The sequence below is a fragment of the Aerococcus mictus genome (assembly GCF_003286595.3).
In the GTDB taxonomy this organism is placed as follows: Bacteria; Bacillota; Bacilli; order Lactobacillales; family Aerococcaceae; genus Aerococcus; species Aerococcus mictus.
The window spans coordinates 1,728,174-1,958,859 of sequence record NZ_CP132985.1 but is presented as its reverse complement, the minus strand read 5'-3'; the positions used below and the strand labels follow the sequence as shown (position 1 = coordinate 1,958,859).

Annotated in this window: 203 protein-coding genes, 7 tRNA genes, 2 rRNA genes, 1 other RNA gene, 1 pseudogene, 1 riboswitch and 1 other annotated feature (2 of these 216 only partly in view); of the genes and pseudogenes, 189 read left to right on the top strand and 25 right to left on the bottom strand. The window is 43.7% G+C overall.

Annotated elements, in window-relative coordinates:
• The 5 genes from DBT49_RS09005 to DBT49_RS08985 all read left to right on the top strand — a co-directional run.
• Window positions 1-510 carry the 3' portion of a MurR/RpiR family transcriptional regulator gene (locus DBT49_RS09005; protein ID WP_168163183.1) on the top strand. 12 nt of this gene lie to the left of the window's left edge, so 510 of the gene's 522 nt are visible here — the last part of the coding sequence; its start codon lies off the left edge, out of view; it ends in the stop codon at window positions 508-510.
• Between the two features lie 306 nt (window positions 511-816).
• Window positions 817-2,253, top strand: coding sequence for a Spo0B domain-containing protein (locus tag DBT49_RS09000; protein ID WP_041705800.1), 1,437 nt, complete (start codon window positions 817-819; stop codon window positions 2,251-2,253).
• Window positions 2,254-2,256: 3 nt separating this feature from the next.
• Complete coding sequence (locus DBT49_RS08995; protein WP_111872455.1) at window positions 2,257-2,994, top strand: response regulator; 738 nt, start codon at window positions 2,257-2,259, stop codon at window positions 2,992-2,994.
• Between the two features lie 135 nt (window positions 2,995-3,129).
• Window positions 3,130-4,197, top strand: coding sequence for an AEC family transporter (locus DBT49_RS08990; RefSeq protein WP_013668735.1), 1,068 nt, complete (start codon window positions 3,130-3,132; stop codon window positions 4,195-4,197).
• A 65-nt stretch (window positions 4,198-4,262) separates the two neighbouring features.
• Window positions 4,263-5,270: an NAD(P)-dependent oxidoreductase gene (locus DBT49_RS08985; protein ID WP_070558897.1), complete on the top strand. Its 1,008-nt coding sequence runs from the start codon at window positions 4,263-4,265 to the stop codon at window positions 5,268-5,270.
• Window positions 5,271-5,376: 106 nt separating this feature from the next.
• Here DBT49_RS08985 and DBT49_RS08980 read toward each other — a convergent pair whose 3' ends face one another.
• Complete coding sequence (locus DBT49_RS08980; RefSeq protein WP_013669770.1) at window positions 5,377-6,309, bottom strand: sugar-binding transcriptional regulator; 933 nt, start codon at window positions 6,307-6,309, stop codon at window positions 5,377-5,379.
• Between the two features lie 228 nt (window positions 6,310-6,537).
• On the opposite strand from DBT49_RS08980, the gene DBT49_RS08975 reads away from it, so the two are divergent.
• The 24 genes from DBT49_RS08975 to DBT49_RS08860 all read left to right on the top strand — a co-directional run bounded on the left by DBT49_RS08975 (window position 6,538) and on the right by DBT49_RS08860 (window position 30,868).
• Entirely contained in the window at window positions 6,538-7,410 is an 873-nt protein-coding gene (locus tag DBT49_RS08975; RefSeq protein ID WP_013668902.1) for a MurR/RpiR family transcriptional regulator, read from the top strand.
• Window positions 7,411-7,636: 226 nt separating this feature from the next.
• Complete coding sequence (locus tag DBT49_RS08970; protein WP_013669916.1) at window positions 7,637-8,620, top strand: type I phosphomannose isomerase catalytic subunit; 984 nt, start codon at window positions 7,637-7,639, stop codon at window positions 8,618-8,620.
• Between the two features lie 27 nt (window positions 8,621-8,647).
• On the top strand, window positions 8,648-9,283 hold the full coding sequence (gene hxlA / locus DBT49_RS08965) for a 3-hexulose-6-phosphate synthase (protein WP_013669197.1): 636 nt from the start codon (window positions 8,648-8,650) through the stop codon (window positions 9,281-9,283).
• 2 nt (window positions 9,284-9,285) lie between these two features.
• Window positions 9,286-9,849, top strand: a complete 564-nt coding sequence (gene hxlB, locus DBT49_RS08960; RefSeq protein WP_013670107.1) for a 6-phospho-3-hexuloisomerase — start codon at window positions 9,286-9,288, stop codon at window positions 9,847-9,849.
• Between the two features lie 23 nt (window positions 9,850-9,872).
• On the top strand, window positions 9,873-10,346 hold the full coding sequence (locus DBT49_RS08955; RefSeq protein ID WP_013669325.1) for a PTS sugar transporter subunit IIA: 474 nt from the start codon (window positions 9,873-9,875) through the stop codon (window positions 10,344-10,346).
• Window positions 10,347-10,358: 12 nt separating this feature from the next.
• The gene (locus DBT49_RS08950; RefSeq protein WP_041705804.1) at window positions 10,359-10,673 is read left to right on the top strand and encodes a PTS fructose transporter subunit IIB; all 315 of its coding nucleotides are present in this window, start codon (window positions 10,359-10,361) and stop codon (window positions 10,671-10,673) included.
• 16 nt (window positions 10,674-10,689) lie between these two features.
• Window positions 10,690-11,736 (top strand): PTS fructose transporter subunit IIC, encoded by a 1,047-nt coding sequence (locus tag DBT49_RS08945; RefSeq protein ID WP_111872456.1) that lies wholly within the window; start codon window positions 10,690-10,692, stop codon window positions 11,734-11,736.
• A gap of 86 nt (window positions 11,737-11,822) precedes the next feature.
• Window positions 11,823-12,533, top strand: coding sequence for an HAD family hydrolase (locus DBT49_RS08940; RefSeq protein WP_013668581.1), 711 nt, complete (start codon window positions 11,823-11,825; stop codon window positions 12,531-12,533).
• 178 nt (window positions 12,534-12,711) lie between these two features.
• Window positions 12,712-14,661: a fructose-specific PTS transporter subunit EIIC gene (locus tag DBT49_RS08935; protein ID WP_013669673.1), complete on the top strand. Its 1,950-nt coding sequence runs from the start codon at window positions 12,712-12,714 to the stop codon at window positions 14,659-14,661.
• Window positions 14,662-14,712: 51 nt separating this feature from the next.
• Window positions 14,713-15,660: a mannose-6-phosphate isomerase, class I gene (manA, locus tag DBT49_RS08930; RefSeq protein WP_013668684.1), complete on the top strand. Its 948-nt coding sequence runs from the start codon at window positions 14,713-14,715 to the stop codon at window positions 15,658-15,660.
• 659 nt (window positions 15,661-16,319) lie between these two features.
• Window positions 16,320-18,239 carry a BglG family transcription antiterminator gene (locus tag DBT49_RS08925; RefSeq protein ID WP_181646021.1) on the top strand — a complete coding sequence of 640 codons (1,920 nt, stop codon included), beginning with the start codon at window positions 16,320-16,322 and terminating at the stop codon, window positions 18,237-18,239.
• 10 nt (window positions 18,240-18,249) lie between these two features.
• Window positions 18,250-18,705 carry a PTS sugar transporter subunit IIA gene (locus DBT49_RS08920; protein ID WP_070558889.1) on the top strand — a complete coding sequence of 152 codons (456 nt, stop codon included), beginning with the start codon at window positions 18,250-18,252 and terminating at the stop codon, window positions 18,703-18,705.
• A 14-nt stretch (window positions 18,706-18,719) separates the two neighbouring features.
• Window positions 18,720-20,060 (top strand): PTS galactitol transporter subunit IIC, encoded by a 1,341-nt coding sequence (locus DBT49_RS08915; protein WP_013670126.1) that lies wholly within the window; start codon window positions 18,720-18,722, stop codon window positions 20,058-20,060.
• A 22-nt stretch (window positions 20,061-20,082) separates the two neighbouring features.
• Complete coding sequence (locus tag DBT49_RS08910) at window positions 20,083-20,367, top strand: PTS sugar transporter subunit IIB (protein WP_013668975.1); 285 nt, start codon at window positions 20,083-20,085, stop codon at window positions 20,365-20,367.
• A 2-nt stretch (window positions 20,368-20,369) separates the two neighbouring features.
• Window positions 20,370-20,888, top strand: coding sequence for a YjbQ family protein (locus DBT49_RS08905; RefSeq protein WP_070558885.1), 519 nt, complete (start codon window positions 20,370-20,372; stop codon window positions 20,886-20,888).
• A 12-nt stretch (window positions 20,889-20,900) separates the two neighbouring features.
• Window positions 20,901-21,554 (top strand): ribulose-phosphate 3-epimerase, encoded by a 654-nt coding sequence (locus DBT49_RS08900; RefSeq protein ID WP_070558883.1) that lies wholly within the window; start codon window positions 20,901-20,903, stop codon window positions 21,552-21,554.
• Window positions 21,551-22,114, top strand: coding sequence for a 6-phospho-3-hexuloisomerase (gene hxlB, locus DBT49_RS08895; RefSeq protein ID WP_083300432.1), 564 nt, complete (start codon window positions 21,551-21,553; stop codon window positions 22,112-22,114). Before DBT49_RS08900 ends, hxlB (DBT49_RS08895) begins: the two co-directional genes overlap by 4 nt.
• Before the next feature lie 222 nt (window positions 22,115-22,336).
• Complete coding sequence (locus DBT49_RS08890; protein WP_041705810.1) at window positions 22,337-24,388, top strand: BglG family transcription antiterminator; 2,052 nt, start codon at window positions 22,337-22,339, stop codon at window positions 24,386-24,388.
• Window positions 24,389-24,396: 8 nt separating this feature from the next.
• Window positions 24,397-25,053, top strand: a complete 657-nt coding sequence (deoC, locus tag DBT49_RS08885) for a deoxyribose-phosphate aldolase (protein WP_013669548.1) — start codon at window positions 24,397-24,399, stop codon at window positions 25,051-25,053.
• A gap of 54 nt (window positions 25,054-25,107) precedes the next feature.
• Window positions 25,108-27,102, top strand: coding sequence for a transketolase (tkt, locus tag DBT49_RS08880; RefSeq protein WP_070558879.1), 1,995 nt, complete (start codon window positions 25,108-25,110; stop codon window positions 27,100-27,102).
• Window positions 27,103-27,155: 53 nt separating this feature from the next.
• Window positions 27,156-27,626: a PTS sugar transporter subunit IIA gene (locus DBT49_RS08875; RefSeq protein ID WP_141745204.1), complete on the top strand. Its 471-nt coding sequence runs from the start codon at window positions 27,156-27,158 to the stop codon at window positions 27,624-27,626.
• Window positions 27,627-27,630: 4 nt separating this feature from the next.
• Window positions 27,631-27,918 (top strand): PTS sugar transporter subunit IIB, encoded by a 288-nt coding sequence (locus tag DBT49_RS08870; RefSeq protein ID WP_013668533.1) that lies wholly within the window; start codon window positions 27,631-27,633, stop codon window positions 27,916-27,918.
• A 45-nt stretch (window positions 27,919-27,963) separates the two neighbouring features.
• Entirely contained in the window at window positions 27,964-29,316 is a 1,353-nt protein-coding gene (locus tag DBT49_RS08865; RefSeq protein ID WP_013669339.1) for a PTS ascorbate transporter subunit IIC, read from the top strand.
• 125 nt (window positions 29,317-29,441) lie between these two features.
• Window positions 29,442-30,868, top strand: a protein-coding gene (locus DBT49_RS08860) for an IS3 family transposase (protein ID WP_101560582.1) whose coding sequence is annotated in 2 segments (ribosomal slippage) — window positions 29,442-29,952 and window positions 29,952-30,868 — 1,428 coding nt in all. Because the reading frame shifts where the segments join, the coding sequence is not laid out codon by codon here.
• A 218-nt stretch (window positions 30,869-31,086) separates the two neighbouring features.
• On the opposite strand, the gene DBT49_RS08855 is transcribed toward DBT49_RS08860, so the two are convergent.
• Window positions 31,087-32,022: a sugar-binding transcriptional regulator gene (locus DBT49_RS08855; RefSeq protein WP_013669839.1), complete on the bottom strand. Its 936-nt coding sequence runs from the start codon at window positions 32,020-32,022 to the stop codon at window positions 31,087-31,089.
• A 152-nt stretch (window positions 32,023-32,174) separates the two neighbouring features.
• On the opposite strand from DBT49_RS08855, the gene DBT49_RS08850 reads away from it, so the two are divergent.
• The 5 genes from DBT49_RS08850 to gndA are packed head-to-tail and all read left to right on the top strand — an operon-like array spanning window position 32,175 to window position 36,589.
• The gene (locus DBT49_RS08850; protein WP_013669171.1) at window positions 32,175-33,020 is read left to right on the top strand and encodes a class II fructose-bisphosphate aldolase; all 846 of its coding nucleotides are present in this window, start codon (window positions 32,175-32,177) and stop codon (window positions 33,018-33,020) included.
• A 3-nt stretch (window positions 33,021-33,023) separates the two neighbouring features.
• Window positions 33,024-33,710, top strand: coding sequence for a triose-phosphate isomerase (locus DBT49_RS08845; RefSeq protein WP_013669462.1), 687 nt, complete (start codon window positions 33,024-33,026; stop codon window positions 33,708-33,710).
• A gap of 14 nt (window positions 33,711-33,724) precedes the next feature.
• Complete coding sequence (locus DBT49_RS08840; protein WP_013669634.1) at window positions 33,725-34,246, top strand: YjbQ family protein; 522 nt, start codon at window positions 33,725-33,727, stop codon at window positions 34,244-34,246.
• A gap of 23 nt (window positions 34,247-34,269) precedes the next feature.
• Window positions 34,270-35,133, top strand: coding sequence for an L-ribulose-5-phosphate 3-epimerase (locus DBT49_RS08835; protein WP_013669376.1), 864 nt, complete (start codon window positions 34,270-34,272; stop codon window positions 35,131-35,133).
• 28 nt (window positions 35,134-35,161) lie between these two features.
• Complete coding sequence (gene gndA / locus DBT49_RS08830; RefSeq protein ID WP_013669111.1) at window positions 35,162-36,589, top strand: NADP-dependent phosphogluconate dehydrogenase; 1,428 nt, start codon at window positions 35,162-35,164, stop codon at window positions 36,587-36,589.
• A gap of 88 nt (window positions 36,590-36,677) precedes the next feature.
• On the opposite strand, the gene DBT49_RS08825 is transcribed toward gndA, so the two are convergent.
• Window positions 36,678-37,550, bottom strand: a complete 873-nt coding sequence (locus DBT49_RS08825) for a MurR/RpiR family transcriptional regulator (RefSeq protein ID WP_070558754.1) — start codon at window positions 37,548-37,550, stop codon at window positions 36,678-36,680.
• 166 nt (window positions 37,551-37,716) lie between these two features.
• Between DBT49_RS08825 and DBT49_RS08820 the strand changes: the two genes are divergently transcribed.
• From DBT49_RS08820 to DBT49_RS08715, 22 genes are all read left to right on the top strand, one after another.
• Window positions 37,717-38,346: a bifunctional 4-hydroxy-2-oxoglutarate aldolase/2-dehydro-3-deoxy-phosphogluconate aldolase gene (locus tag DBT49_RS08820; RefSeq protein ID WP_013668948.1), complete on the top strand. Its 630-nt coding sequence runs from the start codon at window positions 37,717-37,719 to the stop codon at window positions 38,344-38,346.
• Window positions 38,347-38,364: 18 nt separating this feature from the next.
• The gene (locus DBT49_RS08815; protein ID WP_013668883.1) at window positions 38,365-39,348 is read left to right on the top strand and encodes a D-isomer specific 2-hydroxyacid dehydrogenase family protein; all 984 of its coding nucleotides are present in this window, start codon (window positions 38,365-38,367) and stop codon (window positions 39,346-39,348) included.
• 44 nt (window positions 39,349-39,392) lie between these two features.
• Window positions 39,393-39,845, top strand: coding sequence for a hypothetical protein (locus tag DBT49_RS08810; RefSeq protein ID WP_141745202.1), 453 nt, complete (start codon window positions 39,393-39,395; stop codon window positions 39,843-39,845).
• The gene (gene gnd, locus DBT49_RS08805; protein ID WP_070558752.1) at window positions 39,842-40,741 is read left to right on the top strand and encodes a phosphogluconate dehydrogenase (NAD(+)-dependent, decarboxylating); all 900 of its coding nucleotides are present in this window, start codon (window positions 39,842-39,844) and stop codon (window positions 40,739-40,741) included. Before DBT49_RS08810 ends, gnd begins: the two co-directional genes overlap by 4 nt.
• A gap of 28 nt (window positions 40,742-40,769) precedes the next feature.
• Window positions 40,770-41,588: a PTS mannose/fructose/sorbose/N-acetylgalactosamine transporter subunit IIC gene (locus DBT49_RS08800; RefSeq protein WP_111872406.1), complete on the top strand. Its 819-nt coding sequence runs from the start codon at window positions 40,770-40,772 to the stop codon at window positions 41,586-41,588.
• Window positions 41,589-41,604: 16 nt separating this feature from the next.
• Window positions 41,605-42,462, top strand: a complete 858-nt coding sequence (locus DBT49_RS08795) for a PTS system mannose/fructose/sorbose family transporter subunit IID (RefSeq protein WP_070558747.1) — start codon at window positions 41,605-41,607, stop codon at window positions 42,460-42,462.
• A 50-nt stretch (window positions 42,463-42,512) separates the two neighbouring features.
• The gene (locus DBT49_RS08790; protein WP_013669635.1) at window positions 42,513-43,007 is read left to right on the top strand and encodes a PTS system mannose/fructose/N-acetylgalactosamine-transporter subunit IIB; all 495 of its coding nucleotides are present in this window, start codon (window positions 42,513-42,515) and stop codon (window positions 43,005-43,007) included.
• 13 nt (window positions 43,008-43,020) lie between these two features.
• A complete protein-coding gene (locus DBT49_RS08785; protein WP_070558746.1) occupies window positions 43,021-43,464 on the top strand; it encodes a PTS sugar transporter subunit IIA in 444 nt (147 codons plus the stop codon).
• Window positions 43,464-44,399 carry a phosphoglycerate dehydrogenase gene (locus tag DBT49_RS08780; protein WP_013669018.1) on the top strand — a complete coding sequence of 312 codons (936 nt, stop codon included), beginning with the start codon at window positions 43,464-43,466 and terminating at the stop codon, window positions 44,397-44,399. The genes DBT49_RS08785 and DBT49_RS08780 overlap by 1 nt, the downstream gene beginning before the upstream one ends.
• 44 nt (window positions 44,400-44,443) lie before the next feature.
• Window positions 44,444-44,716, top strand: a complete 273-nt coding sequence (locus tag DBT49_RS08775) for an HAD hydrolase-like protein (RefSeq protein ID WP_041705819.1) — start codon at window positions 44,444-44,446, stop codon at window positions 44,714-44,716.
• Window positions 44,680-45,108 (top strand): HAD family hydrolase, encoded by a 429-nt coding sequence (locus tag DBT49_RS08770; protein ID WP_083300425.1) that lies wholly within the window; start codon window positions 44,680-44,682, stop codon window positions 45,106-45,108. The genes DBT49_RS08775 and DBT49_RS08770 overlap by 37 nt, the downstream gene beginning before the upstream one ends.
• A gap of 6 nt (window positions 45,109-45,114) precedes the next feature.
• A complete protein-coding gene (locus DBT49_RS08765; protein ID WP_013669221.1) occupies window positions 45,115-46,005 on the top strand; it encodes a hypothetical protein in 891 nt (296 codons plus the stop codon).
• 381 nt (window positions 46,006-46,386) lie between these two features.
• Complete coding sequence (locus DBT49_RS08760; protein WP_013670014.1) at window positions 46,387-47,769, top strand: glycoside hydrolase family 1 protein; 1,383 nt, start codon at window positions 46,387-46,389, stop codon at window positions 47,767-47,769.
• Window positions 47,770-47,778: 9 nt separating this feature from the next.
• The gene (locus tag DBT49_RS08755; protein WP_013669528.1) at window positions 47,779-48,867 is read left to right on the top strand and encodes a DUF871 domain-containing protein; all 1,089 of its coding nucleotides are present in this window, start codon (window positions 47,779-47,781) and stop codon (window positions 48,865-48,867) included.
• A gap of 123 nt (window positions 48,868-48,990) precedes the next feature.
• Entirely contained in the window at window positions 48,991-50,910 is a 1,920-nt protein-coding gene (locus tag DBT49_RS08750) for a BglG family transcription antiterminator (protein WP_230082311.1), read from the top strand.
• A gap of 12 nt (window positions 50,911-50,922) precedes the next feature.
• A complete protein-coding gene (locus tag DBT49_RS08745) occupies window positions 50,923-51,240 on the top strand; it encodes a PTS sugar transporter subunit IIB (protein WP_101560566.1) in 318 nt (105 codons plus the stop codon).
• A 3-nt stretch (window positions 51,241-51,243) separates the two neighbouring features.
• A complete protein-coding gene (locus DBT49_RS08740) occupies window positions 51,244-51,570 on the top strand; it encodes a PTS lactose/cellobiose transporter subunit IIA (protein ID WP_070558742.1) in 327 nt (108 codons plus the stop codon).
• A 9-nt stretch (window positions 51,571-51,579) separates the two neighbouring features.
• Window positions 51,580-52,050 (top strand): DUF3284 domain-containing protein, encoded by a 471-nt coding sequence (locus DBT49_RS08735; protein ID WP_013669806.1) that lies wholly within the window; start codon window positions 51,580-51,582, stop codon window positions 52,048-52,050.
• Complete coding sequence (locus DBT49_RS08730; protein ID WP_013669046.1) at window positions 52,034-53,413, top strand: PTS sugar transporter subunit IIC; 1,380 nt, start codon at window positions 52,034-52,036, stop codon at window positions 53,411-53,413. Before DBT49_RS08735 ends, DBT49_RS08730 begins: the two co-directional genes overlap by 17 nt.
• A gap of 645 nt (window positions 53,414-54,058) precedes the next feature.
• Window positions 54,059-55,111 carry an ABC transporter substrate-binding protein gene (locus tag DBT49_RS08725; protein ID WP_111872405.1) on the top strand — a complete coding sequence of 351 codons (1,053 nt, stop codon included), beginning with the start codon at window positions 54,059-54,061 and terminating at the stop codon, window positions 55,109-55,111.
• 44 nt (window positions 55,112-55,155) lie between these two features.
• Window positions 55,156-56,880, top strand: a complete 1,725-nt coding sequence (locus DBT49_RS08720) for an ABC transporter permease (RefSeq protein WP_141745201.1) — start codon at window positions 55,156-55,158, stop codon at window positions 56,878-56,880.
• A complete protein-coding gene (locus DBT49_RS08715) occupies window positions 56,846-57,895 on the top strand; it encodes an ABC transporter ATP-binding protein (protein ID WP_083300424.1) in 1,050 nt (349 codons plus the stop codon). The genes DBT49_RS08720 and DBT49_RS08715 overlap by 35 nt, the downstream gene beginning before the upstream one ends.
• Window positions 57,896-57,980: 85 nt before the next feature.
• On the opposite strand, the gene DBT49_RS08710 is transcribed toward DBT49_RS08715, so the two are convergent.
• Both DBT49_RS08710 and DBT49_RS08705 read right to left on the bottom strand, forming a co-directional pair.
• The gene (locus DBT49_RS08710; protein WP_181646016.1) at window positions 57,981-58,658 is read right to left on the bottom strand and encodes an HAD family hydrolase; all 678 of its coding nucleotides are present in this window, start codon (window positions 58,656-58,658) and stop codon (window positions 57,981-57,983) included.
• A 31-nt stretch (window positions 58,659-58,689) separates the two neighbouring features.
• On the bottom strand, window positions 58,690-59,361 hold the full coding sequence (locus DBT49_RS08705) for a fructose-6-phosphate aldolase (protein ID WP_013668667.1): 672 nt from the start codon (window positions 59,359-59,361) through the stop codon (window positions 58,690-58,692).
• Between the two features lie 244 nt (window positions 59,362-59,605).
• Here DBT49_RS08705 and DBT49_RS08700 point away from each other — a divergent pair, with 244 nt between their 5' ends.
• From DBT49_RS08700 to DBT49_RS08675, 6 genes are read left to right on the top strand one after another with little or no spacing between them, the layout of a single operon-like run.
• Complete coding sequence (locus DBT49_RS08700) at window positions 59,606-60,406, top strand: SDR family oxidoreductase (RefSeq protein ID WP_013668910.1); 801 nt, start codon at window positions 59,606-59,608, stop codon at window positions 60,404-60,406.
• A 15-nt stretch (window positions 60,407-60,421) separates the two neighbouring features.
• A complete protein-coding gene (locus tag DBT49_RS08695; protein ID WP_070558740.1) occupies window positions 60,422-62,278 on the top strand; it encodes a BglG family transcription antiterminator in 1,857 nt (618 codons plus the stop codon).
• Window positions 62,275-62,757 carry a transcriptional regulator GutM gene (locus DBT49_RS08690; RefSeq protein ID WP_070558738.1) on the top strand — a complete coding sequence of 161 codons (483 nt, stop codon included), beginning with the start codon at window positions 62,275-62,277 and terminating at the stop codon, window positions 62,755-62,757. The genes DBT49_RS08695 and DBT49_RS08690 overlap by 4 nt, the downstream gene beginning before the upstream one ends.
• 3 nt (window positions 62,758-62,760) lie before the next feature.
• Entirely contained in the window at window positions 62,761-63,315 is a 555-nt protein-coding gene (srlA, locus tag DBT49_RS08685) for a PTS glucitol/sorbitol transporter subunit IIC (RefSeq protein ID WP_070558736.1), read from the top strand.
• An 11-nt stretch (window positions 63,316-63,326) separates the two neighbouring features.
• On the top strand, window positions 63,327-64,346 hold the full coding sequence (srlE, locus tag DBT49_RS08680; protein WP_070558735.1) for a PTS glucitol/sorbitol transporter subunit IIB: 1,020 nt from the start codon (window positions 63,327-63,329) through the stop codon (window positions 64,344-64,346).
• Between the two features lie 50 nt (window positions 64,347-64,396).
• Entirely contained in the window at window positions 64,397-64,753 is a 357-nt protein-coding gene (locus DBT49_RS08675) for a PTS glucitol/sorbitol transporter subunit IIA (protein WP_111846132.1), read from the top strand.
• 136 nt (window positions 64,754-64,889) lie between these two features.
• Here DBT49_RS08675 and DBT49_RS08670 read toward each other — a convergent pair whose 3' ends face one another.
• On the bottom strand, window positions 64,890-65,402 hold the full coding sequence (locus tag DBT49_RS08670; protein ID WP_070558732.1) for a type 1 glutamine amidotransferase domain-containing protein: 513 nt from the start codon (window positions 65,400-65,402) through the stop codon (window positions 64,890-64,892).
• Window positions 65,403-65,734: 332 nt separating this feature from the next.
• Here DBT49_RS08670 and DBT49_RS08665 point away from each other — a divergent pair, with 332 nt between their 5' ends.
• Window positions 65,735-66,667, top strand: coding sequence for an NAD(P)H-dependent flavin oxidoreductase (locus DBT49_RS08665; RefSeq protein ID WP_070558730.1), 933 nt, complete (start codon window positions 65,735-65,737; stop codon window positions 66,665-66,667).
• A gap of 220 nt (window positions 66,668-66,887) precedes the next feature.
• On the opposite strand, the gene DBT49_RS08660 is transcribed toward DBT49_RS08665, so the two are convergent.
• Both DBT49_RS08660 and DBT49_RS08655 read right to left on the bottom strand, forming a co-directional pair.
• A complete protein-coding gene (locus DBT49_RS08660; RefSeq protein WP_070558728.1) occupies window positions 66,888-67,121 on the bottom strand; it encodes a hypothetical protein in 234 nt (77 codons plus the stop codon).
• 38 nt (window positions 67,122-67,159) lie between these two features.
• Window positions 67,160-69,130 (bottom strand): fructose-1,6-bisphosphatase, encoded by a 1,971-nt coding sequence (locus tag DBT49_RS08655; protein ID WP_111846131.1) that lies wholly within the window; start codon window positions 69,128-69,130, stop codon window positions 67,160-67,162.
• Window positions 69,131-69,400: 270 nt separating this feature from the next.
• Between DBT49_RS08655 and DBT49_RS08650 the strand changes: the two genes are divergently transcribed.
• The 3 genes from DBT49_RS08650 to DBT49_RS08640 all read left to right on the top strand — a co-directional run bounded on the left by DBT49_RS08650 (window position 69,401) and on the right by DBT49_RS08640 (window position 72,339).
• Window positions 69,401-70,633, top strand: a complete 1,233-nt coding sequence (locus tag DBT49_RS08650) for a NupC/NupG family nucleoside CNT transporter (protein ID WP_070558760.1) — start codon at window positions 69,401-69,403, stop codon at window positions 70,631-70,633.
• A gap of 499 nt (window positions 70,634-71,132) precedes the next feature.
• Window positions 71,133-72,050, top strand: coding sequence for a ribonucleoside hydrolase RihC (gene rihC, locus DBT49_RS08645; protein WP_111872403.1), 918 nt, complete (start codon window positions 71,133-71,135; stop codon window positions 72,048-72,050).
• Window positions 72,051-72,171: 121 nt separating this feature from the next.
• The gene (locus tag DBT49_RS08640; RefSeq protein WP_013669234.1) at window positions 72,172-72,339 is read left to right on the top strand and encodes a 2-hydroxymuconate tautomerase; all 168 of its coding nucleotides are present in this window, start codon (window positions 72,172-72,174) and stop codon (window positions 72,337-72,339) included.
• 69 nt (window positions 72,340-72,408) lie between these two features.
• On the opposite strand, the gene DBT49_RS08635 is transcribed toward DBT49_RS08640, so the two are convergent.
• The 3 genes from DBT49_RS08635 to DBT49_RS08625 are packed head-to-tail and all read right to left on the bottom strand — an operon-like array spanning window position 72,409 to window position 74,168.
• A complete protein-coding gene (locus tag DBT49_RS08635) occupies window positions 72,409-73,236 on the bottom strand; it encodes a hypothetical protein (protein ID WP_070558724.1) in 828 nt (275 codons plus the stop codon).
• Window positions 73,236-73,853: a DUF1700 domain-containing protein gene (locus tag DBT49_RS08630; protein ID WP_070558722.1), complete on the bottom strand. Its 618-nt coding sequence runs from the start codon at window positions 73,851-73,853 to the stop codon at window positions 73,236-73,238. Before DBT49_RS08630 ends, DBT49_RS08635 begins: the two co-directional genes overlap by 1 nt.
• 3 nt (window positions 73,854-73,856) lie before the next feature.
• Complete coding sequence (locus tag DBT49_RS08625) at window positions 73,857-74,168, bottom strand: PadR family transcriptional regulator (RefSeq protein WP_013669698.1); 312 nt, start codon at window positions 74,166-74,168, stop codon at window positions 73,857-73,859.
• Between the two features lie 309 nt (window positions 74,169-74,477).
• On the opposite strand from DBT49_RS08625, the gene DBT49_RS08620 reads away from it, so the two are divergent.
• The 21 genes from DBT49_RS08620 (at window position 74,478) to DBT49_RS08520 (ending at window position 116,496) form a co-directional block, all read left to right on the top strand.
• Window positions 74,478-75,941 (top strand): fibronectin type III domain-containing protein, encoded by a 1,464-nt coding sequence (locus DBT49_RS08620; protein WP_111872402.1) that lies wholly within the window; start codon window positions 74,478-74,480, stop codon window positions 75,939-75,941.
• Window positions 75,942-76,254: 313 nt separating this feature from the next.
• Window positions 76,255-76,878 (top strand): alpha/beta fold hydrolase, encoded by a 624-nt coding sequence (locus tag DBT49_RS08615; protein WP_070558719.1) that lies wholly within the window; start codon window positions 76,255-76,257, stop codon window positions 76,876-76,878.
• Between the two features lie 566 nt (window positions 76,879-77,444).
• Window positions 77,445-80,261, top strand: coding sequence for an excinuclease ABC subunit UvrA (gene uvrA / locus DBT49_RS08610; RefSeq protein WP_070558718.1), 2,817 nt, complete (start codon window positions 77,445-77,447; stop codon window positions 80,259-80,261).
• Window positions 80,262-80,772: 511 nt separating this feature from the next.
• Window positions 80,773-81,939: an exonuclease SbcCD subunit D gene (locus DBT49_RS08605; protein WP_070558717.1), complete on the top strand. Its 1,167-nt coding sequence runs from the start codon at window positions 80,773-80,775 to the stop codon at window positions 81,937-81,939.
• Between the two features lie 23 nt (window positions 81,940-81,962).
• Window positions 81,963-85,085: an AAA family ATPase gene (locus DBT49_RS08600; protein ID WP_070558716.1), complete on the top strand. Its 3,123-nt coding sequence runs from the start codon at window positions 81,963-81,965 to the stop codon at window positions 85,083-85,085.
• A gap of 777 nt (window positions 85,086-85,862) precedes the next feature.
• The gene (locus tag DBT49_RS08595) at window positions 85,863-86,219 is read left to right on the top strand and encodes a PspC domain-containing protein (RefSeq protein ID WP_070558715.1); all 357 of its coding nucleotides are present in this window, start codon (window positions 85,863-85,865) and stop codon (window positions 86,217-86,219) included.
• Window positions 86,212-86,577, top strand: a complete 366-nt coding sequence (locus DBT49_RS08590) for a phage holin family protein (protein WP_070558714.1) — start codon at window positions 86,212-86,214, stop codon at window positions 86,575-86,577. Before DBT49_RS08595 ends, DBT49_RS08590 begins: the two co-directional genes overlap by 8 nt.
• A gap of 854 nt (window positions 86,578-87,431) precedes the next feature.
• Complete coding sequence (gene hprK / locus DBT49_RS08585; protein ID WP_070558713.1) at window positions 87,432-88,412, top strand: HPr(Ser) kinase/phosphatase; 981 nt, start codon at window positions 87,432-87,434, stop codon at window positions 88,410-88,412.
• Window positions 88,409-89,305 carry a prolipoprotein diacylglyceryl transferase gene (gene lgt, locus DBT49_RS08580; RefSeq protein WP_083300421.1) on the top strand — a complete coding sequence of 299 codons (897 nt, stop codon included), beginning with the start codon at window positions 88,409-88,411 and terminating at the stop codon, window positions 89,303-89,305. Before hprK ends, lgt begins: the two co-directional genes overlap by 4 nt.
• A gap of 41 nt (window positions 89,306-89,346) precedes the next feature.
• A complete protein-coding gene (locus DBT49_RS08575; RefSeq protein WP_070558712.1) occupies window positions 89,347-90,429 on the top strand; it encodes an NAD(P)H-dependent glycerol-3-phosphate dehydrogenase in 1,083 nt (360 codons plus the stop codon).
• 169 nt (window positions 90,430-90,598) lie between these two features.
• A complete protein-coding gene (galU, locus tag DBT49_RS08570; protein WP_064293231.1) occupies window positions 90,599-91,474 on the top strand; it encodes a UTP--glucose-1-phosphate uridylyltransferase GalU in 876 nt (291 codons plus the stop codon).
• An 86-nt stretch (window positions 91,475-91,560) separates the two neighbouring features.
• Window positions 91,561-92,505, top strand: coding sequence for a thioredoxin-disulfide reductase (trxB, locus tag DBT49_RS08565; RefSeq protein WP_070558711.1), 945 nt, complete (start codon window positions 91,561-91,563; stop codon window positions 92,503-92,505).
• Window positions 92,506-93,075: 570 nt separating this feature from the next.
• Complete coding sequence (locus DBT49_RS08560; RefSeq protein ID WP_181562744.1) at window positions 93,076-95,934, top strand: G5 domain-containing protein; 2,859 nt, start codon at window positions 93,076-93,078, stop codon at window positions 95,932-95,934.
• A gap of 16 nt (window positions 95,935-95,950) precedes the next feature.
• Window positions 95,951-106,942, top strand: coding sequence for a collagen-flanked surface repeat-containing protein (locus DBT49_RS08555; RefSeq protein ID WP_111872401.1), 10,992 nt, complete (start codon window positions 95,951-95,953; stop codon window positions 106,940-106,942).
• A 366-nt stretch (window positions 106,943-107,308) separates the two neighbouring features.
• On the top strand, window positions 107,309-108,550 hold the full coding sequence (locus DBT49_RS08550; protein WP_070558709.1) for an MFS transporter: 1,242 nt from the start codon (window positions 107,309-107,311) through the stop codon (window positions 108,548-108,550).
• 394 nt (window positions 108,551-108,944) lie between these two features.
• On the top strand, window positions 108,945-110,666 hold the full coding sequence (locus DBT49_RS08545) for a phospho-sugar mutase (protein ID WP_070558708.1): 1,722 nt from the start codon (window positions 108,945-108,947) through the stop codon (window positions 110,664-110,666).
• 286 nt (window positions 110,667-110,952) lie between these two features.
• Window positions 110,953-111,849, top strand: coding sequence for an RNase adapter RapZ (gene rapZ, locus DBT49_RS08540; RefSeq protein WP_070558707.1), 897 nt, complete (start codon window positions 110,953-110,955; stop codon window positions 111,847-111,849).
• The gene (locus DBT49_RS08535) at window positions 111,846-112,850 is read left to right on the top strand and encodes a gluconeogenesis factor YvcK family protein (RefSeq protein WP_070558706.1); all 1,005 of its coding nucleotides are present in this window, start codon (window positions 111,846-111,848) and stop codon (window positions 112,848-112,850) included. Before rapZ ends, DBT49_RS08535 begins: the two co-directional genes overlap by 4 nt.
• A 28-nt stretch (window positions 112,851-112,878) precedes the next feature.
• Complete coding sequence (whiA, locus tag DBT49_RS08530; protein WP_070558705.1) at window positions 112,879-113,802, top strand: DNA-binding protein WhiA; 924 nt, start codon at window positions 112,879-112,881, stop codon at window positions 113,800-113,802.
• Window positions 113,803-114,234: 432 nt separating this feature from the next.
• Window positions 114,235-115,959: an FAD-dependent oxidoreductase gene (locus DBT49_RS08525; RefSeq protein ID WP_083300419.1), complete on the top strand. Its 1,725-nt coding sequence runs from the start codon at window positions 114,235-114,237 to the stop codon at window positions 115,957-115,959.
• 60 nt (window positions 115,960-116,019) lie between these two features.
• Complete coding sequence (locus DBT49_RS08520) at window positions 116,020-116,496, top strand: GNAT family N-acetyltransferase (protein ID WP_070558704.1); 477 nt, start codon at window positions 116,020-116,022, stop codon at window positions 116,494-116,496.
• A 192-nt stretch (window positions 116,497-116,688) separates the two neighbouring features.
• Here DBT49_RS08520 and DBT49_RS08515 read toward each other — a convergent pair whose 3' ends face one another.
• Window positions 116,689-117,045 carry a single-stranded DNA-binding protein gene (locus tag DBT49_RS08515; RefSeq protein WP_070558703.1) on the bottom strand — a complete coding sequence of 119 codons (357 nt, stop codon included), beginning with the start codon at window positions 117,043-117,045 and terminating at the stop codon, window positions 116,689-116,691.
• 197 nt (window positions 117,046-117,242) lie between these two features.
• Here DBT49_RS08515 and DBT49_RS08510 point away from each other — a divergent pair, with 197 nt between their 5' ends.
• From DBT49_RS08510 to DBT49_RS08485, 6 genes are all read left to right on the top strand, one after another.
• Window positions 117,243-117,959: a response regulator transcription factor gene (locus DBT49_RS08510; protein WP_013668862.1), complete on the top strand. Its 717-nt coding sequence runs from the start codon at window positions 117,243-117,245 to the stop codon at window positions 117,957-117,959.
• 2 nt (window positions 117,960-117,961) lie between these two features.
• Window positions 117,962-119,473 (top strand): sensor histidine kinase, encoded by a 1,512-nt coding sequence (locus tag DBT49_RS08505; RefSeq protein ID WP_101560571.1) that lies wholly within the window; start codon window positions 117,962-117,964, stop codon window positions 119,471-119,473.
• A 189-nt stretch (window positions 119,474-119,662) separates the two neighbouring features.
• Window positions 119,663-120,301 carry a VanZ family protein gene (locus tag DBT49_RS08500; RefSeq protein WP_070558701.1) on the top strand — a complete coding sequence of 213 codons (639 nt, stop codon included), beginning with the start codon at window positions 119,663-119,665 and terminating at the stop codon, window positions 120,299-120,301.
• 3 nt (window positions 120,302-120,304) lie between these two features.
• Window positions 120,305-121,492: a class I SAM-dependent rRNA methyltransferase gene (locus DBT49_RS08495; RefSeq protein ID WP_070558700.1), complete on the top strand. Its 1,188-nt coding sequence runs from the start codon at window positions 120,305-120,307 to the stop codon at window positions 121,490-121,492.
• A gap of 246 nt (window positions 121,493-121,738) precedes the next feature.
• A complete protein-coding gene (locus tag DBT49_RS08490; RefSeq protein WP_070558699.1) occupies window positions 121,739-123,454 on the top strand; it encodes an Mbeg1-like protein in 1,716 nt (571 codons plus the stop codon).
• 274 nt (window positions 123,455-123,728) lie between these two features.
• On the top strand, window positions 123,729-123,896 hold the full coding sequence (locus DBT49_RS08485) for a hypothetical protein (protein WP_168163177.1): 168 nt from the start codon (window positions 123,729-123,731) through the stop codon (window positions 123,894-123,896).
• Window positions 123,897-124,083: 187 nt separating this feature from the next.
• On the opposite strand, the gene DBT49_RS08480 is transcribed toward DBT49_RS08485, so the two are convergent.
• The 4 genes from DBT49_RS08480 to DBT49_RS08465 all read right to left on the bottom strand — a co-directional run bounded on the left by DBT49_RS08480 (window position 124,084) and on the right by DBT49_RS08465 (window position 126,830).
• Window positions 124,084-124,185 (bottom strand): type I toxin-antitoxin system Fst family toxin, encoded by a 102-nt coding sequence (locus tag DBT49_RS08480; RefSeq protein ID WP_111827386.1) that lies wholly within the window; start codon window positions 124,183-124,185, stop codon window positions 124,084-124,086.
• Window positions 124,186-124,333: 148 nt separating this feature from the next.
• Entirely contained in the window at window positions 124,334-125,092 is a 759-nt protein-coding gene (locus DBT49_RS08475) for an SDR family NAD(P)-dependent oxidoreductase (RefSeq protein ID WP_070558698.1), read from the bottom strand.
• A gap of 425 nt (window positions 125,093-125,517) precedes the next feature.
• Window positions 125,518-125,943 carry a lipocalin-like domain-containing protein gene (locus DBT49_RS08470; protein ID WP_064293587.1) on the bottom strand — a complete coding sequence of 142 codons (426 nt, stop codon included), beginning with the start codon at window positions 125,941-125,943 and terminating at the stop codon, window positions 125,518-125,520.
• 197 nt (window positions 125,944-126,140) lie between these two features.
• Entirely contained in the window at window positions 126,141-126,830 is a 690-nt protein-coding gene (locus tag DBT49_RS08465) for a lysophospholipid acyltransferase family protein (protein WP_070558228.1), read from the bottom strand.
• A gap of 782 nt (window positions 126,831-127,612) precedes the next feature.
• Between DBT49_RS08465 and yaaA the strand changes: the two genes are divergently transcribed.
• From yaaA to DBT49_RS08270, 39 genes and pseudogenes are all read left to right on the top strand, one after another.
• Window positions 127,613-128,335, top strand: coding sequence for a peroxide stress protein YaaA (gene yaaA / locus DBT49_RS08460; protein ID WP_070558230.1), 723 nt, complete (start codon window positions 127,613-127,615; stop codon window positions 128,333-128,335).
• A gap of 117 nt (window positions 128,336-128,452) precedes the next feature.
• Complete coding sequence (locus DBT49_RS08455; protein WP_070558232.1) at window positions 128,453-128,947, top strand: PTS sugar transporter subunit IIA; 495 nt, start codon at window positions 128,453-128,455, stop codon at window positions 128,945-128,947.
• A 161-nt stretch (window positions 128,948-129,108) separates the two neighbouring features.
• Window positions 129,109-130,590 (top strand): glutamate--tRNA ligase, encoded by a 1,482-nt coding sequence (gene gltX / locus DBT49_RS08450; RefSeq protein WP_070558234.1) that lies wholly within the window; start codon window positions 129,109-129,111, stop codon window positions 130,588-130,590.
• A 118-nt stretch (window positions 130,591-130,708) separates the two neighbouring features.
• Window positions 130,709-131,074 (top strand): DUF488 domain-containing protein, encoded by a 366-nt coding sequence (locus DBT49_RS08445; protein ID WP_070558236.1) that lies wholly within the window; start codon window positions 130,709-130,711, stop codon window positions 131,072-131,074.
• A gap of 15 nt (window positions 131,075-131,089) precedes the next feature.
• A complete protein-coding gene (locus DBT49_RS08440) occupies window positions 131,090-131,923 on the top strand; it encodes a hypothetical protein (RefSeq protein ID WP_083300389.1) in 834 nt (277 codons plus the stop codon).
• Window positions 131,924-131,944: 21 nt separating this feature from the next.
• A complete protein-coding gene (locus tag DBT49_RS08435) occupies window positions 131,945-132,859 on the top strand; it encodes an FAD:protein FMN transferase (RefSeq protein WP_070558240.1) in 915 nt (304 codons plus the stop codon).
• Window positions 132,860-132,962: 103 nt separating this feature from the next.
• Window positions 132,963-134,306: an alpha-amylase family glycosyl hydrolase gene (locus DBT49_RS08430; protein WP_070558242.1), complete on the top strand. Its 1,344-nt coding sequence runs from the start codon at window positions 132,963-132,965 to the stop codon at window positions 134,304-134,306.
• A gap of 22 nt (window positions 134,307-134,328) precedes the next feature.
• Complete coding sequence (locus tag DBT49_RS08425) at window positions 134,329-135,135, top strand: Cof-type HAD-IIB family hydrolase (RefSeq protein WP_070558243.1); 807 nt, start codon at window positions 134,329-134,331, stop codon at window positions 135,133-135,135.
• Window positions 135,136-135,185: 50 nt separating this feature from the next.
• Window positions 135,186-135,818, top strand: coding sequence for an NUDIX hydrolase (locus DBT49_RS08420; RefSeq protein ID WP_070558245.1), 633 nt, complete (start codon window positions 135,186-135,188; stop codon window positions 135,816-135,818).
• The gene (locus DBT49_RS08415; RefSeq protein ID WP_070558247.1) at window positions 135,811-136,392 is read left to right on the top strand and encodes an ECF transporter S component; all 582 of its coding nucleotides are present in this window, start codon (window positions 135,811-135,813) and stop codon (window positions 136,390-136,392) included. The genes DBT49_RS08420 and DBT49_RS08415 overlap by 8 nt, the downstream gene beginning before the upstream one ends.
• An 87-nt stretch (window positions 136,393-136,479) precedes the next feature.
• The gene (locus DBT49_RS08410; protein ID WP_070558249.1) at window positions 136,480-137,226 is read left to right on the top strand and encodes a pseudouridine synthase; all 747 of its coding nucleotides are present in this window, start codon (window positions 136,480-136,482) and stop codon (window positions 137,224-137,226) included.
• Window positions 137,227-137,277: 51 nt separating this feature from the next.
• Complete coding sequence (locus DBT49_RS08405) at window positions 137,278-138,600, top strand: uracil-xanthine permease family protein (RefSeq protein WP_070558251.1); 1,323 nt, start codon at window positions 137,278-137,280, stop codon at window positions 138,598-138,600.
• A gap of 210 nt (window positions 138,601-138,810) precedes the next feature.
• The gene (locus DBT49_RS08400) at window positions 138,811-140,115 is read left to right on the top strand and encodes a GumC domain-containing protein (RefSeq protein ID WP_111872400.1); all 1,305 of its coding nucleotides are present in this window, start codon (window positions 138,811-138,813) and stop codon (window positions 140,113-140,115) included.
• 132 nt (window positions 140,116-140,247) lie between these two features.
• Window positions 140,248-141,645, top strand: a complete 1,398-nt coding sequence (locus DBT49_RS08395) for a sugar transferase (protein WP_070558255.1) — start codon at window positions 140,248-140,250, stop codon at window positions 141,643-141,645.
• 656 nt (window positions 141,646-142,301) lie between these two features.
• Window positions 142,302-143,786, top strand: coding sequence for a nicotinate phosphoribosyltransferase (locus DBT49_RS08390; RefSeq protein WP_070558257.1), 1,485 nt, complete (start codon window positions 142,302-142,304; stop codon window positions 143,784-143,786).
• Between the two features lie 45 nt (window positions 143,787-143,831).
• Window positions 143,832-144,662 carry an ammonia-dependent NAD(+) synthetase gene (gene nadE / locus DBT49_RS08385; protein ID WP_070558259.1) on the top strand — a complete coding sequence of 277 codons (831 nt, stop codon included), beginning with the start codon at window positions 143,832-143,834 and terminating at the stop codon, window positions 144,660-144,662.
• A gap of 796 nt (window positions 144,663-145,458) precedes the next feature.
• Window positions 145,459-146,874: a cysteine--tRNA ligase gene (cysS, locus tag DBT49_RS08380; RefSeq protein ID WP_070558261.1), complete on the top strand. Its 1,416-nt coding sequence runs from the start codon at window positions 145,459-145,461 to the stop codon at window positions 146,872-146,874.
• Complete coding sequence (locus tag DBT49_RS08375) at window positions 146,874-147,278, top strand: Mini-ribonuclease 3 (protein WP_070558263.1); 405 nt, start codon at window positions 146,874-146,876, stop codon at window positions 147,276-147,278. Before cysS ends, DBT49_RS08375 begins: the two co-directional genes overlap by 1 nt.
• The gene (rlmB, locus tag DBT49_RS08370) at window positions 147,268-148,029 is read left to right on the top strand and encodes a 23S rRNA (guanosine(2251)-2'-O)-methyltransferase RlmB (protein ID WP_070558265.1); all 762 of its coding nucleotides are present in this window, start codon (window positions 147,268-147,270) and stop codon (window positions 148,027-148,029) included. The genes DBT49_RS08375 and rlmB overlap by 11 nt, the downstream gene beginning before the upstream one ends.
• Window positions 148,030-148,054: 25 nt before the next feature.
• A complete protein-coding gene (locus DBT49_RS08365) occupies window positions 148,055-148,591 on the top strand; it encodes an NYN domain-containing protein (protein WP_070558267.1) in 537 nt (178 codons plus the stop codon).
• Between the two features lie 21 nt (window positions 148,592-148,612).
• Entirely contained in the window at window positions 148,613-149,218 is a 606-nt protein-coding gene (locus tag DBT49_RS08360; RefSeq protein ID WP_224786518.1) for a sigma-70 family RNA polymerase sigma factor, read from the top strand.
• An 88-nt stretch (window positions 149,219-149,306) separates the two neighbouring features.
• A complete protein-coding gene (rpmG, locus tag DBT49_RS08355; RefSeq protein ID WP_060785005.1) occupies window positions 149,307-149,459 on the top strand; it encodes a 50S ribosomal protein L33 in 153 nt (50 codons plus the stop codon).
• Between the two features lie 22 nt (window positions 149,460-149,481).
• Window positions 149,482-149,646, top strand: coding sequence for a preprotein translocase subunit SecE (gene secE / locus DBT49_RS08350; RefSeq protein ID WP_064292597.1), 165 nt, complete (start codon window positions 149,482-149,484; stop codon window positions 149,644-149,646).
• Window positions 149,647-149,770: 124 nt separating this feature from the next.
• Complete coding sequence (gene nusG / locus DBT49_RS08345; protein ID WP_060778764.1) at window positions 149,771-150,331, top strand: transcription termination/antitermination protein NusG; 561 nt, start codon at window positions 149,771-149,773, stop codon at window positions 150,329-150,331.
• A gap of 32 nt (window positions 150,332-150,363) precedes the next feature.
• A complete protein-coding gene (locus DBT49_RS08340; protein WP_070558271.1) occupies window positions 150,364-150,642 on the top strand; it encodes a hypothetical protein in 279 nt (92 codons plus the stop codon).
• A 141-nt stretch (window positions 150,643-150,783) separates the two neighbouring features.
• Window positions 150,784-151,209: a 50S ribosomal protein L11 gene (gene rplK, locus DBT49_RS08335; RefSeq protein WP_013669514.1), complete on the top strand. Its 426-nt coding sequence runs from the start codon at window positions 150,784-150,786 to the stop codon at window positions 151,207-151,209.
• A 108-nt stretch (window positions 151,210-151,317) separates the two neighbouring features.
• Window positions 151,318-152,019: a 50S ribosomal protein L1 gene (gene rplA / locus DBT49_RS08330; protein WP_064292599.1), complete on the top strand. Its 702-nt coding sequence runs from the start codon at window positions 151,318-151,320 to the stop codon at window positions 152,017-152,019.
• A 349-nt stretch (window positions 152,020-152,368) separates the two neighbouring features.
• Window positions 152,369-152,508: a sequence feature (ribosomal protein L10 leader region), on the top strand.
• Between the two features lie 37 nt (window positions 152,509-152,545).
• The gene (gene rplJ, locus DBT49_RS08325; RefSeq protein WP_064293510.1) at window positions 152,546-153,064 is read left to right on the top strand and encodes a 50S ribosomal protein L10; all 519 of its coding nucleotides are present in this window, start codon (window positions 152,546-152,548) and stop codon (window positions 153,062-153,064) included.
• A 68-nt stretch (window positions 153,065-153,132) separates the two neighbouring features.
• Complete coding sequence (rplL, locus tag DBT49_RS08320) at window positions 153,133-153,504, top strand: 50S ribosomal protein L7/L12 (protein ID WP_060778761.1); 372 nt, start codon at window positions 153,133-153,135, stop codon at window positions 153,502-153,504.
• Between the two features lie 400 nt (window positions 153,505-153,904).
• Complete coding sequence (locus DBT49_RS08315) at window positions 153,905-154,885, top strand: LacI family DNA-binding transcriptional regulator (protein WP_070558273.1); 981 nt, start codon at window positions 153,905-153,907, stop codon at window positions 154,883-154,885.
• 200 nt (window positions 154,886-155,085) lie between these two features.
• Complete coding sequence (locus DBT49_RS08310) at window positions 155,086-156,033, top strand: sugar kinase (protein WP_070558275.1); 948 nt, start codon at window positions 155,086-155,088, stop codon at window positions 156,031-156,033.
• A gap of 15 nt (window positions 156,034-156,048) precedes the next feature.
• Window positions 156,049-157,041, top strand: a complete 993-nt coding sequence (locus DBT49_RS08305; protein WP_070558276.1) for a 2-keto-3-deoxygluconate permease — start codon at window positions 156,049-156,051, stop codon at window positions 157,039-157,041.
• A 142-nt stretch (window positions 157,042-157,183) separates the two neighbouring features.
• The gene (locus DBT49_RS08300) at window positions 157,184-157,786 is read left to right on the top strand and encodes a class I SAM-dependent methyltransferase (protein ID WP_083300390.1); all 603 of its coding nucleotides are present in this window, start codon (window positions 157,184-157,186) and stop codon (window positions 157,784-157,786) included.
• 277 nt (window positions 157,787-158,063) lie between these two features.
• On the top strand, window positions 158,064-159,281 hold the full coding sequence (locus DBT49_RS08295; RefSeq protein WP_070558280.1) for a quaternary amine ABC transporter ATP-binding protein: 1,218 nt from the start codon (window positions 158,064-158,066) through the stop codon (window positions 159,279-159,281).
• Window positions 159,274-161,020, top strand: a pseudogene (locus DBT49_RS08290) (ABC transporter permease/substrate binding protein). Before DBT49_RS08295 ends, DBT49_RS08290 begins: the two are co-directional and overlap by 8 nt.
• A 175-nt stretch (window positions 161,021-161,195) precedes the next feature.
• Entirely contained in the window at window positions 161,196-161,639 is a 444-nt protein-coding gene (locus DBT49_RS08285) for a hypothetical protein (protein WP_070558282.1), read from the top strand.
• Between the two features lie 126 nt (window positions 161,640-161,765).
• Window positions 161,766-162,029 carry an ACT domain-containing protein gene (locus tag DBT49_RS08280; RefSeq protein WP_070558283.1) on the top strand — a complete coding sequence of 88 codons (264 nt, stop codon included), beginning with the start codon at window positions 161,766-161,768 and terminating at the stop codon, window positions 162,027-162,029.
• Window positions 162,030-162,043: 14 nt separating this feature from the next.
• Window positions 162,044-163,399, top strand: a complete 1,356-nt coding sequence (locus tag DBT49_RS08275; protein WP_198434595.1) for a PFL family protein — start codon at window positions 162,044-162,046, stop codon at window positions 163,397-163,399.
• A 197-nt stretch (window positions 163,400-163,596) separates the two neighbouring features.
• Window positions 163,597-164,331, top strand: a complete 735-nt coding sequence (locus DBT49_RS08270) for a glycerophosphodiester phosphodiesterase (protein ID WP_070558287.1) — start codon at window positions 163,597-163,599, stop codon at window positions 164,329-164,331.
• Between the two features lie 318 nt (window positions 164,332-164,649).
• On the opposite strand, the gene msrA is transcribed toward DBT49_RS08270, so the two are convergent.
• Complete coding sequence (msrA, locus tag DBT49_RS08265; protein ID WP_101560578.1) at window positions 164,650-165,165, bottom strand: peptide-methionine (S)-S-oxide reductase MsrA; 516 nt, start codon at window positions 165,163-165,165, stop codon at window positions 164,650-164,652.
• A gap of 348 nt (window positions 165,166-165,513) precedes the next feature.
• Between msrA and rpoB the strand changes: the two genes are divergently transcribed.
• The 4 genes from rpoB to DBT49_RS08245 all read left to right on the top strand — a co-directional run bounded on the left by rpoB (window position 165,514) and on the right by DBT49_RS08245 (window position 176,755).
• A complete protein-coding gene (rpoB, locus tag DBT49_RS08260; RefSeq protein ID WP_070558291.1) occupies window positions 165,514-169,110 on the top strand; it encodes a DNA-directed RNA polymerase subunit beta in 3,597 nt (1,198 codons plus the stop codon).
• Between the two features lie 372 nt (window positions 169,111-169,482).
• On the top strand, window positions 169,483-173,163 hold the full coding sequence (gene rpoC / locus DBT49_RS08255; RefSeq protein ID WP_070558299.1) for a DNA-directed RNA polymerase subunit beta': 3,681 nt from the start codon (window positions 169,483-169,485) through the stop codon (window positions 173,161-173,163).
• A 295-nt stretch (window positions 173,164-173,458) separates the two neighbouring features.
• The gene (locus DBT49_RS08250; RefSeq protein ID WP_070558293.1) at window positions 173,459-176,041 is read left to right on the top strand and encodes a vitamin B12-dependent ribonucleotide reductase; all 2,583 of its coding nucleotides are present in this window, start codon (window positions 173,459-173,461) and stop codon (window positions 176,039-176,041) included.
• 120 nt (window positions 176,042-176,161) lie between these two features.
• On the top strand, window positions 176,162-176,755 hold the full coding sequence (locus DBT49_RS08245) for a cob(I)yrinic acid a,c-diamide adenosyltransferase (protein ID WP_070558295.1): 594 nt from the start codon (window positions 176,162-176,164) through the stop codon (window positions 176,753-176,755).
• A gap of 331 nt (window positions 176,756-177,086) precedes the next feature.
• On the opposite strand, the gene DBT49_RS08240 is transcribed toward DBT49_RS08245, so the two are convergent.
• On the bottom strand, window positions 177,087-177,800 hold the full coding sequence (locus tag DBT49_RS08240) for a prepilin peptidase (RefSeq protein ID WP_070558297.1): 714 nt from the start codon (window positions 177,798-177,800) through the stop codon (window positions 177,087-177,089).
• A 152-nt stretch (window positions 177,801-177,952) separates the two neighbouring features.
• Between DBT49_RS08240 and DBT49_RS08235 the strand changes: the two genes are divergently transcribed.
• The 22 genes from DBT49_RS08235 to holB all read left to right on the top strand — a co-directional run bounded on the left by DBT49_RS08235 (window position 177,953) and on the right by holB (window position 193,589).
• Window positions 177,953-178,025 (top strand) — tRNA-Val (locus DBT49_RS08235).
• A 4-nt stretch (window positions 178,026-178,029) separates the two neighbouring features.
• A tRNA-Lys gene (locus DBT49_RS08230) sits at window positions 178,030-178,102 on the top strand.
• 34 nt (window positions 178,103-178,136) lie between these two features.
• Window positions 178,137-178,208, top strand: a tRNA-Gly gene (locus DBT49_RS08225).
• Between the two features lie 29 nt (window positions 178,209-178,237).
• Window positions 178,238-178,323: transfer RNA gene (locus DBT49_RS08220), tRNA-Leu, on the top strand.
• Window positions 178,324-178,341: 18 nt separating this feature from the next.
• Window positions 178,342-178,415, top strand: a tRNA-Arg gene (locus DBT49_RS08215).
• Between the two features lie 4 nt (window positions 178,416-178,419).
• Window positions 178,420-178,493: transfer RNA gene (locus tag DBT49_RS08210), tRNA-Pro, on the top strand.
• Between the two features lie 56 nt (window positions 178,494-178,549).
• A tRNA-Pro gene (locus tag DBT49_RS08205) sits at window positions 178,550-178,623 on the top strand.
• A 512-nt stretch (window positions 178,624-179,135) separates the two neighbouring features.
• Window positions 179,136-179,375 (top strand): DUF739 family protein, encoded by a 240-nt coding sequence (locus tag DBT49_RS08200; RefSeq protein ID WP_060778744.1) that lies wholly within the window; start codon window positions 179,136-179,138, stop codon window positions 179,373-179,375.
• A gap of 434 nt (window positions 179,376-179,809) precedes the next feature.
• A complete protein-coding gene (locus DBT49_RS08195) occupies window positions 179,810-180,514 on the top strand; it encodes an ABC transporter ATP-binding protein (RefSeq protein ID WP_070558217.1) in 705 nt (234 codons plus the stop codon).
• The gene (locus DBT49_RS08190; protein WP_070558215.1) at window positions 180,507-182,135 is read left to right on the top strand and encodes a hypothetical protein; all 1,629 of its coding nucleotides are present in this window, start codon (window positions 180,507-180,509) and stop codon (window positions 182,133-182,135) included. The genes DBT49_RS08195 and DBT49_RS08190 overlap by 8 nt, the downstream gene beginning before the upstream one ends.
• A 200-nt stretch (window positions 182,136-182,335) precedes the next feature.
• On the top strand, window positions 182,336-183,460 hold the full coding sequence (locus tag DBT49_RS08185) for a cation diffusion facilitator family transporter (protein WP_083300388.1): 1,125 nt from the start codon (window positions 182,336-182,338) through the stop codon (window positions 183,458-183,460).
• Between the two features lie 118 nt (window positions 183,461-183,578).
• On the top strand, window positions 183,579-184,037 hold the full coding sequence (locus tag DBT49_RS08180; protein WP_070558214.1) for a CtsR family transcriptional regulator: 459 nt from the start codon (window positions 183,579-183,581) through the stop codon (window positions 184,035-184,037).
• Between the two features lie 30 nt (window positions 184,038-184,067).
• The gene (locus tag DBT49_RS08175) at window positions 184,068-186,587 is read left to right on the top strand and encodes an ATP-dependent Clp protease ATP-binding subunit (RefSeq protein WP_070558212.1); all 2,520 of its coding nucleotides are present in this window, start codon (window positions 184,068-184,070) and stop codon (window positions 186,585-186,587) included.
• Between the two features lie 66 nt (window positions 186,588-186,653).
• The gene (locus DBT49_RS08170) at window positions 186,654-186,866 is read left to right on the top strand and encodes a hypothetical protein (protein ID WP_013669259.1); all 213 of its coding nucleotides are present in this window, start codon (window positions 186,654-186,656) and stop codon (window positions 186,864-186,866) included.
• Between the two features lie 233 nt (window positions 186,867-187,099).
• Window positions 187,100-188,044, top strand: a complete 945-nt coding sequence (locus DBT49_RS08165; RefSeq protein WP_070558210.1) for a 2-dehydropantoate 2-reductase — start codon at window positions 187,100-187,102, stop codon at window positions 188,042-188,044.
• A gap of 122 nt (window positions 188,045-188,166) precedes the next feature.
• Window positions 188,167-188,655 (top strand): tRNA adenosine(34) deaminase TadA, encoded by a 489-nt coding sequence (gene tadA, locus DBT49_RS08160; RefSeq protein ID WP_070558208.1) that lies wholly within the window; start codon window positions 188,167-188,169, stop codon window positions 188,653-188,655.
• Window positions 188,656-188,703: 48 nt separating this feature from the next.
• An RNA gene (ffs, locus tag DBT49_RS08155) (signal recognition particle sRNA small type) lies at window positions 188,704-188,790 on the top strand.
• Between the two features lie 168 nt (window positions 188,791-188,958).
• The gene (dnaX, locus tag DBT49_RS08150) at window positions 188,959-190,884 is read left to right on the top strand and encodes a DNA polymerase III subunit gamma/tau (protein WP_070558206.1); all 1,926 of its coding nucleotides are present in this window, start codon (window positions 188,959-188,961) and stop codon (window positions 190,882-190,884) included.
• A 24-nt stretch (window positions 190,885-190,908) separates the two neighbouring features.
• On the top strand, window positions 190,909-191,223 hold the full coding sequence (locus DBT49_RS08145; RefSeq protein ID WP_060778736.1) for a YbaB/EbfC family nucleoid-associated protein: 315 nt from the start codon (window positions 190,909-190,911) through the stop codon (window positions 191,221-191,223).
• Between the two features lie 83 nt (window positions 191,224-191,306).
• Window positions 191,307-191,903 carry a recombination mediator RecR gene (gene recR / locus DBT49_RS08140; protein ID WP_013669471.1) on the top strand — a complete coding sequence of 199 codons (597 nt, stop codon included), beginning with the start codon at window positions 191,307-191,309 and terminating at the stop codon, window positions 191,901-191,903.
• Between the two features lie 13 nt (window positions 191,904-191,916).
• On the top strand, window positions 191,917-192,558 hold the full coding sequence (gene tmk / locus DBT49_RS08135) for a dTMP kinase (RefSeq protein WP_070558202.1): 642 nt from the start codon (window positions 191,917-191,919) through the stop codon (window positions 192,556-192,558).
• Between the two features lie 17 nt (window positions 192,559-192,575).
• Complete coding sequence (gene holB, locus DBT49_RS08130) at window positions 192,576-193,589, top strand: DNA polymerase III subunit delta' (protein ID WP_070558200.1); 1,014 nt, start codon at window positions 192,576-192,578, stop codon at window positions 193,587-193,589.
• Window positions 193,590-193,648: 59 nt separating this feature from the next.
• Here holB and DBT49_RS08125 read toward each other — a convergent pair whose 3' ends face one another.
• The gene (locus tag DBT49_RS08125; protein ID WP_070558198.1) at window positions 193,649-194,440 is read right to left on the bottom strand and encodes a GNAT family N-acetyltransferase; all 792 of its coding nucleotides are present in this window, start codon (window positions 194,438-194,440) and stop codon (window positions 193,649-193,651) included.
• Window positions 194,441-194,634: 194 nt separating this feature from the next.
• Between DBT49_RS08125 and DBT49_RS08120 the strand changes: the two genes are divergently transcribed.
• The 6 genes from DBT49_RS08120 to mscL are packed head-to-tail and all read left to right on the top strand — an operon-like array spanning window position 194,635 to window position 198,434.
• Entirely contained in the window at window positions 194,635-195,000 is a 366-nt protein-coding gene (locus DBT49_RS08120; protein WP_060778731.1) for a DNA replication initiation control protein YabA, read from the top strand.
• 12 nt (window positions 195,001-195,012) lie between these two features.
• The gene (locus DBT49_RS08115; protein ID WP_070558196.1) at window positions 195,013-195,756 is read left to right on the top strand and encodes a tRNA1(Val) (adenine(37)-N6)-methyltransferase; all 744 of its coding nucleotides are present in this window, start codon (window positions 195,013-195,015) and stop codon (window positions 195,754-195,756) included.
• A 19-nt stretch (window positions 195,757-195,775) separates the two neighbouring features.
• Window positions 195,776-196,096: a GIY-YIG nuclease family protein gene (locus tag DBT49_RS08110; RefSeq protein ID WP_070558194.1), complete on the top strand. Its 321-nt coding sequence runs from the start codon at window positions 195,776-195,778 to the stop codon at window positions 196,094-196,096.
• 4 nt (window positions 196,097-196,100) lie between these two features.
• Window positions 196,101-197,003, top strand: a complete 903-nt coding sequence (rsmI, locus tag DBT49_RS08105) for a 16S rRNA (cytidine(1402)-2'-O)-methyltransferase (protein WP_070558193.1) — start codon at window positions 196,101-196,103, stop codon at window positions 197,001-197,003.
• Complete coding sequence (locus DBT49_RS08100) at window positions 197,000-198,037, top strand: YdcF family protein (RefSeq protein ID WP_070558191.1); 1,038 nt, start codon at window positions 197,000-197,002, stop codon at window positions 198,035-198,037. The genes rsmI and DBT49_RS08100 overlap by 4 nt, the downstream gene beginning before the upstream one ends.
• A 28-nt stretch (window positions 198,038-198,065) precedes the next feature.
• The gene (gene mscL / locus DBT49_RS08095; protein WP_111872399.1) at window positions 198,066-198,434 is read left to right on the top strand and encodes a large conductance mechanosensitive channel protein MscL; all 369 of its coding nucleotides are present in this window, start codon (window positions 198,066-198,068) and stop codon (window positions 198,432-198,434) included.
• A 365-nt stretch (window positions 198,435-198,799) separates the two neighbouring features.
• Here mscL and DBT49_RS08090 read toward each other — a convergent pair whose 3' ends face one another.
• Together DBT49_RS08090 and DBT49_RS08085 are read right to left on the bottom strand one after the other, a co-directional pair.
• Window positions 198,800-199,900: an NAD(P)/FAD-dependent oxidoreductase gene (locus DBT49_RS08090; protein WP_083300387.1), complete on the bottom strand. Its 1,101-nt coding sequence runs from the start codon at window positions 199,898-199,900 to the stop codon at window positions 198,800-198,802.
• A 2-nt stretch (window positions 199,901-199,902) separates the two neighbouring features.
• Window positions 199,903-200,925: a hypothetical protein gene (locus DBT49_RS08085; protein ID WP_070558187.1), complete on the bottom strand. Its 1,023-nt coding sequence runs from the start codon at window positions 200,923-200,925 to the stop codon at window positions 199,903-199,905.
• 185 nt (window positions 200,926-201,110) lie between these two features.
• Between DBT49_RS08085 and DBT49_RS08080 the strand changes: the two genes are divergently transcribed.
• From DBT49_RS08080 to DBT49_RS08070, 3 genes are all read left to right on the top strand, one after another.
• The gene (locus DBT49_RS08080) at window positions 201,111-202,007 is read left to right on the top strand and encodes a pyridoxal phosphate-dependent aminotransferase (protein WP_168163168.1); all 897 of its coding nucleotides are present in this window, start codon (window positions 201,111-201,113) and stop codon (window positions 202,005-202,007) included.
• Window positions 201,962-202,267, top strand: coding sequence for an aminotransferase class I/II-fold pyridoxal phosphate-dependent enzyme (locus DBT49_RS08075; protein WP_083300385.1), 306 nt, complete (start codon window positions 201,962-201,964; stop codon window positions 202,265-202,267). The genes DBT49_RS08080 and DBT49_RS08075 overlap by 46 nt, the downstream gene beginning before the upstream one ends.
• A 125-nt stretch (window positions 202,268-202,392) precedes the next feature.
• Window positions 202,393-203,819, top strand: a protein-coding gene (locus tag DBT49_RS08070) for an IS3 family transposase (RefSeq protein ID WP_101560582.1) whose coding sequence is annotated in 2 segments (ribosomal slippage) — window positions 202,393-202,903 and window positions 202,903-203,819 — 1,428 coding nt in all. Because the reading frame shifts where the segments join, the coding sequence is not laid out codon by codon here.
• A gap of 204 nt (window positions 203,820-204,023) precedes the next feature.
• Here the strand turns inward: DBT49_RS08070 and DBT49_RS08065 are convergent.
• Together DBT49_RS08065 and DBT49_RS08060 are read right to left on the bottom strand one after the other, a co-directional pair.
• A complete protein-coding gene (locus DBT49_RS08065; protein WP_070558186.1) occupies window positions 204,024-205,391 on the bottom strand; it encodes an HD domain-containing protein in 1,368 nt (455 codons plus the stop codon).
• A gap of 6 nt (window positions 205,392-205,397) precedes the next feature.
• Complete coding sequence (locus DBT49_RS08060) at window positions 205,398-206,258, bottom strand: lipoyl protein ligase domain-containing protein (RefSeq protein ID WP_070558184.1); 861 nt, start codon at window positions 206,256-206,258, stop codon at window positions 205,398-205,400.
• Between the two features lie 181 nt (window positions 206,259-206,439).
• Here DBT49_RS08060 and DBT49_RS08055 point away from each other — a divergent pair, with 181 nt between their 5' ends.
• From DBT49_RS08055 to DBT49_RS08030, 6 genes are all read left to right on the top strand, one after another.
• On the top strand, window positions 206,440-206,880 hold the full coding sequence (locus DBT49_RS08055; protein WP_083300384.1) for a DUF1934 domain-containing protein: 441 nt from the start codon (window positions 206,440-206,442) through the stop codon (window positions 206,878-206,880).
• Between the two features lie 49 nt (window positions 206,881-206,929).
• Window positions 206,930-207,571: a DNA-directed RNA polymerase subunit delta gene (rpoE, locus tag DBT49_RS08050; RefSeq protein ID WP_070558180.1), complete on the top strand. Its 642-nt coding sequence runs from the start codon at window positions 206,930-206,932 to the stop codon at window positions 207,569-207,571.
• A 486-nt stretch (window positions 207,572-208,057) separates the two neighbouring features.
• Window positions 208,058-209,323 carry a UDP-N-acetylglucosamine 1-carboxyvinyltransferase gene (locus DBT49_RS08045; protein ID WP_013668528.1) on the top strand — a complete coding sequence of 422 codons (1,266 nt, stop codon included), beginning with the start codon at window positions 208,058-208,060 and terminating at the stop codon, window positions 209,321-209,323.
• A 31-nt stretch (window positions 209,324-209,354) separates the two neighbouring features.
• Window positions 209,355-210,656, top strand: a complete 1,302-nt coding sequence (gene rho / locus DBT49_RS08040) for a transcription termination factor Rho (protein WP_070558178.1) — start codon at window positions 209,355-209,357, stop codon at window positions 210,654-210,656.
• A gap of 104 nt (window positions 210,657-210,760) precedes the next feature.
• Window positions 210,761-211,027: a type B 50S ribosomal protein L31 gene (locus tag DBT49_RS08035; protein WP_013669986.1), complete on the top strand. Its 267-nt coding sequence runs from the start codon at window positions 210,761-210,763 to the stop codon at window positions 211,025-211,027.
• Window positions 211,028-211,218: 191 nt separating this feature from the next.
• The gene (locus DBT49_RS08030) at window positions 211,219-211,926 is read left to right on the top strand and encodes a class A sortase (RefSeq protein ID WP_070558174.1); all 708 of its coding nucleotides are present in this window, start codon (window positions 211,219-211,221) and stop codon (window positions 211,924-211,926) included.
• A gap of 506 nt (window positions 211,927-212,432) precedes the next feature.
• On the opposite strand, the gene DBT49_RS08025 is transcribed toward DBT49_RS08030, so the two are convergent.
• Window positions 212,433-213,143, bottom strand: a complete 711-nt coding sequence (locus DBT49_RS08025; protein ID WP_070558172.1) for an SMI1/KNR4 family protein — start codon at window positions 213,141-213,143, stop codon at window positions 212,433-212,435.
• Between the two features lie 64 nt (window positions 213,144-213,207).
• On the opposite strand from DBT49_RS08025, the gene DBT49_RS08020 reads away from it, so the two are divergent.
• The 14 genes from DBT49_RS08020 (at window position 213,208) to DBT49_RS07960 (ending at window position 225,985) form a co-directional block, all read left to right on the top strand.
• A complete protein-coding gene (locus DBT49_RS08020) occupies window positions 213,208-213,987 on the top strand; it encodes a hypothetical protein (RefSeq protein WP_070558170.1) in 780 nt (259 codons plus the stop codon).
• 2 nt (window positions 213,988-213,989) lie between these two features.
• A complete protein-coding gene (locus DBT49_RS08015; protein ID WP_070558168.1) occupies window positions 213,990-215,060 on the top strand; it encodes a D-alanine--D-alanine ligase in 1,071 nt (356 codons plus the stop codon).
• 4 nt (window positions 215,061-215,064) lie between these two features.
• Window positions 215,065-216,453 (top strand): UDP-N-acetylmuramoyl-tripeptide--D-alanyl-D-alanine ligase, encoded by a 1,389-nt coding sequence (locus tag DBT49_RS08010; protein ID WP_070558224.1) that lies wholly within the window; start codon window positions 215,065-215,067, stop codon window positions 216,451-216,453.
• Window positions 216,454-216,584: 131 nt separating this feature from the next.
• Window positions 216,585-218,111, top strand: a complete 1,527-nt coding sequence (locus tag DBT49_RS08005; RefSeq protein ID WP_070558166.1) for a DEAD/DEAH box helicase — start codon at window positions 216,585-216,587, stop codon at window positions 218,109-218,111.
• A 13-nt stretch (window positions 218,112-218,124) separates the two neighbouring features.
• Window positions 218,125-218,481, top strand: coding sequence for a holo-ACP synthase (gene acpS / locus DBT49_RS08000; protein ID WP_070558165.1), 357 nt, complete (start codon window positions 218,125-218,127; stop codon window positions 218,479-218,481).
• A 140-nt stretch (window positions 218,482-218,621) separates the two neighbouring features.
• On the top strand, window positions 218,622-219,218 hold the full coding sequence (locus DBT49_RS07995; RefSeq protein WP_070558163.1) for a DUF2179 domain-containing protein: 597 nt from the start codon (window positions 218,622-218,624) through the stop codon (window positions 219,216-219,218).
• A 316-nt stretch (window positions 219,219-219,534) separates the two neighbouring features.
• Window positions 219,535-220,638 (top strand): MFS transporter, encoded by a 1,104-nt coding sequence (locus tag DBT49_RS07990; protein ID WP_224786517.1) that lies wholly within the window; start codon window positions 219,535-219,537, stop codon window positions 220,636-220,638.
• A 133-nt stretch (window positions 220,639-220,771) separates the two neighbouring features.
• Window positions 220,772-220,816: riboswitch (PreQ1 riboswitch) on the top strand.
• A 6-nt stretch (window positions 220,817-220,822) separates the two neighbouring features.
• Window positions 220,823-221,326, top strand: coding sequence for a QueT transporter family protein (locus DBT49_RS07985; RefSeq protein ID WP_060778710.1), 504 nt, complete (start codon window positions 220,823-220,825; stop codon window positions 221,324-221,326).
• A gap of 532 nt (window positions 221,327-221,858) precedes the next feature.
• On the top strand, window positions 221,859-222,596 hold the full coding sequence (locus DBT49_RS07980; protein WP_070558222.1) for a MerR family transcriptional regulator: 738 nt from the start codon (window positions 221,859-221,861) through the stop codon (window positions 222,594-222,596).
• Window positions 222,589-222,732 (top strand): hypothetical protein, encoded by a 144-nt coding sequence (locus DBT49_RS07975; protein ID WP_432624908.1) that lies wholly within the window; start codon window positions 222,589-222,591, stop codon window positions 222,730-222,732. The genes DBT49_RS07980 and DBT49_RS07975 overlap by 8 nt, the downstream gene beginning before the upstream one ends.
• On the top strand, window positions 222,726-222,794 hold the full coding sequence (locus DBT49_RS09800) for a PLDc N-terminal domain-containing protein (protein WP_432624909.1): 69 nt from the start codon (window positions 222,726-222,728) through the stop codon (window positions 222,792-222,794). Before DBT49_RS07975 ends, DBT49_RS09800 begins: the two co-directional genes overlap by 7 nt.
• The gene (locus DBT49_RS07970; protein WP_070558162.1) at window positions 222,794-223,690 is read left to right on the top strand and encodes an ABC transporter ATP-binding protein; all 897 of its coding nucleotides are present in this window, start codon (window positions 222,794-222,796) and stop codon (window positions 223,688-223,690) included. Before DBT49_RS09800 ends, DBT49_RS07970 begins: the two co-directional genes overlap by 1 nt.
• Window positions 223,687-224,457, top strand: a complete 771-nt coding sequence (locus DBT49_RS07965) for an ABC transporter permease subunit (protein ID WP_070558160.1) — start codon at window positions 223,687-223,689, stop codon at window positions 224,455-224,457. The genes DBT49_RS07970 and DBT49_RS07965 overlap by 4 nt, the downstream gene beginning before the upstream one ends.
• Window positions 224,458-224,662: 205 nt before the next feature.
• On the top strand, window positions 224,663-225,985 hold the full coding sequence (locus tag DBT49_RS07960; protein ID WP_070558158.1) for a hemolysin family protein: 1,323 nt from the start codon (window positions 224,663-224,665) through the stop codon (window positions 225,983-225,985).
• 57 nt (window positions 225,986-226,042) lie between these two features.
• Here DBT49_RS07960 and DBT49_RS07955 read toward each other — a convergent pair whose 3' ends face one another.
• On the bottom strand, window positions 226,043-226,414 hold the full coding sequence (locus DBT49_RS07955) for a thioesterase family protein (RefSeq protein ID WP_070558156.1): 372 nt from the start codon (window positions 226,412-226,414) through the stop codon (window positions 226,043-226,045).
• Between the two features lie 436 nt (window positions 226,415-226,850).
• Between DBT49_RS07955 and DBT49_RS07950 the strand changes: the two genes are divergently transcribed.
• Window positions 226,851-228,398, top strand: a 16S ribosomal RNA gene (locus DBT49_RS07950).
• Window positions 228,399-228,610: 212 nt separating this feature from the next.
• Window positions 228,611-230,686 (top strand): 23S ribosomal RNA (locus DBT49_RS07945) (it continues 828 nt past the right edge of the window).
• The 16S and 23S rRNA genes sit together here, the layout of an rRNA operon.

Genomic DNA, 230,686 nt, shown 5'->3' with positions numbered 1-230,686 from the left:
TTGAAAGAGTCTTATTATAATTTTAGAGAAACCAGTCAATTAATTAATGAAGATGCTTTAGATCAAATTATTCATCTGATGATTAATGCACCGATTATTTATTGCTATGGTTTGGGTGCTTCACATCTTGTCGGTGAAGATTTAGTGCAGAAATTTGCTCGAGTAGGAAAAACAATATTAAATTATGAGGATTCCCATCAATTGGCTTCAGCCATGGGAACGGCCTTTAAGGATTCTCTTTTTCTACTCATTTCCTATTCTGGTCAAACCCACGAAGTGATTGAATTAGCTAATCTGGCTCATGAATTAAATATCAAAGTCATTGTAATGACATCAAGCTCAGGGAATAACTTACAAAAACAAGCAGATTACCAGCTCTTAGTCGCTCAATATCGTGAAGCGTCTCTGCGTGCTGGAGCAATGATCTCCTTACTGAATCATCTATTCTTAAATGATATCTTATTTCTATATTTCCTATCGACTACGTATAAAAAACTCTTACTAGTTTAGAAACCAGTCGTCATGGAGTAGAGGAGCTAGTGAATATACGTCGTCAAAAGTGATTAAATATTTTTTATATATAATACATTTAAATAAAAAGCTATGAATATGATATTTACGTCTCTAGGGGTATGAGGGTAGATAATGACATAGCTTTTTTGTGTTTTAGAGGTTAAGAAATTATTTCATTCAATGGTGTTTTATTTTATTATAATATATAGTTTTGCTGATAAAGATTAACCCAGCCAGGTGATTCATATGCTCTCTCTAAGAAAAACTTTTCATAAACATAAGCTGCTGCTTCGACTCCTATACATGACCTTTACTTTAGTGATTGTTACCTTATTAATCATGTTTTTTATCTTAACTCGGTCCAGTAAGCAGACCATTGTCGATTCTCAAGCGGACATGTTGTTAAAAGTGGGCCATGAAATTGCGGACGATCCCTTTATCCAGTCCTCTGCTGAAGATACGCATTTTTCCCAGCAGATTATCGACTATGCCTCTGCTGAAGAAGCTCGCTTTGGCTTGGATTATGTGGTGATAATGACTAAGGATAGTACCCGACTAACCCACCCCAACCGTCATTTAATTGGAAGTCCCTTCCAGGGAGAACAAGACCAGTATGATGCCCTCAATGGTAAATCCTATACCCGGACAGGGCAAGGCCCTATGGGGCGGTCGATGCGTGCCTTTGTCCCTATCCTCAATCAAGAGAATCAAGTGGTAGGCGCAGTAGCTTTAGGGATCATGTTGCCCAAGTTAAATCTCTTATTCGATCAGGCTAGACACACAGTGATCAGTTCTATCTTGGTCGCCTTTCTTGTGGCAGGGATAATGGCCATTTGGTTGGCTTATTCCTTAAAGAACCGCATGTTGGGAATGGAACCTGAAGAAATTGCCCAGGTAGTGGAAGAGCGCAATGCCATGTTTAATTATACCGATATGGCTATCCTAATCACTGATCCAAAAGGGAAAATCCGTTTTGAGAATAATAGTGCAATCACCTATATTGGCAACTATCTCAACCAACCTTATTCTGCAATTTTCCCTAATTTAAAGGTAAAGGACAAGGCATTTATGTCTTTGATTAAGTCGGTCAACGAGGATGAATATGTCGGTTCTGTGGCTCCGATTATTGTCAACCGGGAGAAACGAGGCTATCTTTTTATATTACGTAATGCTTTAGAAGTGATTGATTTAGTTAACCAGCTGGAGAATTCCCACTACTTTGCCAAGCAATTAGTCAAGCAGAACCATGATTTTCTCAATAAAGTTCATGTTATCTATGGCCTAACTGATTTAGGGGAATATAAGGAATTAAAGAGTTATTTGCAAGACTTAATTAGTGATAAGAGCCACTTCAATCAAAATGTGCAGCTATTGATTAACAATCCCACCATAGCGGGCTATTTACTCCTAGGCGCTAATCACTATTCCACTTATCGGCAGATCACTGTGAAGGATGAAATTCCCGAAGCCCAAAATTTTAGTCAGAATAATGAATGGCTGAAAATCACCAATACGATTGAAGAAAGCTTAAACCAGCTTCAAGACACGGTGAAAATTGACATTGAACTGGAATATGTCAATGATCATTTATTGACTTCATTCTATTTATATCCTGACCAAGGTCTTTACCATAAAGTCGCTAAGGTCTTAGATCAAGTACACAATGATTTTGATAAGGTGAAAATAAATAATAAGAGAAACTACTTTGTTTTAAGCTATCAAGTGCAATATGGAGGCTAAGTGATGTATAAAGTAATGCTTGTTGAAGATGACCGCATGGTTCAAGCCATTAACAAACAATATGTCGAAAAAGTGTCAGGCTTTGAAGTAACTGCGGTGACAGAAAGTTACCAAGAGGCCCTTGATCAGTTAGCTGAGGACCATTTCGACCTTTTGTTAATTGATGATCATTTGGACGATTTCCAATCACCCGGTATGCAGCTGGTTGAATATTTGGCTACTCGTGACCAGCATCCGGGAGTAATCATGTTAACGGCTCAAAACGCCAAATCAGCCATTCAAAAGGGCTTAAATTTAGGGGTGCAGGACTATATTCTCAAACCCTTTACCTTTGAACGCTTAGAAAGTAGTTTGCTTCGGTTTAAAAAGGAAAGAGAGTTATTAAATCAAGAGGAGGAGATTGACCAAGACATCTTGGACCAATTATATGGTTATCCGGATGACTTAGGTGCCGACAACCGTTTAGCGGAGTCTGCTAATATGGAAATGAGTGATAGTATCGAAAAGGGTCTGACCTTTTCCACCATGGAAGTCATTGCCGCGTCCATCGAAAGCCAAGATTGTGAATCTTTTACTATTCCCCAAATCACTCAGAAAAGCCAACTCTCCCATGTGACGGTGCGTAAATATATCCATTATCTGGTTAAAAAGGGCTATCTGAAGACCTTCCAATACTATGGAACAACTGGGCGGTCTACTATTCATTACCAACAAGTCCACCCCTTGGATAGAAGTTTGTGAAAAGTCTCTTAAATTACTTAAAAAACTTTCATTTAATTAAATAATATTTCCTAGCTCCTCTATATAAACTAGAATTCAACTATAGAGTTTATCGATAAGTTCTTGTGAATTTTTTATTATAGAGGAGCTATTTTTATGTCGTTTGGTGAAATATTGATAGCTACCCTGACAAATATGAAGTTTATTTCGGCAATTACTTCGACGATTGGGATTATCTTGATTGGTTATATTTGCAGACGTCGTGGCATCTTTAACCAACATGTTTCTAAAGTCTTGTCAACGGTAGTTTTAAAGTTAGCGATTCCATGTATGGCCTTCAATGCCTTTATGCAAGATTTGAATGTCCAACAACTCCACCAAAGTATGAGTGTTTTGGTATGGGGCCTGTTAATTTATTTAGTTTTTATTGTTATTACCCGTCTTACTTATGCGCGTTATGAGGGGGACACCCAACTTGTTTTACGCATGTTAACGATTTTTGGCTCGACAACCTTTTTTGGGATTCCAATTGTGTCAGCGGTTTACGGGGCTGACGGGGTCATTTACGCCAATGTTTTTAACATCGGTTACCGGATCTTCTTATATTCCTATTGCTATATCTTGATGAGTGGTTTGCAATTTAAAAAGAGCAACCTCAAAAGTATCTTCCTCAATCCGACGATCTTATTTACCTTGGCGGGTTTACTGATTTGGGCTATGCAGGCTTATCTGCCCCATGTCACGGTGGAAACCCTGGCCAAGACTGGAGAAATGGTTGAGCGTCAAGCCCCAATTCTCCGCTTTGACTTAACCCTACCTTGGTTATACCAATTGATGAACTATTTATCTAAATTGGCTTCACCATTGGCCTGGTTATCAATCGGGGCAACTCTTGGTGAAAGTGAAATTACCGAAGCGGTTAAGGACAACAAGGTGTGGTACTACGCCTTTAATAAAATGCTTATTGTTCCATTGATTACTTTAGTCTGTGGGATTTTATTCACGGTGACGAACACTCTCCCAATGGATTATGCCGCAATTGGGACGACTGTAGTGATGATGGCGACTCCACCGGCCAGTGTGGCGGTCTCCTATGCGATTGGTTTTGGACGTGAAAGTAAGCTAGCCTCGAACGCCTCTTTTGTAACCACCTTAACGGCTACCCTAGCCATCCCAATTTGGCTGGTGGTAATTGAAATCTTAAAAACCAGTGGGATTATTTAAATTTTTTGAGTGAACGTGCATTAAAAATTAATAAATATGAGTAAAAAGAATAAGGAGAGATTGTAATGACTTTTAAAGTAGCTTGCTATGGGGTACGGTCGAACAAAGTGGATATTTTTAACCAATATAATAAGTATAATTATGACCTAACTTTAATTGAAGAATTATTGACTGAAGATAATATTGAAACCGCTAAAAGCCATGATGCTGTCCTACTCAGAGGAAACTGTGTGGCCAATCGGAAAAACCTGGAATTACTGAAATCCTGGGGCATTGATTTAGTTTTCACCCGGACTGTGGGAATTAACCACATCGATATGGACGCTATCCGCGACTTAGGCCAAGTGGTCGCTCGAGTACCAGGCTATTCTCCGAATGCCATTGCCGAATTAGCAGTGACCCTGGCCATGAGTTTGTTGCGTAATGTGCCTTATACTACTGAAGCGACCGCTAAGGCATACGATTTCCGTGTGAAACCTCGTATGTTTAGTCGCGAAGTGAGAAATTGTACGGTGGGAATCATTGGTTGCGGACGTATTGGCGTGACCGAAGCTAAACTCTTCCAAGGTTTAGGAGCTAGGGTGATTGGTTATGATATCTATCAATCTGATGCGGCCAAAGAAGTCGTTGAATTTAAAGACACCCAAGACGAACTCTTAAAAGAGGCTGATATTGTAAGTATTCACTCGGCCTACATTGAAGGTGAAAATGACAAGATGATTAACCGTCATTTTATCGAAACCATGAAAGATGACGCTATCTTAGTCAATACTGCCCGAGGAGAACTCCAAGACAACCAAGCCATTATCGATGCCCTTAAAGCAGATAAATTGTATGGCTTTGCGGCCGATGTGCTCCCCAATGAAGGACCAATTTTCTTCCACAACTTCGATCGTTTAGAAGATGTTCCTGATGAAACGGTTCAAGAATTGATTAAGTTATATCCAAGAGTCCTGCTAACTCCTCATGTAGGTTCCAACACCGATGAAGCAGTCAAAAACATGGTGGAATATTCCATGGATAATTTTGAAGAATACCTTACCACTGGGAAAGTTGCTAATTTGGTGGAGTAAGGGTAAGTCATACCCAAAAAGTAAAAACTCCTTCCAATGAAAATAGGCCTATGATGAAAGGAAAGTCGTCATAGGCCTTTTAAGTCGATCTGCTGTTGTTAAGTCGCTAAATATTCTCCGTCAAGAACCGGGCCGTATCAATATCTGTAATCAATTCATCAACATACTGACTCTTAATGGCGGAGAGAATACTTATATGTTTTTTTCGCCCGCCAGCGATACAGATTTTACGGTCAATTTGAGCAAAGGCCTTTTGGGAGACGCTGATGCGGCGTTCTTCTAACTCTTGAAGGATTTCTTTACCTTCTTGGTTAAGGAAAATAATGGAGGCAATATCACTCGTGGTATCACTTTCCTTGATGAGGGCTGTCTCTTTTTCGGACAGGTAGCCGGTCGAGATAATATTATTTTCTTCGTCATTAGGGTTACCGATACTGAAGATGGCGATGTTGGCTTGACTGCTTCTATCAATAGTGGCCAAGACGTTGGGGTCGTGCATGTACATGTCGGCAGCAACTTGGCTTTGGGCGAAGGCTGGGGCTAGGATGGTAGCTGACTTGGCCAGATAGTTTTCGGCAAATTGGTTGGCGATGGAATTGGAATGGCGGTTGAAGTTCTTATCTCCGTGACCGCCGATCAGGGGAGTGAAGAGCGTCTTTTTATTCAGATTGCCGTAGCAATACTTGGTCAATTCTTGTAGGGTCTTTCCCCATCCCACAGCGATCGTGTCGCCTTCTTCAAGAATAGTATTTAAATAAGAGCCAGCCATTTGGGCTAGGGATCCGCGGACGTCATGGTTATGGATATCCGTAATCATGACGTTTTTAAGTTGAAAACTTTCTTTAATGGTGCGTTCAACATGCTCGTAGTTAGGGGTGTCATTAACAACGACGGTTATAATACCCATATCACGGGCTTTTTTGAGCATACGGGAGACTTTGATGCGAGAAATGCCCACCTGGTCAGCGATTTCTTCCTGGGTCAGGTTGTGGTAGTAGTAGAGTTTAGCCACTCGAATAAGATCTTTTTTACTGTTCATGTGTTCACCTCGTGGTATATATAACAATGATACGGGAAGAAGAGAAAGAAAGGCAAGAAATTTATAAATAATTTTTTAGTGACAGAAAATTATTAATTTTTCTATGGGGTTAATGGGTGTAGAAATAAATAATTATCTCCAATGAGTAAAATGTGTTTATATTTTGCAGGAAAGTGCTTTCTGCTATAATATGATTTATCGTGAATGGTTAACTAAGGAGGTGTATTGATGGAAACCAACATAGCAGAACTGATTAAGCAAAAGTATAATCATTTGCCCAATTCACAGAGAAAAGTCGCTGATTATATTTTAAATCATGGTGGTGAGGTCATGAATCATACTTTGTCTGATTTAGCGGCTAAATCGGGAGTTAGTATTCCTAGTGTGGTTCGTTTTACGCACACCATTGGCTACTCTGGCTTCAGTGAATTTAAGAAGGCTATCTTACTAGAAACGGGTCAACAACAGAACCAAGACAATGGCTTTGAGAAAAATTCTCGTGTCAATCTCGATTTTTCGCCTAAAGATTCCTTAAGTGATGTTCCCAAGATGGTGGTGGACAAGTCTATACGAGGCATGCAGGATACCTTGAACTTGCTAGATAGGAATGATTTTGAAGAGGCCATTACAAAAATTATTTCAGCCAAACGGGTAAGTATCTATGGAATAGGAACGTCTTCCAGTGTTGCTTTAGACTTTGTCAGCCGTCTGATCCGTATCGGCATACCAGCGACTTATTATTCAGATATTCATTTACAGCAATTGGCTGTTCACTCCTACACAGAGGATGATTTATTGATCGGGATTTCTCATTCTGGAGCCACAATGGATGCCGTGGATACCCTGAAATTAGCAAAGTCAAGAGGGGTACAAACGATTGCTTTGACTAACTATAAATCCCATTTTATTAATGAATATGCTGATATTTCTCTTCTCACCGGTGATAATGAAACCTCTTTATACAGTGAGACCATGGTTTCACGTATTTCGCTTTTGACTCTGATCGATATGTTATATATTGGAATCATTTTGAGTGACTATGATCACTATACCCAACAGCTTGAACAAATTAGTCATTTCGTCGATAGTAAAAATTACTAATACGGTCTCTTTTTTTACGACTATATGTATAAATTATACAGTTAGGAGAATAGATAATAATTTTTATACCACTCCAAATGCCTTCAACACGGGCGATTGGAGTGGTTTTTATATTCTCCAAGCATAAACACTGAAAAAATAGTAAAGAAAGCGCTTTACAAATGTATGTATTAATTATACAATACAAGTGAGAAAAAGATAAAAATATACAAAAGGAGGAAATGTAATGGCGCTCAACTTATATCCAATGATTTTTGAAGATAATTATAAACATCATATTTGGGGCAATGTCAACCGCCCAGAGCACAATAAAGTTTCTGACCAAGAGGAAGGATTTTCAGAAAGTTGGGAGTTATCGACTCATCCTAACGGCCCTAGTGTGATCGCTAACGGTGACCTAGCTGGTAAACAATTAGTCGATGTATTTAATGAGGATAAGACAGGGATTTTAGGAAGCTTCGCTGATAGCTTTGACGAGTTTCCATTATTGATTAAATTTCTAAATACCAAAACCCGTCCTTCAGTTCAAGTTCACCCTAATGATGAGCAGGCCCAAGAATTAGAAGATTACCCCTATGGTAAGGGTGAACTCTGGTACTTCCTAGACAAGGACCAAGATACCTTTGCGGTCTGTGGTGTTAAACCAGGAGTAACTAAGGAAGAATTAAAGGCAAACTCTAAAAATATTTTTGATTATCTAGGTAAATACCCGATTGAAAAGGATTCATTCTTTAATTTACCACCTGGGACTGTGCATTCTCCAGGTGAGGGGTGTCAGTTTATTGAGATTCAACAATCGAGTGATATCACCTATCGGATTTATGACTACGACCGCTTAGGTAAGGACGGTAAGCCGAGAGAATTGCATCTTGATAAAGGCATTGAATGTATCGACCTGAACTATCAGCCGGATACGGGCGATCCCAAGATTTTAGAAGAAAACGACCACTATAGCGAAGCTAAGATTGCTGACCAAAAATATTTTGAAGTCAACCGTGTCCAAGTGAAAGACAGCATCAAGGAAACAACGGATGGCGGCCCTGTTATCTTAATCTTTATTGAAGGTAGTGCCACCATCGAGGACGCTGGGAAAAATCTGGCTGTTGAACAGATTGAAACCGTTCTTATTCCTGCGTCACTAGATGAAGTAACCATTAAGGGAGATTGTACTTATCTGAAAGTAACTATCCCTGACGCATTAAAGGCATAATAAAAAATAAAAAGGAGAATACTAACAATGACTGCAAAATTACAACTCGCTTTAGATGATATTAGTTTAGAAAAAGGCTTAGAACTCGTAAAACAAGTGAAAGATTATATTGATATTGTTGAAATCGGGACCCCATTTATGATGGAGTACGGTATGGAAGCGGTTCGCCAAGTCAAAGCAGCTGTGCCTGAAGTTGAAGTCCTCTGCGATGCTAAGATTATGGATGCGGGTTACCTTGAAGCTAAGGAAACCTTTGATGCTGGGGCCGATTACGTGACTGTCTTAGGGGTAACAGACAACTTAACCATCAAAGACGTTGTTAAAGCGGCTAAAGAAGCCAATGCTAAAGTCATGGTCGATATGATTACCATTACCGATATTGCTAAACGGGTTGCTGAAGTAGAAGAATTAGGAGTCGATGTGGTTGCTGTTCACACGGGTGTTGACGCTCAAGCAGCGGGCCGTACCCCACTAGAAGACTTAGCAGAGATGAGTAAACACGTCGATAACACCGTTACTGCTGTTGCCGGTGGAATTAAAGTAGACACGGTTGCTGATTACATGCAATACAATCCTCAAATAATCATTGTCGGTGGAGGTATCCTACACGCCGATGACCCCGTTCAAGCAGCAAAAGAATTGAAAGAACAAATGGAGGCTTAATCATGAGTGCAAAAAATTATGTTAAAGAAATTTTAGAAGAATTACTACACAACGTTGCCTATGAAAATGATGATCAATTAAATGACCTGGTGGAAGCTATCCTAAAGGCCAACCATATCTTCTTAACCGGGGCTGGGCGGTCAGGAGTAGGCATTCGTGGCTTTGCTAACCGTTTGATGCACTTAGGTTTCTCTGTCAGTGTGATTGGAGAAATTACTAACCCCCACACCCATGAAGGAGACTTATTAATTGTTGGTTCTGGATCCGGTGAAACCGATAGCTTGGTATCCACTGCCAAGAAGGCGAAAAAGAATGGCGTTAAGATTGCGATTTTAACTATGGATGTGGAATCGACCATTGCTAAATTAGCCGATGTTGTGGTCTTACTTCCTGGGGTATCCCCTAAATTACAACATTCTGGAATGGATATTACTTCCATCCAACCCATGGGCTCAGCCTTTGAACAGTTACTCTTCTTAACTGGTGACGGGATCATCCTGGAATTAATGGATCGGACGGGTGAAACTTCAGATTCTATGTTTGCTCGTCATGCCGATTTAGAATAGTGAAGAAAAAGAAGGAGGATGACATGGAAAATCAAATCGATGCTATTGTTCCTCAAGCAATGATCTTATTAGACGAAGAAGTTGAAAATAGAGATGCAGCCATCCATCATCTGGTCAGCCAAGCCAAGGAAGCTAACTTAGTCAATGATGTGAAACAAATGGAAGAAGCGGTCTTAGCACGTGAAGCTGAGGTTTCGACTGCTGTAGGCTATCAAGTAGCTATTCCTCATGGTAAATCTGAGGCGGTCAACCGACCCTTTATCGGTTTTCTTCGTTTGAAGGATACCATGCTATGGAATGATAGTGATGAAGTGAAATTAATCTTCTTAATTGGCGTCCCTGAAAGTAATGTGGATAATATTCATTTACGCTTTATCGCCCAATTAAGTAAAAACTTATTAAATGAAAACTTTAGAGCCTTTATTTCTAAAGAAAGTAGTCAAGACAAATTGTATGAATTTTTTAAAGAAATTGATTTTAGTGTGAATAGAGATTAGGGAGGATTCACCATGAAAGTTGTCGGAGTATCAGCTTGTCCAACGGGCATTGCCCATACTTATATGGCCCAGGAAGCAATCGAAAAAGAAGCTAAAGCGAGAGGCTATGAATGCAAAGTGGAAACCCAAGGGAGCATGGGGATTGAAAATGAGTTAAGTCAAGAGGAAATTGATGCAGCGGATGTAGTTATTTTTGCAGTAGCCATTGAAGTTGAAGACGAAGAACGCTTTGAAGAAAAAGAAAATCAAAATAAAGTACTCACCGTAGAACCCGGTGAAGTCATTAAAAACCCTCAAGCTATCTTTGACCAATTAGAAGAATTATAGCTAGGGGGAGAAGAGAATGAAAGATAATAAAATTTGGAAAGACCTAAAGAAAGCTTTTAATACAGGTGTTTCCTATATGCTTCCCGCAGTGGTTGTGGGGGGGATCTTTTTAGCCGTTGCTTTATCAACGGGTACAGCGACAGACGCTGGTTTAGAAATCACCAATCCTTTCATGAGAAATTTGAACGAATTAGGGAATGCCGGCTTTGCCATGATGATCCCCTTGCTAGCAGGCTATATTGCCCATAGTCTGGCCGGTAAACCGGGCTTAGTGCCAGGGATGATTTTAGGGTATGTTGCTAATAATCCTATTGGCGCTAATCAAGTAAAAACGGGTTTTCTAGGAGCTATGATTCTAGGCGTCTTAGCGGGTTACTTTGTTCGTTGGCCTAAGACTTGGAAAGTTCCACAAATGTTAAAAACCATCATGCCTATCCTAATTGTTCCTATTGCAACGGTTTTTGTGATTGGGATGCTTTATGTCTACCTCATTGCTACTCCAATTGGAGCCTTTATGGATGCCTTAGTCAGATTACTATCAGATATGCAGGGAGGAAGTTCACTGCTTCTGGGAGTCTTGATTGGCGCTATGACAGCGGTTGATATGGGTGGACCAATTAATAAAACGGCCACAGCCTTTACCATCGCTCTCATGGCAGAAGGTGTTTATGCGCCAAATGGTACCCATCGGATTGCTTGTGCAATTCCCCCGTTGGCCCTTGCTATTTCTACTTTTATTGATGGGAAGAAATATGACGAATCGGACCGGAATTTAGGTCTATCGACCTTCTTTATGGGCCTTATCGGCATCACTGAAGGGGCTATTCCCTTCGCTGTAAAAGATATGAAGAGTGTCTTACCGGCAATTATTATTGGTAGTGCAATAGGTGGTGCCATTGGAATGATGAATGGGGTTGAATGTTTAGTCCCTCATGGCGGCTTAATCGTCCTACCTGTTGTTAATGGTAAGCTCTGGTATACACTAGCTATTTTTATCGGCGCTATTGTTGCAGCAATCATTCTTCATTTCACTAAGAAAAATATCAATCAGGAAAATATTTAGCAAACACTCCCACAAATAACTGTAGGTACAATTAGGCCACAGTTATTGGTTGGGAGTTTGTTTTTAATAAGGAAGGGAGTAAGTCGATGACGGCAAAAAAACTATGCTTAGTTTGGGATTTAGATGACACCCTCTATCAAAAGAGTGATATTTTTAAGAAGGCTAATGAGAAATTTAAGGAGGTAAGACGGGACTTTGACCCTGATCAGCTCGATTATCAAGTATTTAAAAGGATGAGTAATCTAGCCTATGATCGAGCAGCTCAAGGGGATTACTCTAATCAAGAGATGTGGCGGGACCGCATTCAATTAGCTATGAAAGAAATAGGGATTCAAATAAGTGATGAGGAGGCTGATCACTGGCAACACTTATACAGTCAAAGTCAAGCGACCATGAGCCTTTCTCCCAAATTGGAACAAGTCTTTTATTGGTTGATTGATCAGGGCGTTCCTTTAGGGATTATTACTAATGGATTAAGTGACCGCCAATGGCAGAAAGCGCGCTATTTAGACCTAGGTCGCTGGTTTTCCTCAAATCGCATTGTTGTCTCGGGAGACATTGGTATCGAAAAGCCTGACCCGCGAATCTTTGATTATATGAAGCAAATTATTGGCGAAGATTATGATTATTGGTACATTGGTGACTCTTACCAGCATGATATTAGAGGGGCTCATGCTGCGGGCTGGCACAGCATCTGGTTAAATTACCATCAACAAGATCAAGCAGATAGCCAAGCCGACCTATCAGTAAACGATGAAGGCCAGCTACAGGCGGCGATTGAGAATTTGCTTAAATAAAAAATGATAGAATCCTTAAAATCACTTCAGTCATGGAGTGATTTTTCTTTGCCAAAAATGTATTGGGAGATGGTATACTTTAGGGTGGAGATAAAAGGGTTTTCATATAGAAAGGAGACTATCGAGAAAAGTTTAGCGCTATAATTTATTTATTATCAATAGAAAGAAGGATAGAAGGATGGCTAAGAAAGTTTTAGCGATCACTTCCTGCCCAACCGGAGTTGCTCATACCTATATGGCTGCCGAAAATTTGGAGGAAGCAGGGAAGAAAATGGGGGTTGACGTTAAGGTTGAAACCCATGGATCGATAGGTGTTGAAAATGATTTCACATATCAGGAAATTGAAGAAGCTGAAGGAATAATTATTGCAGCGGATACCGATATTGACAAGTCACGCTTTGCGGGGAAAAGAGTCATTGAAGTGGCTGTTAGACAAGGGATTGATCGCCCGGAAGAATTAATTCAATCCATCTTAGATGGCAAGGGCAAAGTAATGAAAGGTCAAGCCGTCAAAAGTGAAGAAAAAGAGGAAATGGGTGTTGGAAAAACTATCTACCGGAGTATCATGAATGGGGTTTCCTTTATGATTCCTTTTGTTGTTACCGGCGGGCTCCTCATTGCTATAGCCCTATCCCTAGGCGGAGAAGCGACTCCAGAAGGCTTCGTGATTCCTGAAGATAGTATTTGGTTCCATGTCAATAATATTGGTGGAGCAGCCATGTCCTTTATGGTTCCTATCCTAGCTGCTTATACGGCCTACGGAATTGCTGAACGTCCCGGTTTAGTACCAGGTATGGTCGGTGGTTATATTGCAGTCAATGGGAGCTTTTATGGGAGTGAAGCTAACACTGGATTTATTGGTGGTATTATTGCCGGTATTATTGCTGGTTACGTGGCTAAATGGATCAAATCGATCAAGGTGCCAAAGGCCATGCAAACAGTGATGCCCATTATCTTTATTCCGATTATTTCAAGTTTAGTGGTTGGATTTATCTTTATTTTCCTAATTGGAGCACCAATTGCCGCAATGTTTGATGCCATGACCCATTGGTTAGCTTCCCTACAAGGTAGTAGTAAGATCTTTTTGGGTGCCATTATTGGAGCAATGATTTCCTTCGACATGGGTGGTCCCTTTAATAAAACGGCCTTTCTTTTTGGTTCAGGCTTAATCGCTGAAGGATCCTATAGTGTCATGGGTGCCAATGCGGTAGCTATTTGTATCCCTCCACTAGCCATGGGGATTTCTGCACACCTCTATAAGAAGAAATTTACTGAAGTTGACCGGCAAACGGGTACAGCTTCCTTTTTAATGGGACTATTTGGGATTACTGAAGGAGCCATTCCTTTTGCTGCTCAAGACCCCTTCCGTGTGATTCCGTCTATCATGGGTGGTTCCATCGTTGGGGCTATCATTGCCATGATGACCGGTGTTGGCGACCACGTGGCTCATGGAGGCCCTATTGTTGCAGTGCTAGGAGCAGTGGATAATGTCGGCTGGTTTACTATTGCTGTTTTGATTGGGGTCGCTGTCAGTGTGGCCTTAATCGGACTATTGAAGCAAAATATTGCAGATAATCCGGGCCTGGCCACTGCTGAAGTTGAAAGTGCTGCAGCTAGTGAAAGTGATCAAGAAACGACAGAAAGCCAAGGAGCAGTAAACAGTATTCATGATTTAACGGATATTACTGAAGAACATTTAATGGATCTCAATCTTAAGGCAAGTACAAAAACTGAAGCCTTTAAGGAAATGTTAGCTTTTAAGGGAATCGATCAATTTATCAATGATAAGGAAACCGTCCTCGAAGCCCTAGAAGCCCGCGAAGCAGAGAGCACCACCGGAGTCGGTCAGCAATTAGCCATTCCCCACGCCAAATCAGCGGCAATTGACCAAGTAAAAGTGCTTTACGGTTATTCTGAAAAGGGGATCGACTGGGATAGTATGGACGGCCAACCCGCTAATATGGTCTTTATGATCTTAGTTCCTGAACACGAAAAAGGGAACACCCACCTCAAAATCTTACAAATGCTATCGCGGAAGCTAATGAATGATGATTTCCGGACTGCAGTGATGAATGCAAAGACAAAAGAAGAACTCTATCAATTGTTTAAAGAAATCACAGTAGAATAGACCCTGCTGATTGATAGTTAGTGAGTCAGTAATAAAGGAGAAACAAGCGTTATGGATGTTATATTTTTACAAGCTGCCCTGCATGAAAAAATTTGGGGTGGGACCAAGTTACGTGATGACTATCATTTTGATATTCCCTCTGAGACAACAGGGGAAGCATGGGTAATCAGTGCCCATCCTAATGGGCCAGCAACCGTTATTGGAGGAGAATTTGCTGGTTTAACTCTGCAAGAGCTCTATGATAAAGAACCTGAACTCTTTGGCAGAAAAGAGGGTGGGAAATTCCCTTTATTGGTAAAAATTATCGATGCTAAGGATGACCTATCTGTCCAACTTCATCCTAACGATGCCTATGCCTTAGAGCATGAGAATGAACTCGGCAAAACTGAAAGTTGGTATATCTTAGCAGCCGAGCCTGGGGCCCAAATTGTCTATGGACATAATGCCCAAAGTAGAGCAGAGTTTGAAGAGATGATAAAAGATCATAAATGGAAGGAACTCTTGCATTATGTGGATGTAAAGCCAGGCGAATTCTACTATGTGCCGGCAGGAACTATTCACGCTATTGGTAAGGGGATCACTATCTTAGAAACCCAACAAAATTCAGATACCACTTATCGAGTGTATGATTATGACCGTAAAGATAAGGATGGTAAGCTCCGCGACCTCCATCTCAAGCAATCTTTGGATGTTGCTCAGGTTCCTCATCAAGATCCTGAATTAGATGAATGGGAAAAGAAATATGGGAAGAGTTCCATCAAACATTTTGTCACTGGTAAGGATTTTGCTGTCTACCGTTGGCATGTGGATGGCGAATTAAAGGTTGATTTACCTGAAGATTATTATTTAGCTACTGTGGTTGAGGGCCAGGGGAAACTGTTTGTTAATGACAATGGCTACTCCATTAAAAAAGGACAATCCTTCATTTTACCGTATGAAGTGACGGAAGTAAGGCTTGAAGGCCAAGTGGAATTGATTGTTTCGCATGTGGTGAAGTAGGAATAGATATAGGATCTTTTTAATAAGCACTGAAAGTTTATCTTTTGGTGCTTTTTTCATTATGTATAGTAATAGATGGTCAAATATAATAAACTGAATTATATATAATTGATAGAATATAAAAAATTAAGATTAATTTATTAATAAGTTGAATTTACTCCACCTAATATTTGTAAAAAATAATAACCGATTGAAACTCTATCAAGCTATGGATTTTTGATTTAGGATAGGTATTTAATAAAATATGTATGACAATTCAAATATTTAAGTGAACTTAAATGTATATTCTAATGAAATAGGGAACCTATAGATGCAATAAGCAACTATAGGTTCCCTTATTCTATTCTTTTAATGAAAATTTAGTAAATATTATTTAAAAATACTTAATTTTATAGTTTTGTAGAAATAGGAAATTTCTTATTAAGGATGCCTAAATAATGATTTATACTAAAAATAACTAATAATATATATTAGAAGATCATAATAGATAGTGGTTATATAATAAATACTAAATTGTATAGGCTATCTCTTAGTATAACCATTTTAATGGATATTTACTTATTATCAACAATCAATGTTGAAAAAGCTGTAATCGCCTTCATTAGGTGTAGATGCTAGGATATATTTAAAGAAGATCTAGCTAGTAAAGGATGAGAGTTATGAATAGTAGACAGTTAAAACTACTGAAATCGATGCTTAGTGAACATAGCTATCAACCTGCTTCTTATTATGCAAAAAGAATGTCTGTATCAGCACGGACAATCTATTCGGATTTAGATATTATAAATGAGTTTATTAAAAAAAATGGAGGAGAAGTCCAAAGAAAACCATCAGCAGGAGTTAAAATTGTTGGAGATATATCTATAATACAAACAAACTTATTAAGCAGCAATTTATTGGATTGTGATATTTACGATCCTTCTAATAGACGCTTAATAATAATTAAATTACTAGCTTTCACAAATCAAGATATCAGTCTGGACTACCTTTCTGAAGCTTTTATTGTGAGTAAAACTTCGATCTATAAAGATATTCATGTATTAAATGAGATCATTGATGGCACAGACTCGTATATTGAATCCTCTAAACACGAACTGGCACTCATTGGGAACGAGGAGACTCTTCAAAAAGCAATTAAAGCAATTGTCTTTTATTTTTCAAACAATGAATCTGATCTATCTTTTACGCAAGTGATTAAGTTATTATTCGATGAAGAATCGATACAGTATGTTGATTCATTGCTTAAGGATGAAATTGATGGTTTCGCTAGAGATGCATCCAACTATTATTATCGATCTTTGGTTAGTGTCTTACTTATTCATTTGTCAAGGATACAGATTGATCATCAGATTCAGTCGCAGGAAGAACTTTTATTAGATTCAATTAAATATTTAGAAGTCTATCCAATAGCGGAAAGTTTAGTCAATAAGCTTTCACAGACCTTTGAAATTGAATATCAGATCGAAGATAAAACTTATATTACAAGACAACTTTATGCTCATAGAATACAAAAAAATATAGTAAATATCGATGATAATATCAAGAATTCCGTAAAAATCTTAATTAATGAAGTCAGTATGATAGAGGATATTAATTTAATGGAGGATAGACATTTGCTATTTTCGTTATACCAACACTTTCCTCCAATGCTGATGAGATTAGAAAAGGGAATACAAATTGAGAATCCATTGCTAGATTCTATAAAAATTCAATATATGGAGCTTTTTAGCATTTTATGGTATTTACTTGGAGATTTTGAGAAAAAATATAATGTTTCATTCAATGATCATGAAGTTTCTCTAATTTTAATTCATTTTCAAATTGCATTAGAGAAACAGTCAGAGTCTAAAAATATTTTAATTATATGTCAGTATGGTATGTCTTCTGCGCAACTTATTTACCAAAAAGTAAAACGGATTTTACCAAACCAAGATAATATTGAAATTGCTAATGCTAATAAGTTACACAAGGTTAACTTAAAAAATGTTGATTTAATAATAACTACCATTGATTTAGGAGATTTTAAAAGGAATTATATTAAAGTTTCGCCTATATTTTCTTCACAAGATTATAAAAGCATTTTAAATGCATACAGTTTACTACTTAGTGAACAAAACAACTACAGTCCATCTGAAAAAATAAAAGCTCCTACTTTATTAGAATTTATGAATAAAGACCTAATAAATCTTCATATAGATTCTACAAGTAAAGAAGAACTACTAGATTTTATGATTACTCAATTAGAACAGAAGAAGATGGTAAAAAAAGAATTTAGACAGTCAATCTTTGAAAGAGAAAAATTAGGGGATACTAATTTAGAAAATGGAATTGCGTTACCTCACGCAAATCCAAACACTGTTATAGAATCTTCTATATCTTTTACAACATTAAATAAACCAATTAAATGGGGAAAAGGAAAAGTGCAATTAATAGTTATGATTACCTTTAATGATCAAGATACTAACAAGATAAAATTAGTTATCGAAGAACTGTTTCCAGTAATTAATAACAAAAAATTAGTTGATGAACTCCTAGAAATAAAAGATAAGACGCAATGGATAAATCGATTTATTAATTAGGAGGGAAAATATGTATTTAGACAAAAACTTAGGAATATTACATGTAAAACAAAAAAATTCAAAAGAATTAATGAATAATTTAATTGATATTCTTGAAGAAAACAACATTGTTAAGGGTTCTTTTAGAAATGCTATTCTCGAAAGAGAAGATAATTATCCTACTGGCTTAGAAATAAATGGGTATGGATTTGCTATTCCTCATACTGATGGTGCGCATGTTAATAAATCTCAAATATGTTATGCGACTTTAGTAGAACCCGTAGAATTTCGTAGTATGACAGATCCTAATCAAATTATTAATGTTCAAATGGTATTTATGATCACTATGAAGGAGGCCCATGAGCAACTTGAAATGCTACAGAATTTAATGTCTCTATTTCAAAATAAAAATGAAGTTCATGATTTATTGAGGATTGAAGATAAAGAAATATTTAAAAATAAATTGATCAGTCTTGGAATTCAATAGAAAGAGGGAGAATTATGGATATTATATTAAATGCATTTGAATGGTTCATTTCATTAGGATCAAATGTATTTTTACCTATAATTATATTTATTATTGGTTTATTATTTGGGCTAAAGCCTGGAAAAGCTTTTATTTCTGGAATCACAGTAGGTATTGGTAGTATCGGCCTTGGCTTAGTTTTAGATTTATTATCAAACAGTCTCGGAGCTGCAATTCAAGATATGGGGCAGCAATATGGTGCATCATTGAATATATTAGATATTGGTGTTGGTGTAGGTGGACCATTGGCCTTTTCCACTTCATTAGGTATTTTAATGATTCCAATATCATTAATTATTAACTTTATTTTTATTTATTTAGGGTGGACGAAAGTATTAAATGTCGATATTTGGAACTTTTGGTTTCCGATTTTTATGGGATTAGTCGGACAAGCAATAACAGGAAAATTTGCTTATGGACTACTTATAGCAATAATCGCTGTTATACTCCAATGGACTTTTGCAACATTTACTCAAAGAACGGTTAGTGAGTTTTTTGGATATCCTGGTATTGCTATTAGTCACATGATGGCAACTTCTGGTGCAATTTTTGCTATAATGATCAATTGGATTTTTGAACGAATCCCTGGATTTAACAAGATAGATATGGATGCTGAAACTTTAACTGAACGTTTCGGAATCTTTGGTGATACTGTCGTTATTGGTTTAATTATCGGAATTGTTGTTGGTATTTTTGCTGGCTATGATGTAGCAGGTATAGGCACACTCGGAATGTCAACGGCTGCTATTATGAAGATCATGCCAAAAATGGTTGCAATGTTCATGGAGGGGTTAATGCCTATAGCCGAGGCAGCTCAAGAATTTGCCAATCGTCGCTTAGAAGGGCGTGAGGTTTTAATTGGTATGGATGCGGCTCTAACAGTTGGACATTCAACAGTAATGTCTACATCTCTTCTACTTGTTCCAATTTCTCTAGTTTTAGCTTTAATTTTGCCAGGTAATAAAGTATTGCCCTTCGGAGATTTAGCGTTCTTTGCTTTTGCGATATGTTTAATGATTCCTTTCTTTAAGGGTAACGTGATGAGATCAATTATAGGAAGCTCAATTTACGTTATATTTTGCTTATATATGTCAACCTGGCTTGCACCTATTATTACAGATGTCTTCAATCTTGCCAGTTTTGATATAGGAACTAGTGGATTAGCAACTATGCTTTTAGCGGCTTTATGGCCTGTAGGGCTACTAGTAATTGCATACAATTACCTAGGGATAATAGGAATTGGAATTTACGCTGTAATAGTAATTACTTGTGCTATTTACTTCAGCAAAATTAAAGACATTGAGACTTTCAGTTAAGAATATTTAAAGGAGATTAACTATGAAAAAATTATTAGTTGTTTGTGGAGCTGGACATGCTACCTCAACTATTGCTGTTTCTAAAATTCAAAATTGGCTTAAAAGTAACGGGAAAGATGATCAAGTAAAAATTTATCAATCTAAAATTGCTGATGAGCTTCATCATTTAGATGAATATGATGCTGTTGTCAGCACAACGGTTGTTCCTGAAAATGTTAAAAATAAAGTGATTAATGGCTTAGGCCTATTAACAGGAATGAATACTGACATTATTTATAATAAACTTGAAGAACGTTTGGAGTTGTAATCATGAAAATTTACCATGATTTTATGACTATTGATACAGTTGCAGGCAGGCCCTCTTACCATGACATTTTTGAAAAAATCAAAAAAGTACTTGAGAAAGCGGAAGTCAGAGATGGTATCTTAGTAATTACTACTCCTCATACAACCTGTTCCTTATATTTTGAAGAAAATATGCATGATATTAATTTTTTTGGTGATGAATATCTACAAGTAGATTTCAATAATGTTATGGATAAGATTGCTCCTCCAATGAAAACGGAAAATGATTATAACAGTCCTGGAGAAAAGCACATTGAGTTTGGAATGAATCTTTCTGATCCTAACTATCCCGCAGAAAAATGGGTAATGCTGAATACTGATGCGCATATTCGCTCATCAATTTTTGGAAGCAATTCTATGACGATTATTATTAAGAATAACAAGTTGTTAACAGGTAATCTTGGTCGTGTATATTTTGTTGATTGGGATCAGCTAAGAGAGCGTAGCCGTACTGTGAATTTTTTGATTATGGGCGAAGAATAAGGGGGGATACCTATGATTATTGCTCCTTCATTATTAAATAGTAAATTATATGAATTTGAAAAGAATCAAGAGATTTTTCAAAAAAACGGTATTACTGAGCTTCATATTGACGTAATGGACGGAAATTTTGTTCCTGATCAAGCAAATGGTCCTAAATTAATTAGAGATATTCGACCGTTATCAAATCTATACTTTGATATTCACTTGATGATTTCTTCTCCAGAAAGAAAAATTGAAAATTATTTAGATACTGGGGCAGATGGTATCACTTTTCATATTGAAGCAACTAGTGATTCAATGTATATTGTCAACACTTTAAAAAATGCAAATATTGATGCTTCTGTTGCAGTTAATCCTGGAACTTCACTTAATGCTATTGAGGAATTACTACCCAAAATCAATAGAGTATTAATTATGACTGCTAACCCAGGCAGATCAGAGGAGCAATTTCACTTAGAGTGTTTAGAAAAAATAAAAAAACTTAATCGAATTAGAAAAGATAAAGGATATAAATTTGTTATTCAGTCCGATGGTAAAGTAGATAATAAAGTGATTACTTCACTAAAAGAGTCAGGTTGCGATCATATTGTTTCAGGGGGTTATATCTTCAATCACAAATCACCCGGTCGTCAAATTCAAAATTTAATAAAGGAACTTGATAAATGATGACCAATTCAACATATAGAAATTACGTCTCGATTCTTAAAGAACTTAACATGCATCAAGAAGAATTAGCGTTGTATAATTTTGGAAAAATAAATAATCTGATTATAAATGCTAATCATATATTTTTACTAGGAGCAGGGAGATCTGGTTGCGTAATGAAGATGTTTGCTAATCGTTTAAATCATCTTGGGCTCAATGTGAGTATTATTGGAGAAGTTACCGCTCCACCAGCTAATAAAAATGATGTCTTAATATTAAATTCTTCATCTGGCGCAACTGATCGATTAATTGTTACTGCTAAAAAGGCAAAAAAAATAGGTGTTACAATTATATTGATAAGTTCACAAACGAATACGGAACTTTATAAATTAGCAGACGAAGCCATTATTTTTTCTGCAAATAGCAAAAGTTCTGCAGATAATTCATTATCACGACAACCGATGGGCTCATTATTTGAACAGACCAGCCTTATCATTTGTGATGCTATTGTAATTTCTTTAAAAGAAATGCTTGAAGAAACTAATCAAACAATGAGTAAACGACATGCAAATTTAGAATAATTTATAATTATAAAATAGTTAAAGATCGATAAGTAATGATTTCATTGCTTATCGATTTTTATTTATAAAAAAGATTGTAAACGTATATTTTGATATATAATAAGTGATAAAACGAGAGATCAGCCTATAAAAATAAATTTTCTGTTATCGAAATTGTGCTCAATTATTCTTGATAACGCTTACAGATCACTTTACTATAGTTACATAGAAGGGAGTGATAAGTTGTTAAATTATAAAGTTAGCTTTCTGGTGAGTGAACCGAGAACGCTAACTAGAAAAGATGCTTTAAATTTGTCAGAACTATCACTTTCAGAATTCAATAAACAAATCAAAGAGCTAAGCGAAAGGAGCTATCGTTTATTAGATCACATAATAGAGTATAAAGGAAACCTAATAATGTCATCTACAGTTGTTGAACATTGGACCGATTTATATTTCGATTCGAGTGAACAAGAAATCATTTACTCTAAATTAGAAAGACAGTTGATGATAACCCTTCTATCTTTTTCAAACATCAGCTGTAACTCGATATTTGAACTACAATTATTTTTTGATGTTAGCAAAAATACCATAGTAAATGATATAGCGGCCCTAAGAAGTGAATTGGAGAAAGAAGACTTAGACCTTACCTACAGCCGAGCGAAAGGCTACCAGCTTAAAGGTGATGAATTAACTGTTCGTTCTTTTGCTTTTGATAAAATGGGTGACTTATTGAAGTTACAGAATGGGGAGCGTTTGTTATACAAGGGGTTAACCCAAATAAGTAATGACTACTACGCTAAAGTCAGACTTAGTTTTGACACCATCATTCAAAATAATCACTTAAAAATTGTAGAAACTCGTTTTAATAAATCGCTTTACTTTGTGGCTTATTTATTACAGAGAAGTAAATATAATAACTGCCATTTTACTCAAGCCGATAAGAAATTAATTTCATCAGTTAGGTTATATCATTCTTCAAAGATCTTATTAGACAATGTAGAGAATATAAAATCTTATGATGAAGAAAAATATTATTTCACAATTTTACTTTTAATTATTTGTGAAAAAATTCCTAAATCAAATGGATTTGATTTTCTCTATCAGTGCTCAAAAGAAATTATTAATGAATTTCAAAGAATTTCTGCAGTTGAGATTGAAAATTATGACTATCTTTTAGAGAGTCTATATCAGCACTTAGTTCCTGCTTTTTTTAGAATTAAATTTAATTTTTATATTTCTAACCCACTACTAGAGGAAGTATTCAATCAATATAATGATCTTTTCAATATATTGAAGGTTGCCTTAGAGCCTTTTAGGCAAGTTTTAAATAAGCGGATTCCAGATAATGAAATTGGTTTTTTTACAGTGCTTTTTGGCGGACAGACGCAATCAAAATATTCTAAGCAAAGTTTAAAAGCAGTTATTCTATGTCCCAATGGAATTAGTTCATCGGTTATTATGCGAGCTGAACTTCAAAGCATGTTTCCTGAAATTGAGATGATTAATTCTGAATCGATTAATGATTTTGAAGGATTTTTAAAAGACAACGATAATCATAGTGAAGTAGACTTAGTCTTTTCAACTGTTCCCATCAAGTTAGATAAAAAAGTGTTTGTTGTTAAACCTTTAATGACAGAGATTGAGAAGTATGAATTAATTGAAGAAGTCCATAGTGAATTTAATTTTAAATCAGCTAAAATGCCAACGGTTGTCGATCTATTAGATACGATAATGCCATACATATCACTGAATGAGGGTGTCACTCGAAGCAAGTTAATTAGTATTATGCGCAATAAAATAAATAAATCGATTTCTAGAAATACTGACAGACGTCCCCAACTGTCTGATTTGTTAACGGACGATATGATTCAATTTAGCGATGAAGACTTAACCTGGCAAGAGGCGATAAAGTTATCGGCATTACCCCTATTAAATAAGAATTCTATTGAAGATAGGTATGTTGAGGCAATCATTAATCGGACTTATAAATATGGTGAATTTATATATCTCGGGAAAGGCATCGCTTTACCTCATGCGCGCCCCGAAGAGGGGGTAAACAATATAGGAATGACACTTCTTTCTTTGAGAAATCCTATACATATATTAGAAAATAGAAAGAATCCGATCTATATATTAGTTTTCTTAGCAGCAATTGATGATAAGTTTCATTTAAGAGCCTTAGCAAAATTAACAGAAATTTTAAATGATCAGCATACTTTAGAAGAATTGTTCGCAGCTGAGGATAGTCAAGCAATTATTGAATTAATAAAACGAGAAGAAATGAAAGGGTAGATGTTTTAGTGGATAAAAATCAATTGGCTCAAAAAATTGATCATACCTTATTAAAGGCAGATGCAACTGAGCAAGCGATTAGAACAGTTTGTCAAGAAGCGATTGATTACAATACAGCCTCAGTTTGTGTGAATTCCTATTGGGTTCCTATAGTGCATGAGCTTTTAGAAGAAACAAAAATCAATACAGTAGCTGTTGTAGGTTTTCCCTTAGGAGCTATGTCGACTGAAAGTAAAACATTTGAAGCTAAAAATGCTATCGATAATGGTGCAGATGAAATTGATATGGTTATGAATATTGGACAAATGCTCAGTGGAAATTATGACGAAGTTCTAAATGATATTAAATCTGTAGCTGATGTTGTTCATGACAGCGACAAGGTACTTAAGGTTATCCTTGAAAATGCACTTATTGGAAAAGATTTAATTGAAAAAGCATGTCATTTGGCTGAAGAAGCTGGTGCTGATTATGTCAAAACCTCTACTGGTTTTAGCACATCTGGAGCTAAGCTGGAAGATGTCGAATTAATGAGAAAAAGTGTAAGCCCCCATGTAAAAATAAAAGCAGCGGGTGGAATAAGAGATAAAGAGACGGCAATAAAAATGTTAAAAGCAGGTGCAGACCGTCTGGGATTAAGTAGTACCCTTACCATTTTGGCTGAGTAATTATAATCCTATAAAAAATATTTATAAATAGAAATTATAAAAAGGAGAATGTACATGTTTTCAAAAGTTGACAGTTTGGCTGTAGACACTATTCGTATGTTGAGCTTAGACCAGGTCGAAGAAGCTGGAGCAGGACATCCAGGAGCGCCTCTTGACCAAGCACCTATGGCTCATGCTTTGTGGACAAAACATTTAAGAGTTAATCCAACTAATCCTAAATGGTTTAACAGAGATCGCTTTGTTTTATCTTCAGGACATGGCTCTCCGTTAATTTATTCGTTATTACATTTAGCTGGTTTTAATTTATCGATAGATGATCTAAAACACTTTAGAAAATTTAATTCAAAAACACCTGGGCACCCTGAAGTTACCCATACAGAAGGTGTTGAAGCAACTACTGGTCCACTTGGGCAAGGAGTAGCAAATGCAGTTGGTATGGCTATGGCAGAAGCTCATTTAGCAGCAATGTTTAACCGGGATAACTATAATGTGGTCGATCACTATACCTATACAATTTGTGGGGATGGCGACCTGCAAGAAGGTGTTTGCCAAGAAGCATCTAGTTTAGCTGGGCACCTAAAATTAGGGAAACTAATCGTTCTCTATGATTCTAATGATGTTCAACTCGATGGGCCAACTAATATGGGCTTTACTGAAGATATTGAAATGAAGTATAAAGCTTATGGATGGCATTATCAACGTGTTGAAGATGGAAATGATATGGAGGCTATCAATAAAGCCATTGAAAAAGCTAAGGCTGAAACCGATAAACCTTCTATTATTGAAATAAAAACAATTATTGGATACGGTATGCCGAATGCAGGCACATCTGATGCCCATAGTGATCCTATTGGAGCGGAAGGCGTTGCTTATACTAAAAAGCAATATCACTGGACACACGATGAACCTTTCTATGTTCCAGACGAGGTTTACAATGTTTATAAAGAAAATGTTGAAAATCGAGGCAGTCAAGCTGAAGAAGAGTGGAACAAATTATTTAAGGGCTATCAAGAAGCTTATCCAGAATTAGCTGAAGAACTAAGTGCAAGTATTAGAAGAGAATTACCAGACAATTGGGCAGATGAAGTGCCAAACTATGAAGTTGGTGATTCAGAATCTACCCGCGATACCAGCAGTCGGATTATAAATGGCATCGCTGAGAAAGTTTCTACATTCTGGGGAGGCTCGGCCGATCTCTCTAATTCTAATAAGACAATGATAAAATCAGCAGAAGCATTTACTCCAGATAATTATGAAGGAAGAAATATTTGGTATGGTGTTCGTGAATTTGCCATGGGTGCTATCTTGAATGGGATCTTATTACATGGAGGCACTTGGTCTTATGTAGGTACTTTCTTTGTATTCTCTGATTATCTGCGCCCTGCAATTCGTTTGGCTGCTTTATCTCAAATACCAGCTATTTATGTATTTACCCATGACTCTGTTATTTTAGGATTTGATGGAGCCACACACGAACCTATTGAACATTTTGCAAGTTATAGAGCTATGCCAAATCTAACAACCTTCAGACCTGCTGATGCTAACGAAGCTGTTGCAGCTTGGAAATTTGCTATGGAATCTGAAGACCGTCCGACTATTTTGGCTTTATCTAGACAGGCACTTCCAGTATTAGAAGGAACTGTTAAATATGCTCAAGATCATGTTGAAAAGGGTGGTTATGTGATTTCTCCCGCTGAAAGTAAAGATTATGATGGAATAATTATTGCCAGCGGTTCAGAAGTTTCATTGAGCATTGAAGTCCAAAAACAATTAAAAGAAGATGGAATTGATGTAAGCGTAGTCTCAATCCCAAGTACTGATTTATTTGATTTACAAAGTGACGAATACAAGGAAGCAGTATTACCAAGTAAAATCGAAAAACGTTTAGTAGTGGAAGCAAGTAATGATCCAGGTTGGGCAAAATACTATGGGTCTAAAGGCAAAGCGTTAGGTATTGAAACATTTGGAATTAGCGGCGACGGCCAAGAAGTTTATGAATCATTTGGTTACACCGTTGATAAAATTGTTGAAGAATATAAAACTTTGTAATTAAAAGGGAAGTATCGATATATCGCATTATAGATTTTCTATAATGCGGTGTATTGGAAAAAGGTGAAGGAATGCTTACAGATTTAATAACTGAAGAAACAGTACAAATTATAGATAAAAAGGTTAATTGGAAGGAAGCTTTTGAAATATTAGCTGCCCCTTTAGTTAAAAATGGGTCTATTGAGCCAAGGTATATCGATGCGATGATTAATCGGATTGAAGAATTAGGTCCCTTTATTAATTTAGGTAAGGGGATTGCAATCCCACATGCTAGACCTGAAGATGGGGTAACCAAAAAAGCAATGGGCTTGCTAGTGCTGAAAGAGCCAATTTATTTACTTGATCGTGATGATCAAAAGATCGACGTATTATTTTTAATTGCGGCAACCGATAATGAAAGCCATCTTGAAGCATTGCAGGAATTAACCATTTTTTTAAGAGATGATGAAAATATCTCGAAATTAAAGAAAATTGAAAATTATAGTGATTTTAAAAATATTGTAAGTGAAGCAAAAGGAGAATGATATTATGTTAAGAATTATGGCAGTTTGTGGATCAGGACTTGGAACGAGTTTTATGGTTGAAATGAATATTCAATCGATTCTTAAGGACTTAGGAGTTGCTGATCAGGTAACAGTTTCTCATACTGATTTGGGTAATGCGTCTGCTGGCGATGCCGATGTGTGGATCGCAGGTAAGGACTTAGAAAATTCCGTGCAACACCTAGGTGATGTTCGTATTTTGAACAGCATTATTGATATGGATGAATTAAGAACAGTTATCGAACAAGTCATTGAAGAAAAAGGGATAAAATAGTAGTTAATTTATTAATAATAAATACTTAATGATAGGAGTAGAAAAATGAATAATGCATTACAAGTTATCATTGATATAGTCAGTACTCCGGCTATTTTAGTGGCGCTGATTGCTGTTTTAGGTAATATTTTACAAGGCAAATCAGCTACAGACGTAGTGGTCGGTGGTATTAAGACATTTGTTGGTTTCTTAATTGTTACAGCGGGAGCTGGCGTCATTGAATCTTCCATTGTTCCATTTGGGGACTTATTCCAACATGCCTTCAATATGCAAGGTGTTGTTCCAAATAATGAAGCTATTATTTCAGTTGCTTTACAAAATTACGGAACCAATACCGCTTTAATTATGTTGGCGGGGATGATTTTCAATATTTTAATTGCTCGCTTTACTCGTTTTAAATATATTTTCTTAACCGGTCATCATACCTTATATCTGGCATGTATGATTGCTATTATTATGACTGTTGCCGGCTTTAGTACAATGCCTTTAATTTTATTAGGTGGTTTAGCTTTAGGGATTGTTATGGCACTATCTCCAGCCATTGTACAAAAATATATTGTTCAATTAACTGGAAATGATAATGTTGCTTTAGGTCACTTTAGTTCTACTGGATATTGGTTAAGTGGTTTCATTGGAGAAAAATTTGGTGATAAATCAAAATCTACCGAAGATATTAACTTCCCAAAGAGTTTAGCCTTCTTACGTGATAGTACAGTAAGTATTGCTTTATCTATGATGATCTTCTATATCGTAGTTTCTTTATTTGCTGATTCTTCCTGGGTAATGGAAAATCTTAGCGATGGTAAAAACCCTTATGTTTGGTCTGTGATTCAAGGTGGTACTTTTGCTGCTGGTGTTTCTGTAATCTTATCTGGTGTCCGTATGATTCTTAATGAAATTGTTCCTGCCTTCAAGGGTATTTCAGAGAAACTCGTTCCAAATTCAAAACCAGCTTTGGACTGCCCTATTGTATATCCATATGCTCCAAATGCTGTTTTAATCGGTTTTGTATCTAGTTTTGCTGGTGGACTTTTAAGTATGGCACTCATGATTATTACTGGTACAACAGTTGTCTTACCAGGCGTTGTGCCTCACTTCTTCTGTGGTGCTACATCAGGTGTATTAGGCAATGCATCAGGTGGGGTCCGTGGAGCAGTTTTAGGTTCCTTTATTCAAGGTATTTTAATTAGTTACTTACCAATCTTCTTAATGCCTGTCCTAGGAGACTTAGGATTCGCTGGGTCTACATTCTCAGATGCAGACTTTGGTGTTTCTGGTATCTTCTTAGGTAACTTAGCAAACCATGGTGGAACAACTGCAGTTACAATTGGTATCTTTGCAGTTCTAGCTCTAATGTTTGTGATTACATATATGACTAAGAATAAAGAAAAAGCATAATATAAATTTTTAAAAGCAGTATTTTATTTCTGTAATTCTATAGTTAAAAACAGTCGAGACATATTATCGTTTTGTAGTGACCCCCAAAAGTTGGACTAAGAATTCAACTTTTGGGGGTTATTTTTATGTCTAAATATTCATTAGAATTTAAACTGAATTTAGTAGGAGACTATATTGCGAAAAAAGGAAGTTATCGAACCTTAGCTAATAAAGCAGGAATAGATCCTTCTATTTTACGAAGGTGGGTTAATAACTATTATGAATTTGGTGTAGATGGTTTAAAGAAAAGGCGGACTCAACAGGTTTATACTGTTGAATTCAAATTAAATGCGATAGAATTGTATGAAAGTACGGAAATGAGTTATCGCGAATTGGCCAATTCATTAAACATGAATAATCCAAGTCTAATCGCTAATTGGCGAAGAGCTTATCATGAAAGAGGACTTGATGGCCTTTCCGCGAGGAAAGGAAGGCCACCTAAAGTGTCTAAAAAGAAATCACAAATCAATCAAATAAAGGATAGCAGCGAAACCAATCAGTTAAGTGAAGCAAAAATAAAGGAACTTGAACAACGGATTACGGATTTAGAAATTGAGAACAAATTTTTAAAAGGATTGAGGAGACGTGTGGCTCAAAGAGTCAAGCGAGAAAAGAAGAAATAGTGACCGAAATCACACGTCTCCATGATGAAAAATATGCTTTAAAAGATATTCTTAGCGTTTTAAAGTTTCCTAAATCGACCTACTTTTATTGGAAAAATAAAGATGAGGAAATTGATAAGGATGCCGATTTAAAAGAGGAAATGAAAGACATCAGAGAAACCCATAAGGATTATGGTTATCGAAGAATGCGAGCTGAACTGCTTTCCCGTGGTTATAAGGTCAGTAAAAACAAAGTTCAACGCCTAATGAAAATTATGGGGATACAGGTCACTAGCTATACTAGAAAGACAAGAAAATATAATTCCTACAAAGGAACGATTGGAGAGATAGCGCCAAATCGTATCAACCGGCGGTTTGATTCGACCATTCCTTATCAAAAAATAACAACAGACACAACAGAATTTAAATACTACTATGCCGATGATTCTGGGAATTATCAAACTGGAAAACTCTATTTAGATCCTTACATGGATCTATTTAATCGAGAAATTATTTCTTTTAAGATAACACATCAGCCTAATGGACAAAGCATGTTGGAGGGGCTACAAGCTGCCATTGAAGCAAGTAAATTATGTCCATACAGAAGAACCTTTCATTCTGATCAGGGCTGGGCCTATCAAATGAAAAGTTACACCCGGCTCTTGAAGGATCACCGAATTTTTCAAAGTATGTCTCGTAAAGGAAATTGCTTAGATAATTCGCCAATGGAGAATTTCTTTAGTCTACTAAAACAAGAAGTCTACTATGGTCGGACTTATCATTCCTTTGAAGAATTAGCACAAGCGATTGAAGATTTTATAATCTATTACAATGGTGAAAGAATCAAAGAAAAATTAGATTTTAGGAGTCCTATAGAATTTCGTCTTCATCACGCTTCTTTCGCCGCTTAATGATTACACATAAACTTTAAACTTATCAAGAGCCGCTACGCTCTTCCTCTTGACAAGTTTAAATTTCTGAGTAAATGTGTCGGCAAGAAATAAGCAAGAACTGTAAGCAACAAAAAAGAGCTGGCCAAAGGCCAACTCACTATATATAAAGTCCAACTTATTGGGGTCACCATATTTCGACTGTTTTTTTATGGGAATTATTTTTCCCATTCTACTTCTCACTCCATGATCCCTTCCGCTAGTTCACTATCTATAATTAAATCGGTCACCAGTTTAGGCTGCTGAAGAATAGCTTTAAGACTTGCAATTTTTTCCTTACCACTTGCTAAAAGTATAGTTTGAGGAATAGCTTGAAGGTCTTTTATTTTGAGTCCAATCATTTTTTCAGCTAAGGAAATTTGAACTGGTTTGCCCTTGGAATCATAAAAAGAGGCTAAGATATCGCCTACTGCACCTGATTGTTGAATTTGCTTAGCTTCTTCATTGGAGATATATCCTAATTGGCGGATTGTAGAATCACTTGTGGGATTTCCGATACTTACAATGGCGACGTCAACATCCTTTCCTTTTTGCATAACTGATCTTACCAATTCTGAAGAAGAGAAGGCTTGGTAAACAGTTGGGTTTTCTGCAATAGCTGGTGCATAAAAATAAGTGGGTTCGCAATGGTATTTTTCAGCCAATTGAAAAGCCAAATGGTTAGAATGATATTTTATATCATTGATGCCAATACCTCCTATTAAAGGAACTACACTATGAATCGGGGTGTCGATATAACTTGCTGCTTGCACGTATTCATAAACCGTTGTCCCCCAGCCAATCCCTATGTTGCGATAAAGTTGCATGTTCTTTTGGACAAGATCACTGCATAGTTGCCCAATAGCCTCTTTAACATGGTTGGAATTGTTTTTACTTGGAACAATAAAAACCTTATTCAATCCATAGCTTTCTTCAATTGTTTCACTTAGTTTGGTGAATGAGGGCATCTTATGTTGGATAGAAATGCGGACAATACCACTCTCTTTGGCTTCTTTTAGGAATTTAGCCACAGTAGGACGTGAAATCCCTAGTTCTTCGGCAATTTGTGTTTGTGTTTTTTCCTTTTCGTAGTAGAGAATAGCAGTTTGTAAAATCAAATCTTTGCGGTCGTACATGGTTCAACCCTTTCTATTTGACAATTGATTCTTTCTTTAATTTTATCAAATGTAAAATATATTATCAATTGTAAATCGTTTGTTGACTAAAGTGAGATGAAACGCTTACAATACAAGTGAGAATTGAATTTATAGAAAAGGAGTTAGACAATATGAAGGTTGATTCAAAAGAACTATTACTTGACGCTAAGAAAAAGGGCTACGCCATCCCGGCTCCTAACTTTATTGACCTGGATTCAGGGCGTGCTTATGTTGAAGTGGCAGAGAAGCGTGGCCTCCCAGTGATTTTATCCTATGCTCAAAAGCATATTGATATTATGTCTTTGGAAGAAGCCGCTTTAATTGGTAATTTCCTGGCTGAAAAGGCTAATGTTCCTGTGGTGCTCCACCTAGACCACGGTTTTGATAAAGACTTTATCTTTAAGGCGATTGATTTAGGCTTTTCTGCAGCCATGATTGATGCTTCGGAAGCCAGCTTTGACGATAATGTCAAAATAACTAAAGAAGTGGTTGACTATGCCCATAAATATAATGTTCCCGTCGAAGCTGAATTGGGTCACGTGGGCGCTAACGACTTGTCCGAAGCTCGTGCTCTAACGGATTCAGTCTATACCGAGGCCAAAGATGTGGTCCGCTTTGTTGAGGCAACAGGTGTTGATTCCTTAGCGGTTTCAATTGGTACTGCACATGGTGTTTATTCAGGGAACCCAGAAATTAACTTTGACCGCCTAGAGGAGATCAACCAAGCCACCGATATTCCTTTAGTTCTACATGGGGGCTCTTCCTCAGGTGATGAGAACTTAAAGAAATGTGCGCAAAAAGGGGTCGCTAAAATCAACATTTACACAGATTTCATTGTAGCGGCTTATGAAGCCATTAAAAAAGAAAAACTTGCAGGCTATGTGGAACTGAAGAAGACTGCTGATCAAGGCATGAAAGAAGTTCTTGACCATTATTATGATGTCTTTGAAACCGATCATTATAAGGAAGGAAAATAATCCATGGCTAAAACACAAGTAAAGTCTCCATTTTTCATTTTTAATCCCAAATCATTCTTATACGGCGAGGAACTTTTAGAACTGGCTAAAGTAGCTGACCAAGAAGCCGAAAAGCACCCAGAAATTTCAGTATTTGTGACTTGCCCTTATGCTGATCTCGCGGCAGTTTCCCAAGCTACGGAACATATTATTGTCTCCGCCCAACACCTGGACGGTATTGAAGCTGGGAGGGGAATGGGGAAAGTCCTCCCTGAGTCCCTCCAAGCCGCTGGGGCCAGAGCGACTTTCTTAAATCACGCTGAGAATGCCATGACAATGGCCGAGATTGTCCAAGCCGTTCAACGGGCAGATGACTTAGATATTATTACCATAGTTTGTGCGGATTCCATGAAAGAAGCCCAGGCTCTAGCTACCCTACATCCTGACATTATTCTCTGTGAACCGACTGAGTTAATTGGGACAGGCCAAACTTCTGATGCTTCCTATATTGAATCAACTAATGAAGCTATAAAAGCCATTGATGAGAATATCCTAGTCATGCAAGCTGCGGGGATTTCAACCGCTGATGACGTCTACCGCACCATTGAAATGGGAGCGGACGGTACTGGTTGTACGAGTGGGATTACTAAGGCTGACAATTCCAAGCAAATGTTAAAAGATATGATCCAAGCGGCTGCCAAAACTAAATAGAAAGGAAGAGTAAGATGACTGTTTATAAAGAAACTATTAAAGTCCAATCAACTGGAGGGCAACCCACCTATGTTAACATCAGTGCCCAAGTGCGCCAAGCCATTGAAAACAGTGGTGTTCAAAATGGCATTTGTGCAGTGATTTCTCCTCATACCACTTGTTCAGTCTTTTATGAAGAGTATGCTCATGATATGACTGATGATGGGATTGAATCTCTGCAAGCTGATTTTAATAATGTCTTAGAGAAGATTATTCCCTACCATACCAGTGCTGATACCTATATTTATCCAGGTGAGGAACATTATCAAGCGGTTGCTTCTTGGCCTAACGCAAAAGATTACTTGCCTAATAATTCACCATCAGACTTATGGAATGGTGATGCTCACTTAAAGGCGACCTTGATTGGATCTAGTCAAGTGTTTGATGTGGATGAAGGCAAATTAGGAGTGGGCTCAACTGGCCATATCTACTTTGCTGATTTTGATTGTGCAAGACCACGTAAGAGAAAATGTGTGATTACAGTGATGGGTGAATAATTATATAGCAGGAAGTGGTCAAAATGGGTGCTCCTTATCGTTTAGCCTTATATGAAAAAGCTTTACCAGACCATTTTAATTTAAAGGAAAAGCTAATTCTCGCTAAAGACATGGGCTATGATAGTTTAGAGATATGTATTGATATGAATGAACAACGTCAAGACCGTTTAAATTGGACAGATGAGACTTGGCAAAAGTTAAAAGAATTTTGTGAAGATGAAAAAATTGTCTTATACTCCTTATCACTCAGTGCTTTAAGAGGATGTCCTCTAGGGAGTAACGATAAAGAAAAAGTAATAAAAGCCTTTACAATGCTAGAGAAAGCTTTATCTATTGCTAGCCATTTAGATATCACTACCATATTAGTGAATGCTTATGATGTCTATGAGGAAGAATCGACTGAAGAAACCCAGCAACGGTTTATTCAAAATATGAAGTATTTTTCTACACTTGCAGGTGATAATCAAGTTGTGATAGCTATCGAAAATGCAGAAATGCCTTTTGCTGATACGGGGGCTAAAGTCAATCGCTTAGTAGAGAAGATTGGATCCCAGTGGGTGCAAATTTATTATGACTTTGCTAATACCTTCAACGCTTTAGAGGCGAATAAAAAACTCATTCGAAATGATTTTGAATGCTGTAAAAACCAGATTAGACGTTGTCATTTAAAGGACTCTTTACCCGGCGATTACCGTCATGTTCCTTATGGAAAAGGACATGTAGATTTTGAGATGATAGCTGAATTATTGGCAGAAAATAGCATTAGTGAATTTACAGCAGAGCTATTTTGTCCACAAGGAGGTAACTGGGAGAGTTATAGTCGCGGGGCTAATGTCTTTTTAAGAAGTTATTTAGATGTAGCTTTTAATAAAAGAAATCGAAAATAAAATCAGGAAAATCATAGAGGTGAATAAGATGCAAGCGGAAGTTGGAGTAATTGGACTAGGGGTTATGGGCTATGGATTTGCTATGAATTTATTAGATTATGATTATCGTGTGGCTATTGTAAACTGGGAAAAGGAAGTGACTCAGAAAGTTTCTAGAGAGAATGAAGACAAGCCATTAATTGCTACTTATTCTTTAGAAGAATTTGTTACTAAACTCGAGCGACCTAGAAAAATAATAATGATGGTCAAAGCAGGAGAAGCAACGGATAACACTATTAATCATTTACTACCACTTTTGAATGAGGGAGACGTTCTTGTTAATGGCGGTAATACTTATTTTAGAGAGACTGAAGCCACTGAAGAAAAAGTGAAAACATATGGTATACATTATATTGGCATGGGCGTTTCGGGTGGTGAAGAAGGCGCTCGCTATGGCGCTGCATTGATGCCTGGTGGTAGCCAAAGGGGTTATGAACTTTGTCAAATGCAATTAGAAGCTTTAGCAGCTAAGGCTCCCCAAGATGGAGAACCTTGTGTTGCTTACATGGGTGAAGGTGGCGCGGGACACTTTACAAAAATGATTCATAACGGAATTGAATATAGTGATAGTCAATTAATTGCAGAAGGTTACTGGTTACTCCGTTACTATTTGAAATTACCGGTTAATGAAATTGCAGATCTTTTCCGTGAATGGGATAAGGGAGAATTAAAAAGTTATTTAATAGGGATAACCGCTAATATTTTAGATCAATATGATGAAGATGGTAGTCCGATGATTGATGTTATCCTAGATGCTGCTCGCTCAAAAGGAACTGGTAAGTGGGCCTCACAAACCGCTTTAGATATGGGACAACCCCTTACAGTTGTCACCGAGGCCGTTTTTATGCGTTATGTTTCAGAGCTCAAACAGCAACGTTTAAAGGCAGCCAATATCTTAAGTGGGCCACAAGTTCAATTCGATGGTGATAAAGGAAAATACATTGAAAAAATTAGACAAACCCTATATTTTGCTAAGATTATTTCCTATGCTCAAGGCTTTTCCGCTTATCAGCTAGCAGATGAATCTTATGGGTATGAGCTTAATCCTAAGGAAATTGCTAAAATATTCCGTGCTGGCTGCGTAATTCAGGCGGAACTATTAGATAAAATAGCCCATGCTTATGAACGGACAAGTGATTTGGAAAATATTTTATTGGATGATTATTTTGCTAGTGTAACGAATGAATATCAGACAGCAATTCGACAAGTAGTTAGTGATGCAATCATGAATGGCTTTTCAGTAAATGCTATGGCATCAGCTATTGGTTACTTTGATAGCTACCGTAATGAGAATGTATCTGCTAATATGGTCCAAGCACAACGCGATTACTTCGGTGCTCATAGCTATCAGAGACGTGACAAAGAAGGTAATTATCACTATCACTGGGACGAGGCTAGAGAAGAGAGACTATCATAATTTCAAAAAGAAAATCACTATGAAACTAAGCTATCACTTTGTACTTGAAAAGTAAAAGGAAAGAGAAACTTAGTTAAGTAGTGATTTTTTAATTGTTTTTTGCGTCATTAATGATTTTTAAGCTCCGATCTATAGTGTTTTTTTCTTCCTTAGCATTGTCGGCAATAATATTGACATAAAGAATATCTAAGAGTGTTGAATAAACTACTCGCGACGATAAATATTCGTTACGATATAGAGAATCTTCTATATATATAATTAAACTTTCATTGGCCAAGGCGATTAAATCTGAATCTGGGTTGCTAGTCATCACAACTATGTTAGCCCCCTGTTTACGACAGTGTTTGGCTATATTGAGGGTTTCTGGAGTTTTTCCGGAATGGGAGAATAGAAAGACACAGTCCTTAGAACTCAGTTTCATGGAATAAACCAGTTGCATATTGTAATCGAAAATATAATTACAGCTAAATGAGCTATGAATAAATTTGTGATAACCATCCAAGGCGACAATATTTGATCCTCCTTGGCCAAAAAAATGTAGAGTTTTGGATTGTTTAATCAGCTTAATAATATGATCGAGCTGATTTTCCTCCACGGTATCTAAGGCATTTTTTAGGTTAAAAACATTAGCGGCGATAACCTTTTCCCCAACTTCTAGGGGAGAGTCTGAATTGCTTATTTTATGTTGATTTAATATATCTTGGTCATTAATTGTTTTATCTTCTTCAATATTTTGAGCAACGAAATATTTAAACTCTTGAAAGCCTTTGAAATTTAATTTTTTGACGAACTGAAAAACGGAGGATTGGGAGACACCAATCTTTTTAGCTAACTCAGATATGGTCATATTCAGCAATTGCTCATTGCTATGGGTCGTAAGAAATGTTGCAATCTTCTTTTCTGTTTGACTCAAATGTTGAAGATGAGTTTTTATTCTTTTTCTAAAGGCAAGGTTTTTCATTGAGCGTACTCCTCTAGCATTTTAATTATCAAAATTAATTATAACTCAAATGAGAAATAAAAAAAAATTTATTTAAAACGTTTACAATAAAAAAATATTCTGTATAATGATTATGTAAGCGTATACATGTATAGTCTTTCTATAAGAAGAACAGGGGTAATATTTTATGAGTAGTGAAAGCATTGTTGAGCAACTAGGGGAAGAGCAACTCCTACCTTTATATACAGTTAATGATATGAATTTTCTAGATAAGATGTCAGAAATATTACTTGCTAATAATCTACATTTTATCGAAATTACCTACCGTAGCCAACTCGCTTCTCAAGCGATTAAGTATTTGTCTGAAGCTAAACAGTTAATTGTTGGAGCTGGAACGGTACGTACTTTAGATCAAGCCAAAGACGCTATTGACAATGGGGCGGAATTTATTGTTACACCAGGTTTTTCAGATAGAGTTGTTGAATATTGTTTAAATAAAGACATTCCAATTGTTCCGGGTGCGGTAACTCCTTCTGAAATAATGAGAGCCCAAAATTATGGCATTGACATTGTGAAATTTTTCCCGGCAAATGTTTATGGTGGCTTAGATGCAATCAAAGCATTAAGTGGTCCTTTTTATGACATGAAATTTGTACCAACTGGAGGCGTTAACTCTAACAACTACCAAGAATTTCTTAGTTGTCCCAATATCTTTGCTGTGGGTGGTTCCTTTATTATTTCGGAAAAAGAAATAGCAAAAGATAATGGTCAATCAGCTAATCAAGCATTAAATCATTTAGTGACACAATTAAATTAGAAAAGGTAGGTATGTGTGATGACAGATTATAAAATAGCATTGGTTAATTCCAGTAGTTTCGGTAAATGGTTTCCAGAGCATATTGAAGCTTTAGAAAAAATTGGACCAGTGGACTCCTTCCGCTTTGATAATGACATTGATGGGAAAAGTCTAGCTGAGAAATTACATGGTTATAATTTAATCATTTCTTCTGTAACTCCTTTCTTTACTAAAGAATTCTTTGAAAATAAAGATGAATTACTCATTATTTCTAGACATGGTATTGGTTATAACAATATTGATCTTGATGCAGCCAAGGAACACGGTACTTTGGTAACTATAGTTCCTCCTTTAGTTGAAAGAGACACAGTGGCAGAAAATGCTGTTGCTCAATTATTAGCGCTCGTAAGACAAACTCTACCAGCGGCTCAAGCGGCTAAAGATAACAAATGGAAAGATCGCGCTCAGTTTATGGGACATGAACTTTCTGGAAAAAATGTAGGGGTTATCGGCTGTGGAAATATTGGTAGCCGAGTTGCTGAAATCTTAAAATATGGCTTTAACGCTAATCTCTATGTATGTGACCCCAAGGTAGATCCAGAATGGGTTGAGAAACATGGGGCAAAAGTCGTTGAGTTAGATGAATTATTAGCGAAAGCAGATATTATTTCCTTAAATGCTTCTCTTGATGAAGATAGCTACCATATCTTAAATGAAGAAGCCTTTTCAAAAATGAAAAAGGGCGTTTACATTACTAATACTGCTCGTGGGGCCCTGGTTGATGAAGAGGCAGTGATTGACGCTATCGAAGCAGGTATTGTACTTGGTTTAGCTACAGATGTGATGGAAGAAGAACCTGCTGATAATTCTCATCCATACTTTTCTAATGACAAGATCTTAGTAACCCCTCACATTTCAGCCTACACTTATGAATGTATTAAAGGCATGGGAGATAAATGTGTGGATGATATTCAAAAGGTTGTCAACGGAGAAGAACCTGGAGGCATCGTTTCACCAAAATAATGAATGATGATGTACTAATTTATTATGATCAGAAAAAGGGCTGGATGACAGTTTTTATTTATAGTCTATTTTTGCTAGCCTTGATATTACTGTTACTTTATTTCTCACTAAATCTATGGGTTAAAGCTTTAATAGCCTTTCTTTGCCTACTATTGGTCATTGTGATGTGTTTAATTATTAAACAAATTTTAGAGCATAAGCCCTTGTATCGGATTAATGATTCTTATATAGAAGATTGTAAAGAAGATCGACGCATTTACTATAAAGATGCTATCCAGCTTCAATTGGCGCCACAAAATAATTTTTTAACGATTTCGATAATCGCTAATAAAACTAATGATTATCAAACAATTTCTATTAGTGGATTTCATTTTAGAACAAAATTAATTAAACAGTATTGGCAGACACTAAAGCGTAAAGCCAGTCTTACTAATCCGAAAATTAAGATTAATGAATATCAGACATTAGAGAAAAAATTTGATAGGAGAAGAAAATGAAAATAGGAATGATTGGACTAGGCAAAATGGGAGCCAGTCTTGCAGAAAATATGAGCAACCACGGCGTGGAGGTTCTCGGTTATGATCAAAACCCAGGCAATCCGGGTTTGACACATGATAAGTTTACTAGGGTTACAAATTTAGATGAAATGATTGCTGGTTTATCTAAGCCGCGAGTAGTTTGGTTATTAGTTCCCGCTGGAGATATTACTAATTCAGTAATTGATGAAGTTAGTCAAAAGCTTGATCCAGGAGACCTTATCATTGATGGTGGCAATTCTTTCTTTAAAGATTCCATAGCTAATTATGAAAAACTAAAAGAGGATAATATTTATTTTCTTGATTGTGGGACTTCTGGCGGCATGTCGGGAGCCCTAAATGGCGGTAATTTTATGATTGGTGGCGATCAAGAAGCCTTTAAGATTGTTGAGCCTGTATTTGAAAAAATATCTTGGGAGGGTGGCTACCTATATACGGGGAAAGCCGGTAGTGGGCATTATCTCAAAATGATTCATAATGGGATTGAATATGGCATGATGGCTGCTATTGGCGAAGGTTTTGATGTTTTAGAACATTCTCAATATGAGTATGATTATGAAGCGGTTGCTAATTTGTGGAATAATGGCTCAGTTATTCGTTCCTGGTTAATGGAATTAGCAGCAGATGCCTTTAAGAAGGATGCTAAGCTCGAAGGAATTGAAGGTGTCATGTATTCATCTGGGGAAGGTAAATGGACTGTAGAAGAAGCTTTAGACTTACAGGTTTCAATTCCAGTAATTACTTCATCTCTAATGTCTCGCTACCGCTCATTAGAGTCAGATACCTTTAATGGTAAAGTTGTCTCTGCATTACGCAATGGCTTTGGAGGCCATGCTATGAAGAAAAAAGAAAATTAAAAATTAGTTATTTAAAGGAGGATGACATATGGATGTTACTGTAAGTATGTGGCAAGCCTTGGCAATTGCAGTTTGGGTGGCCATGGTTATGTCACGTTCAATTTTAGGTGGTGCCACGTTAACCCTTAGGTTCTCACCACTGATGACAGGTTTTGTGGGTGGTTTAGTATTTGGTAATGTTGCTGATGCGATGGTGATTACAGCAGCTATTCAATTAATTTACATGGGGGTATTCTCACCAGGTGGGCAAATGCCATCAGAACCATGTATTGCTGCAGCAATTGCTGTACCTGTAGCATTGCTAAGTGGTATGGGCCCTGAAGCGGCTGTTGGTATTGCTGTTCCAGTCGGATTATTAGGTTCTTATTTATATCAATTTAGATTCTTTGTTAATACCTTTATTGCGCGGTCATTTATGGATAATGCTGCAAAAGAAGCAGATAGCCGTAAATTAACAATTTCTATTATTTGGTTACCAACTTTAGTATCGTTCTTAATTTTTGTACCTTTTATGTTTATTGCATTGTATCTCGGCACTCCGTTAATTGCATCATTCGTTGAATCAGCATCAGGTACAATTATTTTCCATATCTTAGAAGTTATCGGTGGCGGTTTAGCAGCCATTGGTATTGCTGTGACAGTTTATGTTATCGGTAAGAAAAATTATATTCCTTTCTTCCTCTTGGCTTATTTCATGGCAGTAATGTTCAGTTCCTTAGAGATTACCATGGTTACTTATGCGATTTTGGGTGCTTTAATTGCCTATATCTTCGTAATGGCCCAAGGAAGCTCAACCGCAGGTATGGTTTCAGGTTCAAGCGCTGACGAAGATGATGATGACTATTAAGAAGGAGAAGATTGCTATGAATGAAATTAGAAAAGATAGTGCATTAGCTCCAGAAGTGATTACTGCAAAAGATGTTAATAAAGCATGGACACGATTTTATTTTGCTAATGAAATTCCCCATTCTTTTGACCGTTATATCTCTGGTGCGTTAATGTGGGGCTTAATGCCAATTTTGAAAAAATTATATAAAGATAAAGATGAACTTTCGGCAGCTTATCAACGCCACCTATTGTTCTTCAACACCCAGTTATCCTGGGGTGGCGGTACCATTACTGGTATCATGGCTTCAATGGAACAAGTTCGGGCTCAAGAGGTACACAATGGCGAAGAAATTACTGTATCCGATGACTTATTATATAACACAAAAGCAGGGCTAATGGGAGCCTTAGCGGGTATCGGAGACTCGATTGATTCGGGAACTATTCAGTATATTTTCATCGCTATTGGTCTTCCTTGGGCACAACAAGGGTCCGGGCTAGGGGCTCTGATTCCATTTATCTGTTTTGCTACTTATCAATACTTAATTGGTGCTTACTTTGCTCAAATGGGCTTTAAGCTAGGACGCTCAGCTGCTTCAGAAGTGATGGGCTCCTCTATGCAAAAAATCATTAACGGCCTGTCAATATTAGGATTGTTTATGATGGGGATTTTAGCAGGTAATTATGTAAAGGTTTCTTCAAGTTTACAGTTTACTCTTTCTGGAAAAGAGTTTGTTATTCAGGATATCTTAGATGGTATTTTACCAGGTCTATTACCTTTACTTACCGTAGCAGGAGTCTATTTCTACTTCCTTAAAAAAGAATTTAATGTGACAAAAGCTCTAATCGGACTGACTGTAATATTAGGTGTGCTAGCTGCGGTTGGTATACTTTAGGAGAAGTTATCTTATTTGTTTAAATATAATGATCAGGAGGAGATTAATTTATGGGAGAAGTTGTTTTAGCAAGAGTCGACGCACGTTTAATTCATGGGCAAGTATCCACTAATTTAGTTAATTCGACTGGAGCCAATGCTATTTTTGTAGCAGATGACCCTTCAGCACATGATGATTTTGCTAAAAATGTCATTATTAGTGCTGGCGGACGAACCGGACAAAAAATTCGCGTTTTAAAAGAAGAAGGTTCCGTTCGTTATTGGAAGGACCGTCAATATGACAACTATAAGGTGCTGTTCATGACTAAAACGATTGAAGCAGTGTATAAAATTATTAAAGAAGGCGTTCCAATTAAAAAATTAAATATTGGAGGTTTACCTCAACGTCCAGGTTTAACACCGATCATCAAAGAAGTAGCAATCAATCAAGAACAATATGATATGCTCAAAGAATTACGTGATGATTATGACGTAGAAGTCTATTTCCAAGCAATTCCTTCCTCCACTCGTGTGGAATTAAAAGATGTCGCTAATAAATTCGAGTAGAGGAGTTGATAAAATGGTTGGACTCTTATTAATAAGTCATGGACGTATGGCAGAGGGCATGATTGATAGCCTTGCTTTGATCGGTGGGGTTGATGAACATATTGATTATTGCTCTTTAGTAGCTGGTCAAGATTTTGAAACTTTTAAAGAAGATGTTCGCCAGTCTATCAAGGCGCTTGATAGTGGCGATGGGGTCTTAGTCTTTGTCGACCTATATGGGGCCTCTCCTTTTAATGCAACACTACAAATTTATCGAGAATTATTGAAAGAAAATATTCACATCCGTGTGATTATTGGTATGAATTTACCTATGCTACTAGAAGCTAATGCCATGAAATCAGCTTTGAGTCTTGGTGAACTTACCAATATGGTTTTATCAAGCGGTCAAGAATCCATTCAAGAACCAATTTCTGAAATTGTTAACAATGAAGTGGAAGAAGAGGAAGATGATTACTAATGGCGAAAGTATTAATTACACCGCGATCCTTTGCTAAATATAATAAAGAAGAAATTGTGCAACTCTTTGAGGAAGCTGATATTGAACCTATATTTAATGAAACAGGTACGATCTATACAGAAGAAAAACTTATTGAGTCAGTTTCAGATGTAGATGGAATTATTGTAGGTGTCGATCCAATCACGGAAAATGTGATAAACAATGCACCTAAGCTGAAAACTATTGCTAAGTATGGAGTCGGCATTGATAATATTAATGTTGAACTTGCCAAAGAAAAAGATATTACCATTACTCGTACGATAGGTGCTAATGCAAGTGCAGTTGCTGACTATGATTTCGCTCTATTAATGGCTGTTGCTCGTAGAGTCGTTGAGATTAATAATGCAGCTAAAGAAAAAATCGATTGGTCTAAGAAAATGGCCCTAGATATTTACGGCAAAAAAATCGGTATACTTGGCTTAGGTGCAACAGGGCGTGAAACAGTTAAACGCGCTCAGGGCTTTGCTATGGATATCTATGGTTATGATATCTATGAAGATAAAGATTATATTAAAGAAAACAATATTCACTTTACCCAAGATTTAACAACCATATTTAAAGAATGTGATTTTATTTCCATTCATATACCATTAACTGAAGATACTCATTATTTGATTAATAAGGACCTTTTTGCAATAGCAAAACCTAACTTAGTATTAACTAATACAGCTAGAGGAGGCATTATTAATGAAAAGGACCTTTATGAAGCACTAGCTAATAAACAAATTTTTGGTGCTGGAATTGATGCTTTTGAGCAGGAACCACTAGAAGATTCACCTTTACTAGGTTTAGAAAATCTAATTATTGGAACACATACAGCAGCTTCTTCTGTTGGAGCAAGTGAGCAAATGACTTTTCAGGCGACTCAAAATGTTATTTCAGAAATTCAAAGATAACATTCGTCTTGTATTAATAGAATGTGCGAATAAGGATGAAATGAATGTCAATAATACATAAAAATTGCATTATTTTCGATATGGATGGTCTTTTGGTCAATAGTGAAATTGTTTACCATGATGCCTGGCACCAAAGTTTTAATGACTTTGATATTGAAGTGCCAGATGGACTAGTTACATCCTGGATTGGCCAAAGCGCCCGTAATGTTCACGATAGTTTAGTAGCTATTTGCGGAAGTGATGAAAAAGCTAAAGAAGTTCGGTCCTATCGGGAAACCTTATTTTTAGATTTATTGCTAAAGATCATGTCCAATTAAAGCCCTATGCAAGGGATATTTTGGATTATTGTAAGGCGACATTTGATGCTGTTGGCTTAGGGTCATCAGCCCCTAATGTTAGGGGATATAAAATGCTAGAACACTTTGAGATTAGCAAGTATTTTGACCATATTTTATTTGCCCAAGATGTGAAGCATAATAAACCTCATCCGGAAGTCTATTTGAAACATTTGGATTATCACCAAGTTGATGCAGATGAAGCTCTGGTTATTGAGGACTCTATCGTGGGAGCTCAAGCCGCGAATAATGCTGGAATTGGGGTTATTTTAGTGCCTGATAACGAATTTCCTAAATCTTCTGAACCACGACCAGACAATGTTTTACTTGAAGTAGATAACTTAAATGAAGTCATTAAATGGATGAAGGACTAAATAACTATGGAATTGAAGGATCTTATTGCCAGTTTTGGTATATTTCAAAGTCGGCGATTCTACAAAAAAGAAAAGTTTCGCTATTTACAAATGTTAGGACAAGAAATGAAAGCTTTAGGCTGGCCAACTAAATTTATTCATACAGAAAAACAAGTTCTACTAGAGAAAATTCCTGTGATCCATCTACTATCTGGTAATTTAGAAAAGGCAGATACGATTATAATGACTAATTATGATACACCGCTCAACTCTTTCTCATCAACGCAGTTTGCATTCATGGGACAGAGCAAGAAGTCCTTTGTTATCAATAGTCTGATATCCTTAGCTGTTGTAATTATTTGCTTTAGTGCTGTTCTCTTTTATTTCTATCCTAGACTTCAAGCTGATGGACTTATTAGTTGGAGTGGTTTATATTTTGTTCTTGCAGTAATGGTCAGTTTGTACTTAATCACTCGCTATCGGAGCGGATTTCCAAAGCAAAATAATTTGATTATCAACAGTTCGAGTATTATTTCTATGTTACTTTATGCTAAAGAGATAAATAGTGATAAAGTCGCCTTTGCTTTTATTGATCAGACTTTACCTTTAGAAGAAGTATTAGCAGTTATGCAACAGCTTCTAACGCATAAATGCCAAATTATCCACTTAGATGCTGTAGGAAGTTCGGGAAATCTTTCGGTGATTTCCGATTCTTATCTTGATTTAACTGATCGAATCGATTTACTAGGAAAATCTGAAACTGCTTATGCTGATTATCCTGCTGAAATTATGATCACTTCGGGAGAATATGAAGAAGGGAAGATCAGGGTTCGTAACCAGCTAGAAGATAATGATATGGAAGCTTTTGAAAGAAGACTTCAAGAAGCGAAAAGTTTGTTAAGTCAGATTGTTGAATAAAATAGAATTTATTATCCTATAAAAATAAACAATATAGTTTCCCTTAAGTTGGACTTGATGTTCTAACTTAGGGGAATTTTTATTAAAAGCATATAGTAGCATTCCTATCCATTATATAGTTTATATAATATATGATATCCATAGCAATTTTTAATCTTTACTATAATTTTAGCTATTAATAATTAAATAATAGTATCTAATAAACTTATAAGAAATGACTTTGTTCAAAAACGATCAAGTTTTAATTTTTATTAAAAATATAATAATTATCATCAGCACATTTCCGTATCGCTAAGGAAAATGTTAAAATGTAAGCGCTTAATATAAATAGTATAATGTAAAAAGAGTTATTTCCTTATCAATATAGAAAGGAGTCTTAGAATGATTAAGTTTCCAAAAGATTTTTTATGGGGAAGTTCAACATCGGGTCCTCAAAGTGAAGGTAGAGAAGCAGGAGACGGCAAGGGAGATAATATATGGGACTATTGGTATAAAATAGAACCGTTTAAATTTCATAATGAAATTGGGCCGGGTGAAACTTCTACATTTTATAAAAATTATAAATCTGATATAAAGTTACTAAAGAAAACAGGTCATACAATTTTTAGGACCTCCATCCAATGGGCACGACTATTTCCTAATGGAACAGGTGATATCAATGAAGAAGCCGTCAAATTCTACAAGGATGTCTTCCAAAGAGTAAAAAATGAGGACATTCAATTAATGGTTAATTTATATCATTTTGATATGCCAATGGAACTACAAAAGATTGGTGGCTGGGAAAATAGAGAAGTAGTCTACGCCTATCAAAATTATGCTCAAACTTGTATTGAGTTATTTAATGATTATGTTGATTATTGGATTACTTTTAATGAACCAATTGTGCATGTTGAGTGTGGCTATTTAAATCAATATCACTATCCTTGTAAAGTCGATCCCCAAGCTGCAGTACAGGTAGCTTATCATACTCAATTAGCTAGTTCGTTAGCTGTTAAGTCAGCTCATGATTTTAATAAAAATATTAAGATTGGGATTGTTTTAAATTTAACTCCTGCATATCCGCGGAGTGATCACCCTTATGATAAAAAGGCTGCTAATATAGCTGAACTCTTCCAAGCTAAAAGCTTTTTAGATCCATCGGTTAAAGGTGAGTATCCAAGAGAACTCATTGAATTATTAGAAGAACATAATTTACTTCCAAGTTACAACAAAGAAGACTTAAAAATCATTTCAGAAAATACTGTAGATTATTTAGGAGTTAACTATTATCAACCACTGAGGGTAAAAGCGCCAGTAAATGTTAGAAATAGCGATGCGCCCTTTAGCCCTGAATATTATTATGATACTTATGAAATGCCAGGTAGAAAATTTAACCCCTACCGCGGATGGGAAATATATGAACAGGGAGTCTATGATATTGCTATTAACATAAAAAATAATTACGGCAATATCCCTTGGATTCTGACTGAAAATGGTATGGGAGTTGAGGATGAGGATAGATTTAGAGTTGATGGGCAAATCCAAGACGATTATAGAATAGAGTTTATTCAGGGGCACTTGAAAAAACTGCATAGTGCTATCCAAGAGGGGGCTAATTGCAAAGGTTATTTGCTTTGGACATTTATCGATTGTTGGTCCTGGCTGAATGCGTATAAAAATAGATATGGCCTCATTGAATTAGATTTAAAAACACAGAATAGGATTGTAAAAAAATCAGGTGAATGGTTTAAACAACTAAGCGAAAATAACGGATTTGAGGAGTAGGCGTATACAATGAAGCTGGGATGTGCAATTTATCCAGAGTACCATGACTATTCGACTATTGAAAAGTACTTAACCAAGTTAAAAAAATTTGGATTTAAAAGAATATTTATTTCTCTACTACAAATAAACGATGCAGAAACTTTTACTAAGTACCAAAAAATTTTGGAGTTTTTAAATAATGAAGACTTTCAAGTTGTTGCAGATGTTAATCCAGATGTTTTAAATAGACTTGGGTGGAGTGAAGATTTAATAGGGAAGTTGAATAACTATGGAATTAATATCATTCGTTTAGATGAAGCTCCATCCTTAAAATACCTCGCAGAGCTCACACATAATAATCATGGAGTCAAAATTGAATTAAATATGTCAACTCATCCAGAAATTTTAAGAGAATTAATAGAGATGGGTGCTGATAAGAATAATATTACAGGAAGTCACAATTTTTATCCTAAAAGATATACAGGTTTATCAGAAAGACATTTTAAAGAGATGACTAAATTTTTTAGAGATTATGAGGTTGAAACATCTGCATTTGTTAATTCCCCATGTAGTAATGAGGGGCCGTGGCCTTTAGCCGAAGGATTATGTACTTTAGAAGATCATAGATATAAAAATTTAAATTACCAAATTAATTATTTCAAGGCTTTAGGAAATATAGATAATGTCATTGTTGCCAACCAATTTATGAGTGAAGAAGAGATGAAACTTCTAAGTGAAGCAGTTGAAAAACCGGTTACTTTTCAGGCTCAATTGCTAAATGATATTTCTCCTATAGAAAAAGAAATTGTGGAATCAATGCATGTTTATCGCGGAGATATTTCCCATTATGTGATTCGTTCGAGTAATAGTCGTGTCAAATATGCGAATTCAGATATCAAACCGATCAAGCAATCAAAACAGGTACATAAGGGGGACATCATGATTGATAATAACCTTTATAAACGATATAAAGGAGAACTTCAAATCGCCCTAACTCCTTTTGAAGTATCTGATAAGACTAATATCGTCGGACAAATAGATAGTGATTATATTCCATTACTTGAAAATCTAAAGCCATGGGCTAATTTTAAGTTTGATATGGGAAATGATATTAAATGAATGGAATAGCTAAAAATAGATGTAAGTATATTTTAGGAGATGATACTCATTTTAAGAAAAAAGGAGTGGGAAATCCTGAAAATTTTATGGAAAGACAGGAATCAATATACTAGTAGCCAAGAAATGGCCATGTTAATAGGTGCATCTGATAAAACTATTCGTAAATACACTAATTTTTTAAAGAGTAGTCTTAAAGGTCATGGAGCAGAAATTCAAGCCAAACAGGGTAATGGCTATCAGCTAGTCATTACTCAACCAGTTATTTTTGCTGAATTTCGTGAACGAGAAACTAAGAAACACGCTGATTATAAAATAGCGACCAATGTTGATGATAATTTCGATCGAAAAAAATATATCATTAATAAGTTGTTTTTAGAAAGCGTGATTTTAAAAAGGAATGAGATTGAGCAAGACCTTCATATTAGTTCAACAGTAGTGTTTAAATTGATTGCTGATATTCGTTCTTTACTAGCCGAGTACGACATAAGCGTTGTTAACACAAAAAAAGGGTTAGAAATAAGGGGGAGTGAATTAAAACAAAGGCAATTTCTAATAGATTATTTCTTCTCTAGAAAATTTAATTCATCTTTTATGATTAATTTACAGAATACAGTTTTTGATTCTTCGATTAATCTGGGAGAAATAACAGTTATCGTACTAGATGAGATACGTAATGCAGACTTATACGTATCAGACTTTGTCATTGAAAATTCAATTGTTCATATTGCCTTAATGGTTCAAAGATTAAGGAATGGAAATACGCTTATGAGACATTTACTTGATGATTTAGATAAGCAAGGAAAAAATTATCAGGTAGCAAAAAATATATATGATCGTTTAGTAAGATCCTTTCCAGATATTCGTATACCGGAAGTTGAAGCTGAGTATATATCTATTCACCTAATTTCAAGGAATAATAAAAAATTAAGCATCAAAAATACGGAAGTTGATAAAGAAATAAAAACAGCTATTAATAATTTTTCTGAATTAGTGAATGGAAGGATACAAAATGATTCCATACTTTATAAGGGGCTAGTTGATCACTTTAATCAATTATTAATTCGTTTACAAAATCAAATAGAAATTTCCAATCCAGTACTACGCGATGTTGAAAAATACTACAGTGAAGAATTAGCAATAACAAAAAAGAGCTTCCAATCGATAGCTGATATTTTAGACTACCCCATTAACGATAATGAATGGTCATATGTAACTTTACACATGATAGCGGCGATGGAAAGATATTCTAATAGTCAAAAAATACGCGTGCTTATTATGTGTGCCACTGGTGTTGGTAGTGCACAAGTTATGAAGAACCGATTGGAACGTGAGTTTGGAAATGCCTTATCCATAAGTAAAGTTATTAGCTATTATGAGTTGGATAAGAAGGTTTTAAATGAAGTAGATTTAGTGATCTCTTCTATAAATGTTGACGGTCTTTACTTACCTGTTCCGGTTATAAATGTAAGCGTTATCATAAATGACTCTGATATTAGAAATATAAAAAAATTTGTAAATATAAAGACAGATAATAAAAGAAAATTAAGTAATAGTGACCATAAATACGAAAATATTCAGAATGAATATGTTTTCTATAATTGTTTTAGCGAAGATCGATTTATTGTTACACATAAAGAAAACATAAATAAGGAAAAAATGCTTTCTCACATGATTGCACTATTGGAAGACAACCCTCAAACGAATTTTAATGAGATGTTTTTAAGAGAAATCAAAATAAGAGAAACGTATGGGCCTATTATCTTTAATAATATATTAGCTATTCCACATCCGACAAAGCCTTTAACTAAAGATGAAAAAATTGTAGTAGCGATTATAAAAAAGGGCCTATATTGGGATAGCGAAAACCCTAATATACGATTTATCTTTTTATTGTCTCCTTCGATTACCAATAATAAAAATATGAGGCAAGTAAGTAATTCCTTAGCAAAGATTATAGAAAATAAGAGCCTTGAAGATGAGCTTCTAAACATTAATAACTATAATGATTTTAAAAATATAATGCTAAAAATTTTAAGTTTGTAATAAGAAAGAGGTATATATATGAAAACGATTATGCTCGTATGTAATGCTGGAATGTCTACAAGTTTATTAGTCACTAAAATGCAAAAAGCAGCAGAAAAACTGGACCAAAATTTTGATATTTTTGCTATACCACTTTCTGAAGTAGAGGAGAATGTTGCTAATAAAGATATTGATGTCTTACTAGTTGGCCCTCAAGTGAAGTTTATGAAGAATGAATATGAAAAAGCATACGGAGACAAATTAAAAGTGGATTCTATTAATATGCAAGACTATGGGACCATGAATGGGGAAAAAGTTCTCAATGCAGCTATTGAATTAATGGAGAAGTAGCAAATGAGCGATGAACAATATCTACAAGACATCATGGGATTGATCATGTATTCAGGTGATGCTAAAGGAAAGGCTATTGAAGCTATACAGGCTGCCAAAAAAAATAATTTTATCTTGGCAGAAGAAAAATTTAAAGAAGCAACTGTCTCTTTAAATACTGCTCATAAATCTCAAACTGGTCTTCTAACGGCAGAAGCGCAAGGAGAAAAATTGGATATCAATTTATTAATGATTCATGGACAGGACCATTTAATGACAGCTATCACTTTTATTGATCTCGCTAAAGAAATTGTCGAAGTCTATGAAAGAAAAGCTCAGGAAGCTAACTAGGTGGGTGTCATGCAAGTAGAGAGAATATACCATATAACGGCTGAAGCTTTCTTTTTGGAGCTGAAAAAATTAGCAATCAATGATTTTGAGGTGAATACAGGAGAAATTTTTCCTTCTGACCAGTCTCTAAAAGGATTAAAATACATAAAAAACTTTGGTAAGAATAATGCTAATCAGGCAAGAGTTGAAATAACAAAATTTGAACCATTTAAAATATACGAAAGTTTAATTAAGTCAAATAGAGGAAGCCAAGTGATCACTTATTCAATTGAAGAAAAAGATAGTAATTCAATTGGTGTGACCTATAATGAAAAATTAGAAGATATAGATTTCTTTACAAAAATCAACTATAAATTATTACTTCCTTTTATGAAAAAGAGGCTAAAAAAGAATATAGAAAACAGGCTTGATTATATAGCGGATAGAGCTATTGAAAGTGAAGATAAAGTGATGGGGGATAAAAATGAGTTTTCAAGATAAATTTATGGAGATATCCGGACGAATAGGCTCTGAAAAGCACTTGGTAGCAATTCGTGACTCATTTGTAGCAATGATGCCAATTACTATGGCTGGATCAATTGCAGTCTTATTAAATGTGTTCTTTAGAGATATACCGACTAATTTAGGCTGGGATAATTTTGTAAATACAGTCCAACCACTTATAGATATAAATGGCTATGTATATTTTGGAACGATTACCATTATGGCCTTATTCTTTGTATTTACACTAGGTTATAATTTATCAGTTGCATATAAAGTAAATGGTCTATCTGGTGGTATTATTGCTTTTTCATCATTTATTGCCACTATTCCACAAATTGCAACTATTTCTTCGGATATTAGTGGAGCAAGTAATGAAGCAGTAAATGTTCTTAAGGATATAGGGTTAACCATTACAGAAAATGATGGAACTACTCTCATGGAAGCTAGCGGCTTAGGAGCTATTCAACTATCATATGTTGGAGCAACCGGTTTATTCACCGCTTTGGCTATTGGATTTCTTTCAACAATGATCTATATTTGGTTAACTAAGAAAAATCTAACGATTAAATTACCTGAGAGTGTTCCACCTGCTGTTAACAAAGCATTTGCAGCTATTATACCAGGACTTATAGCAATATATGCTTCTTCAATAGTAGCCTACGGTGTTTATAAGTTATCAGGAATACCTTTGAATAATTTAATTTCTACATATGTACAACAACCTTTAATGGGACTTTCTCAAGGTGCCGGAAGCGTTATATTATTAGCTTTCTTGGTACAACTTTTCTGGTTCTTTGGCTTACATGGGCATAATGTTTTAGCTCCTATTATGGATGGAATTTACTTAGCAGCTTTAAATGAAAATACCGCGGTTTATGAGACTACAAGAAGTATTGCCGAATTACCATGGACCTGGACAAGAGGCTCCTTTGATGCCTATTGTCAAATGGGAGGATCGGGAGTGACTTTAGCCTTAATTTTAGCCATTTTCTTCTTTTCAAAACGCGAAGAGTATAAGACAGTATCCAAGCTGTCATTCCCTATGGGAGTTTTTAATATAAATGAACCAATGATTTTTGGGATACCTATCGTTTTAAATCCATTATTCGTTATTCCATGGCTTATTATTCCACCAATTTGCGCTGGTATAGCATACTTTGCAACAGCAGTCGGTTGGATACCTCCTGTATTCTTAGCAGTACCTTGGATTACTCCACCAGGACTATATGCCTATTTAGCTACAGGGGGAAGTATTGGAGCAGCTTTAGTTTCATTATTTAATATGTTTATTGCTTTTCTAATCTATATTCCATTTGTACTGAATGCCAATAAAGTTAAGACTGTAGAAGAGGAAGAGTAATAGTGAATAATAATCGTTTAAAGTGGTATTTGTTTATAATAGCCCTTGGACTTTTTATTATTTGCATGAGCTACACTGTATCTAGGCCTCTTTTAAGTATTATATTTGGTTTAGCGCTGATATTATTTGGATTTATAAAGATAATGAAAAGAAGATAAACACTATGACCGAGTTGGGTGATACCAACTCGGCCTTTTTTTGAGTGACTCGGGATGAGAATTAACTCAAAGTTCATTATAGTTTTTGTTTCTGAATCTTTTCTATTCAAAAATACCTCCAAATGTATACTAACCACCCAACAATAAAGAAAAATTTACAAAAAGCTGTTCAACCTATGTTTCCCGATGTTTTGTTTTATATAACTGAATAATATTTATTATATTACTTGGATTTCTTTACATATTTTTCGCCAGCTTAACGTAAACTACATTGTATTTTTACTTCAATTTTACATGAAATTGCTACAATGAATTTGTTAAAAAGAAACTGTGGTGTCAGAAAGTAAGCATTCCTGTAAAGAGAAAATATGCTATTCGACTGATATCTATTATATAAAGGTCAGGCAAGCTCTAACTGTCATCATTTTATTGTAGCGTCGCCAAATAAACGGATAACTAGCATTTTAATTTGTGGAGGATTCGTGTAATGAAAAAGTTGTTTAAACCCTTATTATTACTGTTTACTTTTATCTTTCTTTTTGGTTGTTCTACAGCTGAGCAGCCTAGTGATTCAAACAACACGGGATCGAGCTCAGGTCAATCCGAAGAAAGCCATTCTGCTTCAGGTGAATTTGTTCTTTATACTTCTCAACCTGAAGAAGACATCAATAAATTGGTTGCAGAATTCAATAAAGAGTATCCCGATATAAAGGTGAATATATTCCGTTCAGGTACCGAAGAAGTTATTTCAAAAGTTATGGCGGAAAAGGAGACTGGAGACATTTTAGCAGATGCATTGCTTGTTTCGGATAGTTTTACATTCGATCAATTAGCAAATGAAGATCTGCTTCAGTCCTATGAGTCCTCTGAACTTGATAAGATTCCTAGCGACTATGTGCATCCTGATTTTAAGTATACAGGGACAAAATTAATTGTGACTGGTATAGCAGTGAATACAGATATGGTAGATGCTAATGAAATCGAAGGCTTTAAAAGTATGACTGATTCCAAGTATAAAGGCATGCCAATGATCCCAAGTCCCTTGTATTCAGGAGCGGCTTCTCTAAACCTATCGATCTTGACCCAGGATGGTAATTTGGGTTGGGATTTCTATGAAGACCTTAAAGCTAACGATGTCTTTGTCGGGCAAGGGAATGGGACTGTTCGAGATGCGCTACTTAATGGTCAGCAAGGCATGGGGATGTTAGTGGATTATATGGCAATCCGCGCCAAAAACGATGGGGCACCTATTGAATTTGTTTACCCAGAAGAGGGAGCTCTCTATGTTACAGAGCCGATCGGAATTATTAATGGGGCGAAAAATGCAGAATTAGCCCAATATTTTGTTGATTTTATTCTTTCACAAAGAGGCCAAGAAGTCACTGCAGAAATTGGTTACACACCAGTTCGTGAAGGCGTTCAAGCACCTGAGGGGCTAAAAGGGGTTTCTGATATTAAAACCATGGGCTATGACTCTGATAAGGTATTGGAAACACGTGATGCAGATAAGGAAAGATTTGCAGAATTATTCGGTCAATAAAAATTATTTAATTGAATAGACAGAGGAAAAGGTTAAGGAAGGTTTTGTCTTTAGCCTTTTCTTTATATGAAAGAGTGAACATCATGCAAAAGCAACATTCCAAATTATCTTGGCGATTTATCTTTTCCTTTATTGCCTTAATAGTTTTTATCTTCCCCTTACTTACCATAATAATGAAGGGGATTGAGACACCAACCGGGCTTGGTTTTGACAATTTTTTGCTTATTTTCGAATCAAACCGTACATTTCAAGCCATTAAAAATACTTTAATATTAGGCATTGGATCAACCTGTATTTCCTTTATTTTGGGTCTATTGGTAGCCATCATTGTTGCCTATACCAATATTCGCTTTAAAAGAACTTTTGAACTATTAACCATTCTGCCATTTGTTATTCCGGGTTATATTATGACGCTATCTTGGACATCTGTTTTTGCCTTTAATAGTCCAATTAATAGCCTCTTAACTCAGTTAGAACTTCCTATTGTCAATTTGTATTCAATGGGGGGAATGATCTTTATATTAGGACTTAGTAATGCCGCTCTTGTCTATTTAAATGTCATTGATATCTTAAAGAAAATTCCTATTGAACAAGAATGGGCTTCGCGTGTATCTGGATATAACATGGTAGCAACGCTTAAAAATATCAACTTGCCCTCCGCTAAGTATGGAATAGCAAATGGGATTATTTTAGCCTTCTTAAGTGCTATTGATAATTTTGCTATTGTTTCTACATTGGGAACGCCTAGTGGGATTCCTGTGTTAAGTACCTATATTTACGAAAAAGCGATTGGTTTTGGGTCGCATAGCTTTAATGAGGCTGCCGTTCTCTCTATCATTTTGTCAGTTATTGGTTTTACTGGAGTAGCCTTTAGGGCTTATATGCTAAGAAAATCTCTTGTTATTGATACGCAGAGACCTCGCGCTAATGATCGTATTCAGTTAAGTTCTAAATATAGAAGAACGCTCGAAGGAATAATGTTTATCATTTTACTCACATTAAACATTCTTCCTTTAGTAACTATGTTCTTCTCATCCTTACAAGTTGGTTATAGCAGAAGTATTTTTGATATATCCAATATGGCTTTGGACAACTATGCCTTTATCTTCCAAACTCCTTCCATGTATAACGGCTTTTGGAACAGCTTTATCTTAACGACCTTAGCCATTTTAGTCTGTTTAATGTTAAGTATTTTTGCCACCTATTACAAGTCACGCATCGATTCAAAAGCAACATCCTTATTGGAGCTGGGCGCCTCGATTACTTATTCAACGCCTGGGATTGTTCTGGCTTTAAGCATGATTCTTTATTGGAGTAACATCCCTAATGTTTATGGCAGCTTATTGATCCTATTTATTGCTTACATCACACGCTACTTCCTGGTGATTTTTAACGGCTCATCCACAGCGATTACTAGTATTCCTTTCTACTTGGAAGAAGCGGCACAGATTTCAGGGTCAAAGAAGCCTCAAATTTGGCGCAGGATTATTTTACCCTTGATGAAAGGGCAACTATTATCGAGTTCCTTCTTAATGTTTAGCAGTGCATTGACGGAATTAACTTTATCCTCCTTGTTAGCTGTTGCCAATACGAAAACGATTGGATTAACGATTTATAATTTACAAACCAGTGGCGATGTCAATACTGCTCAAGCTTATTCTGTTTTACTGACCTTATTCATTTTATTACTCTTATATTGTAGAAATTATTTACTAGGCAAGGAGGAAAAATCAATTGACGGATCAAATGAAAATTACTCAGTTAAGTAAGACCTATGGGAATAATGTGGCATTGAATAATATATCTGTTTCATTTGATAAGGGTGAATTCATTGCTATTTTAGGGCCTTCAGGTTGCGGGAAGACGACCTTCTTACAGTCAATCGCTGGTTTTTTAACTCCAGATGCAGGCACCATTCAATTAGGGGATAAACTTCTCTATCAGGAAGGTGAAAGTGTGCCTGTGGAAGAAAGAGGGTTTGGCATGGTATTCCAACATTTTGCTCTTTGGCCACATATGTCAGTCTTTGAGCATTTACTATACCCATTAAATAGCTCTGTACTTGAGAAGCAATTTAGTAAGGAAGAAAAAAAGCAACGAATCAATAAAACTTTAGACATGCTCCAACTACAGAATCTTAAAAATCGCTATCCTCATGAATTATCTGGGGGACAAAAACAGCGTGTCTCTCTGGGAAGAGCTTTGGTTTCTGGCCCAAATGTTTTACTCATGGACGAGCCCCTCAGTGCCTTAGATGCCTATTTAAAAGATTCCATGATTCATGAAATTAAAAAAATACACCAAACCGTTGGAGCTACTTTTCTCTACGTGACACATGATCAATTAGAAGCCATGGCTTTAGCAGATCGCATTGTCGTGATGAACAATGGCGAAATATCTCAAATAGATACCCCTTATAATCTCTATCATGCCCCGGCTAATGACTTTGTCGCCCAATTCATCGGGAGATCGTCCATAGTGAAAGGAACATGGAATAGGGGAGAATTCACCCCTGAAAATGGGGTAAAGGCCCTGTGGAAGAAAAAGCAAATTGATAATTATTTTGTTGAGCGTAATATCTATCCGGTTAAAGCAGAAGAATTTATTCTCAACAAGCAAGAAAAGGGGATCCCAGGAATAGTTACAGACAAGCAATTTATGGGGCAATATATCAAGTATTTAGTTCAGTTCAAATATGAGAAGGAAATGGTCGTTGAGGTTATTTCCTCTGCTGATGATATAGCTGTTGATGTCAATGACCTAGTATTTTTGGACGTGGAATAATGGTCAGTTACTGAATAGCTGCTAAAAAATAAACCAGCGAAGATCCTGAGACTTTTGCCCCAGACTCTGCGCTGGTTTTTATATTTTATTTTTCTAATTCATTTTTTACTTCTATTAAAGAAGCATAAACACCGACTAAATAGGCTTCATCTATCTGTTCCAAGTCTTCATCCTTTAGTGGAACTTCTGGCACATAATAAGTAGGAATCTTAGCCCGGGTACTTGCCAGTAAACCATTCAAAGAATCTTCAAAAGCAACTGCTTTTTGCCCGTTTAATTGGTAATGTTCTAAGACTTTGAGATAAATATCGGGATTTGGTTTGCCACCTTCAACCTGATCACCGTAAATTGCAAAATCGATATATGACATTAGACCACTGCTTTTTAAGACGCTTTCTCCGCTATCTTGTGGTGAAGAAGTCGCCACAGCAATTGGGATGGCTTTTTCTTTTAGATATTTCAATAGTTCTAAAGCTCCATCTTTACGGTCAATTTTCCCCTCACTAATAGCATATTTAAAGTAAACGTTCCGTTTTTCTCTTGCTTTCTTAGCTAAGTCTTCATTTCCGCCTAAGAGATTTTGAATAATATGATTATTGTGTTGGCGGTTTCCTCCCCGCATCTGATCCAGGATTTCCTGGCTAATACTTACCCCATAATCCTTTAAGACATGGCGCCAACCAGCGTGGTATATCTTCTCTGTATCTACTAAGGTGCCATCGAGGTCAAAAATGACTAATTTTATCTTCTTACTATCAAGCATCTTTAATTCCTTTTCTATAAATTGGCATGATTTAAACAAAACTATCCCGTTCATGGATAGCGGTCCAGTCGGCAGAAAAGTCAGTGACCGCTTTTTGAATGTTGGCGTTATCCACAAATTTATCCACAACGTCGTCCCCAACGGTCACGTATTGAGCCCCAGCTTCTAGGGCGCTGGTCACTTGGTTAATATTCTTAAAGGAGGCTGCAAGAATTTCGGTTGCACTATTGGTCCGTGCTAATTGATAAGATACGGAAGAAATCACTTCGTAGGGGTCGGTATCTAAATTGAGCATGCGGTTCACATAAGGCGCGAGGAAATCAGCCCCCAGTTCGGCAGCTAGGAGGGCTTGGATTTTAGAATAGATGCCGGTAGCGGTAATGCGGACACCTTCTGCCTTTAAGGTTTTGATGGCCTGCAAGCCTTCCTTATTCACTGGAATTTTCACACATACTCGGTCATTAACCGCTTCTAAGATATCATGGGCATCCTTCACAATGCCTTGGTAATCCTTAGCCACCACTTGGACATGGAGGTCTTTATCGGCACCAATCACTTCTTGGATGGCATTCAGTCGTTCGACCACATCAATTTTACCTGCCTTCTTCAAGATGCTGGGGTTGGTGGTGACGCCCTCTACAGGTAAATAGGCCACATAGTCTTTGATTTTATCTAAGTTGGCGGTATCTAAAACAAGTTTCATTCAACTCTTCCTTTCTTCGAATCCTTCAGAAAACTTCACTCGAAACCTTTCCCAAGCAAAGTTTCCCATCACTTCTATCTATAGTTTACTAAAAATATCAAAAATGTCAGCGCTTTTATTGAAAGGATTAGTCAAAGACTTTTTTTATCGCGGGAAAAAACCTTGTATTAATTTTGATAGCGCTTACCGCTACAATAATAAGCGTAAAGAAAAGAACAAAAAAATTTAGAGAGGTGAATCGATTATGGAAAATTGGTTAGGTATTGAAGGTAAAGTGGTTATTGTCACAGGGGCTTCCTCAGGGATTGGGGCAGCCGTGGTGGAAGAACTCTTGAATGATGGCTGTAAGGTAGCCAACTTTGACATTTCAGATAACCATGTCGAACACGACAACTTACTCTTCGTTCAAACCGACGTGTCATCACGAGAAAATGTAGAAGCCAGTGTCCAAAAAGTGGTGGACCACTTCGGTACTGTGGACGCTGTGGTTAATAATGCTGGGATTAATGTGCCCCGTTTATTAGTTGATCCTAAAGATCCTAAAGGAAAATATGAATTAAATGATGAATTATTTGATAAAATGGTAGCTATCAATCAAAAAGGTGTCTTCTTGGTTGCCCAAGCGGTGGGTCGGATCTTAGTAGACAAGGGTCAAGGCGTGATTATCAATATGGGGTCTGAATCAGGACTGGAAGGTTCCGAAGGCCAAAGCCCTTATGCAGCAACGAAAGCAGCAGTTTACTCCTTCACCCGGTCATGGTCTAAGGAATTAGGTAAGCATAATGTGCGCGTGGTTGGTGTAGCACCTGGGATTTTGGAAGCAACTGGTTTGAGAACTTTAGCTTATGAAGAATCACTTTCTTATACTAGAGGGATTACTGTGGACGACCTCCGTGCAGGTTATTCAAAGACCACAACAACGCCACTAGGCCGCAGCGGGAAACTGAGTGAAGTCGCTGATGCGGTAGCTTACTTAATCTCTGACCGTGCTTCTTATATCACAGGCGTAACCCTCAATGTCGCTGGAGGCAAAACAAGAGGCTAGTTAAGGAGTGGTGTTATGGCACTTGTTGATCGTTGGTATGAAATTTTAAATAATTTATATATGCACCCCAAAATTTCCCAAGCGGAGTTTGAAGCGGGGCTGAAGACAAGTCGCCAAACCTTAAAAAAGAACATCCAACTTCTTAACCAGGAGCTGGAAGGGATTGCCACAATCACATTAGAAGATAAGGTCTATCATTTGACTATTGAAGATTTTGCTGCTTTCAAGAAAATTCTGGCAGGGAAATTTCGCCAAGAGACCGACTTTAATTCTTCGAATAAGCGGCAAGCCTATATCCTTAAAGAGCTGATTGAAGACCAAGAGCCAGTCATTATTGATGACCTGGCTGAAGTGACCATGGTTAGTCGTGGGACGGTGAATAATGATATCAACCACCTCCGCCAAATCCTGTCTGACTACAATCTCACCATTGTGGGGACGCCCAATAAGGGCTTGACCCTGGAGGGCGATGAGCTCGATATCCGAACGGCCTACGTTAATATTGTGCTTTCTTACTTCAAGGAAGACCAATTTATTATAAAAGATAAGACGCATTTGTTGAATTTGGCCCCTAATTTTAATATGACCAATTTTACCAAGGATTTACTCTTAAAAGTTGTTTATGTCACTCTACTCCGTGTCCGTCAAGGGCACGGTTTGATGAGTGAGATGCCTCATTACCAGAATTTCTTACAAGGACAAGAAGACTACGAAGTCTTTATTGCTGAAATTGAAGATTATTTCAACCTCACCCTAAGTCATTATGAATACCAGTACTTGGCCTATCCTTTTAATATTTACAATAAGGAAGACATTGTGCCGGATAGCTTTAACTCAGCCTTTGTTGACCAGGTTTACCAAAAAGTGCTCCAAGCGATTCAACGTGACTTAGCTATTGAATTTGACCAGGAAAAGTTATACCAAGCTATGCGCAATCATTTAATATTTCTTATTCATCGCTTGTTATTCCGGGTCAATAGTGATGATCTCTTCTTCCATGAAGTCCAGCAACAATACCCGCTATCCTTCACCCTGGCAGAGATTACTGGCCAGGTCTTGGAAGAAGTCTTAGACCGTGAGGTACCAGGCATTGAGCTGTCTTACCTGAGTCTTTACTTCGAATTGGTCATCAGCCGGCAAGTGAGTTTGAAAAGTCAAAAAATAGCCATTGTTTGTCACACCGGTAAGGGCACAGCTCGTTTGATCAAGATGCAGATTCAACGCATCTTAGGGACCAGTTTAGAGCTATCCACTTTCTCAGAAGGGGAGTTTAGCCAAGAAGATCCTAGTCAATACTTTGCTATCTTCACGACGATTCCTCTAGACAAGGCCAAGATCAAACGGCCCATCATCCAGTTAGATAACTTATTCGATGAGTCCTATATTCGCTCCCAGTGGTATAGTGTCCAACGCCGAAATCCACTCTTTTCTCAGTTGGTTTATTTGGACTGTATCACTTTGGACCAAGGTGAGTCTTATGAAGACTTGCTCCGAGTGATGACTGACCAGGTGATTGAAGAGACTGGGATTTCCTCGGATTTCCAACAAGCTATTTTTGACCGGGAAGCCATTAGTGATACGGTCTTTGACCAGGGCATCGCCATGCCGCATACAGTGGTTGATGATTTCGGTCAAATTATTCTATTGATTGGCCAAGTGGAAGCTGATATCCAAGAAAAGGGCCGCCCCATTGACCTGGTCTTTCTCTTAGGGATTCCCAGTCAGACCAACCAAGTCATGGATGAGTTACTGATTAATATATATGAAGCTATTTTTGCGGTGGCTAATAACCAGGCCTTAAAAGCCCTGTTAAAGACCACGCATTCGCTGGAAGACATTCAAGATATTTTACAAGGAGATGACGGATTGTGAGCTTTATGATCGTATTTGGCGGGATGGCCTTACTTGCCTACTTAGGCCAGGCTTTTCTTGGTTTCCTGCAAATCAAACACTTTAACCAAGTTTACCAAGACCTGCGTAAACAAGGCAAAGTCGCCATTGGGAGACGGTCTGGCAAGATTCGCCAGGGCACTATCGTGATGTTTGCAGTCAATGACCAAGCCAAAATCCTCGATGCATATAAGATGCAAGGGGTAACGGTATTAGCAAAATTCAAGCGCCTCCCCCAATATATTGGTCAAGACCTCTATCTGATCGATCGCAAGCATCCCTTGGTACAGAAAGAAAATAAATTAACTCAAATTGCCATGGAAGACGCCCGTGAAGTCTACATTCGGGTGGAAATCGGTGACTACAAGGAAGAAAAACCGCAATCCACCTTCAAACAATTAGGCAATTTTGCCACTCAGATGAAATACACACTGTCAAATAAAGTTAAAGGACGTGGATAAAAAATGGAATATATTGTTAAATTTGCGGAAGGGTTTATGAACCTCTTCCAAACCGGTGCCGATAACTTCATCGCCTGGATGGGGTCCATTGTTCCCCTGGTATTAATGTTAATGGTTGCCATGAACGCTGTGATTAACCTCTTAGGGGAAGAACGCGTGACCAGCTTAGCCCGGGTGGCTTCTAAGAATGTCTTTACCCGTTACATGATCTTACCCTTTGTGTCTGCCTTTATGTTAGGTAACCCCATGTCAATGACTATGGGACGTTTCCTTCCTGAATTCTATAAACCAGGTTACATTGCTGCACAAATGCAATTTTGCCACACCTCCAACGGGGTCTTTCCTCATATTAACCCAGGTGAATTATTCGTTTGGTTAGGGATTGCCCAAGGGATTGAAGCTTTAGGCCTTAACCAAATGGAACTAGCGATTCGCTACCTCTTAGTAGGGTTAGTGATGAACTTTGTTGGTGGTTGGGTCACCGACTTTATCACCGCGCGTGTATGTAAACAACAAGGGATTACCCTATCAAAAACCGTTGACGGAGACATTAATTAAGGAGAATTATCATGAGTGAATACAAAAGCATAAAAATTGTTAAAGGATCAGGTGGCTTCGGTGGCCCCCTAGTCATCACCCCAACCGAAGAAAAACACAAATTCATTTATGTGGTTGGTGGCGGCGAACGTCCAGCCATTGTGGACCGTATTGAAGAACTTTCCGGGATGGAAGCGGTTAACGGTTTTAAAACCTCGATTCCTGATGAAGAAATTGCCCTAGCTATTATTGACTGTGGGGGAACCCTCCGCTGTGGGATCTATCCGAAGAAGGGGATTCCTACCGTTAATATTATCGCTACTGGGAAGTCAGGCCCTCTCGCCCAATACATCACTGAAGAGATCTATGTCTCAAACGTTGGTGTCAACCAAATTGGCCTAGCTGATGGCAGCCAAGAACCAGTTAGTGAAGTAGCGGCTAGCCAAGCAGCTGACCAAGCGGAAGATAGTGGAGAAAAGGCTGGCTACGACACCTCTAAGAAGATTACCGAACAAACTGAAAATCCTAGCTTTATCGCTAAAATCGGTATGGGCGCTGGTAAAATTGTTGCCGTCTTCAACCAATCCGCCCGGGAAGCCATTGAAACCATGTTACATACCGTGATTCCTTTCATGGCCTTTGTTTCCTTACTGATTGGACTTATCCAAGGGTCAGGGGTTGGTGACTGGATCGCTCGTGCCTTAACCCCACTGGCTGGGAATGGTATTGGCCTAGTGGTCATTGGTTTTGTCTGCTCCCTCCCATTCTTATCACCATTACTGGGACCTGGCGCGGTAATCAGCCAAATCGTTGGGACCTTAATCGGGGTAGAAATTGGTAAGGGCAATATTCCTCCACAACTAGCCCTACCGGCTCTCTTTGCCATCAATACCCAAAACGGTTGTGACTTTATCCCGGTTGGTTTAGGTTTAGCTGAAGCTTCTTCTGAAACCGTTGAAGTCGGCGTGCCTGCTATCCTCTACTCCCGTTTCCTAAACGGTGTACCTCGTGTCCTAGTGGCATGGTTAGCAAGTATTGGTCTCTATAGCTAATCGAAGAAGAATTGCGCTCATCAAACAAAAGTACAGAAAGGAAATCTACGATGACTATTTATCAAACAGAAGTAAAAAATATTGGTGCCGATGCTGAATTATTTAAAAGTGAAAACATGATCATCCTCTTTGGAGAAGACGCCCCCGCTGACTTAGCTGACTATTGCTATAATATCGACGTTAACCCTATCCAAGGGACCATTGAAGCTGGGCAAACTATCTCATTTGATGACCAAGACTATAAAATCACTGCTGTTGGTAGCGTCGTAGAGAAAAACCTGACTAACTTAGGCCACATTTCCGTGCGCTTCGACAATTCAACTGATGCTGATTTAGCCGGAACCATCTATGTGGAACACAAAGAGCTTCCAGAAATTACGATCGGTACCAAGGTAACGATTCATTAAGAGAAAACGAAAAGTCCACTCACTATGTAGGGGTGGACTTTTACTTATTAGTAAATGGTAGAAGAAATCAAACTAACAAAAAACCAGCGCCCCCTAAGCTCATTTAGCTTCGACAGGCGCTGGTTACTTTTTTATTCTATTTTAAAGCGTCAACAATAGCTTTGTTGAAGGCAGGGAGGTCGTCTGGGGTACGGCTAGAAATGATACCAGAGTCATCGATAACCACTTCTTCATCAAAGTAATTGGCACCGGCATTCTTCACGTCAACGGCAACTTGGGCCACAGCGGTAATGTCTTTACCGTGGAGCACATCTGCGTTGACTAAGAGTTGTGGGCCGTGGCAGATGGTGAAGATGGGTTTATGTTTGTAAGCGAAGTGACGGACAAAGTTCAAAACATCTTCATACTTACGGATTTTATCGGGAGAATAACCGCCAGGAATCAGTAAAGCATCAAAGTCTTCGCCTTTAGCAGTGTCAATGCCGACTTCAATTTCGACTTCCGTACCATCACTTTTACCAGTCACAGTAGCACCTTTTTCTAAACCGACAGGCACCACTTGATGACCCGCTGCTTCGAGCGCTTCCTTTGGTGAGGTGTATTCAGAATCTTCGAAGAGGTCGGTCATAATACTTGCAATTTTTGCCATAAGTTTGTTTCCTCCTTATTGGTCTTTCTGCGTCAGTGGCTCAACTGATAATCCACTGACCAATAGCTTGTCTTTTTACGACTACATTTTTATCCTAGCATGACTGGGTTAGAATTGCGAACCTCGTGCTCATTCGCTATTAAATCAGGGGAGGACATTGTTTTCGATCAAATTGCTCACTCCCTACATTTCTTCCATAACAATATAGTTATCTCAAGGCCTTAAACTTACTATTTTACATGTTGTGAATATAAGCACATAATAGATTTGTGAGAACTATTTCTTTTACAGTATAAAATTGTTGACAAAATAGCTTAAAAAGGAGAGATTGCATGAACCGAGTTTGTGAATTATTAAATATTGAGTATCCGATTTTCCAAGGGTCCATGGCGGGTGTCGCTGAAGCTCCCCTAGCTGGCGCTGTTTCTGAAGCCGGTGGTTTAGGGGTTATTGCTACCGCTGGCCGTAAAGGGGACTGGTTACGTGAACAAATCAAAGCTGTCCGCGAAATCACTGACAAGACCTTTGCTGTTAACTTAATGTTAATGTCTCACAACACCGAAGAAATCATGGAAGTGATTATCGACGAAGGCATTAAAGTGGTAACAACTGGCGCTGGGAATGCTGCGCCTTTAATCGCGCCTCTACATGAAGCTGGGATTAAAGTGGTTCCTGTGGTAGCTAACGCCCGTCAAGCCAAGAAAATGGAAGACGCTGGTGCTGATGCTGTTGTCTGTGAAGGAACCGAAGCTGGGGGCCACGTGGGCGAAGTCACTACCATGCCTTTAGCCCGTGCGGTGATTGCTGCAGTGGATATTCCTGTTATCATTGCTGGTGGGATTTCTGACGGCCATGGTTTAGCCGCAGCCTTTGCTCTTGGTGGTGAAGGGGTTCAATTAGGAACCGTCTTCTGTGCCAGTGAAGAAGCTCCAATTGCCCAAGGTTACAAGAAAGCTATCGTTAACTGTGGTTTAACCGATACAGTGGTTGTGGGTCGTTCCATCGGCGCCCCTGTCCGTTTAATCCAAAATGACATGGTCGCTAAGCTTCAAGAAGAAATCGACAACGGTTCAACCCGTGACGAATTCGAAAAATCCAACCTCCAAATGTTACTAACCGCTATTACCAAAGGTGACACCGAAAAGGGTATCGTTACCATCGGGCAAGTAGCCGGTAACATCACCGAAATTCGCCCAGTCAAAGAAATTATTAACAGCATCGTCGAAGAAGCCCGCGAAGCTTTGAAAAACATGCCGAGTTTGTAATAGAGTGTGACAAGCGCGCCAAAGAGCAAGACCACTGGAAGAAAACGACATAAGAATTATTACAGAGAATTCGTTGTCGTTTTCTGAAGTGGACGCTTGCTCTGCGCTTGGAACACGTTTTAGTAGAGTGCGACCGGCATACACTTGTACACATTCAAAAGGACTAGGAATTTTTACCTAGTCCTTTTGTCGTCATGGATAATATTTCTAATGGATCCGTTTATTTGCGTGATGATTTCATGTCTTCCTCTTCCAGTAAAAGATCATTTTGTTTACAATCGTCGGCATATTGTAAGATAGCTGGATTTTCAAAGAGGTTCTCTTTGACCGGGGTGTAAACAATGCTTCCGTTATCGTAGCGTTCAACCGAAAATTTCATTCCCCTACTAATCTTATCGCTATCAGGTAGGGGAAGAACTAATGAATTTCCAACCTGTCTAACTTGAACTTCCAAATGAATGACCTCCTAGTTATAAAAGTTGTGACCTAAGCTTAATGCACTTCCTCCCCAATCAACCCCGCTTGATAAGCTTCAATCAGGGCTTTCAGAGCTTGGACCTGGCAAGTGAGTTGCTTACCGATATCAGTTTCTCTAACTGAGATCCGTTCCAACTCCTTGTCGACCACGCGGCGGGTGGATTCGATATCGGTTTCGTACTTGATGGCGTCTTCCTTACCGTGGAAGGGGTGGTGGGCCACTAGCTGCATACCATAGGAATTATAGAGCAGGGTAAAGCCGCCCAGTCCGGTGGTCTTTTGATAGGCGCGAGCAAAGCCACCGTCGATCACGATCATCTTGCCTTCCGCCTTAATGGCGTCCTCCCCGTCCTTGGCCTTGATGGGGGTGTGGCCGTTAATGATATGGCCCTTGTCAGGATCGATGTCGAACTCTTCTAGAACTCGGCGGACAAAGTCGATATCTTCCCGCCAGGAGTAGTAAACATTGCGGTGTTCCTGGTGGGTTTCCTTATCGGCGATAAAGTAGCGTTCAAAGGTAGCCATTTGTTTCTTACCGAAGAGGGCCGACCCTTCGCCCTGCCAGAGGTACCAGGCGAAGTCGAGGTCGGGGTTCTTACTTTCATCACTTTGGCGTTGGGCATACATGCGCCGGACTACCTGGTCAAACTTATCCAAGAGGTCTTGGCCAGCCAGGGTTTCCCCATCAATGGTAGCCGCCATAAAGCTGCCGTCCTCATTCATGGGGATACAGCCGTGGAACATGAGATTATTGTTATAAATCTTATACATAGATCCTTTATTAATCAAGAAGGCCACGTGCTTTTGGAGACGTTCGCTATCCAGAAAGGCGGCTTGGAGGGCTTCCATGACCGCATCCTCTTCTTCAGTCAAGGCATAGGGGTCTTTTGGATCCACAGTGGGGAAAGAGGTATTGACTAAAGGATAGGTCTTGCCTTGCCAGTTAATGGTTCCCGCCTGGTAGTCGATCTTATCTAAAAGCAGGCGGTTGTCACAGCCGAATTCAGGATGGCGGCGGATAACTTGAGACTCTAACTTAAACTGAATAATGGCCATGGCCAGCTGCATCCGGGCCAATTGTTCGACTTCATCATGGTGGTAGTCATGGTCTTGGGCCAGTTTGGGCATAAAGCCCGTTAAGTCAGCATCCCGGTAAACTGTGTCTGCTAAATTGACCAAAGGCCGGAGGGGGATTCCGTAGGCGTGTTCAATCACAGAGAGATTATCATAGCGGGCCTGGATCCGAACCACATTGGCGATTAATGCCTTGGACCCCGAAGCAGCGCCCATCCAAATCATGTCGTGGTTGCCCCATTCAATGTCTAAGGAATTCTTCTCCATGAGGAGGTCTAAGATTCGGTCGGGAGCAGGCCCGCGGTCATAAATGTCGCCTAAGATGTGGAGGTGGTCGACCACCAGTTCCCGGATCAATTCCGCCAGGCAGGTGATTAGCCGGGGCGCTTCGTCCAGGTCAATGACCGATTGGATGATGCGCTTATAGTAGTGTTCCTTGTTGGAGAGGATGGAGTCCTTGAAGATCAACTCATCCATAATATAGGCCATATCCGGGTTCATGGCCTTGTGAACCTTGGACCGGGTGTACTTGGAGACCACAAATTGGGTCAATTCCACCAGCCGGCTAGTGGTCAGGGTGTAGAACTCATCGATTTCCTCCTGACTCTCCATCTCCTTAGTCAGAGCACGAAGTTTCTCTTCCGGGTAGTAGATAATGGTGGCCAGTTCAGCCCGGCGCTTGGTGGATAGGCGGTCGCCGAAGATTTCGTTGATCTTTTCCTTAATATTTCCCGATCCATTGCGCAGGACATGGTTGACGGCGTCGAATTCGCCGTGCAGGTCGGTCATAAAGTGCTCGGTGCCTTTGGGGAGCGACATAATCGCTTCTAAGTTAATCATTTCCGTAGATGCGGCGGCCTTGTTGGGAAATTTCTCGGCCAGTAATTGTAAGAATGCAGGACTAAATGCCATGGGACTTTCCTTCCTCTCTAGGCGCCCAGGGAGCCATTTAAACTCGCTGGCGCTGTCAATCTCTTTCTATTCTACCTGAAAGCGTTATCGATTTGCCTTTACAGGGAATGATTTAAAAATTATTTAGAGATTATAGCATTATTTCGAAAATTTGGTTAAAATATGGATGAAAGCGTTTTTAAAATGATAATGAAGCCAAAAAGGGGGGCGGTCGACTTTCTTTTCTAGTAAATGGATAAGCTGTTAAGCTTTGGAAAGGTAAGTGATTCAATGAGTATTGTACAAGGCCTGCTGGGTCTACTGGTCATTTTTGGCTTGTGTTATTTTCTGTCCTTTGACCGGAAAAATATTAAGTATAAGAATGTTGCTATTATGTTAGTTGCTGAGGTGGTCCTGGCCCTAGTCCTGTTTCGGACCAGCTTAGGTTTAACTATTTTGAATGGGATTGCTAGCGGGATGGACTGGCTGATGGCCCAAGGGATTGAAGGGGTCAACTTCGTCTTTGGCGGAATCCAACTGACCGCTGACGGCTTTGTCTTCTTCCTCCACGTTCTAGCGCCCCTGGTCTTTATTACCGCCTTGATCGGGGTTTTAAACTGGCTGGGCGTCCTGCCCTTTGTGGTCAAGTGGGTTGGCTTTGGCATCAATAAACTGACCGGAGCTGGGGAACTGGAATCTTACTTCCCGATTGCCTCCACCGTCTTTGGGACCCCGACTAACTATCTGTCGGTTGTCGACCAAGTCAGACGGGCTAGCGAGAAGCAATTATTTACCCTGGCAGTCATTCCCATGTCCGTGGTGACGGTCTCCATGCTGGCGGCCTATATGAAATTAGTCAAGCCCCAATACGTGGTGGTGGGTGTTCTCATGCAACTCCTGTCGGCCTTAGCGGTTTCTGTGATCGTTAACCCCTATAATGACAAGGAAGAGATTGACAAGGGGACCCAGGCCTACCAAGAACGAGAAGGCATTGAAGGCGACCAAGCTGAAGAAGCTCAAGGGGAAAAGGAAAAAGAACCCTTCTTCTCCATGCTGAGTGACTACATGGTGACCGGATGGAATACGGCCGTGATCGTGGCTGTTATGCTGATTGGTTTCGTGGCTTTGATTTCCATGTTGAACAGTCTCTTTGAAGGGCTGATCAATATTTCCTTTACCGAGTTAGTCGGCTATGTCTTCTCCCCATTCGCTTTCTTGATGGGTGTTCCTAAAGAAGACATGGTCCAAGCCGGTTCAGTCATGGCCCAAAAAGTCCTAGCCAACGAAGTCGTGGCTATGACGTCTCTCTCGGCCCTAGAAGGTTTAAGTGAAAAAACCGCCGCTATTATGGGCACCTACTGCATGAGCTTCGCCAACTTCGGAACCCTAGGCATGGTCATCGGCGGTGTCAAAGCCATCGACGCCCACCAAGGAAACGTGGTAGCCAAATATTCACTAAAAATCGTCCTCGTCTCCACTCTGGCTTCTATGGTTACCGCAACGATAGTAGGGTTCTTGTTCTAAAGATAGAGTGCGACAAGCGCGTCAAAGAGCAAGACCGCTACGCATACTATATCTGTAACTCGCTGACGCTTCGAACAGCTATAGCAATTGGAAGAAAAAGACGTAAAAATTCTCAAGGAGAATTTGTCGTCATTTTCTGAAATGGACGCTTGCTCTGCGCTTGGAACAGATTTAAAAAGGGTGTGAGGAAGGATCAGGGAGGGAGATTCCTTGGAGGAAAAGATGATAAGACCAGCTTGCTGGTCGTTCAACTTTTCTGAAAGGACATCCCCTCACCCTTCCGAACTCAACTTGAGAGTGCGACAAGCGCAACAGGAGGGAAGGGAGCTACCATACTATATCTGTAACTCGCTTTGCTTCGAACAGCTATAGCACTTCTGAAATGGAGCTCACCTCGCGCTTGGAGCAGGTTTGGATAGAGTGTGACTGGAACTGGTTTAGATAATTTAGTAAGTTAAAATTTGAAAGTTACTTAGTATTTACAAGGAGGAATTTTTTCATGGTAAGAAAAGTCATTTTTGATACAGACCCCGGAATTGATGACGCGATTGCGACTGCTATTCTCCTGAATTCAGACAAGGTTCAAGTGGAATTGATCACTGCTGTGGGTGGAAACGTGGCCTTAGAAAAGACCTCCACCAATGCCTTAAAATTAGTTAACTTCTTTGAAAAAGATATCCCTGTGGCTGCTGGTAACCACGGACCGCTCTTGACCGAGTTTACCGATGCTTCTGAAGTCCACGGCGAATCCGGTATGGACGGTTACGACTTTCCTGAACCGGACAAGAGCCAACTCTTAGAAGAACATGCCGTTCTCGCCATGCACAAGGTCTTGATGGAAAGTGATGAAAAAGTCACCATCGTTGCGGTAGGTCCACAAACCAACGTGGCCTTGCTAGTGACCATGTATCCTGAAGTGAAGGACAAAATTAAAGAAATTATCATCATGGGTGGGTCTTTCACCCGGGGCAACAAGCATGTCATGGATGAATTCAACATCGGAACTGACCCTGAAGCTGCTCAAATGGTGCTCCAATCCTCAGTCAAGACCGTGATGGTGGGATTGGATATTGGTTACATTGCCACTATTGGTCTGGAAGAAGCCGCAGAACTTGCGGAGAAAACTGAAACCGGCAAGATGATTCACTCCATGCTCCAACATTACCGCTCAGCTCAAACTAACCAAGAATGGGAAATGTACGACCCAACCGCCATCGCCTACCTCTTAGAACCCGAAATGTTTGAAGAAGTGGAATGTAACGTCGAAGTGGAACTTGGCAGTCCCTTAACCTATGGGCAAACCGTCGTCGACCTTGACCACAAAACCGACCGCCCCGTAAACTGCGTCGTCCCAACCACCATCGACCGCAACCGCTTCAAAGAATGGTTCAAGGAAAGCATATTAAAATGTAAATAGAGTGCGACAGTCACATCAAAGTTTTTAGCGATCAATCTGAGAAAAAATATCTTCTTGAATTGATCGCTTTTCTTCTTTTAAGGTATAATTTAAATTAAATTCTTATGAGGAGGTTTTAGCTATGCCAGTTGTAAACATTCAACTCATCGAAGGACGGTCCCAAGAAGTCAAGGCGGCCATTGCTAAGGAGATTACCGAAAGCATCTCTAAGCACGCCAAGACTCCGAAAGACCATGTTCACGTGATCTTCAACGACATGAAAAAAGGCGACTACTACAACAATAATTAAACATAAACTGAAAAAACAAGCCCGGGAGCTTTTGATTAACTCCTGGGCTTGTTTGTTTTCTAGGGGGAATTAGTTTTCTGGGTAGCGAACGCTCACTGTGTTGTCTTCGCCATTGAAGTGGATGGCGTCGCGTCCCTCACCAATTTGGTGGACAAAGGGTTGGGCAGGCTGACTGGTGCTTTCTTCAGTAGCCAAGTCGTCAAGGTCTTGATTGGATGGGATTTCCAAGCTTCGCCCATTAATGGTTGCTTGGGAATAGCCGTGGTTGAAGGACAAGGTCGCATTGGCCTCGTCGACCGTCATATCCACAGCCACATCCTCGCCACTTAAGGTCATGGGGAAGGTGGTCGGGCTCTTGATGGTGACTTGGCCGTCGTAAACTTCCCAATAGAGGTCTTTGAGGGCGTGGTTGAGACTGAGATCAGCATAGTTGCCGCTGGCGTTAAGACGACTTTGGGAGAAGTCGGGGCCGGCAATTTGGATGCGGATGGGGTGGCGACGGAATTGTCCAGTGCCGAGAATCTTTTCATTGATTTTTAAGAAGGCCCCATCATCTTGGACCTCGAAGAACTCGGTATCATTAGGAATTTCCTCATTATTCAAGTCCTCTCCTTTGACGTCCCAGATCTTGATTGAATAGCTATCGGCAGGAATAACTTCGATTTCGCTGTGGTCTTTAATGTCGATTTCCATCAAGTCAAAGGCTTGGTCAAAGTTCTTTTCATAGACCAGTTGCCGGTGGTCAGCGTTTTGCTCGACCTGGTAGGCTTGAATTTCACTAACGATATGGTCATAGTCAAAGTAAAAGAAAGACATGAACCCCAAAACTAGAGCTAGAAAAGCGACCCCACAGAGGGTCCAGATACTACGAACAACGGTATTGCCTTGTTTCTTCATTAGTAATCACCTCGTTTGCGCCGCCATTGAATGGCATACCAAGTTTTCTTGATCATATTCCAGCAGCCTTTGAGCAACCGGAAGATGAGGTAAATCAGAATGATCACCATACAGAAGCAGAAGATCACCACAAAGACCTTGGTTAGGGGATGGAGCTCATTCAGTAACCCCAGATGAATAGGCCCACTCATAAAGGCTTGAGGGTTGACCAGGCTGGCCAGCAGGGTGATAGCTACCACAAAAATGGTAAAAACCAGGGCCAGAAAACCGGTGAGTAGTCCTAGGAACCCTCCGCCTAGACCTAAAATTAATCCCAGGATCAAGGGCAGGCAGACGATCACCAAGAGGGCGATTAAGAGATTGCGTCGGGTTTTGTGACTAGTGGTTTCTTGCTGGGGCTGGGGGCGTTCATCGATAAAGACCCGCTCATTGGCCAGGTACTCCTTAGCGATTTGCTTGGGACTTCCCAGTTCCTGGCAGATTTCTTCTTCCGACTTGCCCTGGTTGAGAGCGATTTGGAAGTGTTCCTGGTAGTCGCTCAGGATGTCATTAATGACTGAGTTGGGCAGTTTATGTAAGTAGAAACGTAGTAAGTCAATAAATTCTTCTTTTTTCATGAGCTAACCTCCTTCAAGGATGGCATTGACTCTTTGGACGAAAGTTTGCCATTCCGCGATCTGTTCTTGGAGCGTGGCTAAACCCTGGCTGGAAATTTTGTAGTACTTCCGGGGCGGACCTGATTCGGATTCCTTCAGATAAGTCGTCACCAGGGCTTCTTTGTTGAGGCGGCGTAGGAGTGGGTAGATGGTGCCTTCAGAAATCGCGATATGTTCTGAAATTTCTTGGACCAATTCATAACCATAGCAATCCCGCTCCCGTAACTGCTGAAGGACCAGCATTTCCAGAACGCCTTTTTTCAATTGACTGTTCACATGGACAACTCCCCTCACTATTTTAATTCAATTAGTATCTTGCAATGCCCAGTACCTCTTCAAGTAAAGTATAGCACACTAGCTTGCATTGCACAATAGCCGGGAATAACAGTTAAAATTTTCTGAAATCATGTGAATTGTGAACTTTATTATAATTACTGTGAGTATTATTCGCTTTACTCACCAAAATTTCACTTTTACTTAAAACTTACGATAAATTTACAGCTTTTTTACAATGCTTTGCTATAGTGAGGGCAAGTTGGATTTACTTAAAGTAAAAATGATATTTTGAAAGGAGATACAGACCGTATGCATTGGGATGATCGTATCAAAAAAGTGGGGCTTTTGCTGACCTCGATTTTTGTCTTGGGGGCCTGCGCTGAAACGAATGAGAACAGCGATAATGCTTCGGCCGATAGTGCAGTCGAAGAGAGCGTGGCTTCAGAGGACAAGGGCTCGGAAGAAAGCGCTAAGGGAGCCAAGGATTCTAAAGCGGGTGAAGAGGCTGAGGAAGTTGACCCGGTTTATGGCGAAGAGAATGGCTTAGATTTAATCGAACTCCAAGACGACAAACCTGAAGTGGCTCCGGTACCTGTCAATAATGAACCTAACCGGATTGCCACCAACCTTTTAGAAGAAACCACGGATGCCATGGGCTTTAACTGGTATACCACTGACAAAATGTCAGATGCCAAGGTGAAAGTGTCAAAATCTGAAGATATGTCCGATCCAGTTGAATTCGCAGCGGAAGCGACCGAGGTGACCTCTGAATATGCGGAGCGTGACAAGGATGGCTATTATATCTATGCGGCGGCCACTAAGGATGAAGACGGCAATTTCATTGTCGACGAGAACGGTGAACCGGAAGAAGTTGAAGGTTACTTCACCGACGAACAAATCACGACCGATAATACCGAATGGACTTCTGAAGGGAGCTCCTTAGGTTACTTGGAACTCCAAGATGTGACCGAATACTCCTACAAGGCTGAAGCCGATGACCTCGAGGCTGACACCCAATACTACTACCAAGTGGGTTCTGACGAGGGTGGCTTTTCCAAGGTAGGATCCTTCAGAACTTCTGGTGAAAAAGGCGAGCCTTTCCAATTTATTCACTATACCGATACCCAAAATGCTTACTGGAATGCTAATGTCAATAACGAGGCGGCTTACGGGGCCGACACCCTTAAACCCATCTACTCAGCTTCCTACCACGCCCTCCAAGATGAGGACGTGCAAGTGACCCGAGAAGAATTCGCTAAATTAGCGGACGAACTCGATGTGGATGTGGTTCTCCAAGGCCATGACCACAACTTAACCCGGACCAAGTCTCTGGTTTATACCTCCGATAACTTCTCTTACGGGGAAGTCGAAGACACTGAAAAAGTCGAAAAAGATGGGGTGGAATACCACGTGAACCCGGAAGGCGTGACCTACATCATCCCTAACACCTCAGGAACCAAGGCCTATGACGCCATCTATATGAAGGGGGCTGACCATGTACACAAGGTTCGTCCTAAATTAGACTGGATGACTGAAGACGATGTGGAACTTTGGAACGGTCTCTTCGATGTGGCTAAGCAACCCGATGACTCACCAAAATTCGACCACAAACACGAAAACTACCGTCAATCTCAAAATCAAAACTTCGCGGTTTACACTGTCACCGAAGATGAATTCTTAATTGAATTCTATGAAATGAGCGGTAACCTCCACGAAGGGGAAGAACGGACCGTTGAATTGGTTGACTCTTACGGCATTAAGAAAGAGAAATAGAGTGCGACAAGCGCAACAAGAGGGGAGAGCATTGGAAGAAGTGCGCAGTAAATCCTCAAATAGGATTTACAAGGACTTCTGAAATGGAGCTCACCTCGCGCTTGGAGCACATTTTAAGTAGAGTGTGACAGTCACACCTTTTCACTAGAGTCGCTGGCGAAAGTCAGCGGCTTTTTTATTGATAGGGCACAGCCGGGATTATTGAAATGGCTTAAAAGTAGTAGAAAAAGATAAATTATGATAGAGGTTGGGATTTAGGATCCTGACCTCTTTTTTATATAATATCTATAGACAAATCTAGAAAGGTCGATATATGAAGAATATTTTAATCCACGGCTTAGGCCAAGATCATACCAGTTGGGACCAAGTGAAAAGGTACTTGGAAGCTGAAAAATTGACGGTTCAGTGCCCCAACCTCTATGAATTATTTGAGAATGATCCTTATACATATCAAACTCTTTATCAAAACTTTGAAAGGCAAGTCAATAATTATTCTGGCAAGGTCAATTTATGTGGCCTTTCTGTAGGAGGCTTACTGGCTTTAGACTATGCCAAAAATTACCCGGAGCAGGTCAATGCCTTAATTTTAATCGGCGTTCCTTACAAGATCCCTAAATTATTGATGACTATACAATCAATGGTATTTAAGCTGATGCCAGAGTCAAATTTTAAACAATTAGGGCTAGGCAAAGAAGAATTTATCAGCCTGATAGCCTCAACCAAAGGTCTTAGCATTGCGACTCATTTAGAAAATATATCTTGTAAGACCTTATTAATTTGCGGAGACAAAGATCAATTTAATCGGAAGAGCAGCGAAAGGTTTCATGGTGGGATTAAAAATAGTGAATTGAGACTGTTGAAAAATTCAGGACATGAAGTCAATGTCGACAATCCCAAAGCATTAGCTCACTTGATCGCAGAATTTTGGCAGAGCTAAACAGAGAATAGATAAACCAATTTAGGAGACTGGGATACAAGGGCCAGTCTTTTTTAATATACGAATTCTCTAAGCGAAATATGTTTCTAGCAGTTTTGCCCTTTGGCGCGCTTGCCACATCCTTTTCAAACCTGCTCGCTGTCAAAAGTGAGCTCCGCTTCAGAAATATTTGGCAATCCTTTTCAAGGATTACCGCATATTTCTTCCAACGTTTCACTTTTTTGTCGTCAGCTCGCACTCTCTTAAACGTGCTCCAGTCACAGGACGAACGTCCACTTCAAAAACTGGTAACGCTCAGCTTCACTGAGCTTATACCAGTTTTCTCCAGTGGTTTCGTCCTTTGTTGTGACTGTCGCACTCTGTTCTGAAAGGTGATCGCTTTAATTCCGAGTCTTGGCTGGTTATAATGAAGGGTGCAATCCCGACCGGGCCACTGGAGCTGGCTTTTCTAGGTTTGGGGCTTGATTTGTGGTAAACTATTACCAGAACACCAGTTTGTATCAGAGTAAGGAACGAAAAGGAAAAGCTTTGAGCTGCCTTTTTGTTTAATTAAGGAAGTGACCGATTTGAAAGAAGAAATTGTCGTGCGTGGTGCACGCTCTCATAATTTAAAAGATATTGATGTGACCATTCCTCGTAACCAGATGGTGGTCATTACCGGTCTGTCCGGTTCAGGGAAATCCTCCTTGGCCTTTGACACCCTCTATGCCGAGGGACAACGCCGTTATGTGGAGTCCTTGTCAGCCTTTGCCCGCCAATTCTTGGGCAATATTAAGAAGGCGGATGTCGATTCCATTGATGGTTTGAGTCCTGCTATTTCTATTGACCAAAAGACTACCAACCGCAATCCCCGTTCAACCGTGGGGACGATTACGGAAGTCAATGACTATTTGCGGTTGCTTTTTGCCCGGGTGGGGCATCCGATTTGTCCTAATGACGGGACCAAGATCCAAAGTCAGTCCATCGACCAGATGATTGACCAGGTCAAGAATTTAGAAGAGCGGACCCGGATCCAAATTTTAGCGCCCATCGTTTACGGGAAGAAGGGCCAACACAAGAAGCTCCTGGAAAAGGTCCAACAACAAGGTTACGTCCGCGTCCGGATCGACGGTGAGATGTATGACGTGGAAGAACTGCCCGAACTCAATAAGAACAAAAAACATGATATTGATGTGGTCATTGACCGCTTGGTGATTAAGGAAGGCATCCGGGCCCGTTTGGCCGACTCCCTCGAAACTGCCCTGCGTCTGACTGAAGGTTATGCCTTGGTGGATATTATTGGCGGGGAAGAAATCCTCTTCTCTGAACACTATGCCTGCCCGCTCTGTGGCTTTACCGTGGGGGAATTGGAACCCCGGCTCTTTTCCTTTAACGCGCCTTTTGGTCGTTGTCCGGAATGTGACGGGATTGGTTCTAAGATGAAGGTGGATGAAGATATCGTGGTGCCTGACCGAACCAAGTCGCTGGACGAAGGGGCCTTGGTGCCTTGGTACAATAAGGCTTCCGGCTATTATCCAGCCCTCTTAGACCAGGCTTGTCAGGCCTTTGATATTCCTCAAGATAAACCTTTTGAGAAATTGACTGAAGACCAACAAAACCTGTTGCTCTATGGGTCAGGGGATCAGACCTTCCACTTTAACTATCAAAATGAGTTTGGTAATGTCACCGACAAGGATATGGCTTTTGAAGGGGTAGCTAATAATGTGGAACGTCGCTACCACAATTCCTCTTCCAATATGATCCGGGAAAGCATGCGCCAATATATGGCAGAACTTCCTTGCCCTAAATGTCATGGTAAACGCCTCAATGAACGGGCCTTGGCCGTCAAGGTGGACGGCTTGGATATTGCTGAAGTGACGGAAAAAGCCATCGGCCAAGTGATTGAATTCTTCAAGGACTTGGATTTAGAAGACCAAGATGAAAAGATCGCCCGTCCCATTATGGAAGAACTCCATGCCCGGCTCGGCTTCTTGGATGAAGTGGGCTTGGATTATTTAACCCTAGACCGTAATGCCGGTTCGCTTTCCGGTGGGGAAGCTCAACGGATTCGCCTGGCTACCCAAATTGGTTCTAACCTGTCCGGAATTATGTACGTCCTCGATGAACCTTCCATCGGTCTCCACCAACGCGATAACGACCGCTTGATCCGGTCCTTGAAACGGATGCGCGACTTGGGAAATACCCTGATTGTGGTGGAACACGATGAGGACACTATGCGCCAGGCTGACTACCTGATTGATATGGGACCAGGAGCCGGTGCCCATGGTGGGGAAGTGGTTTCGGCCGGCACCCCTGAAGAAGTCGCCAATGACCCGGATTCCCTGACCGGCCAATACTTGTCAGGCAAGCAGGCCATTGAAGTGCCTAAAGAACGCCGTCAGACCGATAAAGGCTGGTTAGAAGTTAAAGGGGCAGCGGCCAACAACTTGAAAGACGTTGACGTCAAGTTCCCATTGGGTTGCTTTAACCTGATTACTGGCGTGTCCGGTTCGGGTAAGTCTAGTCTAGTCAATGAAGTGGTTAAGAAGTACTTACTCCGCCATCTTAACCGGGCCCAAGTGGTCCCTGGCAAGGTGAAAGCCATTGAAGGTTATGAGTCGCTGGATAAGGTGATCGATATTGATCAAAGTCCCATTGGGCGGACGCCACGCTCTAACCCGGCGACCTATACCTCAGTCTTTGATGATATCCGCGACCTCTTCGCTCAAACTAATGAGGCCAAACTGCGGGGTTACAAGAAGGGCCGTTTTTCCTTTAATGTTAAGGGCGGCCGTTGTGAAGCCTGCAAGGGTGACGGGATTGTCAAGGTAGAGATGAACTTCTTGCCCGACATCTATGTGCCTTGTGAAGTCTGCAAGGGGACCCGCTACAATGCCGAAACCTTGGAAGTCCACTACAAGGGCAAGAATATTGCTGAAGTCTTAGACATGCGGGTGGACGAAGCCCTGGAATTCTTCCAATCGATTCCCAAAATCCACCGCAAACTTCAAGCCATTGCTGATGTGGGACTGGGCTATGTGGCCTTAGGTCAACCAGCGCCCTCCCTGTCTGGTGGGGAAGCCCAACGGATGAAACTGGCCAGTGAACTGCAAAGAGTGGCTAGTGGGAATACCATCTATATCTTGGACGAACCGACAACGGGTCTTCACAGCCACGATATTAAGCGCTTGATCGGCGTCCTCCAACGTTTGGTCGATGAAGGCAATACTGTTCTTGTCATCGAGCACAACTTGGACGTCATTAAGACCGCTGATTATATTGTCGACCTGGGACCAGAAGGCGGAGACGGCGGCGGAACCATTGTCGCCACTGGTACTCCAGAAAAAGTGGCTAAGAATAAGAAATCTTATACAGGACAATATCTCAAACCACTGTTGAAATAGGATGTGAGGACGCCGTTAAAGACTTGAATCACTGGAAGAAAATACCATAAGCACAGGGAACTGTGCGTTGGAATTTTCTGAAGTGACTTCAAGGCTGGCGTCCGAGCTCAACTAAGCTGAGTGTTACCAGTTTTTGAAGTGGACGTTTGTCCTGTGACTGGAACACGTTTTAAAAATATTGAAAATTTATGTTTAAACGAGCTCTCCAAGTGGGGAGCTTGGTTTTTCTTGAGAGTGTGACAAGCGCGCTAAAGAGCAAGACCGCTGGAAGAAAAAGGCGTAAAAATTCTCAAAGAGAATTTGTCGCCATTTTCTGAAGCGGACGCTTGCTCTGCGCTTGGAACACGTTTTGATAGAGTGTGACAAAAGTCAAAAAAGCCCTGAACCACTGGAACAAACTATGGAAGATAGGCGGAAGCCTATCGCACATAGTTCGTGAAGTGGACGTCAGGGCTGACTTTTGGAACACGTTTTGATTAGATAGTTCGTATTTTGAAAAGAGGAGCTGCCCATGAAAATTATCCATACTTCCGACTGGCATATTGGGAAGATTGTTAATGACCGGTCCATGTTGGCTGACCAGGAAGTGGTCTTCCACCAGCTGATTGATGAGTTCAAGGCGCTTGAGCCGGACTTGGTGATTATTGCGGGCGATTTTTACGACCGGTCGCTTCCCAGCCGGGATAGTGTTCGTTTGGCCAATGAACTGATTGATCGATTAATGGTGGAGTTGACCTGCCCTGTGGCCATTATTGCTGGCAACCACGATGCTGGCGAGCGGATTGCCTACGGGGCCCGGGCCTATGAACGCCAAAATGTCCACCTAGCGGGTTTACCACAAAAAGTCCCTCAATCTGTCGAATTAGACGGAGCCCGGGTCTATCTCCTCCCCTATGCCGACTACCAGGTCATCCGCGAGCTCTACCAAGACCCGACCATTGACAGTTTGGAAAAGGCCGCAGCTAAACAGGTCCAAGCCATCAAGGGCCAGGAATCCTTTGACCCTGACCAATTGAATCTAATTGTCTACCACGGCTATGTGACTTCATCTAGCTTGGATGAAGCCGGGGCTGACTTAGAAGAATCGGAGTCAGAGCGGCCCTTATCGATTGGCACCACCGAATATGTGCCCAGCCGGGTCTTTCAAGACTTTGACTATGTGGCTTTGGGTCACTTGCACGGGGCGCAACGGGTCAAGGGTGAACAGGTTCGCTACAGTGGCAGTCCGCTCAAGTACTCCAAGTCCGAAGCCCACCACCATAAGCAGTATTTGGAGGTTGATTTGACCAAGGAATCAATCCAGGTCACCAAGCATATGATCCAACCCCAACACGATGTCCGCGTGATTAAGACCAGCTTTGACCAGGCCTTAACGGGGCAGTCGGAGGACTATATTTACTTTGAACTGACTGACCAGACCCCAGTCCATGACGGGATGAACCGGCTGCGGGAGAATTATCCCAATATTATGAACCTGGAATATGTGAATATCGGCCAGGTCAGCGCCCAGCTTGAGGGGAAAATCAGTAAAGACAAGCTCAGCCGCCAAGTGGCTGACCCCTTAGAGCTCTTCGCCGACTTCTACCAAGAAACCCTGGGCCAGACCCTGACCGAAGCGCAAAATCAGGCGGTGGAGGCGGCCTGGTTAGCGGCCCAAAAAGGCCAGGAAACTGACTAGCTGACTGAGAAAGGAAGTGGACCATGATTCCCTTACGTTTAGAAATGAATGCCTTTGGTTCTTACCGGGACCTGACCGTGATTGACTTTGACCGGGTCCGGCCCTATGGCTTGTTTATGATTTCAGGAGATACTGGGGCGGGTAAGACCACTCTCTTTGACGCCATCACCTATGCCCTCTACGGGGGCGCCTCGGGATCGAGTCGGGAAGCTAGTGAACTCAAGTCCCGTTTTGCCACCGACTTGGACCTAGCCTATGTGCGCTTTACCTTTGACAGTGATGGTCACCACTATCAGGTCTACCGTCAGCCCAAACAAACTGGCCCCGGAGCGGTGGAAGGGCGGTCTAAGGCCTATCCTTCTGAAGTGCTGGAAGTCAATGTTGACGGCAAGTTGGTGTCGGGGAAGAAAAATGAGCTAGAAACTTATCTCAAAGAGGCTATCGGTTTAGATAAGTCCCAATTTACCCAAATCGTTATGCTGCCCCAGGGCGAGTTCAAGCGCCTGCTGGAGGCCTCAAGCCGGGACAAGGAGGAAATTTTTACCCACATCTTCCATACCGAGGCCATTAACCGCTTCCAGACCTACTTGCAAGACCAATACAGCCAGGTCAAGAGCGACTTAGACCGCCTCAAGAAAAACCACGATGCGGCCCAAGAACGCTTAAAGACCTTGCTTCGTTCAGAAGACCAAGCGCTGTTAGAAGGTCGTTTAAAAGATCAGGGGGAGGCCAAGCTAGGCCAGCTTTTAGCTGATTTTTTAGCGACCAAAGAAGCGGACTTCAAGCAAGCCAGCCAAGACCTGGAAAATCTGGAAGCTAAGCGAACTCAGCTCAGCCAAGTCTTAGATTACTTTGACGCCCAAGCCGACCTATCCCAAGAAAAAGACCGCCTAGAAGCCAAGCAAAGCCAGATGGCTGATTTAAAAACGGCCTATCAAAACTACCAGGCTTCTTTAGCCTTCTACCAGGCCTTAAAAGACCAAGCCCAGGCCCAAGCAGAGGCTAAGGACCTGGAACAAAGTCAGGCCAGACTGGCCCAGGAAGAAAAAGACCACCAAGCCGCCCGAGCCAACTATGACAAGGACTGGGAGGCGCAAAAAGAAAACTTGGAGCGCTTGCCGCAGATTAAAGAAGCCATCGACCAAGTCCAAGCCGGTCTCAAGGACTGGGTCACTTATGCCAGCACCCAACAGGAAGTCCAAGCTGGTCAGGCTGAATTAGAAGACCTGGAAACTAGTTACCAAAAGGGCCAAGACCAAGTGGCTAGTCTAGAAGAAGCCATCAGCCAAGGCCAGGCCCAAGTGGACCAACTAAGCCAGGCCATTCTTGACCCCGACAGCCTGAGCCAAGAAAAGGAAGCGGTCAAAGAGTCCGGCCGTCAACTGGCTGACTTAAAATCCGGACTCGACCAGCTCCAATCCTTTGACCAAGCCATTCAAAAGGGAGAAGCGGACTTCCGCCAGGCGGAGCAGACCTGGCAAAAAGCCAACCAGGCCTACTTGGAAGCTAAGCAGACCTACCAACGCAATCTGGCCGGGATTATGGCCCAGGACCTCAGTCCGGACAGTCCTTGTCCAGTTTGCGGGAGCTTTGACCATCCTGATCCGGCCCAAGTCAGTGCCGACACGTCTGCTGAAGACTTGGACCAAGGCCAAGTGGACCAATTAGAAGCCCAGGCCCAAACGGCTAGCCAAGCCTACCAAGAAGCTAGCCAGGCCCTCAACTACCACAAGCAGAGTCGGGCCAACTTGTGTAGGCAATATGACTTTGACCCTAAGGCCACTATCACTGACTGGCAAGACCGGCTGGACCAAGCTCAGAGTGCCTATAAGCAAGCCAGTGCGGCTTACCAAGAGAAATACGACAAAGACCAGGCTAATCAAAAAGCCCTGGCGGAAGAAAAGGAAAAGGTTAAAGGCCAAGAAACTCAGCTGCAAACTCTTAAGCAGGGACTTTCTAAAAGTGAAGGTCAGGTCAGCCGGCAAAAAGCTTATTTGGATCAAGTGACAGACCGGCTTAAGCAGTCTCAAGCTCTCTTGATTGGAGATTCTCAAGCTGCCTTAGAAGAAAAAGCCCAAGCCCTTAAGACAGAAGCCAAAGACTTGGAAGCTTTAGGGCAAAAATTAGCCCAAAGAGAGCAAACTTTGAAAGAAAAAGCTGCCGTCCTCACCACCAAGCGGGACTACCAAGAAGCGGCGGTCAAGAAAAACCAAGAACAGTCTCAGGCCATTGCTGAGCGTTTAGACCAAGCCCGAAGAGAATCGGATCTTAGTGATGACCAGGTCAAGGCCCTCCACCAAAGTGACCGTGACTGGCAGGCGATAAGCCAAACTTTATCTGCTTATTCTAACCAGGTCTATGCCTATAAAAAGGCGCTGGAGGCCTTAAAGGCAAAAGAAAAAGACTTGGCTATTGATCAAGACCAAGCCACTTACCAAAAGGAAAAAATCAACCTCGACCAATCCTATGACCAAGCCGCTAGCCAATTAAGTCAGGAGCGGGAAGACCTTATCCGGCTCAAGGACCAAGTCGCTCTCCTGACTGACTTATGGCAGGACTACCAAGACCGCTACCAGAGCTTTGGCGACTTGAAGAAGCTGTCTGATGTCGCCAATGGGAAGCTCAACAAGAGTCAACGGATTTCCTTCCAACGTTATATTTTAGGAATTTACTTGGACTGGATTGTCGAGCGGGCCAACCAGCGTTTCTACCAAATGACCAATGGCAAGTATTACTTTAAGCGAGCGGAGGATGAGATCGGAGGCAACCAGGCTAAGGGGCTTAATCTCAATGTCTTTGACTCCTATACCGCCAGCGAACGCAGCGTCCACTCCCTGTCAGGGGGCGAAAGTTTCCAAGCCTCCCTGGCCTTAGCTTTGGGCCTTAGTGATGTGATCCAGGAAGAAGCTGGGACAGTTGATGTGGGGATGCTCTTTATTGATGAAGGTTTCGGGACCTTGGACTCGGAAACCCTCCAACAGGCCCTCGATACCCTGGTGGACCTCCACCAACGTTCGGGCCGCTTAATTGCTGTCATCTCCCACCGGGAAGAACTGAAGCAGGAATTACCCATCCAGTTAGCGGTCGAAATGACCCCTAGCGGCAGCCAATGTCACTGGCAAGGCCTGCCGGGAGCGGAGGAGTAGGAAATCTTCCTCCCTAATCCTTCCTCACATCCTTTTCAAACGTGCTCCAAGCGCAGAGCAAGCGTCCTCTTCAGAAAATGGCGACAAATTCTTTGTGAGAATTCTTACGCCTTTTTCTTCCAGAGGTCTTGCTCTTTTACGCGCTTGTCGCACTCTTTAGTTGAGCTCGAAAGGGGTAGGGGATGTCCTTTCAGAAAAGTTGAACGATCAAGCAAGTTGAGTTCGAACACCAGCCTTGAAGTTGCTTCAGAAAATCAAGTCTTTGATGGCGTTCTCACATCCTTATTTCTGATCTTATCATCTTTTCTTCCAAGGAATCTCCCTCCCTGGTCCTTCCTCACATCCTTTATAGTTGAGTTCGGACGCCAGCCTTGAAGTTGCTTCAGAAAATCCCAACGCACAGACTTGCTGTGCTTAAGGTATTTTCCTCCAGCAATTCAAGTCTTTAGTGGCGTCCTCACATCCTTCTCAAACGTGCTCCGGGTGCAGATCGATCTCCACTTCACTAAAGTGCAAGAAATTCTTTTCAAGAATTTTTGCTCTTTAGCTCCAGTGTTATCGATCTTTGGCGCACCCGTCGCACTCTTTATTTCTTTAGAATCCTTTAAATTCGCTGTTTGTCAGGCAGGGAGAGTCGAGTCTTGGGCGTGCTTATGGTAAAATATTCCTATATCCCGCTATCTAATACCTAATTTTGTTTATATCTTAGCAGCGATTCTTTAATCGTTTGAACAGGCGGGATCTATGGTACTTGTTTTAATCAAAAGGAGAGATTTTATGAAAGCATTGAAACGCTCATTAACCAACCGAGTTTTTGCTGGGGTTTGTGGTGGTTTTGCTGATTACTTTGGTATTTCCGCAGTTTGGCTCCGGATTGCCTTTGCGGTGGCTCTTTTTACTCCGCTACGTTACCTAGCTATTTTTATCTACCTGGCCCTGATGGTCTTAATCCCTAATGAAAGTATCATCAACTTTAAGCGGACTTTCTTTGGGGGAGGCCAAGGGACTAGACGGCGGACGAATCCGCGCCAAGAGGCTTATACACAGAGTGAAGATGATGTGGAACCGGTCTATCGGGACTTGAACAAACGCCAAATTAAGGAAGTGGAGAAGGTTAAGGTCGACCATGATTAGAAATATTATTCGTCTCTTGATCCAAGCCATTATCCTTCAAGGACTGGGCCGGATTTTCTGGCCAGAGGTCTATATCCAGGACTTTGGCTCAGCGGTGATTGTGGTTTTAGTCATCGCGATTCTCTACAAGTTGGTTTACCCAATTTTGAAAATTTTAGCCTTGCCGATAAACTTTCTGACCCTGGGTTTATTTAACCTGGTCTTGAATGGTTTTATCTTCTGGCTGGCTTCCTCCCTGATGGGGACAGCTTATTTCTGGATTTCTTCCTTCTTCTACTGCATGGTGCTGGCCCTGATCTATGGTCTGGCCCAAGAACTCTTGAAGAAAATCTTTGATCCTTACCGGAATGATTATTAGAGAGTGCGACAAGCGCGTCAGAAGACAAGACCGCTACGCATACTATATCTGTAGCTCGCTGACGCTTCGAACAGCTATAGCAACTGGAAGAAAAAGGCGTAAGAATTCTCAGAGAGAATTTGTCGTCATTTTCTGAAGTGGACGCTTGCCTTGCGCTTGGAGCATGTTTGGAGAAAGTGCGACGGAAGTAGGTTTTTACTTAAATGCTATTAATCGTTAAATGGACTGCGACACTTGTTGCAGTCTTTTTTCTTAGTTAGCCTTGGTTTAGGATTATTTTTGGCCTTTGGTGCACCCGTCACACTCTCTAGTTGAGTTCGGACGCCAAACTTGAAGTCATTTCAGAAAATTCCAACGCACAGTCTAGTTGAGTTCGGAAGGGGTAGGGGATGTCCTTTCAGAAAAGTTGAACGATCAAGCAAGTTGATCTTATCATCTTTTCTTCCAAGGAATCTCCCTCCCTGATCCTTCCTCACATCCTTATAGCTGTGCTTATGGTATTTTCTTCCAGCAATTCAAGTCTCTGACGGCATCCTCACATCCTTTTCAAAACGTGCTCCAGTCACAGGACGAACGTCCGCTTCACACAGGGTGTGAGACTTGGCGCCTAGACTTGGATGATTGGAGTAAGTCTGAATAAAAGCGAAGTATTCGCTTGTTTCTGACTTGTGAAATCACTCCAAGTCTGCCAAGTCGAACCTAACTAAAAACTGGTAACGCTCAGTTTCACTGAGCTTATCCCAGTTTTCTCCAGCGATTTCGTCCTTTGGTGTGACTGTCGCACTCTCAGCCTTACTAATGGGGTGGGCCTATGGTAAAATGAAGTGAGATTTAAAAAGAGAAAGGAAACAATTATGGAAGCAGTAACCGTTAAAGAGCTCAGGGACCAGCTTGGGCTAAAGGTGCTCCAGGGAGAGGAGTATTTAGACCGTTTGATTCAAACCAGCGACATTTCCCGTCCGGGCTTGGAATTATCGGGTTATTTTAACTACTATCCCTCGGAACGGGTCCAATTATTTGGCCGGAACGAGCACTCCTATTTGAAGAAAATGACTAGTGATGAGCGGCTCTTGATTATGCGACGGATGTCCCGGGAAGATACGCCGGTCTTTATTTTCTCCCGCGACTTGATGCCAGAGTATGAGGTCTTTCAAGCGGCCGAAGAAAATAAAATTCCAATTTTACAGGGGAGTGCGGTAACGACCCGGCTCTATTCCAATATCACCACCTATCTCCAAGAACGTTTGGCACCCCGGGTGTCCAAGCATGGTGTCTTTGTGGATGTTTATGGTTTAGGGATTATGATTATTGGGGACAGCGGGATTGGTAAGTCCGAAACCGCTCTGGAATTAATTAAAAACGGCCACCGTCTTGTGGCGGATGACCGGGTGGAACTCCATAAACGCGATGACTATTCCATCGTGGGCGAGGCGCCGGCCATCTTACAAAATATGATCGAAATCCGCGGCCTGGGCATTATTAATGTCCTCACCCTCTTTGGGGCTGGGGCGGTTAAACAGGCCCAACAACTCCACTTGATCGTCCGCTTAGTCATGTGGGATGACGATGAAGACTATGAACGTTTAGGTTCGGAGCCGGAAATGGTTTCTCTCCTCGGAGTGGATGTGCCTCAAATTACCGTGCCTGTCCGCACCGGGCGGAATTCCTCTAATATCGTGGAAGTGGCGGCCATGAATCTTCGGGCCAACAATATGGGCTACAATGCCGGTAAGGAATTCGAAGAAAGACTGACCCACCTCATCCAAGCCAACCAGGAAGCGGATGCTAAGACCCACGCCGAAAAGGAACAGGCGGAAGCGGGCGATGAGTCATGATGACGACCTTACTCGGACAGCTTTTGCCCAGCCTTAACCTCCTGGCTATTGACCCAGTGGCCTTTTCCTTTTTAGGGATTGAGATCCGTTGGTACGGGATTATTATTGCCCTGGGCATGTTTTTGGCGGTGGAGCTGATTCTGAAAGAGATTGAGCGCAAGGGGTTTGATAGCGACCAGGTCATGGACATGATCATGTGGGCGGTGCCCATCGGTTTTATCGGAGCCCGGCTCTATTATGTGATCTTTGAGTGGGACTACTACCGGGAAAACCTGGGAGAAATTATTGCCATTTGGCAGGGCGGTATTGCCATTTATGGGGGCGTTATCGCGGGCGCTTTGACGGCGATTATCTATGCCAAGCGCCATAAGATGAAGGTGAGCTTTTTGGCGGATGTGATCATGCCTTACTTACTCCTGGCCCAAGGAATTGGCCGTTGGGGTAACTTTGTTAACCAAGAAGCCCACGGTGGCCCAGTTAGCGAAGGATTCTTACGGGAGACCTTGCACTTACCCAATTTTATCGTTGAGCAAATGTCTATTAACGGCCAATACTACCATCCCACCTTTCTCTACGAATCCCTGTGGAATTTACTGGGGGTAGGGGTCTTACTCTTCCTCCGCCACCGTCATAAGACTTTAAAACTTGGCGAGACCGGGCTCTTATATCTGATTTGGTATGGGACGGGACGGTTCTTCATTGAAGGCTTGCGGACTGATTCCCTCTACCTGGGGCCGATCCGGGTCTCCCAGGCCCTGTCCTTAGTCCTAGTGGTCGCGGGGATTGCCCTCTTGATCTACCGGCGTACGAAACAAGGGGACCTGCCTTATTACAGCGACTATAACTATTTAAGCAAGCGGCGGGCCCAAGTGAAGCAGGAGAAATCAGCCTAAGGCAAGTCAATGTGGATAAAAGTGAATTAAAGGAGAAGATAATGGTAAAACAAGCAATTAGCTTACTAGGTGCTGGTTCCTGGGGGACGGCCTTGGCCATGGTCTTAGCGGAAAATGGCCACCAGGTGACCCTCTGGACCCACCGGCAAAATCAGGCGGATGAAATCAACCAAGCACACACCAATGCCGCCTATTTAAAAGAGGCCAGCTTGCCCAAGGACATTGTCGCAACCTCTGACCTGGAAGCGGCGGTTAAAGGCGCCCAAGTGATCGGCTTTGTGGTCCCCACCAACGCGATCCGTGGGGTAGCCGACCAAGTGGCGGCTATTTTACAAGCTGAGGACTCAAAGGCAGACTCGCCCCTGATCTTCCATGCGGCTAAGGGGCTAGAATTAGAGACCCATGAGCGGGTATCGGTGATTTTGGAAGACAGTTTTAAGGACTTGGCCATTCAAGGCCCGGTCGTTTTATCGGGACCCAGCCATGCGGAAGAAGTGGCCCGCCGTGATATCACCGGTATTACCGCAGCCTGCCAAGATTTGAAGGCGGCTGAAGCCCTCCAAGAACTCTTTATGAACGCTTATTTTCGGGTCTACACCAATGACGACGTGGTCGGGGTGGAACTAGGAGGTGCCTTAAAAAATATTATTGCCCTCTGTTCTGGCGCCCTGGCTGGTTTGGGATTTGGTGATAATGCCAAGGCCATCTTGATGACCCGGGGCCTGGCGGAAATTACCCGACTCGGGGTGGCCTTAGGAGCAGACCCCTTTACCTTTGCGGGTTTGAGCGGGATTGGTGACTTAATTGTAACTTGTACCTCGCCCTTTTCCAGGAACTGGCAGGCCGGCTACCAAATTGGTCAGGGCAAGTCGGTCAGTGAAGTCCTCGACCACATGGGGATGATCGTAGAAGGTGTCCATACCACCAAGTCGGCCTATGAATTGGCCCAATCGGTCGGTATCGAAATGCCCATCACCCAAACCACCTACCAGGTTCTCTATGACCACAAAGATTTAAGGAAACTCGTCGAAGACCTGATGAAACGCCAAGGCAAGCAAGAAGTCGGCTTAGACCGCCTGGCCTTAGAACAGTCCTTGGCCAAGCAAGCCCGGCTGAATGATTAGGCGCGTTTTTTAAAAGCAAGCATAGGGGACGAATAATCGATAAAAAAGTGATAAGAATCCCCCTAAGGCTTGCTAAATTGCTAAACAACTTTTACATTAAGAGAAGAGACTAGTGACCAACTGTCACAATAATTACCGTGAAAACTAATTCACGCATAAAGGAGTAGCTATGACGAAAGTAAGAAAAGCCATTATCCCTGCAGCTGGTTTAGGAACCCGTTTCTTGCCAGCCACCAAGGCTATGGCCAAAGAAATGTTACCAATTGTTGATAAACCCACCATCCAATTCATCGTGGAAGAGGCGCTGGCCAGTGGGATCGAGGATATTCTAATCATTACTGGGAAGAACAAACGTCCCATCGAGGACCACTTTGACTCCAATATTGAACTGGAAGAAAACCTCCACGCCAAGGGCAAGGACGACTTACTGGAAATTGTCCAAGAAACCATTGGTCTCAACCTCTTCTTCAAGCGCCAATCCTATCCTAAGGGGCTAGGGGACGCGGTTCTCCAAGCCAAGGCCTTTGTCGGCGACGAACCCTTTGTGGTGATGCTGGGCGATGACTTGATGGAAGATGCAGTTCCTTTGACAAAACAATTGATCGACGCTTATCATGAAACTCATGCCTCAAATATTGCCGTTATGCGGGTGCCCCACGAAGATACCAGCAAGTACGGCATTATCGATCCGGAAGCCCAATACAAGGACGGGATCTATAATGTCCGCCAATTCGTGGAAAAACCTGATCCTAGCGAAGCGCCGAGTGACTTGGCCATTATCGGTCGTTATCTCCTCACTCCAGAAATCTTTGACCTCTTGGAAACCCAAGAACCTGGAGCCGGGAACGAAATCCAATTGACTGACGCCATTGACCGTCTGAACAAAACACAAAGGGTCTTTGCCCTTGAATTCACCGGCCAACGCTATGATGTCGGCAATAAGTTAGAATATATGAAAACCTGTATTTCCTATGGCCTCCGCCATCCAGAAATCAAAGATGACTTACGCGCCTACCTACTTGACTTAGAGAAGGAATTGAAATAATTTCTTAGTCTCTTGGTCCCAGCGCGCCGGTCTGGTGGAGGCTGGGGATAAAGTGTGACTAAAGCGAAAAAAGTGGAGGAATCAACGTGAGTGAAGCAAGTAAAACCTATGATGTGATTGTTATCGGTGCCGGTCCAGCCGGCTTAACCGCGGCCCTGTATGCATCACGGGCCAATTTAGCGGTCGCTGTCTTGGAACGGGGAGTCCCAGGTGGAGAACTGATTAATACCGCCACGGTGGAAAATTACCCCGGCTACAAGAGCATTGCTGGGCCTGACCTAGCCAACAAGATGTACGAAAGTGCCATGCAATTTGGGGCTGAGTATGTCTTCGGTAATGTGAAGAAAGTCACCCCGGGTAAACCTTACCACCTGATTGAAACCGATAATGGCGATTTCAAGGCTAAGGCCATCGTTATCGCTACCGGGTCAGTGCACCGGACCTTGGATGTACCGGGGGAAGAAGAATACAATGGCCACGGGGTTTCCTACTGTGCTGTCTGTGACGGGGCCTTCTATAAGGGCCGCGATATTAAGGTAGTCGGTGGGGGCGACTCGGCCGTGGAAGAGGGCAGTTACTTGACCCAATTCGCCAACACGGTCGACATCATCCACCGCCGTGACCAATTACGGGCCCAAAAAATTCTCCAAGACCGCGCCTTTGCTAACGACAAGATTTCCTTTACCTGGGATAGCGTGGTCAAAGAAATTAAAGGCGATGGTAAGCAAGTCACCAGTATTTTGGTGGAAAATGTCAAGACCCATGAAGTGACGGAAGTTCCCGCTGGTGGGGTCTTCATCTATGTAGGGCTCTTGCCTAACAGTGAGCCCTTCAGCGACTTGGGCATTACCGATGAAGAAGGCTGGATCCTAACCGATGAAAACATGGCTACCGCCGTGCCAGGCATCTTTGCTTGTGGGGATGTCCGTAAGAAGAAATTACGCCAAGTCTCCACCGCAGTCGGTGACGCCGGCAGCGCTGGCCAAGAAGCCTACCAATACGTGGAAGCCTTGAGATCAGAAGCGGAATAGCTACTACTAAGGGGCTGTTTCGTGTTTTAAAACACCGGGCCTTGTCTGTCTAGAAAAATAACAATTTAATCTATTTACAAACTAGGTGAATCCTCTCACCTAGTTTTTTTGTGCACTCAGATAGACAAAGTTTCCATTGAGGGCCTGATTCGATTGCGTCAGTGAAAGGTTTGCTCGATTATATTTAATCGCTGACAAATATCAATAATAAAAACATTTTTCCAGGAAAATAGAAAAATAATTTAGATTTTAATAAATTAAATTAAGTTTATGTACAATAAAATGTACTTGGGCTATTATCCTAGCTAAAAATATATACCACAGGTCAAAAAGAAACCCCATAAAATCAAGCTTCCTGGCCTTTTTAAGTGATAAACACTTTTTAGATTAAAAAATAATCTGATGAATTAACTTATTTTTTAAAATTCGCTAGTTTTTCAATTTATTTTTTGCTTAACTAGTAGCGAATTTTTATATCTTTTTATACATTATTTGATTTTTATACTTAGAAACTAAGAAAAATATAAAGAGGGTAATCAAAAAAATATGCTAGGTAAAAATAATTTTAAAATGATCAATGAAAAAAGTAGCAATCGCTCCTACCGCTATGCCATCAAACGTTTAAATATCGGTGTCGCTTCAGTTGCTGTTGCGGTCGGTTTGCTCTTTATGGGAGAGGCCTCTGTGGTGCAGGCGGCTTCAAATGAAGGTGTAACAAGCGCAAATGTAACTGGCCTTGCAAACGACCAAGAGCATCCTTCAGGAGAGGCAGATCAGGGCAGCCGGGCACTTCCGCTAGACAGCAGTCATTCCTTGAATGAGAAGTTGAGCGAGTCTGCCAGCCAACCAGTCTCCAGTACAGAAAATCGGGCAGCTTACTATAGCGACCTGGAAGCCAGCGATGAAGTGCTTGTGGGTGGAGACGAGCAACCGGCCTACCTTGAACGCAACCGAGAAGCTGACCAAACCCGCACCGTAGAAGACCGGATCATTGACCATAAGGAAGTGGCTGATAGCCGAATCGTTACAGAAACGGGTCTAGGCAGAAACCATTTTGACCGGATTGGTCCCAATGTGACCAAGTATGACCCGACAGAATATAACCCGGCTAAAGCAGACCGTGGCCCAGAGAATGTTCAAGCGGTGCAATTCGGCAATAGCAATGCCTTAGGATCACGGATGATTCACAATGTTCAGAGCCAACGAGGCGCCCTGGTGAAAAAAGAAGCTGTGAGCTTCGATAAAGACTTCGAGTTGAATTTAGAAGTTCGCCTAGACCATCACAACAATACCACTTCCGCAGACGGTTTTGGTTTCCTCTTTATTGAAGGGGCCAATAAAGGGCAAGACTACCTCAATCAAGGTGGGATCCTCAAAAATCGCGGTGTTGCCAAGGCTTTCGGTTATAAGATTGACATTCGTTACAACCCCGAAACCAGTCAGATGGATAAGCAAGGGATGTCTAACCGCATTGCCGGCAACCAACATCGGGGTTACACGGCCTTCGTGCGTAATGACCAGGCAGGGAATAGTCGGATTGTCGGATCTAGTCATGGCTTTGAATACAATAACAAGCGGATGCAAGGACGCTATGAACGTGACGCTGACCAATTCCGCCCTGAAGAATTTGAACCCCTCCTTTTGAAATACAGTGCCCGCAATGGCCAATTCCAAGCTATTTATGGGGACGGGGCTGGTCGTATTGTCCAATCTATCAATGCCCAAGCCCTGGGGATTGACCGCCGTAAACAATATACCTTCGCCATTACCTCTGAAGTAGCCCCATACTACCGTGGGGGCGCTGGGGTGGCTGTTCGTCAAGATGGCACGGCCCGGATCACTTACTCTAAGCAAGAGAAAGCCCGTGTCGAAGAAACCCGTCTGGTCCGCCAAGAAAGAGCGACTGGTTTCGATACTGTTTACAAGTACAACCCCAATCTGGACAAGGGCTTGAGACGGACGATCCAAGAAGGCAAGAAATCCATTGTCGAAAGCCAAACCCATATCAAATTCGTCAATAAGAAAGAAGTTAGTCGTCGCTTAGTGAGCGAGAGAGTCCTTCAACAAGGGCAAAATCGCATCATCGAAATCGGCACCCGGGAAGTTAAAAAAGTCCCTCAAGTAACGGTCAAGGAAATCCCTTACCAAACCATCACTCGTGAAAATCCCAATCTTCCAAAGGGCGAGCGTCGGGTGATTCAAAGCGGACTTACTGGACGCGTTGAAGAAAGAACCGTGACTACTTACGTCAATGGACGTCCACAGCCTAACCCGGAAGTCACCAACCGCGTTCTCCGCGAAAAACGCGATGAAATCGTGGAAGTGGGCACTCAAGAGGTTCGCCAAGACTCCCAAGTGAAGGTTAAGGAAATCCCTTACCAAACCATCACTCGTGAAAACCCCAACCTTCCAAAAGGCGAGCGTCGGGTGATTCAAAGCGGAATTACCGGCCGCGTCGAAGAAACAACAACAACGACTTACGTCAATGGGCGTCCACAACCTAACCCACAAGTTACCCACCGTGTTCTCCGCGACAAACGTGATGAAATTGTGGAAGTGGGAACTCAAGACGTTCGTCAAGACTCTCAAGTGAAGATCAAGGAAATCCCTTACCAAACCATCACTCGTGAAAACCCAAATCTTCCAAAAGGTGAGCGTCGGGTGATTCAGTCAGGAATTACCGGCCGTGTTGAAGAAACCACAACGACGACTTATGTCAATGGGCGTCCACAACCCAACCCAGAAGTTACTAGCCGCGTCCTCCGCGACAAACGCGATGAAATCGTGGAAGTCGGTACCCAAGAGGTTCGCCAAGACTCCCAAGTGACGGTCAAGGAAATTCCTTACCAAACCATCACTCGTGAAAATCCCAACCTTCCAAAAGGCCAACGTCGTGTGATCCAAAGTGGACTTACCGGCCGCGTCGAAGAAACCACAACCACAACCTACGTCAATGGGCGTCCGCAGCCTAACCCAGAAGTCACCCGCCGCGTCCTCCGCGACAAACGTGACGAAATCGTGGAAGTAGGGACCCAGGTTGTTGAAGTGAGAAGAGAGGTAACCGTTCGAACCATTAAACCAAGAATTATCTGGATAGATGATAGAGAATTAGCTCCACGGGAAGAAGTGGTTGTTCAAGCTGGTCAGGAGGGAAAAGTTCAAACCGTTACCGAAACCACTTACATTAATGGAGTCCCTCAAGCTAATCCAAAGGTAACACGAACCGTTCTTGCCAAACCGATAAATCGAATTATTCGTCGTGGATTTATCGCAGATGGTTATCGCAGTGCTAATGTGGGGTCGGCAAGGGCACTTACTTATTCAAGTCCTCGGGCCTATCGCTCAGCAACTTATCGTCCAGCTCGTGTGAGACGTTCAGCCAGAGCGCATTACAACAGACCTTCTTACTCACGTTTCTTTAGAAGATAAGAAAGGAAAAACATTTATGTTAGGAAAGAATAATGTCAAATTATATCGTGAAAAAATGGCGAATAAATTCTATCGCTATTCCATTAAACGCCTAAATATCGGTGTTGCTTCAGTGGCTGTCGCTGTTGGCCTCCTCTTTATGGGAGACGCGTCGGTGGTTCGAGCAGCCGCTAATGAAGTAGCTGACTCCGAAAGCAAAGTCACGCTTCCAAGTAGCCAAGACCCAGGACTCAGCTCAGGCCAAGGGCAAAGTAGTCCAGTAGAGTTAGCTGGTCAGGACAAGGCAGCAAGTCTTGACAATAAGGCTAAGGCCAGCCAGCCAACTAGTCCTCAGGTTAGTGACAATCAGCCAGCCACTCTGCCAGTAACTGAAACTAGTCCAGCCAGTCCAACAGCAACCACGCCTACAGAAGCGCCAAAAGCTGAAGCGACAAATCCAGCCACGCCAAGTGCAGACCCAACTCCAAGTACAGCAGAAGTCACACCAAGTCCTGCCCCAGAAGAAATACTTGCGACAACTTATGATGCGCCAGAAAACGCCCAACCTCCTGTGGTCACAAATTCATTACAAATTGTCAATGAAAGGCTTGAAGGCGATAAGAATGGTCAACGTTATCAAGACTATTTTGGTGGCCAAGCCGAGGCAGGAAAGACCATCAAGGCAGTTTATATTCATAATGGCGTAGAAACTCCAATTGGAGAAACTGTCGCTGAGTCCGATGGCTATTGGAAAATTCCATTAGCTAGTGTTAAGGCGTTGCAAGACGGGGACAAGGTCCGCGTAAGCGATGGAACAAACAGCCAAGAAGTTCCTGTCGATAGTCAATATGGAGGCTTTATTGACAAAGCTCCTCAACTAACTAATGAAAAAGGGACTGGCAATTTAACCTTGGCCAGCAAGAAATTTTATCTATCTTTCTTAAATGGAGAACGGGAAAAACTTGCTGCTGTAGGTGCCAAAGCGCTAATTACTTACCCAGGTTCAGATCAACCGCAAGAAGTTCCCATAAATAATGTTGATGATAAAGTCACGGTTAATATTCCTGCCGAGCACTTGCCTTTAAAAGTTGTCGCTGGCAAGAAATTGAATGACATTGATAATTCTGGGATTGAAATTACCTATGTCGACCGCAAGGGTAGACCGATTGTATCTGCTAGCGATGTCAATAGAGAGTCTGTAGACAAAACCTACACCGATAAGAAACGCTATTTCAACGTACTAGATGCTGGTCAAGTCTCCAATCGTCCACAAATTGTTGATATCTATAAGATTTCTGGGACGGTATACGATGACCACAATGGTGATGGGTCAAGTACAGGCGACCAAACCCTAAGCAATATTAAGGTGAACCTCTACAACCCTGACGATGGGAAGTTGCTTGCCAGCACAACCACCGACTTGAACGGTAATTACACTTTCGCAGACTTGCCTGGCTACAATAGCTATGTGGTGAAGTTTGAAGAACCTAATCGTTTCGCCACGGTGAATGCAGGCAAGCAATTTGTCGGCACGGAAAAATTCATTAGGAATCTCAAGAAAGATGAAGTAGTTGACACAGCCTTCCGCAAGATCAAGCACTATGAAGTGCGTACGGAAACCGACAAGCACAGCTCATCGGTTGAGACCACCCCACTACTGCCTAAAGGTGTCCGCGTGGTTAAACAAACCGGCCATGACGGGGTCAACCGCGTGATTTATGAACAAACCCGTGATGTCTTAGGCGATGAGGACTTAACCGAAGAAAACTTCAAGGATTACTACACCAAGAAGAATTCCAAGGAATTGATTAAGCGCCAAGATGAAGTCATTCTTGAAGGAACCGGCCCAGCCCTCCCAGACCTAGCCATTGATGTCCAAACCAAACCCGGTGAAAAAGATGGCAAAAAGGGAACCTATGTGACCTTCACCTATCCCAAATATGACCAAAATGGCAATAAAACCCTTGAAACCAAGACTGCTTTCATTCCAGATGGTGCCAAAGGTGATAAGGGTGACACCGGTGCTCAAGGTCCACAAGGTGAAAAAGGTGAGAAGGGCGCCCAAGGTCTTCAAGGTCCACAAGGCCAACCCGGTAAGGATGGCGGAACGCCTCGGGTAGAAATCGTTAAAAACGAGAAGAAACCAGATGATCCTAGCTCGGTGAATTCTTACACCATCAAAATTACTAACCCTGATGGAACCAGCCACCAAGCAGTCATTGCCGATGGTAAAGATGGCAAGTCTCCTGAAATTGACTGGGTCGATAATAAAGATGATACTTATACAGTAAAAGTTAAAGATGTTGATGGAACTACTCACTCCGCCACAATCCGAAGCGGGAAAGATGGCCTGACACCAAAAGTTACTGCCAAACGCAATACGGCCAATAATGGAGTTATTTTAACTATCACTCCGCAAATCCGTAATGAAAAGGGCGAAATCGTTGACGGTAAAGAAAAAAGCGTTGAAATCAAAGATGGCGAACGCGGTCCACAAGGAGAACAAGGTCCACAGGGTCCAAAAGGTGACACCGGCGAACGCGGCCCACAAGGTGAAAAAGGTAAAGATGGCAAAGATGGCCAGTCCCCATCCATTTCAACCAAGAATAATGGTGACGGCAGCTACACACTGACTATCACCAATCCAGATGGCTCAACCAATAGCACCGTGATCAAGAATGGTGTCGATGGTAAAGATGGTCTGGCCCCAACAGTCACTGCTAAACGTAACCAAGATAATCATGGGGTAACCCTAACCATCACTCCACGGTCCCGAGACGAAAAAGGTAATATCGTCACTGGAACTCCACAAACAGTGGAAATTCAAGATGGCGCCAAGGGTGACAAGGGTGATCAAGGTCCAAAAGGGGATAAGGGTGACCAAGGCCCTGCAGGAACTAAGGGCAAGGATGCCGCTCCACTAACTGTTACCAAAACAGAAAAAGATAAAGATGGTAATACAGTCGTAACCTTATCAGACGGGACAGTTCTCAATATCGCAAAAGGCGATAAGGGGGAAAAAGGTAATCCAGGAGAAAAAGGCACTAAGGGAGATAAAGGTGACACCGGCGCTCAAGGCGCTGCAGGAAGCCACGGTAAAAATGGTGTCGATGGCAAGTCTCCAGAAATCTCCAGCGCTGAAAATACTGATGGCAGTCACACAATCACTATTAAGAATCCAAATGGCACCACCACTTCCTTTGTCGTGAAGAATGGTGAAAAAGGTGCCCAAGGTCCACAAGGTGAACGTGGTGAAAAGGGTGAAGATGGCGCTCAAGGTGCACCAGGGTTAAACGGTAAAGACGGTCTTGCACCAACAGTAACTGCTAAGCGAAACGCTGCCAACAATGGCGTTACTTTAACCATCACACCACAGATCCGTGATGAAAAAGGTAATATTGTCGATGGTAAGCCACAAACCGTAGAAATTGCCGATGGTCTTAAAGGAGATAAAGGCGAAAGAGGTTTACAAGGTGAACGCGGTCTTCAAGGCGCGCCTGGCCTAAACGGTAAGACCTTTGCCCCAGTTCTCACAAAAGATAAAGATGGCGTAACCACCATCAAGTTCTACCCAGTGAACCCAGAAACCGGTAAGCCAGACACCAATAAAGAAGCTGTTGCTAGCGGTGAAATTAAAGATGGCGAAAAAGGTGAGCCAGGTGCTCAAGGGCCAAAAGGTGAAAACGGCAAGTCTCCAGAAGTTTCAACCGCTGAAACGAAAGATGGCCATACTATCACCATCAAGAACCCAGACGGCAGCACGACTTCATTCGAAGTCAAGAACGGCCAAAAAGGTGACCAAGGGGAACGTGGTCTTCAAGGCGCAGCGGGCGCTAACGGTCAAGACGGCCTCGCACCAAAAGTAACCGCTGTTCGCAATCAAGCCAATGATGGCGTGACCCTTACTATCACGCCACAAAGTCGTGACGCCAAAGGCAAGATCGTTGATGGCACTCCACAAAGTGTCGACATCAAAGATGGAGCGAAGGGTGAAGCCGGAGCCCAAGGACTTGCCGGTAAAGATGGTCTAGCGCCAAAAGTAACTGCTAAACGCAACGATGCCAACAATGGCCTTACTTTAACCATCACGCCACAAATCCGTGATGAAAAAGGTAATATTGTTGACGGTAAGCCACAAACCGTGGAAATCAATGATGGCCTAAAAGGAGATCCAGGTGCCACAGGAGCCCAAGGTCCAAAAGGTGACAAGGGTGACCAAGGTGAACGCGGTCTTCAAGGCGCACCTGGCCTAAACGGTAAGACCTTTGCCCCAGTTCTTACAAAAGATAAAGATGGCGTAACTACCATCAAATTCTACCCAGTCAACCCAGAAACTGGAAAAGTTGACACGACTAAAGAAGCTGTCGCTACTGGTGAAATCAAAGATGGCGCTAAAGGTGACAAGGGTGAAACTGGTGCTCAAGGTCCGAAAGGGGATACTGGAGCTCAAGGCCCACAAGGACAAAAAGGCGACAAGGGTGACCAAGGTGAACGTGGTCCACAAGGTGCACCAGGTCTAGAAGGCAAATCGCCAGAAATCTCCAGCACCGAAAACACTGATGGCACTCACACCATCACTATCAAGAATCCAAATGGTGCCACCACTTCATTCGTCGTGAAGAACGGTGAAAAAGGTGAGGCAGGAGCGCCAGGATTAAATGGTAAAGACGGCAAATCACCAATTGTTTCAGCACAACGTGGATTCTCTGACAATGCCAAGAAAGTTCCAGGAACCTGGTTACGTATTAAGAATCCAGACACCTTAGAAACCACTAACAACATCTTTATTCCAGACGGAGCCAAAGGTGAAAAAGGAGACCAAGGTGCTGCAGGTGCTAACGGAAAAGATGGTGTAGACGGTAAATCACCAGAAATCTCCACTAGCGAAAACCCTGATGGCACTCATACAATCACTATTAAGAATCCAAATGGCACCACCACTTCATTTGTCGTGAAAAACGGTGAGAAAGGTGAAAGAGGTCTACAAGGTGAGCGTGGTGAAAAAGGTGAAGCCGGTGCTCAAGGGCCAAAAGGTGACAAGGGTGATCAAGGGGAACGCGGCCTTGCAGGTGATAATGGTAAATCATTTGCCCCAGTGATCACAAAAGATAAAAATGGCGTAACCACCATCAAGTTCTATCCAGTGAACCCAGAAAACGGCAAGCCAGACACAACGAAAGAAGCGGTTGCTAGCGGCGAAATCAAAGATGGCGCCAAAGGTGAAAAAGGTAAAGATGGTGTAGACGGTAAATCGCCAGAAGTTTCAACCGCTGAAACAAAAGATGGTCATACCGTTACCATCAAAAACCCAGATGGCAGCACGACTTCATTCGAAGTCAAGAACGGCCAAAAGGGAGACAAGGGTGACCAAGGTGAACGTGGTCCTCAAGGGACAGCTGGCGTAAATGGTCAAGACGGCCTTGCGCCAAAAGTAACCGCCGTTCGCAATCAAGCCAATGATGGCGTAACTCTCACCATCACGCCTCAAAGCCGTGACGCCAAAGGCAAGATCGTTGACGGCACTCCACAAAGTGTCGACATCAAAGATGGTGCCAAAGGTGAAGCGGGTGCCCAAGGACTTGCCGGTAAAGACGGTCTCGCACCAAAAGTAAGTGCTGAGCGAAATGCAGCCAACAATGGCCTAACTTTAACTATCACACCTCAAATTCGTGATGAAAAAGGCAATATCGTTGACGGTAAACCACACACCGTGGATGTCCACGATGGGCTAAAAGGTGACGATGGAAAATCCTTCGCCCCAGTTCTTACAAAAGATAAAGATGGCGTAACTACTATCAAGTTCTATCCAGTGAACCCAGCAACCGGTAAAGCAGACACCAGTAAAGAAGCCGTTGCCACAGGTGAAATCAAAGATGGCGAAAAAGGTGATAAAGGTGAAAAGGGGGACCGTGGAGAAGTAGGTCCTCAAGGTCCAAAGGGTGACAAAGGAGACACAGGTGCCCAAGGTCTGCAAGGTCAACGTGGCGAAAAGGGTGAAACCGGAGCTCGCGGCCCACAAGGCGAAAAAGGAGCAGAAGGCAAGTCCCCAGAAATTTCCACTAGTGAAAATGCTGACGGCAGTCATACCATCACCATCAAGAATCCAAGCGGCACCACCACTTCCTTCGTCGTGAAGAACGGTGAAAAAGGTCAAGCCGGAGCCCCAGGAAAAGACGGCAAATTACCTGTTGTTTTCGCACAACGTGGCTTCTCAGACAATACTAAGAAAGTTCCAGGAACCTGGTTACGTATTAAGAATCCAGACACCTTAGAAACCACCAACAACATCTTTATTCCAGATGGTGCTAAAGGTGAAAAGGGAGACCAAGGTGAACGCGGCGCACAAGGCGCAGCTGGAACCAACGGTAAAGATGGTGTAGACGGTAAATCTCCAGTTATCTCAACGAAAGATAACGACAACGGTTCTCATACTGTCACCATCAAGAATCCAGATGGCAGCATGACTTCATTTGAAGTCAAGGACGGCCAAAAGGGTGATAAAGGTGACCGTGGAGAAGTAGGCCCTCAAGGTCCAAAGGGTGACAAAGGAGACACAGGTGCACAAGGCCCACAAGGTGAGCGTGGTGAAAAGGGTGAAACCGGAGCTCGTGGCCCACAAGGCGAAAAGGGAGCAGAAGGTAAATCCCCAGAAATTTCCACTAGTGAAAACGCTGATGGTAGTCATACCATCACTATCAAGAATCCAAACGGCACTACCACTTCATTCGTCGTGAAGAACGGTGAAAAAGGTCAAGCGGGAGCCCCAGGAAAAGATGGGAAATCACCTGTTGTTTTTGCACAACGAGGCTTCTCAGACAATACCAAGAAAGTTCCAGGAACTTGGTTACGTATTAAGAATCCAGACACCTTAGAAACCACCAACAACATCTTTATTCCAGACGGTGCCAAAGGAGACCAAGGTGCTGCCGGAACTAACGGTAAAGATGGTGTAGACGGCAAGTCACCAGAAATCTCCAGCACCGAAAATGCTGACGGCACTCACACCATCACCATTAAGAATCCAAACGGGACAACGACTTCATTTACTGTGAAGAACGGTACACCAGGTGCCAAGGGTGAAAAAGGTGATAAAGGTGAAAAGGGCGACCGTGGAGAAGTAGGCCCTCAAGGTCCAAAGGGTGACAAAGGTGACACAGGTGCTCAAGGCCCACAAGGTGAACGTGGCGAAAAGGGTGAAACTGGAGCTCGAGGCCCACAAGGCGAAAAAGGAGCAGAAGGCAAATCTCCAGAAATTTCCACTACCGAAAATGCTGACGGCAGCCATACCATCACTATCAAGAATCCAAATGGAACAACGACTTCATTCGTCGTGAAGAACGGTGAAAAAGGTCAAGCGGGAGCCCCAGGAAAAGACGGGAAATCACCTGTTGTTTTCGCACAACGTGGCTTCTCAGACAATACTAAGAAAGTTCCAGGGACCTGGTTACGTATTAAGAATCCAGACACCTTAGAAACCACCAACAACATCTTTATTCCAGATGGTGCCAAAGGTGATAAAGGTGACCAAGGTGCCGCTGGAGTTAATGGTAAAGATGGCAAGGACGCAGCGCCATTGACTGTCACCAAGGCAGAAAAAGATAAAGACGGCAATACAGTCGTTACCTTATCTGATGGTACAGTCCTAAATATTGCAAAAGGCGATAAGGGCGACCAAGGTCTTCCAGGTGAAAAAGGGGCCAAAGGGGATAAAGGTGAACGTGGCGAAAAAGGCGAAAAGGGTGAAACTGGAGCTCGAGGCCCACAAGGCGAAAAAGGAGCAGAAGGCAAATCCCCAGAAATTTCCACTACCGAAAACGCTGACGGCAGCCATACCATCACCATCAAGAATCCAAACGGTACCACCACTTCATTCACTGTGAAGAATGGTACACCAGGTGCCAAGGGTGAAAAAGGTGATAAGGGAGACCAAGGTGAAAGAGGTCTACAAGGTGAACGTGGTGCCCAAGGTACTGCAGGAACCAATGGAAAAGATGGTAAAGACGGAAAATCACCACTTATCTCAACCAAAGATAACGGCGACGGATCCCACACCATCACTATTACCAATCCAGATGGCTCAACAACTACCACAACTCTCAAGAACGGTAAAGATGGAGAAAAAGGGAAAGACGCCGCTCCATTAACTGTTACCAAGACAGAAAAAGATAAAGATGGCAATACAGTTGTTACTTTATCTGACGGCACAGTTCTCAATATCGCAAAAGGCGACAAGGGCGACCAAGGTCTTCCAGGAGAAAAAGGCGCCAAGGGTGACAAGGGCGACACAGGCGCTCAAGGCCCACAAGGTGAACGTGGTGAAAAGGGTGAAACTGGCGCTCAAGGCCCACAAGGCGAAAAAGGAAAAGACGGCAAGTCGCCAGAAGTCTCAACCACCGAAACTCCAGATGGTCACACCATCACCATTAAGAACCCAGATGGCAGCACCACTTCATTCGAAGTGAAGAACGGCCAAAAAGGTGAAAAAGGTGATAAGGGAGACCGCGGTGAAAGAGGCCTCCAAGGTGAACGTGGCGCACAAGGTGCTGCAGGAAGCAACGGAAAAGACGGCAAGTCCCCAGAAGTTTCAACGACTGAAACCCCAGAAGGCCACACCATCACCATTAAGAACCCAGATGGTAGCACGACTTCATTCGAAGTGAAGAATGGCCAAAAAGGTGAGAAAGGTGATAAGGGCGACAAAGGTGACGCCGGAAGCAACGGAAAAGATGGTAAAGACGGCAAATCCATTACCGTTACCCACACCGCTAAAGATGATCAAGGCAACACGCTCGTGACTTTATCTGATGGCACAGTTCTCACCATAGCAAAAGGTGATAAAGGGGAAAAAGGCGACAAGGGCGACCAAGGTGAACGTGGTGCCCAAGGTATCGCCGGAAGCAACGGTAAAAACGGTAAAGATGGCAAGGACGGCAAGACCTATCTGCCAGTGGTGGAAAGAACCTCCTATGGTAATCTGATTAACTTCTACCCAGTCAACCCCGAAACGGGTAAGGTGGACACCACCAAGGAACCCGTTGCCAGAGCCATTGTCAAGGATGGTCTAGATGGTTTAGCGCCTAAGATCACAGCACGCCGGAATGCAACTAACGATGGAGTTATCATCACAGTAACGCCACAAGTCCGTGGAACAGATCGTTCGGTTTCTGATGACAAGCCGGAAGTCACTGAGTTGAAGGACGGCAAATCTCCAGACGTTGATGTGACTACAGACGCTAATGGCAACCATGTCGTGACCATCACCAAAACCAATGGCAAACAAAAATCAGTCACCATCACTAACGGTAAGGATGGCAAAGCCCCAATCGTTGAAACCCTACCAGGAAAAGATAAAGAAGGACATAGCGGGACGAAGATCCTGGTTAAACATCCAGACACTGGAGCCGTTATCTCTGAAAGCTTTGTCAGAGACGGAAAAGATGGTAAAGACGGCAAGGATGGCAAGGCTCCAATTGTTGAGACCAAGCCAGGCCAAGACCGAGCAGGGCAAACAGGTGCCTACATTATTGTCAAGAATCCAGACACTGGGGCAGTGATTAGTGAGACCTTCATCTCTGACGGTAAGGATGGCGAGTCGCCTAAGGTTGAAACCACCCCAGCCACCAATGATAAGGGTGAAAAAGGCCATTACATCAGCTTCACCCATCCAAAGACAGGACAAACCATCAGCAAAGTCTTTGTCAAAGATGGTAAAGACGGAAAAGATGGCAAGGACGGTCAAGATGGCTTAACTCCAGATATTAAGCCGGTCTTCGATAAGAACGGCAAACAAATCGGAGTTGAAATTCGCTTAACTGATCGCAACGGTAAGCTCTTAAGCCGAGAATTTATCTATAATGGTGAAGATGGCCAAACCCCGATCATTGAGACCGAGCCAAGCGACAATCCTCAACAACCAGGCACCAAGATTATCTATAAGAATCCGAAAACTGGAGAAGTGATCCGCCAAGTCTTCGTTCGTGACGGCAAAGACGGTAAAGATGGCAAGGATGGCCGTGACGGTCGTGATGGTAGAGATGGTAAGGATGCTCAGGGCGTTGAGAAGATCACTGTTAACAATAACGGCGATCTTGTGATTATCAACAGCAACCAAACCACCCAAGTAATCCCTCGTCCAAATAAGGGCGGCATTAAAGATGCCAAGGTCGATGATGCCGGGCATTTGATCATCAGTCTTGACGACGGTCGGACCATTGATGCAGGTCTTGTCCGCGGTAAGGACGGCCGCGACGGTCGCGATGGTAAAGATGGCAAAGACGGGAAAGATGGTCGCGGTATTAAGAATGTGAAAGTTACTGATAATGGGGACTTCATTGTGGTCTATACTGACTACAGCATTGAAGTTGCGGGCAATGTCTGTGGGACCTGTCCAAACCCAAGCAAACCTGACCAAGCTAAGCCTGGCAAACCCGTAAACCCAGATAAGCCAGGAACTCCAGATAAACCGGCTCAGCCTGACCAACCTGGAAATCCGAAAAAACCAGGAAACCCAGACAAACCAGTTAATCCGGAAAATCCAGGGAAATCAGACCAACCAGGTCATCCAGACAAAACCACTGACCAAGGGGACGAACCGAAGTCTCAGGACAAAGAAAAAACTCCGGAAAGTCCTCAAGATAAACCAAGTCCAAAAACACCAGAAACTCCTCGTTCAACTGACACAGATGAACCCAAGGAGCCCAAAAACCAAGAAGAGATTCCTACTGAACACACTGACCAGCTTGTGACAACTAAAGTTCACAAGAAACAAGGGACTCCAGTGAAGGCCTATAAGCTCAACCATCCTAAGGCCCTCAAGGCTAGCGGTAATGCGCCAGTAAATGGTCAAGACTTAACGGCAGTGCCTAGTCAAGCAACTAAGCAAGAAGTGGCTAAAATCAAGAGTCATGCAGCCAGCCTGCCAAAAACAGGTTCAGAAGCTGACTCTACCCTTCCAGTGCTCTTAGCAGCTGCCTTATTGCTCACTGGAACAGGATTGGTAACAATCAGCAAGAAGGATGAATCTCTATAATAAAAAAGGATGTGAGGAAGGAACAGCGAGGGAGATTCCTTGGAAGAAAAGCTGATAAGATCAGCTTGCTTGATCGTTCAACTTTTCTGAAAGGACATCCCCTCACCCTTCCGAACTCAACTAAAAAAAGGATGTGAGGACGCCGTCAGAGCCTTGAATTTCTGAAGCAACTTCAAGGCTGGCGTTCGAACTCAACTAAAAAGCGGTCAAGCTTAACTCATTAAGCATCGATCCCTAAGGCAACTAAGAGGCCAAGACAAAAGTCGCGGCCTCTTTTTTATTGGGGATTAATAATCAAAATTCCCAACAAAATTTCAAATTACTGGTATAGTAAATAGGTAAAGTTTTATAGAAATGAGGAATTCAATGAAAGAAAATAAGTTATTCTATGGTTGGTGGGTCGTGCTCGGCGCCATTATCATGCTTGCGGTCATGGGACCGGCTTCGGTGGCCGTAGCTAACCTCTTCCAACCTTATGTCGTTGAAGAATTTGGCATTGCCAACTCAGCCTTTGCTATTGTGAACTCCATTGTTCTGGGGATGGGGATCTTTGTATCACCCTTTGTCTCCCAACAATTTGCTAAGAAGGGGAACTTCAAGCGCTTCTACCTGATTGGTGTGCTTGCCTATGCTATTTCTTACGGTTTATATGCCTTTGCCCCGAATATTTATGTGTTTTATTTGCTCTCTATTGGGGTAGGGTTTGGTTATACCGCGACTACTATTATTCCCGTGTCCATGCTGGTCAATAATTGGTTCGTGAAAAGTCGGGGAACGGCCTTGAGTCTTTCCTTTGCCGGACTCGGTTTGGGCGGCATTATCTTCAGTCAATTGTTGACCTGGTTAATTGGTGACATGGGCTGGCGGATGGCTTACTTAGTCTATGCCATCATCATGTTAGTGGTCGGGATTCCGATAGTGATGATGCTCTTCGTGGAACACCCTGAAGCGAAGGGTCTCCATGCCTTGGGAGCAGCTGAAGTGGATGACACGGTTGACCATCAAGAAGAGGACCATACAGGGGTGAAATTACCTACCAAAGATGCCTTCAAGAAACCTTTCTTTATCATGTTATTAATCGGTACCGTCTTTATCGGTATTTCGAATAACGGGGGCTTGGGTCAATTCCCTCCTTATGTCCAACAACTTCACGGCGCTAGTAAGATGGCCCAAATGGTGTCCATCTACTCTGGGGTCGGTATTCTCGGTAAGTTAGTTCTCGGTGTGGTTAATGATAAGTTTGGCGTTCGGATTGCAACACTCTACGCTTCCTTACTCTGCGCCTTGGCTTACTTCTTGATGCTCTTCAGTGGCAACTATACCTTTGTCTTCCTAATGGCCATTTTCTTTGGCTTAGGGAATGCCATTGGTACCGTCTTACCGCCATTGATGACCTCATCGATCTTTAATGCGGATGACTATCCTAAGGCCTATGGTATCGTCCAAAGTGCCTTGATGTTAGGGATGACTTCCGGTTCACTATTGGCAGCCACCTTAGCGGATGTTTCCGGAACCTACCAAACTGCCTGGGTCTTCCTAGCAGTCTTATCAGCCTTAATCGCTGTCTTCTGGATCGCTGCCCACAAACAAGCAGAAAAATATATGTAGGATAAGCGCATTCGTTTACCTCTTGGTCTCCTGATGGGAGACTAAGGGGTATTTTTTTATAGACTTGTTATTGAAATAAATTGTTTTAAAAATAATTTTGAGCAGGAGTGGCGCTTTGAATTTGGTCATTAGCCATGAAGAAGCAAGCGATGTGAATTAGTGCTAGTTGGCCTTAGCCTTACTAGCACTTTGAAGCTCGCTAGGCGAGAGACCTTGAGCTCGAGCCGGTGCCATGGCTCTTCAATGACCAAATTTAAAAGCAGAACGAATGCTCCTAACACTATTGTATTCCCTCAGACAAGGCGATGGGAGCGCTTGTTTTAGGAGAAAGGGGAGCAAAGCCCAGGAGAATTTGGTACAATAGAGGTACGAAAAATGAAAGAGGAGTGATCCCATGACTTGGAAAGATGCTTATGAGCAATGGAAGAATTTCCCTGATTTAGATGCTCAGGTTCGTGCTGAATTAGAAGAATTAGAAAAAGACGAAGACGCCCTCCAGGAAGCTTTCTACAAAGAGGTAAACTTTGGGACGGCGGGCATGCGTGATTTGATGGGTCCGGGGACCAACCGTTTGAATATTTATACCGTCCGCCAAGCCACAGAAGGTTTGGCCCGCGTGATGGAAGAATACGGCCAAGAAGCCGTGGACCGTGGGGTAGCCATTGCTTATGACGGCCGTAACCATTCCTTGGAATTCGCGCAAAATGCGGCCCGGGTGCTGGGTCAACATGGGATTAAATCCTATATCTTTGAAGGGGTTCGCCCAACGCCGGAACTCTCCTTTACTGTCCGCCACTTAGGTACCTTTACCGGGATCATGATTACTGCCAGCCACAATAACGAATACTACAATGGCTACAAGGTTTACGGCGAAGACGGTGGGCAAATGCCGCCTCAAGATGCTGATGCCTTGGTCAACCACGTCAAAGACGTCAATATGTTAACCATTCCGCTGGCTGATTTGGATGAAATTAAGGATAAGGGACTCTACCAAGTGATCGGTAAGGAAGTCGATGACGCCTACTTGAAGAACCTGGAAACTGTGACCGTGAACCCTGATATTATTGATAAGATGAAAGACAAGGTCACCATTGTCTACACCCCTCTTCAAGGGACGGGGCAAATGTTGATGGAACAAGCCTTAGACAAGGCCGGCTTTGAAAACATTGTCTACGTGGAAGAACAAAAAGAACCCAATGGGGACTTCTCTACCTTAGATGAACCTAACCCCGAATACCCCGAAGCCTTCACCTATGCCATCCGTTACGGCAAGGAAAGTCACGCGGATCTCTTGATTGCTACTGACCCGGATGCTGACCGTATGGGGGCGGCGGCTTTAATGCCAGATGGGTCTTACAAGATTATTTCTGGTAACCAAATTGGAGCGCTCTTAACCCACTATATCCTCACCGCTCGTAAGGAAGAAGGAACCCTGCCTGAAAACGGTGTGATTGTGAAATCGATCGTGTCCAGCGACCTACCGGCTAAGATTGCCGAATCTTTCGATATCGCCACCGAAAACACCCTGACCGGTTTTAAATTTATCGCTGAAAAGATCCAAGAATATGAAGAAACCGGGGAATATAGCTTCCTCTTCGGTTTTGAAGAAAGCTATGGCTACTTGATTAAGCCTTTTGCCCGCGACAAGGATGCCGTTCAAGCAGCCCTCTTATTTGCGGAAGTGGGGGCTTTCTACAAGGACCAAGGCAAGACCGTTTATGACGGCCTCCTGGACCTTTACAAGGAATACGGTTACTACCTAGAAAAAACCATTTCCCTTAAATTTGAAGGTCAAGCCGGGGCCAAGAAGATTGAAAGCATTATGGCTAACTTGCGCCAAGAACAACCCCAAGAAATTGGCGGCCAAGCCGTTCTTTTAACCGAGGACTTCCAAACTGGGGAACGGATTGACGACCAGGGTCAGGTTGAACACTTCGACATGTCCCGGTCCAATGTCTTGAAATATCAACTGGAAGATGGCTCTTGGATTGCTGTGCGTCCAAGTGGGACGGAACCTAAGATTAAGTTCTACATCGGCGTTAAAGCAGATTCCGAAGACCAAGCCGCCCAAAAAGTCGACCAATATGGCCAAGTCATGCAAGCTTTGGCAGAATAAAAGTTTCTTAACGACTAAATTTCAAAAGTAGAACGAATGCGGATGTGAGTTTTGAAATATAAAAGGCAATGTTTAAAAAAGGAGCTGGGAATGAATCCCAGCCTCTTTTGCCTTATTGACCGACTTGTGGAAGACTCGCTGAGTTTATTCCAGTTTTCTCCAGCGCTTTCGTCCTTTGCTGTGACTGTCACACTATAGATTTTTTAGGATTTATTTAATTGCTGGCCCGATTGATGCTTGCTATAATGAGAAGGATTAGGTCTGTGTTCAGACAAAAGGAGACATTATGTCAGAAAATAGTGAATTAAATATTGTAATTATTACGGGAATGAGTGGGGCCGGGAAGACGGTTGCCTTGCAAAGTTTTGAAGATATGGGTTACTTTTGTGTGGATAACTTACCGCCTTCTCTCTTACCGACTTTTTCCGAATTGATCAAGAAGTCTAAAGATATCAACCAAGTCTGTCTGGTGATTGACTTACGGTCACGGGAATTCTTTGATGAATTTGTCCATGCCCTCCAACTCTTGGATAATAACCCTAAGATTCATTCCCAATTGGTCTACCTAGATACTAGTGATGCGGCTTTGGTGGCTCGCTATAAGGAAAGTCGCCGTAACCATCCCCTGCAAAAGGGAGGGACGATTTTAGAGGGGATCCAACGGGAAAGAAAAGAGTTGAGTCCAGTCCGGGCCCTCGCCCACTTGACTATTGATACCACTTCGATCACCCCTAAAGAATTGCGGGCAGCCCTAATCCGGGAATTCCATGTCTCTGATGCCTCAGGTTTCACTATTGAAGTCATGTCCTTTGGCTTTAAGTATGGGATCCCTATTGACGCTGATATCGTTATGGACGTGCGCTTCCTGCCTAACCCCCACTATATTGACGAATTGCGTCCCTTAACTGGAGAAGACGAGTCCGTCTATAACTATGTGATGGACCAGGACGATACCGAAATTTTCTACCAAAAATTTGTCGACCTCTTAGACTTTACCCTGCCCCTCTATGAAGCCGAAGGAAAGGCCAGCTTGACCATTGCCATTGGCTGCACGGGGGGCCAACACCGGTCAGTGGCTTTGACCCGCCGGATCGGTCAACATATCATGGACACAACGAATTACACCACCCATATCAGTCACCGTGACCAGAACAAACGCAAAGGAACGGAGCGAAATCAATGAGTGAGTCAAGGAACTATTACCCTAAAATAACCGTGATTGGTGGCGGAACCGGCGTGCCTATCCTCCTGTCCGGTTTGAAGAGCGCCAACTGCGACTTAACCGCTGTGGTGACCGTCGCTGATGACGGGGGCTCTTCGGGCAAATTGCGGTCGGCCTTAAATACCATCCCCCCAGGCGACTTGCGTAACTGCCTGGTCGCCTTGTCGGACTCTAACAGTCTCTATAAGGATGTTTTTCAGTACCGCTTTGCCCCCGAAGACCAGGAATTTTCGGGACATGCTATTGGTAATTTGATTATTGCCGCCCTCACCGAAATGCGGGGCAGTATCTATTCGGCCTTAAAACTATTATCGGTCACCATGGATGTAAAAGGCCGGGTCCTGCCTGCCTGTGAAGAACCTCTCATCTTACAAGCCCACTACCAAGAGGGCGATATGATTGAAGGGGAGACCACCATCGTTGAAGAAAAACGTCCCATCCAATCAGTCTCAGTACGTTTAGCTAACCAAGCAAGCCCTGACCAAAGCGTCAAAGCCGGTCGGGGCGTCGTCGATGCCATCATGGAAGCCGATATGGTGGTTTTAGGCCCAGGTTCCCTTTATACCTCGATTTTACCTAATATCGTGATCCCAAAAATCCGCCAAGCCATCCAGGAAACCTCAGCGACGGTGGTTTATATCTGTAATATCATGACCCAGCTAGGGGAAACAGAGGGCTTTTCCGATGCGGACCACTTACGGGTGATTAATGATCATTTACAAGGTCACTATGTGGATGCCTGTCTCTTGAACCGGACCACCGTGCCTTATGAATACATTGAAAACAATGAAGTCCTGGATTATTTAGTCCAAGTTAGCCACGACCGGCAAGCTTTGAAAGACCAAGAGGCTGAGATTATCGGCTGGGATTTCTTAAACCTCAAGGATTCTGGGGTTTACCACGACAAGGATAAGTTAGTCCAAGCCCTGATTCAAGTATACCGCGACCACCATCAACACTAGTTATTAAGAAGAGAAAGTAGGCGATCATGTGGTTTCTTTTGCAGCTAGTGTCAAGAAAGAACTGACCCAGTTAGAGCTTGACCAAGAGGAAGCGCGCGCAGAACTATCCGCCATTATTCGTATGAACGGTGCTTTGCAGATCGTTGAAGGCGAACTCTCACTGAATATTCAAACGGAAAATGCGGCCATTACCCAGAGAATTTATACCCTCTTAAAAACTTACTTCCAGGTCCATGGGGAAATTCTGGTCCGGAAGAAAATGAAGTTAAAGAAGAATAATGTCTATATCGTCCGGATCAAACAAGCCGTTGACCTGCTCTTAGACCAACTGGGCATTCTCGGCGATTCCAGTATCTTAGAAACGGCTCCGGCAGAGATTGTTTATAACGATCCCACGCGGCGGGCGTATTTACGGGGAGCCTTTCTGGCAGGAGGATCGGTCAATAATCCGGAAACCTCCTCCTACCACCTGGAGATCTATTCCAACCATGAAAGCCATGCCCAACAGCTGGCAGAATTGATGAATCGCTACCATATGAATGCCCGGACTACTAACCGGCGCAAGGGGGTCATCACCTATCTCAAGGAAGCGGAGAAAATTTCTGACTTCTTGGCACTCTTGGGGGCTTCCAGTGCTATTTTGCGCTTTGAAAATGTTCGGGTGACTCGCGATATGCGCAATTCGGTCAACCGCATGGTCAACTGCGAAAACGCCAATATGAATAAGACCATTGACGCCGCTGCCAAGCAAATCCGCAGCATTCAGCACATTCAAAACACCATTGGTCTCGACAAATTACCGGATAAACTCCAGGAAGTCGCCCAAGCCCGCCTCGATAACCCATCGGCTACCATTAAGGAACTCGGCGAACTCCTCCCCTCCGGCCCCGTCTCCAAGTCCGGCATCAACCACCGCCTCAGAAGACTCAACCAATACGCGGAAAACATTTGATGCGAGCTGACGACAAAAAGTGAAACGCTGGAAGAAATATTCGGTAATCCTTGAAAAGGATTGCCGAATATTTCTGAAGCGGAGTTCACTTTTGTCAGCGAGCAGGTTATGGAAGGATGCGACTAGCGAAAGAAGAGGGGAGACCATTGGAAGAAGTACGCCGGTAATCCTCAAAGAGGATTGCCAAGTGTTTCTGAAATGGAGCTCACCTCGCGCTAGGAGCAGGTTATGATTTGATGCGACTAGCGCAAGAAGCGCTCATTTCTATTACTACAAGCTGATATAAAATCTTGGTAAGTTCCCTTTTAGTCACAGTTGACTAAGAAGACCTTACCAAGATTTTTTTATTTGCCTTGGCTAGCAGCAGTTTGTGCAAGAAGGTACAAACCGACTTATTTATGCTAATATATGTGAAAAGAAAGGGGTATCACAATGGTTGAAAAATGGACCGGAACAGCAGCGGGTATGCACGGAGACATTGAGGTGGAAGTCGCTTTAGCGGACGACCGTCTCTTGAGTATTGAGGTCTTAAACCAGCAGGAAACGGCCAACTTGGCGGACAAGGTGTATGAAACCATTCCCCAACGGATTATTGACCAGCAGTCTTTGCATGTCGATACGGTGTCAGGGGCCACGGTTTCCAGTAAGGCCATTATTAATGCCACAGCCGACGCCTTAAAAGCAGCTGGGCTCGATCCGGAAGATTATCAAAAAATCACTTCAGTCCAAGCAGATAAGGTTACGACTGAAGTCATTGACGCTGATGTCCTGGTTGTCGGTGGCGGTGCAGCAGGTTTAGCGGCTGCCTTGGCTGCAGAAGAAGCAGGCGCCAAAGTGGCGATTTTGGAAAAACAAGCCCAGTTCGGTGGCTCGGCCAACTTTGCTGAGGGAATTTTTGCGGCAGAAAGTCGCCTCCAGGAAAATGATTATATCGATATTACTAAAGACCAAGCCTTTAATTTTATTATGGAGTATTCCCATTGGCGGGCGAATCCACGCATTGCCCGGGCCTTTGTGGAAAAGTCCGCTGACACCATTAATTGGTTATTAGACCATGGGATCACTTTTGAAAAAGTGACCACCAATAACCCTGGTGGCCTAAGAACCTGGCACATTTTCGATGGCCATGGGGCAGGATATATCCAAAAAATGTCAGCCCTTATTAAAGACAGAGATATTGCCTGCTATTATGACACTGCAGGAAAGGAACTGATTATGGAAGGGGACCAGGTGGTTGGGCTCAAGGCCGAACAGGGTCAGAAAAACCTGGTTTTCCGCAGTTCAGCCGTCATTATTGCTAGCGGTGGCTATGCCAATAACGCTGAGATGATGGCGAAATATACCGGTCAGACCAACATCTATCCTGTGGGCAATTCTAATAAAACGGGGGAAGGTATTCTCATGGCCTGGGAAGTGGGTGCTGGTGAAGAAGGGACTGGCGTGCTCCAACTTTACCGTCCAGGAGTACCCGGTCAATCCTCAACTTCCCTACTTAATGCGGCAGCCCGGCAACCCCACTTGTGGATAAATCAAAGAGGGGACCGCTTCTGTAATGAAGAAATTGTGTCACTTTGGCCTTTTGCGGGCAATGCCCTGGCTAACCAACCAGATGGTGTCATGTACTCCGTCTTTGACCAAGCCACTAAGGAGAAGATGGTTGAGGAAGGCATTAAAATCGGTGTTGGGGTTCTCGTACCAACCGGGACCAAACTCGTCGGAATCGATGACGAATTAAGCCAGGGTCAAGCCTATGGCGATGTCTTTATTGCCGATAGTATTGAAGACTTGGCAGAGCAATTGCAGCTTCCCCAAGAAGAACTCCGCCAAACCATTGCTGACTACAATAAAATCTCAGAAGGTCGTCAAGATAATCTCTTTGCTAAAAATCCTAAATATGCGGCCCCAATTGAAGCAGGACCCTTCTATGCCATTCGCTGTGCTAACCACTTCCTAGGAACTCTTGGTGGGATTAAGATCAATGAAAAGGCTGAAGTCGTTTCTTCAGAAAACCGTCCCATTGCCGGTTTGTATGCCGCAGGTAACGATGCCGGCGGAATTTATGGGGACAGCTATGACCTCAACCTTCCTGGCGGGACTTTTGGCTTTGCCGTTAACTTTGGCCGGATTGCCGGTGAAAACGCCGCTAAACATTTTTAGGCAGGGTTTGGAATATCAGAAGATGGTCGGACGTCTAAGTCAGGAGGGTGAAGTTTAACCATGTCAAATCAATATCAAATCTGTGAAGTGACACTTAGGGAGGGCTATATTCCAGAGCTCCTGGCGATTTGGGAGGCGTCGGTAAGAGCCAGTCATGACTTTCTCTCGGAAGCTGCCATCGAGGCCATTAAAGCAGAGCTGCCAGGCGCTTTACTAGCGGTTGACGACTTAGTGGTGGTCAAGGCCCATACGGGACAAATTGCTGGCTTTATGGGAATGGCTGCCGAAAACCTGGAGATGCTCTTTCTTCATCCGAGTTATTGGGGCCAAGGCCTGGGCCGGACCTTGCTTGAGGAGGGGATCGCCTCCTATGGGATTAGTCAGCTCACCGTGAATGAACAGAACCCCAAAGCGGTTGGTTTTTATCAAGAGATGGGCTTTGTCCCTTATCGTCGGACTGCCTTGGATACCGAGGGCAGGCCCTATCCTTTGCTTTATATGCACTACCAAAAGGAAGCTGAGGGAAGTGAAGAATGAAAGGCTAGGCGAGCGGTTGACGGCTAAAGTAAAAAAGGGCTTCACCCCTTGTTGACACTCAATATTTCAAAAGTAGCCCACCTGCTCACTAAGCGATTTGGTTAAGAAAACGATTTTTATTTAAAACGAATGATTAAATCAATACAGCCAGCTGACTTTTCTAAAGACTCAGCTGGCTGTCTATTTTTGGCTTTAAACCTTGGTTACTTCAATATTAATATCTTGGATTGCCTTATCGCCTTGTTTCTTGCGTAAGAAGAAGACTTCGCGGACAATGACTTCTAATTGGTAAACCTCCACTTGGTCTTTATTGGTATAGTGGTTCATGTGTAAGTTACCCACGATCCCAATTTCATCGCCCTTGTCCAGGTATTTATCAATCAGCTGGGCGGTCGCATTCCAAGCGGTAATAGGAATAAAATCGGTCTGCTTCTCTCCTCCGACAAAGCGGTTGACAGCGAGGGCATTGTTTAGAACTTGGTGTTTACTTTCCGTTTGGGTCATTTCAATTTCTCGGGCTAAGCGGCCAATCAGTTGGACTTGGTTCATCACTTCACCTCCTCTCTTCCTATTAAGCCGCAAAGGGGAGGTCATTTTCTCCTTTAAGAATTATTTATCTTTTACATTCTTTGACAAATTTTTCCTAAAATTGCTTATAATAGGTAGGGAATAGATCCTGCTGATGAAGCAGTGACCATCATCGACGACTTATTAACAGGCGCAGGAGAAAAAAGGAGGGCTGTGGCGTGAAAATTTTGATGATTGAAGATAATACCAGTGTGGCAGAAATGCTATCCATGTTCCTTGACCAAGAAGCGGGTTGGGAGAGTCATTTTTCCTATGATGGCCAAGAAGGGTACGACTACTTCAAGGCCCATGAAGATGAGATTGATATTGTGATTTTAGACCTCAACCTGCCGTCAAAGGATGGCATTAGTATCTGCCAAGATATTCGCAAAAGCAACCAAGATGTGATTATTATTATGCTGACAGCGCGGGATAGTGAGAGTGACCAAGTCTTGGGATTGGGATTGGGGGCGGATGATTATATTACTAAGCCCTTTAGTCCCTTAACTCTAGTGGCTAAGATGCACGCGCTACTGAGACGGCGGGATGCTAATGACAACCGGGAAAGCCAAGACCAAGAAGAGAAGAGTCTGATTAAGACCAAGTACTTAACCATTGATCCCAATACCCGGGAGGCTTCCTTCCACGGTCAAGCCATTGCGAATTTGACGCCCAAGGAATTTGATATTTTGGCCCTCTTAGCTTCCCACCCTAAGCAGGTCTTCACCCGCGACCACCTCTTGACCAGTTTGTGGGAAGATCCCTTCTACGGGGATGAGCGGACGGTGGATGCCCACATCAAAAAGCTCCGCCAAAAGATGGAAAAGAACGGCCCCCAAGCCATTCGAACCGTCTGGGGTGTGGGCTATAAGTATGATGAAAGTGGGGAGAAGTAAACTTGCGTTACTTATACCAACAATTAGCTTCCTTTGCGATTTTGGTCTTGGTGACGGTGTGTGGACTCTCCTTTACCTTTTTTCGTTACACGGAGAGTCAGATCTACCAACAGGTCTTTGATGATTTGGAGACCGTCTATTCCGAAATCCAAGGCCGGCAAGTGTCTCGCGAGATGCTAGAAGAGGCCCAGAATTGGTTTGAAGATTCCTTTCAGATTAAGATTTTCTGGTATAACGCGGATAACCAACGCATTTATCCCCAGTCCCTCACTGACAAGGATAATGGCGACTATGCGGAACAAGGCTTGCCCCAAGATGACATTGTTTTCATGAAAGAAAAGGGCCGCTTAGGCTTGTTTGACTTCGACCTGGGCTTTACAGGGGATAGTCCCGATGCCTATGCCATTGCCGTCCCCTTAGAAGACGGCGATTCGGGCGACTACTCGGGTTATTTGGTGATTGGCCAGGCCGCGGGTGGGATTCGCCAAACCATTAACAAGTTAAAGGCCAATATCTTTCAAGGTGTGGCGATTTCGGTGGTAGCCGCGGTGATCCTCGCCATTATGATGGCCCGCTACCAAACTTCGCGGATCAACCGCCTGCGTCAGGCTACGCGCTCGGTAACCCAAGGCCATTATCTGCAAATCCCTTCCGCCCACCGCGATGAGTTAGATGACTTGGCTGATGACTTCAACGATATGACGGCTTCCCTCGCCGAATCGGAAGTAGAGATCGAGCGCCAAGAAAGTATGCGCCATCAATTGATTATGGATATCGCCCACGAATTGCGGACCCCGCTCACTACCATGAACGGCCTCTTGGAGGGCTTGCGCTACCATATCTTCCCCAAGGACAAGGAAGAACGGAGCTTGGAGCTCTTGCACAAGGAAACCCAGCGCTTGATCCGTTTAGTTAACGATAACTTGGACTATGAGAAAATCCGGGCCCATGAAATTGTCCTTAACCGGGTGACTTTTCCCGTTAAGTCGGTTCTAGAAGAACTGGTGATCCAGGCTAAGGAACTGACCGATAAGAAGGACGACCGGATTGTCTTGCATTGTCCCGATGATTTAACGGTTTATGCCGATATGGACCGCTTCCGGCAAATTATTTTTAACCTGGTCCACAATGCCATTCAATTTACTGAATCCGGCACCATCACCATCGATGCTGCCCTCGGCGAAGACCAGTGGACCACCATTCGCGTGCGCGACACCGGGATCGGGATGACCGAGAGCGAATTAGCCAATATTTGGGAACGCTTCTATAAGGTCGACCAGTCACGTAAGGCTTCAGCTTATGGGGAATCCGGCCTTGGTTTATCCATTGTGAAGCAACTTATGAAAGTCCACCAAGCCGATATCCGGGTGACTAGCGAAGTGGATAAGGGCACCCAGTTTACCCTGCGTTTCCCGCCTGAAAGTCAAATCAAGGCTAAAAATAAAAAGCAAGAGTCGACGACCAGTGACTCGCAAACAAGTGACGACGCCTCTGACCCAACTGATCCCAGCTAGATCCTCAAGCGGGACGTGCCAGGGGGCGTTCAAAAAAATTAACCAGAAGGAGACCTTCTTCATGTCTACCTATTCCTATCCAGCTAGGATGCTAAAAGCGATACTGATAAAGATAAGCTGTTTGCTTGACCCCTATAAAAGCCTAGCGGTCAAGCAAAATAGCTGGATTAGTGGGGAGTGGATTTCTCGATGATTTTTCTCGGCCCCCTTTATCACTTACTCGCTTACTTATTGGCGGACCGGGTGAATCATTTTCCCCTGATCCGCCTCTTAGTTTTTTCCCTGGATAAAACCATCCTCTATGTTTTAATTTTTATCGCTATTTCCGTCTTAATCGCCTATCTTAAAAAGCGCCGCCAACCCCAGTGGCAGGTCGATTGGTCCAAGTACGGCCACGTCTTAACCTTCTTTATCTACTTGGTCCTCCTCCTTCACCTCACGGTCTTGCGTTACGACTGGCAGTGGTGGCGTTTATCCCTGGTCCCTGGTGTCTCTTTAAAGGACTTCCATTGGTTGCCCTTGGTGGATACCATTAAACTGGCCTATGGGGATTCCAGTTTTTCCTATTGGTATAACTTTTTTGGCAATGTCTTGTGGTTTATTCCCTTTGGCTGGTTGCTGGCCTATTTCTTCCGCGGACAACGGAGTTTCTTCCGGGTCCTCCTTATGGGGATGGGCTTTTCCTTTATGATTGAATGTGGCCAGCTCTTCCTGGGGACGGGCCTTGGCCATATTGATGACGTGATTTTTAACAGTATGGGCGTGGTGATTGGCCATTTTGCCTATGACTTTAAACATTTCTTCCTAATGAAACATGAAAGCAGGTAAAGTATGCGAACACTCACTCTGAAGAAACGCGCCAGTCAAGCGGCTCGCGCGGGACGCTTATTATTAAAAGAACAGGACTTCGTCAAGCCGCCCCACTTTGAAGAGGGCGACCTGGTCCAAGTCCAAGACCAAGCCGGCGACTTTCTTGCCTTAGCCTACCTGGCCCGACAAAACAAGGGTATCGGTTGGATCTATAGCTATGACCGCCAGACCAAGTGGGGGCAAGACTTCTTCCAAGATCTCTTCCAAAGCGCCAAGGACAAGCGCCAGGGGCTCTTCCACGATGACTTGACCACGGCCTTCCGGGTCTTTAACGGGGAGGGCGATGGTTTAGGGGGCTTGACGGTGGATTATTATGCCGGCTACTTGCTCCTGCAATGGTATTCTCTAGGAATTTATCAGAACAAAGCAGCCATTAATGAAGCCTTAAAGGCAGTCTATCCTGAAGCCATTGCCATGGAAGGGAAAAACCGCTTCAAGAGCCAAGCCGTCCCTCATAAAAATGAAAGACTCTGGGGCCGAGCAACAGACCAACCGGTAATGATTAAGGAGAACGGGATCAATTATGTGACCCGGCTGGCAGACGGCTGGATGACCGGGATCTTCCTAGACCAGAGACTGGTCCGCGATTACCTGATGTCAAGATTAGCCTTGGGAAAACGGGTGCTCAACACTTTTTCCTATACCGGAGCCTTTTCTCTGGCGGCTGCTATGGGTGGGGCCGTGTCAACTACTTCAGTGGACCTGGCCAACCGGACCAAGGAACTCACTGCCGAACAGTTTGCAGCCAATGGGATCGACCTAGGAGATAATCATAAGGTTTATGTTATGGATACCTTTGATTATTTTGCCTATGCTAAGCGCCATGGCCTGACCTATGATGTGATCGTGATGGACCCGCCCAGTTTTGCTCGTAATGGTAAGCAGATCTTCAAGGTGACGGAACAATACCCCCAACTGGTCCACGATGCCCTGGAGATCCTCAGCCCGGGTGGGTATCTGATCTGTTCCACCAATGCGGCCAACTATTCGCCCAAAGCCTTCCAGGCGGATATTAACCAGGGAGCCAAGGCTGGTGGGCATCAGATTAACTTAGTAGAAAGTTTCCACCTGCCTGATGATTTTCCAGTACCGCCTCTTAGTTCTGAGAGCGATTATCTAAAGGTTAAGGTCTACCAAAAGCAGAAATAGACTGATCGTTTGAGGAAAGTTATAAATAAGTAAATAGTTATGGGAAAAATTTCAAAAAAGTATATGTAAGCCCTTACATATGTTAGGAGATCGTGTTACAATAGATGCGAAGCAATCGAGAGATTGCATCATCCTTTCATTTTTGTTTTTTTCCTTTACAACCCACTCAGACAGTGGGTTGTTTTTTTGTTTTTCTAGCTGGATTCTCTATAATAGGGTTAAGTATAAACTGTGAGGAGGGTAGTGATGCGGATTGTTGATTATCTCAAGGCTCATAAGGACCAGTCCTTTTCCGATTTGGCGCTCAATGAGGTGGATATTGCGGCTTTAACGGAGTTGAGTAATCTGCCTATCGCTGGGCTTTTGCCGAGTGATTTGAGTGGAGAGGACTATTGGGGTTTGTCCACCCTCTACCAGGCTTTAAAGGACCAAGACTATTCTTTTCAAGGTTTGTGGCAGTGGATCATGGACGGCCGCTATGAGCTTTTGGAAGCCATGGTGGACAGCCAGCGCTTTCAAGACGTCCGTCTCTATGGCTTTGATTCCCAGTTGAACCGGGAGGCGGTACTTCAATTTGCGGCCTTGGTGGTGGAAGTGCCTGATCACTTTAAGATCATTGCCTTTCGAGGAACTGACGATCACTTAGTTGGTTGGCGGGAGAATTTCAAACTGGCCTACCAAAAAGCCATGCCCTCACAAAAGTCAGCCACGGACTACCTGCGTCAGGTGCTCGATTATCCGACTGACCCTGAGCAAACCATCATTGTTTCCGGTCATTCCAAAGGCGGTAACTTGGCTATTGTTGCTTCTATTCAACAAGACAAAGCTTACCAAGACCGCCTGAGCGCGGTGTACGCCTTTGATTCGCCTGGTATTCACCGTGAAACTCTAGCCCAGGAAAACTTTCACCGGATTCAAGGGCGGATCCATGAATATGTGCCCGAGGATTCCCTGATTGGGATCATTCTCTATGCGGCGGTTAAGCCCGTGGTGGTGAGAAGTTCGGGGATTTCCCTCATGCAGCACCTGATGGAGATGTGGGAAGTAGAAGATACTCACTTTGAGCAGGTTCAAAGCACCACTCCTACCAGTCAGTTGGCCCAAGCCACTATGAATGTCTGGATGCTATGGCAGGGGCAAGAAAATATTGAACGCTTCTTCTTCCTAGTCTTTGAACTTTTAAACCAAACCGGTATCGATAGTTTTAAAGATATTGACAAAGACTTCTCTGGCTTTATTGGTAATTTGTACCGGGAAGGCAAGTCTTTAGACCGGTCGACCCAGCGCTTTCTGATGTCGACCTTGAATGACTTGGTATTGATTGGGCGGGCCTTGAAGCGTAGACGTCAGACTAGTGAGGACACTTATTATCCCCAATCCATCAAGAATGAAGTCCTTCAACAAGTGAGTGCCTGGCACCATGACCAACCCTGGGTGAGCGTCTTGGTTGGGGGCGCCTTAATCTTTTCGGGCTTGGTTCTTCTGATCAAACCCAGTTATGACTTAAGCTTTCTAGCAGGTTTTTTCCTCTTAATTATCTTTATTTCGGGACTCTGGGACCTGCGTTACTTTTGGACCCAGCCTGGGTCGCGCTTACGGGGGACTTACTTGTTGGCGGCACTTTTAGCCTTTATTCTCTCAGGAGCGGGCATTTATTTTGGCGGCCGCTTCCTGCCTATTCAAGTGGGGGTGTGGATGATTGGCCTAAGTCTGATCCGGGTTTGGCAATTTTACCGCATCCATACTGATCACTGGGATATTCCGGTGAGCGGGATTGTGCTGTCGCTAGCGACTTTTGCCATGGGCATTCTCCTCATCGGGCAACCCCGCCTTTCTGCCTACCTGCCCATCCTCCTGGCTCTTGGCTTCATTCTCCTGGGCTTAGTTATGGTGGTGTCCTTAATCATCTACCAACGGGAAAGTGAACTCTATGACTTCATCGACCACTGGGAAGAAAAATAGTTTGAAAACAGGTTAATTTATGGCATCATAAAAGTGCGGAAGGGCGAAATTTCCCGCTTTAAAAAGCATAACAGCCATCCCATGGGCGTGGGATGGCTGTTTTTTACATACCTTAATAATCTTTTAATTAAATTGTTTTTTTGTTATTTATATGAGCTAATTGTTTGTATGCTATTTAAATACTTGTTAGGCTGAAAATGGAAAGAGTTCTTAATCAGAAATTACCTATACTCGAAAGTGATCAGTGACATCATTATCGGAAAGAAGGATTTTTATGAATAAAGCACTTAATGAGACACTAACCGTTATGGGTGGAGTATTCCTGCTAACCTTACTACTCAATCTATTTTTGGACATTGATTTCTATAACTTTGGAGCAACAATCGCCTACTTTGTCTTTGCGCTTGTTCATTTTGGGATTAAAGCTTATATGAAGAAATAGCCATCCTTTAGGGAAATTTATTGTCTAAGATCTTCAGCCATTAAACTGACAGAAGTGTGGACTCATGTTATAATATAAATGCGGAAGAGTACAGATATCCGCCGTGGTAAACACAAGAGCCAGGAAGGTGCGACTTCCTGGCTCTTTTTTTCACTCATGCGGGCCTGAGCGTGTGTCCTTGTGGCAACTAATCATCGTTGTCCGTCCGATCAAGGTATCGTTTGAATAGTTCAATAACTATTCCCACTAAAAGTGGGGCAACGATGAGAGTACAGATTTCCTTAATCATGATAAACACCCCCATTCTAGGGCAGTTGCCACCTTATAAAGGATAGCATAAATTGTCACCAACTGATGTAGCTGACCTATTGGGAAATAGAAAAGCCGACGCTCTTCGTGAACGTCGGCTTTTTTGCTGGTTTATCAGCAGTTTTATTCTATTCGCCACCGGTGATTCCGATTGCTTCGCCGGTAATCTTAGCGGCACCGTCAGAAGCTAAGAAGACCGCTAGTGCACCAATTTCTTCTGGTTCAATGAGTTCTTTCATCCATTGAGCCCCTAAGATATGGGTTTCTAGCGCTTCTTGTTTGGAAGTGCCATCTTTTTCAGCCAGGTCACCTAATTGATTTTGGATTAAGTCAGTATTGGTAGCACCTGGTAGGATGGAGTTAGCGGTCACGCCAGCTTGGGCATATTCCATAGCTACGGTATTGGTGAAACCGATTTGACCGTGTTTAGCCGCCACATAAGCTGACTTGTATTTATCTGGACGACGACCATGACCAGAAGAAATCGTAATGACCCGACCCCATTCATTTTTAGTCATGTAGGGGAGGGAGTACTTGGTCATGAGGAAGGTACCGGTTAAGATGGTACCGATCACTTGGTCCCAGTCAGAAAGTGGGAAGTCTTCCACGGAATGAATTCTTTGTAAACCGGCATTATTGACTAAGACATCAATGTCACCGAGTTCTTTGGCGATAGCTTCGGTGGTTGCTTTGACTTCGTCTTCAACTTGGATGTCACAAGGGAAGCCATAAAGATTTTCATGTCCTTCAGCAGCCTTGTCTAATTTTTCCTTGGTCCGACCGAGAATAGCGACCTTGTCACCGTTCTCTGCAAAGCTTTTAGCGATAGCTAGGCCAATTCCTGACCCGCCACCAGTGACAACAACAACGCGATTGGTATTTGCCATAAATGAGTCCTCCTTATTAATATTTGTTAACAATTATTTCTACGATAAAAGATGTGATTGTTGTACTCTCTAGTTGAGTTCGGAAGGGTGAGGGGATGTCCTTTCAGAAAAGTTGAACGACCAAGCAGGTTGAGTTCGAACACCAGCCTTGAAGTCACTTCAGAAAATACCAACGCACAGCCTTGCTGCGCTTATGGTATTTTCCTCCAGTGATTCAAGTCTTTGATGGCGTTCTCACATCCTTATTTCTGATCTTATCATCTTTTCTTCCAAGGAATCTCCCTCACTGATCCTTCCTCACATCCTTCTCAAACCTGCTCGCTGACAAAAGTGAACTCCGCTTCAGAAATATTTGGCAATCCTTTTCAAGGCTTACCGCATATTTCTTCCAGCGTTTCACTTTTTGTCGTCAGCTCGCATCAGTCTTATTTATGAGGTTCTACTCGTTCCCATTTGAGTTGGTCTTCTGGGTGGAGTCCGTTATAGATCGATAGGATCTTGCCGTCAATTTGGCCAACACGAGGTTGAGCTTGGCCTTCCCAAGTCGGGTTCATGGAGACGTCCATGTGGTGGGTAACTTCCCCTTTTTCTTCGTCGACTTCAAAACGACCGGAATAGGCCATATAGCCGTGGGCGGCTTCTGCCATTTCTTCGGTAGTCCCCGTGTGGATATCGCCTGATTCGTATGGAGTCCGGCCGACTTTGGATAATTGAGCGGACATGTAGCCATCAGGGTTGTACATAATGAAGCCCTTAGCGTCCTTGCCGAAAGGATAAACCTTTTCGCCGTCTTTTTCGGTTTCGTATGAAAGTAAACGCCAGGTACCAATTAATTGATCACGCATTGACATAGTTCTTCCTCCTCATGTTTTATTCTTGGTGGCCAGATTTTGACCACCTGATATTTTTATTATAAGGGTAATAGTCAGAAAAAGCTGGAAATTCAACTTGTGGACTTATCGATGTAAAAAATAACAGAGAATAAAAAAGCCCTGACTGCCACTTTAACTAGGAAAGTGGCGGTCAGGGTTAACTTTTTCAGATTGTTTTAGTCTTTATCGAGGAGTTGGTTGAGTTGGTCTTGGAGTTTTTGGGCGACCTGGTCACGTTCTTGGCGGAAATCTTCTTTTGGACCTTGGAAGGTGACTGCCTGTCCGCAATAGATTTTATGGGTCTTTCGATTGGCGTAAAGGGGGACAAATTGGATATGATGGTGGTATTTGCGGTAGTAGAGTTTCTCCAAGTGGAGGAAGCCTTCATAGATTTTCCCCACAGGTTGGTCCTTACTTTGATAGTCCACATCAGGGAAGATGGTGACGGGGACGCGCTCTTCTAGGGCTTGGAGGCTAGTAGTGAAGGTCTTCTTAAGTTGGCGACTCCCCCGATAGACGGGAATGACCCGAGCTTGCTTGAGGAAGAAGGCCACGATCCAGGCCGCTGGAAAAGCCAAGAGCTTGGCGATGGGTTTTGGAATATGGAAACGTTGGGTAAAGGTATAGTCCACAAAATGTTGGTAGCAGGCCTTAGGATCGGTCAACTTGGCCAGGACCCAGATCCGCATAAAAATGGTGGTCCAGATAATAATTTTAAGCGGGCCTCTGAGGTTTTCATGGTGGGAGACAAAGACGGTCGGCTGGCTCAAGTCGGGTATCGATTCTTGGTCGAGCCGGTATGTGGGTATAAATAGGCGAACAATTCCTCTCAAAAAGCGTAAAACTGGACCAAATTCTTTTTCCATTTTCCTCTACTCCCCTAAAAACTGATAAAAAAACCATAATATAATTCGACTTCTTTGTCCAATAAAAGTTATTTTTATAAACTATAAAAGTTAGAGTGCGACGGGTGCGCTAAAGATCGATAGCACTGGAGCTAAAGAGCAAAAATTCTTGAAAAGAATTTCTTGCACTTTAGTGAAGTGGAGATCGATCTGCACCCGGAGCAGGTTTGGTCAGAGTGCGACAAGTGCACCAAAGAGCAAGACCTCTGGAAGAAAAAGGCGTAAAAATTCTTGCAGAGAATTTGTCGCCATTTTCTGAAGAGGACGCTTGCTCTGCGCTTGGAGCAGGTTTGGTTAGAGTGCGACAGTCACACCAAAGGACGAAATCGCTGGAGAAAACTGGGATAAGCTCAGTAAAGCTGAGCGTTACCAGTTTTTGAAGCGGACGTTCGTCCTGTGACTGGAGCAGGTTTGGTTAGAGTGCGACAAGTGCACCAAAGAGCAAGACCTCTGGAAGAAAAAGGCGTAAAAATTCTTGCAGAGAATTTGTCGCCATTTTCTGAAGAGGACGCTTGCTCTGCGCTTGGAGCAGGTTTGGTTAGAGTGCGACAGTCACACCAAAGGACGAAATCGCTGGAGAAAACTGGGATAAGCTCAGTAAAGCTGAGCGTTACCAGTTTTTGAAGCGGACGTTCGTCCTGTGACTGGAGCAGGTTTGGTTAGAGTGCGACAGTCACACTAAAGAGCAAGATTACCCCTATGGTAAAATAAAGCCAAGAGACCCAGTATAAAGGAGACTATTTATGAAGATTATTTTTTCCCCGGCCAAGGAGATGTCCCTCGACCAAGCCCTTGAGAAAGACTGGCAACTTAGCCCTCAAAGTCAAGCGCTAGTCCAGACCTTGAAGTCCCTGAGCCCAGAAGAAGTGGCAAAAACTTTAAAGGTGAAGGACAAGTTGCTAGAGACTAACTTAGCTTATATAGAAGATTTTGACCAAGATAAGGCTTACCCGGCCATTAGCCTCTACCATGGCTTGGCCTACCGGCAGCTGGACTTGGATTTACAAGACCCAGCGATCCAAGCCTATCTAGACCAGCAAGTGCGGATTTTGTCCGCGCTCTATGGGCCCATCCCTGCCACCCAACCCATTAAGCCCTACCGTCTGGACCTGTCCATGCCGCTGAAAGTGGAGGGGCAATCCCTCAGAAAATTCTGGCAGGGGACTTTTGACCAAGCCTTTGCGTCGGGTGAAAGGATTCTTAGCCTAGCCAGCCAGGAATTTGCTAGCTTGCTGGATTCCGACCGCTATGACTGGATCGATGTGGATTTTTACCAGATCAAAGACGGCAAATTCAAACAGCATTCCACGATTGCCAAGAAGGGAAGAGGTGCTCTCTTGAATTACCTGGTTAACCACCAAGTCACTGATCTGAGTCAGATCCAAGCTTTTTCTGAGGCGGGCTACCGCTACTTGGCTGAGGAGTCGGATGACAAGCACTTGACCTTTGTCCAAGACCTAGATTAAGTTCTGAGCTCCAAGCTCTGAAATTTCATTGAAAATTCTGATATTCCTTTAAGGTTCATGGTAAACTATCCCTAAAATGAAATGCTGGTTGACTAGCCATAAAAAGGAGCAGAAAAAATGTTTGGATTCTTAAAGAAAAAAGCAAAAAATACCTCAGTAGAACTTGAAGCGATTGCTAATGGGCAGTTGGTGGCCTTAGAATCAGTCTCTGACCCCGTATTTAGTCAAAAGATGATGGGCGACGGGTTTGCGATTGAACCCGATGAGGGCACCGTTTATGCCCCAGTCAATGGGACGGTCACGACCGTTTTCCCTACTCAACATGCCATTGGCATTGAAAGTGATGAAGGCCTGGAGATCCTCCTCCACCTAGGTTTTAATACCGTTGACTTGGATGGCAAACCTTTTACCTCTCAAGTATCTGCTGGAGACCAAGTTAAAGCCGGCCAAGTCTTGACCCAAATGGACTTAGACGCTGTTCGCCAAGCCGGCACAGATACTACCTGTGTGGTGGTCCTCACCCAAGCAGACCAAGTGGAATCTCTAGAAGTGGAAGAACCCAAAGCTGTTAAAGCAGGGGATAAGGTCGCCCAAGTGACCTTAAAGGACTAAAGTGACGCTTTGATGGCTTGATGAATCACTTTAGGTAGCTTGAACGATCCTGAAAGACAATTTTTACTTGCATTTTGGCCCATTCATTTTAATGCGGGGTCAACTTATGGTAGAATAGAAACGATTGAAATCTTTACAGACAAGAGGAGATGGCTAAATTTATGTCCGATAAGATCAGAGTGCGCTATGCGCCAAGTCCAACAGGCTACTTACACATTGGCAATGCGCGTACCGCTTTGTTTAACTACTTATTCGCCCGTCACGAAGGTGGCGACTTCATTATCCGTATTGAAGACACCGATAAAAAACGGAATGTGGCGGATGGTGAAAAGAGCCAAATTGACAACTTGAAATGGTTAGGTTTGGATTGGGATGAAAGTCCAGAAAATCCAGGTCAATACGGCCCTTACCGCCAATCCGAACGTTACGATATCTACCAAAAATACATTGACCAATTGATCGAACAAGGGGACGCTTACTATGCCTTTGATACCGAAGAAGAATTAGAAGCTGCCCGCCAAGCTCAAAAAGCAGCGGGGATCATGCCACACTATGAAGGCACCTGGCGCGATCGTTCGGATGAAGACATCCAAGCTGCTCGAGACGAAGGACGCCCTGAAACCGTCCGTTTCCGGATCCCAGAAGGGGAAACTTACACCTTTGACGACATGGTTAAAGGAGAGGTCAGCATCCACTCTGAAGATATTGGTGGCGACTTTATTATCTGGAAGAAAGATAAGTCCCCAACCTATAATTTCGCTGTGGTGGTTGACGACCACTTGATGGAAATTACCCATGTTTTACGTGGGGATGACCACTTGTCTAACACCCCTAAACAAATCATGATCTACCAAGCTTTAGGCTGGGAAGCGCCTGTCTTTGGTCACATGTCCTTGATTACCAGTGCTGAAACCGGGAAGAAATTATCCAAGCGTGACGGTTCCATTATTCAATTTATTGAACAATACCGTGATCTTGGTTACCTCCCCGAAGCGATCTTTAACTTTATCGCTCTACTGGGTTGGTCACCAAAAGGGGAAGAAGAAATCTTCTCCAAGGAAGAATTCATTGAAATCTTTGACCCTAACCGCTTAAGCAAGTCACCGGCTGCCTTTGATAATAAGAAATTGGAATGGATCAACAACCGCTACATGAAGGCTGCTGACGAAGAAACCGTTGCCCGCCTTGCCATTCCTCACCTGCAAGCGGCTGGCCGGGTATCCGAAAACCCTAGTGAAGAGGAATTGGCTTGGACCAAGAAATTAGTCTCCTTATATAAGGATGAAATGTCCTACGCCAAACAAATTGTTGACTTGTCCGACATGTTCTTCCACGATTCCTTAGAAGTGGATGAACGCGGCAAGGAAATCTTGTCAGCAGACACTGCCTATGAAGTGGTCAATGACTTTAACAATAAGTTGGACGCTATCGAACCTTTCGATGAAGAACACATCATGGCGGCCATTAAACAAGTTCAAAAAGACACCGGCATCAAAGGTAAAAACCTCTATATGCCACTGCGTGTCGCGACTTCCGGTAAGGAACACGGTCCGTCCATCGGCTTAACCATTGAAGTCATGGGCAAGGAAAAGACCAAACACCATCTTGAAGAAGCCTTAAGTAAGATGGAAAAAGCTGAATAAGAGAATCTCGTAAAGAAACTTAGCTGCCTGATTGGGTAGCTAAGTTTTTATTTTGTTTAGCTGCTTTTGTTATACTATATTTATAATATTGATAAGTTTAGAAATGAGCGTGTGTTTGATGGAGATTGCAATTAAGCGGGCTTATGCCGATTATGATCCTAACGATGGTGAGCGGATTTTAGTGGATCGCTTGTGGCCGCGTGGGATTAAGAAGGAAGATGCTCATGTGGATGAATGGGAGAAAGATCTGGCGCCGAGTGATGACTTGCGTAAGACCTTCCACCAAAATCCTGACCACTTTGACCGCTTTAAGTCAGCCTATAAGCAAGAACTCAACCAAAACCGAGCTGCCCATGAGGCCTGCCAGCGTTTATGTCGCAAGGCGGTTGACCATAAGATTAGCTTAATCTATAGTTCCAAAAATGAAAGTGAAAATAATGCCGTTGTGTTACGTGAGCACCTGCTAGCCATGCGGGTCTATTAGAAAGAAGTGAGGCCGATGAAGCGATGGCTTAGAATAGCCTTAATTGGTATAGTGATGTCTGCTTTACAGCTGGTCTTTGACCTGTTTTTACCCAACCCCTCCTTTCAAGGGATCCTCCCGCCTTCGCCCTTATTGGAATCGGGAAATTATCCGATCCTGGCTTTTCTAGTGGGTTGGCTGGTCTTTACCCTGATGACGGCGGGTTATGAACTGATCGACCTCCGTCTGCCAGGGACTAAACGTTATAAAACCTGGGTCTACCTGGCTTGTGAGTTGGTCGTCTTTATTCTTTACCTCTGTGAACCCTTGCCCCACCGCCTGCCGGTTGATTATTTCTTAAATTCGCTCAAGGCGGTCCTGGTCTTCATGGTTCAAGGGGCTCTGATTGAGAAATTATTGGCGACCAAACGCCAACATTACCAACGCAAGCCCTTTATCTATAACCGGGCCCTCTTGGTCTATACCTTGTCCATGGTAATTTTTCGTTTCTTTGCCTACCGAGGTTTGGATATTTATAGCTTAGGCGATGACAACCTCACCATTTCTCTAGGCTGGGCAGCCATGTTGGGACTTACCATGGGTGGCGTCTTTTGCGTCTTGCAACGTTATCTCAGACGCCAAGATAAGAAAGGCAAAAACTACCAGTTTACCTGGGGATTTTTTGCGCCGGCCGTTTTGGCTTATCACGCCTTCTTTGCCTTACGTTATGAGATTGCTTTGGTCGATGTAGTGAGCCGGGCGGGAGTGGATATTATGGCGGTCTTCTTGGCCACCTGGATTGTTCTCCACTGGCAAATCGATGAATTAGCCGGGGTCAAGCAAAATCCGACCGTGTCGGGTGAAATTTAATGAATCAGAAAGGGGAAGGCCATGGAAGCCGTAAAATTAGTTGAATTAATGGGAACTGTAATTGAAATGAAAGTTGGCCACCCGGAGGCAGAGGCCCTCTTGGAAAAGAGCGAGGCCAAGTTACGTGATTATGAGTACCGCTTTTCCGCTAACCGCGATGATTCCATGTTGATGCAGGTCAACCAGGCAGCGGGGAAGGCGGCTGTTGCCGTGGATAAGGATCTCTTTGACCTGATCCAACTGGCTAAGAAAGTCTCGGTCTCTACCGAGGGCCGCTTTAACTTAGCCATTGGTCCCTTGGTCAAGCTCTGGCATATCGGCTTTTCCGACGCCCGAGTGCCCAGTCAAGAAGAAATCGACGAACGTCTGGATTTGATTGACCCCCATAAGGTCCAGCTCGATCCGACTACCCATAAAGTTTATTTAGAAAAGGAAGGCATGGAGATTGACCTGGGTGCCATTGCCAAGGGCTATTTTGCTGACCAGATTGTGGCCGACTGGCGCCAGGCTGGAGCGGACTATGGATTGATTAATCTGGGCGGCAATGTCCTCGTCATGGGAGATGCTCCCAACCGCGACGACGGCTTTTGGCGGATCGGTATCCAACGTCCAGACGCCATCCGGGGTGAAATTATGGCCACGGTCCCAGTCAAAAACCAGTCCGTGGTCACTTCAGGAATCTATGAACGCTCTTTCAAGCAAGAAGGCCAGTCCTACCACCATATCCTGGATTCAAAGACCGGTTACCCTATTGAAACCGACCTGGCGTCTTTAACCATTATCGCGCCCCAATCAGTTTTCTGTGAGATTTGGACCACGGCTCTCTTTGCTTTGAATTCAGAAGAAGCAGTGGCTGCCATTGATGACTTAAAAGGGATTGAGGGCTTAGTTGTGACCCAGTCTGGTAAAATCTTGGTCAGCCAGGCCTTAGCCTAGTGGTAGAGAGAAATTAAGCGCTTTTTTATGCCCTGATGTGATATGATAAAAGCGACTGAGGAAAGGTGTAGGCACTTTCAAAAAAGGAGCGTGACATGGACCGATGGCTAAGGTAACCAATTTGACCTTAAGGCATAAATTAGCTTATAAAATTTTTATCCGAAATTATACTGAAGCGGGGACTTTTCAAGCAGTCATCCCTGACTTAGCCCGCCTCAAGGCCTTGGGCGTAGATATTTTAATTTTGGCGTCGATTTTTCCCGTGACCGACCAACATCCTGAAGGGGAGGTTGGCAATCCGAATTTTGTCAAGAATTTTAAGGATGTGGACCCGGCCTATGGGACCATGGAGGATTTCAAGGACTTGGTCCATGCTGTCCACCAGGCGGGAATCCAGCTGGTGATTGAATTTCCTATGACCCAATTGGCCAAGGATTCAGAGGTCATTCAGGAACGTCCCACCTACTTCTTACGCAATAAGGAAGGCCAGGTTTATACCCGCTTTCCGGGTTATGAAAAGGGGGTTGACCTCGACTTTTCTAACCCCAAACTATGGGATGAATTGATTGCCACCCTGAAGGAGTGGGCCCTCTATGTGGATGGTTTTTCTATTCGTGATGCCCAATTGATCCGCACCGAGTTTTGGAATAGCGCCCGGGCTGAAGTGGAGGACGTCCATCCTTATTTCTACTGGATGGGCAACCTCCTGACTGACAATACCATGTTTCGTTTACGGATGAATAATGTCCACTATTCAACCGAAGGAGAGCTTTATAGTAACTTTGACGTTCTGGACGAGGGCAATTTAGCGGAATTTTACCTACGCTTTTACCACGGGATTTTAGATTTGGATAATCTGATCTATGTCCTGAATTTAAGCGAGATCCAGCTGCCCTTTACCGCCGTGAAAAACCGGGCCCTGGAGTTTGCTAACCACTCTCGGGTTGCTTCCCATGTCAAGACCAAGGCGGATTTGCGGAATTGGACCGCCTTTTCGCTCTTTAAGAAGGGGATGGCCCACTTGATTATGGGGCAAGAATACGGCCTAGAGGATTCCATCCCCTGGGATAAGGCGGAAAGTATGGACTGGACTCCCCAAGAAGATATGACTGAGATGATCCAACGCCTCTCTCTGATTAAGAAGCGCGAAGCCTGCAAGAGTGGCTATTTCTTCTACCGAGGCGTCAAGCCTAATATCATTATTTGTGGCTACCATTATTACAAACAACACTTGTTTGGCCTTTTTAAATTGAAGACTGATGACCAAACGCCTTGTGAGGTGGAGCTCTCTCTGCCTTCAGGCGACTATACCAACTTGTTGAACGATGACACCTATACGGTGACTGATGGCCGCTTGTGCTTGGGCCAAGACCCTGTCATTATTTCCTACGAAGGTGATATGGAGGTTCAGGTCAATAGCCAAGCCCATGACTTCTTAACCCATTAGAAAATGAAAGGAATTTAAAGCAATGTATCGATTAGCTGCTTTTGACGTTGATGGCACCCTGTTAAAGAGTGACTCCAGCTTGAGTGAGGCCACCCACCAGGCCCTAAAGACCATGAAGGAGTCTGGCATTGAAATTGTGATTTCTTCCGGTCGGCCCCTGCCTGGGGTGGAGCTGATCCAAGACCTGGTCGGTAAGGACTTGGTCCGCTATTTATCGAGCTTCAATGGCGGTCGGATTGTGGACACTTGGTCAGATAACCAGGTGATCTTTGAAGCTGTTCTTCCCCCTGCTGAAGTTGGGGAAATTTGTGACTTTTTAGCCGACTATGATGTGGATATCAATACTTACGACGACCACAATGTCCTCGGCCTCAAGGAACCCAACCATCAATACATGGCTCATGAAGCCCAGTTAACCGGGATGCCCATAAAGATTGAAAACTTTGTTGAAAACGAAACTAAGGTCAATAAACTGATGGTGACCGGAGATCCGGCCTACTTAGAAACGGTCCGCCAAGACCTGCCAGAAGATTGGTTTAAGCGTTGGAATATTGTGAAGTCTGCGCCTTATTTCTTAGAATTTAACCCGGTTGATGCCAATAAGGGGGCCGGGCTAGCTCATTTGAGTCAAGAAATTGGCGTGGACCAAGAGCAAACCATGGCCTTTGGGGACCAAGAAAATGACCTGACTATGATTGAATGGGCTGGCTTAGGGGTTGCCATGGGCAATGCGGTGGCCAGTGTTAAGGCGGTGGCTGACTTTGTGACCCACACTAACGATGAAGAGGGGATCAGCCATGTGGTCGACCAATTTATTATCAAAGACTAGCTAGCGAATCGATTCAGTGAGGGGTAAAATAGGCGCTAGGAGGAAGAGCCATGTTAAAAGACTACCAAGCCTTTTTCAGGGACTATGAGGGCCAACCTTTAGGGGTGGAGCGCTTTTATGCGGTCTTAATTCCTATCGTATCCCTTAAAGGCCAAGAGCCAGCCTTGCTCTATGAACACCGCGCACCAGGCATCTCCCAAGCCGGCGATGCTGCTTTTCCCGGTGGTCGGGTAGAAACAGGCGAAAGCTTTGCTCAAGCGGCGGTCCGGGAAACTCAGGAGGAGCTGGGACTGGGACGGGATAAGATCCAAGTCCTGGGCGAGATGGACTATATTGTTCAGACCAAGCGGGTGATTGCGGCCTATGTGGCTTATTTAGCTATCGACCACTTAGATGACTTAGCCATTAACCAAGATGAGGTCAAGCATGTCTTTACCGTGCCCTTAGCTGACCTGGACTTGGACCAGCCTGAAATTTACCGGATGGAATCTAAACTTGACCGTGGCCATCACTTCCCTTATGATCGTATTCCAGGAGGGAAAAACTACCGCTTCAAGAACTATGTGGAGGAAATTCCTTTTTATAATATCGATCAAGAAAATCTTTGGGGGTTAACGGCCCAACTGACCCAGCGCTTCGTTCAGTTGACCGCTCACTTACGGAAAGGAGCTAGCGATGGCTAGAAGAAAAAATACCGCCCTACAAAATAAAACCATCAGTAGTTTATTTATTGCGATTTTAATTATGCAGACCTTTGTCCCTTGGATCGGCTACATTCCCCTGGGGCCAGCCAATGTAACCATCATCCATATCACCGTCATTGCTGGGGGCATGGTTTTGGGACCGGCTTCAGGCGCCATGTTAGGCTTAGTTTGGGGCGTTTTGTCCCTCTTCCATAACATGATCCAACCCACCATCCTGTCACCGATCTTTTTAAATCCCTTGGTGTCGGTGCTTCCCCGGGTCTGTGTCGGTTTTCTGTCAGGCTGGGCAGCCCAGTTCTTAGGCAAATGGCTCCGTCCCGAAATTAGCCGGGTGATCGTGGGGGCTTTGGGGACCCTTACCAATACTTCCCTGGTTATTATCATGACCGCTCTCTTTAGTTCGGAAGCCTATGCCAAGGCCTTGAATATTCCCGAAACCGCTGTTTTAGGAACCTTTGTAGGCGCCTTAGGGCTTAACTTTATTTTTGAAATCATCGCGGCAGCTGTTTTGGTGCCTATCATCGGCAGTGTCTTTGACCGAGTGAGAAAATAGGTCTTTTTTATTTTGTATCAAATTAAGCCAACGTCCCGCTTCTTACTTTTTGCGAGTAGGAAGGGACGTTTTTTTAAAGGAGTTTTTATGCGTTTACTGGATCTTATTCAAGCAGAATGTCACTTATCAGCCACCAAGGCCAAACGTCTCATCCATGCCGGAGAGGTCTTCTACAAGGGCCAGCCCCTAGTCGATATTAACCAGGCCCTTGATCCCGACTTGATGGTCATTTATTACCGAAGCAAACGGATTGGAGTCGGTTTGGGTCACCACTACCTGGTCTATAACAAGGCAGCAGGGCAAGTCTCCGCCAAAAAAGACGCCCATTGGCCCACGCCATACGACCACTTACCTGAATGCTACCAGGGAACTTCAATTGTAGGCCGTTTGGACCGGGACGTGGAAGGTTTGCTCTTGTTAACCGATAATGGCCAACTCCATTACTTTCTCGAACATGCCCGTTTCCACATGCCCAAGACCTATCAAGTAACTGTCAATGGCGACTTGGGAGCTGACCTGGTGGAAAAATTCCAGGCTGGGGTGACCTTTGCGGATGGGACGACTTGCCGGCCGGCCAAATTAGAAATTATTGGTCCTCGCCAGGCTTACTTGACCATTGACCAGGGGATGCGCCACCAGGTCAAGAAGATGTTTCTTGCCAATGGACTCAAGGTCGTTCACTTAAAACGTCTGTCTTTAGGCCCGCTCCACTTGGACCCTGACCTGAAAACTGGCCGCTTCCGGCCCTTAACTGGAGAAGAAAGCGAACGAATTGTTAGAATCATGGAAAATAATTCGCGAAATCACTTGATAACTGACAAGAATTCCGTATAATAGGAATGTATGATTTAATAATGTTCGTATTTAAGAAAGGAAACTCTACCTATGACAAGCACGCCTCGTAACTCGCACTTAGAAGCCGGTATTGATGACAAGATTCCTGCCTCTGAAGCGCTGACCCTGGGTTTACAGCATGGCCTGTCCATGAATGTCTATATTGGTCCCATGATTATCGCTGGGATTGTCGGCCTGAGCACCGGTCAAATGTCAGCCGTGATTCAATCAACCTTTATCGCCTGTGGCTTGGCCATGATTATCCAAAGCAAGCTCATGCACCTGCCTGTAGCGCAAGGGGCTTCCTTTATTCCTATTGCGGCCATTAGTGGGATTGCCTTGGCCAATGGCGGCGGTATTGCTGGTTGGGGCGTCGCTATGTCGGCAGCCTTAGTGGGAGCCTTGGGATTACTCTTACTGGGTTTTTCCGGTTTGATGGATAAGTTTGTTAATTACTTCATCCCACAAATTGTCGGGGCTGTCCTCTTACTCTGTATCGGCCTGTCTTTGATGCCAGCAGCGGTGAACAACATTTACACCGCGCCCCAAGCCAGTGTCGGGCAAAACTTAATCCTGGGTCTGGTAGCCATCATTAGCATGGTAACCGCCACGCTCTTAGGAAACCGCCTGACCGGTTTTGCTGGTAAGATCTGCCGGATCGGCTCGATTTTGATTACTTTTTTGATTGGCTGTGTCCTGGCCCAGTTTATGGGAGTCTTAGATCTGAGTCCGGTGGCGGACGCGCCATGGTTTAGTTTACCCATGGTTATGTTTAAGGATTTTTCCTTCCAATTTGACCTCCCATCGGTTCTGACCATGCTGGTGATCTATTTACTGCTCTTGTCCGAGTCGACTGGGGCCTGGATTGCCCTAGCTAATGCTTCAGAAAGCGCATTAAGCAAGGAACGGATTAATAAAGGGGTAGTGGGGGAAGCTCTTGGCTGTCTCTTGACCAGTTTCTTGGGGACCAGCCCGGTAACAGGATTTTCATCCAATGCTGGGATTATTTCCCTCACCCGGGTCGCCAGTCTCCCTGTTTTCTACTATGCCGGCGGACTCTTTATCCTCTTTGGCCTGTCTGGAAAATTATCAGCCTTGATTTCAGTCATTCCTGGTGCCGTTATTGGTGGCGTCTTCCTGGTCATCTGTGGAACGATATTCCTAGCCGGTCTGCAAAGTTTGCAAAACGTGGAAATCAAGGAAAAGGAAACCTTCCTGATTGCCTTATCGGTAGGGACGGTGGTCTTGATCCAATACATGCCTAACGATTTCCTCTTGAGCCTACCGCCTGTTCTTCAATATTTCTTCGGTTCACCAATTTCAGTGGCTTCCATTGTAGCCATGGCCTTAAATAAGGTCTTACCGGAAGGCTAATAACTATTCAAGCCGTTAAAGCATTCTCCTTGGAGGGTGCTTTTTTATTTTTCTTATGGCCATTTTTATAAAAATTTCTTAAAATGGCTGTATTTGCGGTAAATAAATAGTAGAATGAAGACTAAGTGTCTAATGAATGCTAAAATTTTAGTAAGTACAGTTGAGACTTTGATCTCAATCAATGAATAAGTAATGAGGAGCGGAGAAAATATGAAGAAACGGCTGAATTGGAAAGCAGTCATTGTTGCCTTACTTTCCGTTGTGGTCGTCTTGGGTGGCGGTGTTTACGCGGTCATGCAGAACCAAGACATCAAGCAGGAAAAAAGTGATGGGAGCGTGGAAGCCGCTGAAAAGGCAGTTAGCGCCCTGTACTATGATGACCATAAAACTTTCCTAAAAGAAAATATCGCTAAAACCGAAATTGAAGCAGTGAGAAGCCAAGTAGAAGGGCTAAACCGTTATTCCGGTGCGCGCAAGGACCTGAATAAGCAGTTGGACCAAGTGGAAGCACGCTTTAAGGCCCAAGAAGGGGTCAACCACCTCTTTGAGAAAATTAAGGATAAACCGGCCTTGAATGGGGCAACGGTACAGAAATATGTCTTGCTCAATAAGGACCTTAAAGAGGATGACCTCAACAAGTTTAAGGAAGACCAACAAAAGCAATGGCCAAGTGATGGCGACGAGTTCTACCAAGCCTTAAACGGCCTCGTTGACCAAGCTGACCAACAAGGGCAACGTTTTAAAGAATTTGAGGAAGAAATCCAAAAGCTGAAAGACAATGCTAGCTTGACCTATGATCAATTAGACCAAGCCATTGATGACATGAAGGAAAAGATTGAAAAAGAAGAAAATCCTTATCTCAAGGCGGAATTACTGGAACGTTTAGGCAAGGCCCATAATGAAGTGATCGATGTGATCCGTAACCGTAAGTTACAAGCGGCCAATGAAGCCAAGGCAACGCCAGAAGAGAAGAAGAAAATTGAAAGCGAAGCTAAACAAGAAGAGGCCCGGGTCGACCAAGAGAATAAAGATCTCCAAGCAGAAACCCAACGCTTGCGCCAAGCAGCTGACCAAGCTAATGCCCAACATGAACAACAAAGCCGGCAAAATCGTCCAGCCAGACAGGTACAACAACCCAGAGAAGAGAAGCCTGAAAATAACCAATCACAATCTCAATCCCAATCCCAGGCTCAAGAATCCTCTCCTCAATCCCAATCACAAAGTCAACAAGCTTCACAAAGCAGTCAGGCTAGTCAGTCCTCTCAAGCGGAAAAACCACAAGAGTCGAGCCAAAGTAACCAAGCAAGTTCAGAAAACAGTCAAACCAGCACCAGCACACCTTCCACCAGCCAACCAGGCCCTCAACCTGAGGTGAGTCAGCCAAGTCAACCGAGCGGTGAAACAACGCCTCCACCAACTGGTGAAGGTCAACCAACTACTCCACCAACTGAAAGTGGCGTAGTGGAAAGCGTCGGCCCAGCAGCTGGAGAAGGTGGAGCAGCTAATGGCCAGTAAGATTTAAATGAATCTTAACAGGGCAGCTATTCTCATTGCCTGCTTTTGTGCTAAAATAGGCCTAATGAACTAGGAAAGAGCGGTTCAGCCGCTCTTTTTTGATGGAAGAATCTACAGAGGAGGCTTTAAGCCATGCAAAAAAATGGAGAATGGACCAATTGGTACCGCATTGTCATTTGGGCAACTGAGGCGCTGATTTTATTCCTTTCCTATCTGATTTCCTTTTTAATCCGCTATCAAAGTCGCTATATTCCCTTAGAAAATGGGGAGGCCTTCCAGAGTGTCTTCCCTTGGATCATGCTGATTTTCTTAGTGATCAACCTCTTGTCCGGGATCTATGTCCTTTATAACAAGACCCGAGGGGATTTATTTTTCATTACCTTGATTGACCAGGGCTTGACTGCGGCCATGACCATGATTTTGAGCTTTATCGGTCGTTGGTTTGCCTTTCCCCGTTTGGTGATCTTGATTGACTTCTTTGTCAGTGTGACCCTCCTGTATTTCTTTAGGAGTTTGGTCTTTAGTATCTACCGCCGCTATGCCTCAACTAAGCGGGTTATGATTATTGGTTACGAGGACGAAGTCTTTTCGGCCATTTATAACTTTAAGAATAGTAAGAGCTCTCGCCACCTTGTGACCCATGTGGTCTTATCGGATTTCTATAATAATATCTGTAAACGCCTAGACGATATCGATATTGTTTATATGGCTTCGTCGATCCCAGAAAAAGAGAAATTAAAAATTTATGGCCTTCTCATGCAGAAGGAGAAGAAACTCTTCCTCAATTCCAAGTTTGAGAACTTGGTCATGGTCAACCCCAATATCATGAGCTTTGAAGATGAGTCTATTATTGAGACTTCTGACTTTCGGATTCCTGCTGACCAGGCCTTGATTAAGCGAGGGTTAGATATTATTTGTTCCTTGATCCTGTTAATCATTGCTTCACCAATCATGCTCTTAACAGCCATTGCCATCAAGTTAACTTCTCGTGGTCCGGTTTTCTACCGGCAAGTGCGGATTACTGAGAATGGCAAGGAATTTGAAATCCTGAAGTTTCGCTCTATGGTGGTGGATTCCGAGGTCCAATCGGGTCCAGTGATCGCCCGTAAGAATGACTCGCGGATTACCCCGGTCGGGAAGTTTATCCGGGCTGTCCGCATCGATGAATTACCCCAATTAATCAATATTTTGAAAGGGGACATGTCCCTCGTTGGCCCTCGTCCAGAACGGCCTTTCTTTGTGGACCAATTCCAAAAACAAAACTCCCATTACTACTTGCGCCATAATGTCAAAGCCGGCCTAACCGGTTACGCCCAAGTCTATGGGAAATATGCTTCTGACTTTAATAGTAAGTTGAACTTTGACCTTATTTACATCAAGACCTATTCCTTGATATTGGATATGAAGATCCTCTTACAAACCATCAAAGTCCTCTTCGAAAAAGTCTCCTCCAGTGGGATTGACGAAGACAACCTACCAACAGAAGACCGCGAAGACATCGAAAAAATGGGGATTGAGTTAGTGGAATAAAGAAGAGAGTGTGACAGTCACACTAGAGGACGAAATCGCTGGAGAAAACTGGGATAAGCTCAGCAGAGCTGAGCGTTACCAGTTTTTGAAGCGGACGTTCGTCCTGTGACTGGAACACGTTTAGGTAGAGTGTAAGAGTCACACACATTTAGAAAAATAATCTTTTCCAAAAGGCTGGGAGAAATTCTCAGCCTTTTTTTATGACTGTCGTGCTCTGCTGTAGGAAGCAAAGCGACGTACAAATAGAGTATGCGTAGCGTTTCACTTTTTCCCGTCGCCTCGCACTCTAACCAAACCTGCTCGGTGACAAAAGTGAACTCCGCTTCAGAAATATTTGGCAATCCTTTTCAAGGATTTCCGCATATTTCTTCCAGCGTTTCACTTTTTCCCGTCACCTCGCACTCTAATCAAACGTGCTCCAAGCGCGAGGTGAGCTCCATTTCAGAAGTCCTTGTAAATCCTCATTGAGGATTTACGACGCACTTCTTCCAATGGTCTCCCCTCTTTTTGCGCTTGTCGCACTCTAATGCTTACTGTTTGCTTATTTATGTTACAATTGGGGTTAAATCTATGGCTTTGGCTGGTAAAATGGTATAATAGAAACACTCAAATAACGCTATGTTGAAGCAAATTTAAGAGAATGTGGAGTGAAAAAAATGACAATCTATCCAGATGATAGTCTGGCCTTACACACTGACCTTTATGAAATTAATATGATGAAGACCTACTGGGAAGCAGGGAATGCTGACCAACGTTGCGTCTTTGAAATGTATTTCCGTAATAACCCCTTTGAAAACGGTTATGCCATCTTTGCTGGTTTGGAGCACTTGACCCAATACCTGGATAACTTAAAGTTTAACGAAACAGATATTGCCTACCTGCGTGAAACTCAAAATTATCCGGAAGAATTCTTGGACTATTTAGCCAACTTCCAATTTAACGGAACCATCCGTTCCATGGTGGAAGGAGAGGTCTGCTTTGCTAATGAGCCTCTGCTTCAAGTCGAAGGCAGTTTGGCTGACTGTCAGCTCATTGAAACCGCCCTCTTGAATATTATTAACTTCCAAACCCTGATTGCTACCAAGGCTTCTCGGATTCGGACCGTGTGTGGTAATGACGCCTTGGCTGAATTTGGAGCGCGCCGGGCCCATGAACTCGATGCTTCCATTTGGGGGGCGCGGGCTGCTTATATCGGTGGTTTTGATTCGACTTCCAATGTCCGAGCTGGGAAGATTCTTGGCGTTCCCGTTTCAGGAACCCACGCCCATGCTATGGTCCAAGCCTACCGGTCTGACTATGAGGCCTTTAAGCACTATGCGGAGTCCCACAAGAATTGCGTCTTCTTAGTAGATACCTATGACGTCTTGAATTCTGGAGTTCCCAATGCCATTCGGGTAGCCCGGGAAATGGGGGATAAAATCAACTTTGTCGGTGTCCGTATCGATAGCGGGGATATTACCTACCTCTCCAAACGCGTTCGTAAGATGCTGGATGAAGCCGGCTATCCGGATGCTATTATCGTGGCTTCCAACGACCTGGATGAAAAAACTATCCTTAATCTCAAAATGCAAGGGGCTAAGGTGGATTCTTGGGGTGTCGGGACTAAGTTAATTACGGCCTATGACCAAGCTTCCTTAGGTGGGGTCTATAAGTTATGTGCCATTGAAGACGAAAAGGGTGACTTGGTGCCAACCATGAAGCTGTCCTCTTCGCCTGAAAAAGTCACCACTCCAGGTAAGAAACAAATTTGGCGGATCACCAATAACTTGGATGGTAAGTCTGAAGGGGACTATGTGACGGTTGAAGATGAAGAGCTTGACACCAGTCAACCCCTCTACATGTTCCATCCTACCTATACTTATATTAATAAGACGGTTGAAGACTTTTCTGCCCGTCCGCTCTTACAAACTGTCTACCAAGATGGCAAACGGGTTTATGACCTGCCAGCTCTAGAAGAGGTCAAGGCCTATGCTGAAGAAAGCTTAGCGGCACTTTGGGACGAATACAAACGGATCCTCAACCCCGAAGCTTACCCGGTTGACTTGTCACAAGAACTCTATGACTTGAAGATGGATAGTATTCACGCCATCCATGAACGGGTCAAAGCTGGGGCCAAAAAGAACCAAGTCAATGCAGATTAGTTCGACCAGCTCCGATTGCAGCAGGAAGATGAGGAGAATAAGACCATGCGACAACAACAAGCAGAGATTATCCAAGCCTTAAAAGTGGCGCCTAGCATCGACAGTGATGATGAAATCGAGCGCAGCCTGACCTTTATTACTGACTACCTCAAGCGCTATCCCTTTCTGAAAACTTTAGTGCTAGGGATCAGTGGGGGGCAGGACTCAACCCTGGCGGGGAAGTTGTGCCAAATGGCCATTGAACAAATCCGCCAAGCGACCCAGGACCAAGCTTATCAGTTTATTGCAGTCACCCTGCCTTATGGCCAACAGTCCGATGCCCAAGATGTCAAGGATGCCCTGGATTTTATCCAGCCTGACCAGGTCCTGGATGTCAATATTAAAGGGGCAGTTGACCAGCAAGTGACCGCCTTAGCGGAAGCGGGACTGGAGCTCTCCGACTTCAACAAGGGAAATATTAAGGCCCGTCAACGGATGGTGGTCCAATATGCCATCGCCGGCCAATGCAGTGGGGTCGTGGTAGGGACTGACCATGCTGCTGAAGCCGTAACTGGTTTTTATACCAAGTTTGGTGACGGAGCCTCTGATATTGTTCCTCTCTGGCGCTTAAACAAGCGTCAAGGCAAACAGTTACTCAAGGCCTTGAATTGTCCACCCCACCTCTATGACAAGGTGCCCACTGCTGACTTAGAAGATGACCGGCCCCAATTGCCGGATGAAGAGGCTTTGGGGGTTTCCTATCCAGCCATTGATGATTATCTGGAAGGTCAAGACGTCAGTGACCAAGACGCTCAAACCATCGAAAACTGGTATCAAAAATCTCAACATAAACGCCACCTGCCGATTAACCTTTATGACACCTGGTGGCGGGAATAATTGGATAAAGAATGAAAGAGGCTGCTGACTAAGGTCAGGGCCTTTTTATTTGTTTGTCAAATTGTGTAAATGAGCATACGTTCTGCTTTTGAATGTTGGCTTTGAAAACCATGGCATCGGTTCGAGCTCTAGGTCTCTCACCTAGCGAGCTTCAAACGGCTAGTACGGCTTTCAGCCTACTATCCGTATTTCACATCGCTTGCTTGTTCATGGTTAAAGCCGAAATTCAAAGCGCCACTTCTGCTCTTGGCTATTCAAACAAATTTTGTTAAATAACTATTCACCAACAGAAAAAGGTAAAGATCTTTTTTCTTGGCTTGGCTAGCCTTCTTCTTTTATTATTTGCTGTTACCGATTTAAAATATCCTTTTCTCCCGCTTTATGGCCCTTATTTTTGTTCAGCCGAGAGGAACTTTAATTTCCTCTTAGTCCATTCTCATGAGATCGCTTTCATTTCCTGAATAAGATATCCCTTTTTAATCAGGGCTGATCAAGAGAAACTCAGGGCATCTTGTATTGCAAAGAAGTGAATTTTTATAGCTGAAAATGATGGCTAATTTTAGAGTGGAAAATCCCACTAACACGGGCTTGGTTGACACTTTCTGAGGGGATTGGCTTTAATGAAGGAGCAGGGAGAATCTTATTTATTCCCTGCTAAAAAGAATGATCCCGGGAGAGGAGGATGCCAGAGGTCACGGCTTATTAAGGAGAGATTGTTAAAAAGCGGCAATCAATGGTAAAATGGTCCTAAGATTCTATTTGAACTATTGAATTTATTGCTGAAGGGATTTTAAAAATGTTAACAGTTTACAATACCTTAACCAAAGCGAAAGAAGAATTTCACCCCATTAATGACGGTAAGGTGAATATGTATGTGTGTGGACCAACTGTCTACAACTATATTCACATCGGTAATGCCCGCAGTATTGTGGCCTTTGACGTGATCCGTCGCTATTTGGAATACCGCGGCTATGAAGTGAACTTTGTCTCTAACTTCACCGACGTTGACGATAAAATTATTAAACGCAGCCAAGAAGAAGGAATCACTAGCCGTGAAGTTGCTGACAAATATATTGCCGCCTACTATGAAGATATTGACAAGCTTAATGTCAAACGGGCGACCCTCAATCCCCGGGTTCTGGAAAATATTGACGCTATTATTGAATTTGTCCAAGACCTGGTGGATAAGGACTATGCCTATGTGGTGGACGGAGATGTCTATTACCGGGCCCGGAGTTTTTCTTCTTACGGCAAATTGAGTGACCAATCCATTGATGACTTAAGAAGCGGTGCCAGCGAGCGTGTGAGTGCCGATGAACAAGGCAAGAAAGAGGATAGCGTGGACTTTGCCCTCTGGAAGGCGGCTAAGGCCGGCGAACCTTCCTGGGATTCCCCATGGGGGGCAGGACGGCCTGGTTGGCATATTGAATGCTCGGTCATGTCTACCCGTTACCTCGCCGATACCTTGGATATTCACGGTGGCGGCGCAGACTTAGTCTTCCCTCACCATGAAAATGAACGGGCCCAATCGGAAGCCCGGACCGGAAAAACCTTTGTGAACTACTGGTTACATAACGGCTTTGTGACTATGGGTGACGACGGGGAAAAGATGAGTAAGTCCTTAGGTAATTTTGTCCTCGCTCATGACCTTTTGAAAGAAGTCGAACCGACCATCGTGCGCTTCTTCCTAGCCAGTGCCCACTACCGGGCTCCGCTCAAGTTCAGCCACAGCAACTTGGAAGAAGCCCAAAGAAACTTGGAACGCTTGCAAACCGCCCATGATAATATCAACTATCGTTTACAAGATGCTAAGGAAAGTCTAGCAGATGATGAGAAAGAATTAGGTGAATTACAGGCCCTGGATGAACATTTTATCCAAGTTATGGATGATGATTTCAATGTTCCTAACGCCTTAACAGTGATTTATGAAGCCCTCAAACGGATTAATATCTATATGGAAGCTCCGCAAGTTTCCCAAGCAGTTCTTGAGGCCTATGACCAACAACTTAGCCAATGGTTAGCTATTATCGGCATTGAATTTCAAGATGCGACTATCCTGGATAGTGAAGTCCAAGCCCTCATTGAAGAAAGAGACCAAGCCCGCTTGGATAAGGACTATGACCGCAGTGATGCCATCCGCCAAGAGTTACTTGACCAAGGGATCATCTTGGATGACACCCCGCAAGGAACCCGTTGGAGAAGAAGTAAATAATGGATAAGAAGGCAGTCAAACAATTAAGCGGCCTGACCCTGGCTTATCTGGGTGACGCCGCCTGGGAAATCCAGGTACGGACCCATCTAGTGGCTAGTGGTCTCACCCGCCCCCATGATCTTCATGAGCGGGCCACCCACTTTGTCAGTGCCAAGGCCCAAGCTAAACTGGTCAAGCACTTGCTGGATAGTCAGGCTTTAACTGAAAGCGAAATTAGTATTTTTAAGCGGGGACGTAACAGCCAAAGTCACAGCTCAGCTAAAAATGCGGATATCCATTCCTACCGGCTAGCGACGGGTTTGGAAGCCTTAATGGGCTACTTATACCTGGTGGATACCGACCGCTTCCAGGCCTTGAGCCAAGCCAGCTTTGCATACTTAGAGGAGGATAAGGATGAGTCCTAAGTCAAAAAAATCGCCAAAAGATTTCGTTTTGGGCTACCATGCGGTCCAAGCCGCCCTGGACAGCTCACAAGAAATCTACCAAGCCTACCTGCAAGAAGGCCAACATTCTAAACGCCATCAAGCAGTCGAAAAGGGCTTGAAGGATCGCCAGATTCCCATCAGCTATCGGTCTAAGCGCGATTTGGATCAGTTGACCCAAGGAGCGAACCACCAAGGTTTTGTTTTAGAAGTGGCAGCCTACCAGTATTATAGTGTGGATGATTTATTCCAAGTGGCTAAAGACTGCGAGGAAGATCCTTTCTTTATCCTCTTGGACGGGATTATGGACCCCCATAACCTGGGCAGTATTTTACGGACGGCGGATGCCTGTGGGGCACATGGAATTATTATTCCTAAGCACCGGGCAGCTGGAGTGACCCCGACCGTGGCTAAGATTTCGACTGGGGCCATTGAATACCTGCCCGTAGCCCGGGTAACCAACTTGACCCAAACCATTGAAGTGTTGAAGGAAAGGGGTCTGTGGGTCTTTGGTACCGACATGGAAGGCCAAGACTATTGGGACATGGATGCCAGCTTACCAATCGCCGTAGTCATTGGTAACGAAGAGAAGGGGATTTCTCCCCGGGTCAAAAAGTCCTTAGATGGGGTATTAACCATTCCTATGCGGGGCCATGTTCAGAGCTTGAATGCCAGTGTGGCGGCAGCTTTAGTCATGTATGAAGTCTATGGGAAAAGGCGGCTGACCCCTTAAGAAATGCCAAGGTGGTGAAATGTGTATGCGCAGGGAAGTACTTATTGTGGATGGCTATAATATGATCGGGGCTTGGCCAGAACTGGTTAAACTCAAGGGCCAAGACGATATTGAAGGCGCCCGCGACCAATTGCTACAGCGCTTGTCTAATTATGCGGCTTACCATGCCTTGGCATGCTGGGTAGTTTTTGATGCCATGTTTGTCCCGGGACTCTCCAAGTCTTATAAGAAGTACCGCTTGAATGTAGTCTTTACTGCTGAAGGGCAGACGGCAGACTCCTACATTGAAGCCATGATCCAGCGCCAGGTGGGCGTCTTGACCAATGTCACGGTCGCTACCTCTGACCTGGCTGAACAGCGGCTGGTCTTTCAACAGGGGGCTATTCGCCAATCCGCCCTGGAACTCTTAAAGAATGTTCAGCAAACCGAAAAAAAGATCCGCCGGGGCGAAAAGAATCACGACCGGCTCGCCTTGAATTATCAAAGGCGAAATCCGTGGACCTTTCACCAATTACAAACGCTCAAGAACCTGCTGGATGATCTCAGTCAGAGTGAGGAGTAATGGAGTGATACCGTGGAAGAAATGCTTTCCTATGAGGAAATGGAAAACCAAGATTTAATTCATTTGTTAGTGGAAGGCCGCGATGACCAGGCCTTTGAAGTTTTATATGAGCGCCATCGTTCAACCGTTTATTTCTTTTTGCGTAAGTATTACGGCCATATTGAAGATGTAGATGACTATTTTCAATTAGCGGCCATCAGTCTCTATGAAGTCTGCCAGGACTTCCAGGCCCTGGGTTACAGCTATAGTCTTTTTTCTGCCTTAGGGCGACGAATTGAAAGTCGGATCATTGACCAAATGCGTAAGCAAGCTTCCAAAAAACGCCTTCCCAAGGCCAAAAGGGTCTACTATGACGGAATCGTTTGTGAGGACGGAGGGCCTGCCTTCCTTAACCAGATTCCCCAACGGCATTATTCCAGTCCGGACCAGGCCTATCTATTGAAGGAAAGCTATCAATCTTACCAGCTGACCCTATCTCCCTTAGAAAGGGCGGTCTTAAATGGTCACCTGGCCCAAAAAAGTGATGAGACCTTGGCCCAAGAATTAGGGGTGTCAACCAAGCAGGTGAGACATGCCTATTACCGCTTACGGGCCAAGTGGCGCCGTCACCAGGCGGAAGAGGATTAACTGGCCGGGCACTTTTCCTAAGAAAAAGTTGACTTTACTACTTAAAGTCGTTACCATGTTTAAGATGGAAGAGAAAAGGGGCTTGACTATGGCATCCAATAAAATCATTTTAGCTTGTTCTGAGTGTGGGTCTCGTAATTACACCATTAAAAGTAATAACACGGCCCGTACCGAGCGACTTGAAGTAAAAAAGTACTGTCGCTTTTGTAACAAGCACACCTTGCATAAGGAAACCAAGTAGGATTAGTTATTGAGGAGAGCATATGATTAACGCATTTAAAGAACTAAAAAAGGTCACCTGGCCGAGCGGACGTGAATTACGTCGCGACACCGCGATCGTTATCGTTACCATTATCATCATGGCCGTCTTCTTAGGGCTCACTGATGAGATCGTCACCCAATTATTTAACCTCTATATTCAACTCTAAAGGGACAGACAGGCCGCCTACTGGGCGCTTGCCTCTCTTTGTGAGTGTGGTATAATAACAGCAAGTAAACAAGGACCTTTCCCTAGCGGAAGGTTTTTTCATTTAGGATAAAAAGGAGAGAGTTATGGCGACTGAAATTGAACCACAAAAACAATGGTATGTCCTGCATACCTATTCAGGATACGAAAATAAAGTCAAAGAAAACTTGGAAAGCCGGATTACTTCCATGGATATGGAAGAATATATCTTCCGTGTGGTCGTTCCAGAAGAAGAAAAATTACAAAAAACCAAATCAGGCCAAGAAAAAGTAGTCAAGACCCAAACCTTCCCGGGTTATGTCTTCGTGGAAATGATTATGAGTGACGAAGCCTGGTTCGTGGTCCGCAATACCCCTAACGTGACCGGTTTCCTCGGCTCTCACGGTCAAGGGTCTAAGCCCGTCCCCTTACTTCCAGATGAAGTTCACCGTCTCTTACGTTCTCAAGGTATCTCTGCGCCTAAACGTGATATTAGCTTTGAAGATGGCGAAGTGGTGGAAGTTATCGATGGCGCCTTCCTTGGTTTAGAGGGTCGGATTGAAGAAATCGACGAAGAACACCAAAAACTCAAATTAACTATTGAAATGTTTGGTCGGGAAACCATTGCTGAAGTGGACTTTGACCAAGTGGATAAGCTAGACGCCTAAGTCTAGTTCATTGACGAGGGGAGGAGTAGGACATGGCTTGGTTATGGCTATTTTTATTGGCGGTTGTTATCGGTAGCTTGTTGGGTCAAGTGCTCAACCACAAGGTCAAAGCGGGCGCTATCCTGCCTTGTATCTTCTGGACCTTATTGGGAGCCGGACTGGGCCAAGTCTTAGTGAGTGGCTGGAATCTCTTTGTGGCTTCGCTCGCCTGGCTGACCGTCCTCCCCTTAGCTATCCTATTTGGGATGGCCTATAGTGCCTACTATAATTACCGACACCGCTACCGTAGTGACCAAATGGAGAAAAGATAAAATATCACTTGCAAAGTGTGTTGCTTTGTGCTTTAATAATAAATTGTGTACGTCCTCTTAGAAGACGCTACAACTGTGGGAGGAGAAATCTTTAAACTCCACTAAACCACAACACGGACAAGAACTAAGGAGGAATGTTTCGTGGCTAAAAAAGTAGACTCAGTTGTTAAATTACAAATCCCTGCTGGGCAAGCAAGTCCTGCACCACCTGTTGGTCCTGCATTAGGTCAAGCGGGTATTAACATTATGGGATTCTGTAAAGAATTTAACGCTAAAACTCAAGAACAACAAGGATACGTTATTCCTGTTGTGATTACTGTTTATGAAGACCGTTCATTTACTTTTGTTACCAAGACCCCACCAGCAGCAGACTTATTGAAGAAAGCCGCTAATGTGGAAAAAGGTTCCGGCGAACCTAACAAGAACAAAGTCGCTACCGTAACAAAAGATCAAGTACGTGAAATTGCAGAAACCAAAATGCAAGATCTTAACGCAGCCGACGTTGAAGCTGCTATGCGTTTGATTGAAGGTACTGCACGTTCAATGGGAATCGTTGTAGAAGGCTAATCCCTAGCAAACGTTGTCTAGATCGCTCAGTCAATCGCCATAACGCCTAATACGGTGTTATGAGTGGGAGGACTATCCGTTAAAACCACATAGGAGGAATGAAATAAAATGGCAAAACAATCTAAGAAATTAAAAGCAGCATACGAAAAAATCGATGCGACTAAAAAATACGATGCCAAAGAGGCTATCGAATTATTAAAAGACATTGACTTCGCTAATTTTGATGCTTCCTTTGAAGTATCTTACCGTTTAGGGATTGAAGTGAAGAAAAACGACCAACAAATCCGTGGGGCTATGGTTCTACCTAAAGGAACCGGTAAGAGCCAAACTGTTTTAGTCTTTGCTCAAGGTGAAAAAGCTCAAGAAGCTAAAGACGCAGGTGCTGATTATGTTGGCGACGACGACTTAGTTCAAAAAATCAACGATGGTTGGATGGACTTTGACGTTGTTGTAGCAACCCCAGACATGATGGGTAAAATCGGTCGTTTAGGTCGGGTATTAGGACCTAAAGGTTTAATGCCTAACCCTAAAACTGGTACCGTTACCCAAGATGTGACTAAAGCAGTTAACGACATCAAAGCTGGTCAAATTGAATACCGTGCTGACAACGGTGGGAACGTTCATACCTTAATTGGTAAAGTTTCCTTCAGCACTGAAGACTTACTTGAAAACTTCAAGGCTATTCATGATACCTTAGTTCGTGAAAAACCAGCTGCAGCTAAGGGTCGTTACATCAGAAACTTAGTCATCACCACCACCATGGGACCTGGTATCCAAGTAGACCCAAGCTCAATCGGTGAAGACATCTAATTGAATGAAAGAAGAGACTGTGGTAAAAATCACGGTCTTTTTTTTGCTTACAATTAGTCTTAAAATAAAATGTACTTGGTAAATCGTTATGAGCAGGAGTGGCGCTTTGAAATGGGTCGTTAGCCATGAATAAGCAAGCGATGTGAATTACCGGATAGTAGGCATCAGCCGTACTAGCCGTTTGAAGCTCGCTAAGTGAGGGACCTTGGCCCGAACTGGTGCCATGGCTTTTCAACGACCACATTTCAAAAGCAGAACGGATGCTCATAACGACTTACAACTAAGTCGATATTTTTTAAAAGAAGTGTTGACAAGTTCAAGTGATTTGAGTATTATATTTAATGTTGATTATTTAAATCAAAGCGAACCGAAGACAGTTAGTGGCTCTGGGCCTTAATTTCTAACCGAGGGAGATAATAACACTATAAGCCTTATAGTGTCTGCATAATCTCTGTGTCTTTTGGGGACATGGAGTTTTTTATTGCTTATAAAAAACTCTATCTTATTTTATCGGAGGTGAAACTGAGTGAGTGAACAAGCTATTGCTAAAAAACAACAAGAAGTTGATGCAATTGTTGAACGTATTAATAATTCAATTTCCTTCGTGGTAGTTGACTATTTAGGTCTTACAGTTTCTGAGGTTACTGAGTTGCGTAAACAATTACGTGACGAAGATGTTTTCTTCAAGGTAATTAAGAATACCATGATGCGTCGTGCTTTAGACCAAGCTGGTATTGAATACCATGAAGAAGTCTTCCAAGGACCTACTGCTGTGGCTTTCAGTGCTGAAGATGCTGTTGCACCAGCACGTATCTTAGCAAACTTTGCTAAGGATGCTGATGCCCTATCACTTAAGGGTGGGGTTATCGATGGTAAGATCATGTCTAAAGAAGAAATCCACAAGATTGCTTCCTTACCAAGCCGCGACGGTTTACTATCTATGTTACTTTCTGTATTGCAAGCACCAGTCCGCAACGTGGCTTATGCTGTTAAAGCAGTACAAGACAAGATGGAAGAAGATGCTCCAGCTGAAGCAGCTGAATAATCAGTGGCTTTTAGCTTAATGATGTAGAATCCCAAAGAAATCACTTAAATAAATGGAGGAATTTAAAGATGGCTTTAAATATTGAACAAATTATTGCTGACTTAAAAGAAGCAACAATCTTAGAATTAGCTGACTTAGTATCAGCAATTGAAGAAGAATTCGGCGTTTCTGCTGCAGCTCCTGTAGCAGTTGCAGGTGCAGGTGCTGGTGAAGCAGCAGCTGAAGAAAAAACTGACTTCGACGTTGAATTAACCGAAGCAGGCGCAGCTAAGATCAAAGTGATCAAAGCTGTTCGTGAAGCTACTGGCTTAGGCTTGAAAGAAGCTAAAGACTTAGTTGACGGCGCTCCAGCAGTTGTTAAAGAAGGTCTTCCTAAAGAAGAAGCTGAAGCTCTTAAAGCTGCTATCGAAGAAGCCGGCGGTAAAGCTGAACTTAAATAATCATTCTAATGATGAAAAGGGTTGTAACAACAGTTACAGCTCTTTTTTTTATTAGAGTGTGACAGTCACGCCAAAGGACGAAACCGCTACGCATACTATATCTGTAACTCGCTGACGCTTCGAACAGCTATAGCAACTGGAAGAAAAGAGCAAAAATTCTGAAAAGAAATTCTTGCACTTTAGTGAAGTGGAGATCGATCTGCACCCGAAATACGTTTTAGATATATTCATAACTCAAAGAGTTTAAGGTGTTTTGTCTTAAGCTCTTTTTATTTACTGAGGAATTGTCATCAGCATGGCTAATAAGCTCCTTGAAGGCGATGAAAAAGCATATTATCTTTCAAAAAATCCCCTCCCGGTCTGCTATAATAGATAGGACTAAATGGGAAAGGGATTAGTAATGAATAAACGTGTGACCATCCAAGAAGTTGCCGACCAAGCCGGGGTGTCTAAGACCACGGTGTCGCGCTATCTGAATAAGAAATATCATAAAATGTCGCCCGCTACCAAAAAGCGGATAAAAGCCGTCATTGAAGAGCTCGACTACCGACCTAGCCGTCAAGCCCAGGCGCTCAAATCCAAGCGCTCCTATTTAATTGGTGTGGTCATTGCCGATATTTCCAATATGTACGCTTCCTTATTGCTCAAGGGGATGAGCCAGGTCTTCAATCAGGCTAAGTGGCAGATGATCATCTTGGATTCCTTAGGGGAGGTTGACTTGGAAAACCAATATCTGGAACGCCTAATTGATCAAAATGTCGATGGGATTATCCTCCAACCAGCGGCCATCACTAGTGAGAATTACCAGTTTATTGAAGACATGCAGCTCCCCCTCATCCTGGCTGACCGGAAAACCTATCCTAGTCAGTGGTTAACCATTGGAACTGATAACGAAGCGGTTATTAGCCGGCTCTTTGACCAGGTGAATCTGGCCGACTACCAGTCCTTTGTAGTGGTGAGTGAAGTCCTGGCACCGGTCTCTACCCGACAAGACCGCTATCAGGCCGTCGTTACGGCCTGTGCGCCTGCTCCCGTCCAATTAATTGAAGTAGGGCAAAAAAACTGGCAGGAAGCGATCCTAGGCTTTGCTGGCCAACAAAAGACGCTCTTTTTCTGCAATAATGGCCGAGTAATGATTGAAGTCTTGCGTATATTGAAGCAAGGACACTTCCAGGTCCCCCAAGAGGTGGGGGTGACGGGCTTTGACGACTGGCACATGACTGATATGATAGGTCCGGGGATTACCAGTATTGAACAACCCACGGAAAGGATCGGGGCAGCCCTAGCGGAAAACTTACTACAAGCCATAGAGTCTCAAAAAAGCCTGAAAGCCGGTTATCGAGCCATCCCCTCCCATATTTCTCTACGGTCCTCAGTTTAATGGAAAACAAAGATAATACTAGTGAAGGAAACAGTAAGTGCCTCCTGGGGCACTTTTTTAATAAATACTATCGAAGCGCTTACATTTTTCCTTGACTTTTCTTGCTTTTGTCTTTATTCTTTAATTAGGAAACCGGTTAACCTACTTTCGAACCGGTTAATCTGACAGTGTAGTGAGAAGACTTAGAGGAGGCAATCAATATGCATTTAGATTTTGTAACTTTTGGTGAACCTTTATATATGTTTTATGCTAATGAACCGGGCGCTTTAGAAGACGTCAATAACTGGTCTCGAGCTCTAGCGGGAGCGGAAACCAATGTGGCTGCGGGCTTATGCCGTTTAGGGCACTCAACTGGTCTGGTGACCAAGTTAGGTGAGGACATGTTGGGCCGCTTTATCACCAAGGCCATGGCTAAGGAAGGTATTGATACTACGGGTGTTCAAACCACGGATGAACGCTTTACTGGTTGGTACATTAAGGAAAAGAACGAAGAAGATGACCCTGCTATTGAATACTTCCGTAAGGGCTCAGCCGCTTCAACCATGAGTGTGGAAGACTTTGACGAAGATTATTTTGGCCAAGCAGACTATATGCATGTGACTTCCATCTTTGCAGCTTTATCAGAGGACTGCTATAACTTCTCCAAGAAAGCAGTGGAATACATGCACAAGGCGGGTAAGGTAATTTCCTTCGACCCTAACTTGCGTCCACAATTATGGGACCATGACCGCATGGTTGAATTCGTCAACGAAACCGCTAAATCCGTGGACATCTTCCTACCTGGTTTAGAAGAAGGGAAGATCTTAACGGGTTTAGACAAGGCGGAAGATATCGCCAAATTCTACCTGGACTTGGGTGTGAAAATTGTGATCGTTAAAACCGGGGCTTCCGGAGCTTACTACGCAACTAGTGACGGTAAGAGTGGCCAAGTAGCCGGTTACCAAGTCACTCCAATTGATACAGTTGGCGCCGGTGACGGTTTTGCGGTGGGTGTGATTTCTGGCTTGAAGGAAGGCCTATCCTTAGAAGACAGTATCTTGCGCGGTAACGCCATTGGAGCTCGTCAAGTGACCTTTGAAGGTGACAATGACGGCTTGCCTAACCAAGAAGAATTGGAAGAATTTATGGTCAATACCAAACGGGCTTAAGGAAGGTGGTCAAAGATGAAAATTGAAAAATCCATTGCTAAAATCCCGGGCGGAAATATTATTGTGCCCCTCTTAGCGGGGACCTTACTCAACACCCTCTGGCCCACAGCCCACGAATACTTTGGTGGGGTGACTGGGGCCTACTTGACCGGGTCATCCGCTGTCCTGTTCTGTTTCTTCTTCTGTGTGGGGGCCTCAGTCAACCTCAATGCTTCTGGGGGCTATATTGCGAAGAAGGGCTTACTCTTATCAGGAGGCCGGCTCTTAATTGCTTTGGCTCTGGGCTTAATCCTTGGTGCCATTCTACCAGCAGAAGGCATTCAAAGCGGTCTCCTCACTGGGGTATCCACTCTGGCAGTAGTGACCGCCTTTAGTCAAACCAATGGGGGACTTTATGTGTCGATTATTCCTGAAGGGCGTGAATATGACCTGGCCGCCTTTCCCATGATTGCTATCCAATCAGGGCCCTTCTTTACTATGTTGATCCTCGGCTTAACCGGGGCCAGCTTCCCATTTGGTTCCATCGTGTCTACCCTCTTACCTTTTGCCTTAGGTTTAATTGGAGGGACCTTGGACTCCGACGTGCGCGATAAGTATGCGCCTGGGGTAGGGATTTTGATTCCCTTCTTTATCTTTGCCTTAGGTTATACCCTGAACTTTAAGACCATATTCCAAGCCGGACTTAGCGGCGTGATCGTTGGTGTGGCTGTGGTACTAGTTACCGGTGGCTTGCTCTCCTTCTTAGATATTAAATGGTTAGGTTCTGACGGCGTTGCGGGTTGGGCCCAATCCTCTACTGCTGGGGCTGCTGTTGCCGTTCCAGCTGTGATTGCGGGAATCTCTGAACAGTTCCAACCGGTAGCTGAATCAGCCACCGCCATTGTAGCGACTTCCGTGATCGTGACCGCAATCTTGACCCCACTGGTTACTTCCTGGGCGAGAAAACAAGCAGAGAAGAAAAACCTGCCCGAAGCCCCCAGTGAAGTCTTAAAAGAAGTGAAAAAATAAGTCAATAGCAGCGGGCTGAAGCCCTAAATGAAACAAAGCAACTAGCGATGGCAGACAATCTGACCATCGCTTTTTTGATAGAGAAAATTTCCTTGTGACTAGGGGAATCTACCAGTAAAATAGGAGGAAAGGATGTGAAGTGATGAGTCATCAATATTTTGAAGATAACAGCCAATTGGCCCATGATAAGAAGACCTGGCAGACCGTGGTCGATGGGCGGACTTATGAATTTATCACCGATAGTGGGGTTTTTTCGCGGGGGCGCTTAGACTATGGTACCCGGGTGATGCTGGAAGCTCTCTTAAAGCAAGGGAAGTCTTATCATAAGATCCTGGACTTGGGCTCAGGCTACGGTCCAGTCGGGGTGGTACTCGGTGACCATTATCCCGAAGCCCACTTGGACCTAGTTGATGTCAATGAACGGGCTCTGGCCTTGGCCAAGGAAAATTTAGCCTTGAACCAGGTAGGACCAGCTAACTTTTACCTTTCATCGGCCTATGAAGGCCTCAGCGACCATGATTATGACCTGATTATCACCAATCCTCCTATTCGAGCCGGGAAGAAAGTGGTCCACGCCTTTATTGAAGGGGCCTATGACCACTTGGAAGCAGGGGGAGACCTGGTGGTAGTGATCCAAAAGAAACAAGGCGCTCCCAGTGCTAAAAAGAAAATGGAAGAGGTCTTTAATAACGTGACCGAGATTGACCGCGACAAGGGCTACTGGGTCTTGGTCAGCCAACGCTAAGTCGATCAAAAGGGTTAGCATTTAGACGGAAATTTTAATAAAAATAAAAATTCTTAGAAAAGCCTTTACATTGTATTAAAAGTGAAAAAAGTCTAGAAAAAAAGCCGCCGCTTATGCCTATTGCTAAGCGGTTTTTTTAATTTTATGAGAAAAAGATGAGAAAAATGAGAAAAACTCTCTTCAGACAGACAGGCTAGCCATAAGTTTTGAAATATAGCCTGGCTTTTGATAGGTTTATTATTGTGTTTTTATTATCAATTGCGAGAGAGGAGAAATTATGGCGTCAATAAAAGTAGAAAATTTGACTAAAATATTTGGCTCAGCCCAAGCCATAGATAAAGCGAAAAAATTAGTGGAAAAGGGTGAATCCAAAGAAGAAATCGTTAACCAAACCGGCGCCACGGTTGGGGTTTACGATGCTTCTTTTGAAGTCAATGATGGCGAAATCTTTGTCATTATGGGACTCTCTGGTTCAGGGAAGTCAACCTTACTGCGGATGCTTAACCGCCTGATTGAACCGACCCATGGCCAGGTAAGTATTGATGGGGAAAGTGTCACCCAAGCTAATGATGAAGAATTGCGCAATATCCGCCGCAAGAAAGTTAGCATGGTTTTCCAAAGTTTTGCGCTTTTCCCTCATAAAACCATTCTCGAAAATACCGAATTTGGTCTAGAAATTCAAGGTGTTGACGGAGAAGAAAGACGGAAACGGGCCCAAGATGCCTTAGAAACCATGGGCCTATCCGCCTACCAAGACCAACTGCCAGAACAATTATCTGGTGGTATGCAGCAACGGGTAGGTTTGGCGAGAGCTTTAGCTAGCGATACCGACATCCTCTTAATGGATGAAGCCTTCTCTGCCTTAGACCCCTTGATTCGTGCCAACATGCAAGATGAACTCATTGAGCTGCAAAGTAAGCTCAATAAGACCATCGTCTTTATTACCCACGACTTAGATGAAGCTTTACGTTTAGGTGACCGGATTGTCTTGATGCGTAATGGTCACATTGAACAAATTGGTACTGGGGAAGAAATCTTAGAAAATCCTGCCAATGACTATGTAGAAACCTTCGTTGGCGGCGTGGACCGGTCCAAGGTCTTTACTGCTGAAAATGCTATGGAAGCTCCGGGCTATGTCTTCAATAAGGACCGGGTCGGAGCTCGCGTGGCCTTGAAGATTATGCAAAACGAGCATACCTCGACCTTGTATGTGATTGACGGGGACCGTAAAATCCATGGTTATGTCACTGACAAGGACCTGGCTGACTTAATCCGCCAAAATAAACATACGAAGAATATCCATGTGGATGAAATTATCCGTACCGATAATCCTTTGGTCAATCGCAATACTCCAATTAACGAAATGTATGACCTCATGAGTGATACCAATATGCCGATCGCGGTGGTTGACGATGACGAACGCTTGCTCGGCTATGTGGACCGTCGCTTAGTGATTGACCAATTATCTGGACAAGGAGGCGATAACAATGAATAATATCCTATTATTTCCCTTAGACCCCCTACCAGTTGCTGACTGGGTGGAAGCAGCCACCAATTGGCTAACTACGACTTTCTCAGGACTCTTTGATGTGGTCCAAAGTATCGGGTCAACCGTGATGAACTCGGTGAATGATGTCTTACTATGGTTCCCACCGTTTTTATTCATTCTCCTAGTGGCTGTCTTGGCCTACTTTGCTACCAATCGTCGCTTCGGAGTTCCAGTCTTTGTCCTGCTTGGTTTGGGTTATGTCCTCAACCAAGGTTTGTGGAGTCAGTTGACCCAAACCATTACTTTGGTCCTGATTTCCTCCTTGGTCTCCATTATTATTGGGATTCCATTAGGGATTTTGTCGGCCAAAAGTAAGTGGGTTCACATTATCCTCAAACCGATTCTGGACTTTATGCAAACCATGCCGGCCTTCGTTTACCTGATTCCGGCGGTAGCCTTCTTTGGAATTGGGATGGTACCGGGAGTCTTCGCTTCCGTGATCTTTGCCCTCCCACCAACGGTTCGTTTTACCGAGCTGGGGATTACCCAAATTTCTACCGAATTGATCGAGGCAGCCGACGCTTTCGGGTCAACCCCATGGCAAAAACTCTTTAAGGTAGAACTTCCCTTAGCCCAAGCCACCATTATGGCTGGGGTCAACCAAACCGTGATGCTAGCGCTATCCATGGTCGTTACTGGTTCCATGATTGGGGCACCAGGTTTAGGACGCGATGTCCTATCGGCCTTACAACGGGCCCAAGTCGGTAGTGGTTTCGTGGCTGGTTTAGCCATCGTTATCTTAGCCATCGTGGTTGACCGGATTACTAATGGCTTTGCCTCACGTGATAAGTAAAGGAGGATGAACATTGTTTAAAAAAATTGCCCTCGCTCTCTTAGCTGTCCTTGGCTTACTCTTAACCTTTGGGAGTGAAGATTCCTATAAAAGTAGCCTCTTTTCAGGAGGCGGAGCTGGTGGCGAAACCGTTACCCTAGCTTATGTGAACTGGGACAGTGAAGTGGCTTCAACGCAAGTGATTGCTGAAGTCTTACGCCAAGAAGGCTTTAACGTTGAACAAGTTCCCTTGGATAACGCCATCATGTGGTCTTCAGTGGCCAGTGGCGAATCGGATGCCATGGTGTCGGCCTGGTTACCGATTACTCATGGGGAGCAAATTGAACAGTATGGTGACCAAATTGTTCATGCAGGGGTCAGTCTTGAAGGCGCCCGTACTGGTCTAGTGGTACCAACCTATATGGACCAAGTCAACTCTATTGAAGACTTGAGTTCAGAAGCCGGCCAAACCATTACCGGGATTGAACCGGGAGCCGGCATTATGGCCTCCACTGAGAAAGCGCTCCAAGAATACCCAAATCTAGGATCTTGGAACTTAGCTTCTTCATCCTCAGGGGCCATGGCGACTTCTCTAGGCCAAGCCTACAATAACCAAGAAGAGATTGTGGTAACGGGTTGGAACCCCCACTGGAAATTTGCTAAGTATGACTTGAAATACTTGGAAGATCCGAAAGGGGTTTACGGCGAAGGAGAAACCATTAACACCTATACCCGTCAAGGTTTCCAAGAAGACAACCCTCGGGCTTATCAAATCCTAGCCAACTTCCATTGGTCCCTTGAAGACATGGAATCCGTGATGTTAGAGATTGCTAACGGGACGGATCCTAGTCAAGCCGCTCAAAAATGGATTGAAGCCAATCCAGACAAGGTTAGTGAATGGACAGCGGAATAGCCCATTCGCTGACAAAAGCAAGAAAACAAAAACCATGAATTCACAAGCAAGCTTTTTTTAAAAAGAAAGCTTGCTTTTTTGCTTGTTGTCATAGTATAATGAATCTGTGAAATAAATCACTAACTTTGGATACTAACAAAGGAAAAAGCAATTATTAAGAAAGGAAGTTATTCGAATGACAAAAGCAATGAAGTCCTTAGAGTTTCATTTTCATAATGGTGGGGTATGGGAAATCCCTATGGAGCATGTAGGAGATATCTGGATTGGCCGGATTACTACCTCTTATGGTCGGATTAACGGCCAAGGCGACATTGTCGAAATCCACCCATGTAAGACCTTCAAGATTGAAATCCTTCCCGATGCCGACGTTTTCCAATCCAATAGCATCGTGCAAGGCGGCTTAATGGGCGGTATGTTTGAAAATGTGGTCAATAATAATGACCTAGAATACCTAACCATCCGTTGGTCAAGCGGCCGGGAATCAGAAATCTACTTCCCATTTAAGGCTTCTACCACCGATAAGGTCGATAATGTTTACATGAGCTCTAAAGTGAAAGATAATGGGAATCTTTATATTGTGATTAATCGTGAAGCCACTGTTGATGACATCTTTGAATAAGCGAATGCAATAGCCTTCATTCGATGAGAAGTCGGGACTGAACGTTCTGACTTCTTTTTTCATATTTTAAGAAAGTTTAACTTATGCTATGATAGGGAACATAAAAATTAAGGAGGTTTACTGCTTATGAATGCGGTAATTACTGTTGTAGGTATTGATCAAGTTGGGATTTTGGCTAAGGTAAGTACAGCCTGTGCCCAGAACCAGGTGAATATTGTGGATGTCGCACAAACGGTAATGGATAATTATTTCACCATGACCATGCTTGTGACAGTCGATGAAGGGCAAGTTGCTTTTGATGATTTCCAAGAAAGCGTCGAAAACTTAATACCAGGTATGCAGATTACGGTCATGCACGAAGATATCTTTAAGGCCATGCATCGCTTATAGGAGGCAGACTCGTGATTGAAATTAATGATATTCTAGAAACCGTCAATATGATTGCCAAGGACCATCTCGATGTCCGTACCATCACGATGGGGATCTCCTTACTCGATTGTTGTGACACCGATATCGAGCGGTCCTGTGAGAAAATCAAACAAAAAATTAGCCAAAAGGCCAAAGACCTAGTGCCGGTAGCTGAGCAGTTGAGTCGGCAATTGGGGATTCCTATTATTAATAAACGGCTTTCGGTAACTCCGATTGCCCATCTGGTAGCTGTTTCTGGTGGAGACCCCGTGCGTTACGCCAAATGTTTGGACCAAGTGACTAAGGATATTGGCATTGACCTCGTTGGGGGCTATTCCGCCCTAGTTCAAAAAGGGTTTGCTGCGGGAGACCGGGCCTTGATTGAATCCATCCCCCAAGCCTTAAGTGAAACCGATAATGTCTGTTCTTCGGTCAATATCGGTTCCACCCGGTCAGGGATTAACTTAGACGCCGTGGCCTTAATGGGAGAAACTATCCGCCAAGCCGCTGAAGTCACCCAAGACCGGCAATGCGTTGGGGCTACCAAGTTGGTCGTCTTTTGTAATGCGGTAGAGGATAATCCTTTTATGGCTGGAGCCTTCCACGGTAGTGGGGAAGCGGATTGTGAGATTAATGTGGGGGTTTCTGGGCCTGGGGTCGTCCGTCAAGCCTTGGAGCGTCTGCCTAAAGACGCGCCAATTAACCAAGTGGCTGAGACCATTAAAAAGACCGCCTTCAAAGTCACCCGGATGGGGCAATTGATCGGTAGCCAAGCCTCAAAAGCCCTGGGTGTTCCTTTTGGAATTGTCGATATTTCCCTAGCCCCTACCCCTGCGGTGGGTGACTCGGTAGCTCGTATCTTAGAAAGTATGGGACTTGAAACAGTGGGTGGTCATGGAACCGTAGCCACCCTGGCCCTCTTGAATGATGCGGTCAAGAAGGGTGGTTTAATGGCAGCTGAACGGGTCGGGGGACTCTCAGGGGCCTTTATCCCAGTGTCTGAAGACGAAGGCATGATTGCCGGCGCCCAAGCTGGTGTCTTAGATCTCCAAACCCTAACCGCCATGACTGCGGTCTGCTCAGTGGGGCTGGATATGATTGCCGTGCCTGGTGAAACCACAGCTGAAGTCTTAGCGGCTATTATTGCCGATGAAGCCGCCATTGGGATGATTAATGGGAAGACCACTGCAGTGCGTTTAATCCCTGCCATTGGTTACCAAGCTGGGGACTGCTTGGAATTTGGGGGACTTTTTGGTTCAGCACCAATCATGCCATTGAAGACCTCTTCGCCGGAAGTCTTTATCCGTCGCGGAGGCCACATCCCTGCGCCAATTCAAGGTTTGAAGAATTAAGCAGTAAACGATCAATTAATGAGTCAAGAGACTGGGAATCATGCCCAGTCTTTTTTTACCTTATCTTTACAAAGTTCATTTTAACTTTACTTCAAATTTACCCTGCTTTAATAAAGGCTGGTTAGAATAAGGGTGATGTGAGTAGGGGGACCAGTTTTAATGAATGGAACAGGAAGATAAGGAGATGCCAAACACAAATGAAATTATATGCCCACCGTGGCTATAGCGCCCGCTATCCGGAAAATACCATGCTGTCCTTTATTAAGGCTTATGAAGCTGGGGCGGATGGGATTGAATGTGATGTCCAATTGACCCTGGATGGCCAGGTGGTGATTTGCCACGATGAGCGCTTAGACCGGACTGCCAATGCTAGGGGCTGGCTACGAGACTATAAATACGCGGACTTGCGTGGCCTTCGCTTTGACCGCCTCCACCCTCAGAACGTTAACCTTGACTTAGTTCGTATTCCCCATTTAAGTGAGCTATTAGCCTGGGCTCAGCCCTTGGAGTTGACCTTGAATATTGAATTAAAGACGGGGCTTTTTCCTTATCCTGGCTTAGTGGAAGCGGTGGTTGACTTGGTAGAAGACTATCAGATGCAAGACCGGGTGATTATCTCTTCTTTTAACCACCAGAGTATCCTTAAGGTCAAGGCCCTAGCCCCTCATCTGGCTTGCGCCTTCTTACAGGAAGACTATCTAGAAAATCCAGGGACCTATTGCGCTGCTAGGGGAGTGGACTACTACCATCCTGACTATAAGCTGCTTGACCCAACGACGGTGAACAACTTGCATGACCACGGGGTTAAGATTAATGCATGGACGGTCGACGATCGTAAGGCCTACCGAAAATTTAAGGACTGGGGCCTGGCGGGCGTGATTACCAATGATAGTCACTACCTAGAAAGTGCTCCCGTTTTGGCCAGTTATTAACAGATTATGTGAAAAAGTAAAAACCAGCAGGAGTTCACTACATCCTGCTGGTTTTATTTTATGAATGTCACATACTCTTCAAACCTGCTCCAGTCACAGGACGAACGTCCACTTCAAAAACTGGTAACGCTCAGCTTCACTGAGCTTATACCAATTTTCTCCAGCGATTTCGTCCTTTATTGTGACTGTCGCACTCTTTTCAAACGTGCTCCGGGTGCAGATCGCTCTCCACTTCACTAAAGTGCAAGAAATTCTTTTCAAGAATTTTTGCTCTTTAGCTCCAGTGTTATCGATCTTTGGTGCACCCGTCGCACTCTCTTATTTCCATTTGTCTTCAATAAATTGGTGGCGGGCGATGGCGCTTTCGTCGGCTTGGTATTTATCGGGGCTCTTCTTATAGAAGTCTTGGTGGTAGTCTTCTGCTGGGTAGAAGGGGCCGGCGGGGGTGATTTGGGTGACGATGGGGTCATCGAAACGCCCGCTAGCGGCTAGGGCTGCTTTGGAAGCTTCAGCGGCTTGGCGTTGGTCTTCAGATAAGTAGAAGATCTCGGGACGGTATGATGAACCCCGGTCTTCAAACTGGCCCATAGCGTCGGTAGGGTCGGTTTGTTGCCAGTAAATCTCCAGTAACTCTTCGTAGGTGATGATGGCGTTATCGAAGCTGATCTCTACCGCTTCCGTGTGGCCGGTTTTACCACTTTTGACTTCTTGATAGCTGGGGTTAGCGATGTGTCCTCCTGTATAACCAGAAACGACCGCTTCAATTCCTGGCAATTGGTCGAAGGGTTGGACCATGCACCAGAAACAGCCTCCCGCAAAGATTGCACGTTCTATAGCCATAATAACATCCTTCCTCTTTTCTATTTTGAAACTATTATACAAAAGCTCTGGCTAAGAAGCCATTAAAGAATCATCCTTTTAAAAAAACTTCTTGACAAAGAATTAAATAGCTAGTATCATAAATAATGATTGATTATTAAATAGAAGAAGTGTACGAAATATTGTCCGTAGGCTTTGATGGGATAAAACAAAAGAAGTAGGCATGGCCTTGAGTCTTTTGTCTTTTTTTTGCCCAAAAACGGGTAAAAAGGAGCGATTTTATCTAATTTTAATCATTTCTTAATAGTTTCTTAATAATTGCAGGCTAAAAGATTTACTTTTTGGAGAGGTGGCTACTCATTCATGGCAGGACATAATGTTGAATACGGCAAACACCGCGTACGGCGTTCTTACTCGCGCATCAATGAAGTGCTCGAGTTGCCAAACTTGATTGAGATTCAAACCGAATCTTATCGTTGGTTATTGGATAAGGGAATTCGGGAAATGTTTAGTGATATTTCACCGATTGAAGACCACGGAGGCAAATTAGCCTTAGAGTTCGTGGACTATTCCTTCCAAGAACCTAAATATGATATGTCTGAATCGCGTCAACAAGACACTAACTATGCGGCGCCAATGTATGTTAAATTGCGTTTAATCAATAGCGAAACCGGTGAAATTAAGGACCAAGAAGTTTTCTTTGGGGACTTCCCATTGATGACTGATAGTGGAACTTTCATTATTAACGGTTCTGAACGAGTTATTGTTTCGCAATTGGTCCGTTCCCCAGGGGTTTACTACAATGATAAAGTAGACAAAAACGGGAAACTTTCTTATGGAGCTACCGTGATTCCTAACCGGGGTGCCTGGTTAGAAATGGAAACCGATGCTAAAGACATTTCCTATGTACGGATTGACCGGACCCGTAAACTACAAATGACTGTGTTAATGCGGGCTCTAGGTTTTGGGTCTGATGACCAAATCCGTGAACTCTTTGGTGACAGTGAAACCCTGAGTTTAACCTTAGAAAAAGATGTCCACAAAAACCCATCGGACTCCCGGACTGAAGAAGCCTTAAAAGATATTTATGAGCGCCTCCGTCCTGGTGAACCAAAAACCGCAGAATCCTCCCGTAACTTATTAAATACGCGTTTCTTCGACCCACGTCGTTATGACTTGGCTGCTGTCGGACGCTACAAGATCAATAAGAAATTAGACTTAAAATCCCGTCTATATAAACAAACCCTAGCAGAAAACTTAGTCGACAATGAGACTGGTGAAATTGTCCTGGAAGCAGGGACAGTTTTCACCCGTGAAGTCTTAGATGACATTAGCGACAAGTTAGATAATGGTCTCGGTTTAGTGACCGTTTATCCAAATGATGATGCGGTGATCACTGATCCTGTTGACATCCAATTAATTAAGATTGTGGCACCTAAGGACCCAGAACGTGTGGTTCATGTGATCGGTAACGCTATGCAAAATTCCGACTACAAGTCTCTAACCGTTGCTGACGTCTTAACCGCGATGAACTACTTCTTAAACCTCTATGAAGGTCTAGGAACTACCGACGATATCGACCACTTGGGTAACCGTCGGATCCGCTCTGTGGGTGAATTATTACAAAACCAACTTCGGATCGGTTTAAGCCGGATGGAACGAGTGGTAAGAGAGAGAATGTCTATCCAAGACATCGATACAGTTACCCCCCAACAATTGATTAATATCCGCCCAGTGGTTGCATCGATTCGTGAATTCTTTGGGTCCTCCCAATTGTCCCAATTCATGGACCAAAACAACCCACTTTCTGAGTTGACGCACAAACGTCGTCTCTCTGCCTTGGGGCCCGGTGGTTTGACCCGGGACCGTGCCGGTTATGAAGTGCGTGACGTTCACTACTCTCACTATGGTCGGATGTGTCCAATTGAAACCCCTGAAGGACCTAACATTGGTCTGATTAACTCCTTGGCAACCTATGCTAAGATTAATGACTTTGGTTTCATTGAAACCCCATACCGTCGGGTAGACTGGAATACCCATAAGGTTACCGATAAGATTGACTACCTAACGGCGGATGAAGAAGACCGTTTTGTTATCGCTCAAGGGAACACACCTTTAAATGAAGATGGTTCTTTTGCTACCGATACCATTATGGCACGTAAGATTGAAGAAAATATTGAAGTTTCTCCAGAAGAAGTCGACTACATGGACGTTTCCCCTAAACAGGTGGTTTCTGTCGCAACAGCATGTATTCCTTTCTTGGAAAACGATGACTCCAACCGGGCCTTGATGGGGGCCAACATGCAACGGCAAGCAGTGCCGCTCTTAAACCCTCATGCACCTTTAGTAGGGACTGGGATGGAATATAAGGCTGCCCATGACTCTGGGGCTGCAGTGACCTGTAAGCGGGCCGGTGTGGTGGACTATGTCGACGCTCGTGAAATCCGCGTCCGGACTGAAGAAGGCGCCTTAGATAAGTATGAATTAGTGAAATTCTACCGGTCTAACGCCAGCTCCTGCTATAACCAAACCCCATTGGTACGTAAGGGTGACCAAGTTGATAAGGACGAAATCCTCGCCAACGGACCTTCTATGGAAGGTGGGGAATTAGCCCTCGGACAAAACCCAATCATCGCCTTCATGACCTGGGATGGTTATAACTATGAAGACGCGGTTGTTCTTTCCGAACGTTTGGTAAAAGAAGACGTCTACACCTCAATCCATATTGACGAATTGGAATCTGAAGCCCGTGACACTAAATTAGGGCCAGAAGAAATCACCCGGGAAATTCCTAATGTGGGTGAAGATGCCCTCCGTAACCTCGATGAAAACGGGATTATCCGCATCGGTGCTGAAGTTACTGATGGCGACATCTTAGTGGGTAAGGTAACCCCTAAAGGTGTGACTGAACTCAGTCCTGAAGAACACCTACTCCATGCCATCTTTGGTGAAAAAGCCCGTGAAGTCCGTGATACTTCCTTACGGGTACCTCATGGTGGTGGCGGTATCGTTAACGACGTTAAAGTCTTCCACCGGGAAAATGGTGACGAACTCAAACCTGGTGTTTCCATGATGGTTCGGGTTTACATTATCCAAAAACGTAAGATTCAAGTTGGGGATAAGATGGCTGGTCGTCACGGTAACAAAGGGGTTGTCTCCATTGTTTTACCAGAAGAAGACATGCCTTACTTACCAGATGGTACCCCAGTCGATATCTGCTTGAACCCATTAGGGGTGCCTTCCCGGATGAATATCGGACAGGTGTTAGAACTTCACTTAGGGATGGCTGCTCGGAACTTAGGTATCCACGTGGCAACGCCTGTATTTGACGGGGCCCAAGATGAAGACATTTGGGAAACCGTTAAAGAAGCCGGCATGGCTGAAGATGCTAAGACCGTGCTTTACGACGGTCGGACCGGTGAACCTTTTGATAACCGCGTTTCTGTAGGGGTTATGTACTACTTGAAACTCTCCCACATGGTTGATGACAAGCTCCATGCGCGTTCGATTGGACCTTACTCCCTAGTTACCCAACAACCACTAGGTGGTAAAGCGCAATTTGGGGGACAACGTTTCGGGGAAATGGAAGTTTGGGCACTGGAAGCTTACGGTGCGGCTTATACCCTACAAGAAATCCTTACCTATAAATCAGACGACGTGGTTGGCCGGGTGCAAACCTACGAAGCTATCGTAAAAGGCGACTCAATTCCTAAACCAAGTGTGCCGGAATCCTTCCGCGTGCTCGTCAAAGAGTTACAATCCCTAGGTTTAGATATCCAAGTCCTCGATGAAAACGATAAGGAACTGGACTTACGTGATGAAGACCCAGTCCAAGTCACCCGTCGTGATCACAAAGAAAACCAAGAACAAGAAGATGAAGACAAGGATAAGAACCAAGAAGAAAAACAAAGCGAAGGCAATGACGAAGAAATCATCGCCAAAAAACAAGCAAATGAATAGAGTGTGACAAGCGCGTCAGAGAGCAAGACCGCTACGCATACTATATCTGTACGTCGCTAACGCTTCCTACAGCTATAGCAACTGGAGCTAAAGGGCGAAAGAAGTCTCAAAGAGACTTCGCCGACCTTTAGTGAAGTGGACGCTTGCTCTGCGCTTGGAACACGTTTGTAAAGGATGAGAGGACGCCGTCAGAGACTTGAATTGCTGGAGGAAAATACCATAAGCACAGTAAGACTGAGCGTTGGTATTTTCTGAAGCAACTTCAAGTCTGGCGTCCGAACTCAACTAGAGAGTGTAATAAAACTCAAAAGGATAATGTCAATTTGCTCTAGCTCTTAGCAGTTTCAGTGATTAATGAGGGAGGTTGACCTCTTGGTCGATGTAAATAAATTTGAAAGTATAAAAATTGGTTTAGCCTCACCAGATAAGATCCGTTCCTGGTCCTATGGTGAAGTCAAGAAACCGGAAACAATCAACTACCGTACCCTAAAGCCAGAAAAAGACGGTCTTTTCTGTGAACGTATTTTTGGGCCAACCAAGGACTACGAATGTGCTTGTGGAAAGTATAAACGGATCCGCTATGCGGGTGTGGTTTGTGACCGTTGTGGGGTTGAAGTAACCAAGGCCAAAGTCCGTCGTGAACGGATGGGCCACTTGGAATTAGCTTCACCAGTTACCCACATTTGGTACTTTAAAGGCATTCCAAGTCGGATGGGCCTGATCTTAGATATGAGCCCACGGTCTTTAGAAGAAGTGATTTATTTTGCTTCTCACGTGGTCATTGACGGTGGTGACACGCCTTTAGCTCCTAAGCAATTGCTTTCTGAACGAGAATACCGGGAGTATAAGGCCGAATATGGTGACCGTTTCCAAGCAGGTATCGGTGCTGAAGCCATTAAGGAACTCCTACGCCGCGTAGACCTTGATAGTGAATGTGCAGAATTAAAAGAAGAATTACGGACTGCCAAGGGTCAAAAACGGACCCGGGCTATCCGTCGTTTAGACATCATGGATGCCTTTAGAAAATCCGGCAATAAACCGGAATGGATGGTTCTTGATGTGATCCCTGTGATCCCACCTGAACTCCGTCCCATGGTGCAACTGGATGGGGGCCGTTTTGCAACCAGTGACTTAAATGACCTCTACCGCCGGGTGATTAACCGGAATAACCGTCTAAAACGTTTATTAGACCTCAATGCACCAAATATTATTGTTCAAAATGAAAAACGGATGCTCCAAGAAGCCGTTGACGCCCTAGTGGATAATGGTCGTCGCGGCCGTCCTGTGACTGGACCGGGGAACCGCCCATTGAAGTCCCTTTCCCATATGTTGAAAGGGAAACAAGGACGTTTCCGTCAAAACCTCTTAGGGAAACGGGTGGACTATTCTGGACGTTCCGTTATTGCCATTGGACCACACTTGAAGTTCTACCAATGTGGTCTGCCTAAAGAAATGGCTCTAGAACTCTTTAAACCATTCTTGATTCGGGAATTGGTGGACCGTGAAATTGCCACCAATGCTAAACATGCTAAACGGATGATTGAACGCAAGGATGACGCTGTTTGGGAACCCCTCGGAGAGATCATGCGTGAACACCCGGTACTGCTTAACCGGGCACCTACCCTCCACCGTTTGGGGATCCAAGCCTTTGAACCAGTCTTGGTTGAAGGAAAGGCCATCCGTCTTCACCCCTTAGCCTGTGAAGCTTATAACGCCGACTTTGACGGGGACCAAATGGCGGTCCACTTGCCTTTAGGTGAGGAAGCCCAAGCTGAAGCCCGTATCTTAATGTTGGCCGCTTCCCACATCTTAAACCCTAAAGATGGACAACCAGTGGTAACCCCATCCCAAGACATGGTCTTAGGGAACTACTACTTAACCCAAGAAGAAGCTGGGATGACTGGGGAAGGAATGAAGATTTCCTCACTCAGCGAAGCCCACATTGCTTATGCCAATGGGGCAGCTCAATTGCATACTCGGGTGGTAATCAGTCCGAAACACTTCCCTAAATATGCATGGACCGACCAACAAAAAGAACAATTAATGATTACTTCTATTGGTAAATTGTTCTTTAATGAGATCATGCCGGCTGATTTTGCTTATATTAATGAGCCCACATCAGAAAACTTAAATGGTCAAACCGCTGATCGTTTCTTCGTCAATCCTGGGGAAGATACCGAAAAAGCGATTGCTCAATTAGAGACTACGGCGCCATTTAAGAAGGGCTACTTAGAAGAAATTATCGCCGCTATCTTCAAGCGCTTGAAGGTTACTGAAACCTCCCAATTCTTAGACCGCTTGAAGGCTCTTGGTTACTACTACTCCACCAAGTCAGGGATTACCGTTGGGATTGCTGATATTACCGTTTTAGATGCCAAGGACCAACACGTGGACAAGGGGCATAAACGCGTTGACAATATCATGAAGCAATACCGTCGTGGTTTAATTACCGATGACGAACGCTATGACCAAGTCATTAACACGTGGAATGATGTCAAAAACGACATTGAAAACGAATTGAAACACAGTCTGTCTCCAGATAACCCATTCTTTATCATGATGGACTCTGGTGCGCGTGGTAACATCTCCAACTTTACCCAATTAGCGGGGATGCGTGGTTTGATGGCGGGACCAAGTGGTAAGATTATTGAACTGCCAGTTACTTCTAACTTCCGTGAAGGGCTATCGGTTCAAGAAATGTTTATCTCCACTCACGGGGCACGTAAAGGGATGACCGATACCGCCTTGAAGACGGCCGACTCTGGTTACCTAACCCGTCGTCTGGTTGACGTGGCCCAAGACGTGATTATCCGTGAAAATGATTGTGGAACCGACCGTGGCTTAACCGTTTCAGCCATTAAAGAAGGTAACGAAATGATCGAAAGCCTGGCTGAACGTCTGACTGGTCGTTACATCCAAAAAACGGTCCGTGATCCACAAACCGGTGAAGTTCTCGCTCACCATAATGAGCTGGTTTCACCAGAAACCGCAGCTAAGATTGAAGCTGCTGGCCTCAAACACGTTACTATTCGTTCTGCCTTTACCTGCCGGACCCGCCATGGGGTATGTAAGTATTGCTACGGTTCTGACCTAGCAACCAATGGCGAAGTCGAAGTTGGTGAAGCAGTTGGTATCGTGGCTGCCCAATCCATTGGGGAACCTGGTACCCAGTTGACCATGCGTACCTTCCATACCGGTGGGGTTGCCGGGGATGACATTACCCAAGGTTTACCTCGTGTTCAAGAAATCGTTGAAGCCCGTCATCCGAAAGGGCAAGCGGTGATTACTGAAGTGACTGGGGAAGTCGTGGCCATTGATATTGAAGAAGAAACCCGGACCAAGACTGTTACCGTCAAAGGGGAAACTGACGAACGGGAATACAAGGTGCCTTACACTGCCCGTATGAAGGTCAGCGAAGGTGACTTGATTGAACGTGGTGCCCAATTAACAGAAGGGTCCATTGATCCCAAAGAATTGCTCCGGATCACGAATTCCCTCACCGTAGAAAACTACATGTTAGCGGAAATCCAACGGGTTTACCGTCAACAAGGGGTGGACATTAACGACAAGCACGTGGAAGTTCTCCTACGTCAAATGATGCGTAAGGTTAGAGTCTTAGACCCAGGCGCTTCTGACTTGTTGCCAGGGCACTTAATGGATATTGGTGAATTTGAAGACGCCAATGAGGAAATCATTAAGACTGGCCAACAACCAGCTACCTGTCAACCAGTCCTCCTAGGAATTACCAAGGCAGCCTTGGAAACTAAATCCTTCCTATCTGCTGCTTCCTTCCAAGAAACCACCAAGGTCCTCACTGACGCTGCTATTAGTGGTAAACGGGACGAGTTACTTGGATTGAAAGAAAACGTCATTATTGGTAAGATAATTCCTGCTGGTACTGGTGTCGGTCGCTACCGTCACATGGAACCAGAAAAATTAGGTGTGGAACAAGTTGTTGAAGTGCCGGCCCATGAGCCATCTGACAACGAAAATCCAGCCGAAATTGCGACAATTACCAAACCAATCGACGAAAACTATAGCGGTATGCCTTAATTAAGGTAGATACCATTAAAAGAGGATAGGCGCATATCCGACTACAAGATATGCGCCTCTCTTTTTGTCCAAGGCCATGGGACTGGGCTTTAACCGCTTCAAGCAAAGCAACAACACTATATATAGTGTTGTTGCTTTTTAATTGATACTATATATTGATTTTTTAGCTTGCTTTCTGTTTAAGTTTTTCCTATAATAGCAATGCAGCTAATTTTTAGCCGATAGACCATTAACTTAACTCACGCTAAAGCAGCTGAAAAGTCTACAAACAAGTAAAGTATAAAGGAGATTCATTATGGAAACTGCGATGAAGAATATTGTGGAATGGAATAAAGAGGCGCTTAACCAAGCCATCAAATCCTTCCCTCAAGTTTATCCGATGACAGAAGACATGAACAAAACCTTCTCTGGCATCAGTCGGATGGTCATGTTGGACCGTTATTCCTTTAAAGACACCATGAAAGAAACCCTAGCCCCTGGTGACTTAGTGGTATTAACTGTCCGCCCTGACCCGCAATATCCAGGACGGGGGATCGGGATTGTCCAAGCCATTGAGAACAAGACCGCAACCATTTGGGTCGAAGAAGCCTATCGTGGGTCCCTAATGGGAGAAGAACAGGAAACTGGCCTGGTAAAACGCCCATTGGATGAAATCGACAAACCTTTAGAAATCTACTATGAACAAATTGCCAAACGGAATGCCCATGGCTTAGCAGCTATTGATAATAATGAAGACCGCCGCCAAGACATTGAAGCAGCCTTCTACCAAGAAGAATCCAAGGGTAACTTTGTTCCTGCCGGCCGGGTCTTATATGGTGCAGGTTCCGGAACCGATGTCACCTACTTTAACTGCTATGTCATGCCTTATGTGCCTGACTCCCGGGGTGGTATTGCTGACCACCGTAAGGAAGTGATGGAAATTATGTCCCGTGGTGGGGGTGTTGGGACCAATGGCTCCACCTTGAGACCACGTCACTCCCTGGTTCGTGGAGTTAACGGGAAGTCTTCCGGGGCGGTTTCCTGGTTAGATGACATTGCTAAATTAACCCACCTGGTAGAACAAGGCGGTAGCCGTCGTGGGGCCCAAATGATCATGCTAGCAGACTGGCATCCAGATATTTTGGAATTCATTATTTCTAAGATGCAAAACCCACGCATCCTCCAATTTATCAAGGAAAGCTCTAAGGACAGCTACATTAAACAATTAGTTGATGAAAAGTTAAAATTCGTCTACTCAACTCCAGCGCAAATCGACATGTACCAAGCTGTCGTTGACCTCAAGGAAAAACAAGCTGGTCAAGTCAGTGATGCAGCCTATGCTGAAGCCAAGGAAAACTTGGAACAAGGTGGCCATTATGAAGTCAATGAACCCGACTTCCTAACTGGGGCTAATATTTCCGTAGCTATTTCATCAGACTTTATGGAAGCTGTTAAGGAAGGTAAGGATTGGAGCCTCCGCTTCCCAGCAGTGGAAAAATATGACCAAGAAGAAATGGCCGCTTACGACACCCAATGGCAAGAAATTGGCGATGTGCGTGAATGGGAAGCCCTGGGTCATGAAATTACCACTTACCGGACCCTGCCTGCCCAAGAACTATGGCAATTGATCAACATTTGTGCTACTTACGCGGCTGAACCAGGCATTTTCTTTATTGACCGCGCCAATGAAGACACTAATGCGGTGGCTTACGGGCAAAAGGTTGTGGCAACCAACCCTTGTGGGGAACAACCCCTAGCGCCTTATTCCGTATGTAACTTGGGTGCGATTAACCTGGCCCAAATGGCGGACAAGGAAAACAAACGCCTGGATAAAGAAAAACTACAACAAACAGTAGCTACCGCTATCCGCATGCAAGATAACGTCATCGATGCTACACCATACTTCTTGGAAGCCAACAAGAAACAAGCTCTTGGTGAACGTCGGATTGGTTTAGGGGTTATGGGTCTGGCTGACCTCTTAATCTACTGTGAAAAACGCTATGGTTCTAAAGAAGGTAACCAATTAGTCGATGAAGTCTTTGAAACCATCGCGGTAACGGCTTACCAAACCTCCATCGAACTCGCCAAAGAACGGGGCAGCTTCCCATTCTTAATCGGGGAAAGTGAAGAAGAAACCCAAGCCCTCAGAGAACGCTTTGTTCAATCCGGTTTCATGCAAAGAATGCCTGAAAGCATCCGTGAAGACGTCTTGAAGTATGGGATCCGCAACTCCCACTTACTCACCGTGGCGCCGACCGGAAGTACCGGGACCATGATGAATGTCTCTACCGGGCTCGAACCTTACTTTGCCTTTAAATACTACCGGACCGGTCGTTTAGGTAAATTTATTGAAGTCAATGCCGACATCGTCCAAGAATACCTGGATAAACATCCAGAAGCTGATGCTGACAACCTGCCTGACTTCTTTGTGTCTGCCATGGACCTAAGCCCAAGAGAACACGTTGATGTGCAAACCACTATTCAACGTTGGGTAGATAGCTCCATTTCTAAGACCGTTAATGCACCTAAGGGTTACGCGGTTAACCAAGTGGCCGAAGTCTATGAAAAACTTTATGAAGGCGGCGCTAAGGGTGGTACCGTTTATGTTGACGGGTCACGGGATTCTCAAGTCCTCACCTTAAATAAGGATGAACATGAAGACAGTGACCAAGATTCTCAAGCCGATCAAAGCAAGCAAGACGATGTGGTTGTCGTTGATGACAGTGAAGAATTACGTCAATTAGTCGACCAAGCCCAAGCTGAAGCCAATGAAGAAGAAGTCGTCTTCGGTAGCGAACTTGGCAATACCTGCCCAATTTGCCGGACCGGGATTGTCGAAGAAATTGGCGGCTGCAATACCTGTTCAAATTGCTTTGCCCAATTAAAATGTGGTTTATAATAAAATAACTTTAATGATATATGAGAAAAAGTCACTAAGTTTTTACTTAGTGGCTTTTTTATCACCATTTAAATCGTATTTATAGAAGAAATACTTTATAATGTAAGTGAGGTGATTAATATGCAAATTTATACCCGAACAGGGGATAAGGGGACGACCCGGATTATCGGTGGCCAGGAAGTTCCTAAAGATTCCTTACGTGTCAATGCCTATGGGAGCGTGGACGAATTAAATTCATGGATTGGTGTGACCATTAGCGAAAATGAATCATGGCCAGAGTTAAACGAGGAATTGATTCAAATCCAACAGTATTTATTTGACTGTGGGAATGACTTTGCTACGCCGGAGGGCAAGGGTGAGTACCGCTTAAAACAAGCCGCGATTGATTGGCTAGAGGAACGGATTGATACCTACAATCCCCAAGCGCCCGCGGTGGAATCCTTTATCCTGCCCGGTGGTAGCCGTTTAGCTAGTCGTTTGCACTATGCACGGACAGTGACCCGCCGCTGCGAACGTCACATTGTTTCCTTCATGCGTGAAGAAAGCTCCAGTCCTGTCGCTTTGAAATTTATTAACCGCCTATCCGACTACTTCTTTGCAGTAGCCCGGCTCGCCAATGTTAAGGTAGGCCTATCTGATATCCTCTACGAACGTAGTGGCAAGGTCTTCCATGACGAAAGTGAATTAAGCAAGGAAGACCTCAAAGATAGTTAGTCTCTTTATAGATAAATATATTTTGATAGTCATTTCATTTTTATATTTAAGGACAAGTTATCAATAAATTTTAGTTAATAGTTATGAGCTGGAGTGAAGCTTTGAAGTTGGTCGTTAGCCATGAACAAGCAAGCGATGTGAATTACGACTCGTAGGCTTTAGCCGTACGAGCCGTTTGAAGCTCGCTAGGCGAGAGACCTTGGCTCGAGTCGGTGCCATGGCTTTTCAACGTCTAAATTTCAAAAGCAGAGCGCAAGCTCACAAATATTATTTGCTTTAAAATATTATTAACCAAGCTGGGAGCAAGTCCCAGCTTTTTTATGAAGAAAATTTAATAAGCTAAGATCAAAGTCAGGTCAAAGGCCAGCCAAATCAAGGGAAAAAAGGCCAGGGGGTCTTTTAAGGAACGTTGCTTCAGCCAAGCGCTGATTAAAAGATAAACCAGGGCTAGTCCGGAAGCCAGGCAAATAAAGAGGGGATAAATCCTAGGCGGGAAGAAGAGCGCCAGGGAGAGAAAGATTTTGATATCCGCCCCGCCCAGAGATCCCGGTAAGCGATAGACCAAGAGGGTGAGAATCAGCCCACAGGCCAAGAGATGAAATAAGAGACTGGAATAGTGACTAGCCGGAGTATAGAGGCCGTGGTAAGCAAGCAGGCTCAAGAAAAAGAGCACTTGAAAACGATCTGGCACCCACATTTCCTCCAGGTCAGTCATGGCCATGACAAAGAGGAGGCTGTGGAGAGTGACTAGGTAAGCCGCTTGTCCAGTAGGAAAGCGGGCCAAGATCAAGAGACTCAGGAGGGCGAAGAGCCCTTCAAATAGGGGATAGGTCCAGGCGATGGGCCGCTGACAGTGGAAGCACCGCCCTCCTGACAAGAAATAACCGGCCAGGGGAATAAGGGATAAGGCTGACAAAGTGATCTGACACTGGTCGCACTGGGACCGGGCCCAGAGGAAAGGAAGTTTTTTCAGGTAACGATGGCTAAAGGCCATCAGGCAAGAAGCGAGGGCAGCAAAAAAGAAAAAGACTAAGCTAAGTCCCACAGTAAACACCTCCTAGCTTATTAGTCCGCAAAGACTAAAAAAATTAGCTGACCAGGTAAATTTTTTATCAAATTCACTTGACGCTTATAAAGAATAGTGGTATTATTTAATAGTTGTCTGATAAAGACAGCGGCCAAGCGATAAGCATTTAGGGAGAATTAGCTCAGCTGGGAGAGCGTCTGCCTTACAAGCAGAATGTCGGGGGTTCGAGCCCCTCATTCTCCATTATGATTCGTTAGCTCAGTTGGTAGAGCATCTGACTTTTAATCAGAGGGTCGGGAGTTCGAGCCTCCCACGGATCATTATTGTAAGCATACCTAGTATTGACTTACAAATGCGGAAGTAGTTCAGTGGTAGAACATCACCTTGCCAAGGTGAGGGTCGCGGGTTCGAATCCCGTCTTCCGCTTAGCCAAATGGCTTTGAATTAATTAATATGCCGGGGTGGCGGAACAGGCAGACGCACGGGACTTAAAATCCCGCGGTGGTTAAACACCGTACCGGTTCGATTCCGGTCCTCGGCATACCGTTTAAATGATCAAGCACCCATGGCTCAACTGGATAGAGTACCTGACTACGAATCAGGCGGTTGCAGGTTCGAATCCTGCTGGGTGCATTACCGGGAAATAGCTCAGCTTGGTAGAGCACTTGGTTTGGGACCAAGGGGTCGCAGGTTCGAATCCTGTTTTCCCGACTCGATGGAAAGCGTCAGTAAGGCGCTTTTTATTTTACTTAAAAAGTCTACGATGACGGGAAGTAGCTCAGCTTGGTAGAGCACTACGTTCGGGACGTAGGGGTCGTCGGTTCGAATCCGGTCTTCCCGATAAGTTGATACGAACAAGCCTTCTAGCGGTCTTTGGATCGCTTTTTTATTTTCTTGAGGAAATTGCTGGCACAATCCCTAAAACTTCTGGTAAAATCAGTAAGATGTTATTTATTAAAGAAAAAAATAAATTTGTTAAATTTAACTTAATTTAGAAGGGCTTTTAATAGATTTTTAGACAGAATAGTGTATAGTAAGTGAGTGGGCACTCATTTATTAAAAATGACTGCGAATTAAGCCCGGTTGACTTAGGGATATTGGTTCTTGGACTCATTAGTGGACCAGCTGATAAAAGCAAACAAACTTTGGCTTAAAGCCAAGCTTTTGATGCTTAGGCTTTAAGAATGCTTGAGACAGAGCACTTTATCAGACTTAATACGCGAGGCTTAAGAAAATCTTGGGATAAGTCCACATAATAATTGGCAGGAATTTTGGATAACTTCTGCCGATGATCCTTATCCCTTAAAGTCATTGAATGAGTTTTAACAAGTGAATGTGGATTGGAGTGTGTTTATGGAATTCGACTATCGAAAATTACGTGGCAGGATTATTGAGATTTATGGTTCGGTGAAGAATTTTTCCAAGGCAATGGAATTGTCAGAGCCGACTATGTCCATGAAATTAAATGGTGGTTTGTCTTTTAGTCAATCACAAATTTATAAGTCTTGCGAATTATTGGATATCGACCATGAAGAAATCGGCCGTTATTTCTTTACTCCTAAAGAAAATAAGGCGGAAACAAATGATAATTAATAAATAATAGAAGCGATAGGCAAAATGCTGGGCCTATCGCTTTTTTTACAAAAAATGTGTTTTAAGTGGAGAGTGCGTGGGCCGTTTTTTTCCCAAGGTGGTCCTTCCTCACATCCTTACCAAACCTGCTCGCTGACAAAAGTGAACTCCGCTTCAGAAATATTTGGCAATCCTTTTCAAGGATTACCGCATATTTCTTCCAGCGTTTCACTTTTTGTCGCACTCTCGCCAAACGTGCTCCAAGCGCAAGGCAAGCGTCCACTTCAGAAAATGACGACAAATTCTCTCTGAGAATTCTTACGCCTTTTTCTTCCAGTGGTCTTGCCTTCTGACGCGCCTGTCGCACTCTTTTTGACTTTAAGGCGCTTTCATTCTTTGTTATACTTGCAGTGCAGACAGCCCTGGAGCTGAATAGACAAATGGAGGCGACCAGCATGGAATTGCGCTTAGAAAATATCGAAAAGAGCTTTCAAGATCAAGAAGTCCTTAAAGGGGCAACTTATACTTTTGAAGCTGGCCATATTTATGGACTCTTAGGCCGGAACGGGTCAGGGAAGACCACCCTCTTTCGCATCCTCTATGGGGACTTAGAAAGTGATGGCGGCCAGGCTCAATTAGTTGAGAATGGTCAAGAAAGAGCCATTGAGCCGGAAGACATCGGCATGGTCTTTGCAGAAAATTATTTACCGGACTTTCTCACGGGCTATGAATATATTAAATTCTACATGGATATCCATGCCCCCAAGGATGCTTATTCCGTCGATGATTACTTGGACCGCTTGGGATTTGGTCAGGAGGACCGCCACCGGATTATCAAGGGTTACTCCAGTGGGATGAAGAGTAAGTTGGCCATTCTTTGCCTTTTGATTTCCAAACCTAAAATTATCCTCCTCGACGAGCCCTTAACCGCTATTGATGTGATATCCAGTTTAGAAATTAAGCGCCTGCTCCTTGACCTAGGTAAGGACCATATTATGATCATGTCCACCCATATGATCCAACTGGCCAAGGATATTTGTGATGATATTGTGCTTTTACACCAAGGCCAGTTGCGACACTTTGAGAGCGCTCTGGAAGATGAGGACTTTGACCAGTCCCTCATTGAAGCCTTGAGCGTGGAGGATGAGGGCCATGACTAACTATCAATTCTTACAACGGCTCAAAGCCACCCGGTCATTTAATGTCTTCCTCTACTATCTCCAACGCCTTCCCCTGATCGGTAAGCATATTCCCAATCGTTGGTTTGAGGCCAAACATGTCAAGAGTCTGACCACTTGGTTGGGCACAGTGGGGGAAGTTTTCAAGCAAATCTTTGGCAAGAGCTTTTATTTTGGCGCTATTTTTCTCCTCGGTTTTATTGGCAATCCCGGGCAGGAAAATACTGTCCGTTTGCTGGCGATCTTTTGTTTTTCTTTAGTCTTAGCGACCTTTTGGGTCAAGTTAATTGACCCCAACCAAACCTTTGACCGGCTCTGTATCTATTACTTAAAGATGAATCCCAAATGCTATTACTTGAATATGACCTTTATGGAAGGCTTGAACTTTGTGATTTTCTACGGGATAGCCGCGACGATCACGCTAAAAGCCATGGGTCTCTCCCTTTTTAGTGGGATGAATATGACCCTCTTTTTTCTCGGCTTACGACTCTTAGCCCAAGCCCTCTACCTGAAGCTAGTCAATCCCAAACACCAGGTTCCTAACCGGCCCTTTACGATCGTGATGATTGCTATGATTTTTGTTTCTGGGGGACTCTTTGTGGGCTTGTCGCTGATGGAAGAAGCTGCGGCCTTCCACTTACCGATTAACTGGCTTTTCCATCCCCTTACGGCGGTCGCTGGAGTGGTCATGGCAGGGATCGGGGCTCATTGGCTAGCCAAATCGGACAAGTACCAGGCCCTGGCTCGGTCAAGCATCAACCATAACAGCATTCGAAACATTAACCAGGCCGTAACTAATGCCCAGTCCGCTAATGTCAAGGTGGAAGCAGAAGATATCAAAGTCCCTGCGACTTCCGACCACTATGACCACTTAAAGGGGATAACTTATATCAATGCTATCTTCTTTGACCGATTGGGCCACCGCTTGAACAAGCAACGCCGGATTATCTTTCTGATTGTCCTCGGCCTCTTTGCCATAATCAGTGGAGGCATCTTTATTTACCAATTTTTCTTCCAGGGTGACCTAGGGATTAACCAGGCCGACTTGGAAGAGGCCTACCAGACCTACTTGGTGGTGATGGTGATCTATGCCTGCCTCTTCTTGAATATTGGGGAATCCTTTACCCGCTTTTGCTTTTTCAATATGGACCGCTACTTGATGCATAATAACTATTACCGCAATCCCGATCTCCTGGCTGAGGCTATGGTCATTCGCTTTAAGCGCTGCTTCCGCTATAATTTACCCACCTTGCTGGTTTTAATGTTAGGGTCCAGCCTGGTCTACTTCCAGTTAGGCGGGCAACGCTTACTGCCCCTGGGAATTTTACTTCTTAGTCAAGTAGTGGTGATGGTCTTCTTTACCGTCCATTACCTCTACTTATATTACTGGCTCCAACCCTTTACCGCTAACTTGGAAAGCAAGAGTCCCCTCTATAATTTGATTCGGGGCTTGAGTATTTTTATTCCCTACTTACTCTATATGAATGCCGAATCCATTGGGCCGCGGGTGATTTTAGGGATCTACCTCTTTATTATTGCCTATATTATTTTAGGTTATCTCTTGTTGAAGTTTATCGGTCCTAAGCGCTTTGTCTTGCGCTAGAGCCTTGACCTTGTTCCGTACTTGGGGCAGGGTCTTTTTTATTTGGGGAAGATTTTCACTTTGCAGGCTTTAGTGTTAGGGGAGCTACTTTATTTAACGATTAATTAAATTTACTTAAAATATTGGGACTACAAGCGTAGTTATTATTTGTGCTGGAAGAAAATGATGATATGATAGGGTATTATAAGGAGAGTGAAAACATGGAAACACTTTACAGGATTGTCGGTATCGAAAGCCAAAGCCAATATGATTGGTTGGCAAAGCAAATCCAAGACCTTAACCAGGACAAGGGCTTTGCGATTGAATTGGACAAGGATATTGTCCGTTTGCACCGCCAGGAAGAATTACTTTACCTACGTCGCTTTTTAGCCTTTGAACAGTTCTCCCTGGTCGCTCTTGATCCAGCAGAGTTGGAATTAGATAAGGCCAAACAACTTCGCTTTAAAAATACCCAGGAAACGGCCAAGAAGATGCGCATCGTTCTCATCTTAAATGCCTTCTTCACCGTCTTTGAGGCCTTCTTTGGTTGGACCTTAAACAGTGCGGCTATCCTATCTGATGCGGTCCACGACTCGGGTGACGTTCTAGCTATTGCCATTGCCTGGTTCTTCGAAAAGATTTCTGACCGTGAGGCTGATAACCGCTATTCTTATGGCTACCGCCGCTTTTCTCTATTAGGGGGGCTGATTACGGCAGTCTTTCTATTATTCGGATCGGCCTTTATTTTAATCACTTCGATTCCTAAGCTCTTTAATCCTGAACCGGTTCATGTGACGGGAATGTTCTGGGTAGCTGTTTTCGCGGTGGTGGTTAATGGTTATTGCTCTTGGATGATGCATAAGGGTCAGTCAGCCAATGAACAATTACTCAACCTCCACCTCCTAGAAGATGTCCTCGGCTGGGTAGCCATCCTGATTCTTTCAGTGGTCTTACGCTTTACCAATTGGTATTTCCTTGACCCGCTCTTGTCGATTCTGACTGCGGCTTGGATTATCAGTCAAAGTTTCCCACGTTTCCTGAATATTTCTAAGATTTTCCTCCAAGCGGTTCCTGAAGGCATTGACCCCCAAGTCATTGGTCAACAAATCTTAGCCTTAGACGATGATATCGATGGTTTGTCCCACTTACATATCTGGTCAACCGATGGAGAACAACATATGGCCAGTGTCACCGTCCTGACTTGTCGTTTAACCGCAGATGAACAAGAAGACCTCAAGCAAAAAATCCGCTCCTTGGTGGCGAAATATAATATAAATCATATAACCATAGATACCGTTTACGATCCTGACCACTTTATCCAAAGAGAAAGTAGCCAGCATAACTAGGTCAAAGCCTGATGAGGTCGCTATTAGTGAATTAAATAGTTGACCTCATCCCTTTTTTTGCTTATTATTAAAGTATATTAGTCAAAGTTAGTCAATAATTAGTGAAGGAGGTGAGGACATGAGCAACCGGAATATGTCAGATATTATTGAAGCCTATCTCAAAGAAGTGCTTCAAGATACTGAACGGGTCGAAATCAGACGGAGTGAAATTGCTGACCGCTTTGAGTGCGTGCCTTCACAGATTAATTATGTGATTAATACGCGTTTTACCCCCAAGCAAGGCTATCAAGTCGAAAGTAAGCGGGGTGGTGGCGGCTATATCAGAATTATGAAATTGAATATTATCGACGATGCGGACTATATTGATAATATGATTAGCCTAGTAGGGAACGACATTTCCTTGCGCGATGCTGTATCGATTCTCACCAATTTGATGAAGAATGAACTGCTCAACGAGAGCGAGGCGGCCATCATGCACTCAGCCATTGACAAGCAAGTCATGTCTAATTTCAAATCCCCGGACCGTGTCCGCGCAGTGATACTTAGGAACATGCTAGAACATTTGAAATATCACTAATTACTCCGGTAATTAGAAAAGGAGACAACTATGAAAGACATCTATACTGAAAAAGCCAAGACCGCGATTGGATTTGCCAAAGAAGAAGCTGAATACTTCCGTCATCCAGCCATTGGTAGCGAGCATATGCTTTTGGGCTTATACCGCGAAAGTGAAGGTGTTGCTCATGCCGTTTTAAGCGACTACTTGCCAAGTTATGAGAGTCTTCGCGAAGAGATTGAATTTGTGACCGGCTATGGGACCAGCGATTCAGCCAAGAGTCAGGAAGACTATGTGCAGTTTTCCCCACGCATGCAAGACGTCTTGAACCAAGCCAAAGACTTGGCCAAGTCTATGCAGGCTTCCTTAATTGGTACCGAGCACTTATTACTCGCCCTCATCAATGAGGAAACCCTGGCCAACCGCCTGCTGAAAAATCTCGATATAGATGTTAATCGTTTGCGTAGTGATGTCTATCAGATGCTGGGACAAAAAGAACCAGTCAGAAACCGGACTAAAAAGCCGCTGGGTAAGCAAAGCAAAAGCAAGACCCCGACCTTGGATAGTATTGCTAAGGACCTGACCCAAGCCGCTAAGGACGGCAAGCTGGACCCAGTGATCGGTCGCCAGCAAGAAATGCGGCGGCTCATGCAGGTCTTAAGCCGCCGAACCAAGAATAACCCGGTCCTGGTTGGTGAACCTGGGGTTGGTAAGACCGCCATTGTCGAAGCCTTAGCCATCCAAATGAGCCAACAGCAAGTCCCAGAAAACATGCTGGATAAACGACTCATGGTCTTAGATATCGGCTCTTTAGTTGCTGGGACCAAGTACCGCGGTGAATTTGAAGACCGCATGAAGCATCTAATTGAAGAAATTGAAGACCAAGGCAATATTATTCTCTTTATCGATGAAATCCATACCATTATAGGGGCTGGGGGAGCTGAAGGGGCTATTGACGCCTCAAACCTCCTAAAACCTGCTCTCAGTCGGGGACAAGTCCAATTGATCGGGGCTACTACCCTCAACGAATACCAAAAATACATCGAAAAAGATGCCGCCTTGGAAAGACGTTTTGCTAAGATTTTAGTTGAAGAACCTAGCCTAGCGGAGACGGAAGAAATCTTGAAAGGGATCCGGCCCGCCTATGAAAAACACCACCAAGTGGCCATCCCCGATGAGAGCGTTACCACTTGTGTGCGTTTAAGCTCCCGTTATCTGTCAGACCGCTTCCTTCCTGACAAGGCCATTGATGTTATGGATGAAGCGGCGGCTACCAAGCGGCTGGATAATCCAGTAGCCAATAGTGGTCGCCGGAAGAAATACCAAATCGAACAGGAATTGAAGCGACTTAACCAAGAAAAAGAATACCATGTCCGTAACCAGGCCTTTCAAAAGGCAGCCGCGGTCCATGCCCAACAAGCGAACTTAGTCAGAGAACTTAGTCGCTTGGAAGCAGACCAAGGCGACCAGGACAATCAAGACAGCTACGACTTGAGTTTGACCAGTCAAGACGTGCAAAACTTGATCCATGCTTGGACCGGCATCCCTGTTCAAGAACTGAGTCAAAGTGATAACGAACGCTTGATCCACTTAGAAGACCGCCTCCATGACCGGGTCAAGGGCCAAGACGAAGCGGTCAATGCAGTGGCCCGGGCTATTAAACGCTCACGCAGTGGTTTGGGACAAAGAAACCGTCCCATCGGTTCCTTTATGTTCCTTGGCCCAACTGGAGTCGGAAAAACCGAATTAGCCAAGACCTTAGCCGAAACCCTTTTTGGTTCGGAAGAGGCCCTGGTTCGTCTAGATATGTCCGAATACATGGAGAAATATTCTTCCAGCCGGATGATCGGTTCAGCACCAGGTTATATTGGCTATGAAGAAGGGGGGCAACTGACTGAGAAGATCCGTCAACATCCTTATTCCATTGTCCTCTTCGATGAAATTGAAAAGGCCCATCCTGATGTCTTTGACCTCTTACTCCAAGTCCTTGATGACGGTTATATTACCGATAGTAAGGGTCGGATGGTGGACTTTAGAAATACGGTGGTCATCATGACCTCCAATATTGGGGCCACTGAATTACGGGATGAAAAACTGGTCGGCTTTGGTCAAGATAACCAACAAAAAGACTATCAAACCATGAAAAAGCGGATCTTGGAAGCCTTGAAGAAGACCTTTAGACCGGAGTTCCTTAACCGGGTGGATGAAGTGATTGTCTTCCACGCCCTAAGTCAAGACAACTTGAAGGATATTGTCCGCAAATTTACCGATCAAATTTGCCAACAAGTGGAAGAACAAGGCTTGACCTTGCGCTTTACCAATGGGGCTATTAAGCGATTGGCTAAGGACGGTTATGACCCAGAAATGGGCGCGCGGCCAGTTCGCCGCCTCATCCAACGGCAAATTGAAGATGCTCTGAGTGACCTCTTGATTGAAGGGAAGGTCCAAGCTGGAGACAGCCTTCAAGTCGGCAGCCGCCAAGGTACTTTCTACATCCGTACTAAACATGGTGACGGCAGTGAAAGCCAGGCTGACCTGGACAAAGTGGAGGAAAGTCTGTCCCTAGGATAGTCCAAAGAAGACTTTATATCGCTTTTAGTGTATGATAAAGACAAGCTAAAAAAGAGGAGGGTTACTATGGACAAGACAACAAAATTAGTGTTAATTGGTTTAGGAACTGCTGCTGCGATTACAGCTGTTGTTGCCCTAGCAATGTATGAAGAAGACCAAAATCAAACCCTAAGCAAGGCTTGGGACGATGTTTCTAACAAGGCTCAAAAGCAAGGAAAACGTCTAGCAAAACAAGTTGATCAATTGGATTTACCTGAATGGGTAGAACGTTTTGCCTAAACGCTCACCAGTTAGAGCCTTAAAGAGCTAAAAAGCGAATCCTTTACTTAAAGCGGTGATGACGCGGTCATCCCGCTTTTTTGTTAGGGGCGTTAATTTTACTCTTAATGAGTATTTAATAAATAATTTTTAATATTAATAAAAGCTTTTTCTAAATGGCTCGATCCATGCTACAATAGATAAAAGTAATTTTTAACACATTGTATTTGACAAACAGTGAAGGAGGAAAAACGATGAAAATTGTTATATTAGGTGCCGGTGGTATGGGTTCCCGTTTTGGGTTAATGTTAAAAAAAGCCGGCAAAGATGTTACCTTACTCGACGGGTGGGATAAAAATATTGAAGCCATTCGTGAACACGGTATCCGTGCCAACTATAACGGAGAAGAGGTCCAAGTGGACATTGATATTTATCCAATTGATGACTTTGATCCGGACTTGAAGGCAGACTTACTGATTGTCTTTACCAAGGCCATGCAATTGGAGGATGCTATCCAAGCAACTCGCTCCATTGTAACAGACCAAACTAAGGTTTTATGTCTGATGAACGGGATTGGCTATGATGATATCCTCCGTAAATATTTTGATGATGAACAAATTGTCTTAGGAAACACCATGTGGACCGCTGGTTTAGAAGGCCCTGGTCGTCCGAAATTATTCGGTAATGGCTATGTTAACCTCCTTAACCTGGGTAAGAGCGAAGAGGCGGCAGCTGCTGCTAAAGACATCGTAGCTTTACTCGATGAAGCGGGTCTGAATGGGGTTTATGAAAAAGAAATTTTCTACCTGATCTACAAGAAGGTTTGCGTTAATGCAACCATGAATGGCCTCTGTACGATTTTAGAATGTAATATGGCTGATTTGGGAGACGCCCAAGCTTCCCACGACCTCATTAATCAATTAGTCAAAGAAGTGGTTGACGTGGCGAATGCAGAAGGTGTGGAAATGGACCTGGATGAAATGATTGAACACGTGGGTGAATGCTTCAACCGCGAAACCATTGGTGGCCACTTCCCATCCATGTACCAAGATTTGATCACCAATAAGCGCCTGACTGAAATCGACTATATTAATGGAGCCGTGGCTCAAAAGGGTAAGAAACTCAATGTACCAACCCCTTACAACCAATTCTTAACCAGCCTGGTTCATACCAAAGAACAATTACTAGGCGCTAAATAATCGATACCTAGCTCTTGACCATTGCCGTCAAGGGCTTTTTTCTTGGATAAACACTCCTACTTGCACGGATAAGTCAATATTGCTTATAATCAAGAGAAAGGAAAGAGAAAGGGGGATGAGCCATGGATGAGCGGGCAGACGATTTTATGCAGGCGGCCATTGACCAAGCCAAAAAGGCCCAGGCCATCGATGAGGTGCCGATTGGAGCAGTAGCTGTCTACCAGGGCCAGGTGATTGGACGAGGATATAACTTGCGGGAGCAGAGTCAAGATGCGACAGACCATGCCGAAATGCAGGCCATCCGTCAGGCCAACCGCTACTTAAATAATTGGCGCTTGAATGATGTTGACCTCTATGTCACTTTAGAGCCTTGTAGCATGTGCAGTGGGGCCATTGTCCTGAGCCGGATTCGCTGCCTCTACTTTGGGGCCAGTGATCCCAAGGCGGGAACCTGTGGATCCTTGATGAATTTGGTCCAAGACCCCAGGCTCAACCACCAAGTCGACTTAGTCAGTGGTCTAAGGGGAGAGGAATGCAGTCAACTCCTTAAAAGCTTTTTCAAGGACCTGCGTAAGCGTCGCAAAGCCGCTTCCCGTAAACCCAGGTCTTAGGGTTTGACAAGTTAGTCGAAAACATGCTAATATATACTTTGTCGAAAGACCGTACGACAAAGGCAAGGATGTGAACCGAGTCAGATCCGGAAGGAAGCAGCTATAAGCATTGCTTGTCTTGTGTTGTACGTTATGCACTTATTCAAGGTTGGGACAGAAGTTCCAACTTTTTTATTTTCAAAAAAATGACTAAGAATTTGCCCCTAATCCCTAAAAGCTTGCCTAAAAAACTGGCTTTGACGACTTATCTGACCGAGAACTATTTTATCTCATCCGTGGATATCTAGGGGGGATTTGGTTATAATGGTTGAGAATGAAGGAAGGGAGGCCATGATGAGTTATCAAGCTTTATATCGGAAGTGGCGGCCGCAAACCTTTGCTGATATTGTCGGCCAAGAAGCGGTTTCAAGAACCTTGAAGAACGCCATCAATCAAGATAAGACCAGCCATGCCTATTTGTTTAATGGACCGCGGGGAACAGGGAAGACCAGTGCCGCTAAAATTTTTGCTAAGGCGATTAACTGTCCCAATCAAAATGATGGAGAACCCTGCAATCAATGCCACCTCTGTCAGGCCATTACCGAAGGCCGCTTGGCGGATGTAATTGAAATTGATGCGGCCTCTAACAATGGGGTGGAGGAAATCCGTGATATCCGTGACAAGGTCCGCTACGCCCCTACCGAAGCGAACTACAAGGTCTACATTATCGATGAAGTCCACATGCTCTCAACCGGGGCCTTTAATGCCCTGTTAAAAACCTTAGAAGAGCCACCCAGCCGGGTGATCTTTATCTTAGCGACAACTGAAGCCCATAAAATTCCGGCGACGGTGATTTCTCGGACCCAACGTTTTGACTTTAAGCGGCTGTCTAACCAAGCGATTAAGGACCGGATGGCCTATATCCTAGACCAAGAAGGGGTGACTTATGAAGCTGAGGCCTTGGAATTAATTGCCCAAGATGCCAATGGGGGCATGCGGGATGCCTTGAGTTTGTTGGACCAGGTGATTTCTTTCTCCCAAGGCGAGATTACCACGGCCATGACCCGGCAAGTGACGGGGATTTTAAGTGATGAGCAAAAAATTGCTTACGTTGAAGCTCTAGGACAAGGCGATACTGACCAAGCCTTGGCCGTTCTAAGGCAGATCCTTCAAGCCGGCCGGGAAGCTAGCCGTTTTGTCGAAGAGATGCTGCTTTTTACCCGTGACCTCTTGTTAGCTAAGCAAAGTCAAGGGGCTAAAGATACGGAACTGATGAAAAACTACGACCAGTCTTTTTATGACTTGGCCAAGAACTTAGACCGCGATTTGATTTACCAAATGATGAAGGAATTTCGCTCGGTCCAAGAAGATATCCGCTTTGCCATCCAAGGCGATATTTATTTAGAAGTGGCTACCATTAAATTGGCCGACTTGCCTGCAGGGGATAGCAGTCCTTCTAGAGCAGCTATGCAGACTCCGAGTGATGGGGAATCTCAGCAATTGGCCCAGTTAAAGCAAGAAGTCCAAGCCTTAAAGCAAGCAATCGCCCAAGTAAAAGGGGGGCAAGGCCCTTCCCCGGCAAGCTCATCCCCTGCTAAAGAGGAAGCTAAGCCGGCAAGTGACAAGCGACCGAAAAAGGTCCAAGGGCAATTTAAGCCGGCCTATTCAGCTATCTATAAGACTCTGAGCCAGGCCACAAAAACTGACCTCAACCAGGTCAGCAGTGTTTGGTCTCAGGTGGTCGAATCTCTTCCTACCGTTCAACAGGCCCTCCTCCATCAAACGGAGCCGGTCGCTGCCAGTCCTGAGGCCTTTGTCTTGAGTTTTGACTATGAGATTTTCTGCCAAAGGGTTTTTGAGGATAAAGAATTACAAGAGACCGTCGCTACCCACTTACAAAATCAAATCAACCATCCCGGCCGGATGCTGGTGATGACAAGTGAGCAATGGCAGGAGGCTCGGGGACGCTATGTCAAGGCCTACCATGAAGGCCGTAAGGATGAACTGATCCAGTCCCAAGCCGAAAAAGAAAATAGTGATGCCAGCCAAGCCGATAGTCCGGCAAGTCCAGTCGCTTCTCAAGAAAGTGAAGCTCCTGTGGACCAGGAAGCTGATCGGCCACAGCCACAAGGAGACTCGTCTTCTGCTTGGCTATCACAGGAAGACCAGCAAGCCCAAGATCCGCTCACCCAAACCATGGCTGATCTCTTTGGGGCGGATAATGACAATGTTACCCTCAGCAATGATTAATCAAAGAAGGAAAGAGGAAATCAAATGGCAAACAATATGATGAACATGCAAAAAATGCTCAAAGAAGCTAAAAAGATGCAAGCAAAATTAGAAGAATCCCAAAAGGACTTGGAAAAACAAGTCTTTGAAGGCAAAGAACCTTCAGGCATGATTAAAGCCAAGGTAGGGGGCGACCGCCGGGTTAAGGCTATTGAAATGGATCCAGCCGTGATTGATCCTGAAGACCCTGACATGCTCAGTGATCTCCTGATTGCGGCAGTCAATGACGGTTTAAGTAAGGTGGATAGTGCTCAAGAATCGAATATGGGAAACCTTTCTAAAGGCTTTCCCGGCTTCTAGGAACTTGCTTTAGGGAGTGGGGGAGCTCAGACGCAATCAGTCTGAAGATTTTCCCACTTTTTTATATAGAAGGAGTTGAAAGCATGCAATATCCCGAACCGATCGCGCGCTTGATCGATAGCTTCAAGAAATTACCCGGGATTGGAGCCAAAACAGCGGCTCGTTTAGCTTTTTTTGTCTTGGATATGGACCAGGCCGATGTGAATGACTTTGCTGAGGCCTTGAACCGGGTCAAGCAGGAAATGACTACCTGTTCGGTCTGCGGTAATGTGACCCAGGAAGACCCGTGTTTAATTTGCCGGGATAATGACCGGGAGGGGTCGGTGCTGATGGTGGTTGAAGAGGCCCGTGACGTGATGGCCATGGAAAGAATGCAAAACTACCACGGTAAGTATCATGTTCTTCATGGCGTCCTCTCACCTATGGATGGGACCGGACCGGATGACTTAAATATCCGCTCACTCTTGCAACGCTTGCAGGATACCCAGATTCAAGAAGTAATTATTGCTACTAATGCGACCGCTGAAGGGGAGGCGACGGCTACCTATCTGGCCCGGTTAATCAAGCCCGCCCAAATCAAGGTCAGTCGGATTGCTTATGGTCTATCGGTGGGTAGTGACATTGAATATGCAGATGAGATGACCCTAATGCGGGCCCTTGATGGCCGTCAAGAACTCTAAAAGGAGGATTAGGATGCCAGGTGTATTTATCAGCTTTGAAGGACCGGATGGATCAGGAAAGACTACCCTAATCAAGGGTCTCAAGGCACGTTTGGACCAAGATTTAAAACAGGCTCCAATTTTTTCTAGGGAGCCGGGGGGAGATCGGATCGCTGAAGAAATTCGTGACATCATTCTCTCTCCAGCTAATATCGAACTCGATGCCCGGTCAGAGGCCTTACTCTATGCGGCGAGTCGTGCCCAGCATCTGGCCCAAAAGATCCGTCCTGCCCTAGCCGCTGGAAACATGGTCCTCTGTGACCGCTATGTGGATAGTTCCATTGCCTACCAAGGTTATGGCCGTCAACTGGGTGGCCAGGCTGTTAAGTTGATCAATGAATTTGCGATCGATGGCTTACTGCCCGATTTAACCCTCTACTGTGATATTTCCGCTGAGGAGGGCATTGCTCGGATTGAAGCCGGCCGGACTAATGAAATCAACCGCTTGGACCAAGAATCCATCGCTTTTCACCGCCGGGTCGTCCAGGGCTACCAAGATCTCTTGAAAGAAAGCCCGGACCGGATTGTTCCCATTGATGCTAGCCAACCCGCTGAGGTCATGCAAGCGACCGCTTATGAGTTGATTCGCCAACGTTTTCCCAAATTTTTTTCCTAGTAGAAAGGACAGCCCTAATGACGCAAGCCTTTGCCATTGAAGAAAAACAAAGCCAACTGGCCCAGTTGATGCGCCAAGTCATCCAGAATGGCCGTCTAGCCCATGCCTATTTATTTGAGGGGAATGCGGGTTCTGGCCAAGCCGACATGGCCATTTTTTTGGCAGCGGCTTTATTTTGCAGTCAAGAAGACAAGCCCTGTGGTCAGTGTGACCATTGCCAGCGGGTGATCCGGGGTGACCATAGTGATGTGGAATGGCTGACTAAGGATGCGAACAGTATTAAAATTGACCAAATCCGTGAGCTCAAGCACAACCTATCCCTAACCGGTTTAGAAGGTAGGGTCAAGGTCTTTGTAATTGAGGCAGCTGAAACCATGACGGTCCAAGCGGCCAATTCCTTGTTGAAATTTCTGGAAGAACCTCACCAAGATGTCTACATCTTCCTCTTGACCAATAATCGGGAGGCGATCTTACCAACTGTCCAATCCCGCTGTCAGGTGATCCACTTCCCCTCCCTAGCGGTTGACCAAGCCGTCCGCCTCTTTGTTGATCATGGGATTGGCAAAGCCCAGGCCCAAATCATTGCTTGGTTGACGACAGACTTGGATAGTGCCTTGGCTCTAAATGACAACCAGGTCTTCCATGACCAGTGCCAGCGCCTCGATCAGTGGCTCCAGCTCATTGTGGCTAGAGACGGGCGCGCCTTTACCATGGTGGCGACTGATTGGATGAAGCTCTCCCGCAGCCGCCAGGATAACCAGCTTTTGTTACAGCTCTTGACCCTTTTACTCAGGGATTGTCTCTTAATTAAGAGTCAAAGGGACCAGGAGACCCTAGACCAGGTTCTCGTCCGCCCCGATCTGAAGACCAATCGCCAGGCCAAATACCAGGCCTACCCAGAAGGCTTATTCCTTGACCTGCTAAAATTAGTGACCAAGGCGCAAAAAATGATCAAGCAAAATGTCAGCCCCCAGGCCAGTTTGGAATACTTTGTCCTAGAAGCCTGGAACTTAGAGAAAAAATACCTATAAGCTAAAGAAAAGTGCTTCTGGCAAGTTAGAAGATTTGCCAGAAGCACTTTTTTAATAAGCTAGTCTTGATAGTAAAATTGCTCTTTAAAGTCCTGATCTATCTTTCGGGAGAAGGCTAATTCAAATCCCAAACCCATAAAACCTAAGTGGTCATAGAATTGTCGGGCGGGACTATCCGCGTCACAGACTAAGATCAGCGTCTTGTCGTCCTGCTGAGCCTGGTCATAGGCCCATTCCACCAGCCAGCGGCCAATTTCTCTTTTCTGAAAGTCCTCTCTTACAGTTAGATGGTCAATCTCTAGGTAGTGGCGGGAAAGGATCACTTGCATAGCGGCGATGATTTGTCCTTGGTCAAAGACGGCAACCTGGTGAATGTTGTCCTTATAGAAGGCTTCTTGGTAGTAGCCCTGCATTTCCTCTTGGTAGGCCAAGCCATAGTCCTTGTCATAGTAGGCCTGGAAGGCTAGAAAGGCGGGGAGGCTGTCGGAGTTGATTTCTTCGAGCTCAAGTTGAGCGGACTGTCTTTTCTTATTGGGGTATTGGTAGTTCTCGAGACTAACCAGCTCAGTGATGGCCAACTGGTAGCCAGCTTCAGAGAGATAGGCATAGAGCTCATCATCAACCCCTTGGTTCATAGGCAAGTGGATATTGATTTCTGGCAGGTCAAATTCACTGGCATAATCCATATATTGTTCCTCGAGGATCAACCACTCGTCCAGACCTGGGTTAAAATCGAGGGCCATGAAGTTACTGAGCGGGACATGGCGGGCCGCTTGATTGGCAAAGATTTGGTAGAGTTCATTATCCTCATAATGACTGATCCAATGGTAAGTGGCATTAAGGTCTAACATACTTGCTCCTTCTTGCTGATTTTATCCTTAGTCTACTGGAAAAAAGCCCAAATGAGAATACGAGTGGCTTGATTTTTTCCTGCCTTTAAAAAGCCATAAAAAACTTCAGTCTCTGCCATCGAAAAAAATAGAATTATGATAAAATAGGTTTTGAGTTTAATGGTCTATCAGAATATGTAATAAGGAATGATAGTATGGAGACAAGAGATATTGTCACTCGCCTCAATACCCTCAGCGAGCAACTGGGCCAAATGCAGACCGAACTAGAGACAATTATCGATGAGTGGGGTAAAGAATTAATCAAAAATCAAGACCTACAGATGGAAAACCATTATTTAAGAGAACGGGTCAACCAATTATTAGCCAATGACCAGCCGGAAGAGAAGGAAGCTGCTCCCGAAGAAAAGGACGGACAACGCTCTCCTGCCTTACAGAACCTCTTAAATATTTATGAAGATGGCTTTCATATATGTAATATTTCCTATGGCCAAAGACGAGAAAATGCTGAGCAATGCATGTTTTGCTTAGATATTCTTTATGGCATGGAAGGTAAGCGTTAGGAAGGGGATTGGATGACGCTATTAGCCAATGAGCGCATTGATCAATTAAGCCAATTTGACCGGGAGATCATCCAAAGTGATGATACTTTTTCCTTGTCGACAGATGCCTTGTTTTTAGCCTATTTTGCCCGGGTGAGAAAGACCAAAAAGCAAAAAATTGTCGACTTCTGCTCTGGTAATGGGGCCATTCCCTTGATTTTATCAGCCATGACCGATGCACCCATTGAAGCCATTGAAATCCAGCCTGAACTAGCTGATATGGCTAGACGGTCGGTGGCCTTAAATCATTTAGAAGAGCAAATCACTATCCATACCGGCAATATCAAATCTGCTACTAGTCTGGTCAAGCCGGAATCGGTGAATGTGATTACCTGTAACCCGCCTTATTTTAAGGTCTACCCGGACTCTTGGATTAATCCCAACGATAAAAAGGCTCTGGCCCGTCATGAAATCGCCATGACCTTGGAAGATATTTTCAAGCAGAGCCAAGCCTTACTCAAGGAGCGAGGGCGCTTAATTTTGGTCCACCGGCCGGAACGCTTGACTGAAATGATCCAAGCGGGACTCAAGTACCGGCTTATTCCCAAGCGCTTGCGTTTTGTCCACCCTAAGCCCGATAAGCCGGCTAATACCCTCTTAATTGACTTTATGAAGAATGGCCAGGAAAAGGGCCTGCAAGTCCTTCCGCCCCTCTATGTGTATACCAAGGACAATGTTTATACGGAAGAAGTGAAGGCTTATCTCCACCAAGGATAATAAGCAGTCCCGCCACTACATGTATGTGCTTCTCTGTCACGATGATAGTCTCTATACCGGCTATACCACCGATGTTGACCGTCGGCAGGAAGAACATAATAGTGGCAAAGGAGCCAAGTATACCCGCCCAGCCAGCCGGCGCCCCTGTGCCATGGTCTTTGCCAAGGCTTTTTCTAGTCGCCAAGCGGCTACCCAGGCGGAGTACCGCTTTAAGCAATTTTCCCGTGCCGAGAAGATTAAACGTCTAAAGGCTTACGGTGTTAGTGACTTTCATTACCGACCGGGCATTTCCTGCCAGCGCGTCGGTTTAGATGATGACTACAATAGAGAAAGAAGGTGAGTCCATGCAACAACAAAAAAGTTTTGCCAGTGAAGGGAGTCAAGGCAATCTTTATCTGGTGCCTACCCCAATTGGTAACCTGGAGGATATGACCTTTCGGGCCCTCAAAGTCTTGCAATCGGTGGACTTGATCCTAGCTGAAGATACCCGTCATACCCAAAAGTTATTGAACCATTTTGAAATTGATAAGCCGCAAAAAAGCTTTCATAAGTACAATACCCAGGAGCGGATTCCTGAAATTCTTTCCCTCTTGGAAAAGGGCAAGGACCTGGCCCAGGTTAGTGATGCCGGTATGCCAGTGATTTCTGACCCAGGAAGTGAATTGGTCCAGGCCTGTCTCAAAGCGGGTATTCGGGTGATCCCCCTGCCAGGCGCCAATGCGGCCTTGACCGGACTGATTGCTAGCGGACTGAATAGTGAGGCTTTTACCTTTATTGGTTTCTTAGCCAAGAAGGCAAAGAACCGCCGCCAACAATTAATGACCTATCAGAATACTGGAGAAACCCTCATGATCTATGAGTCTCCTTATCGAATCAGCCAGACCATTGAGACGGCCATTGAGGTTTTTGGCCCTGACCGACCAGCTTGTGTGGTCCGGGAATTGACCAAGTCCTATGAGGAATTTAACCGCGGGTCTTTGGCGGAACTGAGTGCTTATTACCAGGAAAATCCCGTCGTCAAGGGGGAAATTTGTTTCTATATTGAGGGCAACCCTCATCCCAAGTCAGCGGCGGAACAGTTACAGGCAGGTATTGACCACCTGCCTCTCAAAGGCCAAGTCGAGTGGTGGATGGAAGAAGAAAAACTCTCTTCTAAAGAAGCCATTAAGAAAGTGGCTAAGAATAAGGGGTTAAAGAAGCAAGAAGTTTACCAAGCCTACCATGAAATCGGTGGGGAGGCCCCATGATTTTCTACCTAGGAGGCGGCTTACTCCTTGCCATCGCTTTATTACTCTTTATCCTTGCCCCGCGTAATTTGTGGGACTCCTGGATTGCTAGTCTGGGACTTATTATCCTTTTTTACGCCATGGGTAAGGACCCCAACTTTGCAGAATCCCAGTGGCTGTCCTTCATCTTTCATGGGATAGAGGTTTTTGTGAATTACATTGCCCCTTCCTTACTGCTGATTTTTGGACTAGCCATGTTTACCTATGCCTTATCCCTCTTCCAAGAAGAACATAATTACCTCCAGCTGGTGATTGGACTGAGTCTGGCGGTGTTCTTAATTCTGGTGGGCCTTGTGCATTATTACGTTCGCTTCAACCCAGAATTGATGGCGGATAAGCATTGGCTGCATATTTTAGACTTTGTAGTCGCTTACTATGTTTTACTCTTGATTAATTTCCTGGTCAATTCTCTAAGACTCTGGTTGATTGAGGATGACCGTAAGCAGGATTATATTATTATCTTGGGTTGTCTATTTAATAGTGACAATACGGTGTCTCAGATGTTAAAGCTACGCTTGGATGCCTGCTTAGCCTATGTGGGGCGTCAGAAGTTTCTCTACCACCATATTCCCATTCTCATTGTTTCTGGAGCAGCCACAGTAGCAAATAGTGACTGTTCGGAAGCTGATGTCATGGCCCAGTATTTGAAAGCCCAGGGCATCCCCGAGGAAAAGATTTGGCGAGAAGACCAAGCCACCAATACCCATGGTAACTTTGCCTACAGTAAGCAACTGATCGAGGGGATCCAACCCGTCAAGAGTGCCCATATTGCTTTTATTACTAGTGCTTTCCACCTTTACCGCAGTCAACTCTATGCCAACCTGGAAGGACTCTACCAAGTCACCGGATTCGGGGCCAAAACCACCCTAAGGGAAAGCTTTAAACATGGGATTCGAGAATTCGTCGCCATCTTATTTATGCACCGCAAGCTGCATTTATTGATGACGGTGGTTATGTTTGGGATTGGTTGGCTCAACTATATTCATTTTGATTAGATGATTTACTAAGAGAGGAGCTATTGATATGCTACAAGAATTTAAAGATTTTATTGCTAAGGGTAATGTGATTGAATTAGCAGTCGGGGTTGTTATGGGGACTGCCTTCACTGCTATTGTGAACTCCCTAGCTAAGGATATTTTAACCCCATTATTAGGGATTATTTTAGGCAACATCGACTTGTCAGCTTATAGTATTGAAGTTGCCGGAGCCACATTTGGTGTGGGGAACTTTGTTAACGCTATTATTTCTTTCTTATTAATTGCCCTGGTTCTATTCTTTATTGTTAAGGCTTTTAGCCACTTCAAACATGAAGAAAAGAAAGTTGAAGAAGCTAAACCAAGTAATGAAGAAGTCCTATTAACAGAAATCCGTGACTTATTAAAGAACAAATAGAAGCTAAGAACTCCAGACGGGAAGAGATCCCTCAATTCTATTGTAGGCAAATAAAAAGCGAAGCTAGTCCAATGGCTAGTTTCGCTTTTTGTTTTATATTCTTCTTTTATTTTTATAGTGGGTGACTTGTTTAAGAAGAAAATCTATTTTTATATAGTTTTGAGCAGTAGTGACGCTGTGAAATGAGTCGTTAGCCATGAACAAGCAAGCGATGTGAATTATCGGATAGTAGGCGCTAGCCGTACTAGCCGTTTGAGGCTCGCTAGGTGAGGAACCTAGGTCCGAACCGGTGCCATGGCTTTTTAACGACGAAATTTCAAAAGCATAACGAATGCTCAATGATATTATTGGATAAGTGTCTTCATTTAAAAAGTTATGTAATCACCGACCGGATAGTCGCTAGGGTCGAGCTGTAAGTCGCTGCCTGTGATCATGGCGGCGAGTTCGTGGCCGATAATCGGTCCGGTGGTTAGGCCGCTTGAGCCCAGGCCAGAAGCTACATAAATATGGTCATACTTGGGCAGGGCCCCGTAAAAGGGGGCAAAGTCGCTGGTATAGGCCCGGGTGCCGACCTTAATAGCTTGGTAATCAGAGAAATCGATGGCAGGCAGTAAGTCCTGAGCTGTTGTCATAATTTCTTCTAAGGCTTGGAGGTTGGGACTCAGGTCAAAGCCTTGGTCATTTTCATGGGTAGCTCCTAAGAATAAGCGCTGACCTTGGTGGGGGATGATATCAGCCTGACCCTCGGGCATAATCAGGGGCCATTGCTCAGCTTGATCGATATGGTCATAGACCAATAGTTGCCCCTTTTGAGGCCGGATATCCACATTTTCTGTGTAAGGGGCCAGAATCTCTCCCAGCCAGGCGCCTGCTGCGATAATGACCCGGTCATAGCTTTGCTGTTGGATCTTGACCTCCGTAGAGCTGATGGCATCAATGGCGACCGCTTCAGGGATGACACTAAGCCCCTTATCTTGGGCAGCACTGAGGAGTTCCTGGCAGAGTAATTCGCCGTCAATGACGGCCGCCCCAGAATCAATTTGAATCAGGTCTTGGTCATAGGTCCAAGGGGCTAAGGCAGCTTGGGCCTGGCTAGGCTTTAATCGCCGGATTTGACCGATCAGGGGGGCCTTTTCCTTACGGCGGTTAGCAATTGCCATGAGTTCGTCAATCATTTTTTCTCGCTTTTTCAAAAGCCAGGTCGTCCGTTTTTGGTAGGCTTGGGAAGTGATGCCGGCTTGGGCTAAGTTAGCGATCAATTGGGGGTAAAAATGGGCCCCAGCGTTAGCCATCCGGTACCAAGGCTTATTGCGACGCTTGGAGAACCAGGGACAGATAATACCGGCTGCTGCCTTAGTGGCTTGGCCGATCCCGCTATCGTAGAGGGTGACTTGGTGGTCAGTCTGGCTGAGATAGAAGGCGGTTACCGAACCGACAATTCCTCCACCGATGATGGCTATTTTCATTATTAATCTTCCCCTTTCTTAACTTCGTCATTGTCTTGGTCATGTTTTTCTTGGCGGGCGGCCTTGTGCTTGGCTTCTTTTTCAGCCTTGGCCCGCTTTTTCTTTTGCGACCGGTAGGAAGCCCGGCTGATGAGCGGGGTATTGAAGAGTAAGGTTTCCCAAATTCCTGTCCGATTAGTGGTGTTTTCCTCATTTTCAAGGTCATCAGCCTCTAAGCCATGGGCGGGTCCGCTAGCCAGACGGACATCATCGTCGCTTCCTTCTTCCTGGTCATCATCCAGATCGTGCTTGTCCTTGCCTGGGCTCGTCAAGGCCTGGTCATAGACTAGGTAGCCGCTGGTAGTCAGGATAAGGAGGAAGACTAGCCAAATTGGGAGCTTGATGACTAAGACTTGGTAAAGTAAGGAAAAATAAGGAACTAAGCCAATGAGGAGGAGAATGATGGTAATAATGACCAAGTAGACCCAATTATAGCCTTCATTCCAAGCGTCTCCGTAGTCACTGGAACGAGTGAATTGAAAGGCAAAAAAGATAAACATGATGGAGAGTAAAAGCTCCAATAAAAGGCCTAGGACACTTAGGGGCAGGGGCATATTTAAAGCCTGTCCCCAAGAATGATAGGCGCTGAGCCCTTGGAAAAAGATTAAGAGGGCGTAAAAGCCATAAGAAATGACTAGAAAGAGTAACAGGTACTTAGTCAGGGTGTGGGGTTGGTCATGGATAGTGACTAAGTGGTGCCTTCTGATAATCTGGCGGGCATAAGCCTCGGCGTCATTAGGGAAGAGGTATTTGGGCAGGAGATGGCGGGTTTGGGCCCCTTCCAAACGGTCAAGGAGTTGGGACAGGTCTTCATCGATAGTGAGTTGGGGTTCGGCATGGGTGTAGAGATAGGCCTGGCATTGGAAGAAGTACTGCCGCCAAGGTTGGTCGAGATCTTTAGCCCGATTTTGATTGCTGTGGTAGACCTTTCTAGCTTGGTCTTTTTCTTTTTTTCGCGCTGCTTTTTCTTCACTGGTTTCAAACACGTCTATTACTCCTTTATTTAAAAGCATCATTATTAGCTATATTTTAAAGGAAGTCAGTCAAAATAGCTACTCCTCAACTATAGCGACGAATTTTTATATTTTTCACCACTTCATATTTTCTATGCTATAATAATCAATAAAAATTTATATATCTAATGTTTTCTAAAGGAAAGGAAGGATTTTTTGTGAAAATTAATCATCGTTACTTAAATACAGCCCCCTCCATTATTCGCGAGTTTGCTGAAACTTTTGCCCAAATTGATGGTCTACTTCCCTTCACGATCGGGGAACCTGATCTTAACGCCCCTGAAACGGTTAAAGACGCTATCAAAAAGGCTCTAGATGAAAATAAGACCCACTATGCATCAGCTAAGGGGCTTGGAGAATTGGTCGAGGCCATCGTTGCTTATTTTAAACGTACCCAAGATCTTGATTTAAAAGCTGATAATGTGATTATTACCAATGGAGTCACCGAAGCTGTAAAGATCGCTATGGATGTTTTCATTAATGAAGGCGATAAAATTATTGTTCCTTCTCCTTTCTTTGGCCTTTATGAAATGACAGCAGCGATTGCGGGGGCAGAATTGGTAACCTTAGATACCAGCCAAACCGACTTCAAGTTAACTCCTAAGGCTTTGGAACGGAGCTTGGATGCTAACCCAGAGACGCGTTTAGTCCTCCTAAACTACCCCAATAATCCGATTGGGAATACCTATACCAAGGATGAAATTCGTGAATTAGCCGAAGTGATTAAGCGCTATGATGTCTTTGTCATTAGTGATGAAATTTATTCAGACATGATCTATGACCAAGACCATTATTCCATCTACAATGAAATCCCCAACCAAACTATCTATCTCAATGGTCCTTCCAAGAGTTACGCCATGACCGGACTTCGGATTGGTTTCATCCACATGCCTGATGGCTATGTGACCCAAGGCTTGGTTTCCCACCAAACCATGGTTACCAGCGTGTCTACCCCTGGTCAACACGGGGCGGGGCCATCGCTGCCTATAATGAGTGTGATGACTTTGTCGTGGAAGCCCGTGATAAATTTAAGAGTCGTCGCGACCTGCTCTTAGAAGAATTACCTAAGATTGGTTTAGAATTTGTTCACCCAGCTGGAGCCTTCTATATCTTTATCAAGGCACCAGAATCATATCATGGTGATGACAAACAATTTGCCCTTGACCTAGCCCACCAAGCCAAGGTAGGGGTGATACCAGGCTTTGCCTTCGGTAATGCCGGTAAAGGCTATGTCCGCTTCTCCTACGCCTCTTCTTACGAATCTATCCAAGAAGGATTGAAACGTCTAAAGAACTTTGTTGATCAATTAGCCTAGAACTTTTTTAGAATCTAGGAAACCAATAAAAGACATGAAACCATAAGCTAAAAAAAGCCTTCCCGCATCAAGTGTAGTGACCCCCAAAAGTTGGACTAAGAATTCAACTTTTGGGGGTTATTTTTATGTCTAAATATTCATTAGAATTTAAACTGAATTTAGTAGGAGACTATATTGCGAAAAAAGGAAGTTATCGAACCTTAGCTAATAAAGCAGGAATAGATCCTTCTATTTTACGAAGGTGGGTTAATAACTATTATGAATTTGGTGTAGATGGTTTAAAGAAAAGGCGGACTCAACAGGTTTATACTGTTGAATTCAAATTAAATGCGATAGAATTGTATGAAAGTACGGAAATGAGTTATCGCGAATTGGCCAATTCATTAAACATGAATAATCCAAGTCTAATCGCTAATTGGCGAAGAGCTTATCATGAAAGAGGACTTGATGGCCTTTCCGCGAGGAAAGGAAGGCCACCTAAAGTGTCTAAAAAGAAATCACAAATCAATCAAATAAAGGATAGCAGCGAAACCAATCAGTTAAGTGAAGCAAAAATAAAGGAACTTGAACAACGGATTACGGATTTAGAAATTGAGAACAAATTTTTAAAAGGATTGAGGAGACGTGTGGCTCAAAGAGTCAAGCGAGAAAAGAAGAAATAGTGACCGAAATCACACGTCTCCATGATGAAAAATATGCTTTAAAAGATATTCTTAGCGTTTTAAAGTTTCCTAAATCGACCTACTTTTATTGGAAAAATAAAGATGAGGAAATTGATAAGGATGCCGATTTAAAAGAGGAAATGAAAGACATCAGAGAAACCCATAAGGATTATGGTTATCGAAGAATGCGAGCTGAACTGCTTTCCCGTGGTTATAAGGTCAGTAAAAACAAAGTTCAACGCCTAATGAAAATTATGGGGATACAGGTCACTAGCTATACTAGAAAGACAAGAAAATATAATTCCTACAAAGGAACGATTGGAGAGATAGCGCCAAATCGTATCAACCGGCGGTTTGATTCGACCATTCCTTATCAAAAAATAACAACAGACACAACAGAATTTAAATACTACTATGCCGATGATTCTGGGAATTATCAAACTGGAAAACTCTATTTAGATCCTTACATGGATCTATTTAATCGAGAAATTATTTCTTTTAAGATAACACATCAGCCTAATGGACAAAGCATGTTGGAGGGGCTACAAGCTGCCATTGAAGCAAGTAAATTATGTCCATACAGAAGAACCTTTCATTCTGATCAGGGCTGGGCCTATCAAATGAAAAGTTACACCCGGCTCTTGAAGGATCACCGAATTTTTCAAAGTATGTCTCGTAAAGGAAATTGCTTAGATAATTCGCCAATGGAGAATTTCTTTAGTCTACTAAAACAAGAAGTCTACTATGGTCGGACTTATCATTCCTTTGAAGAATTAGCACAAGCGATTGAAGATTTTATAATCTATTACAATGGTGAAAGAATCAAAGAAAAATTAGATTTTAGGAGTCCTATAGAATTTCGTCTTCATCACGCTTCTTTCGCCGCTTAATGATTACACATAAACTTTAAACTTATCAAGAGCCGCTACGCTCTTCCTCTTGACAAGTTTAAATTTCTGAGTAAATGTGTCGGCAAGAAATAAGCAAGAACTGTAAGCAACAAAAAAGAGCTGGCCAAAGGCCAACTCACTATATATAAAGTCCAACTTATTGGGGTCACCATATCAAGTGGGGAAGGCTTTTTTTATTAGAAGTTAATCTAAGGCTTTTAATTTACCGGTCTTGGTCATGTCATGGATAGCCTTTAAATCAGGTTCAAAGAGGCTGATCTTGTCATGGTTCTTTCCGTAGTAGAGTTCATTAGGAAAATAGAGGCGTTCATCGCCTAGTTCTTGGCCGGTAAAGGCCCGGATGAGTTGGCTGGCTTCCGACAGTTCAATAATGGTCCCATCTTTTTCCAATAATTCAATCTGGGTCCGGGGGTTCTTTTTGCTGGGGTCATAGAGGTCATAGGGCAGGTCATAGTTACTGTTATAGGCAGTATAGTAGTTAATGTCGTAGCCCATTTGTCCAATCTTCTCTTGGAGATCTTGGGCAGTTTCTGCTTGAGTGTTGGAGTCAAAGGTGACCGACTTAAAGGGTTTGCGGTTGATGAAACGCTTGGACAAGTCCACCAGAATCGGGTCATCACTGGTTAAGATCCAGTGTTGGAAGTAGGTTTCCATCACCCCATCATCGACATGGAGGTAGTCGGTGAGGTTCCACTCATTTTTCAAAAAGGGCACCAAGAGTGGCGAGTGCTTGATAAAGTACTTGGGATTGTCTTGGTAGAGGTCCTTAGCTCGTTTCAAGAGGCGGTTGAGGATCATTTCCATGGCCCGAGAAACCGGGTGGAAGTAGACCTGCATATACATTTGATAACGGCTGACAATATAGTCTTCCACCGCATGCATGCCGGCATAGTCAAACATAATCCCACCTTGGTAAGGCCGCATGACCCGTAATATCCGCTGGAGGTCAAAGGCCCCATATTCAGCTCCGGTAAAGTAGGAGTCTCTTAAGAGATAGTCCATCCGGTCGGCGTCGCATTGGCTTGAAATCAGTTGGACCACTTGGGGGTTGGGGTAGCTGTGGTTGATGACGGCAGCCACCTTATTGGGAAAATCAGGAGAAACGGTAGTCAAGATTCGGTTGACCTCAGTCTCAGGGGAGGTAATGATGGCCCGGGTGACGGCTTCATGGTCAGTACCGAAAAGTTTTTCAAAGGTGTGGGAGAAGGCACCGTGGCCGATATCATGGAGGATAGCAGCACAGAGAACGACTAAACGTTCCTGGTCATCCCACAAACCGTCGCCTGGCTCTTGACTGGGATAGTTGCGTTGGAATTGGTTGACAATTCGGCGGGCAATTTCATACACCCCCAGGCAATGGGCGAAACGGGTGTGGTCAGCCCCGTGGAAGGTAAAGCTGGTCGTTCCTAATTGTTTAACCCGGCGCAGGCGTTGGAATTCCTTGGTATTAATAAGGTCTAAAAAGATTTGGTGTTGGATATGGATATAACCATGCACCGGGTCACGGAAGACTTTTTCCCGGATCCGGCGGTTAGCTTCTTCAAATGACATAAATAACTACCTTCCTTCAGTTAAACGTTGGTTACGTTTGATCATGCGTTGGACCTGGTCATGTAAAATCTTTTGGTCTAAAGCCGCCAAGTCAATCTCTTCAAAAGAAGTCCCTAAGTCTTGGCTAATAACTTCTTCCAGGGCCTCGGTTACTTGGTCAGTGCTTTGGAGTCTGGGTAGGCTCGCCTTGAGGTTGGCCATGCTGTCGGGGTTAATGATAGGGTACTTGGTTTTTGTGGCTTGGTTTTGCTTACCTAATTGGTAGAAATTTTTCACCACTTGACCACGGTAATTTTGCTGGCCATAAAGGGAAAGGTAAGTAAAGATCCCAATAGCCCCGCCAATCCGTCTTTGGGCAATACCGGCAATTTTTTTACCTGCCAAGCTGACATCAAATTTACCTGGGCAGTAGGAATCACTGACTTCCCCGGTGGTTAGTTGCAGTTGGTAGGGGGCCAGTAAGTCCTGGAGGAGTTGGACCTTGATTTGGTAGGCCTGGTCAATACTCAGCTTATCGGGATAACTATGGGGACCCAGGTGGAGGGTATAATTCACTACCCCAGGTTCACTAATGACCGCCAGTCCCCCGGCCGGACGCACCACCGCCTGGTAGGGCGTTTTTTCTTCGACGGCTGCTAGGGCTTGGTCCAAATAGGGCAGGCGGGTGTCCTGCATACCAAGAATCAAAGTGGGGTCGGTGGTCCAAGTGTGTAAAATCAAATCGTAGGGGAGGGCTTCCTTGTTGAGACCATTTAATAGGTAGTCGTCAACGGCAAAAGGGAGTAAGGGCGTCTCCTTGGCGTAGTGCACATTGAGACGGGCGATTCTTAGCCCAGGCCCTTGATGAAGATAATTCTTGATTAACATGCAATCCCTCCTCAATAATTTGCCTATATTATAGCATAAAGTGAATAAACAAAGCCCCTTTCAGTGACTAGACAAGCAGGAAAAAGCCTTGACTTTATTTAAAAAATTCACCTATGCTATACTCATTGAAGAGAAACAGACTGCTTTGTAAAAAAACAGTGAAAGAGTGAGAGGTGGACTAATGAGTAGAATGAAGGAGATCATTCATATCCGGGGCGTCAACCACATCCAGCAAGCGGGGGAAAAGCAGGAATTGATCATCGACCAAAAAGGGACTTACTTTGCCCACCCCCATGCTTTCTTTATTGAATATGAAGAAGATTTTCAAGGGGCTAAGAGCCGGGTGCGGTTGAAGTTTGACCACAAGCAGGGCCTAACCATTAAGCGTTCAGGTCAGTCTGTCCAGGCCACGATCCCCTTAGCATTGGGGAAAAGGCAGAGCTTTCTTTACCGGATCAAGGGTTTGCCTAACTTAAGCCTGGCTAGTGAACTGGACCAGCTCGAGGTGGAAGAGTTTGAAGGAGGGGGCAGGATTAACTGTCACTACCGAATTTTTGAAGACTCGGACCAAGAATTGGGTCAATATCAATTGCAATTGAAATATACTTATGATGTAGTGTAAAATAGATAGAGTATGACAAATTTTTTTAGCCTGAAAGGATGACGCTTGAGTGAACTTACAACGCCTTGACCACCAAAATAAGGAGGAGCTATCTTTATTAGAAGTGGCTTATGAAATTTTGGCTGAGAGTAATGAAGTTTATGATTTCAATCAATTATTAGCAGCTGTGCAAGAATATCTTGACTTGACCGATGACCAAGTGGCTCAACGCATGGTCACCTTCTATACCGAATTAAATACTGATGGAAGTTTCATTTCCTTGGGGGAAAACCGCTGGGGCTTACGGGCTTGGTATCCGATTGATTCCATTAACGAAGCCATTGTTTCTTCCATGGATGATGAAGATATCAAAGAAAAACATAAGACTTCCCGTCGTAAGAAAGTCAATGTCTTTGATGAAGGCAATGAAGACATGATCGACTACAATGCCGATGACCCAGAAGATGTTGACGCTTATGAAGCAGACTTTGATGATGACGATTACGACGAAGAAGACTATGACGATGTCGACGTGGATGACGACGATGAAGATAGTGACGAAAATGACGAATTGAAAGATTATCAATCTGACTTGGATGAGTTAGGTGATGATGAAACCGAAGATGACTTAGAAGATGGTCTGGAAGGCGACTTAACCATTCTCGATGATGAGGACTTGGAAGACGAAGAGGAAGACGACCACGATTTCTAATAATTCATCGAAAAAGCGTGTGACTAAAGTTAAGAAGGCTGGTATAAAAACCAGTCTTTTTTGTATACCAAGTTTCCCTCTTTTTGCGCTTGTCACACTCTCTCCTCTTCACAAAGTTTTTTTAGGAAGTGTAGCGGGAGTTTCTCAACTGAGCTTTTAAAAAGGCTAAATTTTTTATTAAGAATTTTTTGAGGGCTTTTACCAGGGCATTAACTGCTGGATGAATTTGTGATCGATTTCATTAGTTGGAGCTTGTTTTGATTGAGAGGGCAGTAGGCCTGATACCAAGGGCTTTTAGGGAGAGAAAGGGATTAAATCAGCTTTTATTTTTACTTTTCCTAAGAAAAAGTTTTATCCCAGAATAACTTAAAAGCGAGAATACATCGATATAGACTGACTTGGTATTTTAGTATACAATAAATCAGTATAATTATTTTATCCCCCAATCCTCAAATCCTCACTTGTGAAAGGAATTTTATCAACGAAATGAAAAAATTTATTATCGAAGGCGGACGACCACTTAGCGGAGAAGTGTTAGTTTCTGGGGCTAAGAATAGTACAGTGGCGCTGATTCCTGCTGCTATTCTGGCAGATAGTCCTGTTGTCTTAGAGGCTGTTCCAACGATTGATGATGTTGATTCGCTGATTAGTATTTTAAGAGATTTTAATGTGAGTGCTGATTTCCAAGAGCACGTCCTACGTATTGACCCTAGCCAAATGGAAAATATTCCCATGCCTGAAGGGAAGATCCAAAGTTTACGGGCTTCCTATTACTTTATGGGGGCTTTACTGGCTAAATATGGTGAAGGTACCGTGGGGTTGCCGGGTGGTTGTTCCCTCGGTCCCCGTCCTATTGACCTCCATATTAAAGGTTTTGAAGCCCTAGGCGCTAAAATTGAAAGTGAAAATGGGGCCATCCACTTTTCCACCCCTAATGGCTTAACTGGGGCTGATATTTATCTGGATGTCGTTAGTGTCGGAGCCACTATTAATATTATGTTAGCGGCTGTCAAGGCCAAGGGACAAACCGTGATCGATAACGCGGCCCGGGAGCCTGAAATTATTGACGTGGCTACCCTCTTAAATAAAATGGGGGCTAACATTAAAGGGGTAGGGACCTCAACCATCCGGATTGAAGGGGTTGACCACTTACACGGGGTCAGCCATGCCATTATCCCAGACCGGATTGAAGCCGGAACCTATCTCACTGCCGCTGCCCTAGTTGGCCAAGGCGTTTATGTGAAGAACGTGATCTTTGAACATATTGAAGGTTTAGTGGCTAAGATGGGCGAAATGGGCGTCAAGATGGATGTCTATGAAGACAAGATCTATGTCCATCCCCAAGCGGATGATTTAGAGATGGTCAATATTAAAACGGCTGCTTATCCCGGCTTTGCTACGGACCTCCAACAACCGATAACCCCACTCTTGATTACTGCCCACGGGAGTGGCGTGATCGAGGACACCATCTATCCTAAACGGGTCAACCATGTTCCTGAATTACAACGGATGGGCGCAGATATCCATGTGGTCGATGACACTATCCATATCAAGGGTCCCAAGTCCTTAACCGGTACCAAGGTTACTGCTTCTGATCTGAGAGCAGGGGCTTGTCTGATCAATGCCGGCTTGGCTGCTTCTGGCCGGACCGACCTCTATGGGGCTGAACATATCTTACGGGGTTACGATAATATTTGTGAAAAATTACAGAAATTAGGAGCCAAGATCGACCTGGTTGATATCGACGACTAAGGGCCTTTACTCCTTATAAGAAAGGGTGCCTATGACTAAAAAGAAAGCAAAATTTGAAAAAGATGAGCTCTTAACCTGGGAAGATCTGGAAGGCCTCACCCTCAAGCAAATCTATGACTACGCCAAGGAATATAAGATTCCCTACTACAGTCAAATGAATAAAAAGGAACTGATTCTAGCCGTTATCCGGGCCCAAGAAAAGAGCCAGGGCTATTTTTCAGTGGAGGGCATCCTGGATATTACCGGTAACGAATTTGGTTTCTTGCACCCGATTAACTATTCCCCCAGTCAAGAAGACATTTATATTTCTAATTCCCAGATGCGCCGCTTTGGCTTACGGAATGGGGACTTGGTCTCGGGAACTGCCCGGCCACCTAAGAATAATGAACGCTATCTGGGCTTGATGCATGTCTATGGGGTCAACGGCAAGGACCCTGAAGAAGCTAAACAGCGCTCGCACTTCCCTGCCCTAACCCCTATTTATCCTGACCAGGCCTTGCGCTTGGAATCGGCGCCTAACCGCCTATCGACCCGGATGATTGACCTCATCGCTCCGGTCGGCTTTGGCCAACGGGGCTTGATTGCGGCCCCTCCCAAGGCCGGAAAGACCGTTTTGTTAAAAGAAATTGCCAATGGTATCAGTGAAAACTACCCGGAGGCAGAATTGATTATTCTCTTAATCGATGAGCGTCCTGAGGAAGTGACTGACCTCGAGCGCAGTGTCCAAGGGGAAGTGGTCAGTTCGACCTTCGACCAAAAACCTGATAATCATGTCCGGGTGGCTGAATTGGTCTTGGAACGGGCCCGGCGTTTGGTCGAAGATAAGCGGGATGTCATCGTCTTGATGGATTCCATTACCCGTTTAGCCCGGGCCTATAACTTGATTGAACCGCCTTCTGGACGGACCTTATCTGGAGGGCTGGATCCGGCTGCCTTATATGGTCCCAAGCGCTTCTTTGGTTCCGCCAGAAATATTGAAGATGGCGGCTCTTTGACTATTTTAGCTACAGCCTTAACCGATACCGGGTCGCGGATGGATGACATGATCTATGAAGAATTCAAGGGAACCGGCAATATGGAATTACACTTGTCCCGGCAACTGGCCGAGCGCCGGATTTTCCCCGCCATTGATATTAAGAAGTCAGGCACCCGCAAGGAAGAACTGCTCTTAAGTGACCAAGCCCTAGAAGCCCTCTGGCAACTCCGCCAAGGCATGCAAGGGAATAGCCAAGAGTATACCGAGACCTTCATTCATGAGTTATCGCAAACCAAGACTAACCAACAATTTATCGAACGCTTGGCTTCTTTTGGTCAAGCTTTGAAAGAAAAATAAAAAAGTCTTGAAATCAAAAAAACTCTGTGATAGTATATTGCTGTTATGTAAAAATAATCTCTAAATTGAAAAAGATTTAGGGCGCAAAGGAGAGTAGACGACTAATGAAACAAAATATCCATCCAGATTACCATCCAGTCGTTTTTATGGACACAAGTACAGGTTTTAAATTCCTATCTGGTTCCACAAAAACTTCTGATGAAACCGTTGAATGGGAAGACGGTAACACCTATCCATTGATTCGTGTGGAAATTTCTTCCGACTCCCACCCATTCTATACCGGACGTCAAAAATTCACCCAAGCCGATGGACGTGTGGACCGTTTCAACAAGAAATACGGTTTTGCCGACGCCAACGCCAAGAAAGACTAATAAGATTACAAGAAGGAGCTTGCCATTCACGCCAAGCTCTTTTTTTATGCTTTGTGAGTTCCGCTTATGAATTCTTAAGGATTTACTTAAACTTTTCTATAAAAGTCTTTACTTCAACTTCCTGACTTGTTTTTTTATAATAAGTGGGTAATAATTAGAAGGATTTCGTTAGGCCAAATAAAGGAGTTATTATGAAAAAGATTAACTGGAGCCGCATATTGGGAATTCTCCTCATTCTAGTAGGAATCGGCTTTATCATTTACCAATATGTTCCCGCTGTGCAAGTGTATATTAACCAAAAAACTTATGCCCTCAGTAATGTCGACCGTGACCAAGTCTTAAAGAACCAGGAAGATAACTCAGGGAACTACGACCCTAACCAGGTGACTATGGTAACCCCTGATATGGTCCGGGCAGCCCGGAAACGGATCCGCGAAGGCAGTGACGAACTCAATGTGATCGGAGCACTGGCTATGCCTAAACAAAATATTTCGATTTCGGTGATGAATGGCTTGAGTGAGAGCGTTCTTTTAAGTGGGGCAGGGACCTTTTACCCCAACCAAGAGATGGGAGTCAATAACTACCCATTGGCCAGCCATAATATGGACGCCATTGCGCCAGGCTTACTTTTATCGCCTATGGTAGAGAATACTTCCCTAGGGGATAAGATTTACTTGACTGATATGAAGAATATTTATGAATATGAAACCTTCTATGCCCAACAGACCGATCCTAGCCGGGTCGACATGGTGGCCCTCCAGTCACAAGAGCCGATAGTGACCCTGGTGACTTGTGAAGAATCCACTTCCGCCGCCATGCGTTATATCGTCCAAGGCAAGCTGGTTAAACAATGGCCTTTTGAGAAGGCTCCTAAAGAAGTGATCGAATACTTCAGCTAAGCAGCGATTGTTTAGAAATTTACCGCTAAAAATAAAAACTGCCTCTTGTCTATTTGACAGGGGGCAGTTTTTGTATCTATTGATAGTTTAATTTATTCTAAAAACAAAACGCATGTGCATCGATTGCTTTGATAGAGAAGTTAATTACATAAACAAACTTCTAATTAATAAATTAATAAACCGATAATTAAACCCACCACGAAGATTAAAATATAGCGCAGGGTATTGTTATTATTCTCTTCCATAAGTTTTCCTCCTCTTAATGAATGGCTTTTTGCTAATTAATTGTTACATCCCCAGCCTAATAAAAAAACAGCGCTTTCAAAGAATTTTACTCATTGAGTATTCAAGCTCTTCCGGCTAGTCAATAAATGAGCCTAAGCCTGACTGATCTAGTTTAGCGGATGAAACTTGGCATTAATACAAGCAAAAACACCTTAAGAAGACTTGATTGAAGCAGTCTTCTTAAGGTGTTTTGCCGTTTGACTCGAGCGATTGTTAGTGATTTATTTCTTTTCCAAGTCATTGAGGTAGACCTGGGCCAGGTCACGGTAGCTTTCCTCTGGGTGCTGGCTAAAGTAAGTGACCCATTTTAAAAACCAGGTCTGGTTGGGATGGCCCTGGTAGCGTTGGAGGAGTCTGTCTAAATCAGCCGCACCGATGACGTGGAGGAAGGCGGCATTGGCGCGGTGGTAGCTATCGATAGGAGGTGCAGGGAGGGAAAAATGCCGTCTTTGCCCCAGGCTAAGAAAAGTTTGAAAGTCTTCAGCCAGTAGGAGCTTTTGTCCTGTCGCAAAATTTTGATAGTAAACTTTAGGCTCACTCCGGCTTTCCTTTAAGTCCTTGGGGAAGGCTAGGTAGGCCACCGCGGCCTGGTCTTCATAGAAGATAATCTCATGGTTGCTTAATTCCTGGGAAAATTGGAAACTCTCTTGGTCCAAGAGATTGGGAACCAGGTAGGGGCGGTTGACGGGTCTGGGATAGAGCCCGGCAATATAGGGAATGTAGACGGCATCCAGGGCATCAGTACTGGGCTTAGGGCTTTTGAAATAGCCTTTAGAGCTGTAGCCACCATTGACCTGGTTGACTAAGTTGTGGTAAGCGATGGGGAGGTCATGGACCATAATCGCCCCTTTGATGGGTGTTTGTGAGAGATAAGTGTAGTAATGTTTTTGGAAGGGGAGGGCGAGCAAGTGAATATTATGAGCGCCTTTCATAAAAAGATGTGTCACTCCTGTCTAAAGTTTGGTATCATTATATGGTACTGTGAGGAGGGAGCTGGTGGTTGTGAATTATATTTATATTTTGCTTGAACCAACAAGTAATCATGTAACCAGTCGTGGTCTAGGGGTTCAGCACCTGAAAAAGGCCATGAAGAAGTTGCCCCGTAATTTAGTGCTCCTGTCTAGCCCTAAAGATATGGGCTCCTTTGATGATTATACACGTTTTGAACTGATTCGCGGAGAAAAAAGCGTTTCTGATTTCTTGATTGAACAGGAAAGCGTGGCTAATCCCCATGTCAAATGGATCGATTATGATTCTCAGGAGTTACTGCATCAGTTAGATCCCGGTGAAATCGCCGAAATGCTCTATCTGAGTCATGCCAACCGGCACTGGCATTCACCCTTCTTCTATAAATTACAGAATAATTATGTCTGCCTGCCCATGGAAAATCATCTGGTAAAGGTTTATTATCGCTATATCAATGAATTTTTCTATCAATTGGCACTTAGAATTAAGGCTTGTGTGGAAGATAGCGGGGTAGGCAAGCGGCCACTGTTTTTCTTAAGCAGCTCTTTAAGCACTAAGGAAATCCCCCTCCCCTCACTGGAAACCATTGAAGAATTACGACCCTTGCTTTATGAAGGGGCTATTTTTGATTTTTCCCAGGTGGATTGGGCCCGGCAAAGTGACCTAGTTATTCCGATTTATTTGGCAGAGGACCAAGTGGATGAAACCATCAATCGACTATCAGAGGCGAAGTTATTAGCCAAGCTGACCTATGATTCAGCGAAGGGTTGGTCGATTAAAGAACTTTCGAACGAAATATTTGGAGGCTAATTATGAAGATTGTCTTACTATACGGAGGACAAAGTGCTGAGCATGATATTTCTATTATGACGGCGCAATCAATTATCAAGCATATTAATTATCAAAAGCATACTTTGTTGCCTGTCTATATTACTCAGGCCAACCAATGGATTAAGGGGACAGCGATTGACCAAGCGCCAGAAGCGGACCTTCCGCTCCGGTTTAATCCTGAATTGGACGCTAATGACCCTGAACACGGCGACTTAGTCAGTCCCTGTCAGGTCTTTAATGGGGAAGAAGTCATTGCCTTTCCAGCCTTACATGGTCCCCACGGGGAAGATGGTAAGATTCAAGGCTTATTTGAAAGCTTGAATGTGCCTTATGTGGGCGCGGGGGTTCTAGCTAGTGCAGCGGGGATGGATAAAATTATTTCCAAACAGCTCTTCCAACAAGCGCAAATTCCCCAAGTGCCTTTTACCTCGCTAACCCATTATGAATGGGACCAAGAACGAGCCAAAAGCCTCACCCGGATTGAAGGGGAATTGGTTTATCCGATCTTTGTTAAACCCGCTAACCTAGGGTCTAGTGTGGGGATTTCCTGTGCCAATGACCGGGAGGAATTAATCCAAGCCATTGAGCTGGCCTTTAATTATGACCGCCGGGTAATTGTGGAACAAGGGGTAGAAGCCCGCGAGGTAGAAGTGGCCGTACTCGGTAATGATGCCATTGAAACCTCAGTGGCCGGTGAAGTGGTTAAGTCTAAGAGTTTCTATAACTACGAGGAAAAATACATCAATAATACCGTAGAATTAGCCATCCCTGCCGACCTACCTGGTGAGATTATGGATAAGATCCGCGCCTATGCCGCTAAGGCCTATGCTGCTATTGATTCTAGTGGCTTAACCCGGGTGGACTTCTTTGTCACCCATAATATGGATATCTACATCAATGAAGTCAACACCATGCCTGGCTTTACCCAATGGTCCATGTATCCATCCTTGTGGGAAGCGACTGGTATTCCTTATGACCAATTGCTGGAAAGATTAATCCAATTAGGCTTAGAACGTTTTGAAACTTATAAAGGATTGAAAAATGAGCAGTGATCAGATGAAAGCATTAGCCATCAATGAGATTGTCAAAGCCGTGGGGGCAGTAGACTATGATTCCACAGCTGCCCATCACTTGATTACGTCGGTAGCCTTTAATTCTAAGGAAATCAAGCCAGGGGGGTTGTTTATCCCCTTGAAAGCTGCCCGGGATGGCCACGATTTTATCCAAGATGCCATCGACCATGGGGCCCAAGCCACCTTGTGGGCCAATGATCCCGCCGATGCCCCTAGTGAGATCCCGGTTATCCAGGTGGAAGACACCTTCACCGCCTTTGTTGACCTGGCCAAATATTATCTAGGGCTCATTGGGCCTAAGGTGATTGCCGTTACCGGTTCCGCTGGCAAGACCACTACCAAGGATATGACCGCGGCTACCTTATCAACTACCTTTAATGTCTATAAGACCCAGGGCAATTATAATAACCAACTGGGCGTTCCCTTTACTATCCTCTCCATGCCGGAAGATACTGAAGTCCTGGTAGTCGAAATGGGGATGTCAGGACCTGGTGAAATTCGCTTTCTCGCCCAACTCTGTCCCATGGATGTTGCGGTGATTACTATGATCGGGGAGAGCCATATTGAATTCCTCGGCTCGCGGGAAAACATTGCCAAGGCCAAGCTAGAAATCCTAGAAGGCTTAAAGGAAGACGGTACCTTCATTTACCCAGGCGACGAGCCCTTGATTGACCAAGCGGTGGTCGACATGCCGGAAATCAAAAAGATCCGGGTAGGTCTGGATGACTCTGAGGATGTCTATGCCGAAAATATTGTTAACGAACGCGAGCATACCCACTTTTATACCAACTTGTCGCCTAATGTGGAATTATCGATTCCCGTGAGTGGGGACTATAACGTGAAGAATGCCCTGATGGCCTGTGCGGTAGCCTATAGCCAAGGCTTAGCGGTGGAACAAATTAAAACACCCCTGAGTCAGTTTAAGCTAACGGCCAACCGTAGTGAGTGGTTGCTGGGTAAGGATGACATCCAAATTCTTAACGATACCTATAACGCCAACCCCAGTGCTATGCGGGCAGTCATCCGTAATTTCTCACAATTAGAACGTTCCGCTGTCACCAGCCATAAGGTATTGGTCTTAGGGGATATGTTAGAATTAGGTAAGTACAGCGCCAGCATGCATGCCAGCATCGCTGATGAGATTGATAGACCTCATATTGATGGGGTATACCTCTATGGTAAAGAAATGCAAGCCTTGGCAACAGCCCTTCAGGAAAAGGGTTTCCCTGAAGATAAGATTCATTACTATCCTGAAGATAAGGCGGCTTTAATTGAGGATTTACTGGCCCAAGTTCACCCCCAAGACCAAATTCTGGTCAAAGCCAGCCATGGTATGGGACTGGCCGAAGTCGTTACTGCCTTAAAAGCTTAAGGCTAAAAACACTTTAACCAGCAATTTTATCCAATCCGTGCTATACTAGAACAAGTGAATACACCAAGAACATAAGAGCTCGCCTTATGCAGGCGACTCTTTTTTAATAATAAGGAGGAATCTCTTCGTTAATGAAATTTGAAGAACTTAATTTAGATCCTAGACTGCTCCAAGCGGTCAAGAATATGGGCTTTGAAGAAGCCACCCCAATCCAAGCACAAACCATTCCCTACGCCTTAGAAGGACGGGATGTTTTAGGTCAGGCCCAAACTGGTACCGGAAAAACCGCTGCCTTTGGCCTACCCCTCTTAGAAAAAATCGACCACCATACTGACCATATCCAAGCCCTGGTGATCGCACCAACCCGGGAATTAGCTATCCAAAATGGCCAAGAACTTTACCGGCTAGGTAAGGAAAAGGGCGTCCGCACGGTCAATGTTTACGGTGGGGCCAATATCCGCCGGCAAATCCACCAAATTAAAAAAGGCGCTCCAGTCGTTGTGGGAACGCCCGGTCGGTTAATCGATTTAATGAAACGCAAGGTCTTAAACTTAAACTTTATCGAAACCTTGGTCCTAGATGAAGCCGATGAAATGCTTAATATGGGCTTTATCGAAGATATTGAAACCATTATCCGCGCTACTCCGTCTAACCGGCAAACCTTGCTCTTCTCAGCCACCATGCCCAAGGAAATCCAACGCATTGGTGAGCACTTCATGCAAGACCCGGTAACCGTTAAAATCGAAGCTAAGGAAATGACCGCAGATACCATCGATCAATACTTTACCAAGTGCCATGACCGGGAAAAATTTGATCTTTTAACCCGCTTTATTGATGTTAGCCATGCCAAACTGGCTATTGTCTTTGCCCGGACCAAACGCCGGGTGGATGAAGTTAGTCGCGGACTGATTGAACGGGGCTATCAGGCTGAAGGGATCCATGGGGACCTCTCCCAGGAAAAACGCTCTAGCATTATGAAGGACTTTAAAGACGGCCGCTTGGAAATCTTAGTGGCTACTGATGTGGCTGCCCGTGGTTTAGATATTAGTAATGTGACCCATGTCTATAACTATGATATCCCCCAAGACCCTGAAAGCTATGTCCACCGGATTGGCCGGACCGGACGGGCAGGTAAGGGCGGTATGTCGATTACCTTTGTCTCAAACCATGAAATGGGTTACCTGCGTACCATTGAAAACCTAACCCACAAAAAAATGTCTCCTCTCCGTCCACCAACGGAAGAAGAAGCCTTCACGGGTCAAATCAAGCAATCTCTAGCTGCGGTTGAGGAACTCTTAGAAGAAGACCGTGATGACCAATACGAAGAAGTGGTCAACTACCTCAGCGAAAACTATACCGCGGAACAATTAGCCTTGGCCGTGGTTCGCTCTCAAATGAAGGATAAAAATGATGTCAAGGTGTCTATCACGCCTGAACGGCCTTTAGGGCGGAAACGTTCTGATAAGAACCGGGGCAAGTCCCACTCTAAAAACCGAGGCCAGCATAAGGGGAGAAATCACCACTCCAAGCAAAGACCTAAAAACAATAAAGGCCAAGGCAAGTCTAAGCATACCGGCAAGAATAAGCGCAACCAGGCTAAGAAAGGCAACAAGCCAGCTAGAAACCAATCCACTAAGCAATCATTTACCATTCGTTAAAGGATAGTGGCTGATGATTAAAGGGATAGGTACTGACTTAGTTGACATCAAACGGATTGAAAAAGCGCAAAAGCAGCGCCCCGATTTTGCCAGTCGGGTCTTAACAGCAAGTGAACGAGAAGCCATGGAAGCCAATAGTAGCTGGAAGCGGCAGATGGAATTTCTTTCGGGACGCTGGGCAGCTAAAGAGGCCTTTGCTAAGGCCTTGGGGACGGGCATTGGTCTGGCCCTATCCTTCCAGGACTTAGAAATATTAAATGACCCAAAGGGACGTCCCTGCCTGAACACCGCCGTCTATTCGGGCAAGATTTTTCTCTCGATTACCCATACCGATGACTATGCCCAAGCCTTTGTGGTCTTAGAAGAATAAAGGATGCTAGAACTACAGTCTCCGGCAACATTTTGCCGACTGGCTGTAGTTTTTCTTTGTTTATTAATATTGCTTTTTTATTTATTATTTCTTTAATTACAATCTGATCTGTGCTAATTTTACTAGGGAGGAGGAAGGTTATGAACCTGTATATTTTACTTTTTATCTTTGGAATTAACTTAATTTACATTATGCTCAATACTATCCGCACCTTGTTAGCTATGCGGGGTTATCGGTCCATTGCGCCCTTTATTGCCATGATTGAGGTGACTATCTATACCATCGGGCTTTCTGTGGTGATGAAATACCTGGATACCCCGATCTACCTGGTGGTTTATGCCCTAGGTTACGGGATTGGGATCTACCTGGGCATTCTCTTAGAAGATAAGATTGCCCTGGGGCATGCAGTGATTCAGATTTTTACCCAGTCGACCGATAATCATTTGGCCCAAAGCTTGCGCCAACAAGGTTATGGGGTGACGGTGCAGACTGGTTACGGCCGGGATGGTGACCGCTTAATCATGACGGTCTTAACTCCACGATCACGGGAGCAGCAAGTCTGCCGGACCATTGAAGCCATTGATCCCAAAGTCTTCTATATCTCCTATGATGCCAAATACATCCACGGTGGTTTTTGGACCAAGCGTTTGCGCCCCAGTCTTCCCCATCCTAGAAAGCCGATGAAGAAAAAAGCCAATAAGCAGGGGGAGAGTGAAAGTGGGACAAAGAAAAATTAAAGTCCCTTGCCAAGAACTTTCCTCGGGCTAAGACTAAGTTGGAATTAAATAGATAAAATAACTAGACAGAATGCATTCTGTTATATTTTGGGGAGTCCCTAGAGTCAAACTTGAAAAAGTCAACTGACCCTAGGGGCTTTTCCTGCCTTCTTATTTGAAATTGACAAGGAGGCCTTCTCTCTATATAATCAATAAATTAATTTTAACGTAATAATGAAAAATGCAGAGACTAGTGATGACAAAAAATCTATGACCGGCAGTCAAGACAAGTATTCTCTGGTCATTTTATGGAAACAAGCGAAAGGGGGAATTGATTTTGAGAGGAAATAAAAAGTTATTTTTAAGAAGGGGTTACCCTTTACTGGCAAATTATGGGATTTCCTTAATTGGTGATACCCTTTACCTATTTGCCATCAATTGGTTCCTCGTTTCTCAAACTCAAAATACGGCACTACTAGGAAAAATAAATAGTATGAGTACTTCAGTCTTATTGTTTTCCAATATCCTAGTCGGACCGCTTGTTGATCAAGTGAATCGAAAAAAATTATTAATCTTTTCAGACATCATGAGTTTTTTAGCCTGCTTAGCCTGTTCTCTATTATATAAAGATTATCTTGATGATCAATTAATCTTGATTCTTACCAGTGCTATATTAAGTATCGCTTTGGCCATCAATTCTCCAGCAGCCAAGGCTATTGTCCCTCATGTGGTCTTAGGGGAGGATATTGAGCGCTTTAATTCTATCCAAAATACCCTATCAAGTATCATTAAGGTAGGAGCTCCGATTATCGGTTCGCTAATTCTCGCTGTTAATAATAATTTTAATTTCTTTATTCTAATAAACTCCTTATCTTTTTTATTATCAGCACTCATCATTGCTTCTGTGCCTTACTATGAGGACAATAAACTAGATGCCAATCAGTCCCTTCAATTTCATACCCATTTTGTCTCTGGCTTAAAGTATGTCTTCAGTATGAAAAAGATTTTAGGGGTCATGGTCTTTATTTCCTTATTAAACTTTATCATGACTGCTTATGAATTAGTTATTCCCTTTGCCATCAATGTTTTGTTAAAGGGATCTGATAAGACATATAGCCTGGTCCTTAGTACAGAAGCACTTGGCGGTATTCTTGGAGGCGTGATACTCACCTATCGTGGGAGTGGTCAATCAGAAGAAAGTTTTATCCAAGATGTAAAGTATCTAGCAGTCGTCTTGTTAATGGCGGGTTTTTTTCAGAGTCTTTTCTTTATGTTCCTGTGTGCCTGGGTGAATGGCTTTTACCTGGTTCAAATTAACGCCAAGGTGTTTACCATTATACAGAAGCATAGTGACCAGGAATTTTTAGGTCGGGTATTTTCCTTGCTCTTTGTTTTTAGCTCTTTGTTTTCACCTTTAGCCAATGGTGTATTTGGCAGCTGATTCCCCTAGTAGAGTGGCATAGCTTGACTGTGGCTGGACTAGGTGTACTTGTGGTTTCCTACAGCATCAAGAAGTTATTTTTTTGAGGGGGAATAAAGACCTCTTTTTGAAGAAGTAATTGTGTTACAATGGGGTGTGCGTTGTTCGAAACCATCCAACGTAAAAAAACTAGGAGGAAAATATTATGCAAGAGAATAAAACCCGGCCCTTAGTCATTAATGCCTTAGTGGCTGCAATTTATGTGGTGATCTACTTTATCGCCCCGCAAATTGCCTATGGACCGATTCAATTTCGCCTATCCGAAGGGCTCAACCATTTGAACGCTTTTGACCGCCGCTATAAATGGGGTGTGGTGGCAGGTGTTTTCATTGCTAATTTTTATGGCTTTGCCAATGGCTTAGGCTGGTATGACCTGGTCTTTGGGACCTTCCATACGGTCATTAGTTTCTTGATTTGTGATTGGATCTACCCTAAGCTTCCTTCCGTTAAGGCCCGCTTAGGCGCGACGACAGTGATTTTCTCATTGATGATTTTCATTGTGGCATTTGAACTGAATCTAGCCTTCCAATTACCTTTCTGGTACACCTACTTCACCTTAGTGGTCAGCGAGCTGATTGTCTTAGCCATCACAGCACCACTCATGTACTGGATCGACCGTCAAGTCCACTTCCACGAAAAAATCGCATAAGGGCATTTGATAGAGAATTTGTATTTGAAGAGAGTGCGACAGTCACAAAAAAGGACGAAACCATTGGAGAAAACTGTCATAAGCTCAGTTTGTCTGAGCGTTACCAGTTTTTAGTTGGGTTCGACTTGGCAGACTTGGAATGATTTCACAAGTCAGAAACAAGCGATTACTTCGCTCTTATTCTGACTTGCTCCAATCATCCAAGCCTAGGCGCCAAGTCTCACACCCTAGGTGAAGCGGACGTTCGTCCTGTGACTGGAACACATTTTGATTAGATAGTTCGTATTTTTAAAAGAAGCTAGGTTTTGCCCTAGCTTTTTTCATTCCTTATTTTAATTGGCATGTTTTCAAAAAATAGATAAAAGCTGAGAAGCGAGAAAAATGACTGCCTGTTGAAGTCTTTGCCTAAAAAAGGGAGTTTTTTGAAAAAATATTGGGAAAAGACTTGCTCGTGACCTTGCGTCATAAGCTAATCTACAGGCAGAAAGGAGGAAAAGCAATGCTTAATGAAGAGAAGAAAGGAAGTGAATCGATGGCAACTTATACAAGTGGTGAATTGGCTAAATTAGCGGGGGTGACTGTGAGAACGGTCCAGTACTACCACAAACGCGGTCTGGTTCTTCCCACCAGTATTTCCGAAGGGGGCCGGCGTTTATATTCCCAAGGCGACCTCAATCAAATGAAGACGATCAGCTTTTTGAAAGACCTGGGCTTTTCCCTAGACGATATTAAACAAGTCCTAGATGAGGACAATGCTCGGGACTTGATTGATTTATTAATCGACCAACAGATCCAAGCCTTGGAGCTTAAGCGCCAGGAAGAAGAAATCCAGCTCGACCGACTTAGAGCCCTGCAAAAAAGCCTCAATTCATTTACTGACCTTTCTGCCACCGGCTTATCGAGCATTGCCAAAATGATGAATAAACGTAAACATGTTCAACAATTACATCTTTTTATCCTATTAACGGCCTTGCCGATTAGCCTCTTAGCAGGCTTAGCGATTTTTTTACTCGTGACCCAAGGGAGTTTTGCCTGGTTGACCCTCTATTTCATCCTGGCTATCCCTTATGGACTCGGTATTAGCCGGTATTACTTCAAGCAAGTGGCCTATATTTGTCCGGAGTGCCATTATGACTTTCAACCGGACTTGAAGGCAGCAATTCTTGCTAAACATACCCCTTATACTCGGAAACTAAGCTGTCCGCATTGCCACTACCATGGCTACTGCGTCGAAACTCTCGCTCAGAAAGAAGGAGACCATCATGAATAACTTGAGTGAATATTTACCCTTTTTAATTCCCGTTATCATCCTACAAGTTGCCTTGTTAGTTTACACCCTCCACCATATCCTCACACCCACAAGACTTATAAAAGAGGAGGGCGGACGTTCTGGTTGGTCGTGGTGATCGTCTTGATGCAATTTGTTGGCCCCATCCTCTATCTCATCTTCGGTAAGGAGGAGGACTGATGGCAATTTTGACCTTGGACCATGTGTCCAAAAAATTTGGCAGTCATACCATCCTCGATGATTTATCCTTAACGGTGCCTCAAGGCAGTGTCTTTGGCTTCATTGGAAGAAATGGGGCCGGCAAGACTACTACCATGAAACTTATCCTGGGCCTCATGTCCGCCGACCAGGGGCAAATTTTTGTCAAGGGCGAGCGGGTCAGTTATGGCCAGACCCAAACCAACCGCTATATTGGTTATCTGCCTGATGTGCCAGCCTTCTATCCCTTTATGAACGGAGAAGAATACCTGCGCTTTTTGGGGCAAATTGCTGGTATGTCAGTCAGTGAGGCCAAGAAACGGAGCCAGGAACTTTTAGACCTGGTAGGCCTAGCCCAAGATAAGCAGCGGATTAAGGGCTATTCGCGGGGCATGAAGCAGCGCTTAGGGATTGCCCAGGCTCTTATGGGACGGCCACAATTATTAATTTGTGACGAACCTACTTCGGCCTTAGATCCCTTAGGACGGCGGGATATTCTAGCGATTTTGTCTAATATTCGCCAGGAAACCACGGTGCTTTTTTCCACCCATATCTTGTCAGATGTTGAAAAAGTCTGTAGCCATGTGGCCCTCTTAAACCAAGGGCAGATTGCCCTAGCTGGCCCTTTGGAAGCCTTGACCCGTCAGGTGGGCGGACCCAGCTACCAGGTGGAACTGGAAAAGCCTGAGGACCGCTTAAGTTTTCAAGCGGCCTTTCCCAAGAGTCAGATCGACCAGGCCGGCAAGTTACGCTTTTCTAGCCAAGACTATCCTTTAAAAGTCGTCTTAGCCTGGTTGGCTGACCAAGACTTAGCTCTCCGGCAAGTTGAGCGGGTGGAGACGTCCTTAGATGATTTATTTCAAGAGGTGGTTCGATGAAGACATTAATGACCTTACTGAAAAAAGAATTTTTAGCTCAGTGGCGGGGTGGCCAGCTCTTTATTTTAGTCCTGGTTTTCTTTGTGATTGGCTTAATGAATACCGCCTTGGCCTTGGCAACCCCTTGGATGCTCGAGCAAATTGCTAGCCAAGACAATGGCCTAGCCATCCAGGTTCAAGCGGTGGAAGTGACGGCGACCATGGCCTGGGAGCAGTTCTTTAAAAACCTCCCCCTAGCCATGCTCTGTTTTGTCTTCTTAGAGAGTCAGCTTCTCACTAAGGAATACCAGACGGGGACCTTGATTTTGGTTTTGACCAAGGGCTTGAAACGGAGTCAATTCCTCCTCGCTAAATTTATCTTCCTGGTCAGCCTTTGGACTGGAGCTTATAGTATTTGCTGGCTAACCACCTTGACTTATACCCAATATTATTTGGGCAGTGTTAACCAGGACGACTTAACCCTTGCCCTTTTAGCCTGGTATGGTTTTGGGCTCTTAGTTGTCAGTCTCCTCCTCGTAGCTTCCACCTTGGCAGCTTCCTCTAGTGGGGTCCTAGTGACCTTGTTTGCTAGTCTCTTAGTCTTTTATGTGCTGAGTGTCTTCCCACAAAGTAAGGATTATTCGCCGATCCTTTTAACGGAAGGGAAGGCCCTATTAGGAGAAGGTTTGGATTTTGAGGATTGCCGTCAAGCGGTTTATAGCACGGCAGGCTTGATCCTGGGCAGTCTTTGCCTCAGTTTCCCCCTTTTTAACCGCCGGCAATTGTAAATTTTATCACTTAGCGCTTGCTTTTATTGAATAGATGTTTTTGCCCGGCTAGTCCGGGCCTTTTTTATAGAATGAGAAGATAGATCAGGGGAGGCTAGGTTTTCCCTAAGAGAATGCTTGGAGCAAAGTATAGACGGGCGAAAAAAATTATAATATACTAGACTAATATAAAGACATTTTTGAAGCAATGAAGGAGAAATGATATATGGAAGATCCGGGGGCCTCTTCGATCCTAGGACAAATAATTTTAATACTGGTATTAACCTTAATTAACGCTTTCTTAGCTGGGGCAGAAATGGCCTTTGTTTCTGTTAACCAAGGGAAGATCAACCAATTGGCTGAGGAAGGTGACCGCCGCGCTGTAAAAGTGGTCCAATTACTGGATAAGTCGGATGACTTTCTGTCTACGATTCAGGTAGGAATCACCTTTGCTGGGTTCTTATCCTCGGCATCGGCTGCCAATACCTTTGTGGGCTACATCTTGCCCTATTTGGCCAATATTCCCGCTGCCGAAATTCTGGCTACGGCCATCGTTACGGTGATTTTATCTTATATCTCCCTTGTCTTTGGGGAGCTCTTTCCTAAGCAAGTTGCCATCCAAATACCAGAGAAGTACTGCCTGTTCTCGGCAGGAACGATATCATTCTTAAATAAAGTGTTTACGCCTTTCGTCTGGTTATTAACCGCCTCGACTGACGTGCTAAAGGCTATCGCACCGATCGACTTTACCCAAAGAGAAGAACGCTTGACCCGTTCTGAAATGCGGAAGTTAATTGAGAGTGGCCGCAATGACGGAATCATTGATATGGATGAATTTCGGATGATGCAAGGGGTGCTCTCTTTGGATTCCAAGCTGGCTAAGGGCGTGATGGTGCCACGGACAGATACCTTTATGCTGGATATTGAAGATGACCGCGAGGAGAACTTGCAGCTCATTCTGCAGTCCCAATATTCTCGGATTCCGGTTTACCGGGATGACAAAGACGATATTCTAGGCATTGTCCATGCCAAGGACGTTTTACGGGAAGCTAACCGGGTGGGTTTTGAAAATATTCAGATGGAAGACATCATGCGCGAGCCTTACTTTGCACCGGAAACGGTCTTTATCGATGACTTGCTTTTAGAATTTAAGCGTAACCACCTCCATATGGCCATCTTAAAAGATGAATATGGGGGAGTGGTCGGTCTAGTGACCTTGGAAGACCTGATTGAAGTGATTGTCGGGGACATTGAAGATGAGTACGATGAAATGTCCTTTAAATATAAGAAGGTTAGTGATGATACCTATATCATTGACGGAAGTATGCCGATTGATAAGTTTAATCAGCTGTTCAATGCCCATATCTATTCGGGCGACTCCGATACCATGGCCGGTATTATTATTGAACAATTGGGACGTTTTCCCCAAGATACTATTAACGAAAGCATCCAAGTCGATGATTATCTCTTCACCACAACCGATGTAGATGATGGCCGGATTCGTAAAATCAAAGTCCACTACCAACCCCGTGAAGAAGACGACGAATAATAAAAAGCCTAAGTTGACCTTGAGCGCTTAAAGACGCTGGGCCACTTAGGCTTTTTTCTATTGAAGGGATGAATTGTCTTGGGCTTTCTTCATAAAGCTCTCTTTATTGACTTTCACTCGGCGGTGGTCTAAACGACCAATTAATTGGTCTTGGCAATAGGCTTGCATTTGGAAATGGTAATGACGATCATCGTGGTCAACCAATTCACAGTGAATGCGGATTTCTTCATTCAAGAGACTAGGAGCTAAATGTTCTAACTGAGCATTGGTTCCCACGGTCGTTTCGTCTTCCGCTAAGTGGTCTTTTAAAAATCGGACTGCTGCATTTTCGAAATAACCTAAGAGCCAGGGGCTGGAAAGCACTTCTAAACTTCCTGAGCCGACTTGGTTAGCCAATTGGTGGGGTAAAACAGTAAAATAGGTATCCATAGTAATCCTCCTTGGGCGCATTATAAAAATTTAAATTAATTATACCATAGCTGTTGACAATGTCTAAATAAGCTGGTAATCTATTAGAGTTGCTTGAGAGCGAACAGCTCCCCAGCAAAAAAAATATTTCAGAAAGCTATTGACAAAATCTTCTGAATGATTATATAATATAGTTCCTGGCTAAGAGCTTTGCCAACAAAACTTTAGAAAATAAAAATATTTAAAAAGGTGTTGACAAATATCTAAAAGCTATGGTATACTAATTAAGTCGCTGTCACAGAAGACAGAAAGATTAGACCTTTGAAAACTGAACAAAGAAGACGAACCAAATGTGTAGGACATCAACATTTTGTTGATGAACCAACAATTCAAACAATAAGTCTAGACCAGACTATAACTAGTCAGCAAACAAATGAGCTATCAACGCTCATGATTCTTTCATGAGAGTTTGATCCTGGCTCAGGACGAACGCTGGCGGCGTGCCTAATACATGCAAGTCGAGCGAACCGACGAAGTGCTTGCACTTCTGACGTTAGCGGCGGACGGGTGAGTAACACGTAAGGAACCTACCGATAAGCGGGGGACAACATCCGGAAACGGGTGCTAATACCGCATAGGAAAGGCCACCACATGGTGGCCTTTGGAAAGACGGCTTTGCTGTCACTTATCGATGGCCTTGCGGTGCATTAGCTCGTTGGTGGGGTAACGGCCTACCAAGGCAATGATGCATAGCCGACCTGAGAGGGTAATCGGCCACATTGGGACTGAGACACGGCCCAAACTCCTACGGGAGGCAGCAGTAGGGAATCTTCCGCAATGGGCGCAAGCCTGACGGAGCAACGCCGCGTGAGTGAAGAAGGTTTTCGGATCGTAAAGCTCTGTTGTAAGAGAAGAACAAATTGGAGAGTAACTGCTCCAGTCTTGACGGTATCTTACCAGAAAGCCACGGCTAACTACGTGCCAGCAGCCGCGGTAATACGTAGGTGGCAAGCGTTGTCCGGATTTATTGGGCGTAAAGGGGGCGCAGGCGGTTTCTTAAGTCTGATGTGAAAGCCCACGGCTTAACCGTGGAAGTGCATTGGAAACTGGGAAACTTGAGTACAGAAGAGGAGAGTGGAACTCCATGTGTAGCGGTGGAATGCGTAGATATATGGAAGAACACCAGTGGCGAAGGCGACTTTCTGGTCTGTCACTGACGCTGAGGCCCGAAAGCGTGGGTAGCAAACAGGATTAGATACCCTGGTAGTCCACGCCGTAAACGATGAGTGCTAGGTGTTGGAGGGTTTCCACCCTTCAGTGCCGGAGTTAACGCATTAAGCACTCCGCCTGGGGAGTACGGCCGCAAGGCTGAAACTCAAAGGAATTGACGGGGACCCGCACAAGCGGTGGAGCATGTGGTTTAATTCGAAGCAACGCGAAGAACCTTACCAAGTCTTGACATCCTTTGACCACTCTAGAGATAGAGCTTTCCCTTCGGGGACAAAGTGACAGGTGGTGCATGGTTGTCGTCAGCTCGTGTCGTGAGATGTTGGGTTAAGTCCCGCAACGAGCGCAACCCTTATTGTTAGTTGCCAGCATTCAGTTGGGCACTCTAGCGAGACTGCCGGTGACAAACCGGAGGAAGGCGGGGATGACGTCAAATCATCATGCCCCTTATGACTTGGGCTACACACGTGCTACAATGGATGGTACAACGAGCAGCGACCTTGTGAAAGCAAGCGAATCTCTTAAAGCCATTCTCAGTTCGGATTGTAGTCTGCAACTCGACTACATGAAGCCGGAATCGCTAGTAATCGCGGATCAGCACGCCGCGGTGAATACGTTCCCGGGTCTTGTACACACCGCCCGTCACACCACGAGAGTTTGTAACACCTGAAGTCGGTGAGGTAACCTTTGGAGCCAGCCGCCGAAGGTGGGACAGATGATTGGGGTGAAGTCGTAACAAGGTAGCCGTAGGTGAACCTGCGGCTGGATCACCTCCTTTCTAAGGATATATTCGGAATACATATTTGAGTCTTCTTTGTTTAGTTTTGAGAGGTCTAACTCTCTATTGTTCTTTGAAAACTGAATACTATCATAACATTCCGCATTTCTATTTTTTGCGAGATAGAAATGTCAATAAACCAATTTTACCAAGCGTAAAAACCGAAAAAAGAAAGAGTTTTAAAACTTTTCGCATCATACAACTTAACCGGTGGTTAAGTGAATAAGGGCGTACGGTGAATGCCTTGGCACTAGGAGCCGATGAAGGACGGGACGAACACCGATATGCTTCGGGGAGCTGTAAGTAAGCTTTGATCCGGAGATTTCCGAATGGGGGAACCTCATTGTTTTTATCGACAATGGTCCACTCAGTGAACACATAGCTGAGTGGAAGGTAGACGTGGTGAACTGAAACATCTCAGTAGCCACAGGAAGAGAAAGAAAAATCGATTTCCCGAGTAGCGGCGAGCGAAACGGAAAGAGGCCAAACCAGCGTGCTTGCATGCTGGGGTTGTAGGACTGATGGACGGGAGTGAATGAGCTAGTCGAACGCCATGGAAAGGGCGATCAGAGAGGGTGACAATCCCGTAGGCGAAAGCTCAGCCACCTCATTCAGTATCCTGAGTACGGCGGTACACGTGAAATTCCGTCGGAATCCGCCAGGACCATCTGGCAAGCCTAAATACTCCCTAGTGACCGATAGTGAACCAGTACCGTGAGGGAAAGGTGAAAAGCACCCCGGAAGGGGAGTGAAAGAGTACCTGAAACCGTATGCCTACAAGCAGTCAGAGCCCGTTAAGGGGTGATGGCGTACTTTTTGTAGAACGGACCGGCGAGTGACGATAGCAAGCAAGGTTAAGCTGAAGAAGCGGAGCCACAGCGAAAGCGAGTCTGAAGAGGGCGTTGAGTTTGTTGTCGTCGACCCGAAACCAAGTGATCTACTCATGTCCAGGCTGAAGGTGTGGTAAAACACACTGGAGGGCCGAACCCACGTCTGTTGAAAAAGGCGGGGATGAGGTGTGGGTAGCGGTGAAATTCCAATCGAACTTGGAGATAGCTGGTTCTCTCCGAAATAGCTTTAGGGCTAGCCTCGGATGATGACTATTGGAGGTAGAGCACTGTTTGATCGAGGGGTCCATCCTGGATTACCGACATCTGATAAACTCCGAATGCCAAATAGTTTAGTCCGGGAGTCAGACTGCGAGTGATAAGATCCGTAGTCGAAAGGGAAAGAGCCCAGACCACCAGCTAAGGTCCCAAAGTTTCAGTTAAGTGGAAAAGGATGTGGGGTTGCTTAGACAACTAGGATGTTGGCTTAGAAGCAGCCATCATTGAAAGAGTGCGTAATAGCTCACTAGTCGAGTGACCCTGCGCCGAAAATGTACCGGGGCTAAACTGAACACCGAAGCTGTGGATCCATAGGATGGTAGGAGAGCGTTCTATAGGCAGAGAAGCATGATCGTGAGGACATGTGGAGCGTATAGAAGTGAGAATGCCGGTATGAGTAGCGAAAGACGGGTGAGAATCCCGTCCACCGAATGACTAAGGTTTCCTGGGGAAGGCTCGTCCTCCCAGGGTTAGTCGGGACCTAAGCCGAGACCGAAAGGGATAGGCGATGGACAACAGGTTGAGATTCCTGTACTTGTTTGATTTGTTTGAGCGATGGAAGGACACAGAAGGCTAAGCGGAGCGCGGAGATGGAAAAACGCGTCCAAGCAATAAGTGAGAAGGTGAGTGAAAGGCTTGCCTCAGACTTCATGAGTTGTGACGGGGAGGGAAATTTAGTACCGAAGCCGCCGACGTCACGCTGTCAAGAAAAGTTTCTAGTGAGAATCAAACAACCCGTACCGCAAACCGACACAGGTAGTCGAGTGGAGAACACTAAGGTGAGCGAGCGAACTCTCGTTAAGGAACTCGGCAAAATGACCCCGTAACTTCGGGAGAAGGGGTGCTGACCGCAAGGTCAGCCGCAGTGAATAGGCCCAAGCGACTGTTTATCAAAAACATAGGTCTCTGCCAAATCGAAAGATGATGTATAGAGGCTGACGCCTGCCCGGTGCTGGAAGGTTAAGAGGAAGGGTTAGCGTAAGCGAAGCTCTGAATTGAAGCCCCAGTAAACGGCGGCCGTAACTATAACGGTCCTAAGGTAGCGAAATTCCTTGTCAGGTAAGTTCTGACCCGCACGAAAGGCGTAACGATTTGGGCACTGTCTCAACGAGAGGCTCGGTGAAATTGTAGTACCAGTGAAGATGCTGGTTACCCGCGACAGGACGGAAAGACCCCATGGAG

What these genes read in the sequence shown, in the direction of transcription:
- DBT49_RS08145 (WP_060778736.1), top strand. Translation starts at nt 190,909, where the DNA reads ATGGCAAACAATATGATGAACATGCAAAAAATGCTCAAAGAAGCTAAA.
- DBT49_RS08615 (WP_070558719.1), top strand. Translation starts at nt 76,255, where the DNA reads ATGAAGAATATTTTAATCCACGGCTTAGGCCAAGATCATACCAGTTGG.
- DBT49_RS08025 (WP_070558172.1), bottom strand. Translation starts at nt 213,143, where the DNA reads ATGAAAGGCGCTCATAATATTCACTTGCTCGCCCTCCCCTTCCAAAAA.
- DBT49_RS07985 (WP_060778710.1), top strand. Translation starts at nt 220,823, where the DNA reads ATGCAAGAGAATAAAACCCGGCCCTTAGTCATTAATGCCTTAGTGGCT.
- DBT49_RS08710 (WP_181646016.1), bottom strand. Translation starts at nt 58,658, where the DNA reads ATGCTTGATAGTAAGAAGATAAAATTAGTCATTTTTGACCTCGATGGC.
- DBT49_RS07965 (WP_070558160.1), top strand. Translation starts at nt 223,687, where the DNA reads ATGAAGACATTAATGACCTTACTGAAAAAAGAATTTTTAGCTCAGTGG.
- DBT49_RS08550 (WP_070558709.1), top strand. Translation starts at nt 107,309, where the DNA reads ATGAAAGAAAATAAGTTATTCTATGGTTGGTGGGTCGTGCTCGGCGCC.
- DBT49_RS08990 (WP_013668735.1), top strand. Translation starts at nt 3,130, where the DNA reads ATGTCGTTTGGTGAAATATTGATAGCTACCCTGACAAATATGAAGTTT.
- DBT49_RS08165 (WP_070558210.1), top strand. Translation starts at nt 187,100, where the DNA reads ATGAAAATTGTTATATTAGGTGCCGGTGGTATGGGTTCCCGTTTTGGG.
- DBT49_RS08120 (WP_060778731.1), top strand. Translation starts at nt 194,635, where the DNA reads ATGGAGACAAGAGATATTGTCACTCGCCTCAATACCCTCAGCGAGCAA.
- DBT49_RS08125 (WP_070558198.1), bottom strand. Translation starts at nt 194,440, where the DNA reads ATGTTAGACCTTAATGCCACTTACCATTGGATCAGTCATTATGAGGAT.
- DBT49_RS08340 (WP_070558271.1), top strand. Translation starts at nt 150,364, where the DNA reads ATGGCTTGGTTATGGCTATTTTTATTGGCGGTTGTTATCGGTAGCTTG.
- DBT49_RS08005 (WP_070558166.1), top strand. Translation starts at nt 216,585, where the DNA reads ATGAAATTTGAAGAACTTAATTTAGATCCTAGACTGCTCCAAGCGGTC.
- rsmI (WP_070558193.1), top strand. Translation starts at nt 196,101, where the DNA reads ATGCAACAACAAAAAAGTTTTGCCAGTGAAGGGAGTCAAGGCAATCTT.
- DBT49_RS08950 (WP_041705804.1), top strand. Translation starts at nt 10,359, where the DNA reads ATGAAAGTTGTCGGAGTATCAGCTTGTCCAACGGGCATTGCCCATACT.
- DBT49_RS08595 (WP_070558715.1), top strand. Translation starts at nt 85,863, where the DNA reads ATGAAAGCATTGAAACGCTCATTAACCAACCGAGTTTTTGCTGGGGTT.
- DBT49_RS08455 (WP_070558232.1), top strand. Translation starts at nt 128,453, where the DNA reads ATGTTTGGATTCTTAAAGAAAAAAGCAAAAAATACCTCAGTAGAACTT.
- rihC (WP_111872403.1), top strand. Translation starts at nt 71,133, where the DNA reads ATGGTAAGAAAAGTCATTTTTGATACAGACCCCGGAATTGATGACGCG.
- DBT49_RS08110 (WP_070558194.1), top strand. Translation starts at nt 195,776, where the DNA reads ATGTATGTGCTTCTCTGTCACGATGATAGTCTCTATACCGGCTATACC.
- DBT49_RS08605 (WP_070558717.1), top strand. Translation starts at nt 80,773, where the DNA reads ATGAAAATTATCCATACTTCCGACTGGCATATTGGGAAGATTGTTAAT.
- DBT49_RS08280 (WP_070558283.1), top strand. Translation starts at nt 161,766, where the DNA reads ATGAATGCGGTAATTACTGTTGTAGGTATTGATCAAGTTGGGATTTTG.
- DBT49_RS08665 (WP_070558730.1), top strand. Translation starts at nt 65,735, where the DNA reads ATGAACCGAGTTTGTGAATTATTAAATATTGAGTATCCGATTTTCCAA.
- DBT49_RS08945 (WP_111872456.1), top strand. Translation starts at nt 10,690, where the DNA reads ATGAAAGATAATAAAATTTGGAAAGACCTAAAGAAAGCTTTTAATACA.
- DBT49_RS08955 (WP_013669325.1), top strand. Translation starts at nt 9,873, where the DNA reads ATGGAAAATCAAATCGATGCTATTGTTCCTCAAGCAATGATCTTATTA.
- DBT49_RS08445 (WP_070558236.1), top strand. Translation starts at nt 130,709, where the DNA reads ATGGAGATTGCAATTAAGCGGGCTTATGCCGATTATGATCCTAACGAT.
- DBT49_RS08725 (WP_111872405.1), top strand. Translation starts at nt 54,059, where the DNA reads ATGAAAAAGTTGTTTAAACCCTTATTATTACTGTTTACTTTTATCTTT.
- hxlB (WP_083300432.1), top strand. Translation starts at nt 21,551, where the DNA reads ATGATGACCAATTCAACATATAGAAATTACGTCTCGATTCTTAAAGAA.
- DBT49_RS08675 (WP_111846132.1), top strand. Translation starts at nt 64,397, where the DNA reads ATGACTATTTATCAAACAGAAGTAAAAAATATTGGTGCCGATGCTGAA.
- DBT49_RS07975 (WP_432624908.1), top strand. Translation starts at nt 222,589, where the DNA reads ATGAATAACTTGAGTGAATATTTACCCTTTTTAATTCCCGTTATCATC.
- DBT49_RS08730 (WP_013669046.1), top strand. Translation starts at nt 52,034, where the DNA reads ATGAGTTTTCAAGATAAATTTATGGAGATATCCGGACGAATAGGCTCT.
- srlE (WP_070558735.1), top strand. Translation starts at nt 63,327, where the DNA reads ATGAGTGAATACAAAAGCATAAAAATTGTTAAAGGATCAGGTGGCTTC.
- DBT49_RS08175 (WP_070558212.1), top strand. Translation starts at nt 184,068, where the DNA reads ATGAAAGACATCTATACTGAAAAAGCCAAGACCGCGATTGGATTTGCC.
- DBT49_RS08640 (WP_013669234.1), top strand. Translation starts at nt 72,172, where the DNA reads ATGCCAGTTGTAAACATTCAACTCATCGAAGGACGGTCCCAAGAAGTC.
- DBT49_RS08270 (WP_070558287.1), top strand. Translation starts at nt 163,597, where the DNA reads ATGAAATTATATGCCCACCGTGGCTATAGCGCCCGCTATCCGGAAAAT.
- DBT49_RS08785 (WP_070558746.1), top strand. Translation starts at nt 43,021, where the DNA reads ATGGTTGGACTCTTATTAATAAGTCATGGACGTATGGCAGAGGGCATG.
- DBT49_RS07955 (WP_070558156.1), bottom strand. Translation starts at nt 226,414, where the DNA reads ATGGATACCTATTTTACTGTTTTACCCCACCAATTGGCTAACCAAGTC.
- dnaX (WP_070558206.1), top strand. Translation starts at nt 188,959, where the DNA reads ATGGTTGAGAATGAAGGAAGGGAGGCCATGATGAGTTATCAAGCTTTA.
- secE (WP_064292597.1), top strand. Translation starts at nt 149,482, where the DNA reads ATGATTAACGCATTTAAAGAACTAAAAAAGGTCACCTGGCCGAGCGGA.
- DBT49_RS08295 (WP_070558280.1), top strand. Translation starts at nt 158,064, where the DNA reads ATGGCGTCAATAAAAGTAGAAAATTTGACTAAAATATTTGGCTCAGCC.
- DBT49_RS08940 (WP_013668581.1), top strand. Translation starts at nt 11,823, where the DNA reads ATGACGGCAAAAAAACTATGCTTAGTTTGGGATTTAGATGACACCCTC.
- nadE (WP_070558259.1), top strand. Translation starts at nt 143,832, where the DNA reads ATGCGACAACAACAAGCAGAGATTATCCAAGCCTTAAAAGTGGCGCCT.
- yaaA (WP_070558230.1), top strand. Translation starts at nt 127,613, where the DNA reads ATGAAGATTATTTTTTCCCCGGCCAAGGAGATGTCCCTCGACCAAGCC.
- DBT49_RS08810 (WP_141745202.1), top strand. Translation starts at nt 39,393, where the DNA reads ATGACAGTTTTTATTTATAGTCTATTTTTGCTAGCCTTGATATTACTG.
- DBT49_RS08310 (WP_070558275.1), top strand. Translation starts at nt 155,086, where the DNA reads ATGCATTTAGATTTTGTAACTTTTGGTGAACCTTTATATATGTTTTAT.
- DBT49_RS08695 (WP_070558740.1), top strand. Translation starts at nt 60,422, where the DNA reads ATGGCACTTGTTGATCGTTGGTATGAAATTTTAAATAATTTATATATG.
- DBT49_RS08555 (WP_111872401.1), top strand. Translation starts at nt 95,951, where the DNA reads ATGTTAGGAAAGAATAATGTCAAATTATATCGTGAAAAAATGGCGAAT.
- DBT49_RS08010 (WP_070558224.1), top strand. Translation starts at nt 215,065, where the DNA reads ATGAAAGCATTAGCCATCAATGAGATTGTCAAAGCCGTGGGGGCAGTA.
- DBT49_RS08560 (WP_181562744.1), top strand. Translation starts at nt 93,076, where the DNA reads ATGATCAATGAAAAAAGTAGCAATCGCTCCTACCGCTATGCCATCAAA.
- DBT49_RS08775 (WP_041705819.1), top strand. Translation starts at nt 44,444, where the DNA reads ATGTCAATAATACATAAAAATTGCATTATTTTCGATATGGATGGTCTT.
- rho (WP_070558178.1), top strand. Translation starts at nt 209,355, where the DNA reads ATGACTAAAAAGAAAGCAAAATTTGAAAAAGATGAGCTCTTAACCTGG.
- DBT49_RS08480 (WP_111827386.1), bottom strand. Translation starts at nt 124,185, where the DNA reads ATGATTAAGGAAATCTGTACTCTCATCGTTGCCCCACTTTTAGTGGGA.
- hxlA (WP_013669197.1), top strand. Translation starts at nt 8,648, where the DNA reads ATGACTGCAAAATTACAACTCGCTTTAGATGATATTAGTTTAGAAAAA.
- DBT49_RS08750 (WP_230082311.1), top strand. Translation starts at nt 48,991, where the DNA reads ATGGCCATGTTAATAGGTGCATCTGATAAAACTATTCGTAAATACACT.
- DBT49_RS08190 (WP_070558215.1), top strand. Translation starts at nt 180,507, where the DNA reads ATGACTAACTATCAATTCTTACAACGGCTCAAAGCCACCCGGTCATTT.
- DBT49_RS08925 (WP_181646021.1), top strand. Translation starts at nt 16,320, where the DNA reads ATGAATAGTAGACAGTTAAAACTACTGAAATCGATGCTTAGTGAACAT.
- DBT49_RS08485 (WP_168163177.1), top strand. Translation starts at nt 123,729, where the DNA reads ATGAATAAAGCACTTAATGAGACACTAACCGTTATGGGTGGAGTATTC.
- recR (WP_013669471.1), top strand. Translation starts at nt 191,307, where the DNA reads ATGCAATATCCCGAACCGATCGCGCGCTTGATCGATAGCTTCAAGAAA.
- DBT49_RS08755 (WP_013669528.1), top strand. Translation starts at nt 47,779, where the DNA reads ATGAAGCTGGGATGTGCAATTTATCCAGAGTACCATGACTATTCGACT.
- DBT49_RS08015 (WP_070558168.1), top strand. Translation starts at nt 213,990, where the DNA reads ATGAAGATTGTCTTACTATACGGAGGACAAAGTGCTGAGCATGATATT.
- DBT49_RS07970 (WP_070558162.1), top strand. Translation starts at nt 222,794, where the DNA reads ATGGCAATTTTGACCTTGGACCATGTGTCCAAAAAATTTGGCAGTCAT.
- gnd (WP_070558752.1), top strand. Translation starts at nt 39,842, where the DNA reads ATGAAAATAGGAATGATTGGACTAGGCAAAATGGGAGCCAGTCTTGCA.
- hprK (WP_070558713.1), top strand. Translation starts at nt 87,432, where the DNA reads ATGGAAGCAGTAACCGTTAAAGAGCTCAGGGACCAGCTTGGGCTAAAG.
- DBT49_RS08170 (WP_013669259.1), top strand. Translation starts at nt 186,654, where the DNA reads ATGGACAAGACAACAAAATTAGTGTTAATTGGTTTAGGAACTGCTGCT.
- rpoB (WP_070558291.1), top strand. Translation starts at nt 165,514, where the DNA reads ATGGCAGGACATAATGTTGAATACGGCAAACACCGCGTACGGCGTTCT.
- DBT49_RS08865 (WP_013669339.1), top strand. Translation starts at nt 27,964, where the DNA reads ATGAATAATGCATTACAAGTTATCATTGATATAGTCAGTACTCCGGCT.
- DBT49_RS08100 (WP_070558191.1), top strand. Translation starts at nt 197,000, where the DNA reads ATGATTTTCTACCTAGGAGGCGGCTTACTCCTTGCCATCGCTTTATTA.
- DBT49_RS08300 (WP_083300390.1), top strand. Translation starts at nt 157,184, where the DNA reads ATGAGTCATCAATATTTTGAAGATAACAGCCAATTGGCCCATGATAAG.
- DBT49_RS07995 (WP_070558163.1), top strand. Translation starts at nt 218,622, where the DNA reads ATGAACCTGTATATTTTACTTTTTATCTTTGGAATTAACTTAATTTAC.
- hxlB (WP_013670107.1), top strand. Translation starts at nt 9,286, where the DNA reads ATGAGTGCAAAAAATTATGTTAAAGAAATTTTAGAAGAATTACTACAC.
- nusG (WP_060778764.1), top strand. Translation starts at nt 149,771, where the DNA reads ATGGCGACTGAAATTGAACCACAAAAACAATGGTATGTCCTGCATACC.
- DBT49_RS08315 (WP_070558273.1), top strand. Translation starts at nt 153,905, where the DNA reads ATGAATAAACGTGTGACCATCCAAGAAGTTGCCGACCAAGCCGGGGTG.
- DBT49_RS08935 (WP_013669673.1), top strand. Translation starts at nt 12,712, where the DNA reads ATGGCTAAGAAAGTTTTAGCGATCACTTCCTGCCCAACCGGAGTTGCT.
- DBT49_RS08090 (WP_083300387.1), bottom strand. Translation starts at nt 199,900, where the DNA reads ATGAAAATAGCCATCATCGGTGGAGGAATTGTCGGTTCGGTAACCGCC.
- DBT49_RS08405 (WP_070558251.1), top strand. Translation starts at nt 137,278, where the DNA reads ATGACAAGCACGCCTCGTAACTCGCACTTAGAAGCCGGTATTGATGAC.
- DBT49_RS08360 (WP_224786518.1), top strand. Translation starts at nt 148,613, where the DNA reads ATGCTTTCCTATGAGGAAATGGAAAACCAAGATTTAATTCATTTGTTA.
- galU (WP_064293231.1), top strand. Translation starts at nt 90,599, where the DNA reads ATGACGAAAGTAAGAAAAGCCATTATCCCTGCAGCTGGTTTAGGAACC.
- DBT49_RS08250 (WP_070558293.1), top strand. Translation starts at nt 173,459, where the DNA reads ATGGAAACTGCGATGAAGAATATTGTGGAATGGAATAAAGAGGCGCTT.
- DBT49_RS08985 (WP_070558897.1), top strand. Translation starts at nt 4,263, where the DNA reads ATGACTTTTAAAGTAGCTTGCTATGGGGTACGGTCGAACAAAGTGGAT.
- DBT49_RS08180 (WP_070558214.1), top strand. Translation starts at nt 183,579, where the DNA reads ATGAGCAACCGGAATATGTCAGATATTATTGAAGCCTATCTCAAAGAA.
- DBT49_RS08065 (WP_070558186.1), bottom strand. Translation starts at nt 205,391, where the DNA reads ATGTCATTTGAAGAAGCTAACCGCCGGATCCGGGAAAAAGTCTTCCGT.
- tkt (WP_070558879.1), top strand. Translation starts at nt 25,108, where the DNA reads ATGTTTTCAAAAGTTGACAGTTTGGCTGTAGACACTATTCGTATGTTG.
- DBT49_RS07980 (WP_070558222.1), top strand. Translation starts at nt 221,859, where the DNA reads ATGGCAACTTATACAAGTGGTGAATTGGCTAAATTAGCGGGGGTGACT.
- DBT49_RS08635 (WP_070558724.1), bottom strand. Translation starts at nt 73,236, where the DNA reads ATGAAGAAACAAGGCAATACCGTTGTTCGTAGTATCTGGACCCTCTGT.
- DBT49_RS08590 (WP_070558714.1), top strand. Translation starts at nt 86,212, where the DNA reads ATGATTAGAAATATTATTCGTCTCTTGATCCAAGCCATTATCCTTCAA.
- DBT49_RS08700 (WP_013668910.1), top strand. Translation starts at nt 59,606, where the DNA reads ATGGAAAATTGGTTAGGTATTGAAGGTAAAGTGGTTATTGTCACAGGG.
- DBT49_RS08415 (WP_070558247.1), top strand. Translation starts at nt 135,811, where the DNA reads ATGGCTAGAAGAAAAAATACCGCCCTACAAAATAAAACCATCAGTAGT.
- DBT49_RS08995 (WP_111872455.1), top strand. Translation starts at nt 2,257, where the DNA reads ATGTATAAAGTAATGCTTGTTGAAGATGACCGCATGGTTCAAGCCATT.
- DBT49_RS08845 (WP_013669462.1), top strand. Translation starts at nt 33,024, where the DNA reads ATGGCTAAAACACAAGTAAAGTCTCCATTTTTCATTTTTAATCCCAAA.
- DBT49_RS08790 (WP_013669635.1), top strand. Translation starts at nt 42,513, where the DNA reads ATGGGAGAAGTTGTTTTAGCAAGAGTCGACGCACGTTTAATTCATGGG.
- srlA (WP_070558736.1), top strand. Translation starts at nt 62,761, where the DNA reads ATGGAATATATTGTTAAATTTGCGGAAGGGTTTATGAACCTCTTCCAA.
- DBT49_RS08970 (WP_013669916.1), top strand. Translation starts at nt 7,637, where the DNA reads ATGGCGCTCAACTTATATCCAATGATTTTTGAAGATAATTATAAACAT.
- DBT49_RS08515 (WP_070558703.1), bottom strand. Translation starts at nt 117,045, where the DNA reads ATGAACCAAGTCCAACTGATTGGCCGCTTAGCCCGAGAAATTGAAATG.
- DBT49_RS08200 (WP_060778744.1), top strand. Translation starts at nt 179,136, where the DNA reads ATGGAATTCGACTATCGAAAATTACGTGGCAGGATTATTGAGATTTAT.
- DBT49_RS08975 (WP_013668902.1), top strand. Translation starts at nt 6,538, where the DNA reads ATGGAAACCAACATAGCAGAACTGATTAAGCAAAAGTATAATCATTTG.
- DBT49_RS08440 (WP_083300389.1), top strand. Translation starts at nt 131,090, where the DNA reads ATGAAGCGATGGCTTAGAATAGCCTTAATTGGTATAGTGATGTCTGCT.
- rplA (WP_064292599.1), top strand. Translation starts at nt 151,318, where the DNA reads ATGGCAAAACAATCTAAGAAATTAAAAGCAGCATACGAAAAAATCGAT.
- DBT49_RS08920 (WP_070558889.1), top strand. Translation starts at nt 18,250, where the DNA reads ATGTATTTAGACAAAAACTTAGGAATATTACATGTAAAACAAAAAAAT.
- DBT49_RS08840 (WP_013669634.1), top strand. Translation starts at nt 33,725, where the DNA reads ATGACTGTTTATAAAGAAACTATTAAAGTCCAATCAACTGGAGGGCAA.
- DBT49_RS08470 (WP_064293587.1), bottom strand. Translation starts at nt 125,943, where the DNA reads ATGTCAATGCGTGATCAATTAATTGGTACCTGGCGTTTACTTTCATAC.
- DBT49_RS08735 (WP_013669806.1), top strand. Translation starts at nt 51,580, where the DNA reads ATGCAAGTAGAGAGAATATACCATATAACGGCTGAAGCTTTCTTTTTG.
- holB (WP_070558200.1), top strand. Translation starts at nt 192,576, where the DNA reads ATGACGCAAGCCTTTGCCATTGAAGAAAAACAAAGCCAACTGGCCCAG.
- DBT49_RS08870 (WP_013668533.1), top strand. Translation starts at nt 27,631, where the DNA reads ATGTTAAGAATTATGGCAGTTTGTGGATCAGGACTTGGAACGAGTTTT.
- DBT49_RS08850 (WP_013669171.1), top strand. Translation starts at nt 32,175, where the DNA reads ATGAAGGTTGATTCAAAAGAACTATTACTTGACGCTAAGAAAAAGGGC.
- DBT49_RS07960 (WP_070558158.1), top strand. Translation starts at nt 224,663, where the DNA reads ATGGAAGATCCGGGGGCCTCTTCGATCCTAGGACAAATAATTTTAATA.
- DBT49_RS08410 (WP_070558249.1), top strand. Translation starts at nt 136,480, where the DNA reads ATGCGTTTACTGGATCTTATTCAAGCAGAATGTCACTTATCAGCCACC.
- DBT49_RS08430 (WP_070558242.1), top strand. Translation starts at nt 132,963, where the DNA reads ATGGCTAAGGTAACCAATTTGACCTTAAGGCATAAATTAGCTTATAAA.
- lgt (WP_083300421.1), top strand. Translation starts at nt 88,409, where the DNA reads ATGATGACGACCTTACTCGGACAGCTTTTGCCCAGCCTTAACCTCCTG.
- acpS (WP_070558165.1), top strand. Translation starts at nt 218,125, where the DNA reads ATGATTAAAGGGATAGGTACTGACTTAGTTGACATCAAACGGATTGAA.
- tadA (WP_070558208.1), top strand. Translation starts at nt 188,167, where the DNA reads ATGGATGAGCGGGCAGACGATTTTATGCAGGCGGCCATTGACCAAGCC.
- rapZ (WP_070558707.1), top strand. Translation starts at nt 110,953, where the DNA reads ATGTCAGAAAATAGTGAATTAAATATTGTAATTATTACGGGAATGAGT.
- DBT49_RS08620 (WP_111872402.1), top strand. Translation starts at nt 74,478, where the DNA reads ATGCATTGGGATGATCGTATCAAAAAAGTGGGGCTTTTGCTGACCTCG.
- DBT49_RS08705 (WP_013668667.1), bottom strand. Translation starts at nt 59,361, where the DNA reads ATGAAACTTGTTTTAGATACCGCCAACTTAGATAAAATCAAAGACTAT.
- manA (WP_013668684.1), top strand. Translation starts at nt 14,713, where the DNA reads ATGGATGTTATATTTTTACAAGCTGCCCTGCATGAAAAAATTTGGGGT.
- DBT49_RS08820 (WP_013668948.1), top strand. Translation starts at nt 37,717, where the DNA reads ATGAGTAGTGAAAGCATTGTTGAGCAACTAGGGGAAGAGCAACTCCTA.
- DBT49_RS08245 (WP_070558295.1), top strand. Translation starts at nt 176,162, where the DNA reads ATGCAAATTTATACCCGAACAGGGGATAAGGGGACGACCCGGATTATC.
- mscL (WP_111872399.1), top strand. Translation starts at nt 198,066, where the DNA reads ATGCTACAAGAATTTAAAGATTTTATTGCTAAGGGTAATGTGATTGAA.
- DBT49_RS09000 (WP_041705800.1), top strand. Translation starts at nt 817, where the DNA reads ATGACCTTTACTTTAGTGATTGTTACCTTATTAATCATGTTTTTTATC.
- gndA (WP_013669111.1), top strand. Translation starts at nt 35,162, where the DNA reads ATGCAAGCGGAAGTTGGAGTAATTGGACTAGGGGTTATGGGCTATGGA.
- DBT49_RS08305 (WP_070558276.1), top strand. Translation starts at nt 156,049, where the DNA reads ATGAAAATTGAAAAATCCATTGCTAAAATCCCGGGCGGAAATATTATT.
- DBT49_RS08365 (WP_070558267.1), top strand. Translation starts at nt 148,055, where the DNA reads ATGCGCAGGGAAGTACTTATTGTGGATGGCTATAATATGATCGGGGCT.
- DBT49_RS08045 (WP_013668528.1), top strand. Translation starts at nt 208,058, where the DNA reads ATGAAAAAATTTATTATCGAAGGCGGACGACCACTTAGCGGAGAAGTG.
- DBT49_RS08910 (WP_013668975.1), top strand. Translation starts at nt 20,083, where the DNA reads ATGAAAAAATTATTAGTTGTTTGTGGAGCTGGACATGCTACCTCAACT.
- DBT49_RS08800 (WP_111872406.1), top strand. Translation starts at nt 40,770, where the DNA reads ATGGATGTTACTGTAAGTATGTGGCAAGCCTTGGCAATTGCAGTTTGG.
- DBT49_RS08525 (WP_083300419.1), top strand. Translation starts at nt 114,235, where the DNA reads ATGGTTGAAAAATGGACCGGAACAGCAGCGGGTATGCACGGAGACATT.
- DBT49_RS08475 (WP_070558698.1), bottom strand. Translation starts at nt 125,092, where the DNA reads ATGGCAAATACCAATCGCGTTGTTGTTGTCACTGGTGGCGGGTCAGGA.
- DBT49_RS08795 (WP_070558747.1), top strand. Translation starts at nt 41,605, where the DNA reads ATGAATGAAATTAGAAAAGATAGTGCATTAGCTCCAGAAGTGATTACT.
- DBT49_RS08495 (WP_070558700.1), top strand. Translation starts at nt 120,305, where the DNA reads ATGCGAACACTCACTCTGAAGAAACGCGCCAGTCAAGCGGCTCGCGCG.
- DBT49_RS08600 (WP_070558716.1), top strand. Translation starts at nt 81,963, where the DNA reads ATGATTCCCTTACGTTTAGAAATGAATGCCTTTGGTTCTTACCGGGAC.
- DBT49_RS08670 (WP_070558732.1), bottom strand. Translation starts at nt 65,402, where the DNA reads ATGGCAAAAATTGCAAGTATTATGACCGACCTCTTCGAAGATTCTGAA.
- DBT49_RS08900 (WP_070558883.1), top strand. Translation starts at nt 20,901, where the DNA reads ATGATTATTGCTCCTTCATTATTAAATAGTAAATTATATGAATTTGAA.
- DBT49_RS08375 (WP_070558263.1), top strand. Translation starts at nt 146,874, where the DNA reads ATGGATAAGAAGGCAGTCAAACAATTAAGCGGCCTGACCCTGGCTTAT.
- DBT49_RS08115 (WP_070558196.1), top strand. Translation starts at nt 195,013, where the DNA reads ATGACGCTATTAGCCAATGAGCGCATTGATCAATTAAGCCAATTTGAC.
- DBT49_RS08855 (WP_013669839.1), bottom strand. Translation starts at nt 32,022, where the DNA reads ATGTACGACCGCAAAGATTTGATTTTACAAACTGCTATTCTCTACTAC.
- DBT49_RS08655 (WP_111846131.1), bottom strand. Translation starts at nt 69,130, where the DNA reads ATGGCATTTAGTCCTGCATTCTTACAATTACTGGCCGAGAAATTTCCC.
- DBT49_RS08765 (WP_013669221.1), top strand. Translation starts at nt 45,115, where the DNA reads ATGGAATTGAAGGATCTTATTGCCAGTTTTGGTATATTTCAAAGTCGG.
- DBT49_RS08185 (WP_083300388.1), top strand. Translation starts at nt 182,336, where the DNA reads ATGGAAACACTTTACAGGATTGTCGGTATCGAAAGCCAAAGCCAATAT.
- DBT49_RS08835 (WP_013669376.1), top strand. Translation starts at nt 34,270, where the DNA reads ATGGGTGCTCCTTATCGTTTAGCCTTATATGAAAAAGCTTTACCAGAC.
- DBT49_RS08630 (WP_070558722.1), bottom strand. Translation starts at nt 73,853, where the DNA reads ATGAAAAAAGAAGAATTTATTGACTTACTACGTTTCTACTTACATAAA.
- DBT49_RS08395 (WP_070558255.1), top strand. Translation starts at nt 140,248, where the DNA reads ATGCAAAAAAATGGAGAATGGACCAATTGGTACCGCATTGTCATTTGG.
- DBT49_RS08905 (WP_070558885.1), top strand. Translation starts at nt 20,370, where the DNA reads ATGAAAATTTACCATGATTTTATGACTATTGATACAGTTGCAGGCAGG.
- DBT49_RS08030 (WP_070558174.1), top strand. Translation starts at nt 211,219, where the DNA reads ATGAAAAAGATTAACTGGAGCCGCATATTGGGAATTCTCCTCATTCTA.
- rpmG (WP_060785005.1), top strand. Translation starts at nt 149,307, where the DNA reads ATGGCATCCAATAAAATCATTTTAGCTTGTTCTGAGTGTGGGTCTCGT.
- DBT49_RS08060 (WP_070558184.1), bottom strand. Translation starts at nt 206,258, where the DNA reads ATGTTAATCAAGAATTATCTTCATCAAGGGCCTGGGCTAAGAATCGCC.
- DBT49_RS08545 (WP_070558708.1), top strand. Translation starts at nt 108,945, where the DNA reads ATGACTTGGAAAGATGCTTATGAGCAATGGAAGAATTTCCCTGATTTA.
- DBT49_RS08825 (WP_070558754.1), bottom strand. Translation starts at nt 37,550, where the DNA reads ATGAAAAACCTTGCCTTTAGAAAAAGAATAAAAACTCATCTTCAACAT.
- cysS (WP_070558261.1), top strand. Translation starts at nt 145,459, where the DNA reads ATGTTAACAGTTTACAATACCTTAACCAAAGCGAAAGAAGAATTTCAC.
- DBT49_RS08915 (WP_013670126.1), top strand. Translation starts at nt 18,720, where the DNA reads ATGGATATTATATTAAATGCATTTGAATGGTTCATTTCATTAGGATCA.
- rplL (WP_060778761.1), top strand. Translation starts at nt 153,133, where the DNA reads ATGGCTTTAAATATTGAACAAATTATTGCTGACTTAAAAGAAGCAACA.
- DBT49_RS08520 (WP_070558704.1), top strand. Translation starts at nt 116,020, where the DNA reads ATGTCAAATCAATATCAAATCTGTGAAGTGACACTTAGGGAGGGCTAT.
- DBT49_RS08285 (WP_070558282.1), top strand. Translation starts at nt 161,196, where the DNA reads ATGACAAAAGCAATGAAGTCCTTAGAGTTTCATTTTCATAATGGTGGG.
- gltX (WP_070558234.1), top strand. Translation starts at nt 129,109, where the DNA reads ATGTCCGATAAGATCAGAGTGCGCTATGCGCCAAGTCCAACAGGCTAC.
- DBT49_RS08195 (WP_070558217.1), top strand. Translation starts at nt 179,810, where the DNA reads ATGGAATTGCGCTTAGAAAATATCGAAAAGAGCTTTCAAGATCAAGAA.
- DBT49_RS08390 (WP_070558257.1), top strand. Translation starts at nt 142,302, where the DNA reads ATGACAATCTATCCAGATGATAGTCTGGCCTTACACACTGACCTTTAT.
- DBT49_RS08490 (WP_070558699.1), top strand. Translation starts at nt 121,739, where the DNA reads ATGCGGATTGTTGATTATCTCAAGGCTCATAAGGACCAGTCCTTTTCC.
- DBT49_RS08760 (WP_013670014.1), top strand. Translation starts at nt 46,387, where the DNA reads ATGATTAAGTTTCCAAAAGATTTTTTATGGGGAAGTTCAACATCGGGT.
- DBT49_RS08425 (WP_070558243.1), top strand. Translation starts at nt 134,329, where the DNA reads ATGTATCGATTAGCTGCTTTTGACGTTGATGGCACCCTGTTAAAGAGT.
- DBT49_RS08780 (WP_013669018.1), top strand. Translation starts at nt 43,464, where the DNA reads ATGGCGAAAGTATTAATTACACCGCGATCCTTTGCTAAATATAATAAA.
- rlmB (WP_070558265.1), top strand. Translation starts at nt 147,268, where the DNA reads ATGAGTCCTAAGTCAAAAAAATCGCCAAAAGATTTCGTTTTGGGCTAC.
- tmk (WP_070558202.1), top strand. Translation starts at nt 191,917, where the DNA reads ATGCCAGGTGTATTTATCAGCTTTGAAGGACCGGATGGATCAGGAAAG.
- DBT49_RS08465 (WP_070558228.1), bottom strand. Translation starts at nt 126,830, where the DNA reads ATGGAAAAAGAATTTGGTCCAGTTTTACGCTTTTTGAGAGGAATTGTT.
- DBT49_RS08575 (WP_070558712.1), top strand. Translation starts at nt 89,347, where the DNA reads ATGGTAAAACAAGCAATTAGCTTACTAGGTGCTGGTTCCTGGGGGACG.
- DBT49_RS08500 (WP_070558701.1), top strand. Translation starts at nt 119,663, where the DNA reads ATGATTTTTCTCGGCCCCCTTTATCACTTACTCGCTTACTTATTGGCG.
- DBT49_RS08055 (WP_083300384.1), top strand. Translation starts at nt 206,440, where the DNA reads ATGAGTAGAATGAAGGAGATCATTCATATCCGGGGCGTCAACCACATC.
- DBT49_RS08435 (WP_070558240.1), top strand. Translation starts at nt 131,945, where the DNA reads ATGGAAGCCGTAAAATTAGTTGAATTAATGGGAACTGTAATTGAAATG.
- DBT49_RS08420 (WP_070558245.1), top strand. Translation starts at nt 135,186, where the DNA reads ATGTTAAAAGACTACCAAGCCTTTTTCAGGGACTATGAGGGCCAACCT.
- DBT49_RS08815 (WP_013668883.1), top strand. Translation starts at nt 38,365, where the DNA reads ATGACAGATTATAAAATAGCATTGGTTAATTCCAGTAGTTTCGGTAAA.
- DBT49_RS08400 (WP_111872400.1), top strand. Translation starts at nt 138,811, where the DNA reads ATGAAGAAACGGCTGAATTGGAAAGCAGTCATTGTTGCCTTACTTTCC.
- DBT49_RS08650 (WP_070558760.1), top strand. Translation starts at nt 69,401, where the DNA reads ATGAGTATTGTACAAGGCCTGCTGGGTCTACTGGTCATTTTTGGCTTG.
- DBT49_RS08535 (WP_070558706.1), top strand. Translation starts at nt 111,846, where the DNA reads ATGAGTGAGTCAAGGAACTATTACCCTAAAATAACCGTGATTGGTGGC.
- DBT49_RS08740 (WP_070558742.1), top strand. Translation starts at nt 51,244, where the DNA reads ATGAGCGATGAACAATATCTACAAGACATCATGGGATTGATCATGTAT.
- DBT49_RS08035 (WP_013669986.1), top strand. Translation starts at nt 210,761, where the DNA reads ATGAAACAAAATATCCATCCAGATTACCATCCAGTCGTTTTTATGGAC.
- DBT49_RS08980 (WP_013669770.1), bottom strand. Translation starts at nt 6,309, where the DNA reads ATGAACAGTAAAAAAGATCTTATTCGAGTGGCTAAACTCTACTACTAC.